The organism is Pseudomonas sp. 05N36, assembly GCF_056397385.1.
On the sequence record NZ_JBFTNH010000005.1, the window covers coordinates 230,070 to 416,077 of the forward strand.

Here is a 186,008-nt window from a genome sequence, read left to right on the forward strand (position 1 = left end):
CATGCAAACCGATCTGTCTTGAGCAGTCGGTGACGCCGATTAACGGCAGGCGAGACATGAAGCACCCCGGTATTATTGCTGTTATGGGTTTGATTTGAGCTTAGCGTTGTTCATTTTTTTACACAACACCCCCGTAAAAAATACAACACGCCCCGCTCAAGGCTGCGGCCGCCAAAGACCCCGAAGGCATAAAAGTGCCCCAAAGCGCCTCAAAAATGCCCTTCGAGCGCTTTTTTAGGGCAAAAAAGGCCTCGCTTGACTTCGGCATGCCGTTCGGGTTGACTGGAATCCGAAAAGATCAATGATTGATATTTTTAACAACAAAGGTGTTGCATCATGTCGGTACCCCCGCGTGCCGTTCAGCTCAACGAAGCGAACGCGTTCCTTAAGGAACATCCTGAGGTTCTGTACGTTGACCTTCTGATTGCGGATATGAATGGTGTGGTGCGCGGCAAGCGCATCGAACGCACCAGCCTCCACAAGGTTTACGAGAAAGGCATCAACCTGCCGGCCTCTCTATTTGCTCTGGATATCAACGGCTCGACGGTGGAAAGCACCGGCCTGGGCCTGGACATCGGTGATGCTGACCGAATCTGCTATCCAATCCCCAATACCCTGTGCAATGAACCCTGGCAGAAGCGCCCGACCGCGCAACTGTTGATGACCATGCACGAACTCGAAGGCGAGCCGTTCTTCGCCGACCCGCGTGAAGTGCTGGCCAATGTGGTGCGCAAGTTCGACGACATGGGCCTGACCATCTGCGCCGCGTTCGAGCTTGAGTTCTACCTGATCGACCAGGAGAACGTGAATGGCCGGCCGCAACCTCCACGCTCGCCAGTGTCCGGCAAACGTCCGCACTCGACCCAGGTGTACCTGATCGACGACCTCGACGAATACGTCGACTGCCTCCAGGACATTCTGGAAGGTGCAAAAGAGCAAGGCATCCCTGCCGACGCGATCGTCAAGGAAAGTGCTCCGGCGCAGTTCGAAGTGAACCTGCACCACGTTGCCGACCCGATCAAGGCCTGCGATTACGCGGTACTGCTCAAGCGTCTGATCAAAAACATCGCCTACGACCATGAGATGGACACCACCTTCATGGCCAAGCCTTACCCAGGCCAGGCGGGTAATGGTCTGCACGTCCATATCTCGATCCTTGATAAAGACGGCAAGAATATTTTTGCCAGTGAGGATCCCGAGCAGAACGCCGCACTGCGTCACGCGATCGGCGGTGTGCTCGAGACCCTACCGGCGCAGATGGCCTTCCTCTGCCCGAACGTCAACTCCTACCGTCGTTTCGGCGCGCAGTTCTACGTGCCGAACTCGCCGTGCTGGGGCCTGGACAACCGCACGGTAGCGATTCGCGTACCAACCGGCTCTGCCGATGCCGTACGTATCGAGCACCGCGTTGCTGGCGCCGATGCCAACCCGTACTTGCTGATGGCTTCGGTCCTGGCAGGCGTGCATCACGGCCTGACCAACAAGATCGAGCCGGGCGCGCCCGTCGAAGGCAACAGCTACGAGCAGAACGAGCAAAGCCTGCCGAACAACCTGCGTGATGCACTGCGCGAGTTGGACGACAGCGAAGTCATGGCCAAGTACATCGATCCGAAATACATCGACATTTTTGTCGCCTGTAAAGAGAGCGAGCTGGAGGAGTTCGAACACTCCATCTCCGACCTCGAGTACAACTGGTACCTGCACACCGTGTAAGCGGCTGTAGCAAAAAAACAACGCCGTGGGCTTCATCGCCAGCGGCGTTTTTTTATGGCCGCCTGCGGCGGATCGCGAGCAGGCTCGCTCCCACAATAGATCGGTGTCAGACACAAGTTTCATGCTCACTGGAGATCAAATGTGGGAGCGAGCCTGCTCGCGAAAGCGTCCTGGCAGACAACATCGAACCCTGCTCGTACAATGCCCGCTGCCCTGCAGGAGACTTCAATGACCCGCCCCGCCCCCCTTCGCAAACCCCGCGCACGCAGCCAGGCCCGGATCGACTCGATACTCGACGCCGCCCGCACGCTGCTTGCCGCCGAGGGCGTGGCCAGCCTGTCGATCTACAGCGTGGCCGAACGCGCCGAGATCCCGCCGTCATCGGTCTACCACTTCTTCGCCAGCGTCCCGGCCCTGCTCGAAGCCCTGACCGCGGACATCCACAGCGCCTTTCGCGCGTGCCTGCAAGAACCGATCGATGTCGACTCGCTCAATGGCTGGCGTGATCTGTCACGGCTGGTCGAGCAACGCATGCTCGCCATCTACGACGAAGACGCCGCCGCCCGGCAACTGATCCTCGCTCAACACGGCCTGACCGAAGTCACCCAGGCCGACCGCCAGCACGACCTCGAACTCGGCGACCTGATGCACAAACTCTTCGATCAGCACTTCGAACTGCCGACGTTGCCCAAGGATGTCGATGTGTTTGCCCTGGCCATGGAGCTGGGTGATCGCGTCTATGCGCGCTCAGTGCAACAACACGGGCAGATCACCCCACGCATGGCCGAGGAAGGGATGCGGGTGTTTGATGCTTACCTGGGGCTGTATCTGCCGCCGTATTTGCCCAAGCGCGCTATTCCAGCCTGATTCCCTTGTTGCCTTCTCGGGCCTCATCGTCGGATCGCCGCCCGGAGCCGGCTCGCTCCCACATAGATCTTCAGTGAACACAGATTTTGTGTATGGCAGAAATCCCCCTGTGGGAGCGAGCCGGCTCGCGATGGCCACACCACTGATTCCATGACAGGCACACATGGAACAACCCTGAAGGGCTCAAGCCGTCCGGGGCTGTGTGTGACACGCCGATCACAACTTGGCGATCGACACCTCGGTGGATTTCACGAAGGCGATCACTTCGCTGCCGATCGCCAGTTCCAGCTCTTTGACCGAGCGCGTGGTGATGACCGAGGTGACGATGCCTGACGCGGTCTGAACATCGATCTCCGAGAGCACGTCGCCCTCGACGATTTCCTTGATGGTGCCTTTGAACTGGTTGCGAACGTTGATGGCCTTGATAGTCATGAGGTTGATTCCTGTCGTTGGGTGAGCATTGAGTCAGTGAGCCCAGCGCAATTGCGTGGGCAAGGGTGAAACAGGTTCCGGCGCAGGCGGCGAACCCGGCAGTGACAGCACGCGGTTGAGCACTGCGGTTTCCAGCGCTGCCAGCCGATGGGAACCACGGACCCGAGGGCGCGGCAGTTCGACCAGCAGGTCGAGGCCGATTTCGCCCTCTTCGATCAGCAACACCCGGTCGGCGATCGCCACCGCTTCGCTGACGTCATGGGTCACCAGCAACACGGTAAAACCGTGCTGCTGCCAGAGGCGTTCGATCAGTTGCTGCATTTCGATTCGGGTCAGTGCATCCAGTGCGCCCAGCGGTTCATCGAGCAACAGCAAGCGCGGCTGATGGATCAGCGCCCGCGCCAAGGCCACCCGCTGCTTCTGCCCGCCGGACAATGCGGCCGGCCATTCATCGGCACGATCTGCCAGGCCCACGGAATCCAGTGCGTCCAGCGCCTGCTGGCGCCAATCACCCTTGAGCCCGAGGCCGACGTTGTCGATGACCTTTTTCCACGGCAGCAAACGCGCTTCCTGAAACATCAACCGGGTGTCTTCGCGCGCCTTGTCGAGCGGGGCAGAACCGGCCAACAGTTCACCGGCCGTGGGTTGATCAAGGCCCGCCAGCAGGCGCAGCAAGGTACTTTTGCCACAACCGCTGCGGCCGACCACGGCCACGAACTGGCCGGCCGGAATGTGCAGATCGATCTCGCGCAGCACCTGCCGCGCGCCAAAGGTTTTTTGCAGTTTGCGCACCACCAGCGGAATTCCGCGCAGCAGGCGTGGAGGTTGTTGGGCCGTCATGCTGCACCGCCCTTGGCCACTTGATAGGCCGGGTGCCAGCGCAACCAGACCCGCTCCAGACCACGCGCCGCGAGGTCGGCCAATTTGCCGAGCACCGCGTACAAAACAATCGCCAGCACCACCACATCCGTCTGCAAGAACTCCCGGGCGTTCATCGCCAGGTAGCCAATGCCAGAGCTGGCGGAGATGGTTTCCGCGACGATCAGGGTCAGCCACATGAAGCCCAGGGCAAAACGCACGCCCACCAGAATCGAAGGCAGCGCGCCCGGCAGAATCACCTGACGGAACAGGCTGAAACCGGACAACCCGTAACTGCGCGCCATCTCCACCAGAGCCGGGTCAACGTTGCGAATGCCGTGATAGGTGTTGAGGTAGATCGGGAACAACGTCCCCAGCGCCACCAGGAAAATCTTCGCCGACTCGTCAATACCGAACCAGAGGATCACCAGCGGAATCAGCGCCAGATGCGGCACGTTGCGGATCATCTGCACCGAACTGTCGAGCAGGCGTTCGCCCCATTTCGACAGGCCGGTGATGAAACCCAATGCCAGACCGATACCGCCGCCAATCACAAAACCAATGCCGGCGCGCCAGCCGCTGATCGCCAGGTGTTTCCAGATTTCGCCGCTGCGCACCAGGCTCACGCCCGCTTCGATCACCGCGCTGGGGGCCGGCAAAATCCGTGTCGACAACCAGCCCGCGGATACCGACAACTGCCACACCGCCAGTAACAGCACCGGCAAGGCCCACGGCGCGAGGCTGTGGATAAGCTTTTCCCTTTTCATGGCGCGCCTCAGCTCTGGGACGCGGCTTTGGGAAGAATGTCGTTGGCGACCATCTCGCCAAACGGGCTGACGTAACCGGCACTTTTCGGCAGCTCGGGACGCTCGATGTCGAGGTGCGGGAACAACAACTCCGCGACCCGATACGATTCCTCCAGATGTGGATAACCCGAGAAGATGAAGGTATCGATGCCCAGGTCCGCGTATTCCTTGACCCGCGCGGCCACAGTCGGACCGTCGCCGACCAATGCGGTGCCCGCACCGCCGCGCACCAGACCGACGCCGGCCCAGAGGTTCGGGCTGACCTCCAGATTGTCGCGGCTACCACCGTGCAGAGCAGCCATGCGCTGCTGGCCGACCGAGTCGAAACGCGCCAACGAGGCCTGGGCGCGAGCAATGGTGTCGTCGTCCAGATGGGAGATCAAGCGATCCGCTGCCTGCCAGGCTTCAGCGTTGGTTTCGCGGACAATCACATGCAAACGAATGCCGAAGCGCACGGTGCGTCCGAGCTTCGCGGCCTTGGCGCGTACCTGTTCGATTTTCTCGGCGACGGCGGCCGGTGGCTCGCCCCAGGTCAGGACCATTTCGACCTGCTCGGCAGCCAGATCCTGAGCCGCTTCAGAAGAGCCACCGAAGTACAGCGGCGGACGCGGTTGCTGGATCGGCGGATAGAGCAATTTCGCGCCCTTCACGCTGATGTGCTGACCGTCGTAATCGACCGTCTCGCCTTCCAGCACCCGACGCCAGATCCGGGTGAACTCCACCGAGGCCTGATAGCGTTCTTCGTGACTGAGGAACAATCCGTCGCCGGCCAGTTCTTCCGGATCGCCGCCCGTCACCAGGTTGAACAGCGCACGCCCACCGGACAAGCGATCCAGGGTCGCCGCCTGGCGCGCGGCCACCGTCGGCGAAATGATCCCGGGGCGCAACGCGACCAGAAACTTCAAGCGCTGGGTCACCGGGATCAGCGAAGCAGCCACCAGCCATGAGTCTTCGCAGGAGCGGCCGGTGGGAATCAGTACCCCGCCGAACCCCAGGCGATCCGCCGCTTGGGCGACTTGTTGCAAATAACCGTGGTCGACGGCGCGAGCGCCTTCGGCGGTGCCAAGGTAATGGCCGTCGCCGTGGGTAGGCAGGAACCAGAAAATATTAAGGCTCATGGAGTGGTCTCCTAAGGAAATCGGATTACGGCGCAGTGGCAACGGCTGCCGGTGGCGTCCAGATCACGTCTTTGATGCTCAAGGGTTTCGGAATCAATTTGAGCTGGTAGAAGCTGTCGGCGATTTTCTGCTGGGCCGCGATCACTGGCGGTGTGAGGAGATGCGCGCCGAAGCCCTGGCGTTTCACCGCGGTCAGGGTGATGTCTGCCGGCAAGCCGAGCAGCGGCGAGACTTGTTGCGTGACTTCTTCAGGGTTGGCTTTGGACCATTCGCCGATGGTCCGGACTTCTTCCACCAGGGCCTTGATCACGGCCGGATGTTTTTCGGCATAAGGCTTGGTCGCCAGGTAGAACTGGTGGTTGTCGACGATGCCGCTGCCGTCACGCAGGGTGCGCGCGTGCAGTTGCTGTTCGGCGGCGGCCTGGTACGGGTCCCAGATCACCCAGGCATCGACGCTGCCGCGTTCGAACGCCGCACGGGCATCGGCTGGTGGCAGAAATACGGTTTGAATGTCGGTGTACTTGAGGCCGGCGTCTTCCAGTGCGCGCACCAGCAGGTAGTGCACGTTGGAGCCTTTGTTGAGGACGACCTTCTTGCCCTTGAGGTCCTGTACCGATTTGATCGCCGAGTCTTTCGGCACCAGGATCGCTTCGCTGGTCGGCGCGGGTGGCTCGTAAGCGACGTAGAGCAGGTCAGCACCGGCCGCCTGAGCGAACACCGGTGGAGTCTCGCCGGTCACGCCGAAATCGATCGAGCCTACGTTCAGCCCTTCGAGCAGTTGCGGGCCGCCGGGGAATTCCGTCCATTGCACGCTGATGCCTTGAGCGGCGAGGCGTTTCTCCAGCGAGCCGCGGGCTTTGAGCAGCACCAGGGTGCCGTACTTTTGATAGCCGATTCGCAAGGTCTCGGCCGCTTGAGCTTGAGTAATGACGCCGAAGGACACAGCCGCAGCAAACAGAGCGACCAGACCACGACGCAAAATGACAGTGCGCATAGCGCTCTCCTTTTTGCAGTAGGGTTTTGGCTGCACCTGCTTGCCCGTTAGCGGGCGAGTAAGGCCAGTACATCAAATTCGGGTAAGGCTTAAATGCTCCAGCGAGCACTCAACAAACGTTCATTCAACAGGTTGGGGTCCAGCGGCTTGGGCCGACGGGCCATGGCACTGAAGAACTGCTCCAGCGCCTCGACCAAGCGCTGTTCCAGCGCCGGCGACAACTGCGCCTGCGCACTGCCTTCGCCGTAAGCGATCTGGCTGTCTTCGGCGAATATTCCGTGGAGCATTTCCTGGGCTTTCAGCGCCGACAGCACCGGCTTGAGCGCGTAATCCACGGCCAGCATGTGGGCGATGCTGCCGCCAGTGGCCATGGGCAGTACAACCTTGTGGCTCAGGGCGCGCTCCGGCAGCAGATCCAGCACGGTTTTCAGCGCGCCGGAAAACGACGCCTTGTAGACCGGTGTGGCAATCAACAAGCCATCGGCGTTTTCAATCTGTTGCAACAGGTCGACCACCTTCGGACTGTCGAACCGCGCGTGCAGCAAGTCTTCGGCCGGGAAGTCCCGTACCTGATAACTCACCACTTCTACTCCTTGTTGCTGCAACCAGCGTTGGGAGCGATCCAGCAGCACCCCGGAGCGGGAGCGCTGGCTGGGACTTCCTCCGAGTGAGACGACCAGCATGCGGCTATTCCTTAAGCGTTTCCGGCGATTCGCAGTGTGCGATCTCGCGACAATGGGCAGACCTTACCAGTTGATTTATATATCCATAAATCATATTTATTTATGTATTTATTCTTTTAATGCATATATAGAAAAACGTTTTCCAGGCGAAAAAAAAAGGCCGTCGAAACGGCCTGAAGTCCCCCTGCTTTGTGGATACGGTCAATCTAAACCCTGCGGTGCCTGGTATTCCGCCATCGCGAGCAGGCTCGCTCCCACAGAGTTTTATGTCTGGCTCGAAATCTGTGGTCAGGCTAAATCCACTGTGGGAGCGAGCCTGCTCGCGATGGCGATTTAAGCCACGCCGCAAAACGTCAATGACTTACCTGTTGGGCTGCGGTGTCAGGCGCAGGTACGGTTTCACTGCGCGGTAGCCCTTAGGGAAGCGTTTGCTGATTTCATCTTCATCCTTCAACGACGGCACGATCACCACTTCATCACCGTCCTGCCAGTTGGCCGGGGTGGCCACTTTGTAGTTGTCGGTGAGTTGCAACGAGTCGATCACCCGCAGGATCTCGTGGAAGTTGCGTCCGGTACTGGCCGGATAGGTGATGGTCAGGCGAATCTTCTTGTTCGGATCGATGACGAACAGCGAACGCACGGTCAGGGTGTCGTTGGCATTCGGGTGGATCAGGTCATAGAGATCGGAGACCTTGCGGTCGGCGTCGGCGAGGATCGGGAAGTTGACGAGGGTGTTCTGGGTTTCGTTGATGTCTTCGATCCACTTGTGGTGCGAGTCCACCGGGTCGACCGAGAGTGCAATGGCCTTGACGCCGCGCTGGGTGAATTCGTCCTTGAGCCTGGCGGTAAACCCCAGCTCCGTGGTGCACACCGGCGTGAAGTCCGCCGGATGGGAAAACAGCACGCCCCAGCTATCGCCCAGCCACTGGTGAAAACGGAGAGTGCCGGCGCTGGAATCCTGTTCGAAATCGGGGGCAATGTCGCCCAGTCTGAGGCTCATGGTGCTGCTCCTGGTGAGTGCGTGATGAGCCTACTGTGCCTAGTGTCGCCGCTTATTAAAAAGAATAAATATCGATTTGTTTAGATCTAAAGTGAATATTAAACATCTGTTCACTGGACGTATACGTCAACGAAGACCAGTCTTGGAACCAAGGTTCGAGAAGGCCTTGAGTTGCTGCAAAGAGGGAAGTGAAGGCGGGCCTGCGGGGGCGGGCCCGACTTGAAACGCAAAAGCCCCGCCAGGCTTGCGCCGAGCGGGGCTTTTTATTCAGGCTTGCAAACGCCTGGGTATTACAACAGCGGGATCGAGTAGCTGACGATCACACGGTTTTCGTCCTGGTCGCGCTGACCCGGGATGTCGTTGCGCCACATAGCGTTTTTCCACGCCACGCCCAGGTTCTTCAGCGGGCCTTGTGGAACAACGTAAGCCACGGTCAGGTCACGTTCCCACTCGGTGGCGCCAGTAGCGGAAAACGGTTTCTGTGCCGAGCCAACTTTACCGGTGGTGTCGATGTTGTTGCCGCGCAGGTAGATGATACCGGCGGTCAGGCCTGGAACACCGACTTTAGCGAAGTCGTAAGCGTAGCGAGCTTGCCAGGTACGTTCGCCGGCACGGGCAAATTTCTGGATCTGCATGTCGGTGATGGTGCTGTTGGACGAGCCGTCACCCTGGTTCAACCAAGGGAAGTCACTGTCACCATTGCTGTACTGATAGCCACCACCAAAGGTGTGACCTTCAACCGAGTACAGAGCCAGGTAGCTGTACAGATTGTTGTCGACTTTACCCTTGGTGATACCAGTGCCGTAGTCACCCGAAGTGAAGAATGCCGAGTCGTTGCCGTTGGAACCGTTGTCGCGGCTACGGTAGTAGCGCAGGTCACTTTTCAGCACGCCAGGACCGATGGACCAGTTGTGCACCAGACCCAGGAAGTTCTGCGAGTAGAAGTCCTTCAGCTCGCCGTAGTAGTACGACGCGGTCAGATCCTTGGTGATCTTGTAGTCAGCACCCGCGTAGTAGAACTTGTTACTGAACTTGCCATTGTTGTAGTTGGAGCTAGGACTGCCGTTCGCACCGGCAAGCGACAGACCTTCGTCGTTGCTGGAGTTACGGCCTTTGGCTTCATTGATCTCGCCGGCAGTCAGGGTCAGGTCCTTGATCTCGTTCGAGACCAGCTCGCCGCCGGTGAAGGTTTGCGCCAGCAGACGACCATCGTTGTACTTGATGACCGGGTTGTTAGGCTGCAGGGTGCCGATTTTCAGCACGGTTTGCGAAACCTTGACCTTACCGGTCAGACCCAGACTGGCGAAATCGTTAACAGCTTCGTTACCTTGGCTCGGGAACACGGTGCCACCGGAAGCGTTACCGGTAGGGTTACCGTGTTTTTCCGGGCTGGAATCCAGTTTCAGGCCGTACTGACCAATGGCATCAACACCGAAGCCAACGGTACCTTGGGTGAAGCCCGAGGTGAAGTTGAGCTGGAAGCCTTGCCCAGTCTCTTCCATCTTGCTTTGGGCTTTTGCGGCTTTGGTGTCCGAATCGCGGTTATCGGTGTTGATGTAGAAAGTACGCGAGCTCAGGGTCGCCTTACTGTCTTCGATGAAACCGGCGGCGCTTGCCTGCTGCGCCAAAACCCCTACGGCCACAGCCAGGGCCAAGGTGGACTTATTCATGTTTCGCTCCTCTACGTTTCTAATTTTTTGTGCACTTTGGTCCAGGATCTGACGCCCCGGTTCCCATCGATGCGCGATTAGCGCAAGACCGTGACCGATAAGTCAATCGTAAGCAGTCACGTCTACGACCTTGGTCTAATCGCCGTGTTTGGTCCGTTCAGGTTAGTGAATTTCTCATAAACCCAAAAAGAATTATTTATTCATTTTTCATACGATTCGGGAATATAGCTCAACACGCCTGAACCGAACCGGATGCTGAGGTATCGGCCCATGAGCTAATTCCTAAATGGTATTTACAAACGCTTCTTTAGTTCCATTCGTGCTCACGTAATTCCTCTTACGTCAATCACGATCAAATAAGCGACGCCATCATGGCGAAACGTGCATCTTCCCGTCAAATTGTTACAGTTTGTATACCGTTGTGATTTTTTTTACCGCCCGTCCGGTAAGCACTGCAACGGGCAGCAAAACGGCAGAAACGATCGACTCATTACCCTGCTCGGTTAGTCCAGGGCGAAGTCTAGACGCCGAAGGTTACAGAGTCTTTTCGAAGATCTTCGAATTACGCTGATAGTTGTACAGCGAGGCCCGGGCCGACGGCAGGCGCTCGACGCTGCTGGGCACAAAGCCGCGCTCGCGGAACCAGTGCGCAGTCCGGGTGGTCAGGACGAACAGGGTTTTGAGCCCTTGGGCACGAGCCCGGGTCTCGATCCGCTCCAGCAGTTCGTCACCACGGCCGCCGTGACGGTACTCCGGGTTCACTGCCAGACAGGCCAGTTCCCCGGCATCCGAGTCAGCGATCTGATACAGAGCCGCACAGGCGATGATCATGCCTTCACGCTCGACCACGCTGAACTGCTCGATTTCGCGCTCCAGCACTTCGCGTGAGCGACGCACCAGAATCCCCTGCTCTTCCAGCGGGCTGATCAGGTCCAGCAAACCACCGACGTCTTCGATAGCCGCTTCGCGCACTACCTCGAACTGCTCCTGCGCCACCAACGTACCGCCACCGTCACGGGTGAAGAGTTCGGTCAGCAGCGCGCCGTCTTCGGCATAACTGACAATGTGGCTACGGCCGACGCCGCCACGGCAGGCTTCAGCCGCAGCATCCAGCAACTCGGCCTGATAGTTCGCACCCAGACGCTGCAAGTGCGCCGGCACCTGTTGTGGACGCAGTTCGCGGACCAGACGGCCGTTTTCATCGATCAGACCCGGGTCCGCGCCGAACAGCAGCAGCTTGTCGGCGCCCAGATCGATGGCGGCGCGAGTGGCGACGTCTTCGCAGGCCAGGTTGAAGATCTCCCCGGTCGGCGAGTAGCCCAGCGGTGACAGCAATACGATAGAGCGCTCGTCCAGCAGACGGTTGATGCCCTTGCGGTCGACCCGACGAACTTCGCCGGTGTGGTGATAATCGATACCTTCGAGCACACCGATCGGCCGCGCGGTCACCAGATTGCCGCCGGCCACCCGCAGACGCGAGCCCTGCATCGGCGAAGACGCCATGTCCATCGACAAGCGCGCCTCGATGGCAATGCGCAGTTGCCCCACCGCATCGATCACGCACTCCAGGGTCGCCGCATCGGTGATGCGCATCCCGTGGTGGTAATGCGGAGTCAGGCCACGTGCGGCAAGACGGGTTTCAATTTGCGGACGCGAACCGTGAACCAATACCAGCCGCACACCCAGGCTGTGCAGCAGCACCAGGTCGTGGACGATATTGCCAAAGTTCGGATGCTCGACGCCGTCGCCGGGCAGCATGACGACGAAGGTGCAATCGCGGTGAGCATTGATGTAAGGGGAAGCGTGACGAAGCCAGTTAACGTATTCGGGCATAACACCTGCGCCTGTAACAAATAGCAGCCGATAAAAAGGACGAAGCAAAACGCACAGCGGGCTGGTGGTTATCGTCGGAACAGGCTTGGCGACACGCGCGTTCTCCTCATGAATACGGGTTGGGTGCCCCGGGTTTTATCAAGCCGGGGTCAGGCAGTAGTGTTCGATCAGTTGACGTAATAGATGCACGGTAGGCTGCAAACGTGACATTTCAAGGTATTCCCCTGGTTGGTGGGCGCAGGCGATATCGCCTGGACCAAGCACCACTGTCTCGCAGCCAAGACGCTGAAGATAAGGCGCTTCAGTGCCGAACGCTACTGCTTCGGCAAGGTGGCCGGTGAGCCTTTCGGCGACCTGCACCAGTTCCGAGTCGGCCGCCTGCTCGAAAGGCGGCACTTCAGGGAACAGCGGAGCGTAGTCGATCTTCACCTGATGGAGCTCGGCGACCGGTTCGAGCTTCTGCCGGATCGCCGCACGCAAGGCGTTCGGGTCCATGCCCGGCAAGGGCCGCAGGTCGAATTCCAGCGAACATTGACCGCAGATCCGGTTCGGGTTGTCGCCACCGTGGATGCAGCCGAAATTCAGTGTCGGTTGTGGCACGCTGAACTGCGGATTGCGGAACTCGCGCTGCCATTGCAGGCGCAAGCCGCGTAACTCGCCCATCGCATCGTGCATGGCCTCCAGAGCACTATGGCCCAGGCGCGGATCGGACGAATGGCCGCTCTGACCGAGAATATCGATGCGCTCCATCATCACGCCTTTATGCAGACGGATCGGTTTCAAGCCAGTTGGCTCACCGATCACCGCTACCCTGCCCAATGGCCGGCCGGCAGCAGCCAATGCCCGGGCACCCGCCATGGAGCTTTCTTCGTCACAGGTGGCGAGGATCATCAGTGGCTGCTTGAACGGTTTGTCCAGCAGCGGCAACACGGCTTCGATGGCCAGCGCGAAAAAGCCCTTCATGTCGCAACTGCCGAGGCCGACCCAGCGACCGTCGACTTCGGTGAGCTTCAGCGGATCGGTCTGCCACAGCGCGCCGTCGAACGGCACCGTGTCGCTGTGCCCGGCCAGTACCAGCCCGCCGGGACCACTGCCAAAACTGGCGAGCAAGTTGAATTTGCCAGGACTGACTTGCTGGATATCGCACGAAAAGCCCAGGTCACCGAGCCAGGTCGCCAGCAAATCAATGACCGCGCGATTGGATTGATCGAGGCTGGGTTGGGTACAGCTGACGGACGGTGCGGCGATCAGCGCAGCGAACTGGTCTTTCATGGACGGCAAAGGCATCGCTGACTCCCGATTCCCAAGATGAACCCTCATCATAGAGCCATCCTGTGACAGGAATAAACCGTCGCGGCGCGTAGGTTTAATGAGTGCTGTACACTGCACGGCCTTGGCAGCCACACATTCCCCCGGCTGCGCTCCCGATCCTGGATTTTCCGGCCATGCAGAAAGAAACCGAAATCAAACTCCGCGTCAGCCGCGAAACCCTCGCCGCCCTGCGCGAGCACCCGCTACTGAAAAAACGCAACAAAAGTGGCTGGGAACGCCGTGAGTTGATGAACCAGTACTTCGACACGCCAGAACGTGACCTGGCCCGCGCCAAGGTTGCCCTGCGCCTGCGCCGCGATGGCGAAGAAGTCATTCAAACGCTCAAGACCCGTGGTCACAGTGTCGCCGGTCTGTCCGAGCGTAACGAATACGACTGGAACCTGCCCAAAGCCAAGCTCGATGTGAAAAAACTCGACGGCGAATGCTGGCCCGAAGAGCTGGCCGAGCTGGACAAGAAAACCCTGAAGGCCATTTTCACCACAGATTTCGTCCGTGAACGCGCAGAGATCGCCTGGGGCCGTGGCAAGACCAAAGTGGTCATCGAAGCCGCACTGGACCTGGGCAACGTGATTGCCGGCAAGCAGAAAGAAGAAATCTGCGAGCTGGAGCTGGAGCTGCGCGAAGGCGAGCCTGCGGCATTGCTGGAACTGGCCGCCGAGCTGGCCGCGACCCTGGCGCTGATGCCGTGCGATATCAGCAAGGCCGAGCGCGGCTACCGTCTGTTCGACGCCAACAGCTATTCGTTGAGCCTGCCGGCGCCGGAGCTGACCTTCGAACTGCCGCTGGACGACGCGTTCGCCGCATTGAGCTGGCACTTGCTGGGCAGCAGCCAGCGCCTGGCCGAGCAGTATCGCTTCAACGGTCACTGGCGCCTGCTGCAGGATTGGGTCGAAAACCTGGCTGAATTGCGCGCGCTGCTCAGCAGCCTGGGGCAAGCCGCTCCGCGTCAGTCGACCCACGACTTGCGCGTGGCGCTGGATGCCTTGCTGGAAGACTGGCGCCCGCTGGTCCAGGCCGGTCTGGACGACGAGGACGTGCGCAAAGCCGCGCCGGAGCAGTTCCTCGAAGAGCTGGAAGACCCGCGCTGGGGCCTGTTCTCGCTGAACACCTCGCGCTGGTTGCTGGCCCGCACCTGGGCTGCCGATCGCAACGTTCGCGGCAATCGCCAGGGTGCTGCACAACTGGGCAACTGGTTGCCGCGTCTGCTGGGCGAAGAAGCGACGTCCCTGCAGTTGCAGCGTTATCAGCAACAGCCGGAAGACCTGGCCGAGCAACTGCCGCGTATCGAACGCATCCAGGCCTGGCTGCACCATGCCCGCAATGTGCTGGACATCCCGGAAATGGATCGCCTGTACGGTGAGCTGAACAAACTCGCGCAACTGGCCAACGAGCCGATCACCGACGAAGTGCTGGACGCACGTAAGCAACAGGCGATTGCGGTGTACCAGAACCGCGCGTGGAAGATGTTGTTGCGCATGTAATACCGCCATCGTCGGAACGCCGCCCGGAGCCGGCTCGCTCCCACATTTGATCTTCGGCGAACACAAATTGTGTGTGCTACCGAAATCCAGTGTGGGAGCGAGCCGGCTCCGGGCGGCGTTCCGACGATGAGGCCCGCACATTCACCGCAAGGCTTTAACCCCGCAACACCGGCAAACTCGTCGTGGACTTGATTTCCGACAAGGCCACGATCGAGTTGACCTCCTGAATCCCCGGCACCATCGACAGTTTCTCGAAAAAGAAGCGCTCATAGGCTTCGATGTCTGCCGTGACGATCCGCAGCAGAAAGTCCACCGCACCCATCAGCACATAACACTCCAGCACCTCCGGAAAACCGCGAATCGCCTCGGTGAACTCCGTAAAGTTCGAACGCCCATGGGCGTTGAGTTTGATCTCGGCGAAGATTTGCGTGTTGAGGCCGATTTTCTTGCGATCGAGCAAGGTCACCTGCCCACGAATAACCCCCTCCTCCTTCATCCGCTGAATGCGCCGCCAGCACGGCGACTGCGATAGCCCGACCTGCTCGGCAATCTGCGCACTGGAAAGCGAGGCGTCCTCTTGCAGCAGCGCCAGAATCCGTCGGTCGTACGCGTCAAGTTCGCTATGCATAGAAAAACCCGTAAAGACATTATCTGAGAATTGAGCAATTCGATTTAAAGCCAATTAGCCTCATCATAGATAAGAAATACCCGGCACCGAATGTAAAAATTTCTCCAATGATTTGGAGACCGACCATGCCCCCGCTCGAAGCCGTCAGCAACACCCCTACCCGCGCCGATGTGTGGAACGTCAGTAATGCCCATTGTCGTGTGCACTACCAACTGCTGGCCGAGGCCGAACCGGACGTGTTGTGTCGGGCGCTGAATCTGTTCGCGTTGCAGTTTCTGGTGCCGCAGCAGGTCAATGTGCTGCGCGACGACGACCTGCTGTCGATCGGTATTGTCATGGACGGCTTGAGCTGGCACCGCGCCCAGGTGATCGCGGAAAAATTACGTAACCTGATCAGCGTCTGCTCGGTGGAACTGCAAGCGGCTGATTCGCAATGGGTTCAGCCTGCGCAGGCCGCCGGTTGAAGCGCGCCGGTAAAGACTCGCAACGATGAATCGGCCGATGGCTGAACGACCGGCCTTTGCGGGGACTATTCTTGGCATCTGTGGTCAGAGACGCACCTGTCTAAACCGCTCGTTGCAGGATCGTTTCCATAAGGAGCCCGGATGTCCGTTCAACTCGCTACTCAGGATCGCTGGCTGGATCTCAATGACCTGCTGCGCGAACTGGTCGCCCAAGGCTTCATCAGCCAGGACTCGGCCGAGCACGCGCTGACCACCCGCCGCAATGCCAGCAACAGCCAGTTGCACCCGCTGGAGTTCCTCGCCAGCCAACACCTCGACGACCTCAGCCGCCCCGGCAAACGCCTGGATCTGGAAAGCCTGACCCTGTGGCTCTCACTGCAGGCCGGCCAGCCTTACTTGCGCATCGACCCGCTGAAAATAAACGTCGCGCAAATTACCTCGCTGATGTCTTACGCCTTTGCCCAGCGCCACAAGATCCTCGCCGTAGCGATCGACCGCGACGCGGTCACCATCGCCAGCGCGCAGCCTTATGTGCGCAGCTGGGAAGCCGACTTGACCCACGTTCTACAGTTGCCGATCAAACGGGTAGTGGCCAACCCGGCGGACATCCAGCGCTTCAGCGTGGAATTCTTCCGCCTGGCCAAATCGGTCAGCGGCGCGACCAATGCCGACCAACACATGAACACCCTGGGCAACTTCGAACAGTTGCTCAACCTCGGCGCCAGCGATCAGGAACCGGACGCCAACGACGCGCACATCGTCAACATTGTCGACTGGTTGTTCCAGTACGCCTTCCAGCAACGCGCCAGTGATATCCATATCGAGCCACGGCGCAAGCAAGGCACCGTGCGTTTTCGCATCGACGGCGTGTTGCACAACGTCTATCAGTTTCCACCGCAGGTGACCATGGCGATTGTCAGTCGCCTGAAGAGCCTGGGGCGGATGAACGTTGCAGAAAAGCGCAAACCCCAGGATGGCCGGGTCAAGACCAAGACCCCGGACGGCGGCGAAGTGGAGTTGCGGCTGTCGACGCTACCCACGGCGTTCGGGGAAAAAATGGTCATGCGGATCTTCGATCCGGAAGTGCTGCTCAAGGACTTCGACCAGCTCGGGTTTTCCGCCGATGATCTGCGCCGCTGGCAGGACATGACCCGCCAGCCCAACGGCATCATTCTGGTCACCGGGCCGACCGGTTCGGGCAAGACCAGCACGCTCTACACCACGCTGAAAAAACTCGCGACGCCAGAGGTCAACCTCTGCACCATCGAAGACCCGATCGAAATGGTCGAGCCGGCGTTCAATCAGATGCAGGTCCAGCACAACATCGACCTGACCTTTGCCAGCGGTGTGCGCGCACTGATGCGACAGGATCCGGACATCATCATGATCGGCGAGATCCGCGACCTCGAGACCGCCGAAATGGCCATTCAAGCGGCACTCACCGGGCACCTGGTGCTGTCGACCCTGCACACCAACGACGCACCGAGCGCCATCAGCCGCTTGCTGGAGCTCGGCGTGCCGCATTACCTGATCAAAGCCACCGTGCTGGGGGTCATGGCGCAACGTCTGGTCCGCACGCTGTGCCCGCATTGCAAGGCGCCGCTGACACTGGGTGAAGACGACTGGCAAGCCTTGACCCGTCCCTGGCAAGCACCGCTGCCAGGCAACGCCCAACGCGCGATTGGCTGCCTGGAGTGCCGCGACACCGGTTATCGCGGACGCGCCGGGGTCTACGAAATCATGCAAATGACCGACAGCGTCAAAGCCCTGATCAACCCCGACACCGACCTGCTCGCCGTCCGTCGCCAGGCGTTCAAGGAAGGCATGCGTAGCCTGCGGCTGTCCGGTGCACAAAAAGTCGCGGCGGGGCTGACGACGATTGAAGAGGTGCTGCGAGTGACGCCACAGAGCGAGCAGAAATAGGAGGGGGTATCCAGGTCTAACGCGCCGATGAACGCTACGGAACTCGTTTGGGGTATTGGCAATCCAACCCGCCAGAAATCCCACTGGAGTCACCCATAATGCGTTTTAAACTTGCTGCCGCTACGCTTGCCTTGCTTTCCCTGTCTATCGGTTCAGCAATGGCCCATGGCCGTGACCATGACCACGACGGCATCTTGCAAGAAGTTATTTCCTCAGGTGCGACCACCGCGTCCACCTACCTGACCTCCAGGGATCACAAGCTGGTCGTTGCCGCTCAGGACGACGCCAGCAGCTTCGTGGCCAGTGACGGCAATATCCGTGGTCCGTACCTGGAATCTGCTATGCAGAAAGTCCGTGCCGACAACCCGGGTTTGAAGGCTACCGACATGGAATTGGCCAATGCAATCCTGGCCAAGAACGCAGTCGCCCCGGAATAATTCTGTTGCTGTAAAAATGCGATCCACTGTGGGAGCGAGCTTGCTCCCACAGTGGATTTGCGCCTTATCAAAGCCGTGCATGTCAGCGGTATTCATCCACCGGCACGCAGGCACAGAACAGGTTGCGATCCCCGTAAACATTGTCCACGCGGTTCACCGTCGGCCAGTATTTATACAGCCTGGTGTGCGCGTCCGGGGTCACCGCTTGCTCGATGCTGTAAGGCCGATCCCAGACGCCGGTAATGTCCGCCAACGTATGCGGTGAGTGTTTCAGCGGATTGTTTTCGGCAGTCCAATTGCCATTCTGCACCTCGGCAATTTCCGCGCGAATGCTCAGCATCGCGCTGATAAAGCGATCCAGTTCCGCCTTGGACTCGCTTTCAGTAGGCTCGACCATCAACGTACCCGGCACCGGGAAAGACATGGTCGGCGCATGGAAACCGTAATCCATCAGCCGCTTGGCAACGTCTTCTTCACTGATACCGGTTTGCGCCTTGAGCGGTCGCAAGTCGAGGATACATTCGTGCGCCACCCGCTCATTACGCCCGGTGTAGAGCACCGGAAACGCACCGGACAAATGCTTCGCCAGGTAGTTGGCCGAGAGAATCGCCACCTCGCTGGCATCCGCCAGCTGCGGCCCCATCATCGCGATGTACATCCAGCTGATCGGCAAAATGCTCGCACTGCCCCAAGGCGCCGCGCTGACTGCACCATTCTGCGGATGGGGGCCTTCGATCGGCACCACCGGGTGATTGGCAACGAACGGCGCCAAATGCGCCCGCACCCCAATCGGTCCCATCCCCGGCCCGCCTCCGCCATGGGGAATGCAGAAGGTCTTGTGCAGGTTCATGTGTGAGACATCGGCGCCGATATCCGCCGGGCGGGCCAGCCCGACCTGTGCATTGAGGTTGGCGCCGTCCATGTACACCTGACCGCCGTGGCTGTGGATAACTTCACAGATCTCGCTGATGCCCTCTTCGTACACCCCGTGGGTCGAAGGGTAAGTGGCCATCAGGCAGGAAAGCTTGTCGCCGGCAGCCGTCGCCTTGGCCTTCAGGTCATCGAGGTCGACGTTACCGGCATCGTCGCAGTCGACGATCACCACCCGCATCCCGGCCATCTGCGCCGAAGCCGGGTTGGTGCCGTGGGCGGATGCGGGAATCAGGCAGATGTCCCGTGCGCCTTGCTGACGGCTTTCATGGTATTTGCGGATCGCCAGCAACCCGGCGTATTCACCTTGGGCGCCGGAATTGGGCTGCATGCAGATCGCATCAAAACCGGTAATCGCGCAGAGCCAGTTCTCCAGCTCGCTGATCATCAGCGAATAACCCACCGCCTGCTCTTTCGGTGCAAACGGGTGCAGGTTGGCGAACGCCGGCCAGGTGATCGGGATCATCTCGCTGCTGGCATTGAGCTTCATGGTGCAGGAGCCCAACGGAATCATCGACTGGTTGAGCGCCAGGTCCTTGTTCTCCAGTTGCTTGAGGTAACGCAGCATCTCGGTTTCGCTGTGATGGGCGTTGAACACCGGATGCCGTAAATACGGCGTGGTCCGCAACAAGCCGTCGGGAACCCCGGAGATCAGCGGTTCGCCATCCAGCTCGGCGACATCAAGCCCGTGATCGGCCCCCAGGAACACATCAAACAGCTTCGCTACGGTACGTTCATCGCAGCTCTCGTCGAGACTCAAGCCAACCTGCCCGCGCCCAAGAATCCGCAGGTTGATCTGCGCCGCTTTGGCGCTGTCGATGATCGCGGTCTGGCTGCCGCCGACCTCCAGGGTCAAGGTGTCGAAGAAATGCTGGTTAAGCCGGGTGATGCCTTTGCGCTCCAGTCCGGCGGCGAGGATGCACGTTAGCCGGTGTACCCGTTGCGCAATCCGTTTGAGCCCCTGCGGGCCATGGTAGACCGCATAAAAACTGGCGATATTGGCCAGTAACACCTGAGCCGTGCAGATGTTCGAGTTGGCCTTCTCCCGACGGATGTGTTGCTCGCGGGTTTGCAGGGCCATGCGCAGCGCGACGTTGCCGCGAGCATCTTTCGAAACGCCGATGATCCGCCCGGGAATCGCTCGTTTGTATTCATCGCGGCTGGCGAAAAACGCTGCGTGAGGGCCGCCGTAGCCCATCGGCACGCCAAAGCGCTGGGACGAGCCGAAGACCACGTCAGCGCCCATTTCACCTGGCGGCGTCAGCAACAACAGGCTCAGCAGATCAGCGGCAACGCAGGCCAGCGCCTGCTGCGCATGCAAGTGATCGATCAGCGGGCGCAGGTCGCGGATTTCACCATGGGTATCGGGATACTGCAGCAGCGCGCCGAACACCTGGTGCTGTTTCAGGTTATCCACAGTGTCGACGATCAGTTCGAAGCCAAAGCCTTCAGCGCGGGTCTTCACCACGGAAATGGTCTGTGGATGGCAATTTTCGTCGACGAAGAACAGATTGCTTTTCGACTTCGCGACACGCTTGGCCAGCGCCATGGCTTCAGCGGCCGCCGTGGCTTCGTCGAGCAACGAGGCGTTGGCCAGTTCCAGGCCCGTCAGGTCGATGGTCAATTGCTGGAAATTGAGCAGTGCTTCGAGTCGCCCCTGAGCAATTTCCGGCTGATAGGGCGTGTAGGCGGTGTACCAACCGGGATTTTCCAGCACGTTGCGCAAGATCACCGCGGGCGTCAGGGTGCCGTGGTAACCCATGCCGATCAGGCTGGTCCAGAGCTGATTCTGTTCGGCATAGCCGCGCAGCTTGGCCAGCGCGGCTTCTTCATCGAGCGCTGGCGGCAAGTCCAGTACGCGATTGAGGCGAATTCCCGGCGGCACCGTCTGCTCGATCAGCTCGACGCGGCTGCCGAGCCCGAGGCTGTCGAGCATCGCCTGCTGCTCGGCGGTGTCCGGCCCCAAATGGCGCCGCAGAAAGGCATTCGGGTCTCGTAACTGGCTCAAGGATGGCAACTGGGACATGACGGGCTCTCTCTTGAATGGCGCTCGACGTCGATGCAACTCGATCACAGCAGCATAGCTCCCCCTGTGCACTCGGCATGGCGTCTTTGCTCAATCAGGCTCATCATGTGCGGCGCATATATCTACCGTCAGCCAATCGGGTGCACTGATCGTCATGAGCCAACTGCCTTTTCTGCCATTTTCCAAACCTACTATCGATGAAGCCACAATTGCCGCTGTCGGCGATGTCTTGCGCTCCGGCTGGATCACCAGCGGGCCCAAGGTGCAGGCGTTCGAAGCCCAGCTCTCGGAGTTTTTTGGCGGCCGTCCGGTGCGCACGTTCAACTCCGGGACCTGCACCATGGAGATCGCCCTGCGCATCGCCGGGATCGGTGCCGGTGACGAAGTCATCACCACGCCGATTTCCTGGGTCGCCACGGCCAACGTGATTCTCGAAGTCGGCGCCACCCCGGTGTTCGCCGATATCGACCCGATCACCCGCAACATCGACCTGGACCAGCTCGAAGCGGCCATTACCCCGCGTACCAAGGCCATTATTCCGGTGTTCCTCGCCGGTTTGCCGGTGGACATGAGCCGCCTGTACGCGATCGCCAAGAAACACGGCCTGCGCATTATCGAAGATGCCGCCCAGGCACTGGGTTCGAGCTGGAATGGTCAGCGCATCGGCGCCACCGGCGACTTCGTGTCGTTCAGCTTCCAGGCGAACAAGAACGTCACCTCCTCGGAAGGTGGCTGCCTGGTATTGAACAACGCTGAAGAAGTGCGCCTGGCCGAGAAATATCGCCTGCAAGGCGTGACCCGTACCGGCTTCGACGGCCTGGATGTTGATGTGCTGGGCGGCAAGTTCAACATGACCGACGTGGCAGCGGCCATTGGCCTGGGCCAGTTCGCCCACATTGAAGCCATCACCGCTCACCGCCGTGAACTGGCCAAGCATTACTTCGCCTGCTTCGGCAGCGATTTCGAAGCCAAATACGGCGCGCAGCTGCCACCGGCAGACTTCACCAACAGCAACTGGCACTTGTTCCAGCTGGTATTGCCAGAGCGCAAGGACGGCAAACCGGCCCGTGCGACCTTCATGGAGCAAATGCAGGAACTGGGCGTCGGCATCGGCTACCACTACCCGCCTATCCACCTGCTGAGCCTTTACCGCGAACGCGGTTTCAAGGAAGGCATGTTCCCGGTGTCCGAGCGTGTCGGTCGCCTGATCGTCTCGCTGCCGATGTTCACGGCCATGAGCAAAAGCGATGTCGAGCGTTCAGTGGCGGCGGTGAAGGCTGTATTGCAAAACGCATAAATCGCACCCACAAAAAAGCCTCGATCACTCGAGGCTTTTTCATTTCCGGCAGCAATTACTCGCCGATGGCGTTCTTGTAGCCTGTAGGGTCGAGCAACTTGTCCAGCTCGGAAGTATCAGTCGGCTCGAGTTTGAAGAACCAGCTGTCGTATGGCGCGCTGTTGACCAGCTCCGGGCTGTTGGCCAACTCTTCGTTAACGGCGATGACTGTACCGGAGACCGGCGAGTAGATATCCGAAGCGGCCTTGACCGACTCGACTACGCCCGCAGCTTCACCGGCAGCGAAGACTTTGCCGATTTCCGGCAGCTCGACGAACACCACATCGCCCAAGGCTTCCTGAGCATGGTCTGAAATACCCACCTTTACGCCACCATCTTCATCCAGACGCGCCCACTCGTGACTTTCGGCAAAACGCAGGTCTACAGGAATTTCGCTCATGTTCTGTGTCCTCAAGAAGAAATGTCAGCGGTGTTGGCCCGCCAGAAAAAGTTAGATCAGGGTTTTGCCATGACGCACGAAAGTCGGCTTGACCACCCGAACCGGGTACCACTTGCCACGAATTTCCACTTCTGCCCGGTCGGCGGTCGCCATCGGCACCCGCGCCAAGGCAATCGATTTGCTAAGCGTAGGAGAGAAACTACCACTGGTGATCTCTCCTTCGCCAACATCAGCGATGCGAACCACCTGGTGGGCACGTAAAACCCCACGCTCTTCGAGCACCAGACCAACCAGTTTTTGCTTCACCCCGGCGGCCCGTTCAGCCTCAAGCGCGGCCCGGCCGATGAACTGACGAGTGGCCGGTTCCCAGGCAATGCTCCAGGCCATATTGGACGCCAGCGGTGAGACATCCTGATGAATGTCCTGGCCGTAGAGGTTCATCCCGGCCTCAAGACGCAGCGTATCGCGGGCGCCGAGGCCAATCGGCGATATGCCTGCACCCACCAGATCGTTGAAGAATCCCGGCGCCTGATCGGCCGGCAAGGCAATCTCCAGACCGTCTTCGCCGGTGTAGCCGGTACGGGCGATGAACCAGTCGCCGTCACACTGACCTTCAAACGGTTTGAGTTGCTGGATCAGCGTGCCACGGGACTGGGTCACCAGTTCGGCGATCTTTTGCCGCGCCTGCGGACCTTGAATCGCCAGCATCGCCAACTCGCTGCGCTCATGCAGTTGTACCTGATAGTCGCCGAGCTGGGCCTGCATCCAGGCCATGTCCTGATCACGGGTGGCGGCGTTCACCACCAGGCGGTAAGCATCTTCCAGGCGATAAACGATCATGTCGTCGACCACCCCGCCCCGCTCATTGAGCATGGTGCTGTACAAGGCACGGCCGACGCTGTGCAGGCGTTCGACATCATTGGCCAGCAAATGCTGGAGCCAGGCCTTGGCCTGGGGGCCGCTGACATCGATCACAGTCATATGGGAGACATCGAAAACCCCACAGTCGCGGCGCACCTGATGGTGTTCCTCGACCTGTGAGCCGTAATGCAATGGCATATCCCAACCGCCAAAATCGACCATCTTCGCGCCAAGTGCGAGATGAAGGTCATACAGAGGCGTACGCTGTCCCATGGGTTTCTCCTTCCGGGCGTGGCGAAGGTACGGACAGGCGCTGCATGGTTGAAAGCCTTGAAGTAGAAGGCTTTCAGCCTATTTCAGCGACCCGGTCTGAAGGACGATCCGCACCGAATGCCGCGCATTGTAGCCGCAAGGTGTAGGACTGGCACCTAGCCGTTTTGATGTGCCGAACGTCGAATCAAGCCGATGACTGGCAACAGGCCCACCAGAATCAGTGTCAATGCCGGCAACGACGCCCGGGCCCACTCGCCTTCGCTGGTCATTTCAAAGATCCGCACCGCCAGCGTGTCCCAGCCAAACGGGCGCATCAGCAGGGTTGCGGGCATTTCCTTGAGCACATCGACGAACACCAGCAGCGCCGCGCTCAACGTACCGGGCAGCAACAACGGCAGATACACTTTGAAAAACAGTCGTGGCCCACTGACACCCAAACAGCGTGCAGCTTCTGGCAATGACGGACGGATCCGCGCCAGGCTATTTTCCAACGGCCCGTAGGCCACCGCGATAAAGCGCACCAGATACGCCAGCAACAATGCCGACAGGCTGCCCAGCAGCAACGGTTTGCCCGCGCCGCCAAGCCAGCCCGACAGCGGCACCACCAGTTCGCGGTCCAGGTAACTGAACGCCAGCATGATCGATACCGCCAGCACCGATCCGGGCAAGGCATAGCCGATATTGGCCAGGCTGACCCCGGAGCGAATCGTCCGGGTCGGTGCCAGGCGCCGGGCAAACGCCAGCAGCAGCGCGACGCTGACGGTGATCAGCGCCGCCATGGCGCCCAGGTACAACGTGTGGACGATCAGCCCGGCGTAACGCTCATCCAGATCGAAGCGCCCGCGCTGCCAGAACCACGCCACCAGTTGCAGCACTGGAATGACAAAGGCGCAGGCAAACACCAGCCCGCACCAACTGCTGGCGGCCACTGCCTTGAACCCGCGCAGGTGGTAAAGCGCCTTGCCCCGTGGACGCTCGTTGCTCGCCCGGCTGGCGCCACGCGCACGCCGCTCGCCGTACAGCAGCACCATCACCACCAGCAGCAACAGGCTGGCCAGTTGTGCGGCGCTCGACAGGCTGAAGAAGYCGTACCAGGTTTTGTAGATCGCCGTGGTGAAGGTGTCGAAGTTGAACACCGACACTGCGCCGAAATCCGCCAGCGTCTCCATCAACGCCAGAGCCACACCGGCACCAATCGCCGGCCGGGCCATCGGCAAGGCCACGCGCCAGAATGCTTGCCACGGTGATTGGCCGAGTACGCGTGCAGCCTCCATCAGGCCTTTGCCCTGGGCCAGAAACGCCGTGCGCGCCAGCAAGTAGACGTAGGGATAGAACACCAGCACCAATACCAGAATCACCCCACCGGTGGAGCGCACGCGCGGCAGCCGCAGGCCGCTGCCAAACCCTTCTCGCAGCAGGGTTTGCACAGGACCTGCGAAATCCAGCAGTCCGACGAAAACGAACGCCAGCACATAAGCCGGGATCGCAAACGGCAGCATCAGCGCCCAATCCAGCCAACGTCGCCCGGGGAATTCACAGAGGCTGGTCAGCCACGCCAGGCTCACGCCCAACAGCGTGACACCCACCCCGACGCCGAGGATCAGCGTCAGGGTGTTGCCCAGCAGGCGCGGCATCTGGGTTTGCCACAGGTGCGACCAGATCTGCAGGTCGACGGTTTGCCATGACAGCAGCAACACACTCAGTGGCAGCACCACCAGGGCGGCAACAGCAAAAACCAGCGGATACCAACGGCGTTGGGCGGGATGAGCCAAGGAAAGTCTCTAAAAAGTGCGGAGCCGACGCAGTAATACAGCCGGCTCCATTTTGTGGCGAATCAGTTCCAGCCGGCGCGGTCCATCAGGCGAATGGCTTCAGCCTGACGCAGGCCAGCCACTTCAACCGGCAGGGTGTCCGGTTTAAACGTGCCCCAGGCCTCGACTTCCGCGGACGGTTTCACCGCCGGGTTGGCCGGGAATTCCTGGTTAGCGTCGGCGAAGATCTTTTGCGCTTCAGGTGTGGTCATCCATTCCACCAGGGCCTTGGCGGCTTCCGGGTGCGGAGCGTGCTTGGTCAGGCCAATGCCCGACAGGTTCACGTGTACGCCACGGTCGGCCTGGTTCGGCCAGAACAGCTTGACCGGCAGATCCGGCTTCTGCTGGTGCAGACGGCCGTAGTAGTAAGTGTTGACGATACCGACGTCGCATTGCCCGGCGCTGATCGCCTGCAGTACGGCGATGTCGTCAGAGAACACGTCAGTGGACAGGTTGCGCACCCAACCCTTGAGGATCTCTTCGGTTTTTTCCGCGCCGTGGGTTTCAATCAGGGTCGCGGTCAACGACTGGTTATAGACCTTCTTCGCGGTACGCAGGCACAGCCGGCCTTCCCACTGCTTGTCGGCCAACGCTTCGTAAGTGCTCAGGTCCGAGGGTTTTACCCGGTCGGTGGAATAGGCGATGGTCCGCGCCCGCAGGCTCAGGCCGGTCCAGGCGTGAGACGCGGCGCGGTATTGCAGCGGGATATTGGTATCGATCACCTTGGAGGTGAACGGCTGCAGGATGCCCATTTGCTCGGCCTGCCAGAGGTTGCCGGCATCGACGGTCAGCAGCAGGTCGGCGGTGGCGTTCTGGCCTTCGGCCTTGATGCGCTGCATCAGCGGCGCTTCCTTGTCGGTGATGAATTTCACCTTTACGCCGGTTTTTTGGGTGTAGGCATCGAAGACCGGTTTGATCAGCTCGTCGATACGCGAGGAGTAGACCACCACCTCGTCAGCGGCCTGGGCAGTGGTGCCGATCAGGGTCAGGGCGAGGGCTGTCAGTAGACGTTTCGGTGCCAACATGGGAGCGGTCTCTCGAAATCAAAAATGAGTCGAAATGATAAGGACTCACATTTAGCTTCTCAACCGATCAAGGCCTGGAGGAGTTACCAGATGTTGCACCGTCGGAGATTGATGGTGAATGTGCCGCCGCCATCGCGAGCAGGCTCGCTCCCACAGGGGATTGCATTCCAATGTGGGAGCGAGCTTGCTCCGGGCGGCGTTCCGACGATGAGGGGATCAGTGCCGATGCAAGAATGTCAGGCCTTGGCCAATGCCGGCAGATCCCCGATCAATCCAAGCGCTTCGCGCACGAACAGCGCCTTGGCTTCGGGCATCTGGTCGACCATTTTCAACCCGGTATTACGCAACCAGCGCAACGGCAAAGGGTCGGCCTGGAACAAACGCTCAAAACCTTCCATCGCCGCCATCAACGCCAGGTTGTGCGGCATGCGTCGACGCTCGTAGCGGCTGAGGACTTTCACGTCCGCCAGGCGCTCGCCACGGCTGACTGCCTGCAACAGCACCTCCGCCAGCACAGCCGCATCAAGGAAACCGAGGTTGACGCCCTGCCCGGCCAGCGGGTGAATGGTATGAGCCGCATCGCCGATCAGCGCCAGCCCCTCAGCCACATAACGCTTGGCGTGGCGCTGGCGCAACGGTACGCAAAGTCGCGGGTCGGCGCTCAGCACATTGCCCAAACGCCCTTCGAAGGCGCGTTCCAGCTCACGACAGAAACCTTCGTCATCCAGCGCCATCAGGCGTTCGGCTTCGCTCGGGGTGGTCGACCAGACAATCGAGCACCAGTCTTGCTGACCATCACGCTCCAAGGGCAGGAAGGCCAGCGGGCCGTAGTCGGTGAAACGCTGCCAGGCGGTCATTTGATGCGGCAACGAGCTGCGAACGCTGGTGACGATGGCGTGATGCAGGTAATCCCACTCGCGGGTCGCGACACCCGCCAGACGACGCACCGCCGAGTTGGCACCGTCCGCCGCGATCACCAGCGGTGCACGCAGCGTGCGGCCATCGGCCRGGGTCAGCAGCCAGTCATCGCCGGAACGGCGCATCTGCTCCAGGCGCGCATTGGCCAGCAGGCCGAGGTCGCAATCATGCAGGCGATCGAGCAGTGCATCCTGCACCACGCGGTTTTCGACGATATGCCCCAGTGCCTCGGCGTGGACGCTGGTGGCCGAGAAATGAATCTGCCCGGTGCCGCTGCCGTCCCAGACGTGCATATCGGTATAAGGGCTGCTACGCCGGCTGACGACACCGTCCCACACGCCCAGACGTTCAAGGATCCGCTGACTGGCAGCCGACAAGGCGCTCACTCGAGGCTCGAATGCCGACTGCGCATTGAAGGGTTTGACGCTCATGGGGCTGCCGTCGAGCAACAGGACTTCCAGCCCGCTGTTCTGTAACGCCAGCGCCAACGCGCTCCCGACCATTCCGGCCCCGACAATCAGCAGATCTGCGCGCATTTCCATGCTTTAAGCCTGTCTCGCTTGCGGCGTGAGCCGCACGTAAAGGGTTTTATCGACCACGCTGCCCGCGCCGTCCTGGATATCGAAACACCGGGGTAACCACTCAACCATCGGAGCGTGTTCCCAACCCCATGGCTTGCCGGGCGAACCAGCGTTTGGCCGGCGGCAACAGGTCGAGGCCCAACAGGCCGATGTTGCGCCCCAGCGAAACCAGCGGCTGGGTACTGCCGAACAACCGGGTGACCTGATCGGAGAAGCCCACGGTGAGGTTCTGGTCCAAACGCTGGCGTTCGCGGTAAGCCTGCAAGGTGGCGAAGTCGCCCGGTGCACTCGGGCTGGCGAGCAGCGCTTCGGCCAAGGCCTGGGCGTCGCGCAGCGACAGGTTGAAGCCCTGACCGGCAATCGGGTGCAGGCTGTGGGCAGCGTTGCCCAGCACGGCCAGATGCGGACGCACCTGCTCTTCAGCCTCGATCAGTGACAATGGGTATAGATTCCGCGCACCGACCTGCTTGAGCGTACCAAGGCGATAGCCGAACACGCCCTGCAACTCGCTGAGGAAACTGCGTTCATCGAGTGCCGCCAGACGCTGCGCGTCCATGCCCAGGCGAGTCCAGACCAGCGCGCAGCGGTTTTCCGGCAGTGGTAGCAAGGCCATCGGGCCGTCATCGGTGAAGCGCTCGAACGCCATGCCGTTGTGGGCTTCGCTGGGGGTAATGTTGGCGATCAACGCACTTTGGTTGTACGGACGCTTTTTGACGCCGATCCCCAGTTGCTCACGCAAGCCCGAACGGCCGCCATCGGCCAGCACCGCAAGCTCGCACTCCAGCAGGGTCTCATCGTTGAGGGTCAGGCGGTAGCCGTCTTCCAGCGGTTCCATGCGTGTGACCTCGGCCGGGCAGCGCCAGCTGATCACGTCCTTGTCCAGGCCCTGCCAGAGGCATTGGCCCAGCCAGGCGTTTTCCACCACGTAGCCCAGGGCCGGAACACCCTCTTCCATGGCCGACAGGCGCGCGGTGGAGAAGCGTCCGCGGTCGGACACATGGATCTGTTTGATCGGCTCGGCGCGGCGGGAGATTTCCTGCCACACGCCCAACCGCTGATAAATCTGCCGAGCGCCGAAGGACAGCGCCGAAGAGCGCGCGTCGTAGCTTGGCTGGTAGCCGTCGCCGGGGGCGAACGGTTCGATCAGCACGATCTTCCAGCCGCGGGCGCGGGCACCGGCCTGCAAGGCCAACGCCAGGCTGGCGCCCACCAGACCGCCACCGATGATTGCCAGGTTGACCCGGTTCATGCCGCCTGGGTCCGTGCAGCGGCCATCAAGGCCTCGATCTCGGCGACCGCTCTCGGCACGCCGCTGGTCAGAATTTCACAGCCCTGTTTGGTTACCACCACGTCATCCTCGATTCGCACGCCAATGCCGCGCCATTTCTTCGCCACGTTCAGATTGCCCGGGGCAATATAGATACCCGGCTCGACGGTCAGCGCCATGCCGACTTCCAGCACCCGCCATTCACCGCCGACCTTGTACTCGCCGACATCATGCACATCCATGCCCAGCCAATGGCCGGCCCGGTGCATGTAAAACGCCTTATAGGCTTCGCTGGCGATCAACTCATCGACATCGCCCTGCAACAAACCGAGCTTCACCAGGCCGGCGGTAATCACTTGAACCGTCGCCTCGTGCGCCTGGTTCCAGTGCTTGTTGGGGGCGATCTGGGCAAACGCGGCGGCTTGCGCTTCCAGCACCAACTCGTAGATCGCCTTCTGTTCCGGCGAATACGTGCCGTTGACCGGCCAGGTGCGGGTGATGTCGCTGGCGTAACAGTCGATCTCGCAACCGGCATCGATCAGCACCAGATCGCCGTCCTTGAGCAGCGCGTCATTCTGCTGGTAATGCAGGATGCAGCTGTTGCGCCCGGCGGCGACGATCGAACCATATGCCGGCATTTTCGCCCCGCCTTTGCGAAACTCGTAATCGAGCTCGGCTTCCAGGCTGAACTCATGCAAGCCGACACGGCTGGCCTGCATGGCACGAATGTGCGCCTGCGCCGAGATCCGTGCGGCTTCGCGCATCACCTTCACTTCTGCCGCCGATTTATACAGGCGCATGTCGTGCAGCAGATGATCCAGCGCAACGAATTCGTTCGGCGGCTGGGCACCCAGGTTCGCCTTGGAGCGGATCACGTTGATCCAGTCCATCAGGTGACGGTCGAACTCCGGGTTGCTGCCCATGGCTGAATACACCCGGTCACGGCCTTCGATCAGGCCCGGGAGGATGTCGTCGATGTCGGTGATCGGAAAGGCATCGTCGGCGCCGAAATCCCGAATCGCACCTTCCTGCCCGGCACGCAGGCCGTCCCACAGTTCGCGTTCGGCGTTGCGTTCACGGCAGAACAGGATGTATTCGCCATGCTCACGACCGGGTATCAGCACGATGACGGCCTGAGGCTCGGGGAACCCGCTGAGGTACTGGAAATTGCTCTCCTGTCGGTAAACGTGCTCGACGTCGCGATTGCGGATCGCCACGGCGGCGGCCGGCAGGATTGCGATGCTGTTGGGTTCCATCTGCGCCATCAACGCCTTGCGGCGGCGGGTGTATTCCGATTTAGGGATATGAATCATGGGCAGATGGAAGTCCCTTGCAAACGATCAGTGCAGAGAAGGTTTGGCAGCAGCGGCTTGCGCCGGTTTCTTGGTTTCAGTGAACAGTAGCAATGGCGCGACCCGCAGGTACTCCATGACTTCCATATAGTCACTTTCGCCGTCGTCGGATTCTTCCAGCGCATCTTGCACCTGAGCGATAGCCGCGAGATCCTGCAGGACTTCGGTGGCTTCAGTGCTCAGCATGCTGCTGTCGCGGCAGTTCAGGCCGAAACCGCTGAGGAAGCCCTGGCACCATTGGCCCAGTGCAGCCGCACGCTCGGTGAGCGGTGCGTCATCGGTCGGCAGCAGCAGAACGACGGTCATGTCGTCGCTGGTCAGCTCGCCCTTGACCATCTCTTGCAGGCCGATCAGGGCGTTGCGGACGTTGTCTTGTGGTTCGCCTTCGAGCAGCTCGGAGGCATCGACCAGCCAGCCATCGGCTTCAAAGCCCGCGCCAGCGCAGCTGCGTCCGAGCAGCAGGCCGTGCAGTTCGGCAGGCGAGACAGGATGGCCGCTGGTGCTCAGCAGGGTGGCGAAGGCTTGATACGGAGAATTCTGAATGGGCATGGGCAGCTAGGCGCCAAGCGGCGCTATGTCTAGAATGAAGGCCTTGTATCCTACATCGACAGACTCGCCAAGACTATTAAAGGCTGTCCGCCAGTTACCGCCCATCAGACAAATCCCGTGGAACACGTATGGAAGACACCGACTTGCAAGCGCTGATGGCCAGACTCGAGCTGCTAATTACCCGAGTCGAGCAACTTAAGAGCCAGAACGGACTCTTATTAGCTCAGGAAAAGACCTGGCGCGAGGAACGCGCGCACCTCATTGAAAAAAACGAAATCGCCCGGCGTAAGGTCGAATCGATGATTTCGCGCCTCAAGGCCCTGGAGCAAGACTCATGAGTTCAAGCAATAGCGTTACCGTGCAGATCCTCGATAAAGAGTACTCGATCATTTGCCCCCAGGAAGAGCGCAGCAATCTGGTGAGCGCCGCCCGTTACCTGGACGGCAAGATGCGCGAAATCCGCAGCAGCGGCAAAGTGATCGGCGCCGATCGCATCGCCGTGATGGCCGCGCTGAACATCACCCACGATCTGTTGCATACGCGCGAACGTCCTGACGTACAGGCCAGTGGCTCGACCCGCGAGCAGGTGCGTGATCTGCTTGATCGGGTGGATCTGGTGCTCGCCACCGATCCGGATGTCAGCAAGGGCTGATTCCCGAAGGTGGTTGCGGTATACTCGCGCCACTCCCTGGGGTGCTTGCCAGTTGACGATGTCCCTGAGCCGATTCGCACTACCCTGGAAGTTGCACGTTGGGCTGGTGTGCATGTCCGCTAGACGGAAAGCCTTAAAGCCTACTGCATCTTCCACCTTGAACTTTCGGGTTCAAGGGCTAAGTCGACAGCGGTTCATCCGGGGAGCCTATATTCAAGCCGATGCCGGTTTCTGCCGGCATCGGCTTTTTACGATGTCACCGCCCTGGTGCCCTCGACACTCGAACAGCCCATGACGATGACCGAACCTGCGCCGCTGTCCCGCCCGCAACTTCGACGCATGCTCCGCCAGGCCCGGCGCGCACTGAGCAACAGTGAGCAACGCCAGGCCGCTCGCGGGCTGTATCAGCAATTGGCGCAACATCCGCTGTTTCGCCGCGCAAAACACATCTCCCTGTACCTGCCTACCGACGGCGAAATCGATCCGCGCCTGCTGTTGCGCGCCGCTCAACGTCGGGGCAAGGCGACTTACCTGCCCGTACTCAGCGCCTGGCCGCGAACCAAGATGGTCTTTCAGCGCATTCGCCCCGGTGAAAAGCTGCGGCCCAACCGCTTTCGCATTCTCGAACCACGGGTCAACCAGGCACAGCAACGCAAGGTCTGGGCACTGGACCTGGTGTTGTTGCCGTTGGTCGGCTTTGACGAACAGGGCGGACGCCTGGGGATGGGGGGTGGTTTCTACGATCGCAGCCTGGCCTATCTGGCACGTCGCAAGACCTGGCGCAAGCCGACGCTGCTGGGGCTGGCCCATGAATGTCAGAAAGTCGAAAAACTGGATCAAGCGAGCTGGGATGTGCCGATGCAGGGAACGGTAACTGACAGGAAGTGGTATTTCGCGGACTAGATCTGGACGCCACTGCCATCAGCGGCGTCGCTTGCAGCGGTTTTAGCGCTTGTGCGGCTTTAGCGGTTGTTGCTGTTGTTGCTGTTGTTGCGCGACTTCAATCTGTGCATCAGCCTTGTTCGCCCACAGGCTTTGCGCATAACCCGTGGTTACGACGCCCAGGCCGAACACAATCACTAAAATCCACAGTAAATCCGGTTTGCGTTTCATCGATTGCCCCCCTCAAGGCATGTCGCACACGATGACAGCAACGGTATCCGAAATAGGCCGTGCTTGCCGCGTCTCGCTTAAAAGTCCGGCATTTTGCGGTAACGTGAAGCGACACGCAAACGCTGGCGTCAACCGACCGTCGGTTTGTCATAAAATCGCCGGACAACGTTCCCGACCACCGCTTTCGGAGCAAAAAAGATGGCCTATTGGCTTATGAAATCCGAGCCTGACGAGCTCTCGATCAATGACCTGGAGAGGCTCGGCGAAGCCCGCTGGGACGGCGTTCGCAACTATCAGGCACGTAATTTCCTGCGAGCCATGGCGGTCGGCGACGAGTTCTTCTTTTACCACTCCAGCTGCCCCGAACCGGGCATCGCCGGGATCGGGCGAATCATCGAAGCGGCGTACCCGGACCCGACGGCGCTGGAACCCGAGAGTGTTTACTTCGACCCGAAGGCCACGCCTGAGAAAAATGCCTGGAGCGCGATCAACGTCGCCCATGTCGAGACGTTCTCCAAGGTGTTGAAGCTCGATTACCTGAAACAGCAGACGGCACTGGCAGAGATGCCGCTGGTGCAGAAAGGCTCGCGACTGTCGGTGATGCCAGTGACGGCCGAGCAGTGGGCGGCGGTGCTCGGCTTGCACTAAATAATGCAGAACCGACCGGTCACCCGGTCAATCGGGTTAGGCTTGACCCTCAGTTGACGGACATCAAGTCGCCTCGGCGATTACCCGTTCAGACTAGGACGCTACTGTCGCAGGATGCTCGAATGCCAACACACAGCCGCTCTTCGATTTTTTTCGCCAGCTCCCTGATCGCTCTGCTGCTGGCTGCCGGGGGTTTCGGTTACTGGAAATCGATGCATGACCGCCTGCCTGAGGGCCTGTACGTCGGCAACGGACGCCTCGAAGCCACCGAAGTGCAGATCGCCAGCAAAACACCCGGGCGACTGGCCGAAGTGCGCGTCAATGAAGGCGACAAGGTGATCAAGGGGCAATTGCTGGCGCGCATGGACACCCGCACCCTTGAAGCCCAGCGCAACCAGGCCGAGGCCGAAGTACTGCGCGCCCGGGAAAACCTTTCTGCCGCCCAGGCCAATGTGCAACTGCGCCAGAGCGAACTATTGCTCGCCCAACAGGAACTCAAACGCTCCCAGGAACTGTTCAGGCGCGGTTATGCGAGCGGCCAGATCATCGATCAACAACAGGCGCGCTTCGACACCGCCAATGCCGCCGTCGCTGCGGCCCGCGCCCAGGTTTCGGCCGTCGGGGCCGCCATTGGCGCGGCTCAGGCGCAGGTCGCCCAGTTGACCAGCGAAATCGACGACAGCAGTTTGCGGGCGCCGATCGACGGCGTCATCCAGCTGCGCATGGCCGAGCCCGGCGAGGTGCTCGGTGCGGGCGGACGCGTATTAATGCTGATCGATCCGAACGATCAGTACATGAATCTGTACCTCTCAGCGTCCGTCACCGGGCGCCTGACCGTCGGCGATGAAGCCCGGATCCTGCTCGACGCCCTGCCCGGCCATCCGCTGCCGGCAAGAATCAGTTTCGTGGCGGCAAAATCGCAGTTCACACCCAAAGAGGTCGAAACGCGCGACGAGCGGCAAAAGCTGGTGTTTCGCGTCAAGCTGCGACTGACTGACCCGAGCGCCATGCCCCAGGCCAAACCGGGCATGCCCGGTGCCGGCTATGTGCGCACCGCCCCTATTGGCTGGCCGGCCAATCTGCAATGACCGCTCCGGCGCTGCACATCTCCGGCCTCCAGCACCATTATGGCAAGCAGCAGGCACTGACCGACATCGCGTTCAGCCTGCCGGCCGGCACTCGCTGCGGGCTGATCGGCCCGGATGGCGCCGGCAAATCGAGCCTGCTGGGGCTGATCGCCGGCGTGAAAACCCTGCAACAAGGCCAACTGGAGGTGCTCGGCGGCTCAATCCAGGATCGCCTTCATCGCAACAGCCTCTACGCTCGCATTGCGTTCATGCCCCAGGGCCTGGGCGGCAACCTGTACCCCGAACTGTCGATCCGCGAGAACATCCACTTTTTTGCCACCCTGTTCGGGCTCTCGAAAGCTGATTTCGAGCAGCGCATGCATGGCCTGCTGCTGGCCACCGATCTGCTGGGTTTTGCTGATCGTCCCGCAGGCAAGCTGTCGGGAGGCATGAAGCAAAAGCTCGGACTCTGTTGTGCGCTGATCCACGAGCCGGATTTGCTGATCCTCGACGAACCCACCACCGGCGTCGATCCCTTGTCACGACGGCGCTTCTGGGAGCTGATCGACGACGTGCGCCAGCAACGTCCGCAGTTGACATTGCTGGTCGCCACCGCCTACATGGAAGAAGCCGAGCAATTCGAACACTGCCTGATGCTCGACGGCGGCAAGCTGATCGCCACCGGCATGACGCACGAACTGGTCGCTGTCACCGCCAGCGCCAAACTCGATGAAGCGTTCACCCATTTTCAAGGCAACCGCGACCACGACAAGCAATCACTGGTCATCGCACCCAGAACCCGCGCCAGCACCGACATTGCCATCGAAGCCCACGACCTGACCCTGCGCTTCGGTGATTTCACCGCGGTGGACAAGGTCAGCTTTGCCATCGGACGCGGGGAGATTTTCGGCTTCCTGGGCTCCAACGGCTGCGGCAAAACCACCACCATGAAAGTCCTCACCGGGCTGATACCGGCCAGCGAAGGCCACGCCTCGCTGCTGGGCAAGCCGGTGGACGCCAAGGACCTGGCCACCCGCAAACGGGTCGGCTTCATGTCTCAAAGCTTCTCGCTGTATGGCGAGCTCAGCGTGCGGCGGAACCTCGACTTGCACGCGCGGCTGTTCGACTTGCCCAAAGCCGACAGCGCCCGGCGCATCGACGAGCTGATCCAGCGCTTCAACCTGGGTAGCGTCGCCGAACAGCAATCCGGTGCATTGCCGTTGGGCCTGCGCCAGCGTTTGTCGCTGGCGGTGGCGGTGCTGCATCGCCCGGAAGTGCTGATCCTCGACGAACCAACCTCCGGCGTGGACCCGGCAGCACGGGACGATTTCTGGCGGCTGCTGATCGAATTGTCGCGTGAGCAAGGCGTAACGATCTTTCTCTCGACCCACTTCATGAACGAAGCCCAGCGTTGCGACCGCATTTCGCTGATGCACGCCGGCAAGGTACTCGCCTGCGATACCCCGGCGGCGCTGCAACAGCAATTCCGGGGGCAGACACTGGAAGCGGCATTTGTTACCTGCCTGGAACACGCTCAAGGCCCCGCCGAGCCACCAACACCTGCCGCCCCCGCCGACGTGACGATCAAGCCTGTCACGCCGTTGAAGGATCGCGGCTTCAGCCTCGGGCGACTGGTGGCGGTTGCCAGTCGCGAAGGCAAGGAATTGCTGCGGGACAAAGTACGGATGGCCTTCGCCCTGCTGGGGGCGATTTTCATGATGGTGATCTTCGGCTACGGCATTTCCCTGGACGTGGAAAAACTCGCCTTCGCGGTCTACGACCAGGACCAGACGCCGCAAAGCCGAGCCTACCTGGAAGCTTTTCGCGGCTCTCGCTACTTCAGCGAGCAGCCGTCGATCCGCGATGCCGCAGAGCTGCATCGCCGTCTTCAGCGCTCGGAAATCAAATTGGCGCTGGAGATCCCGCCGGGCTTTGGTCGCGACCTGTTCGCCGGTCGTCAACCGACCGTGGCGGCCTGGCTCGATGGCGGCATGCCATTTCGCGCCGAGACCAGTCGCAACTATGTGGAGGCCGTGCACCTGGCCAACATTGAACAACTGGCCGAGCAGAGCAGCCCTGCGCTGAATCGACAGCCAGCCGCCAAACTGGAAACCCGTTTCCGCTACAACCAGGATGTGGTCAGCGTCAACGCCATCGGGCCCGGGGTGATGGCACTGATCCTCGCGTTCATCCCGGCCATGCTCACCGCACTGGGGATCGTGCGGGAGAAAGAACTCGGCTCGATCACCAATTTCTACGCCACGCCCCTGACCCGCCTGGAGTTTTTGCTGGGTAAACAAGCGCCGTATCTGGTGTTGAGCCTGATTAACCTCGCAGTCCTGACGGCCATGAACCGCTGGCTCTTTGGCGTGCCATTCAAGGGCAGTGCGTTGACCCTGGCCTTCGGCGGATTGCTGTACGTGCTGGCAACCACCAGCATGGGCCTGCTGATTTCGGCGTTCACCCGGACCCAGATCGCCGCCATCCTCGGCACCATGATCATCACCAGCCTGCCAACCATCCAGTTTTCCGGGCTGATCGTGCCGCGCTCATCCCTCGATGGCGCGGCGGCGGTCATGGGCATGCTGTTTCCGGCGGGCTACTTCCTCGATATTACCGTCGGCACCTTCACCAAGGCGCTGGATATACGGCAGTTATGGCCGCAATGCCTGGCGCTGTTCGGGTTCTTTGTCGGGTTCACCGGGCTCAGCCTGGTCATGCTGAAAAAGCAGGAGGCCTGATGCACAAGCTCGCGCACATACTGCGCCTTGGCCTCAAGGACATGAGCAGCCTGCAGCATGACAGCGTCTTGCTGCTGTTCCTGTTCTACGCCTTTACGGTGGCGATCTACATGCCGGCCGCAGGCTCGGTGATCGGCGTGCATAACGCCAGCGTGGCCATCGTGGACGAAGATCACAGCAACCTGTCGCGACAACTGGCCCAGAGCCTGCAACCCCCGGAATTCCAGCGTCCGGTGTTGTTACCTTACGGGCAACTGGATCAGGTGATGGACAGCGGCCAGTACACCTTTGTCATCAACGTGCCAGCCAGTTTCCAGGCGGATATGTTGGCCGGGCGCCAGCCTGCGGTGCAGGTCAATGTCGATGCCACGGCCATGAGCCAGGCGTTCATGGGTGCGGGTTACATCGCACGGATTTTCCAGCGCGAACTGTTGAACTACAGCGGCCAAAGCGACCCGACCGGCAAAGCCTCGGCCCTGCTGACCACCCGTTCGCTGTTCAATACCAATCTGGAAGGCGGCTGGTTCCTGGCGGTGATTCAGATCGTCAACAACATCACCATCCTCGCCATCATCTTGACTGGCACGGCACTGCTGCGTGAGCGCGAACATGGCACGCTCGACCACTTGCTGGTGCTGCCGCTGACAGCACTGGAAATCATGCTGGCGAAAATCTGGAGCAACATGCTGGTGGTGGTGCTGTGCACCTGGGCATCGCTGGAAATCATCGTCAAAGGCGCGCTGGGAGTGCCGCTGGCGGGTTCCATGACGTTGTTTTTGCTGGTGACCGCCGTGTATCTGTTCGCCAGCACGGCGCTGGGTATATTCCTCGCCACCCTGGCTCGTTCGACGCCCCAGTTCGGCCTGCTGGCCATTCCGGTGATTATTCCGATGCTGCTGCTGTCCGGCGGCAGCACGCCGCTGGACAGCATGCCGCAATGGCTGCAATGGGTAATGCAGGGCTCGCCGTCGACGCACTTCGTCAGCCTCAGCGCCGCGATACTGTTCCGCGACGCCGGGGTCAGTGTGGTCTGGCCGGACTTACTGGCGCTGAGCGCCATTGGCTTGCTGTTCTTTGCGATTGCGCTGAAGCGGTTTCGCAAAAGCCTGGCGTCCTGAACACATCGTGTGGCGAGGGGCCTCCCCCCCGCCGCCGTCTGCTTATTGGATGATCAGGTTATTGAACAACAGATCGTCCACCATCGGCTTGCCGGTCTCGTCATTCATCACTTGCTGGGTCTGCTTCAAGGCTTCCTGACGCAGCTTCTCTTTCGCTTCGACGTTGTTCATGGCTTCAGTGGTCTGCTGAGAAAACAACGCCACCAGCTGATTACGGATTAACGGTTCGTTTGCCTTCACGGCCTTGACCGCTTCCTCACCGGTTACCCGCAACGCCACATCGGCCTTGTAGACCTTGAGCTTCGGGGTGCCATCCAGCCCGTAGTTACCCACGAACGGTGGGCTCAGGCTGATATAGCTGACTTTTGGCGCTTCGCCTTCTTTGGCTTCTTCGGCCATCGCTGCCACAGGCAGAGACAGGGCCAGCATCAACATGATCCACGCTTTCACAATTCGCTCCTCATCCGGTTTGCGGCCTAGCATAACCACCCGCAGCCCAAGCACAAAGCTTATGGCTGCCTATCAGGGTCGGGCATGCTCGTTGACCCGTTGACTCACACACCTACACTTATCGGCCATCACTCCCAAAGGAATAGCCCTGATGAAAGCCGTGCTGTGCAAAGCCTTCGGCCCTGCCGAATCGCTGGTGCTGGAAGAAGTCGCGAGTCCTGTCGCCAAGAAGAACGAAATCCTGCTGGACGTGCATGCGGCCGGGGTGAACTTCCCGGACACGCTGATCATCGAGGGCAAATACCAGTTCAAGCCACCCTTCCCGTTTTCGCCGGGCGGTGAAGCCGCTGGAGTGGTGAGCGCGGTGGGCGAAAAAGTCAGCCACCTCAAGGTGGGTGACCGGGTCATGGCACTGACCGGATGGGGCAGTTTTGCCGAGCAAGTCGCGGTGCCGGGCTACAACGTGCTGCCTATCCCGCCGTCGATGGACTTCAACACCGCCGCCGCCTTCAGCATGACCTACGGCACTTCGATGCATGCGCTGAAACAGCGCGGCAACCTGCAAGCGGGGGAAACCCTGCTGGTGCTCGGCGCTTCGGGCGGTGTCGGCCTGGCCGCCGTGGAAATCGGTAAAGCCATGGGCGCCCGGGTCATCGCTGCCGCCAGCAGCGCCGAGAAGCTCGCCGTGGCCAAGGCTGCCGGCGCCGATGAGCTGATCAACTACAGCGAGGCCAACCTCAAGGACGAAATCAAGCGCCTGACCGATGGCAACGGTGCCGACGTGATCTACGATCCGGTGGGTGGCGACCTGTTCGACCAGGCGATCCGCGCCATTGCCTGGAACGGCCGCCTGCTGGTGGTCGGTTTCGCCAGCGGACGCATCCCGGAACTGCCGGTGAACCTCGCCCTGCTCAAGGGGGCAGCCGTACTCGGGGTGTTCTGGGGCGCCTTTGCCCAACGCCAGCCACAAGACAACGCCGCCAACTTCCAGCAACTGTTCGGCTGGTTCGCCGAAGGCAAGCTCAAGCCTCTGGTGTCGCAGGTTTACCCGCTGGCTCAGGCGGCCAATGCCATCAATGATCTGGGCCAGCGCAAGGCCGTTGGAAAGGTGGTGGTGCGGGTACGTTGAACCAGACTCCCTGCTACGCTTCGAGTCTGTTTACCCATCACAGGACGGAGGATGAGCATGATGCTGCGCAAGCTGTTATTGAGTCTGGCGGTCTTGCCTGCACTGTTGATTTCAATGCAGGCATTGGCAAATCAGAATAACAAGGAGGTTCCGGGCTTGAAAAATGTCACCGTACTGATCGTCCGACACGCGGAAAAACCCGATCAGGGCATGGGACTCAGCCCTCGTGGCGAGCAGCGCGCCGAGGCTTATGCACATTATTTCGACCCGCTGCAGCTGGGCAGCAAGAACCTGGTACCGCAACGCCTGATCGCCACCAGCGACAGCAAGTCCAGCGCGCGACCACGGCTGACCCTGACACCGCTGTCGCAGCGTCTGCACCTTCCGATCGAGCAACCCTATGCCGATGAAGAAGTCGACAAGCTGGTCAAGTCGCTGGACAAGAACAACCAGGCCCCGGTCGTATTGATCGCCTGGCATCACGGGCATATCGACAATCTGATCGAAGCGTTCGGTGGCGATGGGCAAGCGTTGACCGGGCAGAAATCCTGGCCGGAAGACGTCTATGACTGGCTGATCGTATTGCGCTTCGATGACCAGGGGAATTTGGTCGAATCCCACAGCAAGAAGATCCAGGAACATCTGTTGCCCGGGGATGGCAGCTGATTATCCGCCCCCCCACCCCTCCACCTGAAGATCGCATGTTCATAAAAGAACATGCGTTCTCGTTCACTTCTCCGGATTTCCTTGACGACAAGCGGTGCTTTTTTCGGTAACGAAACTGTAACATTCGCATCCGCAGTCAAAACAAGAAATCTGGAGCTCTTGAATGTTTGCTTTCTTTCGTCCTGCCGCACATCAGGCTCCATTGCCTGAAGAACACGTAGACAGCACCTACCGGCGCTTGCGCTGGCAAATCTTCGCCGGGATTTTCTTTGGCTACGCCGGTTATTACCTGCTGCGCAAGAACTTCTCCCTGGCCATGCCGTACCTGATCGACGAAGGCTACACCCGCGGCCAGTTGGGCCTGGCGATGTCGGCGATCGCGATTGCCTACGGTTTGTCGAAGTTTTTGATGGGGCTGGTGTCCGACCGTTCCAACCCGCGTTACTTCCTGCCCTTCGGCTTGCTGGTATCGGCCGGGGTCATGTTCATTTTCGGTTTCGCACCATGGGCAACGTCCAGCGTGACCATGATGTTCATCCTGCTGTTCATCAACGGCTGGGCCCAGGGCATGGGCTGGCCACCAAGTGGCCGGACCATGGTGCACTGGTGGTCGCAGAAGGAACGCGGTGGCGTGGTGTCGGTCTGGAACGTCGCGCATAACGTCGGCGGAGGCCTGATCGGCCCGCTGTTCCTGCTGGGCATGGGCCTGTTCAACGACTGGCACGCAGCGTTCTACGTCCCGGCCGCCGTAGCGTTGCTGGTGGCCGTGTTCGCCTTCATGGTGATGCGCGATACCCCGCAGTCGGTAGGCCTGCCGCCCATCGAGAAGTACAAGAACGATTACCCGGAAGGCTACGACGCCAGCCACGAAGACGAATTCAGCGCCAAGGAAATCTTCGTCAAGTACGTGCTGCGCAACAAAATGCTCTGGTACATCGCCATGGCCAACGTCTTCGTCTACCTGCTGCGCTACGGCGTACTGGACTGGGCGCCGACCTACCTGAAGGAAGCCAAGCACTTCGACGTGGATAAAACCTCGTGGGCGTACTTCTTCTACGAGTGGGCCGGTATTCCGGGCACGCTGCTGTGCGGCTGGATGTCGGACAAGATCTTCCGCGGCAACCGTGGCCTGACGGGCATGGTGTTCATGGCACTGGTGACCGTGGCGACCCTGGTTTACTGGCTGAACCCGGCCGGCAACCCGACCATCGACATGATCGCGCTGTTCTCCATCGGCTTCCTGATCTACGGCCCGGTGATGCTGATCGGTCTGCAAGCGCTGGAGCTGGCGCCGAAGAAAGCCGCCGGCACTGCGGCAGGTTTCACCGGCCTGTTCGGCTATCTGGGCGGCTCGGTCGCGGCCAGTGCAGCAATGGGCTACACCGTGGACCATTTCGGCTGGGATGGTGGTTTCGTGCTGCTGGTTGGTGCGTGCCTGTTGGCGATGGCCTGCCTGGCACCGACCTTGTGGCACAAGCAAGTCGCCAGTCAGGGCCGTGAAGCGCTCGCTTAAACCTTGCAGCGCTTGAGCCGCGCCTCCAGGTTCCGGTCTGGCATGGCGTGGCTGCGCAGGGCGTGTGCGGTCTGCTCGACATAATCGCGAGTAGTGCCGTAACGCCCGCAAGCGCTTTCGAACACCTGGCTCAGCACATGGTCCGGCAAGTTGCCGGCATAGCTGGGCAGGTGCCGCTCCAACACAAACCCCAATGCCTGAACCTTGCTGCCGTCTTCCAGCCGGCAATTGAGCCAGTGCGGGCGATAAGACGGCACTGGCATTTCGCGCTGCCACAAGGCAAACAGCGAGGCTTCCAACTGATCTTCCGGCAACCGATAGGCAAAGCCGCTGCAGGAACCGCCGCGATCCAGGCCAAACACCAGCCCCGGCATTTCCGGCGTACCGCGGTGTTCGTGAGACCACAGGTACAAGCCGCGATGGTAACCATGCACGCGTCCGCGCACCCGCTCGACGGCTGTGCATTCCGGGCGCCAGATCAATGAACCGTAAGCGAATAACCAGACCGGCCCGCCCTTGTGCCGGGCCATGGTGGCCTGCATCGAGCTGAGCAATTGTTCGTGAGTCAGCTGCGCGCCCAGATCGAGCCGCGGAGGGTAAGCCAGATTCAAACAAGCAGATTCAATGGCGGTCATGGCAAAGGGTGTTCAGTCCCACAAGTATTACAGGATGTAAGCAAGATTAACGTCATAGAACATATAGCAGTAAACGTAAAACGAAAAGTACTAAAGGACGTATGACCCTTCTATATCAAGGACTGCACCCATGAAGGAGCCCTGATATATAGCCTAATACTCTTTTGGAAATATCTTAAATACCCGAATGAAATATGCATAAACCTTGTATCCGTTCAGAATCAACCGTCATTTAACAGATCTTTCTGACGTATTCGTCTGATACCCTGCCGCCCCTTCTTTGAATGCAGGCGTATAGCAGCCTCCACAGGCGCAAGCCGAATTACCAATAGAGGTCGCAAGATGAAAAACCTGAGAATGTACGGTCTGCTGTTGCTGGCACTGGCCACCCCGGCGCTGGCAGTCGAAAGCCCGGCTCGAGAAGACAAGGGTTTCTGGTACCTGCAAGGTAGCCTCTACACCAAACACTATTCGCCAGACCCCGATCACAATAACAATCAGGACCTGATCGGCCTTGAACGCAATGAAGCATCCGGTTGGTTGTTTGGCGCAGTGACTTTTCGTAACTCGTTCAGTCAGCGTTCGTATTACGCCTATGCGGGGAAGCGTTACGAGAGCGCCGACTATCCGGTGTATATAAAACTGACCGGTGGATTACTCCAGGGTTACAGCGGCGAGTACAAGGACAAGATTCCGCTCAACCACTTCGGCGTAGCGCCCGTGATCATTCCATCACTGGGCGCTCATTACGGCCCGGTCGCCGCAGAGCTGGTTCTGCTCGGCTTTAATGCCGCCATGATCACCACCGGCGTGCGCTTTTAACTTGCTTGCGGCCGGGGCGCGTAGGCGAAGACGTCAGCGCGCATCTGGTGCGCGTCCATCCCGGCGTTGACCAGGGCGTCCAGCGTGCCGTAAACCATCGCCGGCGAACCGCTCGCATACACATGCATGGATTTCAGGTCGGGGAAATCCTCGCAAACCGCCTCGTGCAGCATGCCGCAACGCCCTTCCCAACCGCACAGATCGCTGACGACCTTGTGCAGGAACAGGTTGGGCAGCTTCAGCCATTCATCCCAATGCTCGATCTGATAGAAGTCTTCCGGTCGTCGCACGCCCCAGTACAGGTGCACCGGATGCTTGAAACCCTTGGCCCGGCAATGCTCGATCAGGCTGTGGATCTGCCCCATGCCGGTACCCGCCGCCATCAATACCAGCGGACAGTCAGGCAACTCGGCCAGATGCGTATCGCCGAAGGGCATTTCGATGCGCACCATGCGATTGCGCTGCAACTGCTCGATCAGGCTGAGCGCACTGGCTTCGCGTGCCAGTACATGCAGCTCAAGGTCTCGTCCTGAATGTGGTGCAGAGGCCAGCGAGAAGGCGGTTTTCTCGCCATTCTCGCGCTCGAGCAGCAGGTACTGCCCGGCGTGATAGCGCGGCGGCCTGCCTGCCGGAGCCCGCAGTCGAACCCGCCAGGTATCACCGCCAACGTCTACGCATTCAGTGACCTGACACGACAGGCTGCGCACCGGTAATTCTCCCAGCGCAAGGACGCCATCCCACAATACGATGCAGTCTTCCAGCGGCTCTGCTATGCAAGTGTAGAACTCGCCGTGATCGCGCACATCGCCGGTCTGTCTGACCCGGCCTTCGACCAGCAACGCCGCGCAAACGTGGCAGTTGCCATTACGGCAGCTTTGCGGGCACTCATAGCCCAGGCGCCGCGCCCCATCGAGAATCCGCTCGCCGGGCAGTATCTCAAGCACTGCTCCGGACGGCTGCAAGGTTACACGCATCAATCTATTCCTAACTGATTCCAGATGGCATCGATCCGGCGTGTCACCGCCTCATCCTTGACGATTACCCGGCCCCACTCGCGGGTGGTTTCGCCGGGCCATTTATGCGTGGCATCGAGTCCCATCTTCGACCCCAGGCCGGAAATCGGCGAGGCGAAGTCGAGGTAGTCGATCGGCGTGTTATCGATCATCACCGTATCGCGCTTGGGGTCCATGCGCGTGGTGATGGCCCAGATCACGTCGTTCCAGTCGCGGGCGTTGATATCGTCGTCAGTGACGATAACGAACTTGGTGTACATGAACTGTCGCAAAAACGACCAGACACCGAGCATTACCCGCTTGGCGTGGCCGGGGTACTGCTTTTTCATGGTCACGACGGCCATGCGGTACGAACAGCCTTCAGGCGGCAGGTAGAAGTCGGTGATCTCCGGGAACTGCTTTTGCAGGATCGGCACGAACACTTCGTTCAGCGCCACACCGAGAATCGCCGGTTCATCCGGTGGACGGCCGGTGTAGGTGCTGTGGTAAATCGGCTTGATACGGTGCGTGATGCGCTCGACGGTGAACACCGGGAAGCTGTCGACTTCGTTGTAATAGCCGGTGTGGTCGCCGTACGGACCTTCATCGGCCATTTCGCCTGGATGAATCACACCTTCAAGGATGATCTCGGCGGTGGCCGGTACTTGCAGGTCGTTGCCACGGCACTTCACAAGCTCGGTGCGGTTACCGCGCAACAGGCCGGCAAAGGCGTACTCGGACAGGCTGTCCGGCACCGGCGTTACCGCGCCGAGAATGGTTGCAGGGTCGGCACCCAAGGCCACGGACACCGGGAACGGCTGGCCCGGATGTTTTTCGCACCACTCGCGATAGTCCAGCGCGCCGCCACGATGGCTCAACCAGCGCATGATGACTTTGTTGCGGCCAATCACTTGCTGGCGATAGATGCCGAGGTTCTGGCGATCCTTGTTCGGGCCTTTGGTGACCGTCAGGCCCCAGGTAATCAGCGGGCCGACGTCGCCGGGCCAGCAGGTCTGCACTGGCAGCATTGCCAGGTCGACGTCATCGCCTTCGATGACCACTTCCTGGCAGATGGCGTCCTTGACGACTTTCGGCGCCATGGCAATGATTTTGCGGAAGATCGGCAGCTTGGACCAGGCGTCTTTCAGACCCTTTGGCGGCTCGGGCTCCTTGAGGAAGGCCAGCAGTTTGCCGATCTCGCGCAGTTCGCTGACGGCTTCGGCGCCCATGCCCAGGGCTACGCGCTCAGGCGTACCGAACAGGTTGCCAAGCACGGGAATGTCATAACCGGTCGGGTTTTCGAACAGCAGCGCCGGGCCCTTGGCCCGCAAGGTGCGATCGCAGACCTCGGTCATTTCCAGCACTGGTGACACCGGAACCTGGATGCGCTTGAGTTCGCCGCGCTGTTCCAGGCCGCTGATAAAGTCGCGCAAGTCGCGATACTGCATGCGTTAGCCTCGTTTTGGCCATGGCGTTCGGGGGGCATGAGTTTAGCCTCGAACCCACCCGTTCAGAAGAGTGACCAGGCAATTCATCAAAGGTCAGATAGCAAAAAGCCGGGTTTCCCCGGCTTTTTTGGTCTTCCGCGATTTACTTGCGTTTCATCGACAGGAAGAACTCATCGTTGGTCTTGGTCTGTTTCAGCTTGTCGACCAGGAACTCGATGGCAGAGACTTCATCCATAGGATGCAGCAGCTTGCGCAGGATCCACATGCGCTGCAGCTCGTCGTCGGCGGTCAGCAACTCTTCGCGGCGGGTGCCGGAGCGGTTGATGTTGATCGCTGGGAAGACGCGCTTTTCAGCGATCTTGCGATCCAGAGGCAGCTCCATGTTGCCGGTGCCTTTGAATTCCTCGTAGATCACTTCGTCCATCTTCGAGCCGGTTTCAACCAGCGCGGTAGCGATGATGGTCAGCGAGCCGCCTTCTTCGATGTTCCGTGCGGCACCGAAGAAACGCTTCGGTTTCTCCAGGGCGTGGGCATCGACACCACCGGTGAGGACCTTGCCGGAGCTTGGGATCACGGTGTTGTAGGCACGTGCCAGACGGGTGATGGAGTCAAGCAGGATGACCACGTCTTTCTTGTGTTCAACCAGGCGCTTGGCCTTCTCGATCACCATTTCGGCAACCTGCACGTGGCGGGTTGGCGGCTCGTCGAACGTCGAGGCAACCACTTCGCCGCGCACGGTGCGCTGCATTTCGGTTACTTCTTCCGGACGTTCGTCGATCAGCAGCACGATCAGGTGAACTTCAGGGTTGTTACGCGCGATGTTGGCAGCGATGTTCTGCAGCATGATCGTCTTGCCCGCTTTTGGCGGAGCAACGATCAGACCGCGCTGGCCTTTACCGATCGGAGCGCACAGGTCGATGACACGACCGGTGAGGTCTTCGGTGGAACCGTTACCGGCTTCCATCTTCATGCGCACGGTCGGGAACAGCGGGGTCAGGTTCTCGAAGAGAATCTTGTTTTTCGCGTTCTCGGGACGATCGTAGTTGATCGTGTCGACCTTGAGCAGGGCGAAATAACGCTCGCCTTCCTTTGGAGGACGGATCTTGCCAACGATGGTGTCACCGGTGCGCAAGTTGAAGCGACGGATCTGGCTCGGCGAGACGTAGATATCGTCTGGGCCGGCGAGATAGGAGGCGTCTGCAGAGCGGAGGAAGCCGAAGCCGTCCTGGAGAATCTCCAGCACGCCATCACCGGAGATTTCCTCGCCGCTTTTCGCGTGCTTTTTCAGCAAGGAGAAAATCACATCCTGCTTGCGCGAACGGGCCATATTTTCTATGCCCATCTGTTCGGCCAATTCGAGCAGTTCGGTAATCGGCTTTTGCTTGAGTTCAGTCAGATTCATATAGGAATGACGTAATCATTTATGGAGGGGGGGAAATTAAGCTTTTGGCTTAATGAGGCCGCGCCGCAGAGAAGGCGACAGGATCGCGTACTTATTCGAAAAGGAGAGCGTCGGCGACGGCTTGCAGGGGGCGCTGGAGAAACCAGTGCGGGCCGAATGTAACACCTGAGTTTCGGAGCGTCTAGCCCTGAATAACGAAAAAGCCCCGCTATTTGCGGGGCTTTTTGGATGGCTATTGCAACGACGCTTAGATGTTGGCGTCGAGGAAGGCAGCCAGTTGCGACTTCGACAGCGCGCCAACCTTGGTCGCTTCGACGTTGCCGTTCTTGAACAGCATCAGGGTCGGGATACCACGTACGCCGTGCTTGGCCGGAGTTTCCTGGTTTTCGTCGATGTTCAGCTTGGCAACGGTCAGCTTACCTTTGTAGGTTTCAGCGATTTCGTCCAGAACCGGAGCGATCATCTTGCATGGGCCACACCACTCAGCCCAGTAGTCGACCAGTACAGCACCTTCGGCCTTGAGTACGTCAGCTTCGAAGCTAGCGTCGCTAACGTGTTTGATAAGATCGCTGCTCATGGAAGTCTCCAGGTTGTAAGCAAAAAAACGTGGCCCATCATAGCCGCCCTTCCCTCGTTCAGGAAGCCGCAGATGATTGAGTCTCGCTATGGTGGTGCATGAGTTTGGGTATAGCTCAAGTCACGCCGTGGCGGGGGTCACGAAGGAAATTCCAGTACGCAGGGCCGCGTTGCGCACGTGCTCCTGCATGGCTTTCTGCGCGGCCCCCGAAGCCCGGCGGGCCAGCGCTCGGAGGATCTTGCGGTGTTCCTGCCAGGTTTCCATGGCCCGTTCGGCCCGGATAAACGGTAGTTTCTGGCTCTCCAGAAAGAGCTCGGCACTCGCCGTCAGAATGCTCAACATCGCCTGATTACCACTGGCGAGCAGGATTCGCCGATGAAATTCGAAGTCCAGCCGCGCCGCCGCGTCGAAATCCCCGGCACGTAACTCGTCACGCATCGCGGCGACGTTATCTTCAAGGGCATCAAGCTCATCGGCGCTCAATGTCACCGCCGCCAACCCCGCCGCAAAACCTTCCAGGGCATAACGCAGCTGAAAGATATCCACAGGCGAGGCTTGAGCCGCGAACGGCCAACTCACTCCCGACACTGCCGGGGATGGCTCGATGGCCTGCACGAACACCCCTTTGCCTGGCTGCACGCTGATCATTCCCAAGGCACTCAAGGATGACAACGCCTCACGCAACGACGCCCGACTCACGCCCAATTGCACGGCCAGATCACGCTGCGAAGGCAGCACATCCCCCGGCCCGAACCCCTGTTCGGCAATCAGTTTACGGATGGCATGCAGCGCCACTTCAGGTACGGCGCGGGAGATTGAATTCATGGTTTTTTCAGACGAGCCAGACCAGTGAGCGGCTAGTTGTAAAGCTAATCGCCGAGTCAGGCAAGTCGTGCCCCACAGGGGTTCGAGCGCTTTGGTCGATGCCCGATCAAGGTGCGAAAAAACCAGCAACTGTTCAGACCAGTAAGACCGATCAACACCAGTAAATCCGCGGCTTTGCAGGCATTTCGCCGGAGGTTGGCATGGGCTGTGCTCTGTCGATTCGCAGAAATCACTTGCCGAATCCGGAGAATTGCCATGATCCAGCGTTGCAGCGCCCTGCTCACTGCCCTGTTCGCCAGCCTGATGCTCTGTCAGCTCCCCGCCCATGCCGACGGCCTGGAGGATGTGGTCAAGCGCGGCACGCTCAAGGTCGCCGTGCCTCAGGACTTCCCGCCGTTTGGCTCGGTGGGGCCCGACATGAAACCCCGCGGCCTCGACATCGAGACCGCTGCGCTTCTGGCCGACCAGCTCAAGGTCAAACTCGAACTGACGCCGGTCAACAGCACCAACCGCATCCCGTTCCTGACCACCGGCAAGGTCGACCTGGTGATCTCCAGCCTCGGCAAAAACCCTGAGCGCGAGAAGGTCATCGACTTCTCCCGCGCCTATGCGCCCTTCTATCTCGCGGTGTTCGGCCCGCCGGACGTCGCCATCAACGGCCTGGATGACCTCAAGGGTAAAACCATCAGCGTCACCCGTGGCGCCATCGAAGACATCGAGTTGACTGCCGTGGCGCCGCAAGGCGTGACCATCAAGCGCTTCGAAGACAACAACTCGACCGTCGCCGCCTACCTCGCGGGGCAAGTCGACCTGATCGCCAGCGGCAACGTGGTGATGGTGACCATCAGTGAGCGCAACCCGAAACGCATTCCAGCGCTGAAACTGAAGCTCAAGGATTCGCCGGTCTACGTCGGCGTGAACAAGAACGAGCCGGCACTGCTGGACAAGGTCAACCAGATCCTGACCACCGCCAGGATCGACGGCAGCCTGGAGAAAAATGCCCAAACCTGGCTCAAGCAGCCACTGCCGGCCGATCTCTGATTGTCGCGACGCTGCTTAATCAAGGAACCTGTCCATGGCCTATCAGTTCGACTTTTTACCGGTGGTGCACAACACCGACCTGCTGCTGCGCGGTGCGCTGTTCACCCTTGAGCTGACGGCCATCGGCGCACTGCTCGGGGTGAGCCTGGGAATTGTCGGCGCCGTGGCGCGGGCGTGGAACATCCGTCCGTTTGCCGGGATTTTCGGGGTTTACGTCGAGTTGATCCGCAACACACCGTTTCTGGTGCAACTGTTCTTCATCTTCTTCGGCTTGCCGTCGCTGGGCCTGCAAATCTCCGAATGGCAGGCGGCGGTGCTGGCGATGGTGATCAACCTCGGCGCCTATTCGACGGAAATCATTCGCGCGGGCATTCAAGCGATCCCGCGCGGCCAGCTGGAAGCCGCAGCAGCGTTGGCGATGAGTCGTTTCGAAGCCTTCCGCCATGTGGTGTTGCTGCCGGCGCTGGGCAAGGTCTGGCCGGCCCTGAGCAGCCAGATCATCATCGTCATGCTCGGTTCGGCGGTGTGCTCGCAGATCGCCACGCAAGAACTGAGTTTTGCCGCCAACTTCATTCAGTCGCGCAACTTCCGCGCCTTCGAAACCTACGCCCTGACCACGCTGGTTTATCTGTGCATGGCTTTGTTGATCCGCCAGCTACTGAACTGGATTGGGCGACGCTACATTTCGAGGAACGGCCAATGAGCGATTTCACCTTCTGGGACATCGTCCGCAACCTGCTCACCGGCCTGCAATGGACCCTAGTGCTGTCGCTGGTGGCGTTCATCGGTGGCGGGCTGATCGGCTTGCTGATCATGACCCTGCGTATCTCGAAAAACGCCCTGCCACGAGGTTTCGCCCGCACCTATATCGAACTGTTCCAGGGCACGCCGCTGCTGATGCAGCTGTTTCTGGTGTTTTTCGGCATAGCGCTGCTGGGGATCGATATTTCGCCGTGGCTGGCGGCGGCGATTGCCTTGACGCTGTTTACCAGCGCTTACCTGGCGGAGATCTGGCGCGGTTGCGTCGATTCGATCGCCAACGGTCAATGGGAAGCGTCGGCGAGCCTGGCGCTCAATCCCTTTGAACAGCTGCGCCATGTGATCCTGCCGCAAGCCCTGCGCATTGCCGTGGCACCGACCGTGGGATTCTCGGTGCAGGTGGTCAAGGGCACGGCAGTGACCTCGATCATCGGCTTCACCGAACTCACCAAAACCGGCGGCATGCTCGCCAACGCAACCTTCGAACCCTTCATGGTCTACGGCCTCGTGGCGCTCGGTTACTTCCTGCTCTGCTACCCGTTGTCCCTCAGTGCCCGCTACCTGGAAAGGAGACTGCATGCCTCTGCTTAGAATTTCCGCCCTGCATAAATATTACGGTGATCACCATGTGCTCAAAGGCATCGACCTGAGCATTGATGAAGGCCAGGTGGTGGCGATCATCGGCCGCAGCGGCTCGGGGAAATCGACCCTGCTGCGCACGTTGAACGGCCTGGAGTCGATCAACGACGGGGTGATCGAAGTCGACGGCGAATACCTCGACGCCGCCCGCGCCGACCTGCGCAGCCTGCGACAGAAGGTCGGCATGGTGTTTCAGCAATTCAACCTGTTCCCGCACCTGACAGTGGGCGAAAACGTCATGCTCGCGCCGCAAGTGGTGCAGAAAGTGTCGAAGACCAAAGCCGCCGGGCTGGCGCGACAGATGCTGGAGCGGGTCGGGCTCGCGGAGAAATTCGATGCGTTCCCGGATCGACTGTCCGGCGGCCAGCAACAGCGTGTTGCGATTGCCCGGGCCCTGGCGATGTCGCCGAAAGTGCTGCTGTGCGACGAAATCACCTCAGCGCTCGACCCGGAGCTGGTCAACGAGGTGCTGAGCGTGGTCCGGCAACTGGCCAGGGACGGGATGACGCTGATCATGGTCACCCATGAAATGCGCTTCGCCCGTGAAGTCGGCGACAAACTGGTGTTCATGCACCAGGGCAAGGTGCATGAGGTGGGCGATCCGAAGGTGTTGTTTGCCAATCCGAAGACGGCAGAGCTGGCGAATTTCATTGGCACCGTTGAGGCGACTGCCTGAAGCCTTGTGGCGAGGGAGCTTGCTCCCGCTCGACTGCGCAGCAGTCGTAAGGCCTGCAGATGCGGTCTGCCTGGTAGAAATCGGGCCCACCATTGAGGACCGCTTCGCGCTCCAGCGGGAGCAAGCTCCCTCGCCACAGGGGATAGACGCTCGAGCCACCGAGTTTCGTGCGTCATATCAATGCTTTAATTCGTGCGCGTTGGCGGCAGCGGTTGATCGTGGCAGGATGTCGAGGTTATCGACCGAGACCCCCTCACCATGCCTCAATCCCAAGCCAAGAATCTGTCCCTGATCGCCGCTATCGACCTGGGCTCGAACAGCTTCCATATGGTCGTGGCCAAGGCCCTGCACAACGAAATCCGTATTCTCGAGCGGCTTGGCGAGAAGGTTCAGTTGGCCGCGGGGATCGACGAAGAGCGCCAACTTACCGAAGAATCCATGCAGCGCGGGCTCGATTGCCTGAAGCGCTTTGCCCAACTGATCAACGGCATGCCTCCGGGCGCCGTGCGGATCGTCGGCACCAACGCCCTGCGCGAGGCCCGCAACCGTGGCGAATTCATCCGCCGCGCCGAAGAAATCCTCGGTCACCCGGTAGAAGTCATCTCCGGTCGTGAAGAAGCCCGCCTGATCTACCTTGGCGTCTCCCACACCCTCGCCGACACACCGGGCAAGCGTCTGGTGGCCGATATCGGCGGTGGCAGTACCGAATTCATCATCGGCCAGCGCTTCGAGCCGCTGCTGCGCGAAAGCCTGCAAATGGGCTGCGTCAGCTACACCCAGCGCTATTTCCGCGACGGCAAGATCACCCCGGCCCGTTACGCCCAGGCCTACACGGCGGCGCGGCTGGAGATCATGAGCATCGAACATGCCTTGCACCGCCTGACCTGGGATGAAGCGATCGGCTCCTCGGGCACCATCCGTGCCATTGGTCTGGCGCTGAAGGCGGGCGGCCACGGGACTGGCGAGGTCAATGCCGAAGGTCTGTCCTGGCTCAAGCGCAGGCTGATCAAACTCGGTGACGTTGAAAAAATCGATTTCGAAGGCATCAAACCGGATCGCCGGGCGATTTTCCCGGCTGGCCTGGCGATTCTCGAAGCGATCTTCGACGCTCTCGAACTGCAACGCATGGATCACTGTGAAGGCGCCCTGCGTGAAGGCGTGCTCTATGACCTGCTGGGCCGTCATCACCACGAAGACGTCCGCGAGCGCACCCTCAGCTCGCTCATGGAGCGTTACCACGTCGACGTGGGCCAGGCCGACCGCGTCGAACGCAAAGCGCTTCATGCGTTCGACCAGGTGGCCGATGACTGGGACCTGAATGACGGCGTCTGGCGCGACTTGCTGGGCTGGGCCGCCAAGGTCCACGAAGTCGGGCTGGATATCGCCCACTATCAATTCCACAAGCACGGCGCCTACCTGATCGAACACTCCGATCTGGCCGGTTTTTCCCGTGAAGACCAGCTGATGCTGGCGCTGCTGGTACGCGGCCACCGCCGCAACATTCCCAAGGACAGGTTTGCCGAGTTCGGCGATGACGGCATCAAGCTGATTCGCCTTTGCGTGCTGCTGCGCTTCGCGATTCTGTTCCATCACATCCGCGGCACCCAAAAGATGCCGCAGGTCACGTTGCAGGCCAACGGCGATACCCTGGACGTGTTGTTCCCGGAGAACTGGCTGGACGAAAACCAGCTGACCCAGGCCGACTTCGCGCTGGAAGCGGAATGGCTGACCCGCGTCAACTTCGTGCTTAACGTTCGCTGAAAACAAAAGGGCGATCCTTGCGGATCGCCCTTTTGCATCATGCCGGTCCCTCTCCTGCGTTAATTCACAGTCAGAATCGGGCTACCCAAACGCTCCAGCAAGGTTGCCTGGGCGCTGCGCGGGTTCTGGTTGCCAGTCGGTGTGTTACGGATGTAACGGCCGTCCGGCTGCAGGCTCCAGCTGTGGGTGTTATCGGTGAGGTAAAGCTCCAGCTCTTTCTTGACCCGGGTAATCAGCTTCTTGCCTTCCACCGGGAAGCACGTCTCGACGCGCTTATCGAGGTTGCGCTCCATCCAGTCGGCACTCGACAGGAACATCTGCTCTTCACCGCCGTTGAGGAAGTAGAAGACCCGCGTGTGTTCCAGGAAGCGGCCAATGATCGAGCGCACCTGGATGTTGTGCGAAACCCCGGCGATACCCGGCCGCAGGCAGCACATGCCGCGCACCACCAGATCGATCCGCACCCCGGACTGGCTGGCCTTGTACAACGCGCGGATGACCTTCGGGTCGGTCAGCGAGTTGAACTTGGCGATGATGTGCGCCGGCTTGCCATCCAGCGCGAACTGGGTCTCCCGGGCAATCATGTCGAGCATGCCCTTCTTCAGCGTGAACGGCGCGTGCAGCAGTTTCTTCATGCGCAGGGTTTTACCCATGCCGATCAACTGGCTGAACAGTTTGCCGACGTCTTCGCACAAGGCGTCGTCGGACGTCAGCAGGCTGTAGTCGGTGTACAGACGGGCGTTGGCAGCGTGGTAGTTGCCGGTGCCCAAGTGGGCGTAGCGGACAATCTCGCCGGCTTCGCGGCGCAGGATCAGCATCATCTTGGCGTGGGTCTTGAAGCCCACCACGCCGTAGATCACCACCGCGCCAGCGGCTTGCAGACGGCTGGCCAGTTGCAGGTTGGACTCTTCGTCGAACCGCGCACGCAATTCGATCACCGCGGTGACTTCCTTGCCGTTACGCGCCGCATCAACCAGCGCATCGACGATTTCCGAGTTGGCGCCGCTGCGGTAAAGGGTCTGACGGACCGCCAACACGTGCGGGTCCTTGGCCGCCTGGCGCAGCAAGTCGACCACCGGAGTGAAGGACTCGAACGGGTGCAGCAGCAGAATGTCCTGCTTGCTGATCACGCTGAAAATGTTCTCGCTGTTCTGCAGCAGTTTCGGGATCTGCGGGGTGAACGGCGTGTATTGCAGCTCCGGGTGACTGTCCAGGCCAGTGATGCTGAACAGCCGCGTCAGGTTGACCGGACCGTTGACCTGATACAGCTCGGTCTCGCTCAGGTTGAACTGCTTGAGCAGGTAGTCGGACAGGTGTTTCGGGCAGGTGTCCGCGACTTCCAGACGCACCGCGTCACCGTAGCGACGGGAGAACAGCTCACCGCGCAGGGCGCGGGCCAGGTCTTCGACGTCTTCGGTGTCGACCGCCAGGTCCGCGTTTCGGGTCAGGCGGAACTGGTAGCAGCCCTTGACCTTCATGCCCTGGAACAGGTCGTCGGCGTGAGCGTGGATCATCGACGACAGGAACACATAGTTGTCGCCGGTGCCACCGACTTCTTCCGGCACCTTGATCACACGCGGCAGCAAACGCGGGGCCGGGATGATCGCCAGGCCGGAATCGCGACCGAATGCATCGATACCTTCGAGCTCGACAATGAAGTTCAGGCTCTTGTTCACCAGCAACGGGAACGGGTGCGTCGGGTCGAGACCGATCGGGGTGATGATCGGCGCGATCTCGTCGCGGAAATAGCGGCGCACCCAGGTCTTGAGTTTGGTGGTCCAGTAACGGCGACGGATGAAGCGGACCTGATGTTTTTCCAGTTCCGGCAGCAGAATGTCGTTGAGGATCGCGTATTGGCGATCGACGTGACCGTGCACCAGGTCGCTGATGCGCGCCAGCGCCTGATGCGGTTGCAGGCCGTCGGCACCCGCTTGTTCACGGGCGAAGGTGATCTGCTTCTTGAGCCCGGCAACACGAATCTCGAAGAACTCGTCCAGGTTGCTGGAGAAGATCAGCAGAAACTTCAGCCGTTCCAGCAACGGATAGGACTCATCCAGCGCCTGCTCCAGCACGCGAATGTTGAACTGCAGTTGCGACAGCTCGCGATGGATGTACAGGCTGCTGTCATCCAGGCCTGGAATCGCGACTGCCGGCGCCGCCGGTGCAGCTTCGGCCACCACCACGGGCGGGGCAGGCTCCAGCGCAGGCTCGATTTCGACGACAGGCTCAACCAGCGGCTGAGCTTCTTTTACGGCAACTTCAGTGAGTCCTTCGGTATTCATCGGATGTTCCTGGGAGGGCTATTGTTGCTCTCGTAACAATTGAGCGGCACGTACGGCAAAGTAAGTCAGGATGCCATCAGCTCCAGCACGTTTAAAAGCGGTCAGGGACTCTAGAATAACCCCTTCGCTCAACCAGCCATTCTGGATCGCTGCCATGTGCATCGCGTATTCACCGCTGACCTGATAGACAAAGGTCGGCACTTTAAATTCTTCTTTGACCCGGTAAAGGATGTCCAGGTACGGCATGCCTGGCTTGACCATGACCATATCCGCGCCTTCTGACAAGTCTGCCGCCACTTCGTGCAGGGCTTCGTTGCCGTTGGCCGGGTCCATTTGATAGGACGCCTTGTTGGCCTTGCCCAGGTTCAGCGCCGACCCCACCGCATCGCGGAACGGACCGTAATAGGCGCTGGCGTACTTGGCCGAGTAAGCCATGATCCGCACGTTGACGTGACCGGCCAGCTCCAGCGCTTCACGAATTGCCTGGATGCGGCCGTCCATCATGTCCGACGGAGCCACCACCTGCGCACCGGCAGCGGCGTGGGACAAGGCCTGTTTGACCAGCGCATCGACGGTGACGTCGTTCTGCACATAACCTTCTTCATCCAGAATACCGTCCTGACCGTGGGTGGTGAACGGGTCCAGCGCTACGTCGGTAATCACCCCCAGCTCCGGGAAGCGAGCACGCAGGGCGCGGGTGGCGCGCTGGGCGATACCCTCCGGGTTCCACGCCTCGGCAGCGTCGAGGGATTTGAGTTCGGCCGGGGTCACCGGAAACAGCGCCACGGCTGGAATGCCCAGCTCGACCCACCGGGCCGCTTCTTCAAGCAACAGGTCGATGGTCAGACGTTCGACGCCGGGCATCGAGGCAACCGCTTCGCGACGGTTTTCGCCGTCGAGCACAAAAACCGGAAGAATCAGGTCATTGGTGGTCAGGACGTTTTCACGGACCAGACGACGAGAAAATTCATCACGACGATTGCGACGCAGGCGGGTTGCAGGAAACAAACGGTTGGCGGGGGTAAAGCTCACGGCAGACTCCTGAGCCCGCGCTGACGGGCGAGCGTGACAGTTATAAGCGGTCATTATGACCAACACATTACAGTTATGTGCACCCCTGCGACCTGTAGTCGCAACCATTGTCCTTGTAGGAAATGTTCACGTCGAGACACATTTCGACACTTTCCTGAATGTGCCTGAAGGGTTAGGCTGCGCGTTCATTTCGCCAGCACCCAGACAATGCTCCAACAATTTCTGCATGACTTCGGCTACTTTGCCCTTTTCCTCGGGACGTTCTTCGAAGGCGAAACCATTCTGGTACTCGCAGGCTTCCTCGCGTTCCGCGGATACATGGACATCAACCTGGTGGTAATCGTGGCGTTCTTCGGCAGCTACGCCGGCGATCAGCTGTGGTACTTCCTGGGGCGCAAGCACGGCCGCAAACTGCTGGCGCGCAAACCACGCTGGCAACTGATGGGTGATCGGGCGCTGGAGCATATCCGCAAGCACCCGGACATCTGGGTGCTGAGCTTTCGCTTCGTCTACGGCCTGCGTACGGTGATGCCCGTGGCCATCGGCCTGTCGGGTTACCCGCCGGGACGCTACCTGATACTCAATGGTATTGGTGCGGCGATCTGGGCCAGTGCCCTGGCGGCTGCCGCTTACCACTTTGGCGCGGTGCTCGAAGGCATGCTCGGCAGCGTCAAGAAGTACGAACTGTGGGTACTCGGCGCCCTGCTGGTGCTGGGCTTCTGCCTGTGGCTGCGCCGACGCTTCAAGAATGCTCGCCTTGCCAAGCAGATCTACGAAGACGATCAGCTCCTGCAAGCTGAAAAGGCCAAGAGCAGCGAACCTACGACGCCAGTCGAGTGATGCGGTTTTTGCAGCAGTAGAGACCGATACCGCTGAGCAGGCTGTAACTGAGCAGGCCGATCCAGCCCACCGCGCTGGCCGGCCATAGCCCGACCAGCGGCGCCAGCCACACCAGCGGCAGGTTCAGCGCCAGCCGCAGCAACTCCAGCTTCAACGCCTGCGGGCGATTCTCCAGGGCCACGCCCAGCACAAACAACCCCAGCGCCACCGCCCCCCAGCCCAACACCAGGGCCGCGGTCGGCAAGCTTCGCTCCAGATTCATCAGGTAGCTGCCCAGCGCGATATACAGGCAAAACTGCAGCGCGATATACACCTGCTGTCGTCCGTCCAGCGGCACCTCGAATTTGCGGAACTGACTCAGGTCCGGCTTGTTCATCGGGTACTTCGCCGCCACATCCGCCGGCCGCCAACCGGTGCGCATGAACCAGATTCGCAGCTTGTCCCACCAGCGTTCGGCGCGACTTGCATCGGCCCATAACTGCGCATAGAACTGCACATTCGCCCACAACGGATTCCAGCTCGCCAACGGTGTGGTCACGCCGAAAATCACCGGTTCGTTGTCGTCCTCTTCCTGGAACGAACCAAACAGCCGGTCCCAGACAATGAACACCCCACCGTAGTTGCGATCCATGTAGAGCGCGTTCTGCGCATGGTGCGCCCGATGGTTGGAGGGCGTGACGAAGAACCATTCGAACCAGCCGAGCTTGGGAATGTGTTTGGTGTGAACCCAGAATTGGTACAGCAGATTCAGCGCCGCGACGCTGACGAACACCATTAGCGGCACGCCGAGCACCGCCATCGGCAGGTAGAAAATCCAGCTCAGCAGGAACCCGGTGCTGGTCTGGCGCAACGCCGTGGAGAGGTTGTAGTCCTCGCTTTGGTGGTGCACCGAATGCGCCGCCCAGAGGATGTTGCGCTCATGCCCCATGCGGTGCAGCCAGTAGTAGCAGAAGTCGTAAAGGACAAAGGCGAACACCCAGACCCAAACGCTCTCGACCGACAGCTCGAACAACGCCAGATGCTTCAGCGCAAACGCGTATGTCACCAGCCCCACACCTTTGGTCAGCAAGCCGGTGGTGGTCGACAGCACGCCGGTGCTGAGGCTGTTGATCGCATCGGCCAGGCGATAATGACTCACCCCGCGCCAACGGTCCGCCAGCAGCTCGACGGCAATCAACACAAAGAAAAACGGCACCGCATACAGAATGAAGTCCATGACGCGACCTGATCGCAAACGTGATGACTGATCCTAGGTGTAGCCGTGAAATAACCCTATGGCAACGAGTGACAAATTAGTGGACATTTAACGCCATGAATCTGGAGAAGAACCCATGAGCAAAAAAGTTGCAGTGATACTTTCCGGCTGTGGCGTGTATGACGGCGCCGAGATCCATGAAAGCGTGTTGACCCTGCTGCGCCTCGACCAACGCGGTGCACAGGTGCAATGTTTCGCCCCGGATATCGCGCAATTGCATGTGATCAACCACCTGACGGGCAAAGAAATGCCTGAGTCGCGCAATGTGCTGGTGGAGTCGGCGCGCATCGCCCGCGGGCAAGTGAAAGACCTGCGCGAGGCCAACGCCGAAGACTTCGATGCGCTGATCGTGCCCGGTGGTTTTGGCTCGGCGAAGAACCTGTCCAACTTCGCCATCGAAGGCGCTGGTTGCAGCATTCAGCCAGAAGTCCTGGCGCTGGCCGAAGCCTTTGCCGAAGCCGGCAAACCGGTTGGCCTGATCTGCATCTCGCCGGCGTTGGCGGCGAAAATCTACGGCCCGGGCGTGACCTGCACCATCGGCAACGACACCGACACTGCCGCCGCCGTGACCCGAATGGGCGCGACCCATGTCGATTGCGCCGTCGGCGAGTTCATTGAAGACAAGGCCCGCAAACTGGTCAGCACCCCGGCCTATATGCTGGCGCAATCAATCAGCGAGGCGGCTTCCGGGATCAACAAGCTGGTTGATCGGGTTCTAGAGCTGACGCATGAGAATAATGCGTAACACTGACTAATGTGGGAGCGAGCTTGCTCGCGATGGGGTCAGCACATTCAACATTGATATCGGCGGTCAGGCCGCTATCGCGAGCAAGCTCGCTCCCACAGGGCTCACCGCAAGACTCAAGACTTTCGGGATAGCCGGGTGATGATCCGGTCCAGTGCATTGGCGAACGCCTGCTTCTCGCGATCGCCAAACGGCGCCGGCCCGCCGCCCATCTGGCCCTGCTCACGCAGGTCGGTGAACAGGTTACGCACCGCCAGCCGATCGCCCATGTTCTGCGCATCGAACTCCTTGCCCCGCGGATCCAGCGCCGCAACGCCTTTCTTCACCAAGCGGTCGGCCAGCGGCACATCGCTGCAAATCACCAGCTCACCCGGTACTGCGTGCTCCACCAGGTAATCGTCGGCCGCATCCGGGCCGCTCGGCACCACGATCAGCTTCACCAGGGCCAGGCCCGGCTTGATCTGCGGCTGCCCGGCGACCATCACCACCTCGAATTGGCGCTTGAGGGCGAACTTCACCACCAGGTCCTTGGCTGCCCGAGGGCAGGCGTCGGCATCGATCCAGACACGCATTGCGTTACCTCTTCCAAAAAGCATCGTGAGCAGGTTATACGCAATCCTGTGGGAGCGAGCCTGCTCGCGATTGTGAGCGCAGCGAATGCGGCTAAGAAGCCTGCACCCGCTGCTTCTCCGCCAGCCGACTACGGCTGTACAGCACGATAATCGCCAGAATCGCCGCCGCCTGCGCACCCAGCGAATAAGCGTCAGCGTGAATCCCCAGCCAGTCGAAGTCAAAGAATGGCACCGGACGAGTGCCGAAGATCCCGGCCTCCTGCAAGGCCTTGACGCCATGCCCGGCGAACACCACCGACAACGCGCAGAGCAAACCGGCGTTGATCCCGAAGAACAGCGCCAGCGGCAGTTTCGCCGAACCGCGCAGGATCACCCAGGCCAGACCGATCAACAGCACCAGCGCCGTGGCGCCACCCGCCAATACCGCGTTATGCCCGGCCGGACCGGCTTGCAGCCACAGGGTTTCGTAGAACAGCACCACTTCGAACAGCTCGCGGTAGACCGAGAAAAACGCCAGCGCCGCAAAGCCGAAACGCCCGCCGCCGCTGACCAGGCTGCTCTTGATGTAATCCTGCCAGGCCGCCGCGTGGCGACGATCATGCATCCACACCCCGAGCCAGAGCACCATGACACTGGCGAACAGCGCGGTGCAGCCTTCCAGCAGCTCGCGCTGGGCACCGCTGACATCGATCACATACGCCGCCAGCGCCCAGGTCGCCAGACCCGCCACCAGCGCCAACCCCCAACCGATGTTAACGCTGCGAATCACCGACTGCTGACCGGTGTTGCGCAAGAACGCCAGCACGGCGGCCAGCACCAGAATCGCCTCCAACCCTTCGCGCAACAGAATCAGCAGGCCGGAGATATAGCTCAGCGACCAGCTCAGGCCATCGCTGCCCAGCAGATCCGCGGACTCCTTCAACTTGGTTTTGGCAAACGCCAGCCGTTGCTCGACTTGCTCGATCGGCAGCCCGTCCTGCAACGACTGACGGTAAGCCATCAGGGATTTTTCAGTGTCTTTGCGCACCACGGTGTTGACGTTGTCCAGCGAGCTTTCGACCAGTTCGAAGCCCTCCAGGTACGCCGCTACCGAGAGGTCATAAGCCTGCTCGCGTTCGCCGCCACGGTACGCGGCCAGGCTCTTGTCGAGGGTCGTGGCGGTGTAATCGAGCAACTGCGCCGGGCCGCGCTTGACCTGCGGCGGTTGGGCGCGCTGGGCGCGGAAACTGGCGGCTGCCTGAGGGCCTTCGGCCGCCAGCACTTCCACCGGGGTCTGTCGGGCGAGGTCGGCGAGGTTGAAGTTTTTTTCACTTTTAGCCGCAGCCGGATCGGCGCTGAACGCGGCGATGTAGGTCGCCAGATCCCAGCGCTGGCGCTCATCGAGTTGATCGGCGAAGGCCGGCATGTCCGTACCTTCGATGCCCTGCCCCAACGTGCTGTAGATCGCGTACAGGCTCAGGCGGTCGAGCCGCGTGGCATCACGCAGATTGGCCGGTGGCGGCGTCAGGCCAACACCTGCAGGACCATCACCGGCGCCAGCGGTGCCATGGCACACCGAGCAGTGCTGCGCGTACAACGGCGCACCACGCGTGGGATCCGGGGTAATGATCGGTGCCTGGCTGACTTCATAGGCCACCGCCAGTTTCGCGCCCAATTGCCGCGCCTGTCGGGCCACCTCCGCACCGTCCTGACGCTGGGTCACCGCGTTGCGCAGATGGCTCACGCCCTGCTCGAGCTCGGCGCGCTCGGGTTTGGCCGGCAGCGCGGCAATCAACCCCTGCAAGACGCCGAGAAACTCCAGCTGTTCACGGTATTCGCCATCATCGATGACCTGCCCCGCCTCCACAGTCGCCGGATAATCGGCACCAATGTAATCGAGTAAGTGCAGTGCCTGTGGTGCACCTTCCACCGTGTCGGCCAGCAGATTGAAACTGCACAGGGCAAACAAAGGGAGCACCAGCCAGGCCAGGAAACGGGACGGGGCAGTCATGAATGAATCTCAATTGATAATACGAAGTAACACATTGTTCACTCTCAATGCTTCCCACTCAAGCTTTGTCGTCCACTGTTTGAGTATTCGGACACCTCCTGGATGGTGGCATCCATAGAAAAAAATGAAATTAAAAAGCCATTACGTAGCCAGTATCCGCGTTTATAATGCCGCGCCCTCGTTATTGCGATCGGGCATTTAAGCTCCTCTTTTTATGAGGAATTGGCATGGAAAGTCATCTTCCCTGTCAATTGGTTCACCCAGCCCGACCAGCACGCTCGGCTGTTTAAGTTCAGGGAAGAAGTACCCATGGCATCCCGCGCCCTCACCTCGATCGCGCTCAGCGCAGTCACTTTGCTTGCCGGTTGTTCGGCCTTTCGCAGCTACGACACGGAACTGCAGCAAACCAACCAGCAGTTGGTCAGCGGTAACGTCGATGCCGCACTGACCCTGCTGGAAAAGAACAACACAGGCGAGAACAAGGACCTGCTCTATTACTTCGAGAAAGGTGAACTGCTGCGTGCCAAGGGCGACCTGACCGGCAGCCAGTCCGCGTGGAGAAGTGCGGACAAGGTCGTCGGCACCTGGGAAGAGTCGGTCAAGCTGGACACTGACAAGTACGTGGCCCAGTTCGGCAGCTTTCTGGTCAATGACAAGGTCCGCCGCTACGAAGGGTATGACTACGAAAAAGTCATGCTGACCACGCAAATGGCCTTGAACCTGCTGGCCGTGAACGATTTCGACGGTGCCCGTACCGAAATCAAGAAGACCCACGAACGTGAAGCGGTGATTGCCGAACTGCGCGACAAGGAATACCTCAAGCGCGAGGACGAGGCCGAGAAGCAAGGCGTCAAGACTCAGTACAAGGACTTGCAGGGTTACCCGGTGGCGAGTCTCGACGCGCCTGAAGTGGTCGGCCTGAAGAACAGCTATCAGAGCGCGTTCAGCCATTACCTGGCCGGTTTCGTCTACGAAGCCCTGGGCGAAAAAGACCTGGCCGCGCCGGGCTACCGCAAAGCCGCCGAACTGCGCCCCAACACGCCGTTGCTCGAACAAGCGCTGCTGAACCTGGACAAGCCGGCCGGCAAAAGCGAAGAAAGCGACATCCTGATCGTCGTGCAAAGCGGCCTGGCGCCGAGCCGTGACTCGATCCGCATTCCGTTGCCACTGTCGATCAGCAACAACATGGTGATTACCCCGCTGTCATTCCCGGTGATCAAGCCTGACACCTCGACCGTGACGTACGCACAGATCGGTGTCGACGGCCAGCAACAGAACCTGACCCTGCTCAACAGCACCACCGCCATGTCCCGTCGCGCACTGCGTGACGATATGCCCGGGATCATCCTGCGCACCACCGTCCGCACCGTGACTCGCGCCGTGGCGCAAAAGAAGATCAACGAGACCAATCCACTGGCCGGTCTGGCCCTGGGCATTTCCTCGGCGGTGATGGAAGGGGCGGATACCCGCACCTGGCGCACCCTGCCCGACAACACCCAGGTGGTGCGCCTGCGCCTGGCCAAAGGCGAGCACCAACTGAGCCTGCCAAACGCTCTGGGTGGTTCGCGAATCACGGTCAAGGTCGATCAGCGCTACCAGGTGATCAGCCTGCGTACGGTGGGCAATCAGGTGTTCGCCAGCGGCGTCGCCGCCCACGTGATCCCAAGCGCCACCCCGCAAGTCGTGGCCAGCGTCAAACAACCTTAAGCGGAGCTTCTCCATGCGTTTCAAACTGATTGCTGTCGCCGCCCTGGCTCTGCTGGCCGGTTGCGCCACCCCGCCGCCACCTGCGCCTGGCAGTGCCGCGAGCAAAGTCGTGGTGATGAACAAGTTCAACAACATCGCCATTGGCGCGATGCGGGTCGCCCGTGAAAACGGTTTCCTGACCGTCAAGGTTGCGCTGAACAACACCAGCCACACCAACATGACGATGTACTACCGCTTCGTCTGGCTGGGCGACGACGGCTTCCCGGTGGCCGATGAGGAAAGCTGGAAAACCCTGAACCTGTATGCCGCGCAGGCCACGTTCCTGCCAGCCATTGCGCCTGTGCCCAAGGCCACTGACTTCCGCCTTGAAGTCAAAACCCCTTAAGCCTTTCCCTATTTCGTGACAGAGAGACATTCCCATGTTTGCACGCTTTTCGTTCCTCGCCGTAGTCGCCCTTCTGGCCAGCGGTTGCGCCAACAACTCGCCTGTCCTGGGCGGGAAAAACATCGGTTACGGCGACAGCAAGGCTGTTGAGCTGGTGACCAACGAGTTCGGTTCCACTGACTTGCAGATGATCGCCGAGTCCATGACCCGTTCCCTGGCCCAGTCCGGCATCTTGCAGGGCCGTCCGGTCGTGCAGGTCTACGACGTGAAGAACAAGACCAGCGAATACATCGATACCCGCGAAATCACCACCAGCATCAAGACTCAGCTGATGAAGTCCGGCACTGCCCGCTTTGCCAGCGACAACACCGCGATGCAGAGCCAGGTCGACCAGCTCAAGCTGCAAAACCAGAGCGGCCTGTACAAGAAAGGCACCGTGGCCAAGACCGGCAACATGATCGCCGCCAAATACCGCCTTGAAGGTTCGATCAGCTCGATCGTCAAGCGCAGCAGCGACTACAAGGACGTTTTCTACAAGTTCAGCCTGCAACTGATCGACGTTGAAAGCGGCCTGGCCGAGTGGATGGACGAGAAAGAGATCCGCAAAACCACGGAGCGTTAAGCAATGCGTGCATGGATTGGCATCATGGCCCTGGCCTGTGCGTTTGGCGCGCAGGCGGCCCCGAAAATCGCGGTCACCGACCTCGCCTACCAGGAGCGGGTGGAGCAGTACATCCATACCGTCTCCGCTCAGAGCAACATGCAGGTGGGCATGTACCACGCCAGCGGCTCGTCGAGCTATAACGAGATCGAGGCCAGCAGCAGCTACATCGAGCAAGGCGAGCTTCGCAAGTTCACCGGCGACATCAAGGGCGAGATCCTCAAGTCCGGGATGTTCCAGCTGGTGCAAGGCGCGCCGCACACGGCCAACTCCAAGGAAGACGTCTTTGATGTGATCAAGCGGATCAAGGCCGGTAACTACAAGGGCGCCGACTATGTGCTGTTCGGCACCCTGTCGGATATCGACTTCACCCGCGACATCACCTCGCTGGCCAACACCGACAGCTACTCGGCGATTCTCGGCCTGAACCTGGTGGCGGACTTCAGCCTGATCAACACCCGGACGTTTGAAATCACCTCGGCGTTCACCGCCATGGGTGAAGGCCAGGACACCAAGCTGGTCAACGGCAACGACGTCAAAGTGTCGCTGAACCGCCCACGGGTGGTACGTGATGTGTCCAAGTCGCTGGGTGAGGACGTGGCCCGTCAGTTGGCCGAGCAACTCGGTCGCGGCGTTCAGCAACAGCTGGGGCAAGCACCGCTACGCAATAACCTGCCGCAGGATACGGCGCCGGTCATTCTGCGCTGAGTCACCCGCGCGAAAACGAAAAAGGCGACCACAAGAGGTCGCCTTTTTTGTGCCTTGCGGGTTTTAGACCGCGGCTCTGCGAATGGTCGCCAGCAGCCCGGCTGCGCCGATGAACAGTCCGGCAAACGTGCGGTTCATCCGTCGTTGTTGCTTGGGTGTGCGCAGCAGTCGCAGCACCTTGGAGGCGAGGCCGGTGTAGCCGGCCATCACGATCAGGTCGACGCAGATCATCGTTACGCCAAGGATCAGGTACTGCGCCACCAGCGGCGCGTGCGGGTCGATGAACTGCGGCAGCACCGCCAGCATGAACACCAGTGCCTTGGGGTTGCTGACATTCACCAGGAACCCGCGAAAGACCAGCGCCAGCGGTTTGCCGATCGGCCGAATGGCCGCGTCATCGCTCATGTTGCTGGGCAGTGCGCGCCATTGCTTGACCGCCAGATACACCAGATACGCCACGCCAAACCATTTGATCGCGTAGAAGGCCGTGGCCGACGTGGCGAGGATTGCGCCCACACCGGCGGCGACAATCGCAATCTGCATCGCCAGTCCCAGTTGCAGGCCAATGGCGTTCCAGTAGCCGCGCCAGAAACCGTATTGCAAACCGCAGGACATCGACGCAATTGCACCGGCGCCCGGGGAAAGACTGATCACCCAACAGGCGGCAAAAAACGCCAGCCATGTCTCAAGCACCATCGCACACCTCGTCTCAGACTCGTTATAGACGTCTAAGCTAATGCGCTGGCCTGTGAATGACTACCGATTTTTTGCAGAAAAACGGCACTGCCGACCAGCGTTGGCGGCAGCCCGGCCTTCTTTCGAAGCCGCCCGACAACTCTTGGCCGCCGCGCCAGCGTCATAACCGAACGCTGGCAGGCCGCTAATCAGGACAGCGCTTCCAGCTCCGCCTGCATGCTTTCGAGCAGTTCCAGGGCTTCCATCCAGGTTTCTTCAAGCTCGGCTTCGCGAACCTTCAGCTTGGCCTGTTCGGCCAGCAGATCACGCAATTCGTCCTTGCGGGCAGCTTCGTAGACGGCGCTGTCGCCGAGGCTGGTTTCGATCTTCGCCAGCCTCTCGTGCAACTTGCCCAACTCGGCTTCGAGCTTGTCGGCCTCGCGCTTGTGCGGCGCCAGTTGCTGACGCAACGCAGCAGCAGCCTGACGCTGGGCTTTCTTGTCGGTCTTGTCCGGATTGACCGGCGAGTTATTCACCGGCGCATTGCGCTGGCGATAATCGACCAGCCAACGGGCGTAGTCTTCCAGATCGCCGTCGAATTCTTCGACTTTGCCATCGGCCACCAGGAAGAAGTTATCGGTGGTGCTTTTAAGCAGATGACGATCGTGGGAGACCACCAGCACTGCGCCACTGAATTCCTGCAGGGCCATGGTCAGCGCCAGGCGCATTTCCAGGTCCAGGTGGTTGGTCGGTTCGTCGAGCAGCAACAGGTTCGGCCGGCCCCAGGCAATCAACGCCAGTGCCAGACGGGCCTTTTCACCACCGGAGAAATTCAGCACCGGCTCGTCGATCCGTGCACCGCGGAAGTCGAAACCGCCGAGGAAATCGCGCAGGGTCTGCTCGCGCTCGGTCGGCGCCAGACGCTGCAAGTGCAGCAGCGGGCTGGCTTTGGAATCCAGCGAATCCAATTGGTGCTGGGCAAAGTAGCCGACCACGGTGTTTTCACCACGGGTCAACCGGCCGGACAACGGCTCGAGTTCACCGGCAAGGTTTTTGATCAGCGTCGATTTACCGGCACCGTTGGGGCCGAGCAAACCGATCCGTGCGCCAGGAGTCAGTTGCAGCTTGACCTTCTCCAGCACGGCTCGCTCGCCATAACCCAGACGGGCGTCGGAGAGGTCGATCAACGGGCTGGAGATCTTCACCGACTCGCGGAAGACGAAGTCGAACGGCGAATCGACGTGGGCGGCGGACAACTCTTCCATCCGCTCCAGCGCCTTGATCCGGCTCTGGGCCTGACGGGCCTTGGTGGCCTGGGCCTTGAAGCGGGCGATGTAGCTTTCCATGTGCGCGCGTTGCGCCTGTTGCTTCTCGTAGGCCTGTTGTTGCTGGGCCAGACGTTCGGCACGGGCACGCTCAAACGCCGAGTAGCCACCGCGATAGAGGGTAATCTTGCGCTGGTCGACGTGAGCCACGTGATCGACCACGGCGTCGAGGAAATCGCGGTCGTGGGAAATCAGCAGCAAGGTGCCGGGGTAGCTCTTGAGCCACTCTTCCAGCCAGATAATGGCGTCGAGGTCCAAGTGGTTGGTCGGTTCGTCGAGCAGCAACAGGTCCGACGGGCACATCAGCGCCTGCGCCAGGTTCAGACGCATCCGCCAGCCACCGGAGAAGTCTCCGACCTGACGATCCATCTGCTCGTTGGTGAACCCCAGGCCCGCGAGCAACTTGCGCGCCCGGGCGTCAGCGGTGTACCCGTCGGCGCTGTCGAGTTCGGCGTGCAGACGCGCCTGTGCGGCGCCGTCATGGGCGGCTTCGGCGGCGGCGAGGTCACGTTGCACCTCACGCAGGCGCAAGTCGCCATCGAGCACGTAGTCGACCGCCAGGCGCTCGAGCGTGTCGACCTCCTGACGCATGTGGGCGATACGCCAATCGGCCGGCAGGAAGCAGTCGCCCGAGTCCGGGTGAAGTTCACCCCGCAACAAGGCAAACAGGCTGGATTTGCCGGCGCCGTTGGCACCGATCAGGCCGGCTTTGTGACCGGCGTGCAGGGTCAGCTCGGCGTCTTCTAGCAGACGTTGCGGGCCACGTTGTAAAGTCAGGTTCTGAAGTCGAATCATAATGGCGGCGGAGTCTACCAGCTTCGCTCGCAACTGGCGCGAGTAGCACTATGTCCTCTGACCTGTGGAGCTTTTCCCTGACCCTCTACACCCGACCGGGTGTTGAGGACGCCTGCCTGAAGCTGCAAGCAGCCGGCGCCGATGTTTGCCTGTTGTTGTGCGCCGCCTGGCTCGGACAGCGCGGTGTGAGATGCAACGCGCAACGCCTGCAACAGCTCCAGCACCTGGCCGGACCGTGGCATACGGAAGTCGTGCAACCGCTTCGACAACTGCGTACGCAATGGAAAGCCGCTGCCCTCGACGACGAGGAACTGAACACGTTACGCACGCAAGTCAAAGCGCTGGAGCTGGAAGCCGAACGGCAACTGTTGTCACGTCTGGAAAATGCGGCGCAAGCATGGCCGCAGGGCCAAGCCAAAGACCTGGCCGTGTGGCTGGAAGGATTGGCGGCGAGCGCCGCCAACCTGAACCGCGACGCGCTGAATCAGCTGCGCGTCGCGGTGACCGGCTCTTAGGAAGCGCTGGTCGGGGTGTTGGTAGTGCTTGCAGCCGCTGCCGGTGCAGGCGAAACGGCTGGCGTGCTCGCGGATGGAGCAGGTGAAGCCGCCGGTGCAGGCGTCGCAGGCTTGGCAGCCACGGGGGCGGTTGCCGGCTTGGCGGCGGCTGGTTTAGCGGCAGCAGGTTTGGCCACGACTGGCTTTTTCACCGCCGGCTTGGCTGCTGGTTTGGCAGCAGATGTTGCAGGCTTGGCAGCAGCCGGTTTGGCAGCGCTGGACGTTGCTGGCTTGGCAGCAACGGCGGGTTTAGCTGCGGGCTTGGCCGGCGCTTTGGCAGCTGCGGGTTTGGCCGCTGGCTTGGCGGCAGGTTTTGCAGCAACCGGTTTAGCAGCTGGCTTGGCAGCCGGTTTCACCGCAGCGGTTTTTGCAGCTGGTTTGGCAGCCGGTTTCGCAGCAGCAGTTTTTGCAGCTGGCTTCGCGGCGGCAGTTTTCGCTACTGCAGGTTTGGCGGCGGCAGTTTTAGCAGCTGGTTTGGCTGCTGGTTTAGCGGCAGCTGGTTTGGCAGCGGTCGGCTTGGCAGCCGGTTTGGCAGCACTGGCAGCGACTGGTTTTTTCGCGGCAGGTTTGGCGGCGGCTTTCGCTGGAGCCTTGGCCGGTGCTTTTGCAGCTGCCGGTTTGGCAGCCGGTTTTTTCGCGGCGCCAGCAGCGGCGGCTGGCTTGGCCGAACGCAGGGTCAGCGTTTTGCCGACGGCCTCTTTCACGCGACCAATACCCTGGGCCAGTTTCAGGCTTTCCTGGGCATCGCGCTTGAGTTGCAGAATGTAGCTGCGAGTCTCGGACTGACGCTCCTTGAGCGCGTCCAGCAGGTCTTCAAGTTCTTGAACCGCATCTTTGGCCTTGGCTTGTGCCTTGGCTTTGCCGGCCGCCGCAGCGTCCTGCAATTTGGTGCGAGATTTGTGCAATTTTTCCTGTGCTTTTCCGCGCTGCTTTTCCAGTTTGGCGAGCAGTTTTTCAGCATCAGCCAAGGCTTGGGAACAAGCGTTTTCCAAATGCTCGAGCAAGCTGCCCGAGAGCTGATGGAGTAAGTGCAACGGAGTATTTACAGGCTTCTTATTGGCCGACATGGTTTACCTCCTGGCTGACGTGAGTGCGGCTCATACTAGACCTCTGCTGCTACCGCCGCTAGGGCATGTTGACAGTATCGAGTGCCGGGCGTTGCAGCGATTTGAAAATGTTCTGCGCACACTTAAAAGCAGTTCACCGGTCACGGCATTCTCACTGGCATAATCCCCCCCATCTCAGGCTGGAGAGTGCCCATGTCGCGTTACCTTTTTTTACCCTTGTGCGTGTTTTTTTCAATGGCTCAAGCCGCAGAAAAAACCACCGAAACCGACGCCCATGATCTCGCCTACAGCCTCGGTGCCAGTCTGGGTGAACGGCTGCGCCTGGAGGCTCCCGATCTGCAAATCCAGGCACTGGTGGAGGGATTGCAACAAGCCTATCAAGGCAAGCCACTGGCGCTGAAAGATCAGCAAATCGAGCAAATACTCGCCGAGCACGAAGCGCAAATGGCCGAGCAGCCTGCCGTACCGCAAAGCGAAGTTGCCTTGGACAAGGAGCAACGTTTCCTCACGGCCGAGAAAGCAAAACCCGGAGTTCGCGAACTGGCGGATGGCATCCTGCTGACCGAACTGGTCGCGGGCAACGGCGCCAAGGCCGGGCCCAATGGCAAGGTGCAGGTTCGCTACATTGGCAAGCTGCCCGACGGCACGGTGTTCGATCAGAACAGCCAGGCACAATGGTTCAGCCTCGACAGCGTGATCAGTGGCTGGCGCAGTGCATTGCAACAGATGCCGGTGGGTGCGAAATGGCGCTTGGTGATTCCATCCGCGCAAGCCTACGGTGCCGATGGCGCGGGGGACCTGATTGCACCGTTCACGCCTCTGGTATTTGAAATAGAACTGCTTGGCGCGACGGGCTGAGCAGGCGCCCAAACGAAAAACGGTGCGCAGTGCGCACCGTTTCAGAGATCGTTTATATCGAGGAGAAACTCAGGCTTGCTCTGGAGCTTCTGCCTTGTGGGCCGTGTGCAGCACTTCGATCAGGCAATCTTCCAGTTCGAAGCGCTCGTGCAACAGACCACCAAGCTCCTGGAATTTCTCGGCAACGCACTTGCCTTCATCGCAGAGATCGTTGAACGCCAGCAGCTTCTCGGTGATCACGTCGATGCGCGGGTAAATGGTTTCAGCCAATTCAAGCCCGCGTGTATCACCGAACGCCTTGGCTTCGCCCGTCAGTTGTTCGTAGATTTCGAAGTGACCGGCAGAGACGTAATCGACCAGGACACCACAGAACTCCTGCAACGGCTTGCGGTTTTCGCCCAGAGTCTCGGGCTTGGCGCCGAGAGCATCATAGGCCCGAACCAGTTCGTGACGCTCCTGCAACCAACGATCGATCAGCAGATGCACTCCACCCCAGCGTTCCTGAGCATTCTGACAACTTTCGAGCATGGTGATCTCTCTTCCCTTATGGGTAATGCCGCCCGCACTCGCCGCAAGACTTGAAATCAAGGTTTGGCCAGGCAGAGCACCATCGAGCAACAATTCCAATGATACGTGCGGGCCAGATTATGCCCGCACGCCAACAGCTTCAAGGTACGCAGGAGATAAAGTTCATACAAGTGTTTAATCACCCACCCTGCCCCGGTGCGACGACCCGTCGCTGGGTGGTCGCTGATATGCATACCAGACCAGCCGCACCATCTGATAAGCCCCGAGAATCGTCACTCCGACAAAAAACAACAGACTCCATTCGGGAATACTCAGGTCGAACAGCGTCCAGGAAATTTCCGCGCAGTCAGCCGCTCCGCTGAATACCCGCTCAACAACACACTGCCAGGGCATGTTGGTGAACAGGCCTTCCAGACCGGGAGAACATCCCGACACGTGTTGAACCGAATCGCTTTGCAATACCACCTGGCGCCACGCTGTCACCATTCCCGCCAGGCTGCAGAACAGACCGAGCAGCCAATAAAGTAAACAGCCCAGACGCTTGGGCCCGTGCAGCGCGGCAATCAGGCAGGCCATCGTGAACAGGGCCAGAAAAAGCCGCTGTAACAGGCACAGTCCGCACGGTTTGAGCCCGATAGAGAATTCCAGATAGTACGAAGCGCCCAAGGCCAGGGCGCCCGCTATGAAAGCCATGAAAAACAAGGAACGTGTGCAGGCCAAAGACATGGCTTATCCGTAACAGAAGAGACAGGCAGTTACGGTAGAGGAAAGCCCTCTGGCCTTTCAAGGCAAGGCAGTGCGGAGACTTCACCAAAGATGTAGGGAATTCCCGACAGAAGAGACAGGACCAAATGTAGTCCCTTGTAAGACGCTGCCTATACCCGGCATGACGAGGAAGAATTTTACGGTATTCAAACGCCGGGGCGCCCGTTCGGGCGACCCGGTCGTCCAGCACCTTACGCGCGGGCAGGCACCGGCAAAGGCGAGGCCAGCAGGCGCTTGCCCAGCAGCCCCAGGCCTTCCTGGAAGAGCTGATTGCTGCGCTCGGTGTCACCCAACTGAGCCAGCAGACGTGCGAGCTCGGCACAGGCCTCGGGGTTGCGCTGAACCCGCAGGCTGCTTTCCAGATAGTCCCGCGCCTTGCCCCACAGGCTGCTTTGCAAACACAACCGTCCCAGGGTCAGCAGCAAGCTTGGGTCGCCAGGATGGTCCTTCAACCAACCCTCGGCCGCGTGCAGTTGCCGCGCCGGGTCGCTGCCGCGCAGCAAGCCGTACAGCCGCGCCAGATGGCTGTCATATTTACGCTTGAGCGCTCCGCGCAAAACCTCTTCTGCCTCGACCTCAGCCCCCAGTTGCCGCAACTGTTCGGCATAGGCAAGCACCAGTTGCGGTTCTTGGCGCTGAGCGGACGTCAGCTGTTGCCAGGCGCGATTGAGTGCCTGCAATCCAACCGCACCGTCTTCCTCCCGGCGAGCTGCCAGGGTGAGGTTTTCACCCCAGGCACGACGCTCCAGCTCTGCCAGCTCGCTGGCCGGCAGAACCTTGTCCTTGCGCAATTCCGGTAACAGGCGAATGACCGCCGACCAGTCGCCACGCTGTTGATGCAAACGTTGCAACTGACGCAACACCTGAACGCTGTGCGGATGACGCTCGTGCATGGCCTGAAGAGTTGTCAGCGCACCGTCGGTATCGCCACGATCGGTTTGCAACTGCGCGTGACTCAAGGCAATCGCCAACTCGGCCTGAGGCTGACGCTCCAGCGCACGCTCCAGCAAGCTGTCGCTTTCGTCATAGTGCCCCTGCTCGTTCGCCGCTCGTGCAGCCCCCAGGTAGTAGAGCAGCGGCTGGCGTTCGGCTTCAGCGGCGCGAGACAAATGACGCTGGGCGCTGGCCCAACGGCCTTCAGCCAGGTCCAGCTGACCATGCTCGATCGCCACTTGCACACGACGACTGCGATTGCGGTTCGACCAAGGGTTGACCACACCGCTGGACGTGGCCACCAACTCGATCAGCATCTTGATGCCCCATAGCACCAGCCAGATCACCGCCACCAGTGCCAGCGTCGCCCACAGGCTCGATTCGTAGCGGAAGGTCTTGTAGGCGATCAGCACGTAACCCGAGTGCTGGGCGATGGCCAGCCCCAACCCACCGGCAGCGGCGATGAGCAAAAACACAATCACATAAAGTCGCTTCATGGGCTGGTCACCGGCGTAGTGCTCGCGGCAGGTTTCACCGAGTCCTCGGCACTGACGTTACGCCGCTCCAGGTACGCCTGCACCGTGCTCAGGGTGGTTGCCAGGTCAGGCGTGATGACCGTTACCGGTTGCTTGCTCAACACGGCAACCTGCTCAAGCATCACTTTGCTTTGCGGGTTGTCCTGATTGAAGCTGCCCTTGAGCACATCCCGCGCTTCCGTCAGCGCCTGGGTATACACCGGCGCCTGGCCGTTGAGCGCAGCCCACTGCGCTTGCTCAAGCGCCAGGCTCAGCGCCAGACGGACCTGGGTCAGGCTTTGCCCGGCGAGCAATGGACGAATGTTTTTATCGGCGTTGAAATCGATGCGAATGTAGCGCGAAATCTGGTCCCACCATTGCGCCCAGCGACTGGCGCCATCGCCATCGGAGGTCAGGGCCGAGAGCGAATCGCGCTCATGAAACTCCGGGGCAAGTTCGCTGAGTTCAGCCACCTGATCACGCAAGGCTCCCAGTTGCAGGAACAATCCGGTGCGATCCGGTTGCTCGGTACTGCGCAGCGCAGCAAGACTTTTCGCAATCTGCTCGCGGGCGGCGAAAGAGCCCGGATCATTCTGCTCGCGAAGGATTTCATCGGCACCTTGCACCAGAGCCTGAGCGCTACTGATGTCCTGCAAGGCAGACAGACGCAAGCTGGCCAGACGCAGCAGGTGCTCGGCCTCGGCCAAACGCCAGTCCTTGCGGCTGGCGCCCAGAACCGTTTCCAGACGCTGATTCAAGCGTTGCTGGTCGCCCTGCAACTGGACAACCAGGCGTCGTCGGTCTTCCAGTTCATTGGCTGGCGGTAATTGCTCAAGTCGGGCTGTCAGGCGCTGCTCATTGAGCTTGAAGCTTTGTGCCTGATCGTTCAGGGCCTGCAATTGCCCCAGCTGTTGCTGATTGTTGGCTTGCAGGCTACGCACCTGCCAGATCCCCCAACCGCCAGCGGCAACCCCCGCGGCACCCAGCAACATTGCCAGGATCACCAGCCCGTTGCCACGACGCGGCTCAGGGCTCTTTACAGTTTCAACCGACGCATCGAGCGCTGGCTGGACGTTATCTTTTGGCAAGGCTGTTTCGCTCACGTATCCATCCTTTGCATTAGAGAACGGGCCGGGTTTCCCGCAACGCCGTTAGCAAAGCCGCGGCACTGGCGCCACGACAATCCACAACTGTTTGGGCGCCGGCGGCCAGCGCCATCTCGGCTACCCGAGGGCTTGGAACAAACAAAGGCAACCGCGCCAACTCAGGCCAGGCACTGCCCGCCAATTGGCGCAGGTGCTCAAATCCCTGCCCACTGCTGACCACTACGCCGTTCAAGCGTTCCGCGTAAATCCGCTCAGGCAATGCCCCCTCGGCATACCGCGGCAAGCCGCGACGGTACAACTCCAGATAATCGACACTAGCACCTTGCTCGCGCAAACGCTCCGCGAGCAGCTCACGTCCACCCTCTCCGCGCATGATCAGCACACGGGCATCGGGCCGGGCGATAGCCTCGCGCAACGGCGTCAGCTCAAGCAACGCTTCGCTGTCATCGCCTTCCACCGGAAAGCTCGCGTCCAACCCATGATCCTTGAGGATCTGCGCAGTCGCCGCCCCCACGCTGAACCATTTCAAGCGCAGTGATTGCGAGCAGTACCGATCAAGCAGATCCACACCGATTCGGGCGGCCGGCTTACTGACCACGATGACCGCACAATAGCGATCCATACCCTGGATCACCTGGCGCATTGTCTCAGAGACAGGAATCGGCTCTATCTCCAAAAGCGGCAAGCTGCTGCTGAAAATCCCCTTTTCGGCAAGAATATCGGTCAGCATCGCCGAATCATCCGCGGGACGCGTCAACAGCAGGCGCCACCCCGTCACTCGTGACCTGCCTCGCCATAGACCGACTTCAGAATATCGTTGGCGCCCTGGCCAAGAAGGTCTTCGGCAACTCGTACACCCAAGGCTGCGGCATCGCTGCGTGGCGCACGACCCTCGGCACGGAGCAACAGCCCCCCCTTCGGATCGCCCACCAGGCCGCGCAGCCAGATCTGCTCGCCTTCAAGCACCGCATAGCACGCGATCGGCACCTGACAGCCACCGTTCAAATGCTTGTTCAGCGCACGCTCGGCAGTGACCCGCGTGGCGGTGTCCTGATGATGCAGAGGGGCAAGCAAGGCATGAATGTCGTTGTCGGCGCTGCGGCATTCGATACCGACTGCACCTTGGCCTCCTGCTGGAAGACTGTCATCGACACTGATCGATGAGCTGATGCGATCTTCAAAGCCCAGGCGAATCAAACCGGCTGCTGCAAGGATGATTGCGTCGTACTCACCGGCGTCGAGCTTGGCCAGCCGAGTGTTGACGTTGCCGCGCAGAAAGCGGATTTGCAGGTCCGGGCGACGGGTCAGCAGTTGTGCCTGGCGACGCAGGCTGGAGGTGCCGACCACGCTGCCCTGAGGCAACTCGTCGAGGCTTGCATAGGTGTTGGAAACAAAGGCGTCACGCGGGTCTTCGCGTTCGCAGATGCAAAACAGACCGAGGCCTTCGGGGAAGTCCATCGGCACGTCTTTCATAGAGTGCACGGCAATGTCGGCTTCGTTTTCGAGCAGCGCGGTTTCCAGCTCTTTGACGAACAGGCCCTTGCCGCCGATTTTCGACAGCGGCGAATCGAGCAGCTTGTCGCCGCGACTGACCATAGGCACCAGCGTCACGACCAGGCCCGGGTGGGCTTGCTCCAGACGAGCTTTGACGTATTCGGCCTGCCACAAGGCCAAGGCACTTTTGCGGGTAGCGATGCGGATTTCGCGAGGGGACATGGATCAATCCGTACTGAATAGATACAGCGGATAATAACAGCTCAGGCAAATCCGCTTTGACTTGTATCAGAAACAGCGCAGCCTCCCTGCCTCACCTGTCCGGTAAAGGAGAGTGAAATCCGTGCGCGAACAGCGGACTAAAGCTGTTGCATCATCTTGCGCACACCCGCGACATGACGTCGGCTAACAATCAGCGCATCACCGTTGAGGCCTTTGAGAAAAAGCTGGAAATGCCCGAGTGGCGTGCGTTGCAGCCGTTCGATACGTTCGCGGGCCACCAGTGCATTGCGGTGAATACGTACGAACCGGTCGCCAAATTCGTCTTCAAGGGCTTTCAATGGCTCGTCCAGCAGAACCTCGCCACCTTCGTGGCGCAAGGTCACATATTTGTGGTCGGCGATGAAATAGACCACTTGAGCCAACGGGATCAGCTCGATGCCTTTGCGGGTTCGCGCACTGATATGGCTGCGTGGGCCACTGCCGGTTTCTGCCGCCGGCCGAGTCAGCGCCGCGAGCTGGACGCGGTTCGGGCGCTCGGCTTTTTTCAGGGCGTCGAGCAACTGCTCCGACCGCACCGGTTTCGCCAGGTAGCCCACCGCGCTGGCCTGCAGGGCGTCCAGGGCAAATTCATCCTGGGCCGTACAAAACACCACCGCCGGTGGCGTCTCGCGTTCGCACAACCTTGCGGCGACTTGCAAGCCGTCGAGGCCAGGCATGCGGATGTCGAGCAGCACGATATCGGGCTTCAGGCTGTCGATCAGGGTCAATGCCTCATCGCCATTGGTGGCGCTGGGCTCCAGGACACTGTAACCCTCGAGTTCGCCGACCATACGGCTCAGGCGCTCGCGGGCTTGGGGTTCGTCATCAACGATCAGGACATTCATATTGCGCTGGATTCCTGCGTGAGTCTCGCACAAGGATAGCGTAGACAGGTGAAGTGACATCCGTCACCGCGATCCACGCTAAGACTAGCGCGAGCGCCAAAAAGTGCCGTACGTCGGGTTGCAATATTTATCGGTGCCTGCGCAGTTCCATTCGAAGCCAGCCGCGACGTGGCGTCACCGTAGGGATTGCTGCTACACAATATGAACACCCCTCTTCTCTTATAGCCGGCTTCGACACTGACGTCGCACGCTTCGAGGAGACTCAGCACACGATCGACAATTGCGCTGACCCTCACGTCCAACTGTAGACGCTTGCCGCGATGACAGGGCCCATTTGACAAATATCGTTGCGTAAACGCGGCAGCGACTCGATTGAGTATGGCCGGTCAAATAAGAAAAAAACGTAGCTACCAGTGTCACCGACAGGATTGGCAACCCTGTTATTATCCACCGCAGGTTTTAACGCCATTTTCCTTCAGCCGATCACGAGCGAATTCATGAGCACTGACAAGACCAATCAGTCCTGGGGCGGCCGCTTCAGTGAACCCGTCGACGCCTTCGTCGCCCGCTTCACCGCCTCCGTCACTTTCGACCAGCGCCTCTATCGTCACGACATCATGGGCTCCGTCGCCCACGCCACCATGCTCGCCAAGGTCGGCGTGCTGACCGATGCCGAGCGCGACAGCATCATCGACGGCCTGAAGACCATCCAGAGCGAAATCGAGGCCGGCACCTTCGACTGGCGCATCGACCTTGAAGATGTGCACATGAACATCGAGGCGCGCCTGACCGACCGCATCGGCGTCACCGGCAAGAAGCTGCACACCGGCCGCAGCCGCAACGACCAGGTGGCGACCGATATCCGCCTGTGGCTACGTGACGAGATCGACCTGATCCTGAGCGAAATCACCCGCCTGCAAAAAGGCCTGCTGGAACAGGCAGAGCGCGAATCCGGCACCATCATGCCCGGCTTCACCCACCTGCAAACCGCACAGCCCGTGACCTTCGGTCATCACATGCTGGCCTGGTTCGAAATGCTCAGCCGCGACTACGAGCGTCTGGTCGATTGCCGCAAGCGCACCAACCGCATGCCGCTCGGCAGCGCCGCGCTGGCCGGCACCACCTACCCGATCGACCGCGAGCTGACGGCCCAATTGCTGGGCTTCGACGCTGTTGGCGGCAACTCGCTGGACAACGTCTCGGATCGTGACTTCGCCATCGAGTTCTGCTCGGCTGCAAGCATCGCGATGATGCACCTGTCGCGCTTCTCCGAAGAGCTGGTGCTATGGACCAGCGCACAATTCCAGTTCATCGATCTGCCTGATCGCTTCTGCACCGGCAGCTCGATCATGCCGCAAAAGAAAAACCCTGACGTCCCGGAACTGGTGCGCGGTAAAAGCGGCCGGGTGTTCGGCGCGCTGATGGGCCTGCTGACGTTGATGAAAGGCCAGCCATTGGCCTACAACAAGGACAACCAGGAAGATAAAGAGCCGCTGTTCGACGCCGCCGACACCTTGCGCGACTCACTGCGGGCCTTTGCCGACATGATCCCGGCGATCAAGCCAAAGCACGCCATCATGCGTGAAGCGGCACTGCGCGGCTTCTCCACGGCCACCGACCTGGCGGATTATCTGGTGCGCCGCGGCCTGCCGTTCCGTGACTGTCACGAAATCGTCGGTCACGCGGTGAAGTACGGCGTGGAAACCGGCAAGGATCTGGCAGAGATGAGCCTGGAAGAACTGCGCAAGTTCAGCGACCAGATCGAACAGGACGTGTTTGCCGTCCTGACGCTGGAAGGCTCGGTGAATGCCCGTAACCACATCGGCGGCACTGCGCCGGCGCAGGTGAAGGCCGCCGTGGTTCGCGGCCAGGCGCTGCTGGCCAGCCGCTAAACCGCTAAAAGCATCGCGAGCAGGCTCGCTCCCACAGGTTCAGCGTGATCCTTGTGGGAGCGAGCCTGCTCGCGATGACTGACTTCAGATCACTACAAGACTTACTTCCTGGAAGCGATCATCGCCAAAAACCCTGGCATCGCCGCTTCCTTGTCTGCCGCGATGCGCTTGGCATGCGGTGTCTGCTCCAATTGCTCAAGCAATGCCCTGGCGGCTGGCAACTCGGCCAGCAAATCCAGATCGAAGAGCTTTTTGCCAACCGCGCAGGCGATGCTGACGCTGTACAGGAAGTACAGGTCCGCCACGCTCAGGGTTGCGCCCGCGACGTACGGCGCGAACTTGCCGTGACGCCCCAGTGACGCAATCCCCAGCAGCAGCTCGGCCTTGGCTTTTTCCTTGATCGCTTCCGGCACCGGCATGCCGAAAAAGGCCTCAGGGAAACAGGCGCGAGCCGGTAGTTCGATGTACAGCTCGATTTCCTTGGCCAGCGCCAGAACCTGAGCCCGCTCGAACGGTGTTTTGGGCAGAAGCGCAGGACCCGATTGCGTGTCTTCGAGGTACTGGAGAATCACACTGGTCTCGTTGACGAACCCTTGTTCGACACCCAACACCGGAACCTTGCCACGCGGGCTGATGGCCAGCGCCTCAGGGCTTTGCCCGGCGTAAAACGCTACTTCCTCAAAGGGCAGGCCCTTTTCCAGCAACGCATGTTTGACCATGTTGTAGTAGTTGCTGACGGAAAATCCATAAAGCTTGAGCATCACATAGCCTCCAGGCCGTGCAGGGGGTTGGCAGCGACTGTTATAGAACGTCGGGAGCACTCTTGCCAGCAGCATCACACGGCTGAATGCAGGTAAACTGGCGACCTTTCCTTTTGGAGCCTGCCATGAGCGAGCCTAGCGATATCGACAACGACGAAGAAGAATTCGCCGAAACCACCCTGATCGAAGCCATCGAAAACCAGATCGAAAGCGACAACCCGCCAGCAGCCGAGGCGACGTTCAACAAACTGACCCTGGTCGGTTACGAGCGTGAAGAAATTCTGAACCTGATGGCCCACGTTCTGGCCGTTRAAATCGACGCACTCCTCGAAGAAGACCGCGCGTTCAATACCGAATGGTATGAAGCCGCGTTGCGCGCACTGCCAGAGTTGCCGCCAGAAAAGAAATAACCTCTATCGCGCGGGCACGGCTCTCATTGTGGCGAGGGAGCTGCGCCTGCAAGCTCGTTCAACTGCCTGCAACGAAAAGCTCTAAGGCAACACTGGACAGCTCGCCCGAGTGCGTTCACCTTAGGGGCGCTGTCGTCTATTCCTAGAAAGTCTGGAGTCCTTATGTCGCTTACCCCTGAGCTGGTTGCCGAACTGGAAATCCTTGCACTCTTCAACCTGGACAGTTCCCAGGAAGGTTTGAAAATTCATCAGACCGCTGCCCCGAAAGCCATTGCCGCCGCACAACGCCTGTTCGACAAAGAGTTGATCACCCAGCCCGATGGCGGTTATCTGACCAGCCTGGGCCGTGATGCCGCACAGAATATTCAGACCGTTCTGACCATTCTGTCTGTCCAAGAAACCGCATAATCGCTGCCGTATCGCCCACGGGAACCCCTGCTACGGGATTTCCGCGGGCAGACTGTCGCTCATCGATAGAAATTTGACGCCAGAAACCAAAATTCAGCTTAAAAGTCCCGAGCATCAGGCTGTAAACTGCCCATCGCCCTGAGACCTTCCCACGTTCGAGCACTGCGAGCCGGTTTGAGCTGACATGACCCGCACCCATGAAATCCGCCCTGATCTGGACGAAGGAATCGATCGCAAGGTTCTCAGCCAGTTGCGTGCGCGCTTTCTGAAGCTCAATGACGGCCGGCTGGCCCGTGCCATGGAAGGGTTGTCACCCCGCCAGCAAGGGGTTTTGACCCTGCTGCCGCTGTTCTTCCACGTCAATCACCCGCTGTTGCCAGGTTACGTCTCGGGCAGCACACCGGCCGGGCTGTCGAATTTCGAACCTGACGCCACGGCGCTCGCCGAAGCGCAACGCCTGACCCGCTCCTTCTCCTACAAGCCCCGCCACGGCAATCCGCCGCGGCCGATTCAGGGTTTGTTCCTGATGGGCAGCCTCGGCACGCTCGCCCAGGCCGATCAAAGCGACATGGACGTGTGGGTTTGCCACGCCCCGGACCTGAGCGAAAGCGAACTCGCCGAACTGCGTAAAAAATGCCAACTGCTCGAAACCTGGGCCGCCAGCCAGGGCGCCGAGGCGCATTTCTTTCTGATTGACCCGCAACGCTTCGTCCGCGGCGAACGCGACACCCAATTGAGCTCCGACGATTGCGGCACCACCCAGCATTACTTGCTGCTCGATGAGTTCTATCGCACCGCCATCTGGCTCGCGGGGCGCACGCCAATCTGGTGGCTGGTGCCAGTGTACGAAGAGGCCGGCTACGACCAGTACACCCATACATTACTGTCCAAACGCTTTATCCGCGCCGACGAAACCCTCGATCTCGGCCACCTGGCGCGGATTCCACCCGGCGAATTCATCGGGGCCGGGCTCTGGCAGTTGTTCAAAGGTATCGAGTCACCCTACAAATCGGTGCTCAAGCTGCTGCTGACCGAGGTCTACGCCAGCGAACACCCGAACGTTCAATGCCTGAGCCTGCGCTTCAAGCGAGCCGTATTCGCCAACCGTCTCGATCTGGATGAGCTCGACCCGTACATCGTGGTCTACCGGCGCATCGAGGAATACCTCACCGCCCGAGGCGAGCCGGAACGGCTGGAGCTGGTTCGGCGCGCCTTGTACCTCAAGGTCAATCGCAAGCTGACCGGCAACAGTGGTCAGCGCAGCAAAAGCTGGCAGCGCCTGCTGCTGGAGCGGCTGGCTGAAGAATGGGGCTGGGATCAGCGGCAATTGGCAATGCTCGACAGCCGCAGCAAATGGAAGGTCCGCCAGGTCAGCGCCGAACGCCGGGCCCTGGTGAATGAACTCAACTACAGCTACCGCTTCCTGACCCAGTTCGCCCGTACCGAGCAGAGCGTCAGCCTGATCAACAAGCGCGACCTCAATGTACTGGGCCGCAGGCTGTATGCCGCCTTCGAACGCAAGGCCGACAAGATCGAGTTCATCAACCCCGGGATCGCACCGGATCTTGCCGAAGACACACTGACCCTCGTCCAGTCAGCAAACAAGAAAGAGCCTGGGCAGAGCCACTGGGGTTTGTATAACGGCAATCTGGCTGCGCAGGAGTGGGAACATTTCGCGCCGATCAAGCGCAGCCGCGAACTGCTGGAACTACTGACCTGGTGCCACCGCAACGGCGTGATCGACAGCAGCACGCGCCTGGCCTTGCACCCCGGCAGCAGCGACCTGAGCGAGTTCGAGCTGTTCAATCTGCTGGGCAGCCTGCAACAGACCATCGCGCTGCCCCTGACCAGCGTCAGCGAAGAACAACTGCTGCATGCCAGCGTGCCGAGCGAGGTGTTGATTCTGGTGAACGTGGGCGTCGACCCGCTCAAGCACCACCGCGACCTGAACATCCTGATGACCACCGAGCGCACAGACTCGCTGAGCTACGCCGGGGTGCGCGAGAACCTGGTGCTGACCCTTGACCAGGTCACGCTCAACAGCTGGAACGAAGTGCTGGTCAGCCGCTACGACGGCGCCCACGCCCTGCTCGATTGCCTGCGCGATTACCTCAACACTCTGCCAAGCGGCCCACAGCAACCTCGACTGCGAGTGCGCTGCTTCTGCCATAACCGCGCGCAGTTCATCGCCCAGCGTGTCGAAGAAGTCCTCGATACCGCGCAGAACCTGCTGCTCAGCAAACTCAATCATCGCTACCTGATCCAGGTCCAGCAGCATTACCACGTGCTGGAACTGGTGCCCGGCCAGGTCAATCATGTCGCGCTGGCCAGCCTGCCGGCACTGCTCGATTACCTGAACCAGGACCTGACCCGCTACAGCCCGCTGCAACTGGACCCGATGGCGCTGGCGGATCACGACCTGGCGCTGATCCTGTCGATGGGCCAGCCCGACTGCATTCAGGTGTTTTACCGCATCAACGATGCCCACGCCGAGTTGTACGTGCTGGATGAATTCAATGCCCTGTGGCAACAGCGCCAGCCGTATCACGACGAGCAAAGCCTGCTGGTGCCACTGCAACGTTTCCTGCAATCGATCCTGTTTCGCCGTGACGCGCTGTTGCCGATGGACCCTGCCCAACCGGTGGCCGCCCTGGAAACCCTGTACTACCAACTGCTGCCATCGGGCACCAGCCGGGCACGCCGGGTCGAGCCGCGCCCGGCACCGCAAACACCGGTGAACAAGCCGTTCTACGACGTCCAGGCAATCGTCGGCAAAGCCGTACCGGGGCAAGGCCAGGTCACCCTGTATTGCAATCAGCGGGAGTTTTCCGAGCTGGAACATGGCGACCAGCTATTTGCCATGGTCGCGCAGGAGATCGTCGGGCAGCGTCGCGAGGCGCAACACTATCGCTGCTACATCACCGACCTGGACCTGTCCGGCCTGCTCGGTGATGGTCAGAGTTCCAGCAATCTTTACCTGCGCTACAAGGCAGACCTGGAGCGCGCATTGAACAAGGCGCTCGAACAGGCCTGAGGCGTGTCAGAACGTGCAGTCGCCGCCATTCTTGGGTTGCGACTCAACCTCAAGCAGGGTCAGCTTCAAGGTCTTGCCACCCGGTGCCGGCCAATCGATGTGCTGGCCAACCTTCAAACCGAGCAACGCGCTGCCTACCGGCGCGAGAATGGAAATCCGGCCTTCGTCGGCATTGGCGTCCTGTGGATAAACCAGGGTCAGGTGATAGTCCTTGCCGCTGCTTTCTTCACGGCAATGCACACGCGAATTCATGGTCACGACATCGGCAGGCACTTCGTCGTGACCGACCAGCGTATCGGCGCGATCCAGTTCGGTTTGCAGCGCGATAACACCTGGCAGCGAGTCATCCAGGCTGTCGATCAAACGCTCCAGACGTTGCACGTCCAGACGGGTAAGGATGATGGAAGGTGCGGTCATGATTAAGGCAGACTCCTTTTTTCTGCACGACAAAAGCAAAACCCCGCCAGAAATAGGCGGGGTTTTCACGGGCCTCGATGAGTTGAGGCGTATCCGGACACTATCACAGCTCAAAAAATATACAAGCCGCCGCCCCCCCAACCAACCAACCACTCAGGCCAACCACCCCCACTCAGGCCGGCCGGTAGGCCGCCGTGCTGTTGCTGTTGCTGTTGCTGTTGATCTTGATCCACCCGCCCCTTCGGGAGGCCGAATGGAGGTGTTCATCAGGGGGTGGGCGCGCAGCGCCGTACGGCGCAGCCGGACACATCGAGAGGAGGTCGTCGCGAAGCAGACCGTAGGCGATGCCCCCTGATGGACACCGGAGTGAGGTGCCGKACGCTTGGGGCGAGACCTTTGSTTMCTTTGGGCTGGGCCGGCACTCCGRCGTTTGCCAAAGKGASWCGCCGTMAGGGCGRAACCGTAAGTGGCCGTTACCGCAGAAATGGATATGTACACCTGCGGGAGATTGGTCGGCTATCAGGCCGCCATCGCGAGCAGGCTCGCTCCCACAGTTTTGATTGGTGTACATCCACGAGAGATTGGTCGGCTGTCAGGCCGCCATCGCAGGCAAGCCAGCTCCCACAATTTCGATTGGTGTACATCCGCGGGAGGTTGGTCGGCTGTCAGGCCGCCATCGCGAGCAAGCTCAGCTCCTACAAGGACGAGGACTAGCGCGGGGCTGAGTTTTTGCGTTGTTGAGCCTGGGCGCAAATCACCCGGCGGCGATCATCGTCCGCCGAGCGCCATTCGCGAATATCTTCGACGTGGCGGAAACAGCCCAGGCAGACTTTCTGCTCGTCCAGCCGACAGACGCTGGTGCACGGCGAAGGCACCGCCGCGCTGACATTGCTGTACAGCGGCTTTGGCGGTCGGACGGGTGCTGCCTCAGTCACCAGATCACAACCCTTCGAAATCAAGCTTGGCGCCGGCCTGCTCGCCGACAATGCGCTCAAGCATCTCGCCGAGCTGCTCTTCGCTCTTGTCACACATCCAGCGTTCGCTTTCTTCGTCATAGTCGAAGTGGAAGCCGCCGGACACGGCCGCCAGCCACAGCTGACGCAGCGGCTCCTGGCGACTGAAGATCAACTGGCTGCCGCTTTCGAACTTGACGGTGAGCACACCGGCCGAGCTTTCCAGATCAACATCCAGGCCACTGTCATCGAAAATATCCTCCAGCGTTTGCTGGGTGGCATCGACCAGATCGTGGAAACGGGCTTCAGTCAAACTCATTGCGGGAACCTCAAAAAGTGTCTACTCACGCTCAAGCGCCGCAAGATACGGCCGAGCCCCAGCGATTGCAAAGGATACCGACCAAGCATCGGACAAGAGTAGAAAATATCGACACGCCTTGCGCCGCTTGATCGCGTGCCCAGGCAAAGGCCCGCCGGACGGGTGGTCCGTCGCATAGGCAAGCTGCCGGGTGGCCGGTATACTCCGGCGCAATTAACGCATTTTCAAGGATTTCGCCATGAAGCGCCTGATCTCTTCCCTTGCTGCGCTCGTCGCGGTTGCCTGCCTTGTCACTGCCTGTGGTCAAAAAGGGCCGCTGTATCTGCCCGATGACAGCAAATCGCCTGAAGAACAGGCGAAGTCGTCGCAGTCCAAAGCGCACCAGCACAGCACCAGTACCAGCACCTACTAAGGGAACATCATGGACGCTTTTAACTACCGTGACGGTGAGCTGTTCGCGGAAGGTGTTGCCCTGTCCGCCATCGCCGAACGCTTTGGCACACCGACCTACGTCTACTCCCGCGCGCACATCGAAGCCCAGTACCTGGCGTTCGCCGACGCTCTGGCCGGTACGCCGCACCTGGTCTGCTTTGCGGTCAAGGCCAACTCCAACCTGGGTGTACTGAATGTCCTGGCGCGTATGGGCGCCGGTTTCGACATCGTCTCCGGTGGCGAGCTGGAACGTGTTCTGGCCGCCGGTGGCCAGGCCGACAAGATCGTTTTCTCCGGCGTCGGCAAGACCCGTGAAGACATGCGTCGCGCCCTGGAAGTCGGCGTGCACTGCTTCAACGTCGAATCCACCGACGAGCTCGAGCGCCTGCAAGTTGTCGCGGCCGAGCTTGGCGTTCGCGCGCCGATCTCGCTGCGGGTCAACCCGGACGTCGATGCCGGCACTCACCCGTACATTTCTACCGGTCTCAAAGAAAACAAGTTCGGCATCGCCATTGCCGACGCCGAAGACGTATATGTCCGTGCCGCCCAACTGCCTAACCTGGAAGTGGTCGGTGTCGATTGCCACATCGGTTCGCAACTGACCACCCTGCCGCCCTTCATCGATGCCCTCGACCGCCTGCTGGCGCTGATCGACCGCCTGGGCGATTGCGGAATCTACCTGCGCCACATCGACCTCGGCGGCGGTTTGGGCGTGCGTTATCGCGATGAAGAGCCGCCATTGGCTGCCGACTACATCAATGCCGTACGCGAACGCATCGACGGTCGCGACCTGACGCTAGTGTTCGAGCCGGGCCGTTTCATCGTCGCCAACGCCGGCGTGCTGCTGACCGAGGTCGAGTACCTCAAGCACACCGAACACAAAGACTTCGCCATCGTCGACGCGGCCATGAACGACCTGATCCGCCCGGCGCTGTATCAGGCCTGGATGGACGTCACGGCCGTGCGCCCGCGCGCAACGCCGGCACGCGCCTACGACATCGTCGGGCCAATCTGCGAAACCGGCGACTTCCTCGCCAAGGACCGTCAGCTGGCACTCGAAGAAGGCGACTTGCTGGCCGTGCATTCGGCCGGTGCGTACGGGTTTGTCATGAGCTCCAACTACAACACTCGCGGCCGCGCTGCTGAAGTGCTGGTGGACGGTGATCAGGCAATCGAAGTGCGTCGCCGCGAGACAGTAGCCGAGTTGTTTGCTGGCGAAAGCCTGCTGCCGGAGTAAACCCATGCTGCTGCGTTTTACCAAGATGCATGGCCTGGGCAACGACTTCATGGTCCTCGACCTGGTCAGCCAGCACGCGCACATTCTGCCCAAGCACGCCAAGCAATGGGGCGACCGGCACACCGGTGTCGGTTTCGACCAGTTGCTGATCGTCGAAGCGCCGAGCAACCCGGATGTGGATTTCCGTTACCGGATCTTCAACGCCGACGGCTCCGAAGTCGAGCAATGCGGCAACGGTGCGCGCTGTTTTGCGCGCTTCGTTCTGGACAAGCGCCTGACCGCCAAGCGGCAGATTCGCGTCGAGACCAAAAGCGGCATCATCGAACTGGATATCCGCAACGACGGCCAGATCAGCGTCAACATGGGTGCACCGCGCCTGGTGCCGGCAGACATTCCATTCCAGGCGCCCGCTCAGGCCTTGAGTTATCAGGTCGAGGTCGACGGCCAGACCGTCGAACTGGCCGCAGTCTCCATGGGCAATCCCCACGCGGTAGTGCGGGTCAGTGACATCAACAACGCGCCGGTGCATGAGCTGGGACCGAAAATCGAAAACCACCCGCGCTTCCCGGCGCGGGTCAATGTCGGTTTTCTCCAGGTCATCGACCGGAGCCGTGCGCAGTTGCGCGTCTGGGAACGCGGCACCGGGGAAACCCAGGCCTGCGGGACCGGGGCCTGCGCTGCCGCAGTGGCCGCGATCAGCCAGGGGTGGATGGATTCGCCGCTATTGATCGACCTGCCTGGCGGGCGCTTGTCCATTGAATGGGCAGGTCCTGGCCATCCGGTGATGATGACCGGCCCGGCAGTACGCGTATACGAAGGACAAGTGCGTCTTTGAGTGAGCGAAATACATGACTGATCAGCCTCAGGTTCCAGCCCCACAGCCCGACGAATCCCCTTCCGAAAGCCTGGAGGCGGCGGCGATTGCCGCGTACCTGGAGGCTCATCCGGATTTCTTCGTCGAGCACGAAGAACTGCTCCCGGCGCTACGCATTCCGCACCAGCGCGGCGACACCATCTCGTTGGTCGAGCGCCAGATGAAAATTCTGCGCGAACGCAACATCGAGATGCGCCATCGCCTCTCGCAACTGATGGACGTCGCCCGCGACAACGACCGGCTGTTCGACAAAACCCGCCGACTGACGCTCGCCTTGATGGACGCCAGCAGCCTGGACGACGTGGTCATCAGCGTCGAAGACAGCCTGCGCCAGGATTTCCAGGTGCCCTTTGTCAGCCTGATCCTGTTCAGCGACGAGCCCCTGCCGGTCGGCCGCTCGGTGACCAGTGCCGACGCACAAAAGGCCATCGGTGGCTTGTTGTCGGAGGGCAAAACCGTCAGCGGCAGCCTGCGCGAACACGAGCTGGACTTCCTGTTTGGTGAAGAACAGCGCAAGCAGATCGGCTCCACGGCGGTGGTCAGCATCAGCCATCAAGGCCTGCACGGTGTCCTGGCGATTGCCAGTCGCGATCCGCAGCACTACAAAAGTTCGGTAGGCACGCTGTTCTTAAGCTACGTCGCTGAAGTCATGGGCCGCGTACTGCCTCGGGTCAACACTTCGCTACGCTCGGTACGCTGACCATGGAACGACAACTGGACGCCTACTGCGAGCACCTGCGCAGTGAGCGTCAGGTGTCGCCTCACACGCTGAAAGCCTATCGGCGCGACCTGAACAAGGTCCTGGCGCACTGCAAAAAACAGGACATCGGCAGCTGGACCGCGCTGGACATCCAGCGCCTGCGCAGCCTGATCGCTCGCCTGCACTCGCAAGGACAATCCTCGCGCAGCCTGGCGCGGCTGCTGTCGGCGGTACGCGGGCTCTATCACTACCTGAACCGCGAAGGCCTCTGCGACCACGACCCGGCCAACGGCCTGGCGCCCCCCAAGGGCGAGCGCCGCCTGCCGAAAACCCTCGACACCGACCGGGCGCTGCAACTGCTCGATGGCGCCGTGGAAGACGACTTCATGGCGCGCCGCGACCAGGCGATTCTTGAGCTGTTCTACTCGTCCGGTTTACGCCTGTCGGAGCTGACCGGGCTCAACCTTGAACAGCTCGACCTGGCGGACGGCCTGGTGCAAGTGCTCGGCAAGGGCAGCAAAACCCGGGTGCTGCCCGTCGGCAAGAAAGCCCGCGAGGCCCTGGAATTGTGGTTGCCGCTGCGCGCCATGGCGAACCCGGTGGACGATGCGGTATTCGTCAGCCAGAAAGGCCGGCGCCTCGGCTCACGGGCCGTTCAGGCACGGGTTAAAGCTGTCGGCGAACGTGAGCTGGGGCAAAACCTGCACCCGCACATGTTGCGACACTCCTTCGCCAGCCACTTGCTGGAGTCCTCGCAAGACTTGCGCGCAGTGCAGGAATTGCTCGGCCACGCGGACATCAAAACCACACAGATCTACACCCACCTGGACTTCCAGCACCTGGCCACGGTCTACGACAGCGCCCATCCACGGGCCAAACGCATCAAAGGCGATGAGCAATGACAATCCAACTGATCACCTTCGACCTCGACGACACCCTGTGGGACACCGCCCCGGTGATCGACAGCGCTGAAGCGGTGCTGCGCCAGTGGCTGGCCGAGCACACGCCCAGCCTCGGTGCCTTGCCGGTTGATCACTTGTGGACGATTCGCGAGCGGGTATTGAGCCACGAACCAAGCCTCAAGCACCGCATCAGCGCCCTGCGCCGCCGAGTGCTGTTTCACGCACTGGAAGAAGCCGGTTACACCCATGAGCAGGCCAGCGAGCTGGCCGATCAGGGCTTCGAAGTGTTTTTGCACGCACGGCATCAACTGGAAATCTTCCCCGAGGTGCAACCGACGCTGGAGATTCTGGCCAATCACTACGCCTTGGGCGTGGTCACCAACGGCAATGCGGATGTGCGCCGCCTAGGGCTGGCGGATTACTTCAAGTTCATCTTGTGCGCAGAGGATATCGGCATCGCCAAACCCGATGCCCGGCTGTTCCACGAAGCCCTGAAACGCGGCGATGTAACAGCAGAGGCCGCGGTGCATATCGGCGATCATCCGGGCGATGACATTGCCGGCGCTCAGCAGGCGGGATTGCGGGCGATCTGGTTCAACCCGGCCGGTAAAGCCTGGGAAGCCGACAAGGCGCCCGATGCCGAGATTCGCAGTTTGACCGAGTTGCCGGCACTGTTGGCGCGGTGGGACAGCCAACACCGACCATAAATGACACACAATCCCTGTGGGAGCGAGCTTGCTCGCGATAGCGGAGTGTCAGCCGACATCAATTCTGAATGTTATGCCCTCATCGCGAGCAAGCTCGCTCCCACAAGGGTTGCGCCATGCATAAAACTTTTCCTTCACCCATGAAAAAGCCCGCAGCGACGGCGGGCTTTTTCAGCAAACACGTAGCAGGCGCTTAGATAGGCCGGCTGCCGTACTTGTTATCAGGCTTCTTTGGCGGATCCGCCACCACGTTGGCCTCGACTTCCTGAACCTTGCCGCCTTTGGCAAGGAACTCTTCCATCGCGCGCGCCAGAGCATCACGCTCTTTGTTCTTGGCCTCGACACTCGGCAGCTCGTCTACCGACACCGCAGCCTTGGCCTTGCCTTTGGCGGTCGGGACCGGCGTGTCATCACCGACATCGTCGTCAGCAACGTCTTCCGCCGCTGCTTCCAGGCCTTCTTCGGTCTCGTCTTCGTCGCCTACTTCGAGGTCGTCGTTTTCCAGATCATCGTCGCTCATGTTCTACCTCATGACTTGCGAAAAGCAGATTAGTTATAGCCCAGCTTTGTCGTCTGTCGACGACCGCCGGAAAAAAATCAACATCCGCTGGTAACCAGCGGTTTATGCCTCTTCACCGTGCACGGTGGCGAGGACTTTGCGAGCACCACCATGATCGCGGTGCTCACCCAGATAAACACCTTGCCAGCTCCCTAACGCCAATCGGCCTGCCCTGATCGGCAGACTCAACTGACAGCCTAGCAATCTGGCCTTGAAGTGCGCCGGGAGGTCGTCCAGGCCTTCGTCGTTATGCTCATAGCCAGCTGTTCCTTGTGGGACCAGCCGATTGAAAAACCGTTCGAAGTCGCGACGTACCGCCGGATCGGCGTTCTCGTTGATGGTCAACGACGCCGAGGTGTGCTGCAGCCACAAATGCAACAGACCGACCCGACATGCCTGGAGTTCAGGCAGGCCGGCGAGTAACTCGTCCGTTACCAGATGAAAGCCCCGGGGCCGTGCCCGCAGGGTTATCAGCGTCTGTTGCCACATACAGTTCTCCGCACGTTCGGGGCGCATTCTAGCGCGCTCTGGGAAAAAACAAAGGCCCTAATATTCCTTCAATCATGTAAGTCATTGGCCGCAGAAAAACGCCCGCCACAAACACCACTAAACGTGTACGAAAAAACCTTTCAGCCGTACTTTCGAAGACAAATCCCAGACAAAAAAATGCCCGGCAAGCCGGGCAAATTTTTATGCGCTTGCTTACATGTTGTAGCCGCGCTCGTTGTGAAGTGCCAGATCGATACCCACCGACTCTTCTTCCTCGGTAATGCGCAGCCCCATGACGGCGTCGAGCACCTTGAGGATGACGAACGTGGCGATCGCGGTGTAGATCACCGTGAAACCCACGCCTTTGCACTGAATCCAGACTTGTGCCGCAATGTCGGTCACGGTGCCGAAGCCACCCAGCGACGGGGCCGCGAATACACCCGTGAGGATCGCGCCGAGGATACCGCCGATGCCGTGCACGCCGAAGGCGTCGAGGGAGTCGTCGTAACCCAGTTTGCGTTTCAGGGTCGTGGCGCAGAAGAAGCACACCACACCCGCTGCCAGACCAATGATCATCGAGCCCATCGGGCCAACAGTGCCCGCAGCCGGAGTGATCGCAACCAGACCGGCAACCACGCCCGAAGCGATACCCAGTGCGCTAGGTTTGCCGTGGGTCAGCCACTCGGCGAACATCCAGCCCAAGGCCGCTGCAGCGGTAGCAATCTGAGTCACCAGCATGGCCATACCGGCAGTGCCGTTGGCCGCCGAGGCGGAACCTGCGTTGAAACCGAACCAGCCCACCCACAACATCGCGGCGCCCATCAGGGTGTAACCGAGGTTGTGCGGAGCCATCGGAGTGGTCGGGAAGCCTTTGCGCTTGCCCAGTACCAGGCACGCCACCAGACCTGCGACACCGGCGTTGATGTGGACCACGGTGCCGCCCGCGAAGTCGAGCACGCCCCAGTCACCCAACAGCGAACCCGGACCGCTCCAGACCATGTGTGCGATCGGCGCGTAAACCACGGTGAACCAGATGCCCATGAACACCAGCATTGCGGAGAACTTCATCCGCTCGGCGAAGGCGCCGACGATCAGCGCCGGGGTGATGATGGCGAAGGTCATCTGATAGGTGACAAACACCGCCTCGGGGAACAGCGCCGTAGGGCCGGTAATACTGGCAGGCGTAATGCCGGCAAGGAACGCCTTGGCGAAGCTGCCGACAAAGGAATTGAGGTTGACGACGTTGACTTCCATACCCGTGGTGTCAAACGCCATGCTGTAGCCATAGAGGAACCACAGGATGGTGACCAGGCCGGTAATGGCGAAGCACTGCATCATCAACGAAAGAACGTTTTTGGAACGAACCATGCCGCCGTAGAACAGCGCGAGACCTGGAATGGTCATGAACAGCACGAGGGCAGTAGAGGTCAACATCCAGGCGGTATCGCCGGAATTGAGGACTGGAGGAGCCACCGGATCTGCCGCCATGGCCAGGCCGGGCATTACGATGGACAACAGGGCTCCTAGCCCTGCGAATTTACGCAGAGTCATTTTGTTTTCTCCTGGGGCGTTGGGTTTGGCGGCTTAGATTGCGTCGGTATCGGTTTCGCCGGTACGGATGCGAATAGCCTGTTCCAGATTGACCACGAAAATCTTGCCGTCACCAATCTTGCCGGTGTTGGCCGCCTTGGTTATCGCCTCGATAACCCGGTCCAGATCCTTGTCGTCAATGGCGACATCGATCTTCACCTTGGGCAGGAAATCGACCACGTATTCCGCCCCGCGATACAGCTCGGTGTGACCCTTCTGCCGACCGAAGCCTTTGACCTCAGTGACGGTAATGCCCTGCACGCCGATCTCGGACAACGACTCGCGTACGTCGTCCAGTTTGAACGGCTTGATGATGGCAGTGACTAGCTTCATGAAAACTCTCTCCCGAATTGGTGGACTTGCCCCAGGAAAACAAACCCGACTCAAGTCTAAGCGCAGTGCCTGGCTTTGTAACGCATCGTCGGCCCTACTCGCCCGACCGACGCCAGTTAACCGTTCCTGACGAAACTCCCCGCTCCGCCTGCCGCACTGCATTCGTCACAGCGACTGCATCAGTGCATGGGTCACAAGGGACTAAGCAGAAAGCTTGCCATCTCGTGAAAAACCAATGATTTCAATCCTTTGGCCGCTGCCGCAGGTGCTAATGCCTCATCACTGCCAGCGATACGCACAACAACAGTGCGCGAATGCCCGGCAACATGCGCGAAAAGCGTGCATTCGTGCCTGCGCCAATGACTATAGACACTGCGTGATACACTGCCCGCCATTGTTTCCAGGACATTTCTCATGCTCGCACCCAAAGACTTCCTTGATGCCCTGAGCGGCACTGCCTCCCGCCTGTTCAGCGGCAAAACCCCGCTGCCAAAAAGCGAAATCGAAAGCCAGTTCAAAGCCCTGCTGCAAAGCGGCTTCAGCAAACTGGACCTGGTGAGCCGGGAAGAATTCGACAGCCAGATGGTCGTCCTGGCGCGCACCCGGGCACGCCTTGAGAGCCTTGAGGCAAAAGTCGCCGAGCTGGAAGCCAAGCTGAATCCACCCGCCGAATAACCCACAACCCCCTGTGGGAGCGAGCCTGCTCGCGATTAGGGTCGGTACGACCCTCCTGCTATTTCTGGATTCAGCTCTACTTCCAGGCTGAGTCCTACAAAAACACCACCGCTTTCCGATTGCGCCGCACAACTCCGGTTTCTAAGCTCACTTCAGCTGAATGTTCAGCACTGGGTTTGGCGACCTGGAAAGCGTAAGGTGCACGACGACCATCCGATGGCGGGCTCTTTTTGTCCGTCACTCGATTCATGGCGGCTGTGCGTGGGAGATCTTCGGGTCTGCCGGGTTCCTTTTGCTCCGGTTCGCCAACCCGCGTATAGCTGCCACCTAATCGTTTGGCGACGATTGCTGGCAGCCCCTTAAGCAAAAGGAGCTGCATCGATGAATAGCAATGACGCCTACCTGATCCCTCACGTCTTCACCCGCCACAAACTCCACCTCCACGCCCTGCTGCTGGAAAACCAGCCTTGGTTCAGTGCCCGCGACCTCGGTCGATTGCTTCGGCTGTTCCTCGACGAACGCGCGCTACGCAAACTCGACCCTGATCAACACCAAACCGCGACAATGCACATCCACGGCTGCATCGAACATACGCTGCTGATCAGCGAATCCGGCGTCTACGCGCTGCTGGTTTATCACTACTGCCCCGAATACCGGGGCCTGCGCGAATGGCTGACCCACGACGTGGTCCCAGCCCTTAGAGACGCCCAGCAACCCACCACAGCCGAACGCCCGATACTGAGCCTGCTGAACTGGCCGGAAATGTCGCTAAGCTTGCTGCACTGGAACAACCAGCCGTGGATCCGGCTGCAGGATGTTCCACACCTGTTGCCGGAGGGGGAGCGACCACGACGTATGGTCAATGCCCCGTGGTGGAAACGCGCTTCACGGGTGCTTCAGTCGCTTTAATGAACATCTGGGTGGCTCGCCGCCTAAATGGCTAATGCCAGTCAGTTAAGAGATCCAGGGCGCGACGTATGACCCGTAGCAGCCTTCGGCAGCTGCTACGGATCGCGTTACGGCTTAACTGACAGGCATTAGTCTAAATAGTGGTTCTTTTCACCCCCGAAATTCTTAAACCGACATCCGCAACATCCTGCGAAGGTTTCGCTCCTCAGCCGCCGCGCTAAACCACTACGTCGCAACTACCCTTCAAAAAAACCGCAGGAAGCGGTTCTCGTCAGCTCAAGGAATGATCATGTCTCTGGCTATCGTCCACAGCCGCGCCCAGATCGGTGTGGAAGCGCCCGCCGTTACCGTAGAAGTCCATCTGGCCAACGGCTTGCCGTCGCTGACGATGGTGGGGTTGCCGGAAGCTGCGGTGAAGGAAAGCAAGGACCGGGTGCGCAGTGCGATCATCAATTCCGGGCTGCAATTCCCGGCGCGGCGCATCACCTTGAATCTTGCCCCGGCCGATTTACCGAAGGACGGCGGGCGATTCGATCTGGCGATCGCCCTGGGGATTCTGGCTGCCAGTGTGCAGGTGCCGACCCTGACGCTGGATGACGTGGAGTGTCTGGGTGAGTTGGCGCTGTCCGGCGAAGTTCGGGCGGTTCGAGGTGTGTTGCCGGCGGCACTGGCGGCGCGCAAGGCTAGACGATCGCTGATGGTGCCGCGGGCAAATGCCGAGGAAGCGTGCCTGGCGTCAGGACTGAAGGTCATTGCGGTGGATCATCTGCTGGAGGCAGTCGCGCATTTCAATGGCCACACGCCCGTAGAACCGTTTGTGTCCAATGGATTGCTCTACGCCAGCAAACCCTACCCCGATTTAAATGAGGTACAGGGCCAGATTGCGGCCAAGCGTGCCTTGTTGATCGCTGCTGCGGGGGCTCATAACCTGTTGTTCAGCGGACCACCAGGGACGGGGAAAACCCTGCTGGCGAGTCGTTTGCCCGGGCTGCTGCCGCCACTGGCTGAGAGCGAAGCGCTGGAAGTCGCGGCGATTCAATCGGTCGCCAGTTGTGTGCCGTTGAGCCATTGGCCGCAACGTCCGTTCCGCCAGCCACACCATTCGGCGTCCGGCCCGGCACTGGTGGGCGGAGGCTCAAAACCGCAGCCCGGTGAAATCACCCTCGCCCACCACGGCGTCCTGTTCCTCGATGAGCTGCCGGAGTTTGATCGCAAGGTGCTGGAGGTGCTGAGAGAACCGCTGGAATCAGGATGCATTGTGATTTCCCGAGCCCGTGACCGCGTGCGTTTTCCCGCGCGTTTTCAACTGGTGGCGGCAATGAACCCGTGCCCCTGTGGATATCTTGGCGAACCGAGCGGCCGCTGTTGCTGCTCACCGGACCAGATCCAGCGTTATCGCAACAAACTGTCGGGACCGCTGCTGGATCGAATTGATCTGCACCTGACGGTCGCCCGAGAAGTCACGGCGTTGAATCCAGCGGTAAAACCCGGCGATGACACCGTAACCGCCGCCGCCCTGGTCGCGGACGCAAGGGAGCGACAATACAAACGCCAAGGCTGCGCCAATGCCTTCCTCGACCTGCCAGGCCTGCGCCAACACTGCACGTTATCCACAGCCGATGAACACTGGCTGGAAAACGCGTGCGAGCGATTGACCTTGTCGCTACGAGCGGCACACCGACTGCTCAAGGTAGCGCGCACCCTGGCGGACCTTGAGCAGGTCGATGGCATCACCCGCGAGCACCTGGCCGAGGCGTTGCAGTATCGACCGACCAGCCACTAGTCGAGGTTATTCCTTGGTGAGATCCACCAACGGCGTTTGCCGCACTTCAGTCTCCCGCGTCCCCTGAATTTCACTCACCCGCTTCAACGCTTTATCCACAGCCGCTTTATCCGCCAGCAAGCTATAGCTGATCTGGAACTGCTTCTGCTCCTTGGCGGCAATCGTCGGCACCAGGTTCAGAGGCCGCTGATACCGACGGTTATAGGAAAAACTCGTCCCCGGCTCCAGCCCCGTGACATAGCCCTGGCCTTGGGTATCGGTGTTTTTCCACAGGGAGAACACCGGCAATTGCTTGGTATTGAAGCCTACCGACACCCCGAGGCTGCCCGCCTTGTTGTGCAGCACGGTCAGCGTATCGCCCTTGGTATCGGCATACGGCACGACGTTGTAGACGGTTTCGTCGTAGTCCTTGGTCGGCGCGCGGTAGGTTTGCCAGTCGGGCAAATCCCCCTTGGCCTTGTCGTTGAACGGTGACACCTGTTTCACCGGCGCAGCGAAGCGGGCGCCCTGTTCCAGGAACGGGGTGCTGAAGTTGCTGTGGTAGAGCGCCTGGTATTCCTTCGGATAGTCGCCGTTGTTGGTCAGGGTATCGTTGAGGGCGAAGTGCACACTGCCGGGTTCGGTGACCAGTTCAGTCATCACCGAGAAGTCGACCTTCTTGAACGCCTGCTCTTTCAACTCACCGCGCAGGCTGATGGCGTAAGGCGGTTTTTCATCAATGTGCAGCGTGACTTTACTGGCCGGAATGTTCGCGGCGCGGCCATGCAGGGTCAGCAGTTCGCCGTTGTCCATGCCGGGGTGACCGACCCATTCGTAGCCGCAGCGGGTGACCAGTTCATTGAAGCCTTCGAGCCAGCCCAGTCCGCCACGCCCGTTGAGTTCGATAAAGGACGGATTGACCACGTCCTTGACCGGCGAATCCCAACCCATACGCACATTACCCACCGACGCCTGCAGGACGTTCATCCCACGGGTCGGCACCACCGAGAGTTTCATCGTGCCGTTATCAATGTCGACGATGCTGACGCCCTCCTGCCGACCGCCGTGCAGGGTGCGCAGGGTCACGGAGAACGGTTTGTCGGTCTTCACACCGAGCTGTTGGCTAGTGATTTGCTGGTTCTGGGCAGCCTTGTCGGTGTCGAGCAGCACGTAATCCCAGGCCATGACGTGGGAGGCAGCGGTCATTGCGCCGAGCGTGACGAGCAGTTTGAGCGGGGTCATGGGGAAAACCTTTCTTGGAGTTGTGCAGTTTTTATAGCGCTGATGAAACGTTTCAGCAAGCATAAAAACAGCGCAACACCCGCAAACCTCAGTCGACGGATTCAATCGCCAACAACAGGCTTGCCAGCGATGGCAATTCCGGAAGTGCCTCAGCGAAAACGATCAACCTCATGCCGCAAATCCGCCGCCAGCTTCTCCAGCTCCTTGGCGGTGATCGCCAGGTTCGACACCACTTCACGCTGCTCACTGTTGGCGAGGGCAATGCTTTGCAGGTTGCTGCTGAGCAAGGTCGCGGTACTGCTCTGCTCCTGGGTGGCTGTAGTGATCGCAGCGAATTGCTGGCCGGCCGAGCGGCTTTGTTCGTCGATCCGTGCCAGCGCCGACGCAACATTGGCGTTGCGCGTCAGGCCTTCGCGCATCAGCAGGTTGCCTTGCTCCATGGTGCTGATGGCGTTACCGGTTTCCTGCTGGATGCTTTGGATCATCCCGGAAATTTCGTCTGTCGCTTCGCGAGTGCGCGAGGCCAGGTTGCGCACTTCGTCTGCCACCACTGCAAAACCACGGCCCTGTTCGCCGGCACGCGCGGCTTCGATGGCAGCGTTGAGCGCGAGCAAGTTAGTTTGATCGGCAATCGCGGTAATCACCCCGACAATGCCACCGATTTCCTGGGAGCGCTGACCCAGGGTGTTGATCACCGTCGCCGTGCTATTGAGAGCACTAGCAATCTGCTCAAGGGACGAAGAGGCTTCTTCCATCGAGGTACGACCGATCCTTGTCTGTTGTGCGTTTTCCTGGGCCAGACGCTCGGTGTTGCCCATGTTGTCAGCGATGTTCAGCGAGGTCGCACTGAACTCTTCCACAGCGCCGGCCATGCTGGTGATTTCACCGGACTGCTGCTCCATCCCTTCATACGCACCGCCGGACAACCCGGACAATGCCTGCGCGCGACTGTTGACCTCTCCCGAGGCCTTGCGGATGTGCTCGACCATGGTCGATAAAGCTTGGCTCATCTGATTGAAGCTGCGCGCCAGTTGACCGATTTCATCCTGGCTCGACACGTTCAAACGCACGCTCAGATCACCCGCGCCCAAGGCTTCGGCCTGCCGCACCAGATCACCCAGCGGTGCCAGTTTGCTGCGCAACAGCCAGACTGCCGCGCCCACTGCCAGCAGCATCGCCAGCAGGCTGCCAATGGCCAGGCGGATACCGACGCTCCAGGTCACTGCACGGATTTCGCTTTTCGGCATGCTCGCCACCACCGACCACGGCCCGCCCTCGAACGGCACCGCAACGCTGTAGAAGTCTTCGGACTTGTCGCTCCAGAACGCGCCCTGCCCCGGCGTCCTGGCCAAACCAGCGATGGTCGAAGTCGCCTGGTCCAGCGCCTGCACGCCGGCCGGCGGCACCAGCCATTTGTTTTGCTCATCGAGCAGCGCCAGTGAACCGCTCTGGCCGATGCGGAAGCACTTGAGGTTGTCGAACTGCGCGCTCTGCGCATCGGTGTAATCGAAACCCACGAACAACACCGCGATCACCCTGCCGCTGCTGTCGCGCACGGGGGTGTACTGCGTCATGTAGGAACGATCGAACAGCAAGGCCCGGCCGACATAGCTCTGCCCCGCCATCAGCCGCTGATAGGCCGGGTGCGCATGGTCGAGCAGCGTGCCGATGGCGCGGGTGCCGTCCTGCTTGCTCAACGAGGTGCTGACCCGAATGAAGTCCTCGCCGCTGCGCACGAACAACGTCGCCACGCCGGCAGTCATTTGTTTGAACTCATCGACCTTGTCGAAGTTGTTGTTCAACACTTCGTTGCCCAGATGCAGGCCCGGTGTCTGCACGCCCGCCACCGTCACCGGCTGCTCCGGGTGCACGCTCAAACCGCCGCTGAAACGCTTTTCAAACAACCCGCTCAGGCGCTGGGTGCTTTCGCGCAGGGTGCCGTGGAAAGTGCTCAACTGGTCAGCCAGCAACCGCGCCTCACTGGCCAGATGCTCTTCACGCGTGTCGAGGTTGGCAGAATCCAGCGAGCGCAGGGCGAACACCGTGCTGCCGCTGATGACGACCGCCAGGATGACGGCAAGGGCAAGCCCCAATTGTGACGCGATCCGGGCACGAGGTTGAGACATGACAGCTCCTGGCCGAGGAGCCGGATCATCCTGATCGCGTCGCGTGGCTCGGCAAAATATCCAGTAATAGGGGAAGCGCGAAACCTTTCAGAACGAAGGTTCCACTTTCAAGGATTCGGCGGCACGGATGAATACTTGAGCGACTCACAAGGATATCGCTCAAGGCCGCCATGGCGACAGCTAGAACGATTCAGCCGAGGCGCTCGACATCCGGCAATTCCATGGCCTGGACCTCGCCCTGGAGGAAGTCGCTGAGGCGACGCAAACGTTCACCGCCGGGGCGGGTTTTCGGCCAGACCAGGTAATAATTCAGACCACTGGCGACGGCGGTCGGCCACGGCAAACTCAGACGTCCCTGAGCCACATCTTCGGCCACCATCAGCAAGTCGCCCATCGACACCCCGTAACCTCGGGCGGCGGCAATCATCCCCAGCTCCAGCGTATCGAAGACTTGCCCGCCCTTGAGCGACACCTGCTCGGACAGGCCCATACGCTCCAGCCAACTGCGCCAATCACGACGGTCAGGAGTCGGGTGGAGCAATTCGGTACTGGCCAGCCGCTCGATATCCCATGGCTGATCATTCAACAGATTCGGTGAGCCAACCGGGATCAGCAGTTCCGGGAACAGGTAACTGGCTTCCCAGTCCGGTGGAAAATGCCCATTGCTCAATAACACCGCGCAATCGAACGGTTCGTGATTGAAGTCCACCGAGTCGACGTCCATCCAGGCGCTGGTCAGTTGCACCTCGTTGCCCGGCTGCAAATGCCGAAAGCGACTGAGTCGCGCCAACAGCCAGCGCATGGTCAGGGTCGAAGGGGCTTTCATGCGCAAGACGTCATCTTCGGCGCGCAAGGTATTGCAGGCCCGCTCCAGCGCACCAAAGCCCTCACGCACACCCGGCAGCAGCAAACGTGCGGCCTCGGTCAGTTGCAAATTGCGTCCGCTGCGTTGAAACAGCCGACAGGCAAAATGCTCCTCCAGCGTACGCACATGTCGGCTGACGGCGCTTTGGGTGATCGACAATTCTTCGGCAGCACGGGTAAACGAACTGTGCCGCGCCGCGGCCTCGAAAGCGCGAAGGGCATACAACGGAGGAAGACGACGAGACATTGGGAAAGCTCCTATAGCGCGACCCCGAAACCTTATCAGAAACTCTCCAGCATGAGTTTTAGTCATGCGAGCAATCGTTTTTATCCCTTTGTGCAAACGCTTGCGAGCGCCGAGAATCAACCCTTCCCGATTTATCTGACTAAACGAGCGTGATGATCATGCAGCATCCAGCACATACCGAACTCTGGGCCATCCTGCGGCTGGCGGGGCCGTTGATTGCCTCGCAGTTGGCGCACATGCTGATGATCCTCACCGATACCTTGATGATGGCTCGGCTCAGCCCGGAAGCCTTGGCCGGTGGCGGTCTGGGCGCGGCAAGCTATTCGTTCGTATCGATTTTCTGCATTGGCGTGATCGCGGCGGTTGGCACGCTGGTGGCGATCCGGCAGGGTGCTGGCGACATCGAAGGCGCCGCCCGGCTGACCCAGGCCGGGCTTTGGCTCGCGTGGTTGATGGCGTTGGTGGCGGGCCTGCTGCTGTGGAACCTCAAACCGGTGTTGCTGCTGTTCGGCCAGACCGAAAGCAACGTGCACGCGGCCGGCCAGTTCCTGTTGATTCTGCCGTTCGCCCTGCCCGGCTACCTGAGTTTCATGGCCTTGCGCGGTTTTACCAGCGCCATCGGCCGGACGACGCCGGTGATGGTCATCAGCCTTATCGGGACCGTGGCCAACTTCCTGCTCAACTATGCATTGATCACCGGCATGTTCGGCCTGCCTAAAATGGGTCTGATGGGGATCGGCCTGGTCACCGCCATCGTCGCCAACTGCATGGCGCTGGGCCTGGCCTGGCATATTCGCCGGCACCCGGCTTACGACGCGTACCCACTGCGCAAGGGCCTGTCACGGCCCAATCGCCAGTACTTGCGCGAGCTGTGGCGCCTGGGCCTGCCGATTGGCGGCACCTACGCGGTAGAGGTCGGCCTGTTTGCGTTCGCCGCGTTGTGCATGGGCACCATGGGCAGCACGCAATTGGCGGCGCATCAGATCGCCCTGCAAATCGTCTCGGTGGCGTTCATGATTCCGGCGGGGCTTTCGTATGCGATCACCATGCGCATCGGCCAGCACTACGGCGCCGGGCAGTTGCTCGATGCGCGCTTGGCCGGGCGGGTCGGGATTGCCTTTGGTGGCGCGGCGATGCTCGGGTTTGCCATGGTCTTCTGGCTGATGCCGAACCAACTGGTGGGACTGTTCCTGGACCATAACGACCCGGCGTTTCGCGAGGTCATTCAGCTGGCCGTGAGTCTGTTGATGGTGGCGGCGTGGTTCGAGTTTTTCGATGGCACGCAAACCATTGCCATGGGCTGTATTCGCGGCCTGAAGGACGCCAAGACCACCTTCCTGGTCGGCCTCGCCTGCTATTGGCTGATCGGTGCTCCGGCGGCGTGGTTGATGGCTTTCCACCTCCATTGGGGGCCGACTGGCGTCTGGTGGGGGCTGGCGCTGGGCCTGGCGTGCTCGGCCGTGAGCCTGACGCTGGCGTTCGAATGGAAGATGAAGCGGATGATCCGGCGTGAACCGTCATCACAGCCAGGTTTCGAAGTCGTTCAGACAGACTGAGTTTCCTGTGGGAGCAGCCGGTCGACGCTCGACTGCTCGCGATGAGGCCATGCAGGCAACATTGATGTTGACTGATACTCCGCTATCGCGAGCAGGCTCGCTCCCACAAGGGTTCGTGCCAGATGACAGATCGGCTAAACCATCACTTCCAGCGCCGGTTGGCTGGAACCGAACTCCAGATACTCAACCAGCTCAGCCAGTGGCAACGGCTTGCTAATCAGGTAACCCTGCACCTGATCACAACCAAAATCACGCAGCAGCTCAAGCTGTTCAAGGGTTTCAACGCCCTCGGCGACCACTTCCAGGTTGAGGTTGTGCGCCAGGTTTATCATCGCGTGGACCAGCTTGCGATTCTCCTCACGCGTCTCCATGCCACCGACAAAGCTCTTGTCGATCTTCAACAAGGCAATCGGCAGGCTGTTGAGGTGCACGAACGATGAGAAACCGGTGCCGAAATCGTCCAGGGAGAAACGCACGCCCAGACGCCCCAAAGCGTCCATGGTCTGCTTGACCAGATCGCTGCGGCGCATCACGGCGGTTTCCGTCAGTTCGAATTCCAGCCACTGCGCTTCGACACCGCGCTCGGCAATCAGCCGGCTCAATGTCGACAGCAACTGACTGTCCTGGAACTGTCGGAACGACAGGTTGACCGCCATGTGCAACGGCGGCAGACCGCGTTCGCGCAACGCCTGCATGTCGCGCAAGGCACGGGAAATCACCCAGTACCCCAACGGCACGATCAAACCGCTCTGCTCGGCCAATGGCACGAACTCGCTCGGCGGCAGCAGCCCGCGCTCGCCATGGCGCCAACGCACCAAAGCCTCGAGGCCGACGATCTTCCCGTCGTCGAGGTTCAGCCGCGGCTGGTAATGCAATTCCAGCTCATCGCGGCGCAAGGCCCGGCGCAGTTCGCTTTCAAGGTCGGCGAGGCTGCGTGCGTTGCGGTTGATACGTTCATTGAAGATATGGAAGGTGCAGCCTTGGGTGCTTTTGGCCTGCTGCATGGCGATATGCGCGTGCCACATCAACGGGTCGGCGCCCGCCTGCGCGCGCGCGTGGGCGATGCCCAGGCTGCAACCGATCAACAGGCTTTCGCCGTCGACCCAGTAGGGTTCGGCCATGACTTCGGTGATGCGTTCGGCTATCCACTCGGCGCGTTGCGGTGCGCGACGGGTGTCGATAAGCAAGGCGAATTCGTCGCTGCCCAGACGCGCCAGTTGATCACCGGCTTCAAGCTGGCTCTTGAGCCGCGAGACCACTTGCAGGATCAGCCGGTCACCGGCCTGGTGGCCGAGGGCATCGTTGGCGTGTCGGAAGTTGTCGAGGTCGAGGTGCCCCAGCGCCAGGCCACGGCCGTCATTCTCCGCCAGACGCGCCGCCAGCAGGGTCTGAAACCCCTGGCGGTTGGCAATCCCGGTCAGCGGGTCCTGCTCGGCGAGACGCTGCAGGGTGTTTTCAAGCACGCCGCGCTCACGCACATGGCGCAGGCTGCGGCGCAATGTATCCACATCCAGCGCATCGCGAACCAGCCAGTCGCTGACACCGTCCGGCGGGGTGGACGGTTCATGTTCGAGCAACAGCACCGTCGGCAGGTTGCAACGGCCCGGCTCCGGTTGGAGTGCGGGACTGGTCAACAGGACCGCAGTGCGGTTGTCAGCAAATAGGCTGCTCACCGACTCCCAGGTCGGTGCACTGATCAGCACAGCCGAGCTCCCCATAGGAGCCAGACACTCGCGTAACAACGCTGCCCACGCTGGCTCTTCGGCCAGTAGCAGCAAACGCAAGGGTTCGACAGGCGTAGACAAGCTAGCTCCCTAGACTCTGCAAAAGATGTTGGCGGCGGGCATTATGACGCGCAGATAAACAATGACCAATGATATTGATTATCAAACACTCTGTTGTAGCGCAGCGAATCGAACATTAGTCGCCAATTCAGCACGCATCCTGCGGGAAAGTAACAAAACCGGCAAATTTAGATAGCGTGGTACGTCACAAGTCGGAGAGAGGCGGCAGAATCTGTGCATCCTGTTAAAATGCCCGCCCTTTTCGCAAACGACTCCCTTTTCCGTCATGTCCCGACTCAATCCCCGGCAGCAAGAAGCCGTGAGCTACGTCGGCGGCCCTCTTTTGGTGCTCGCCGGTGCTGGCTCCGGCAAGACCAGTGTAATCACCCGTAAAATCGCCCACCTGATCCAGAGCTGTGGCATTCGCGCCCAGTACATCGTCGCCATGACCTTTACCAACAAGGCCGCGCGCGAGATGAAGGAGCGGGTCGGCACGTTGCTCAAGGGTGGTGAAGGACGCGGTCTGACGGTGTGCACGTTCCACAACCTTGGGCTGAACATCATCCGCAAGGAGCATGTGCGGCTGGGCTACAAACCGGGTTTCTCGATTTTTGACGAGACCGACGTCAAAGCCCTGATGACCGACATCATGCAGAAGGAATACTCGGGCGACGACGGCGTCGACGAGATCAAGAACATGATCGGCGCCTGGAAGAACGACCTGATCCTGCCGCCCGAAGCCCTGGAAAACGCCCGCAACCCCAAGGAGCAGACTGCCGCCATCGTCTACACCCACTATCAGCGCACGCTCAAGGCGTTCAACGCAGTGGATTTCGATGACCTGATCCTGCTGCCGGTGAAGCTGTTCCAGGAACACGCCGACATTCTCGAAAAGTGGCAGAACAAAGTCCGCTACCTGCTGGTGGACGAATACCAGGACACCAACGCCAGCCAGTACCTGCTGGTGAAATTGCTGATCGGCACCCGAAACCAGTTCACCGTGGTGGGCGACGACGACCAGTCGATCTACGCCTGGCGCGGTGCCCGCCCGGAAAACCTGATGCTGCTCAAGGACGACTATCCGTCCTTGAAAGTGGTGATGCTGGAGCAAAACTACCGCTCCACCAGCCGTATCCTGCGCTGTGCCAACGTACTGATCTCGAACAATCCCCACGAGTTTGAAAAACAACTGTGGAGCGAGATGGGCCATGGCGACGAGATCCGGGTGATCCGCTGCCGCAACGAAGACGCCGAAGCCGAGCGCGTGGCCGTGGAAATCCTTAGCCTGCACCTGCGCACCGACCGCCCCTACAGCGATTTCGCGATCCTCTACCGTGGTAACTACCAGGCCAAGCTGATCGAGCTGAAGCTGCAACACCACCAGGTTCCTTATCGCCTTTCCGGTGGCAACAGCTTCTTTGGACGCCAGGAAGTCAAAGACCTGATGGCCTACTTCCGCCTGATCGTGAACCCGGATGACGACAACGCCTTCCTGCGGGTGATCAACGTCCCACGCCGGGAAATCGGTTCGACCACGCTGGAAAAGCTCGGCAACTACGCGACCGAACGCAAGATCTCGATGTATGCCGCGACCGATGAAATCGGCCTGGGCGAGCATCTGGACAGCCGCTTCACCGATCGTCTGGCACGCTTCAAGCGCTTCATGGACCGCGTGCGCGAGCAGTGTGCCGGCGAAGATCCGATCTCGGCCCTGCGCAGCATGGTCATGGACATCGACTACGAGAACTGGCTGCGCACCAACAGCTCCAGCGACAAGGCCGCCGACTACCGCATGGGTAACGTCTGGTTCCTGATCGAGGCACTGAAAAACACCCTTGAAAAAGACGAAGACGGCGAAATGACCGTCGAAGACGCAATCGGCAAGCTGGTCTTGCGCGACATGCTCGAACGTCAGCAGGAAGAGGAAGACGGCGCCGAAGGCGTGCAGATGATGACCTTGCACGCTTCCAAGGGCCTGGAATTCCCCTACGTGTTCATCATGGGCATGGAAGAGGAAATCCTCCCGCACCGCTCCAGCATCGAAGCCGACACCATCGAAGAAGAACGCCGTTTGGCCTACGTCGGGATTACCCGCGCACGCCAGACCCTGGCGTTCACCTTTGCCGCCAAGCGCAAACAGTACGGCGAAATCATCGACTGCGCGCCGAGCCGTTTCCTCGATGAACTGCCGCCGGACGACCTGGCGTGGGAAGGCAACGACGACACCCCGACCGAAGTCAAAGCCGTACGTGGCAATAGCGCATTGGCGGATATACGCGCGATGTTAAAACGCTAGAATCGGCTACTTTTCAATCTACTTTCGGCGCCCGTAGCGCTAACAGAGGAAGCTGTTGTGGAAGCACTGCACAAGAAAATTCGCGAAGAAGGCATCGTGCTTTCCGACCAGGTCCTGAAAGTCGACGCCTTTCTGAACCACCAGATCGACCCGCAATTGATGAAGCTGATCGGCGACGAATTCGCCACGCTGTTCAAGGATTCGGGGATCACCAAGATCGTCACCATCGAAGCGTCGGGCATCGCTCCGGCGATCATGACCGGTCTGAACCTCGGCGTGCCGGTGATCTTCGCCCGCAAGCACCAGTCCCTGACCCTGACTGAAAACCTGCTGTCGGCGAGCGTTTACTCGTTCACCAAGCAGACCGAAAGCACCGTGGCCATCTCTCCACGTCATCTGACCAGCAGCGACCGCGTGCTGATCATCGACGACTTCCTGGCCAACGGTAAGGCGTCGCAGGCGCTGATTTCGATCATCAAACAGGCCGGCGCCACCGTGGCAGGCCTGGGTATCGTGATCGAGAAGTCGTTCCAGGGCGGCCGCGCCGAGCTGGACGCGCAAGGCTACCGCGTCGAGTCCCTGGCCCGGGTCAAATCCCTGGCTGGCGGTGTCGTGACCTTTATCGAATAACCCGCCACACCGCATATCCAGTGTGGGAGCGAGCCTGCTCGCGATGACGGAGTGTCAGCTGGCATCAATGTTGACTGACACGGCCCTATCGCGAGCAGGCTCGCTCCCGCAGTTGTTTTGTGTGGATGGTTAATACACGGTGGCCTTCAGGCCTGCCAGCAGCAACCGCTGATACAAGTCCTCCTTCAAGCCCTCAGGCGTCGTCAACTGCATCCGCTCCAGATGAACCGGGTACTCCGAGGGTTCCGGCGCATCCAGCGCAGCCTTGCCCAGCTGCAGAATTTCGGTGAGTTTGAACTTGCTCTTGAGCCAGTTCAGCGCCCGCAACAAATCCCGCTCTTCGCTGCTGAAATCACTGCCCAACGGATACTCTGGAAACAACCGAGGGTGCCGTGCAGCAATTGCCGTCAAGCGCTGCGGGCTGTTGTCGGTGAAACGCGGATCGAGGCGAAAATCCTTCGGCAGTTTGCCGGCCTTCTGCGCCTGTTCGATCAAGCCAGGCTGGAAGCGTGAATCGCTGATGTTGAGCAACGCTTCGATCACCTTGGCGTCGGTCTTGCCGCGTAAATCGGCGATGCCGTATTCGGTGATCACAATGTCGCGCAAGTGCCGTGGAATCGTGCAGTGGCCGTACGCCCAGACCATGTTCGAGCTCACTTCACCGCCCGACTCACGCCAGCTGCGCAGGATCAGAATCGAGCGCGCGCCTTCCAGCGCATGGCCCTGGACGACGAAGTTGTATTGCCCGCCGACACCGCTGAGCACCTGCCCGCCTTCCAATTGATCAGCGACACCGGCGCCGAGCAGGGTCATGGTGAATGCGCTGTTGATGAAACGCGCATCCAGGCGCTGCAAGCGCTTGAGCTCTTCCTGGCCGTACAGCTCGTTGATGTAGCTGATGGCGGTCATGTTGAATTCAGCGAGCTTGCTGTCAGGTAAATCCCGCAGTCGCTGATAGAAACTGCGCGGCCCAAGGAAAAACCCACCGTGTATCGAGATGCCGCCCACTTGAGCCGACTCATCCAGGGTCCCGGCATTGGCGTGCTGTTGCAGGGCGACGCTCGGATAAACCTTGCGCCGCACGATCCCGGCATCGGACAACGCCAGCAGACCGTTGACAAACATCTCGCTGCAACCATAAAGCCCCTTGGCAAAAGGCTCCACGCCGCCTTCACGACTGATCAGCGGCGCCCAGTAATGCGCATCAAGGTCCGTTAACAACGCACGGTAGCCGTCGTTATCCGCCTGCCGTGACAGCAACGCGGCGGTCAGCGCATCGCCCATGGCACCGATGCCGATTTGCAGGGTGCCACCGTCCCGCACCAGGGTGCTGGCATGCAGGCCGATGAAGTGATCCTGAACGCCCACCGGCATGTTCGGTGTGGAAAACAGCGTGCTGCCCTCCTCCTCGTCAATCAGCAGATCGAACGCCTCGCGCTCGACTTCCGAGTCCCCTGGCATGTACGGCAGATCGCAGTGGACCTGGCCGAGCAGCAGGATGGTTTCCCCGGCGGCGCGGCGTTTGGCGATCATCGGCAACAGGTCGAGGGTGATGTCCGGGTTGCAACTCAGGCTCAGTCGATCCGGCTGTTGCGGGTCATGAGCCACCAGTTGCGCCACCAGGTTCAACCCGGCAGCGTTGATGTCCCGGGCGGCGTGGCTGTAGTTGCTGCTGACGTAGTCCTGTTGCGCCGACGCGCTGTGCAGCAAGCTGCCGGGCTGCAGGAAGAACTGCTCGATGTGAATGTTCGCCGGGAGGCTGTCACGGTGCAGGTCGGCGAGAAAATCCAGCTCGGGATAGTCGCCAAACACGCGCTCGATGAAGGGTTCCAGAAAGCGCCGCTGCAAGCCGTCGCCCAATGCCGGACGACCCAGGCTCAACGCGGTGTAGACCGTCAGTTGCCGCTCGGGCAACCGGGCGATGCGCTGATACAGCGCGTTGACGAAGCGGTTGGGTTTGCCCAGCCCCAGTGGCAGGCCGAGGTGTATATGCGCTGGCAAACGTGCGAGCACATCATCGACTGCCTGTTCGATTGATACCGACTGCACCATCAGACCCTCCCGACCTGTCCATGAATTGAGGTCGGTTCGAGCTTGCCGCGTCCTGATCGCGATGACCAGTCTCGAGGTCAAATCCCGGGTACAAAAAAGCCGCTCGCAAGCGGCTTTTTCACTGAAGACGGGGCTTATTTCAGGCCGGACATCTTCTGGATGGCGCCTTCAAGGTCTTTCACTTCGCAGTCGCTGCAAGTGCCTTTTGGTGGCATCGCATTGAGACCTGTCAACGCTACTTTCGCCAGGCCAGCAGCAGTGCCGCCTTCTTTGTCGGCGCGTTTTTTCCAGTCTGCAGCATCACCGATTTTCGGTGCGCCCAGCAGACCCGTGCCATGGCAAGCATTGCAATGTTTGGCAATGATTTCATCGGGAGTTTTCGCTGCACCGCCGCCTACCGAAGCGGCGACTTCCATCCCCTTGCACTCCTGGCCTTGTACACAGACCTGGCCGACAGGCTCAAGGCGCTTGGCGATATCGTCAGTGGTCGACGCCTGAGCGCTGACTGCCCAAAGGGCCAATACGGTTGCTGGTGCGGCCAGCATTTTCATAATTAGATTCACGCGTACACCCTCAATGGTGGCTAGTCACGCCCACGGCCACGGTTTCGCAGGCGGGCGCAAGTATAGCGGTAAGCCCGCCACACTGAAACAACCCTAAAGTCCTAGGGGTATTACGTCGTGGCGAAATACAGCATGGGGCGACTCGCAAAACCTTGCCGGACGCCTCTTTTCCTAGAAATTTGCCGGTGTGGCTGCGCTGATTAGTCGCGCTGGCGCATCGAACGGATTTCGAAAACGGTGCGGTTTGGTGCTTTCGAAATAGTAGCTGTCCCCGGCCTCGAGCACGAATGTCTCGAGCCCGACCACCAACTCCAGCCGACCCTCGAGCAGTATTCCGGTTTCCTCGCCCTCATGGGTGAGCATCTCTTCACCGGTATCGGCGCCTGGCGGGTAAATCTCGTTGAGGAACGCGATAGCACGGCTCGGATGGGCCTTGCCGACCAGTTTCATGGTCACGGCGCCATCGGAGATATCGATCAGTTCGTTGGCTTTGTAGACGATCTGCGTCGGTTTTTCCTGAAGAATCTCCTCGGAAAAGAACTCGACCATGGACATGGGGATGCCGCCAAGGACCTTCCTCAGCGAACTGATCGAGGGGCTGACGCTGTTTTTCTCGATCATTGAAATGGTGCTATTGGTAACGCCTGCCCGCTTGGCGAGCTCTCGCTGGGATAGACCTTTCAGTTTACGGATCGATTGCAGTCGTTCACCGACGTCCAATGCATTAGCCTCCCAGGATTCAGATTGTGTAGATAGTGAGCGTTATCATGGCGACAGCGTTCAGTATTTACAACACTTGGGGCTGAATCCTGTTTGGCAAAGCGACTTCTGGTCTCGACTGCCTGCCTCAGCTCCCGGAATAGAGCCGTGGCACGCGACGCAGGTTGCAGAAGATCTGGTAGGGAATGGTCCCGGCAGCCATGGCGACGTCACTGGCAAGGATGTTTTTACCCCACAACTCGACGGTAGAACCAAGGCCGGCCTGCGGCACATCAGTCAAATCGATGCAGAGCATGTCCATCGACACCCGTCCCAGCAGCTGGCTGCGCTGCCCGGCCACCAACACCGGCGTGCCGGTGGGCGCCTGACGCGGATAACCGTCGGCATAGCCCATGGCAACCACGCCGATGCGCATCAGCTTCTGGGTGATGAACTTCGCCCCATAGCCCACCGGCTCACCGGCCGGCAATTCGCGCACGCTGATGACTTTCGATTCCAGGGTCATCACCGGCTGCAAGCGTGCCGCCACCGGATTGGCTTCTTCAAAAGGTGTCGCGCCATAAAGCATGATGCCGGGGCGAACCCAATCGCTCGGCACCTGCGGCCAGCCCAGCACCGCCGGCGAGTTACACAGGCTGACCTGTGCCGACAAGCCCTGGCGCGCCGCTTCAAACACCGCAACCTGCTCCGCCGCGCTGCTGCTATGCAGCTCATCGGCACGCGCAAAGTGACTCATCAGCACGATCTTCGAAACCTTTCCGCTGGCCAGCAAGCGCTGATACGCCGCCTGATAATCCGCGGGATGCAGGCCGACCCGATGCATGCCCGAATCCAGCTTGAGCCAGACCGTGATCGGCTTGCTCAACGCGGCTTTCTCGAGCGCTTCGAGCTGCCACAGCGAATGCACCACGCACCAGAAGTCATGCTCAACGATCAGCGACAGCTCATCGGCTTCGAAAAAGCCTTCGAGCAGCAGCACCGGCGCACGGATACCGGCGGCGCGCAGTTCCAGGGCTTCTTCGATGCAAGCCACGGCGAAACCGTCCGCCTCGGCCTCCAGGGCCTGGGCACAGCGCACCGCGCCATGGCCGTAGGCATCGGCCTTGATCACCGCGAGGGCACGCGCCCCCGAGACTTCACGGGCCAGTTGATAGTTATGACGCAGGGCTTGAAGATCGATCAGGGCACGGGCAGGACGCATGGCGGCAGACTTCTAGGCGGTCATGGGGAAGAAAAAACCGGCGCTGGCTGACGGCGTGAACCGCCAGCAGCACCGGGAGAGGGATCGTTGCTTAAACAGACCCTACGGCAGAGCAGCCACTACCGACAGCTCAACCAGGATCTCCGGTTCGCACAGCTTGGCTTCGACCGTCGCACGGGCGGGCGCGACGTTCTTTGGCAGCCAGCTGTCCCAGACACTGTTCATGCCCTGGAAATGGGCATCAATGTCTTTCAGGTAAATCGTCACCGACAGCAGTTTGGTCTTGTCGGTCCCGGCCAGATCCAGCAAACGCTCGATGTTGGCGAGGGTTTCACGAGTCTGCTGTTCAATCCCGGCATTCATGTCGTCGCCGACTTGCCCGGCCAGATACACGGTACCGTTGTGGACAACGATCTGGCTCATGCGCTCATTGGTGAGCTGGCGCTGGATTGACATGCTTTTCAGACTCCTTTGGGGTGTTGCCATAACGGGAAATATCGAGGCCTTCGGCACTGATCTGCGGCGTTTTCTTCGCCATCAAGTCGGCCAGCAAGCGGCCGGAGCCGCACGCCATGGTCCAGCCAAGTGTGCCATGACCGGTGTTCAGGAACAGGTTCTTGAACGGAGTGGCGCCAACAATCGGCGTGCCGTCCGGAGTGGTCGGACGCAGGCCGGTCCAGAAACTCGCCTCGGCCAGGTCGCCGCCCTGAGGATAAAGATCGTTGACGATCATCTCCAGCGTTTCACGTCGACGCGGGTTCAGCGACAGGTCAAAACCGGCTATCTCAGCCATGCCGCCGACACGAATGCGGGTATCGAAACGGGTGATCGCAACCTTGTAGGTCTCGTCGAGAATAGTCGACGTCGGGGCCATCGCCGGATTTGTGATCGGCACGGTCAGCGAGTAGCCCTTGAGCGGGTACACCGGGGCCTTGATGCCCAACGGCTTGAGCAGCTTCGGCGAGTAGCTGCCGAGCGCCAATACATAGCGGTCGGCGGTTTCCAGCTTGCCGTCGATCCACACGCCGTTGATCCGGTCACCGGCGTAGTCGAGGCGCTGAATGTCCTGGTCAAAGCGGAATTCCACGCCCAGTTTCACGGCCATTTCGGCCAGGCGCGTGGTGAAGATCTGGCAGTCACCGGTCTGGTCGTTCGGCAGGCGCAAGGCACCGGCGAGGATATCGGTCACGCTGGCCAGCGCTGGTTCGACGCGGGCAATGCCGGCGCGGTCGAGCAGTTCAAAGGGCACGCCGGACTCTTTCAGGACCGCGATGTCTTTTGCCGCGCCATCCAGCTGCGCCTGAGTGCGGAACAGTTGAGTGGTCCCCAGGGTGCGGCCTTCGTAGGCAATGCCGGTTTCAGCACGCAGTTCATCGAGGCAGTCACGGCTGTACTCGGACAGGCGGACCATGCGCTCCTTGTTCACCGCATAACGGTTGGCGGTGCAGTTGCGCAGCATCTGCGCCATCCACAGGTATTGGTCGATATCGGCGGTGGCCTTGATCGCCAGCGGTGCGTGGCGTTGCAGCAGCCATTTGATGGCTTTGAGCGGCACGCCCGGCGCGGCCCACGGCGAGGCATAACCCGGCGAGACCTGGCCGGCGTTGGCGAAACTGGTTTCCATGGCAGCAGCCGGCTGACGGTCTACAACCGTTACTTCAAACCCGGCCCGAGCCAGATAGTAGGCACTGGCGGTACCGATGACGCCGCTACCCAAGACCAGAACGCGCATTTTCGTATCCCTCATCGCGGCTTACCGCTGACGTTTGTTGTACAAATCACAGATGTGCGCAGTGTAAAAAACATTGGCCAGTGCTTTTCACTATATAAGTGCCTATATTTGGCGACAATTCTCGGCAAAATCCCTTTTTACGGAGGCGCATCCCCTATGCGGACCAATACTCAAACGAAACGTGAGCTGGACAAGATCGACCGCAACATCCTGCGCATCCTTCAGGCAGACGGGCGGATTTCGTTTACCGAGCTAGGGGAAAAGGTCGGGTTGTCGACCACGCCCTGCACCGAGCGGGTGCGACGCCTGGAGCGCGAAGGGATCATCATGGGCTACAACGCCCGGCTCAACCCGCAGCACCTCAAGGGCAGCCTGCTGGTGTTCGTCGAGATCAGCCTCGACTACAAGTCCGGCGATACCTTCGAAGAGTTCCGACGCGCCGTACTGAAACTGCCGCACGTACTGGAATGCCACCTGGTGTCAGGGGACTTCGACTACCTGGTGAAGGCGCGGATTTCCGAGATGGCCTCGTACCGCAAACTGCTGGGCGACATCCTGCTCAAATTGCCCCACGTGCGTGAGTCCAAGAGCTATATCGTGATGGAAGAAGTGAAAGAGAGCCTGAACCTGCCGATTCCGGATTGAGGTCAGGGCTGAGGAAATGGTTGCCAGAGCAGGCGCCATCGCGAGCAGGCTCGCTCCCACAGTAGATTTTCAGCGGGCACTGTTTTGTGTACGACAAGGCCCCAATGTGGGAGCGAGCCTGCTCGCGATTGAAGCGACTCGATCTACCTGAAGCAACGGTGCTTCTAAACCAACACCTGCCGGGTGCTGGCCATGTATTCATGGATCTGCTTCTCGACCCGAGGGTGAATCAACTCCACCGGGCGGCGACCATTAGGGCATGGCAAGGTCTTGGTGGTGCCGAACAACCGACAGATCAACGGCCGCTCGTCATACACCGTGCAGCCATCGGGGCCCAGGTGCACGCAGTTCAGTTCGTCCATCGCAGCGTCCTGCTCGGCCCTGGTCTTACGCGGCAGGCGCGACATTTCTTCTGGCGAAGTGGTCACCGGGCCACAGCAGTCATGGCAGCCGGGCACGCACTCGAACGAGGGGATTTGCTGGCGAAGAGCGCGGATTTTCTGACTGTTGCAGCTCATCGAAGCGAGTACCGGAAAAGTGAACGGGGTGGGATTTTGCCCTAAAAGCCTCGCGCCAGACAGCGTAAGCCGATCAGTGTTGCCCACGCCGAAAGGTCCGGCTTATGCTCCGTAAAATTTACTAAACACACGAAACCCGGATGACGCACATGAACGCCCGCGTTCTGCAACCTGCCCCGAACAACCGGCACACGGCGTCTTACTACGCCGCCAGCAGCCTGCCGCAGCCCGATTATCCGGCGCTCGAAGGCGAACTGCTGGCGGACGTGTGCGTGGTGGGCGGCGGGTTCTCCGGACTGAACACCGCCATCGAACTGGCCGAACGCGGCCGCAGCGTGGTGCTGCTCGAAGCGCGCAAGATCGGCTGGGGCGCCAGCGGGCGCAATGGCGGACAACTGATTCGCGGGATCGGTCATGGCCTCGATCAGTTTGCCGAGGTGATCGGCACGGACGGCGTCCGTCAGATGAAACTCATGGGCCTGGAAGCGGTGGAAATCGTCCGGCAACGGATCGCGCATTTTCAGATCGCCTGCGACCTGACCTGGGGTTATTGCGACCTGGCCAACAAACCTCGCGACCTTGAAGGTTTCGCCGAAGATGCGGCCGAGCTGCGTAGCCTCGGCTATCGCCATGAGACCCGACTGCTGCAAGCCCACGAAATGCACAGCGTGGTCGGCTCCGACCGCTATGTCGGTGGCCTGATCGACATGGGTTCCGGGCATCTGCACCCGCTGAACCTGGCCTTGGGCGAAGCTGCCGCGGCGCAGCAACTGGGCGTGAAACTGTTCGAACTATCGGCCGTGACCCGCATCGACTATGGCAGCGAGGTCAAGGTCCACACCGCGCAAGGCTCGGTCCGCGCCAAGACCCTGGTGCTCGGCTGCAACGCCTACCTCAACAACCTTAACCCCGAGCTCAGCGGCAAAGTGCTGCCCGCCGGCAGTTACATCATCGCCACCGAACCCTTGAGCGCAGCGCAGGCCCACGCATTACTGCCGCAGAACATGGCGGTCTGCGACCAGCGAGTGGCGCTGGACTACTACCGACTCTCGGCGGATCGGCGCTTGCTGTTCGGCGGCGCCTGCCACTATTCCGGTCGCGATCCGTCGGACATCGCCGCGTATATGCGCCCGAAGATGCTCGACGTCTTCCCGCAACTGGCCGGGGTGAAGATCGACTATCAATGGGGCGGGATGATCGGCATCGGCGCCAACCGCCTGCCGCAGATCGGCCGGCTCCAGGACCAGCCGAATGTGTATTACGCCCAGGCCTATTCCGGTCATGGGCTGAACGCTACCCACCTGGCCGGCAAGCTGCTGGCCGAAGCCATCAGCGGTCAGCAAGGTGGCGGGTTCGATCTGTTCGCCAAGGTGCCGCACATTACCTTTCCGGGCGGGAAGTACTTGCGGTCGCCGTTGTTGGCGCTGGGGATGTTGTGGCACCGGCTTAAAGAACTGGCCTGAAAGCTGGCCTGCGTTCTTACCGGCCTCATCGCAAGCAGGCTCGCTCCCACAGACATCTACAGTGAACACACATTTTGTGAGCACCGGTGATCAATTGTGGGAGCGAGCCTGCTCGCGATTCGATCGAAAGGGCGCCATCACACTCAGATCCGCCAAAAGGGTTTGAGCCCCTCCTCCCGCGCCTCTGCACGACTCAGCCCCACATCGCGCAACTGCTCGGGCGAAAGCTCAAGCAAGGACTTGCGCGTGTGCAGACGATGCCAGAACAGCCCCCAGCGACCGAGACCGGACGGGGCATTGCGCAGCGTTGACGCGCGCATGCCCTTTTCCTGCCCAGCCTCCAGTTCCTGACTGTGTAACGTCAGCCGCACATCGCTCAAGCCGCTCATTTTGATTGCTCCTGTTTACTTGGGTCGCCAGAGATTCCATGATGCGCGGGGTGGCAAAACCGTTACAGATTCAAAGGAGCTGTATTACTTCCATACAGATTTGCCGTTTTAGCGACTGAATCCTGTATTTTTGCCCCATCTGTACTGGTCCCCTGAATCTCTTCACCGAGGCTGCACCATGACTCTTTACGTCAACCTCGCCGAATTGCTCGGCACGCGTATCGAACAGGGCTTCTACCGTCCGGGCGATCGACTGCCGTCTGTACGGGCATTGAGTGTCGAGCACGGGGTCAGCCTGAGCACGGTGCAGCAGGCCTATCGGGTTCTGGAAGACAGCGGGCTGGCAATGCCGAAGCCGAAATCCGGCTACTTCGTGCCGGCCGGGCGCGAGCTGCCGGAGTTGCCGGTCGTTGGCCGCCCGGCCCAGCGTCCGGTGGACATTTCCCAGTGGGATCAGGTGCTGGAGCTGATTCGCGCCGTCCCACGCAAGGACATCGTGCAGCTCGGTCGCGGCATGCCGGACGTCACCACACCAACCATGAAGCCTCTACTGCGCGGGTTGGCACGGATCAGTCGACGGCAGGACATGCCCGGCCTGTATTACGACAACATCTACGGAATCCTCGAACTGCGCGAACAGATTGCGCGCCTGATGCTCGACTCCGGCTGTCAACTGAGCGCCAACGACCTGGTGATCACCACCGGCTGCCACGAAGCGCTGTCCACCAGCATTCGCGCGATCTGCGAGCAGGGCGACATCGTGGCCGTCGACTCGCCGAGCTTTCACGGCGCCATGCAGACCCTCAAAGGGCTGGGCATGAAAGCCCTGGAAATACCCACCGACCCGATTACCGGGATCAGTCTCGAGGCGCTGGAACTGGCGCTGGAACAGTGGCCAATCAAAGCCATACAGTTGACCCCCAACTGCAACAATCCATTGGGGTACATCATGCCGGAGGCGCGCAAGCGGGCACTGCTGACCCTGGCACAGCGCTTCGATGTGGCAATCATTGAGGACGATGTGTATGGCGAACTGGCCTACACCTACCCTCGTCCCCGCACGATCAAATCCTTCGACGAAGACGGCCGCGTCCTGCTCTGCAGCTCGTTTTCGAAGACCCTGGCACCGGGGCTGCGCATCGGCTGGGTCGCGCCGGGCCGGTATCTGGAGCGGGTGCTGCACATGAAATACATCAGCACCGGCTCCACCGCGCCACAACCACAAATCGCCATCGCCGAATTCCTCAAGGGCGGGCACTTCGAACCGCATTTGCGGCGGATGCGCACGCAATACCAGCGAAATCGCGACCTGATGCTCGACTGGGTCAGCCGCTACTTTCCTGCAGGTACCCGCGCCAGCCGCCCGCAAGGCAGCTTCATGCTGTGGGTCGAACTGCCGGAAAGTTTCGACACACTGAAACTGAATCGTGCGCTGATCGACCAAGGCGTACAGATTGCCGTCGGCAGTATTTTTTCCGCCTCGGGCAAATACCGCAATTGCCTGCGCATGAACTACTCGGCCAAACCGACACCGCAGGTTGAAGAGGCGGTGCGCAAGGTCGGCGCGGCAGCGATCAAGCTACTGGCCGAGCATCACGAGGACACATAACGCAATCAACCGACGCCTGAGCATTCACGGAGCATTGCCAAATGCCGTGCCATACTCCGGATCCTGCCCATTCGCGGAAACTCCGATTTGCGCTCCAGACAAGCCCTGCTTTTTCTGCCGCTCGTCTCGCTACTGAGCGGCTGCACCTCTCTCGCCGTGCATCACAAACCGAGCCAGACGCTGCCAGCCGCGGACTCTGCGTTCGGGCGCTCGATCCAGTCACAGGCTGCGGCGTATCAAGGCCGTTCCGGCTTCCGCCTGCTGCCCAACAGCAGTGAAGCCTTCATGGCGCGTGCCGAGCTGATTCGCAATGCGCAAAGCAGCCTCGACTTGCAGTACTACATCGTCCACGACGGTGTCAGCACACGATTGCTGGCGGCGGAGCTGCTCAAGGCTGCCGACCGCGGCGTGCGCATACGCATTCTGCTCGATGACACCACCAGCGATGGCCTGGACCAGATCATCGCCACCCTTGCTGCGCATCCGCAGATTCATATTCGCCTGTTCAACCCGCTGCACCTGGGCCGCAGCACCGGGCTGACCCGTACCATGGGGCGGCTGTTCAACCTGTCACTTCAGCATCGGCGCATGCACAACAAGCTGTGGCTGGCGGACAACAGCGCAGCCATCGTCGGCGGCCGTAACCTGGGCGACGAGTACTTCGATGCCGAGCCCGACCTGAATTTCACCGACATCGACATGCTCGGCATCGGCCCGGTAGCCGAGCAGCTCGGGCACAGTTTCGACCAGTACTGGAACAGCGCCCTGAGCAAACCGATCGATGAGTTTATCTCGAGCAAACCCACGGCAAAGGATCTGGCCAACACCCGACTGCGGCTGAAAGAGTCGCTGGAGGGCACCCGCCAACAGAACCATGCGCTGTACCAGCAACTGAAGATTTACCAGACCCATCCACACCTGGATATCTGGCGGCGTGAATTGATCTGGGCCTGGAACCAGGCATTGTGGGACGCACCCAGCAAGGTGCTGGCCAAGGACGAGCCGGATCCGCAACTGCTGCTGACCACCCAACTGGCGCCCGAACTACAAGGCGTCAGTAACGAGCTGATCATGATCTCGGCCTATTTCGTCCCAGGCCAGACAGGGCTGGTCTACCTGACGGGACGCGCGGATGCCGGGGTTTCAGTCAGTTTGCTGACCAACTCCCTGGACGCCACCGACGTGCCGGCCGTACACGGTGGCTACGCGCCTTACCGCAAGGCGTTGCTGGAACATGGCGTGAAGCTGTTCGAGTTGCGCCGTCAACCCGGCGAGCATGGAGGTAGTGGCCCGCACCTGTTCCACGGTGCCACCTCCCGCAGCTCCGATTCCAGCCTGCACAGCAAGGCGATGATCTTTGACCGGCAAAAGGCGTTCATCGGCTCATTCAATTTCGATCCGCGCTCGGTGCTCTGGAACACTGAAGTCGGGGTGCTGGTGGACAGCCCGGAACTCGCCGGACAGGTTCGTGAACTGGCCCAGCGAGGCATGTCTGCGGCCCTGAGTTATGAGGCTCGACTGGAGAATGGCCAGGTGGTGTGGGCCACTGAAGACGACGGCCAGCCACACACCCTGACCCGAGAACCGGGGAGCTGGTGGCGACATTTCAACGCCTGGCTCAGCAAATCGGTGGGACTGGAGCGGATGCTCTAAAAACTGCATACCCCTGCGCCATCACATCGTCCGTAGCAGCTGCCGAACGCAGGCTGCGCCAGCTGCTACACATTACGCTGGTTGTACCGTGCCAAACGCCCCTTGGCGCAGCAACAGGATCACCAGCCCAAACGCCCCCGCCGCCATCAGCAACGGCAAGGCGTGCCCACTGATCCATTGACTGCCGGCACCAGCCGCCAATGGGCCGATCAGACAACCGATACCCCACAATTGCGCAATGTGAGCGTTGGCTCGCACCAGCGCATCGTCGCGGTAGCGTTCGCCGATCAGAATCAGCGACAAGGTAAACAAACCGCCGGCACTGGCGCCAAACAGCACCCACAACGGCCAGATCAGCGTGGTCTCGATCAACAGTGGAATCGCCAGGCTCGAGAGCATCAGGATGACTGCACAACCGGCAAACAACGTACGCCGCGACAGCCGATCCGCCAGCGCACCAATCGGCAATTGCAACAAGGCATCGCCGACCACCACGGTGCTGACCATCGCCAGGGCGATTTCAGCGCTGAAGCCCTGGCGCAGGCAATACACCGGCAGCAAGGTCAGGATCATCGCCTCGAACGCAGCAAACAGCGACACCGCCCAGGCAATCGCCGGCAGGCCCCGACAAAAGCTCAGCAAGTCACTGAACGTCACGCTGCAGGCTTCGCTACTCGGCGCGCCGCTACGTCCCAACAGCAACAGCGGCGACGTCACCAGCAAGCCAACACCGACCCAGAAACCGAAATCGTTGTCGGTGCCCAACGCACCCAGCAGCAACGGACCGGACAGTTGGCTCAGGGCATAACTGCTGCCATACAGCGCCACCAGTCGCCCGCGCCATTGTTCGACCACCAACTGGTTGATCCAGCTCTCGCCGAGGATGAACACGAGGGTCAGGACCACCCCGATCATCAAACGCAGCACCAGCCAGACCGGATAACTGGGCAACAGCGCCAGCAAACCGATGGAAAACGCCCCGGCCCACAGGCACAGGCGCATCAGATTAACCGTGCCGAAACGTGCCGCCAAATGGCTGGAGACCTTGGCCCCCAGCAGCACACCAATCGCCGGCATCGCCGCCATGACACCGATTGCAAACGAGCCGTAACCCCAGCTTTCCAGGCGCAACGACACCAACGGCATGCTGACGCCCAGGGCCAGGCCGACACTCAGGACAGAGGCCAACACGGCGAAATAAGTCGCCCAACGCATGTTCCACGCTCCTGTGGATATTTTTATGTACAGCGCAAAGCACTGTGGGAGCGAGCCTGCTCGCGATGACGGCGCAACATTCAACATTGACGTCGACTGTCATACCGCTATCGCGAGCAGGCTCGCTCCCACAGGGGATCTGCGTCGTTCAGGGAGCCTGATTCAGAACAGGCTCCCTGAATGGTTTACAACTTGATCCAGGTCGCCTTCAGCTCGGTGTACTTGTCGAACGCGTGCAGCGACTTGTCACGACCGTTGCCCGACTGTTTGAAACCACCAAACGGCGCGGTCATGTCGCCACCATCGTACTGGTTGACCCACACGCTGCCGGCACGCAGGGCCTTGGCGGTCAGGTGGCCCTTGGAGATATCCGAGGTCCAGACAGCAGCGGCCAAACCATACGGCGTGTCGTTGGCGATCCGGATCGCTTCATCGACGCTGTCGAAGGTGATGACCGACAGCACCGGGCCAAAGATCTCTTCCTGAGCGATCTTCATGGCGTTGCTCACGCCATCAAAGATCGTCGGCTCAACGTAGGTGCCACCGGTTTCCTGGAGGATCCGCTTGCCACCCGCCACCAGTTTCGCGCCGTCGGTGTGACCGGATTCGATGTAGGACAGCACGGTGTTCATCTGTTGCGTGTCGACCAGTGCGCCGACGTTGGTCGCCGGATCCAGCGGGTTGCCCGGCTTCCAGGCCTTCAGGGCCTCGATCACCAGCGGCAGGAATTTATCCTTGATCGAACGCTCGACCAGCAGACGGGAACCTGCGGTGCAGACTTCGCCCTGGTTGAACGCGATGGCACTGGCAGCGGACTCGGCCGCCGCTTGCAGGTCCGGCGCATCGGCAAACACGATGTTCGGGCTCTTGCCACCCGCCTCCAGCCAGACGCGCTTCATGTTCGATTCGCCGGAATAAATCATCAGTTGCTTGGCGATTTTGGTCGAACCGGTGAACACCAGCGTGTCGACGTCCATGTGCAAGGCCAGCGCCTTGCCGACGGTGTGACCGTAGCCTGGCAGCACGTTCAGCACGCCTTTCGGGATACCGGCTTCAACGGCCAGCGCCGCGATGCGGATAGCGGTCAACGGGGATTTTTCGGATGGCTTGAGGATCACCGAGTTACCGGTGGACAGCGCCGGGCCGAGTTTCCAGCAGGCCATCATCAGCGGGAAGTTCCACGGCACGATGGCACCCACCACACCCACCGGCTCACGGGTCACCAGACCCAGTTGGTCGTGCGGGGTAGCGGCCACTTCGTCGTAGATCTTGTCGATGGCTTCACCGCTCCAGCTCAGCGCTTGCGCCGCGCCCGGAACGTCGATGTACAGGGAATCGCTGATCGGCTTGCCCATGTCCAGGGTTTCAAGCAGCGCCAGCTCATCGGCGTGCTGCTTGAGCAGGCCGGCGAAACGAATCATGGTGGCCTTGCGCTTGGCTGGTGCCAGACGCGACCAGACACCCGAGTTGAACGTGCTGCGGGCGTTTTCTACGGCGCGCTGGGCGTCGGCGGCATCACAGCTGGCGATCTTGCCCAGCAGACGGCCATCGACAGGGCTGATGCAGTCGAATGTCTCGCCGGAGACCGCTGCGGTGTATTCGCCATTGATGTAGGCACGGCCTTCGATCTTCAGGTCGCGGGCGCGTTGTTCCCAGTCGGCACGAGTCAGGGTAGTCATACGAGAGTCCTCCTCTTATTGAATACGAGCGCCACGCGATCTACGCAGGCACCTACAGGAATTCTGCCCGGCCAGTTTTCAATTCGGCCCAAGGCAACTGCCACCCTAAACCAGCGACCCCTCACGTTTCAATATATTTGACATATGGCCGGTAAACGGCCTTGCGATGTTCATTTTAATAAACATAGACTTTGATTTTCAGGCAATCACGGGGGATTACAAGAATGAGCATCCAGGACATTGTCGACTTCAGCCAGGCCACCACACCCGCCGAGCGCTACCGCCCGGACGCCACAAAAGTACTCAAGGGCGATCCCGAGCAAGCTGTCTACAACCACTACAGCAGCCCGTGCGGTCAGTTGAACGCGGGCGTCTGGGAAGGTGAAGTCGGGCAATGGACGGTGAACTTCACCGAACACGAATACTGCGAAATCGTACAGGGGGTTTCGGTGCTGCGTGACCACGACGGCAATGCCAAGACCCTGCGGGCGGGCGATCGTTTTGTCATTCCGGCCGGCTTCCGCGGCACCTGGGAAGTGCTGGAACCGTGCCGCAAGATCTATGTGGCGTTTGAACAGAAGGCCTGAGGCTTTTCTGACCCCAACAAAAAAGGCCCGTATCTTGCGATATGGGCCTTTTTCTCAGGAGGAAAAATCAATTACTTGATTTTGCCTTCTTTGTAGATCACGTGCTTGCGAACAACCGGATCAAATTTCTTGATCTCGATTTTGTCCGGAGTAGTGCGCTTGTTCTTGTCGGTAGTGTAGAAGTGACCAGTACCAGCGCTCGAAATCAAACGAATCAATTCACGCATGATTAGCTCCCTTAGATCTTGCCAGCTTTGCGGATTTCGGCCAGCACGGCAGTAATGCCACGCTTGTCGATGATACGCATGCCTTTGGCAGATACGCGCAGACGCACGAAACGTTTCTCTTCTTCAACCCAGAAGCGGTGATGCTGCAGGTTCGGCAGGAAACGACGACGGGTTTTGTTGTTTGCGTGGGAAATGTTATTCCCAGTCACCGGACCCTTACCGGTAACTTGACAGACTCTCGACATGCCTCAGCCCTCTAAAACCACATGCCCAACCCGGCATGGGTTGGCCGCTTAATCTCTCAGTCATTTGGCGCCAGGCGCCGCGTTTCTTTAAGGGTCTTACCGGCTACACCTACAGTGAAGGAACCGGGCCCCTAGAAAAGAGCGCTGCTTTATACCAGAAAGACTAGAGAGCAACAACAATCGGTGTGCATTGAATTAACAAAACCCCTATTTTTCGGGCTCCGAGCGCCTTGGACAAAGGCTGTCGTCGATGGCGACCGCTCGTCGCAGAAAGTCGGCCAACAGACCAATCCAGGGTTTTCCTCGGGCAGTACTCACCGAAAACAATCGCACATACTCCCCTTAAAATGAAAAAGGGGATAGTCATTTGTAAAAGAGCCCACTAGGGTAAGCCTTTTCCAGACTGCACTCGCAGATGGGCCTTCGATCTGCACAGGAATTCACACATGCGCCTCGCTGCCCTACCGTTGTTGCTCGCCCCACTCTTGCTGAGCCCATTGGCCCAGGCTGCCGCTTTAAGCGTCTGCACCGAGGCCAGCCCGGAAGGGTTCGATGTCGTTCAATACAACTCGCTGACCACCACCAACGCTTCGGCCGACGTGCTGATGAACCGCCTGGTGGACTTCGACACCGCCAGTGGCAAAGTCGTCCCCAGCCTGGCTGACAGCTGGGAAGTGTCGACCGACGGCCTGACCTATATCTTCAAGCTGCATCCACAGGTGAAGTTCCACCACACCGAGTACTTCACCCCGACCCGCGATCTGAACGCCGAAGACGTGAAGTTCAGCTTCGAGCGCATGCTCGACCCGGCCCACCCTTGGCACAAAGTCGCCCAAAGTGGCTTCCCTCACGCTCAATCGATGCAATTGCCTGCGCTGATCAAGAAAATCGACGCGCAGGACCCGCTGACCGTGCGCTTTACCCTGGACCACCCCGACTCGACCTTCCTTGTCACCCTGAGCATGGGGTTTGCCTCGATCTACTCGGCTGAGTATGCCGACCAGCTGCTCAAGGCCGGCACGCCCGAGAAACTCAACAGCCAGCCAATTGGCAGCGGCCCGTTCATCTTCGGGCGCTTCCAGAAAGATGCGTCGATTCGCTACAAGGCCAACCGCGACTACTTTGCCGGCAAACCGGCCGTGGACAGCCTGGTGTTCGCCATCACCCCGGACGCCAACGTGCGCTTGCAAAAACTGCGGCGCAACGAGTGCCAGATCGCCCTGTCGCCCAAACCGCTGGACGTGCAGGCCGCCGCCCAGGACCCGGCCCTGAAGATCGAGAGCACGCCGGCGTTCATGACCGCGTTCGTGGCCATCAACAGTCAGCATCCGCCGCTGGATAAACCCGAAGTCCGCCAGGCGATCAACCTCGCCTTCGACAAGGCCAACTACCTCAAGGCCGTTTTCGAAGACACCGCGCAGGCTGCCAACGGTCCGTACCCGCCCAACACCTGGAGCTACGCCAAGGACTTGCCGGGCTATCCGAAAGACATCGCCAAGGCGCGTGCGCTGCTGGCCAAGGTCGGGCTCAAGGAGGGGTTTAAAACCACGATCTGGACCCGTCCTTCCGGCAGCCTGCTCAACCCGAACCCAAGCCTTGGCGCCCAGTTGCTGCAGGCGGACCTGGCCGAAGTCGGGATTCAGGCAGAAATCCGGGTGATTGAATGGGGCGAGCTGATTCGCCGCGCCAAGGCCGGCGAACACGACCTGCTGTTCATGGGCTGGTCCGGCGACAACGGTGACCCGGATAACTTCCTCACGCCACAGTTCTCCTGCGCGGCGGTCCAGTCCGGGACCAACTTCGCCCGCTACTGCGACCCGGGCCTGGACAAAGTTATCAGCGCCGGCAAGACCACCACCGAACAAGGCGTGCGCAGCAAGCTTTACGAACAGGCCCAGGCGCAGATCCAGCAACAGGCGCTGTGGCTGCCACTGGCACACCCGACCGCCTACGCGTTGACGCGCAAGGACGTTCAGGGCTACCAGGTCAGCCCGTTCGGCCGTCAGGATTACTCGAAAGTCAGCCTCAAGTAAAAGCGTCACCGCAAAACCTGTGGGAGCGAGCCTGCTCGCGAAAGCGTCACTTCGATCACTGAATAGGTCGACTGACACGACGCCTTCGCGAGCAGGCTCGCTCCCACATGGATTTACCTGGCTGCGCTACCCCGCTCACATCCACCCGTACTCGGCCATCGACAGCGGATCGCCATCGCCGACGATGAAATGGTCGAGTACCCGCACATCGATCAGGTCCAGCGCCTCTTGCAGGCGCCTGGTCAGCGCTCGATCCGCCTGACTCGGCTCGGCGCTGCCTGACGGATGGTTGTGGCACAGGATCAACGCCGCGGCGTTGTGCGCCAGTGCACGCTTGACCACCTGACGCGGGTAGACGCTGGCACTGTCGATCGAACCGCGAAACAGTATCTCGAACGCCAGCACCCGATGCCGGGAGTCCAGGAACAGACAGCCAAACACCTCATGCGGCTCATGGCGCAACATCGCCTTCAGGTAATTGCGCACCTCGATCGGGCTCTTGAGCACCGAGTCGCGACGCAAGCGTTCCGCCAAATGCCGTCGCGCCATCTCCAGCACTGCCTGCAACTGGGCAAACTTTGCCGGCCCCAGCCCAAGCTGACTGCCGAACGTCTGCTGATCGGCCTCCAGTAACGTGCGCAGGCTGCCAAATTGATGCAACAGGTGTCGCGCCAGATCGACTGCGCTTTTGCCGGTCACCCCGGTGCGTAGAAAGATCGCCAGTAACTCGGCGTCCGAAAGGCTCGCCGAACCCTGCTCCAGAAGCTTCTCCCGCGGGCGCTCTGCCGCCGGCCAATCGCGAATGCTCATAGCACCTCCATGTGTGTGTGGGCGCCGCTGTTCCGTTGCGGTCGCTGTGATATCGTAGTCCATCTTTTTTGCGGGCGATTTCACCCTGGGGAGGGGTTTCGCCACGTAGTCATCAATGAATTGAAAGGCAGGCCTATGCAGCGGCTGTATCGGAAACGCATCGTTCTCGGCGTCGGCGGCGGCATTGCCGCCTACAAGAGCGCCGAGCTGGTTCGCCGACTCATCGACCAGGGCGCCGAAGTGCGCGTGGTCATGACCCGTGGCGGCAGCGAGTTCATCACCCCGCTGACCATGCAGGCACTCTCCGGGCACCCGGTCCACCTGGACCTGCTGGACCCGGCGGCCGAAGCTGCGATGGGCCACATCGAGCTGGCCAAATGGGCCGACCTGGTGCTGATCGCGCCAGCCACCGCCGACCTGATCGCGCGCCTGGCCCAAGGCATCGCCAATGACCTGCTGACCACCCTGGTACTGGCCACCGACGCCACCGTCGCACTGGCCCCGGCGATGAACCAGGCCATGTGGCGCGACCCGGCCACCCAGGCCAACACCCAATTGCTCGAAAGCCGTGGCTTCAAGGTCTTCGGCCCGGCGTCCGGTAGCCAGGCCTGCGGCGACGTCGGCATGGGCCGCATGCTCGAAGCCGACGATCTGGCGCAATGCGCCGCCGACTGCTTCCAGCGTCAGGCGCTGACCGGCAAACACGTGCTGATCACGGCCGGCCCGACCCAGGAAAACATCGACCCGGTGCGCTACATCACCAATCACAGCTCCGGGAAAATGGGCTTTGCACTGGCCGAAGCCGCGGTTGAAGCCGGCGCCCGGGTGACCCTGATCACCGGCCCCGTGCACCTGCCGACCCCGGATCGCGTCACCCGGATCGACGTGGTCAGCGCCCGCGACATGCTCGCCGCCTGTGAAGCCGCGATCCCTTGCGACCTGTTCATCGCGTCTGCTGCGGTCGCGGACTATCGCCCGGAAGTCGTCGCCCCACAAAAACTCAAGAAAGACCCTACGAACGGCGACGGCTTGTTGCTACAAATGGTCCGCAACCCAGACATTCTGGCGACCATAGCCACGCGCCCCGACCGTCCGTTCAGTGTCGGTTTCGCCGCCGAAACCGAACACCTGCTCGACTACGCTGCCCGCAAGCTGAAAGACAAAAACCTCGACCTGATCGTCGCCAACGACGTGGCCAACCCGAGCATTGGCTTCAACAGCGAGGAAAACGCTTGCAGCGTGATCGACCGGGAGTTGCACGCAACACTCTTCGCCCAGACCAGCAAGGGCAAAATCGCCCGCCAGCTGATCACTTTTATCGCCGAACGTCTGAACCAGGTTTAACTCGCATGCACGCTTTACAAGCCAAGATCCTCGACCCACGCATTGGCCGCGAATTCCCGCTGCCGCAGTACGCCACGCCAGGCTCCGCCGGCCTCGACCTGCGGGCGATGCTGGAACAGGACACGGTCATCAAGCCGGGTGAAACCCTGCTGATCCCGACCGGCCTGTCGGTGTACATCGGCGATCCGGGCCTCGCCGCACTGATCCTGCCGCGCTCGGGCCTGGGCCATAAGCACGGCATCGTGCTAGGCAACTTGGTCGGCCTGATCGACTCCGATTACCAGGGCCCGCTAATGGTCTCCTGCTGGAACCGCGGCCAGACCGACTTCAACATCGTGGTCGGCGAACGTCTTGCCCAACTGGTGCTGGTGCCGGTGGTTCAGGCGCACTTCGAAATGGTGGAAGAGTTCGTCGAGACCCAGCGCGGCACCGGTGGCTTCGGTCATTCCGGCAGCCACTGATACAACAAAGCCCCATGTGGCGAGGGAGCTTGCTCCCGCTGGGCTGCGCAGCAGACCCAAAAATTTTGTGGGCGCTACGCACCCAAGCGGGAGCAAGCTCCCTCGCCACAATGTTTATGCTGTCTCACCTGTAAGGTTCACCGCGAAAATCAAGGCATGCGCCGGCTTTCATGAGTGTCATGGCCCTTTCGCACCACGAACTCTCTGCGGAAAACGCCGTCATAACTTCCAGTTTGAGCTTGCCGACGAATGATTCGCAGGCAGGTCCAGCCACTTTCGAGATGGAGCATTTCCACAGATGAGCACCCCAACCCGCGTCGCCCCCAAGTTCCCCGACAGCATTTTCCGCGCCTACGATATCCGTGGCACCGTTCCGGAATTTCTGAACGCTGAAACGGCTTACTGGCTCGGTCGCGCCATCGGTGCCCAAAGTCTGGCCCAGGGTGAGCCGAATGTTTCCGTCGGCCGCGATGGCCGCCTTTCCGGCCCGGAACTGGTGGAACAACTGATCCAGGGCCTGTACGACAGCGGCTGCCACGTCAGCGACGTCGGCCTGGTGCCAACCCCGGCGCTCTATTACGCGGCCAACGTGCTGGCCGGCAAGTCTGGCGTAATGCTCACCGGCAGCCACAACCCGTCGAACTACAACGGCTTCAAAATCGTCATCGCTGGCGACACCCTGGCCAACGAACAGATCCAGGCCCTGCATGACCGCCTGAAAACCAACAACCTGAGCAGCGGCAAGGGCAGCATCACCAAAGTCGAGATCCTCGACCGCTACACCACCGAAATCGTCCAGGACATCAAACTCGCCCGACGCCTGAAAGTCGTGGTCGACTGCGGCAACGGTGCCGCCGGCGTTATCGCGCCTCAGTTGATCGAAGCGCTGAACTGCGAAGTCATCCCGCTGTTCTGCGACGTCGATGGCAACTTCCCGAATCACCACCCGGACCCGGGCAAGCCTGAAAACCTGGTGGACCTGATCGCCAAGGTCAAGGAAACCAAGGCCGACCTGGGCCTGGCCTTCGACGGTGACGGCGACCGCGTCGGCGTGGTGACCAATACCGGCGACATCGTTTTCCCGGACCGTCTGCTGATGCTGTTCGCCAAGGATGTGGTTGCACGCAACCCGGACGCCGAGATCATCTTCGACGTCAAATGCACCCGCCGCCTGACCCCGCTGATCAAGGAATACGGTGGCCGTCCGCTGATGTGGAAAACCGGTCATTCGCTGATCAAGAAGAAGATGAAACAAACCGGCGCCCTGCTCGCAGGCGAAATGAGCGGGCACATCTTCTTCAAGGAGCGCTGGTTCGGTTTCGACGACGGTATTTACAGCGCCGCGCGGCTGCTGGAGATCCTCAGCAAGGAAAAATCCACTGCGCAAGAGTTGTTCGAGACCTTCCCGAACGATATTTCTACGCCAGAAATCAATATCCATGTGACCGAAGAGAGCAAATTCAGCATCATTGATGCACTGCACGACGCCCGTTGGGGTGAAGGCGCCGAATTGACCACCATCGACGGTGTGCGAGTCGACTACGCCAAAGGCTGGGGCCTGGTTCGCGCGTCCAACACCACACCGGTGCTGGTCCTGCGTTTCGAGGCCGATAACGACGCCGAACTGCAGCGCATCAAGGATGTGTTCCACACCCAACTGAAACGTGTTGCACCTGACCTCCAACTACCATTTTGATTTTTTGAAGCGCCTTTATTGAAGTGCCGGAGCCCCGAATGACCATCGAACGCGAAGCCGCCGCCAACACCGCCAAGGTCCTGTCCGAAGCGCTGCCTTACATTCGCCGCTATGTCGGCAAGACCCTGGTGATCAAATACGGCGGCAACGCGATGGAAAGCGAGGAGCTGAAAACCGGCTTCGCCCGCGACATCGTGCTGATGAAGGCCGTGGGCATCAACCCGGTGGTGGTTCACGGCGGCGGTCCGCAAATCGGCGATTTGCTCAAGCGCCTGTCGATCGAGAGCCACTTCATCGATGGCATGCGCGTCACCGACGCCCAGACCATGGACGTGGTGGAAATGGTCCTCGGTGGCCAGGTGAACAAGGACATCGTCAATCTGATCAACCGTCATGGCGGCAGCGCCATCGGCCTGACCGGTAAAGACGCCGAGCTGATTCGTGCGAAGAAGCTCACCGTGACCCGTCAGACACCGGAGATGACCCAGCCGGAAATCATCGACATCGGCCAGGTGGGCGAAGTAGTCGGCATCAACACCGACCTGCTGAACCTGCTGGTCAAAGGCGACTTCATCCCGGTGATCGCACCCATCGGTGTCGGCGCCAACGGCGAGTCGTACAACATCAACGCCGACCTGGTGGCCGGCAAGGTCGCTGAAGCACTGAAAGCTGAAAAGCTGATGCTGCTGACCAACATCGCCGGCCTGATGGACAAGTCCGGCAAGGTCCTGACCGGCCTGAGCACCCAGCAGGTCGACGAGCTGATCGCCGACGGCACCATCTACGGCGGCATGCTGCCGAAGATCCGTTGCGCGCTGGAGGCCGTACAGGGCGGCGTCGGCAGCTCGCTGATCATCGATGGCCGGGTGCCGAATGCAATTCTGCTGGAAATCTTCACCGACACCGGTGTGGGCACCTTGATCAGCAATCGCAAGCGTCCGTAAGCAATACACATAAAAAGACCCCGCTCAGACTGACTGAGCGGGGTCTTTTTTTGCCTGCGATCTCAATAGGAGATCATTTTGTGGCGAGGGAGCTTGCTCCCGCTTGAGTGCGCAGCGCTCACAAAATCCTTGGGCCTGCTACGCAGCCCAGCGGGAGCAAGCTCCCTCGCCACACAAGCTCGCCAGGGTTGTGGTCAGACGCCGAACTGCGCGCGGTAGGCTTCAACCGCAGGCAAATGCTGCTTGAGCTGCGGATCGTCGGCGAGGAATTCCAGCACCTGATTCAGCGAAACGATGCTGATCACCGGGATACCGAAGTCACGTTCCACTTCCTGGATTGCCGACAATTCACCGTTGCCGCGCTCCTGACGGTTCAGCGCGATCAACACGCCGGCTGCCTTGGCGCCTTCCTGGGAAGCGATGATCTGCATCACTTCACGGATTGCGGTACCGGCAGTGATCACGTCGTCGATGATCAGCACGTCGCCGGTCAATGGCGCGCCGACCAGGCTGCCGCCTTCGCCGTGAGCCTTGGCTTCCTTGCGGTTGAAGCACCATGGCAGATCGCGGTCATGGTGCTCGGCCAGCGCCACGGCGGTGGTCGCCGCCAAAGGAATGCCTTTGTACGCAGGGCCAAACAGTACGTCGAACGAAATGCCGCTCTCGACGATGGCTGCCGCGTAGAAACGACCCAGCTGCGCCAGCGCAGAACCCGAGTTGAAAAGGCCGGCATTGAAGAAGTAAGGACTGGTACGCCCGGACTTCAGGGTGAACTCACCGAAGCGCAAAACGCCGCGATCGATGGCAAAACGAATGAAGTCGCGCTGATACGCTTGCATGAAAAAAACCCCAAATACCACGGATTTAGCTAATTAGGTAGACGCCGTGTATCATACACGCACGCGATTTTTGGGGCCATTTATGCGGATCATCAGTGTGAACGTCAATGGTATTCAGGCTGCAGTCGAGCGTGGTTTGCTCAGTTGGCTGCAGGCACAGAATGCCGACGTCATCTGCCTGCAGGACACCCGCGCCTCCGCCTTTGAACTGGACGATCCAGCCTTCCAACTGGATGGCTACTTCCTTTATGCCTGCGATGCCGAAGTTCCCGCCCAAGGTGGCGTGGCTTTGTACTCGCGGTTGCAACCGAAGGCTGTCATCAGCGGTCTCGGCTTTGAGACGGCCGACCGCTACGGGCGCTACCTGCAAGCCGATTTCGACAAGGTCAGCATCGCGACCTTGCTGCTCCCTTCGGGGCAGAACGGCGATGAAGACTTGAACCAGAAGTTCAAGCTAATGGACGATTTCGCCCGTTATCTGGATAAACAGCGGCGCAAACGTCGCGAGTACATTTACTGTGGCTCGCTGTACGTGGCGCAACAAAAGCTGGATATCAAGAACTGGCGCGACAGCCAGCAATCCCCGGGCTTCCTGGCGCCAGAGCGTGCCTGGATGGACGAGATTGTCGGCAATATGGGCTATGTCGATGCCCTGCGCGAAGTCAGCCGCGAAGGCGATCAGTACAGCTGGTGGCCAGACAACGAACAGGCCGAGATGCTCAACCTGGGCTGGCGTTTCGACTATCAGCTGCTGACCCCCGGCCTGCGCCGCTTTGTCCGCAGCGCTCGCTTGCCACGTCAGCCGCGGTTCTCGCAACACGCACCGCTGATCGTGGACTACGACTGGACGCTGACGATCTAAGCGTTTTTTCGCAGCCGCAAAAAAGCCGACAGAGATGTCGGCTTTTCTATGGGCGCTGATTATTCAATGTGGGAGCGAGCCTGCTCGCGATGACGGTAGACCAGACACCGAAACGATGACTGTCAGACCGCTATCGCGAGCAGGCTCGCTCCCACAAAGGCATCCTCACCGAGCATTACTTGATCGGCCGCCAGGTGAAGGGATAGCGGTAAGCCACGCCCTCATTGGCCTTGACGCCGCCAATGATGGTCAGCACCACCGCCGCGATCACCAGCAAGCCGAACAGCGGGATACCGATCAATACGAACATCAGCGGGATACAGATCGTGGCCGCCACTGCCACGGTGATCTGGAAATTCAGCGCTTCCTTGCCCTGCGCGTCGATGAACGGGTCCTGCTCGCGCTTCATCTGCCACAGGATCAGCGGCCCGATCAGGCTGCCGAACGGAAACCAGTAGCCGAGAAACGCCGACAAATGACAGAACATCGCCCACTGCCTGACTTCCTGGCTCGGTGCGGGTGCGGGTAGCTGGTCGTCATTCATGGCGCTCTCCTTATCCTGGAATGAGTTCGAATAGTCAGTCGGCCAACGCAGCGTTCTGCAGATCGAAAATATCGTTCATGCCTTTTTTCGCCAGCTCCAGCATCGCGTTCAGCTCTTCAGGCTGGAACGGCGCGCCTTCAGCGGTGCCCTGCACTTCAATGAAACCACCGGTGCTGGTCATCACCACGTTCAGGTCGGTCTCGGCAGCCGAGTCTTCCAGGTAGTCCAGATCCAGCACTGGCTCGCCCTGGTACATGCCTACCGACACAGCAGCAATCATCTGCTTGAGCGGGTCACCACCTTTCAGGCCGCCGCGCTTCTTGATCACTTTCAAGGCGTCGACCAGCGCAACCATGGCACCGGTGATCGAGGCAGTACGCGTACCGCCGTCGGCCTGGATCACGTCGCAGTCGACGTACAGGGTCACGTCGCCCAGCTTGGACATGTCCAGTGCAGCGCGCAGGGAACGGCCGATCAGACGCTGGATCTCCAGCGTACGGCCGCCTTGCTTGCCGCGGCTCGCTTCACGCTGGTTACGCTCGCCAGTGGCGCGCGGCAGCATGCCGTATTCGGCGGTCAGCCAGCCCTGGCCCTGCCCCTTGAGGAAGCGCGGCACGCCGTTTTCGACACTGACGGTGCAGATCACCTTGGTATCACCGAACTCGACCAGTACAGATCCCTCGGCGTGTTTGGTGTAGTTGCGGGTAATGCGGATCGAGCGGAGCTGATCGGCAGCGCGACCACTTGGACGTTTCATAGAGGAACACCTGTACGGAGGACGGAAATCTGCCGAGCATTATAAGGCGACCAGGCGCGCCTGGGCACTTCTAAAAAAAACGGGCGACGAGCGAGGGCTCTGAACCGGGCTCTGCGACGACCTGCAGCGCTTTGTCACACGCGCCATTTGGGAGCATCCGCCGCACTGCGCTACAATCCTGCGCCTTTGCAGCCTGTGGGCTTTAATTCATCTAACCAGGTCCGTTGAGCCCGCAGGGTTCGGCGCAGGCCTGAATCGCGAGGTACCTCCATGGTGCACAGCATGACCGCCTTCGCCCGCGTCGAAAAAGCCGGCAGCCAGGGCACCCTGAGCTGGGAGCTGCGTTCGGTCAACAGCCGTTACCTGGAACCGCACCTGCGCCTGCCAGAGTCCTTTCGCGACCTCGAAGGCAACGTGCGCGAAGCACTGCGTCAGGGCCTGTCGCGCGGCAAGCTCGAATGCACGCTGCGCTTCACCGAAGAAACCACCGGCAAACCGCTGCAAGTCGACCGCGAACGCGCCGCGCAACTGGTTGCCGCCGCCGAGACCGTCGCCAGCCTGATCAAGAACCCTTCAGCCCTCAACCCGCTGGAAGTGCTGGCCTGGCCTGGCGTGCTGGTTGCCGACGCAAGCGACCCGCAAGCGCTCAACGCCGAGGCGCTGGCCCTGTTCAATGAAGGCCTCAAGGAACTCAAGGCTGGCCGCGAGCGCGAAGGTGCGGAGCTGGCCCGACTGATCAACGAACGCCTGACGTCGATTGAAGAAGACGTGGTGACCCTGCGCGAACTGGTTCCGCAGATGCTCGCCACCCAGCGCCAGAAAGTGCTCGACCGCTTTGCCGACATGAAGGCCGAACTCGACCCGCAGCGCCTGGAACAGGAAATGGTCATGCTCGCGCAAAAAAGCGACGTCGCCGAAGAACTGGACCGCCTGAGCACCCACATCATTGAAGTTCGCCGCGTGCTCAAGTCCGGCGGCGCTGCCGGCCGGCGCCTCGACTTCCTGATGCAGGAGCTCAACCGCGAAGCCAACACACTGGGCTCCAAAGCCTTCGACCCGCGCAGCACCCAGGCTGCGGTCAACCTCAAAGTGTTGATCGAGCAGATGCGCGAACAAGTGCAGAACATTGAGTAAGGCTACCCTGACATGACCCACAGCACTGGCACCCTGTACATCATCTCCGCCCCGTCCGGCGCTGGTAAAACCAGCCTGGTCAAGGACCTGATCAACGATCTTCCACAGATCCGTCTTTCGATCTCGCACACCACCCGCGCCATGCGCCAGGGTGAAGTGGACGGGGTGAACTACCACTTTGTCGACCGCACCCAGTTCGTGAAGATGATCGAGCACGGCGACTTCCTGGAGCGCGCCGAAGTGTTCGGCAACCTCTACGGCACTTCGCAAAGCCACCTGCAGCAGACCCTGGATGAAGGCCACGACCTGATCCTCGAAATCGACTGGCAAGGCGCCGAGCAGGTGCGCAAGTTGATGCCGCATGCGCGCTCGATCTTCATCCTGCCGCCCTCCCAGGAGGCCTTGCGCCAACGCCTGCACGGCCGCGGCCAGGACAGCCACGAGATCATTGAGGGCCGGATGCGTGAAGCGGTCAGCGAGATGAGCCACTACGTCGACTACGACTACCTGATCATCAACGATGATTTCAACCAGGCGCTGGAGGACCTGAAAGCGATTTTCCGCGCCAATCAGCTGCATCAGAAACGTCAGCAACAGCGTTTCGGTAAATTGCTTGCCGAATTGCTGGGCTGAATCAGCTCTTCCCAAAACCGCTGCAAGGGCTTTACATTGGTACTTGCAGCGCGCTGAAGGGCTTGGTTAAAAAATCAGCGCTTCCCTAATCGCTGGTGATTTTTTAAACTGTTGAGTCCGCTCGCCCAACCGGGCAGCGCGCATATTGCATTCGCTCCGAGGAATACCATGGCCCGCGTAACCGTTGAAGACTGCCTAGAACACGTGGAAAACCGCTTTGAGCTGGTCATGCTCTCTACCAAGCGTGCCCGTCAACTGGCCACCGGCGGCAAAGAGCCCCTGGTCCAGTGGGAAAACGACAAACCTACCGTTGTGGCCCTGCGTGAAATCGCTGAAGGCCTGATGAGCTACGAGTTCATCGCCAATGCTGAAATCGTCGAAGACGAACCGCTGTTCGCAGCGTTCGAGGACGAGTCCAACGAGGCCGTCTAAGTCCATGCCTGGTCGACGTAGTACGGCGCGGGGTCACAGCCATCGGCAGGAGTCATCATGCCAAGCATAGACGCCCTCGCCGAACGCTTATCGACCTACCTCGGCACCGACCAGGTCAACCTGGTCCGCCGAGCGTACTTCTACGCCGAACAAGCCCACGACGGCCAGCGCCGCCGCAGCGGCGAGGCGTACGTCACGCACCCGTTAGCGGTCGCGAACATTCTTGCCGACATGCACATGGACCATCAGAGTTTGATGGCCGCGATGCTGCATGACGTGATCGAAGACACCGGTATTGCCAAGGAAGCGCTCTCTGCGCAGTTTGGCGAAACCGTGGCCGAACTGGTCGACGGGGTCAGCAAACTGACCCAGATGAACTTCGAGACCAAAGCCGAAGCCCAAGCCGAAAACTTCCAGAAAATGGCCATGGCCATGGCGCGCGATATTCGCGTGATCCTGGTCAAACTGGCCGACCGCCTGCACAACATGCGCACGCTGGAAGTCCTGTCCGGTGAAAAGCGCCGGCGGATCGCCAAGGAAACCCTGGAAATCTACGCGCCCATCGCCAACCGGCTGGGCATGCACGCCATCCGCGTAGAGTTCGAAGACCTGGGCTTCAAGGCCATGCACCCGATGCGTTCCGCGCGGATCTACCAGGCGGTCAAGCGCGCCCGGGGCAACCGCAAGGAAATCGTCAACAAGATCGAAGAATCCCTCAGCCACTGCCTGGCCATCGACGGCATTCAGGGCGAGGTCAGCGGTCGCCAGAAACACCTCTACGGCATCTACACGAAAATGCGCGGCAAGCGTCGGGCCTTCAACGAGATCATGGACGTCTATGCGTTCCGGATCATCGTCGACAAGGTCGATACCTGCTACCGCGTGCTCGGTGCTGTGCATAATTTGTACAAGCCGTTGCCGGGTCGCTTCAAGGATTACATCGCGATTCCCAAGGCCAACGGCTATCAGTCGCTGCACACCACGCTCTTCGGCATGCACGGCGTACCGATCGAAATCCAGATCCGCACCCGTGAAATGGAAGAGATGGCCAACAACGGCATCGCCGCCCATTGGCTGTACAAATCCAGCGGCGACGAGCAGCCAAAAGGCACTCACGCCCGCGCCCGCCAGTGGGTCAAGGGCGTGCTGGAAATGCAGCAACGCGCCGGCAACTCGCTGGAATTCATTGAAAGCGTGAAGATCGACCTGTTCCCGGACGAGGTCTACGTGTTCACGCCAAAAGGCCGGATCATGGAGCTGCCAAAAGGCTCCACGGCGGTCGACTTCGCTTACGCGGTGCACACCGACGTCGGCAACAGCTGCATCGCCTGCCGGATCAACCGTCGCCTGGCGCCGCTGTCCGAACCGCTGCAAAGCGGCTCGACGGTCGAGATCGTCAGCGCTCCGGGCGCACGGCCGAATCCGGCCTGGCTCAACTTTGTGGTCACCGGCAAGGCCCGCACGCATATTCGTCACGCGCTGAAACTGCAGCGCCGCTCCGAGTCCATCAGTCTCGGCGAACGCCTGCTGAACAAGGTGCTCAACGGCTTCGACAGCTCGCTGGAAAAAGTCCCGGCCGAGCGCATCAAGGCGATGCTCAATGAATACCGCCTCGAACTGATCGAAGACCTGCTCGAAGACATCGGCCTGGGCAATCGCATGGCCTACGTCGTCGCCCGCCGCCTGCTCGGCGAAGGCGAACAGCTGCCAAGCCCGGAAGGTCCGCTGGCGATTCGCGGCACCGAAGGCCTGGTGCTCAGTTACGCCAAGTGCTGCACGCCGATCCCGGGCGACCCGATTGTCGGCCACCTGTCTGCCGGCAAAGGCATGGTCGTGCACCTGGACAACTGCCGCAACATCAGCGAAATCCGCCACAACCCGGAAAAATGCATCCAGCTCTCGTGGGCCAAGGATGTCACCGGCGAATTCAATGTCGAACTGCGCGTCGAGCTGGAACACCAGCGCGGCCTGATTGCCCTGTTGGCCAGCAGCGTCAACGCTGCCGACGGCAACATCGAAAAAATCAGCATGGACGAACGCGACGGTCGTATCAGCGTGGTCCAACTGGTGGTCAGCGTACACGACCGTGTACACCTGGCTCGCGTGATCAAGAAACTGCGCGCCTTGACCGGGGTGATTCGCATCACCCGCATGCGTGCCTAGCTCGTCCATACAGCCCCCCAATTACAAGGAGTCATACATGACCAAGACTGTTATCACCAGCGACAAGGCCCCGGCCGCCATCGGTACTTACTCCCAGGCGATCAAGGCTGGCAACACCGTCTACATGTCCGGCCAGATCCCGCTCGATCCAAAAACCATGGAACTGGTCGAAGGCTTCGAAGCCCAGACCGTCCAGGTGTTCGAGAACCTCAAAGCCGTGGCCGAAGCCGCTGGCGGTTCGTTCAAGGACATCGTCAAACTGAACATCTTCCTCACCGACCTGAGCCACTTCGCCAAGGTCAACGAGATCATGGGCAAATACTTCGACCAGCCTTACCCGGCGCGCGCCGCCATTGGCGTGGCGGCCCTGCCAAAGGGTTCGCAGGTTGAAATGGATGCCATCCTGGTCATCGAGTAATACGCACGGCGCAGCCTCCCAGGCTGCGCCGACTTCGTTCTGTAAGGATTTCCTCATGCGCAAAGCGCTAGCTCTCTCGTTGCTCGCGGTGTTTCTCGGTGGCTGTGCCAGCAACCCTGCCGACCGCGACATCAGTGGCACCTGGATCAACCAGTCGGCAATCGATGCGGCGGCCAAGGGCGGCCCGCTGCGCGAAGCACTGCAAGCCTATGGCCCGAACCTGGAGTGGGACGTCAACACCAAGGCCGGCCAGGCGCGCTACACAAACGGCTTCGAGAACGTCGAAGGCAGAATGCTCGGCGAGAAATCCGATGCCTGGAAAGTCGAGTTTTATGGCAGCGCTGCCACCGAATTGAAGCGCGACGGCAAACACCTGCAGCAAGTGGCCAACGACAACGAGCCCGAGCAACTGTTTGACCGCGCCAAAGACATCGCCCCCGAAGGCGCGCCGATTGGCGCCAGCTTCGAGCGTGCGCTGTACTCAGCCTACCTGGGCGGTAGCTGGAAGATCGTCAACGGTCCTGGCGAAGGCAGCACCGTGCAGTTCCAGGCCGATGGCGCTGTTCAAGGGCTGCCCGGCGCTGACCGTTACGCGCTGTGCCTGGCGGGCGACTGCGCCTCCATGAGCGGCGGCCACGACACCGTCTGGCTGCAACTGAGCGGCCAGGGCAACCCGTGGATCTTCACCCGCAACGGCAAACAGATGGAGATTTTCCAGGCAGTCAATGGCGCCCAGGCGGATGAAGTCCCTTCGTTCACCCCTGGCAATCGCCAATGGACACTGGAAAAACAGTGATCCTGCTTTAGGATCACCAAAGAACCAATGTGGGAAGAGCCGGGCGACGTTCGTCTGCTCGCGATGGTGGTGTAACAGTCAGCATTAATGCTGAATGTTATGGCCTAATCGCGAGCAGGCTCGCTCCCACAGTTGTTTCGTGGTGACCGAATGTCAGCTGCGGCCTTCAAGAATCGCTGCATACCCTTCACGAAAGCTCGGATAGCGCGGTGTCCAGCCCAGCGCCTTGGCGCGGGCGTTGCTGCAACGCTTGCTGCCCGTACGGCGCACGCTGGCATCCTCCGACCATTCGGTCACCCCAAGGTACTCGCGTAACCAGCCCACCACGTCCGCCAACGGCGCGGGCGCGTCGTCGACGCCGATATAGCAGTCATCCAGCGCCTCGTCGCGTTCGGCACGCAGCAACAGGAACGCCAACAACCCGGCCGCGTCATCCACATGAATCCGGTTGGCGTACAACGGCGGGTCAATCGCAACGCGATACCCCTGCCGCACCTGGCTCAACAGCCACTCACGACCCGGGCCGTAAATCCCGGTCAAGCGCACCAAACTGGCAGGAATGCCGCTGTTTAACGCGATCTGCTCGGCTTCCAGCATCACTCGCCCGGAATAGCCGGCCGCTTGAGTCGGCGACGTTTCATCGATCCACTCACCGTTCTGCTGCCCGTACACACTGCTGCTGGAGACAAACAGCAAGCGCTTCGGTGCCTGACCGTAGTCGTTCAGCCACTCCAGTACATGCTGCAAGCCCTGGACATAAGCGGCTCGGTAACCGGCTTCATCGTGATCGGTGGCGGCCGCGCAATACACCAGGTAATCCACCGCACCGACGGGCCAGGTCGCCGGGCAGTCTTCATTGAACAAGTCGCCGGCAACGCCAATAACGCCCTCGGGCAAGCGCGAGATGTCACGCCGCAAGCCATGAACCTCCCACCCCGAGGCCAACAGTTGAGTGGCCAGACGGCCGCCGACATCGCCACAACCGGCGATCAAAACAGAAGGCGCGGACATCAAAATTCTCCCATCAGAAAGGTACAGGCTAGCCTTGGTATTGGACACGCGGCTAGCAATCAAAGAAAAAAAGAGACTCTATTACTTTTGTTAACAAGAATTACTTGCAATAATGCCCGCCACTTTTGTTCTCGGCCCACGAGGCCTGGAAGGACATTAAACCCTCTTCTTCTCTTAGGTCCGGCCAGCATGACACGTAATTCACTCTCCGCTTCGCCAACCACGCTTGCTCGTCCCACTCGCGCCCTGAGCGCGGTCGCCGCGCTGCTGTTCAGCCTGCTGCTGGCCCCGACCGCGACCTTCGCCGTCGAGCCGACCGCCGCCGCACCGGCGGCAACAGCGTCCGCGCCAGCCGCTGCTGATCACGCTGATCACGCCGCCCCGGTCGTGACACCCGTCGCCGCCAACCCGGCACTGGCCACCGAAGACGCTGCCGCTGACGCACCCGAAGTCCTCGAAGCCGACAATTCCCTGGGCATGGCCCATGACCTGTCGCCGTGGGGCATGTACCAGAACGCCGACATCATCGTGAAAACCGTGATGATCGGCCTGGCCATCGCCTCGATCATCACCTGGACGATCTGGATCGCCAAGGGCCTTGAGTTGCTGGGCGCCAAGCGTCGTCTGCGCGGTGAAATCGCCAGCCTGAAAAAAGCCACCACCCTTAAAGAAGCCAGCGCCAGCGCGGCCAAGGAAGGCACCCTCGCCAACCTGCTGGTCCACGACGCCCTGGAAGAAATGCGCCTGTCGGCCAACAGCCGCGAAAAAGAAGGCATCAAGGAACGCGTCAGCTTCCGCCTCGAGCGACTGGTAGCCGCCTGCGGTCGCACCATGAGCAGCGGCACCGGCGTGCTGGCCACCATCGGTTCCACCGCGCCGTTCGTGGGGCTGTTCGGCACCGTGTGGGGCATCATGAACAGCTTCATCGGTATCGCCAAAACCCAGACCACCAACCTCGCCGTCGTCGCCCCCGGCATCGCCGAAGCCCTGCTGGCCACTGCGCTGGGCCTGGTGGCCGCGATTCCTGCGGTGGTCATCTACAACGTCTTCGCCCGCTCCATCGCMGGCTACAAGGCCCAGGTGTCCGACGCTTCGGCACAAGTCCTGCTGCTGGTCAGCCGCGACCTCGACCACCTGCCGCCCGAGCGCATCCCCTCGCAACCGCACATGGTCAAAGTAGGGTAATCCGCCATGGGCCTGCATTTAAAGGAAGGCGCGGACGACGATCTCGCCGAGAACCACGAAATCAACGTCACGCCGTTCATCGACGTGATGCTGGTGCTGCTGATCATCTTCATGGTCGCCGCCCCGCTGGCCACCGTGGACATCAAGGTTGACCTCCCCGCCTCGACCGCCAAACCGGCGCCGCGGCCAGAGAAACCGGTGTTCCTCAGCGTCAAGGCCGACCAACGCCTGTACCTGGGCGAAGACCAAGTCAACGCCGAAACCCTCGGCGCAACCCTCGATGCGCGAACCCACGGCAAGAAGGACACGACCATCTTCTTCCAGGCCGACAAAGGCGTGGACTACGGCGACCTGATGCACGTGATGGATGCCCTGCGGGCGGCCGGCTACCTGAAAGTCGGCCTGGTCGGACTTGAGACGGCAGCCAAGAAATGATCACGACGCGCCAAAAGCTGACGCGTTACGGCGCTAGCCTGGTCGTGGTGCTGGGCGTCCATGCGGTCGCGATTCTGCTCGCGCTCAACTGGAAGTCCTCACCGCCCGTCGAGCTGCCGCCGATGGCGATGATGGTCGAGTTGGCGCCGCTTCCGGCACCGCCACCACCGGCACCGCCCAAGGTCGTGACGCCACCGCAACCACCGACCCCGGTCGAAGAACTGCCACTGCCGAAACTGGCGGAAGCGCCAAAGCCGACGATCTCGGTGCCCAAGCCGGTCAAACCCAAGCCCAAGCCTCAACCGCCCAAGCCGGTGGAGAAAAAGCCCGAGCCGCCGAAAGAAAAACCGGCCGAGGAAAAACCCAGCGACACACCGCCGACCAACACTCCGACGGAGAAATCCGCGCAACCTGCCCCAGGCCCATCGGCAGCGCAGACTGCGGCCAAGGAAAGTTGGCAAGGCACACTGCTGGCGCACCTGGCCAAGTACAAGAAGTACCCGCCGGCTGCTCAATCGCGTGGCAAGGAAGGCTTGAACCGTCTGCGCTTCGTGGTCGACGCTCAAGGCAACGTGCTGTCTTACGAGTTGGTCGGTCGCTCCGGCAACGCCGATCTGGACCGGGCCACCCTGGAAATGATCCGCCGCGCCCAGCCACTGCCCAAGCCACCGGCCGACATGCTGAAGAACGGCTCGATCGAAATCGTCGCACCGTTTGTGTACTCCCTGGAAAAAGGCCGCCGTTAAAACGCGTTGCCCCCTGTGGGAGCGAGCCTGCTCGCGATGATGGCAGTCCATCCAACATCAATGTTGACTGGTCCATAGCTATCGCGAGCAGGCTCGCTCCCACAGATCTTTGCAATCAAAAGGCACCGAAAGGTGCCTTTTGCATATCTGCCAGCGCCAAACAGGCATTGCCCAGTGTCGCTTTCCGCCCTCTGTCTGATAACGTGCGTCTATCGATTGCAGCCGGTATGCTTGGCCGCATCATCATGGACGCCCGCTATGACCCTCACAGAATTACGCTACATCGTTACCCTCGCCCAAGAGCAGCACTTCGGCCACGCAGCCGAGCGTTGCCACGTCAGTCAGCCGACGCTGTCGGTGGGCGTGAAAAAACTTGAAGACGAACTCGGTGTGCTGATTTTCGAGCGCAGCAAAAGCGCGGTGCGCCTGACCCCGGTTGGCGAAGGCATCGTCGCCCAGGCCCAGAAAGTCCTGGAACAAGCCCAAGGCATTCGCGAACTGGCCCAGGCCGGCAAAAACCAGCTGACCGCCCCGCTGAAAGTCGGCGCGATCTACACCGTCGGCCCGTACCTGTTCCCGCACCTGATTCCACAACTGCACCGGGTTGCCCCGCAGATGCCGTTGTACATCGAAGAAAACTTCACCCACGTGCTGCGCGACAAACTGCGCAACGGCGAGCTGGACGCGATCATCATCGCCCTGCCGTTCAACGAAGCCGACGTGCTGACCCTGCAACTCTACGACGAGCCGTTCTACGTCCTGATGCCGGCCCAGCACCCGTGGACCGAAAAAGAATCCATCGACGCCAGCCTGCTCAACGACAAGAGCCTGCTGCTGCTCGGCGAAGGTCATTGCTTCCGCGATCAGGTGCTCGAAGCTTGCCCGACCCTGGCCAAAGGCAACGACGGCGCCAAGCACACCACCGTCGAATCCAGTTCGCTGGAAACCATTCGGCACATGGTTGCCTCCGGCCTGGGCATCTCGATCCTGCCGCTCTCGGCCGTCGACAGTCACCACTACTCGCCCGGCGTGCTCGAAGTGCGTCCACTGTCGCCGCCAGTGCCGTTCCGCACCGTGGCCATCGCTTGGCGCGCCAGCTTCCCGCGGCCCAAAGCGATTGAAATCCTCGCTGACTCGATCCGCCTGTGCTCGGTGGCCAAGCAGCCAGCGGTTGCGGGTTAAGCATTAGTAATGGCTGAGCTGTCGCAAGTCTCGGTCACGGCACTCAAGGGTGTCGGCGAAGCCATGGCCGAAAAACTCGCCAAGGTCGGCCTGGAAAACCTCCAGGACGTACTGTTCCACCTGCCGCTGCGTTACCAGGATCGCACCCGTGTGGTGCCGATCGGCCACTTGCGGCCGGGTCAGGACGCGGTGATCGAAGGCACCGTCAGCGGCGCCGACGTAGTGATGGGCCGACGCCGCAGCCTGGTCGTGCGCCTGCAGGACGGTACCGGCGGGCTCAGCCTGCGCTTCTACCATTTCAGCAACGCGCAAAAGGAAGGCCTGAAACGCGGCACTCGCGTGCGTTGCTACGGCGAGGCCCGGCCCGGTGCGTCGGGGCTGGAAATCTACCACCCGGAATACCGCGCCATCACCGGCGACGAACCGCCGCCGGTGGATGAAACCCTGACACCGGTCTACCCGCTCACCGAAGGCCTGACCCAACAGCGTCTGCGCCAACTGTGCATGCAAACCCTGACCCTGCTCGGCCCCAGCAGCCTGCCTGACTGGCTGCCGCAAGAACTGGCGCGGGACTACCAACTGGCGCCGCTGGCCGACGCGATCCGCTATTTGCATCACCCGCCCGCCGATGCCGATGTCGACGAACTCGCCCTCGGTCATCACTGGGCGCAGCACCGTCTGGCCTTCGAAGAACTGCTGACCCATCAGCTGTCGCAACAACGCCTGCGTGAAAGCATGCGCGCACTGCGCGCGCCGGCCATGCCCAAAGCCACCCGGCTGCCGGCCCAGTACCTGGCCAACCTCGGCTTCCCGCCGACCGGCGCGCAGCAACGGGTGGGCAATGAAATCGCCTACGACATGAGCCAGCACGAGCCGATGCTGCGGCTGATTCAAGGCGACGTCGGCGCCGGTAAAACCGTGGTCGCCGCCCTCGCGGCCTTGCAAGCGCTGGAGGCCGGTTATCAGGTGGCGCTGATGGCGCCCACCGAAATCCTCGCCGAACAGCACTTCATCACCTTCAAGCGTTGGCTCGAACCGCTGGGTCTGGAAGTCGCCTGGCTGGCCGGCAAGCTCAAGGGCAAGAACCGCGTCGCCGCGCTGGAACAAATCGCCAGCGGCACACCGATGGTGGTCGGCACTCACGCGTTGTTCCAGGACGAAGTGCAGTTCAAGAACCTCGCGCTGGTGATCATCGACGAACAACACCGTTTCGGCGTCCAGCAACGCTTGGCGCTGCGGCAGAAAGGCGTGGGCGGGCGGATGTGTCCGCATCAATTGATCATGACCGCCACGCCGATCCCCCGCACCCTGGCCATGAGCGCCTACGCCGACCTCGACACCTCGATCCTCGACGAACTGCCGCCCGGTCGAACCCCGGTCAACACTGTGCTGGTCACCGACACGCGCCGGGTTGAAGTCATCGAGCGAGTGCGCGCCGCCTGCGCCGAAGGGCGTCAGGCGTATTGGGTGTGCACGCTGATCGAAGAATCGGAAGAGCTCACCTGCCAGGCCGCCGAAACCACCTATGAAGACCTCACCGCCGCCCTCGGCGAGTTGAAGGTCGGCCTGATTCACGGGCGCATGAAGCCGGCGGAAAAAGCCGACGTCATGGCCCAGTTCAAGGCCGGCGCATTGCAGTTGCTGGTGGCGACCACGGTGATCGAAGTCGGTGTCGACGTGCCCAACGCCAGCCTGATGATCATCGAAAACCCCGAACGCCTCGGCCTGGCGCAACTGCACCAGTTACGCGGTCGTGTGGGCCGGGGCAGCGCCGCCAGTCACTGCGTGCTGCTCTACCATCCGCCGCTGTCGCAGATCGGCCGGCAACGCCTCGGTATCATGCGTGAAACCAACGACGGTTTTGTGATCGCCGAGAAAGACCTCGAACTGCGCGGCCCCGGCGAAATGCTCGGCACCCGCCAGACCGGCCTGCTGCAATTCAAGGTCGCCGACCTGATGCGCGACGCTGACCTGTTGCCGGCCGTGCGCGACGCGGCCCAGGCATTGCTGGAGCGTTGGCCGCATCACGTCAGCCCGTTGCTCGACCGCTGGCTACGCCATGGGCAGCAATACGGCCAAGTGTGAGCAGTGTCTCAGTTTCTGAGCGATGGTTTTAAACAAGCTGGTTATACTCCTGCAATTGTTTGAAAACGGACACACACCATGACCGAAGTTGCCCTCGCACCCGAAGCCCCGCACGCCCCGTCTGTTATCCGGATGCTGCTCGGCAAGCTGGGCATCAGCTACGCCGAAGTGCTCGATCGCCCGGGCCTCAACCCCGCCCGCAAGGTGCAAGCGGTGTTGGTCGACGACGCTGTCGGCGCGCTCATGGTGCTGTTTCCGCAGAGCCAGTTGCTGGACCTCAACCGCCTCGCCGAACTCACCGGCCGCCGGCTCACCGCCGTGCCGACCGAACGCCTGGAGCGCATGCTCGGCAAACACAACCTGAGCTTTCTGCCCGGCCTGCCGGCGCTCACCAGTTCGCCGTGCCTGTACGAAGAAAGCCTGCTGCGCGAACCGCAGTTGCTGATCAACTCGGGCGAGCCGGGCGTGCTGCTGGAAATCACCAGCGAAGACTTCAAGAGCATGCTGACCAAGGCCAGCGCCGCGAACTTCGGCGAAGCCCTGAGCCGCATCCGCCCGAACCTCGACCGCCCCGATGATGACCGCGAGGAAATCACCCAGGCGGTGCAGGCCTTCACGGCGCGACGCATCCAGCAACGCCTGGAAGCGACCATCGAGATTCCGCCGCTGGCCGAAACTGCACAAAAAATCATCAAGCTGCGGGTCGACCCCAACGCCACCATCGACGACATCACCGGCGTCGTCGAAACCGACCCGGCGCTGGCCGCGCAAGTGGTGAGCTGGGCGGCGTCGCCGTACTACGCCTCGCCGGGCAAGATTCGTTCAGTGGAAGACGCGATCGTCCGCGTGCTGGGTTTCGATCTGGTGATCAACCTGGCGCTGGGCCTGGCCCTGGGCAAAACCCTGAGCCTGCCCAAGGACCACCCGCAACACACCACACCGTACTGGCACCAATCGATCTACACCGCCGCCGTCATCGAAGGCCTGACCCGCGCCATGCCGCGCGCCCAACGCCCGGAAGCCGGCCTGACCTACCTCGCCGGCCTGCTGCACAACTTCGGCTACTTGCTGCTGGCCCACGTCTTTCCGCCGCACTTCTCGCTGATCTGCCGCCACCTGGAGGTCAACCCGCACCTGTGCCACAGCTTTGTCGAGCAACACCTGCTGGGCATCAGCCGCGAACAGATCGGCGCGTGGCTGATGCGCTACTGGGACATGCCGGATGAACTGTCCACCGCACTGCGCTTCCAGCACGACCCGAGCTACGACGGCGACTACGCCGAGTACCCGAACCTCGTCTGCCTGGCCGTGCGCCTGCTGCGCAGCCGTGGCATCGGCTCCGGCCCCGACGAAGAAATCCCCGACGCCCTGCTCGACCGCCTCGGCCTCTCCCGCGACAAAGCCGACGACGTCGTCAGCAAAGTCCTCGAAGCCGAAGTCCTGCTACGCGAACTGGCGTCGCAGTTCACCCAGCCTTAAAAGCCTCGCTCCCACAGGATTAAAGTATCCCTGTGGGAGCGGATTTGCCCGCGAAGAATCCAACTCGGCCTGATGGACCAGACCATAGCTTCATACAAGCACTTCGCAGCAGTCAGCCTAAATAACGCACTATGATTCCCCGGTCCTGARGGGAGTTATTATATCCACAAACAACGATTCGGTTATCTGTCGTCAATGCGCTGTCATTGGAGATATAACCTTTGAAGATACTCCAGCCTCCCACTCCATAAGTCCTGTCCAGAGAACCACCAGGAAGGAAGCGTGCCGTTAGGATCGAGTAGAGTTCCTCGCTACTCGCACGGTAGCCCAAGCCGGTAACCATTATTTTTCCATCCGCCTGAAACCCGAGCCATGCCCAGGACAACTCCATGAAATCAGAAATCAACGGCTGGCCATTGTTGAAATCTGGACTTAGGCGTCCACTGAGGTTAAGGGCAACAAGCATGCCACTGAATTTGCTGTCGTAAAGGAAGCCAGCTACAAGTGTTCCGCCATTGGTTGCCAGTTTCATCGAATAAAAGGAAGCTCGTCCCTTGTCACCGGAAAAGCTTGCAACACCACGGTTACCGTATTGATCATCCAGTTTGCCATTGTGGTCATAACGGATGACAAACGCTGCAAGGTGCCCACTCTCGTTCAAATTGTAATCACCACAGACCAGCACTTTTCCATCAGGCTGAATCAACACATCACGCGGACGATTAGCCTGCTCCGATACGCCCGGAATCTCGATATTCAAAAAACCCGTTTGGTTAAAAGTCGTATCCATCGAACCATTTGGATTAAGTCGCAGCACAATACCGGTCGGCAAATATGCAACCCCCCGATTGATGACCAAAATGATTTTTCCATCTTGAGCGACTGCGGCTTTAACCACAACTTTAGGAATACCGTCAAATGCCGTAGTTTCCGGACCACTCAAGTCATCGCTGACACCAGACGTCGTAAAGTCAGCGGTATTGAAAATTCGCATGCCARTTTGGTTGAAGTCGGTATTCAACTCTCCATTACTGCGAAGCCTGATAACGGCCATGCGCGCCGGATAACTAACAAAGCCTGCTCCCCCAGAAACCAGCCAACCACCATCGTCCAGTTGGCATAGATGGTTCGGCATAAACCGCTCCGGCGCCACCAATAACGGCAAATCAACAACGCCACCGAAGCCAAATGTATTATCGAGCGTCCCATTCTCATTCAGCCTCGCCACCTTGGCCGGGTTGTAACCCATTGAACTCATGGCCACGAGTAACTTTTTATCGGGAAGAGGCAGAATGGCACTCGGGCCGGTTCCATCCACACCCGGAAAAGGCAACTCTACACGTCCGCTGCCGCCGCCAAATGCCGGATCAAGAGCCCCTGGCTCTGCTTGTTTTTGCTCCTGATTCATATTCATGACGCATTCCCTTGTGGTGATAAAGGATGCCTGCAAGAGACACCGACCACAGTGGAGCACAGAGCGATGGCAACGAGCAGCTGTCACAAATGACAGTCATCTTGTCTTTAAAAGCCAAATAACCGACTGGCTGAGCCACTCGGGTACGGGTGCGATCGTTATCCTCAACGAGTCGTTACTGACTTTTTCTTCGGCTTCAAATACTTGGTCAACCCCTGGAACCACATCACCAGCGCCGGGTTGCCCTTGATCTGAATCGACTTGTCCTGAATCCCGGTCATGAACGCCAACTGCTTGTTCTTTGCCTGCATCGTGGCAAAGCCGTAAGCCGCATCCTTAAAGGCAATCGCAAACGCCGGCTCGGCATACACCCCGGCCTTGCTGGTAATGCGCTGATCCTTCACCACGAAGTGCCGCGCCACCTTGCCGTCCAGCGTCTGCAACTGGAACACCAATTCTTTATCACCCAACTGCTGCTGAAACGCCGGATTGGTCCGACTGGCCTTGCGCATCAGCAAGCCCATCACCCAGAGAAGAAAACGAAATTTCATGCCCAAGCCCCAAAAGAAAAATGAACGCTGGCGCAGTGTAGCGGCTTAAACCCAGAACGCCACCGTTGCGCAGTGTTAGAAGAAGATGAAGCACTTTTTAAGCACGATGACCACCAAATCACACTTTTCAAAGACCACCACATCCCCCTTGTAGCAGCTGCCGAAGGCGGCGTTCGATCTGGGCCGCATCCGGACGCAGCGGTCGTAAAACCAGACAACCCGATCTCGGCTTGATCCCTGCCCCCATTGGCCTCGGACATTTCCTTCAAGTTGTAGCGGTGTTCGGTAACTAGCCCGGCCTGCGAGTCGGGGCTAGTCTCACCCTGTCACCAAAAAACGGTGACACGGACGTGCAAGTCCGGCTTGGTACACAATCGTAGATGGCTATTCATCAAGCGTTTTCTTATGCTCGCGAATCGTTATGGCGGCTGTGTATGGGAGGCCTTTCGTCCATCTGACGGCTGAGCTTGGCATCGATCTCGGCGATCATGCGGTCGACCATGGCCTTCTTGACCGGCTCACCGTTGTTCTGCGGCTTGAGCAGTTCTTCGATGAACGCTGACACGCCACGCTTGGCGATGTCGTAGGCTTCGTCGTCCGGGGTCAGACGGGTTTCGGCGATGATGCTGTCGAGAATGCTGTATTCGCCGTTCTCGTTACTCTTTTGCTGCGCTGCACTGGTGCTCATAGTGTTGGCTTCCTTGGCTGATGGGGAGTCAGGCGTCCTGGGCTGCGGCGTTCAGGCCCAGCTCACCCAGTACGCGACCGCGCGATTCGTCGTCGGCGAGAACGCCTTCGATGGCTTTGCGGAAGGCAGRTGCGTTACCCAGTGGGCCTTTGAGGGCCACCAGGGCGTCACGCAGTTCCATCAGTTTTTTCAGCTCAGGCACTTGCTCGACCAGGCTGGCCGGGTTGAAGTCCTTCATCGAATTGACGCGCAGTTTCACGGCCAGCTCTTCGGTGTCGCCCTCTTCCTGAACTCACAGCAGCTATGCAGAAGGTGCAGCACTTCCAGCGCAAGATCAGGCTCCCAGGCGTGCAAGCCTGAGTTCTGTAATTCTGAATCGAGGGTTTCGAGTTGGGTCTTGGCCAGTTCGTATTTCTTGGCCAGGAAGCACAGCCGCGCCAGGCTGAACTGCCAGAAGAACCGCACGCGCCCGCCGTGAGCGGCTTGCAAGCCTTGCTTGAGAATCTGCACCGCGGCCTTGAGGCCGTCCTTGCGCAGCACCGGCAAGACTTCTTCGAGTGCCAGTTCCCAGGCCGGTTGGCTGCTGCTGACTTCGACCTTGCGCGGCGCGCTGGCGGTTTGCAGATGGGGCATCACGTGGGCGCTGATCCAGGCGCGAGTGGCCGGATCAGCGAACGGCGCGCCATCGTGGTAACGCAATTCGACGATGCCCGGCAGGCGCTGAATCAACAACGCGAAGTGGACTTCCACTTCGCGCATGGCCAGTTCGGCGTTCAGCCCTTGCAAACACTCCCAGACCAGCCGCTGGCCATCGAACCAGAACGGCGCCTTGGCCAGGCTCGCCTCCAGTTCCACCAACAGGTCGGCGAATTGCCCTTGCTCGAAGCGGCCTTGGTAGATTTTCAGCTTGTCGGCCGGCAGCCCGCGCAATGCGGTGATTTGCTCGGCGTTACGCTCGGGAACGGCGTCGATCTGTAGCCACAGCAACGTGCGATTCAGGCGCAGGGCGCGCAGGTCGGTGGCTTTCTGTTTCAGCCACCAGGCGCACAGTGGGCGTGCGTTTTCCTGCTGCGCGCGCAGGGCCTTGTGGGCTTCTTTTTCGTTGTCGATCGGTGCGCCGGGGGTGAACAGCTGGGTCGCGGCCTGTTTGACCTGAGCCACCACCGCACCAACCGCACCGGGCTCCGGCTGGTTGTCGGCGGCACGCTGGACCATGTTTTTCAGGCGGCGGGAGATCGGCAGCAGCAGCGGCGCGTCGTTGCCCAGGTGCTCGGTGCAGGCCGCATCGAGACCTTCCAGGTGCTCGACCAAGCGGCGGAACAGCGGCAGTTGCTCTTTGATCGCGACGTTTTCGTTCAGCACCTGCTCGAGACGCGGCACCAGCCAACTGATGGCGGCGGAGCGGGTGCGAGCCTTGTTCGGATGAATCTCGGCCCAGTGGTTCTCGCACAGGTGGTGCAGCAGTCCGAGGCCGGCCAGCAATCCCTGAAAGGACTCGCGTTGGTACAGGGCCCAGGTCAGCCAGGCACCGACTCGTAAATCCTTGGACTGGGTGCGCAGCAGGTTTTCGCTGTTTTCGCGGATTTTCAGCCAGTCGATCTGACCGATTTCGTGCATGGATTGGGCTTTGCCCAACTCGCTTTCCAGTGCCTCGTATTCGCTCGAAAAACGAACATCCTCGCCCGCGAAATTCTCTTTGGAAACAGAGGCTTTTGCGAGTTCAAGGTAATGGGCAGAAAGTTTGTTTGAGTAGGACATCCGTGGCCTTTAGTTAGAACGACTGTCATCGCCTGTTGGGACTCCAATGGCGCGGGGTTGCATATAAAAACGGCGTAAGCCTTTTCTAATTGAAGCCATGCATTTTTAAACGCGGCCGCATCGCAATCACTGCGATGCACACTGGCAAACACCCAACTAGACAGCAAGATGATGTATCTCTGTTGCACGTAGGAATTTTCCACATATGCATCAGGAGAAATCGTAGATGTCGGATTAATATTTCATCGTACGACCAACCCGTCCAAAACCATCGAAATAGAGCCTTTTCTTTGGAGATCTCAGAGCCATTTCCGCATTTATTACTGACTTCCTCCTGATGGGGCGTGAAGCATGCCAAAAATGAAAAGTTATGAATGTAGGAAAATTCTTAAACATTACCGATATGGATAAATAAATCGTTTAGCTCAAAAAATGTCTCGAGCACTCTGAAAGCGGAAATTTCAGATCTGACTTCCGGATCTTTCCTACTGAACGAGCCCCATGAAAGACAGGACACCGTTTCCCCCTTACGAAAGGGGATAGGCAAACGGTTATGTTTATGACTAACAGCAACGATAAGAGTGGGGAGCTTTTGGGCCTGGAGTGGCGGAGCTGGAGCCCAGAGTAAAAACTGGCCATGGTTCGCGAGAACCTTGAGCCGGGGGACGACCAGTGAAACTGGTCAGCGAACTGCCCAGCTATGGCTACCATCGAGTCTGGGGATTACTGCGTCGCGCCCGTGAAACCCAGTTGCTACCCGCGATCAACGGGAAGCGTGTTATGCATGATCACAACCCGCTGCTTGAACGCCGGATCAAACAACCCGGCGTGCCGCGTCGACACGAAGGCCGTATTGCGGTGCAAACCAGCGATACGCGTTGGTGGTCGATCACGCGTTTGCCCCTTTAACAGGGTTCGCAGGTGTTGCCCGTCGCATGAAGGTGCGCCTTTCCCAGCGCAACTCAATGACTTGCGTCGCCAAAATCGCCAACAACATGACACAGCCCAGGGCGTGGAAAAACAGGCACAGGGACAGGCGGACGTTTTTGTTCATGCCGGATTAATAGTCCCGTAGTAGGAACCCGCGACGTGCATGGCGACAACAATCGCTAATGCAATGAACGTCAGTGCTCGGTGCAGGCGCGACTCTCGGATGCCCCGATGCAGTGCCGTCAAGAGCAGTACCAGACAGAACATGGCCAGGCTGCCAAACAAATCATTGTCGGCCACAATGGCCAGGTAACCTTCTATTTCACTGGGTATCAGCATGTCTGTCAGTTCTCCATGTGCGTATAAGGCGTATGACTGATGAATACGTTCAGCCAACTTTTATCCCACGGCGGCATTGAAATAGTGAATGTCATGGGCAAATAGACGCATCGTTGATCGTCCACTCACGCTGGGTGCCGTCATTAATCTTTTTTACACCGCTCAAGCGCTGTCGCAGCTGAGCACCGTCAATCACCTTGGTACCGACGGCATCGGTTAGTGGTTACCGGACATGGGTTGGCTGCCTGATCATGAATTAGAGTAAATTTTCCGCCGGGGCAATTGTCGATCCACTATTAAGCGAGTGACCAGCGCCCAAATGCTCATACTGAACGTAAGCCCGCTATAGGCCATTGCACGAACCGGATTTTCGGGAAGGAAATAGAAAAGCACGATAGCGACCATCAGCACTATCGGCACAACTTTTGCCACTAGCGTTGGCATAACAAATACAACAATGTTTACGAATATAAAAAATAAAATGTCAGTTCCGGTATCCCCTATGGAAGTTGCCAAGGAGTGCAAATACGATGGCGGCGCATAGCGCCAAGGCGTAGCCCGTGCAGATCGTTCCTGCGCAAAGCGCAGGAACGATCAAAGGCCTACAACAACTCAATCAAACATTCGGGCAAGGCACCGGTGCCCAGTCGCCCAGGTCCGGGTTTTTGCACATGCTGTTGACCTGAGTGGTGCCGGCACTGGCGACCTGCTTGCTTTCAGCCTGTTTGGCTTGGGCGGTCTGCAGGGTTTTCTCGGTGCTGACCGCTTCTTTCGGCACGGTTGGCAGCACTGGTTTTTTCGCCACTTTCACTGCTTTTTTGCTCTTGGTCGGCGTCACGACCGGTGTGGTGTCGGCGGTCGCCACGGTGACCACGTCGGTGCGCTTCACGCCGACTTGTTGCAGGTCTTTTTCGTAAGCCTGGGTGTAGTTGTTCAGGTCTTCGCTGGCTTTGCCGTTAACCGCAACGATCAGGTCGTTGGACTCTTTGAGGCCCGCGACGATTTCTGCCAGGCGCTTGTGGCCTTCGGTGTCGCTGACGGTCTTGGCCTTGCGGTCGGCGACCAGTTTGGTGAACGCGCTCTGGTAGCACTGCTGCGAAGCCTTGGCGTAAGCGGTGCTGCGGTCGATGTCGGCGGCGCGTTTGCTGACGTCGGTGGCATAGGACGCGATGCGCTGGTTGTCATCGGCGATCTGCTTCTGACGCTCGGTGTAGTAACCGGCCGCGCCGCCCGCCAGGGCACCGCCCGCTGCACCGATGGCGGCGTTGCGGCCACGGTTCTCGGAATCGGTCAGGGCGCCCAGCAGTGCACCGCCGACAGCGCCGACGGCCGCGCCGGTGACGACCGACTTGGTCATGTTCGAATCGGTGGCACGCAGGTGCTGCACCGGCTCGTAGCAGTTGGGGTAGTACTCGACCTTGGTGCTCGAGGCAACCTTGGAGGTCGGCGACGTGGCGCAACCGGTCAGTACGGTGCTGAAGCCGACGGCAATCAGCACCAAATGACGCTTGGAAAGCGAAGCAAAAGGTTTACGGGAGGAAAGCATAGTTGTGTTCTCTTTTAAGTTTGACCAGCTCAGCACGGCCCATCGCCGCCTGAGTCCCTTCCAAGCTTGCTGTACAACGAACGATCAAGACCGCTGAGCGTTCGATGCGAGCAATTCCTTTAATATCGTCGCCGGGTCGGCGCGTCGTTGCTGACGATAATCACCGACATGGCGCACGAATAACGTCGCGCGCGTGACCAGGCTCTTGCCCAGCACTGGCTTGCGATCCAACTCTTCCTTGATACGTTGAAGCTGCGCCTGGATCACGGCATCGGTGTAGCGCGTGCCGGTTGCCAGGTTGTCGATGTAGATCGCCACCGCGCCGTCCAGCGCGCTGCGGCCGTTGTCGATGGCCGTGGCGAACAGCTTGGCGCTGGCCTCGTCCTTGGCGTCCACGGCCTGCTGGCGACTCTTCTGCAAATTGGTCAGGCGAATGTTGTAGTTGTTGACGGTCTCGGCCACCAGGGCCGCCGACTGGATCAGGTTGCCGGCCGCTTCCTCGCGCTGCTGGGCGATCAGCGAGACGTTGCGCTTGAGCTCTTCGTTGACCAGCCCCAACTCGGCTTGCAGGCGCGGGTCGATACTGGCGGAGATGATGCTGTCCAGGCGCTTGGTCGGGTCCTGGGCGTCGTCGATGGCATCGGTCAGCGAAGCCAGCCGACCTTCTTTCTGCCATTGGGTAAACAGTTCCTTGTAGCGCGAACGTGGCGCCGACAACGCGCCAATCGCGACCCGGAACCCGGTGGTTTCGTTGCTTTGCTCGGTACCATCGGCGGCGAACAGCGGGTACTCACGGCGCATCCCGGTGAACAAGGTGCCCTCGCCTTCCAGGTAGTTACCGCCCTTGACCACGAAGCCGCCGTAGGCGCCTTGGCGACGTCCGGCGTGCACGAGCTGGAAGGACTCCTGGACCATCTCGGCGGCGTTGCCGATCACGTCGAACAGGCCGATAGGGTTAGGCAGTTTGGTACCGATCGGCATCAGCCGCGCTGCCTGGCCAGTGCCACCGGCCACCTGGTTGAAGACCGCCCAGTCCGCCAGCGGCCCGTCGCCTTCGCTGCCTTCCAGGCGACGGGGGAACAGGCGCCCTTCCAGTTCCTGGCGGCTAACGGCCTGCCCGCCACGGGCAGCAAATTCCCATTCGACCTCGGTCGGCAAGCGCACAAAACCCAGCCCGCCCTCTTCAGCCGAGGTGCCGCGACCACTCACCGGTAGCAGGTCCTTGTGGTATTTCGTCAGCCAGGCGCTGTACACCGCAGAGAAGCGTTCGGCCTCGAATCGCGACAATTTCACCTTGGGCAAACGCCCGGCCATGCCTTGCGGGATCTCGGCTTGCAAGGCCTCGCAGGCCGGTGCCGGCTCGCCGCTGGCCAATGATTGCGCCTGGGCCATGACCTCGGCGTATTGGCGGGCGGTGACCTCGTATTTGCCGATGAAATAGAGCATCGGTTTGAGCGGGGTCTTGCTGTCTGTCTTGGGCATCAACGGCGTGATGGTCTTGCCCCAATCCTTGGGCAGATCCTTGAGGGTGAACTGGCCGTTGATAAAGTCCCGACGGTAACCGGAGATGAACGACTGTTGATAACCGGCCTCGTCCTCACTGAATGGATAGCCGAGGCTGATCTCGCGGTCGTCCAGAGTGCCCTGGGCCAGGATGTAGACGTAACGAAACACCATCTGCCCTTCGCACGGCAGCGGCAGGCTGACGTCATCCGCTAACGGCTTGGGGTTGTCCAGTTTGTCTGCGCTTTCATCGGCACTCACCAAACCAGCCATGCCCATGCTGGCCAGGCTCAGCGCCACGGCGGCGCCCAGTAACTTATACATCTCGGATTCCTTCAAACGCCTGGATACGCGCCACTCGCCAGCCACCACACGCCGCTGCCACGGCGCTGACGCCGAGCACGGCCACGATGGCAAACGCGTAGTGGCGCGCCAGCAGATGGCTGGCGTACTCGCCTGGCATCTGCACAAATAAATGGTTCAGGCCCGATTGCGCCAGGCCATACAGCCCGACACTCAATAGGGCGGCAAGGCCGGCGCTGTACAGCGCCTGCAACACCACAAACAACAGCAACGCCGCCGTGGAAAACCCCAGAAGGCGCAACACCGACAAGTCTCGGCGCTTGCGCTCGACCGCCGCCAACGCGCCGGCAAAAATCGCCGCGAACGCTCCCGCCAGGGCCAATCCGGCGATGATCCAGAACACGATCGACAGGTTGCGGCTCAGCGATTGCACTTGGGCGATGGTCTGGGCCTGGGTCGAGACCAGCAGGTTCTGCGCAGCAAAGTACTGGCGCAGCGGCTCGACATCCTTGAGGCTGCGGGCGTACAGGCGAAACGCCGGATACACCCGCTGCTCCGACACGCCCACCGCATCGCCTGGCCAACCGAACGCCGGCACGGCGCGGCCGTCCCGGTAATCTTCAGCCGCTTCCAGTAACGTCAAGGGCGCGAACAATCCGTCCCGGGCGAAGGTTTCCAGCGGCAGAACGTGCAGCACCTGGACGCGAGTGCGTTGCGCTTCGCCACGACCGGCCACCTGCCGGCCGACACTGGCCACCAGCCAATCACCGGCCTTGGCCCCGAGCTTTTCGGCGGCGGTCTGGCTGAGCAGTACCTGATCCAGCCCTTGGGGCACCGGAAGACTGCCGAGCAAGGGGTCGTTGGCGGCGGTGGGGATCATTTCGACGGTCACCGTCGCGGCGCCAGCGGTCAGATCCGCCGTCGCGGCAATCTGTCGGGTGCGCGGCAAGGCGAAAGCCACGTCACTGCGCTGGCTCAACTGTGCGATAAACGTGGCACTGAACCGGCCGCCACCCAGGGGGATGATTTCCCGGGTGGCCGGGTCGTTTTCCAGGCGTTCGGTCAAACTGCTGACCAGGCCGAATTTCAAGCCGAACAGCACCAGCAGCGGCGCGACCACCGCCACCAACGCCAGTACCGAACAGGCCGACAGCCACACATCGTTGCGGTAATCCTGCCAGGCCAGGGAAGCCACTAGCGTGTTGCGCATCAACTGGCCTCCCCGAGGATGGCGGTGACACCGCCATCGACGTCGCGACGACAACTGATGCGCCGCACCTGCAAGCCGCTGGCGCGTGCCAGCGACTCGTCGTGGGTGGCGACAATGCAGCACACGCCGTGTTCGCGGGCCTGGGTCACCAGTAACTGCATCACTCGCGCAGCATTCAGCGGATCGAGGGCGGCGGTCGGTTCATCGGCCAGCAGCAGACGCGGCCCATGGGCCAGGGCGCGGGCGCAACTCACCCGTTGCCGTTGGCCGACAGACAAGTCACCCGGTTTTTTGCCCAGTTGATCGGCGATATCCAGCGCCCCGGCCAGACGATCCACGCTGCCGTCGTCTTTCAAGCCAAGCAGTTTGCGCGACAGGTCGATGTTGCCGCGCACGTCCAGAAAATCCAGCAGGCCACCGGTTTGCAGCACGTAGCCCAAGTGCCGGCGGCGCAGGTCTGCCAAGGTGCTTTGCGCATCTGCGCGCCACAGCCCGCTGATGTCTGCCCTGGTGTGGTCGGGCGCAAAATCAAACTGCCCGGCCTGATCCGGAGCCAGCACCAGCGCCAGCAAATCCAACAACGTGCTTTTGCCGCAACCGCTGGGACCGACCACCGCCAGTTGTTCACCGGCACGCAGTTGCAGCCGTGGAATCACCAGGCTGTAGCGCTGGCTGCCAGCGCCCCGGCTCTTGTGCACCGCGCTCATGTTCAGCATCACGGCAGCGTCGACAATGGAACGCGGTACAAGGCATCCCCCGGCTCGGCATCGCCGAAACGCACCCAGTTGGCCAAGTCGTTATGGAAGGTTTCGTAGAGGCGAATTTTCGAATCCAGCTCGTCGATAAAGTCTTCCTGCTCGGCCACGCTCAGGGAAAGCCACAAGTCCTGGGTCATGCTCAACGACTTGCTGCGGTAGGGCAGCCCTTCCAGGTACTCACCCAGAACCCCGCCATCGGCCAGGTTGCCGCCCTTGCGCAAAGCCGAAGGATCGCGGCTCATGTAGGCACTGGCACTGGCGATTTCCTGGAAGAAATTCTTCGGCGAGGTCTGGGTCTTGCGGGCGGCATCGACGATCAGTTTCAGCGATTGCTGCAAGTCGTTGAGCTGCAATTTGGTCAGCATCACGCACACCTGGAACGCCGGCAGTGCCGAGTTGGTCAGGTCGCGGTCGGCGGTCCAGGCGCTGACCAGTTGTGGCGCCTGGCTGGCGGCTTTACGCCCCAGGAAGTCCATGTGCATCGCGTAGCCGACGGCTGCCGATTTGTCGATCAGGCTCGGCGCAGCGCTCAGCAGCGGCACGGCTTGCGGCTTGTTGCTGCGCACCTGATGCACCAGGTCGGCAAACACCGAACCGATCTCGTCCACCCGCTCACCCAACTTGCGCACATCGGCGCCCGGTACCGGAATGTACAGGTCGCCGATCTGCGGGTTGGCGTCGGCGGTCAGGGTGCGATATTGGCTTTGCGCACCGGCATGGGTTTTCTTGCCCGCGTCGCTGAGCAAGTGCAAGGCGTAGATTTTGATCTGCTTGCCTAGCGCAGCCTGACGCACTTCGGCCTCGTTCATTTGTGTGGAGGCATACGGGTCGTTCTTGCGCAGGGCGCCAGCATCGGTGACCAACAGAATCAAGCGCCCACCATAACCGGACCAATCCATGCCCTCGACCGCTTCCATCACACCGGCAAACGCATCTTCGTTGAACGAATGGCTCGAGACCGTGGTCGCCTTGACCTGCCGCGCCAAGTCCATGAAGCGCTGCGGGTCGCGCCCCTGTTCCAGGGTGATCAAGGTTTTAGCGACGTATTCCAGACCCGGTGTTTTCTTGATGCTGTTGCGAAACCCCACCAGGCCGAAGCTGACGCTGTCCTGCTCGCCGCGCTCGGCGATGCGGGTTTGCAGCTGGTGCACGACCTCGCGCACCTGATCGATGTAGGGCTGCATGGACACGGTGGTATCGACCACCAGTACCACGGCGGTGCGGAATGCGTCGGCGTTGGCGGTAGTGATTGGCGTGTTGCTGGCGGCAGCCTTCGGAACATTACCGGGGTCGATGGACGCCACGTTCAGCAACTGCACCGGCTGGCCGTTTTCATCGAAACTCTCGCGCGAATCGAAGATCGGCAACAGGTAAAACTGGTTCTGCGGCACCGCGCTCGCGGCCGGTTCCAGGGCCAACACGCGTTGATTGTCTTCGTGGTTCTGCTGGGTCTTGAGCAGCAGGTTTTTTGCCGCTGACGGGTCGGCCAGCAGCTTCTCCACGTCGCCGGCCTGACGCAGAAACATCACCGGCGCACGGCCGGAGCGTTCGGTGAACTTGAGCACCAGGCTTTGCTTCCAGTCGCTGACCTGCGCGGCCGGTAACCAGCCGTCACTGCGCCCATCGGTCGCCGCGCCGACACGCAGCCAAGGGCTGCCATCAACCTCTTTGCGCTGATAGACGTAAAGCACGGAAAACGCCGGCAAGGCCTTGCCAGGCGCGCCCCCTGCTTCGCCGGCGAGCGTCGCACCCGGCTTGCTGAGCACCCGCTGGAACAAGGTTTTTTTGCCGGCCATCAGCAGCGGACGCTGACCGCCATCGACCTCCATCGCCGCCACGGCGGGCGGCGTATTGACCTGGGGTGTAGAGGTCGGCGGCGCGAAAACCAGCGGCGGCTTCACGTCGGCATCGACTTTAGCATCACGGCCCAGCCACCAATAACCCACGCCGCCCAGGGCCAGCGCCACGGCCACCGCGACGGCAGCGAGTGCGAACATGGAGCCCTTTCGCGGCTCCGAGATCGAGGACTGCGGCGTCGGCTTCACGGTTGGCGGAGTGGGCGTGGGTCGGGGTTGCGGCTGCACAGGGCCGCTGGGTATGTCGATAGACACCGGCGTCAATCCCGCCAGGTCATCGCCGGTCGACTTCAGCGACGCCGGAATCGGCAACGGGCGGATCGTGGTGGCTTCAACCGATTCCCCGGGCAGATTATCCAGCGCCCGCAATAGTGCCGCCGCATCCGGGAAACGCTCGGCCGGGTCCTTGGCCAACAGCTGGCGCAGCACCTCTTGATAACGACCGTGGTGCAGCGGCAGTTCCGGCAAGGGTTCGGTCAAATGTGCCAAGGCCGTGGAGAGCGCATCGTTGCCGGTGTACGGCAGTTTGCCGACGAGGATTTCGTAGAGCACCACGCCCAGGGCATAAAGGTCGGCCCGGCCGTCAATGTCCTGGCCGCGCGCCTGTTCCGGGCTCATGTAGCTGGGCGTGCCGACGGCGAAACCGGCCTGGGTGAACTGAGTACGGTCGTCCAGGGACTTGGCGATGCCGAAGTCCGAGAGCACCGCCGTGCCATCGGCGCGGAACAGAATGTTCGCCGGTTTGACGTCGCGATGAACCAGCCCCAGCCCATGGGCATAGCCCAGGGCCGAGGCGATCTGGCGGATGTAGATCAGGCCCTGCTCCGGCGTCAGGCCGGCGGCGATGCGCTCCTTGAGCGTGCCGTTGGGCAGGTATTCCATGGCCATGTAATACAGCTCACCGACATTGCCGATGTCATGGATGGTGACCGTATGTGGGTGAGACAGGCGCGCCAGGGTTTTGCCTTCGCGCAGGAAGCGCTCGCAGAAGCTCGGGTCGGCCGCCAGCGCGGCGGCCATGATTTTCAATGCCACCTTGCGCTCCAGCGAGCGCTGGGTCGCCAGGTAAACGCTGGCCATGGCGCCTTCGCCGATCTCACCGTCGATGTCGTAGCCCGGGATCAGAATGTTCACGGTGGGGTTCATGAAGGCACCTTCACGACGATGACGGTGATGTTGTCCGGAGCGCCGCGCATCAGGCTCAGGGACACCAGACTGCTGGCGATTTCTCCGGGCTCGTCGTGTTTCAGTACCTCGGCGATCTCATGGTCCTCGACGGTCTTGTTCAGCCCGTCGCTGCACAACAGGTAACTGTCGCCGGGCATCAACAGCAGCTCGACCATTGCCAAGTCCAGTTGCGCATCGACCCCGATGGCGCGGGTGACGATATTGCCCCGTGGATGCACCCGGGCTTCGGCTTCGCTGAGCAAGCCGCTGTCCTGCAAATCCTGAACGTAACTGTGGTCCCGCGAGATACCTTCGAGCAGGCCGTCACGCAGGCGATACAAGCGGCTGTCGCCCGCCCACAGACACACCCCGCGCAAGTCACGCGTCGCCAGCACCACCACAGTGCTGCCCATCATGGTCACGCCACGGTTGGCGGTTTCTTCGCGCACGGCGGCGTTGACCCGCAGCAGGTCGTTTTTCAGCGCCGCGGCGTATTCGTCCAGCGATCGGCCCACGGCAATGCTGCGCACGCTGTCGACGATCAGACTGYTGACGTAGTCGCCCGCCGCGTGCCCGCCCATGCCATCGGCGACCACCCACAGGCCGTTTTCCGGCAGGTCCAGGCAAGCGTCTTCATTCACCTGGCGGACCATACCGACATGGCTTTTGCTTGCAGACTTGAACGTCTTTCCAGCGCTTGGACGCATCTACACAACACCTTCTTGGCCGAGCAAAAATTGCGCAAAATCGGCGGCTACAGGCAGACCCTGACACCGCAATAAAGCGGGGGCGATACGCTCCGAACCCTGGCCCCACCACAGACTTGCGCCTTCGCAGGCTTGTTCGGCAAGCGCGGTCATTCGCGCCTTCGGGTCGGTGGCATCAAAGCGATGCAGGCCGGCAAAACGGCTGCTTGGCGTGCGTGGCAGGCACGCCGGACTGCCCAGTGTCGTAAGGCCCGCACCGAAGGTTTCGAAGCTCGCCTCCACGCTCAACGTGCTCAACAGCAATTGCTCAACCTGTTCAAACCAGACATCCGAACTGCCCACCACCGACGCTGGGTCAGCGTCGTGATCCAGCAGCACCGCGACGGTCAGCGGAAAATACCGGCCAACTCGATCGATGCTCGGCATCACCACCCCAACGGCGGCCTGCGGCCCACAGACACCGGCCCCGACCATAAAGCGCCACAGCGGACTGACCAGATAGGCGTCCAGCCAACGGTCCCCGAGGCTGGTCTGGCTGGCGAGCAGACCCGCCGCCAGCCACGAATCCCAGGGGCCGATAAAACTCTGCGGCAAGCCACGGCTGACAAAGTCTCCGCGACTGGCCAACTTTCCATAGAAACCCGGAGTGCTCATAACCGCTCCGGCAGGCTGAAGCCACTAAGCACACGGCTCTTGAACGGGTTGAAGGCGCTGTTGGCCCGCAGCTCGTAAGAGGCGCTGGCGCCGTCGACCCGCAGCCGCAGGTTGAAGCGATCCGGCGAGTTGCCGGCGGTCAGGTCTGATTGCTCCAACAGACGGAACCAGGCCCAGGGTCCATCCAGGGTGATGCCCGACCGACCACTGGCCGAGGGCGGCATGATCGAGATCCGCACCACGCCGATGCTGCCGGCGTTGGGCCATTGCATGGCGGTCGGACGGCTCGGGCCGTGGTCGTAGCTCAGTTGCTGGCCATCGAGGTCAAGTAAAAACTGGGTGATGCTGGCGTCCATCGCCACGGGTTTGAGTTCGAAGCGCACCATCGGCTGGGTGCCGCCGGAACGGAAAAATGCATCCCGGATGGTCGCTGCCCGCTGGAAGGTTTGCAGCACGCCCGGGGCGATGCCGAGCTTCTGCGCGGCGCCCGGTTGCCAGCGCCAGGCCTGGGTCGAGGTATCCACATACGGCTGCAGGTACTTGCGGAAGTAGTTGTCCATCACCCCGCCCACGCCGAAGAACTGGCCGAAGTCGTCGAGAGTCGCGTCTCGCGCACTGCCTGGCGACATCGGATAACGCCCGGCCAGGGACTGGCGATAGATGTTCAGCACTTCGCTGGTCCAGGCCGCGTTCAGTTGATTGCGTACCCCGCCCATCATGGTGTTGGTGGTGGAGTTGACCACCGACTTGACCAGTCCCTGCACCAACGCCGGTTGACGCTCGGCGTTGAGGCTGACCCGTGTCGCGGCCGCTGCGGCCTGGTTCTTGGCTTCGCCAAGCAAGGCGTCGCCGCTGGCGCCGACCATGGCGCTGACCTGCACATACAACGCATTCATGTCGGCCAGCAGGCCGTCGATGACCGCCGGCTCGCCTTCGTTTTTGCTGACGATGCTGTTGAGTTCAGCAAAATGCGCGGTGATGGGATCTTCGCTGGACACCGGTGTGCTTTGCGTCGCCTGCTCATGGCCGAGCAAGGTGCCCAGGCGCTCCTTGAGCTTGTCGACCCCGCCGTCCACCGGCGCACCCTTGGCGGCCAGCAGGCGTTCTTCCTGTTGCAGGTCGGTTTCCTTCGCCACCGCCACCAGCAGTTTTTTCAACGGCGAGGTCGGGCCGGAAATCACCCTCAGCACATCGGCGGCCTGGGCCACGCTGGTGATCGGCACGAAGTCGATATCCGCCAGCAAGGCGTCCCACTGGCGCTGGTAATCCTGGAAATACAGGCGACGCACGTCGGCGGCCAGGCTGGCGACGTTCTGCTGTTCTGCCTGGTCGCGACCGAGCACCCACTGCTCCTCAGCCAGGGTGCCGGTCTGGTTCAGGCTGGTGAGCAAAAACCCTTGGCGATAACCCTTGGCGGTGAAGAAGCCGCTCAAGGGTTCGCCCAACGGCTTGCCGCTCTTGCGGCTGAACACCAGCGCCGCATCGCGCCCGGCCGCTTCGCTGATACGAAAGTCCGGGATGCCGTCCGGCAGTTTCTGCCGCTTGACCCGGTCGTAGACACGCTGGGCCACCGGCAGTTGTTGCAACTGCCGACGCAGGTCGTCGATCAGGCGCGGGTCCAGACGTGCAGTGGGCGGATGGCGCTCGAACAGAGCCTGCAAGTGCTCCGCCAGGGCCATACGCTGCTCGGACGGCAAGTCGCGCGGCAGATTGCGGTCCCAGTCCAGGGCGATCCACGCCTTGATGAAGTCGGCATCGTAATGCTCGCTGTCGGCGAGCATCAGGTAGGCCTTCAAGCCTTCATAAAGGAAGTCCGAATTGCCGCCGCCATGCAGTTGCTCTTCGATGCGCGTGAGCAAGCGTGGCGCGAAGACCGCGATCAACAACTTGCGATAGACGCTGCCGGACTCGGCTTCCAGCATGTCGCCCTGATACAGGCCCAGGCCTTCGGCCCAGCTCGGCGCATCGCCGGCCAGGTGCTTCACCGCGTTGAGCAACGGCAATACGGCGAGCACGTCCCGCTGGGCCGGGCTGAGGTTTTGCACGGTCTGGCCCAGGGGCACGACTTTCTGATCGACTTGCGCGATATACGCCTGGTTGGCGCGGTAGCTGACCACCCACAAGGTCCCGACCACCAGCACCAGGGCCACAGTCGAGGCCAGCACACCCCGAGTGATCCACTTGCGCCGACGTTCGACTTTCGGGTTCACCCCCACCAGCCCACGCTCGGCAAAAGCCACGGCGCTGAAGAGTTTTTCGATGAAGTAACTGCGCCCGGTGCCGTTCTGGCGCGCCAGATGTTGGCGGTCCAGGTTCATGCTCTGGGCCATGGAGCCGATCAGCCGGTCAATCGGGCTGCCTTCCTGGGTGCCGCTGGTGAAATACACCCCGCGCAACAGCACCCGCTCTTCAAAGGCGTTGGGTTTGAATACGCCCTCGAGGAAGCTTTGCAGGCAATCCTTCAACGCGCCGAACTGTTGCGCGAAGCCGTAGATCAGCTCGCGCCGCGCCGGGTCGCGTTCCTGTTGCAAACGCTCCACCAAACGATCGTTGAGGCGCTGTTCCAGGCCGGCGAATTCGCTTTGCAGATGGGCCAGCGGGCTGTCATTGCTTTTACCGTCATCCAGGGCAAAGGTCATACCCCAGACCTGGGTCCGCTCTTCCTTGCTCAGGGTATCGAAATACTCCATGAACCCCGGCACCAGATCGAGTTTGGTCAGCATCAGGTAGATCGGAAAACGCACGCCCAGTTGGGTGTACAACTCCTGGATACGCAGGCGGATCGCGGCGGCATGAGCGGCGCGCTCGGCGTCGCTGCCCAGCAGCAGATCGGAAAGGCTGATGGCGATAAACGCGCCGTCGATCGGACGACGGGCCCGCTGCTTTTTCAACAGGCCGAGAAAGCCCAGCCACGCAGCTTTATCCACCGTCGCATCACTGTCCTGGGTGGTATAGCGCCCGGCGGTGTCGAGCAGTACGGCCTGATCGGTAAACCACCAATCGCAATTGCGCGTGCCACCGACGCCGCGTACCGCCCCGGCGCCCAACTGCGCCGCCAACGGGAAATGCAGCCCGGAATTGACCAGCGCAGTGGTCTTGCCCGAACCCGGCGGGCCGATGATCACGTACCAAGGGAGTTCGTAGAGATTGCGACGCTCATCACCGCCCAGCTTGGCTTTCTTCAACAGCGCCAAGGCTTCGTCCATGCGCTGGCGCAGGGTTTCGAGCTCTTGCGCGGTGGCGATGCTGGTCGGGTCGGGTGGGGTTTGCGCTGCCAGGCTGCGCATGACTTCGGCGGCCTGACGGCGGGCCTGAATGATGCGAAACACCCGGTAGGCGATCCACACCGAGAACACCAGAACGATCAGCGCCCAGCGCCGGCCTTCGGGCACCAGGAATTCGAGCAGCGGCCCGATAAACCAGATGATCAGGCTCAGGGCTATCAGCCCCAGCAACGGAATGACCCAGCGGACGATAAAACTCAAAAACGCCTTCACTCGACCCCCTCCGCCAATACTGTGATTTCGACCCGACGATTGCGTGCGCGGCCCTCTGTCGTAGCGTTCGAGGCCAGCGGCTCGGTGTCGCTGCGGCCTTCGGCGCTGAAGCGCTCGGGCTGGCCGGTCTTGGCCGAAAGGATTTGCAGCACCGAAGTGGCCCGTGCCTCGGACAAGGCCCAGTTCGATGGAAACCGCAGGGTGGCAATCGGGCGATTGTCACTGTGCCCGGTCACCCGGACCTGGCCCTTGACCATGCGAATGGCCTCGGCGATGCGCAGCATCAGCGGCTGGAAATTGTCGACGATGCTGGCGCTGCCCGAAGCGAACAGCTCATCGCCACGGATGGTCACCACGGAACGATCAACGGCATCTTCCACGGCCACCCGACCGGCCTTGATTTCATCGGCAAGGAAGCCCGCCAGGCGGGGGCGCTCGATCAGTTTCGGTTGCACCACCGGGCGGTCGATCGCCTGCACCGGGATCTCGCCCAGGGCATGGATGTTTTTAAACACCGGCTCGGCATCGGCGGCCAGTTTCAAGCGCAGGCCGAACAGCAGTGCCAGCAGCAATGCCACGCCGATGGCGACGGCGATCCAGGGCGGCATGAATTGCGTCAGCCGGTCGCGGGCCACGGCGACGCCGCGCCAATGGGGCGACAGTTCACGCTCATAGTCGCCACGGGCGCTGCGGATAACCGCACTGGTGCGTTCACGCAAGGCCTCCAGTTGGCTGCGACCGTCGTTGATGACCCGATAACGCCCTTCGAAACCCAGACACATGCACAGGTACAGCAGCTCCAGCAGATACAAACGTTCGCGGGGGCTTTGCAGGCAATGCTCCAAGAGCTGGAACACCTTCTCGCCGCCCTTGGCTTCGTTGTGCACGGTGATCAGCAAACTTTGCTTGCCCCAGTCGCTGCTGCCGCCCCACGGCGTACTCAACACCGCTTCATCCAGCGCAGTGCACAGGGCGTAACGGGCCAGCAACACATCGTTGCGCACCACACCGGCGGCCTCGGCGCGTTCCTCGAACTGGCGCAGGTAGGCCAGTAATTGCGCCCGCAGGCTCGCCGGCGCCGGGTGGGCAATGGTGTTGCGCAAGCGGCTCATCAAAGCCAGCAGCGGGCCCGCGGCGCTCTCCAGAGGGTTGAGACCTTCCGCTTTACCGGTCAACACCGGCGCGGCCGGCATCGAAAGCGGCGCGGACTGGGCGCGACCAGGATCCGGGCGGGCCGGGTCGGCGCCACGGCCACCGGGTGTCGGCATGAACTGGGTACGATCGTCGTTGTTCATTGCGGTTTATCCTCGGATCGCCCAGAAAGCCAGGTCCAGCCCCGGGAATTGCCCCGCGATGTAGAACGCAAATCCTCCGGAGTTGGCCAGTTGCTGCCAATGCTCGCTGCCCCGGTCGAGTTCGTAATAGGTGGAGCCTGCGTGATACGGGATCTGCCGTGGCGCCACCGGCAGCGGCAGCAGGCCGATGCCCGGCAATTGCAGGTTGACCAGGTTGCGGATGTGCTCCACCGAGCCCACTTTGCTCTGTTGGCCGAAGTGGCTGCGCAGGGTCTCGGCAGGCACGTCGGCGCGTACCACCAGGATGAAACTGGCGCTGTCGAGCAAGGCCTTGTCAGCCAGCATTGCCACATGAATGCCGTAGGCTTTTTCGACGATCGGAATCGGCGTGGCCTTGCTGTCGATCAGCATCGACAGCGCCTCGCGCAGGGCTTGCATCACCGGCGCAAAACTCAGCGCCAGGTTGTCGTGCTGGTACTGCGGGTTTTCCTGCGGTCGCCGCCCGGAAGCGGTAAAGGTCGAAAACTCACCGGCCAGGCTCACCAACTCGCTGTAGAACCGCTCGGGGTGCAACGGGCTCAACTGGCTCAAGTGCTGGATCAACGGCTGAGCGCGGTTGACCAGTTGCAGCAGCATGAAGTCGGCAATTTCCGAGGCCCCGCCGGCACCGGAAGCAACCACCCGCCCGGCGAGGGCTTCGCCGCGTTGATGAAGCAGGCCCAGCAGTTCGCTGCGAAACGCGGCCAGGGGTTTGGAGGCGGATACATCCATCAGCGGTGGGATGTAAGTGTCGTCGAGCACCAGGGCGCGGTCGGCGCGCTTCTCTTTGATTCGCACCAGGCCGATGGCGGCATAGTCGCTGATGCCATCCTCGGCAATCAATAATCGCAGCGCCCTGGAAGCCACTGCCACCGGCGCACGGTTTTCGAACGGCGCGTTGTCGTCCCGTACTTCGCGCACCTGGCTCACGTAGCGCGCAGCGCCCGGGGTTTCGCCTTCATCAACGGTGTCACGCGCTCCGGCACGCTTGAGCGGCAAGGCCAGGTACACCAGGCCATCGCGCAGGTCGGCATCGACATTCAGCGGGCTCGGCGCCAGGTCATCCTGGGGAATGTTGAATGGCGTGCCGTCCGGTAACAGGCCCCGCGCCGAGATGATTGCCAGTTTGCCCTGGGCCAACAGCCCCTGATCAATCAGCAATTCGGAAAAACCCCAGGCGCCGGCCGACAACGGGCGGCTTCGGGCGTCGATGAGGTTTTCCAGATAACGGTCATGCTGCTGGAAGTGCTGCGTTCCAATGAACATGCCTTCCGACCAGACCACGCGATTGTTCCAGGACATGGGGGCTCCGATTGCTTATTGGGCAGGGCTGGATGGGGGAACAACGACGGCGCTGCGCACGGCGCGCACATCGAGGCTGATCTGGTATTCGGTGTATTGGCGCGGCGGAACATTCATCACCGTGCGCCACTGCGCCTGATCCAGTTCGCGATACCCCACCAGCACACCGATGTGGCGGGTGGCCGGGTCGAGGTCGCGTTTCAAGCTCAATTGCTGGCCGGGCTCGACCAGCACTTCGTCCTGGTCGAGCAGATCCGCGCCGAGCGTCGCCTGGGCTCGTTCGGCCAGGGCGAAATAATCGGAACGGCCGAAGGTGGCGGCATTTTTCAATTCGAAAATGCGCACCCGGACCGGGGCCGGCTGGCCGGTGCTACCGGGGTTGAGCCCGGCGATGGCGTGGAAGTGCAACTCGACGGCGGCGGTGTCGGCCTCGGCCTCAGCCACTTCGGGCTGGGGTTTGGCCGTATCCTTCGCACACGCGGTCAGCAGAAGCGCGGTGGCAACTGCGAGTAAAAACCTGTGAATCATCCTGCGTCCTCAATGACGTTTCAGCTATCCATTGTTCCGTTCATTGCCATGTATCGCGTTATGAGTCGGTGCTCAGCCGCGGCGCGGCCTTGTACTGTGCTCTTCGTAGGCGCGGCTGAATTCCCGACCGAACAGGTCCTGGAAATCCTCTTGGGCCTCGCGGGAAATCTTGCTGTAGAGCTCGGTGAACTGCTGCCAGTACTGGGCCTGTCGCGAGCCATTGAAAAGGCTCGACAGGCCACCGGGCTTGCCCATGCGCTCTTCCAGTTGCGCCGGCTCGAAGCGCGCCAGCAGGTGCTTGATCGCTGCTTCCACACCGGCCATCACCGCCAATTGGTGGGCACGCAAGTCATCGAAGCTATCGCGCACCGCCAGGTCCGGCGCCATGAACGCTTGACTGCTGTGGCGCAGCAGCAACAGCAAGGCCTCATCGACGTTGGGGGCGAATTTCAGCGGGTTGTTTTCCACGGGTTGAATCATCGTCTGCTGAATGCGGAACTCGCCCTTGAGGCTGCTGCGGGCGCGCAAGACATCGATCAGGCCTTCGACCATCAGCCGATAACTGCGGCCAACGCTTTCCATCTGCGCTTCGGCCTGGGCCTTGTCCAGGCGCAACTGATCCAGCCCTGCGCCGCGCAGGAAGGCTTGCAACAGGTCGGGTTGAGCATGGTCGGCCGGGCTGACCGGATTGACCTCGCGTTCGACGATGGCCACGGGCGGTTCACGCAGGGGTGCCGGCGCAATCGGTGTGCTGATTTGAGGCACGGGTGACGGCGTAACCTCTGCGACAGGCAAGGGGGCGACAGGCAGTGGGGCAACCGCAACCGGCGCAGACTTATCGCTGAACAGGTCCCAATCTTCCGGAATCACCGAGGCCGACGCCAACGGTACAGGCACCGCCACGGGCGTTGGGTTGGGAATCGGGGTCGGTGGGCGGAAGTCATGCTGCTCGGCCGGGACATGGTCGGGCTGGGTGGCCGGCGGGACGCTGGTCGGTGACAGAAAGTCGAAAAGGTCCGACACGGTGTCCATGGCCGACCCGCCCTGGAAATGTGCAGGCGGTGTCATGGGCAACGACGTCGGTGTATTCGCAACAGCGCCCTGGTGCCCCATCAGGGCCTCGAAGCTGCTGGACGAATCGGCGAAAGGGTTGCTGTCAGTCACCGGCAGACTGAAATCGATGCGCGCCTGGATATCATAATCACCGATACGGATAACTTCGCCATCCTGCAACGGCTCACTGTTTCCCTTGCGCAGGCGAATGCCGGCCTTGACCAATTCCACACCATTAGTGCTGTTATCGGTTAAATAGTAGCGGCCATCTTTGTATTGAATAACGCAATGTTTGCCGGAAATAAGGCGCTGAGGGTCAGGCAATACCCAGTCATTATCAGAATTACGGCCAATTGCCATCACGCCCTGGTCCATGGATTTTTCAGAGCACTGACCTGGGGTAATCTTGTGATAACTAGTGATAGTCAAACACAGCGACATCTTGCCTCCTTGCTGAACACTTTGCGCGCAGGCGAGTGAGGGCCTAGGCCCGAGTGACTCTCGCCGACATACCTTGCAAACAACGTCGAAAACGCCTTTCAACCAGCATGATCGCTGATCTTAACCGGCTTTCGTGACAAAAAACCTGCATAAGTGCCCGCCTCGACCAACCGGTCGCGCGGGTTGTTAAGCACCTCACATCTGTCGCACAGGATAATAGCTTACCTTGACAAGGCATAAGTACTACACCAAAAATGCGCAAGTTCTTGAATATGAGCGACGGTACTTCAAGATCATTGCCCCTCAAAAGAGCAATTACCGTCAAGGAAACATGTGAAGTTCCATCGCGAACTCGCGTGTGAAATGCCCGACTCTGTCAGCGGGCGATAGGGAGATCAAACTCAGTGGAAGTACCTTCGCTGCTCGCTGCCGTTTCCGAGACTTCGCCTTGTGGTGAAGATCTGGAATATGACCAGGCATTCTTGCGCCTGGAACGCGACTCCCGCGGCCAGCCCGAGCGCAGCATGGGCGATTCGATATTGCCTGCCGAACCCCCTGAATGGAGCAGCATCCAGCAACAAAGCCTGGAGTTGTTGCAACGCAGTAAAGACCTGCGTATCACCCATTTCCTTTTGCAAAGCTCCCTTGCCCTCGAAGGCGTCACGGGCCTGGCCCGCGTCCTGACGCTGATCGGCGAATTACTCAAGCAATACTGGGCCGACCTGCATCCGCGACTGGATGCCGATGACGACAACGATCCTACCGTGCGCATCAATGCCCTTGCCGGCCTGACGTCGGACACCACTATCCGCCTGCTGCGCGAAAGCATCCTGGCCCGCTCGCGCACCTTTGGCCCTGTCAGCCTGCGCGCCGCCGCCAATGCCAGCGGCCTGCAAAGTTTCCCTGACGAAAGCCTCGGCTCCGAGCAGCTCGCCGGGGCGTTCCTCGGCAGCGATCCCGAGCAACTGGAAATCACCCGCGCGGCCTTGCACGAGGCCCGCAATGCCGCCGAGACCATTGAGCAACAGGTTAGCGAATACGTCGGTTCCGCCCAGGGCGTTGACCTTGGCCCGTTGAAGCAACCGATCAAAATGGCCCTGCAGATCCTCGGCCAGTTCGCCCCCCAGAGCGGCGACGCCCCCCTGCCCGATGCCATTAGCGACGACAGCGCCGCGCCAGTTGAATACGCCACCGCACCGAGCGCACCGCGCAGTACCGGCACTGGCGAAATCAACAACCGCGACGACGTGCTGCGCAGCCTGGACCGGATTCTTGCGTACTACACGCGTCAAGAGCCTTCCAGCCCGCTGCCGGTGCTGTTGAACCGGGCAAAGAATCTGGTGCACGCTGACTTTGCGGCCATCGTGCGCAACCTGATTCCCGACGGCATGAGCCAATTTGAAAACCTGCGCGGACCAGACAGCGAATAAAAGCGAAAGGATCACGCAGTCACGTCACCGGTACCACCGATGACGCCAACACCGTCGCTTGAGCGACCAGGAGCAGCAACGTGGCGAAGCAAAGTTCTCAGAAATTCATCGCGCGCAACCGCGCGCCTCGAGTGCAGATCGAGTACGACGTCGAGCTCTACGGCGCCGAGAAAAAGGTCCAGTTGCCCTTCGTAATGGGCGTTATGGCTGACCTCGCCGGCAAGCCGGCCGAGCCCCTGGCCCCTGTTGCCGATCGCAAGTTCCTTGAAGTGGACGTCGACAACTTCGACTCGCGCCTCAAGGCCATGCAGCCACGCGTCGCGTTCCACGTGCCCAACGAGCTGACCGGCGAAGGCAACCTGAGCCTGGACATCACCTTTGAAAGCATGGACGACTTCAGCCCCGCCGCCGTGGCGCGCAAGGTCGACTCGCTGAACAAGCTGCTCGAAGCGCGCACCCAACTGGCCAACCTGCTGACCTACATGGACGGCAAGACTGGCGCCGAAGAAATCATCATGAAGGCCATCAAGGACCCGGCGCTGCTCCAGGCACTTGCCAGTGCGCCGAAGCCAGCCGAGCCTCAGGCTTAATCAGGACGAATGATCATGACCGATTCAGTACGTGCAGACGCTCAGACACTGGGCACCACCGAAGAAGCCAGCGAGTTCGCCTCCCTGCTGCTGCAAGAATTCAAACCCAAGACCGACCGCGCTCGCGAAGCCGTCGAGACCGCCGTGCGCACCCTGGCCGAACAGGCCCTGGCGCAGACCGACCTGGTGTCCAACGACGCGATCAAGTCGATCGAGTCGATCATTGCCGCCATCGACGCCAAGCTCACCGCCCAGGTGAATCAGGTCATCCATCACCCGGACTTCCAACAACTGGAAAGCGCCTGGCGTGGCCTGCACTACCTGGTCAACAACACCGAGAGCGACGAGCAGCTCAAGATCCGCGTGCTCAACATCTCCAAGACCGACCTGCACAAGACCCTGAAGAAATTCAAGGGCACTGCGTGGGACCAGAGCCCGATCTTCAAGAAGATGTACGAGGAAGAATACGGCCAGTTCGGTGGCGAACCTTACGGTTGCCTCGTGGGCGATTACTACTTCGACCAGTCGCCGCCGGATGTCGAGTTGCTGGGCGAGTTGTCGAAAGTCTGCGCCGCCATGCACTCGCCGTTCATCGCAGCCGCTTCGCCGACCGTGATGGGCATGGGCTCGTGGCAAGAACTGTCGAACCCGCGCGACCTGACCAAGATCTTCACCACACCGGAATACGCCGGCTGGCGCTCGCTGCGTGAATCGGAAGACTCGCGCTATATCGGCCTGACCATGCCGCGCTTCCTGGCGCGCCTGCCCTACGGCGCCAAGACCGACCCGGTGGAAGCCTTCGCCTTCGAAGAAAACACCGACGGCGCCGACAGCTCCAAGTACACCTGGGCCAACGCCGCTTACGCGATGGCGGTGAACATCAACCGCTCGTTCAAACACTTCGGCTGGTGCTCGCGCATTCGTGGCGTGGAATCCGGCGGCGAAGTGGAAAACCTGCCGGCTCATACCTTCCCGACCGATGACGGCGGCGTAGACATGAAGTGCCCTACCGAAATCGCCATTTCGGACCGCCGTGAAGCGGAACTGGCGAAGAACGGTTTCATGCCGCTGCTGCACAAGAAAAACACCGACTTCGCCGCGTTCATCGGCGCCCAATCGTTGCAGAAACCGGCCGAATACGACGACCCGGATGCCACCGCCAACGCCAACCTGGCCGCGCGCCTGCCCTACCTGTTTGCCACCTGCCGTTTCGCCCATTACTTGAAGTGCATCGTGCGCGACAAGATTGGCTCCTTCAAAGAGAAGGACGAGATGCAGCGTTGGTTGCAGGACTGGATCCTCAACTACGTCGACGGTGACCCGGCGCACTCCACCGAAACCACCAAGGCCCAGCACCCATTGGCTGCGGCCGAAGTGATCGTCGAGGACGTGGAAGGCAACCCGGGGTACTACACCTCCAAGTTCTTCCTGCGTCCGCACTATCAGCTCGAAGGTCTGACCGTGTCGCTGCGCCTGGTATCCAAGCTGCCTTCGGCCAAGGGCGCGTAACACCGCCCTTGATGTGATCGTTCCCACGCTCTGCGTGGGAATGCCGCCCAGGACGCAGAGCGTCACCCGATGCGATACCACGCAGAGCGTGGGAACGATCAGCAAAAACACAATGTGGTAGAGACCACACAGGGAGAAAACATGGCTGTTGATATTTTCATCAAGATCGGCGACATCAAGGGCGAGTCCATGGACAAGGCCCACAAGGACGAAATCGACGTCTTGAACTGGAGCTGGGGCATGTCCCAGTCCGGCAATATGCACGTGGGCGGCGGCGGCGGTGCCGGCAAGGTGAACGTCCAGGACCTGTCGCTGACCAAGTATGTCGACAAGGCCTCGCCGAACCTGATGATGCACTGCGCCGCCGGCAAGCACATCGATAAGGTCAAGCTGACCGTGCGCAAGGCCGGCGGCGAAAGCCAGGTCGAGTACATGATCATCAACCTGGAAGAAGTGCTGATCACTTCCCTGAGCACCGGCGGCTCGGGTAGCGATGATCGCCTGACCGAAAACGTCACCCTGAACTTCGCCAAAGTGCTGGTGGACTACCAGCCGCAGAAAGCCGACGGCACCAAAGACGGCGGCCCGATCAAGTTTGGCTGGAACATCCGTCAGAACGTCAAGGCGTAATCGAAGATGCCCCCGTCGTTATGCGTCGGGGGCAGTTTGGTGCTTGCTCGAATCCAATCCTGTCCCATCCGGTGTCTGAGTCATGGCCAAGCCTTCGTTTGTCAATTTGTGGAAAGCGTATTCCGACCTCCTGATTACGTATCCCGACGCAAAGCCTTGCGATGGTCCGTGGGCCAACCAGTGCGCTATCCGTATGAGCATGACGCTCAATGCGGAGCTGACCATCAAGGTCAACAAATCTACCTATACCGAACCCAAATGTGCGCATGAACATGCCAGGGGTGCCGAGTCGCTGGCGAACTGGTTGTCCATGGAAGTGTCGAAAGTCGCTCATAGTGCTGGCTGCATGACCGGCGGCATGGACCAGAAAAATTTCGTGGCGCATTTCTCGTGGTAACCGACATCGCCACCCGCGATCGCCTGCAACCGTCCCTGCTGGATCGGTTGACCGACGACGACCCGAGCAATCTCAAGGAAAGCGCCGACAAGCGCGTGCTGTCCCTGAGCCAACTGAAAGCCTCGGTGCTGCGTGATCTGGCGTGGCTGCTCAACACCACTTCATTGCTCGGCGCCGATGCGACGTTGCACACCCCGGCCGGTACTTCGGTGGTCAACTTCGGGTTGCCAGCCCTGGCCGGCAACAGTGCGTCGAACGTCGATATCGCGGCGCTTGAAGCGCTGATCCACCAGGCCATCGCCACGTTCGAGCCGCGGATTCTGCGCCATACCCTGCGCGTGCGGGCCCGGGCATCCGCCGAAATGAACCATAACGCCCTGAGTTTCGAGATCGAAGGCGACCTCTGGGCGCAGCCGGTGCCGCTGCGCCTGATGCTGCAAACCGACCTGGACCTGGAATCCGGCCATGTGCGGGTGGTCAACGCCGACCAGCGGAGACGCTCATGAACCCACGCCTGCTGGAACTGTACAACCAGGAGTTGCTCCACGTGCGCGAAAGCGCGGCGGAGTTCGCCCAGCAATACCCGAAAATCGCCAGTCGGCTGACGTTGTCCGGTATGGACTGCGCCGACCCGTACGTCGAGCGCTTGCTGGAAGGGTTCGCCTACCTGACGGCGCGAGTACAGCTCAAGCTCGACGCTGAATACCCGACCTTCACCCACAACTTGCTGGAAATCGCTTACCCCCATTACCTGGCGCCGACACCGTCGATGACCGTCGTGCAACTGCAGGCCGACCCCGATGAAGGCTCGCTGAGCAGCGGCTTCCCGCTGCCCCGGGACACGGTCCTGCGTGCCGCCCTGGGTCGCGAAACCCAAACCTGCTGCGAGTACCGCACCGCCCACGCGGTGACGTTGTGGCCGCTGCAGGTCAGCCGGGCCGAGTACTTCGGCAACCCGTCCGCCGTGCTCGGGCGCCTGGCCGCCAGTGAACCCAAGGCCAAGGCCGGCCTGCGCCTGACCCTGCGTACCGGGGCCGAACTGCCATTCAACAGCCTGCCCCTGGACAACCTGCCGCTGTACCTCAGCGGCGCCGACGAGCAGCCCTTTCGCCTCTATGAACAGCTGCTGGGCAACGCCTGCGCCGTGTTCGCACGTCAGCCCGGCGGCGATTGGGTAGAACGCCTGCCGCAGGATGCACTGCGTTCCGTGGGATTCGACGATACCGACGCCGCGCTGCCAGTGGTCTCGCGAGCCTTCCAGGGCTATCGCCTGTTGCAGGAATACTTCGCCCTGCCCCACCGCTTTCTGTTTGTCGACTTCACCCAGTTGAACCGTGCGGTCAAACGCTGCGACGGCCAGGAGCTGGAATTGATCGTGCTGTTCGACCGTCACGATCCGAGCCTGGAAGGCAGCGTCGGTGCCGCGCAGTTCCTGCCGTTCTGCACCCCGGCAATCAACTTGTTTCCCAAGCGCCTGGATCGCATCCACTTGTCGGAACGGGTCCATGAACACCATGTGATCGCCGACCGCACCCGGCCGATGGATTTCGAGATTCACTCCCTGACCACCCTCACCGGCCATGGGACCGGGTCAGAGCAGCCTTTTTTGCCGTTCTATACGGTACGTGATCCGTCTCGTTACGGCCGCGATCAGGCCTGGTACACGGTGCGGCGCGAACCACGTGTGCTGTCCAGCGGCCAGCGGCGCAACGGCCCGCGCTCGACTTACATCGGCAGCGAAACCTTCGTCAGCCTGGTGGACAGCCAGCAGGCACCCTATCGCCACGACCTGCGCCAACTGGGCGTAACGGCGTTATGCACCAACCGCGACCTGCCGCTGTTCATGAGCGTGGGCAATGGCAAGACCGACTTCACCCTGGCAGACAGCGCACCTGTAGCGGCGGTGCGGTGCGTGGCAGGCCCGAGCCGCCCACGCGCCAGCCATGCCCATGACGCCAAGGCCTGGCGGTTGATCAGCCAGCTTTCGCTGAACTACCTGTCCCTCAGCGAGCAAGGCCAGGGCGCCGCCGCCCTGCGCGAACTGCTGCGCCTGTACGGCGACAGCAACGATACGGCGCTGCAATTGCAGATCGAAGGCCTGCGCGAAGTCAGCAGCAAGGCCTGCACCCGACGCTTGCCAATGCCGGGCCCGATCGTGTTTGGTCGTGGCCTGGAGATCACCCTGGAATTCGATGAAAACGCGTTTCGCGGCACCGGGGTTTTCTTGCTCGGCGCAGTGTTCGAGCGCTTCCTGGCACGCTACGTGTCGATCAACAGTTTTACCGAGACGGTGATCCGTACCACCGAACGCGGCGAGATCATGCGATGGAAAGCCAAGCCCGGACGCCGTCCGACCCTGTGAGTACCCTGGAGGCGATGCACCAGGAGCCCTGGGAATATGACTTCTTCCAGGCATTGCGGCGCATCGAGTGCGAATCGCCTGAGCTGCCGCGCCTGGGCCATTCGTTGCGCCTGGCCGATGATCCGCTGCGCCTTGGGCAACAGGCCGATTGCACCTTCGCCCCGGCGACCCTGGCCTCGGTACAGCCGGGTATCGACGGTGCGCCGGCGCGGCTGGAGCAGTTCTTTTTCGGCCTCGGCGGCCCCAACGGCCCGTTGCCGCTGCACATCACTGAGTATGTGCGCGAACGCCAGCGCAACAACGCCGACAGCACCAGCAAACGCTTCCTGGATGTGTTCCACCATCGCCTGCTGAGCCTGTTTTATCGGGCCTGGGCCGAAGCGCGACCGACAGTCAGCCATGATCGCCCGGACGATGACTACTGGTCGGCACGCCTGGCGGCACTGAGCGGCCGGGGCATGCCGAGCCTGCTCAAACAAGGGCTGATCCCCGACACGGCGAAGCTGCATTACAGCGGTCATCTGTCGGCACAAACCCGCTACCCGGACGGCTTGAAGGCCATTATCAGCGAATACTTCGGCCTGCCGGTAGCGATCGAGGAATACGTCGGCCAATGGCTGGAGCTGCCGGAACGCAGCCGCGTGGGCGTCAGCGCCCATCAATTGGGCATGGATTTTTGCCTGGGTCGTTACGTCTGGGATCGCCAGCACAAATTCCGCATTCGCCTGGGGCCGCTCAAGCTCGATGACTACATGGGCATGCTGCCCGGCAGCCAACCTTTCAATGAGCTGGTGGCCTGGGTGGCCGAATACCTGGGCCATGAACTGGACTGGGACTTGAACCTGATCCTGGAACAGCCAGAAGTACCGGCGCTGCAACTCAATGGCCGCTTCCGCCTGGGGTTCAATACCTGGCTGGGCCGGCCCGAAACAGATGCCAAGGATTTAATACTGGCCCGGCATTACGCCGAGCAAGCCAACACCTCACAGACCTCAAGGAGCCATGAGCATGGGTGAAATCAGTCGCGCCGCGTTGTTCGGCAAGCTAAACAGCGTGGCCTACAAAGCCATCGAAGCCGCCACCGTGTTTTGCAAGTTGCGTGGCAACCCGTATGTGGAACTGGCCCACTGGTTTCATCAGTTGCTGCAATTGCAGGACTCGGACCTGCACCGCATTATCCGCCAGTTCAATATCGAACCGGCGCGCCTGGCCCGAGACCTGACCGAAGCCCTGGATCGTTTGCCACGGGGCTCGACATCAATCACTGACTTGTCCTCCCATGTGGAAGAAGCCGTGGAACGTGGCTGGGTCTACGGCAGCCTGATGTTCGGCGAAAGCCAGGTGCGTACCGGTTACCTGGTGCTGGGCATCCTCAAGACGCCGAGCCTGCGCCACGGGCTGCTCGGGCTGTCGGCAGAGTTTGACAAGATCAAGGTCGAGGCCCTGAGCGAGCGGTTCGACGAATACGTCGGCGACTCGCCGGAAAATGCGCTCAGCGCCAACGATGGTTTCAACGCAGGCAGCGTGCCCGGTGAAGCCAGTGGCGCCATGGCCCCCAGCGCCATGGGCAAGCAGGAAGCGCTCAAGCGTTTTACCGTCGACCTCACCGAGCAGGCCCGCAGCGGCAAGCTTGACCCGATTGTCGGCCGTGACGAAGAGATCCGCCAGCTGGTGGACATCCTCATGCGTCGTCGGCAGAACAACCCGATTCTGACCGGTGAAGCCGGTGTCGGTAAAACCGCGGTGGTCGAAGGCTTTGCCCTGCGCATCGTCGCCGGTGACGTGCCGCCTGCGCTCAAAGACGTGGAACTGCGCAGCCTCGATGTCGGCCTGTTGCAGGCCGGCGCGAGCATGAAAGGTGAATTCGAACAGCGCCTGCGCCAGGTCATCGAAGACGTCCAGGCCTCGCCGAAACCGATCATCCTGTTTATCGACGAAGCCCACACGCTGGTAGGTGCCGGTGGCGCCGCCGGTACCGGGGATGCGGCCAACCTGCTGAAACCGGCTCTGGCCCGGGGCACGCTGCGCACCGTGGCCGCCACGACGTGGGCCGAGTACAAGAAGCACATTGAAAAAGACCCGGCCCTGACCCGTCGCTTCCAGGTGGTGCAAGTGGCCGAGCCGTCGGAAGACAAGGCCTTGCTGATGATGCGCGGCGTGGCCTCGACAATGGAAAAACACCATCAGGTGCAGATCCTCGACGAAGCCCTGGAAGCGTCGGTCAAGCTGTCTCACCGCTACATCCCGGCGCGCCAGTTGCCGGACAAATCCGTGAGCCTGCTGGACACCGCCTGCGCCCGGGTCGCCATCAGCCTGCATGCCGTGCCGGCCGAAGTGGACGACAGCCGTCGCCGCATCGAGGCGTTGGAAACCGAGCTGCAGATCATCGCCCGCGAGCATGCCATCGGCATCGTCATCGGCGCCCGCCAGAGCAACAGCGAAAACCTGCTCGCCGCCGAGCGCGAACGCCTCGCCGAACTGGAAAGCCGCTGGGCCGAAGAGAAAACCCTGGTGGACGAATTGCTCGCCACCCGCGCCACCCTGCGCGAGCGCGTCGGTGTGGTGGACAGCGAGGATGGCAGCGAGACCAGCCACGCCTTGCGCGAGAAACTGGTGGACCTGCAACAGCGTCTCAGCGCCCTGCAAGGCGAAACCCCGTTGATCCTGCCGACTGTGGATTACCAGGCCGTGGCCTCGGTGGTCGCCGACTGGACCGGCATTCCGGTGGGCCGCATGGCCCGTAACGAACTGGAAACCGTGCTCAACCTCGACCAGCACTTGAAGAAACGCATCATCGGCCAGGACCACGCCTTGCAGATGATCGCCAAGCGCATCCAGACCTCCCGCGCCGGCCTCGACAACCCGAGCAAACCAATTGGCGTGTTCATGCTCGCCGGCACCTCCGGCGTGGGCAAGACCGAAACCGCCCTGGCCCTGGCCGAAGCCATGTACGGCGGCGAGCAGAACGTCATCACCATCAACATGAGCGAATTCCAGGAAGCCCACACGGTGTCCACGCTCAAGGGCGCGCCACCGGGCTACATCGGCTATGGCGAAGGTGGCGTGCTGACCGAAGCCGTGCGGCGCAAACCCTACAGCGTGGTGCTGCTGGACGAGGTGGAAAAAGCCCACCCGGACGTGCATGAGATCTTCTTCCAGGTCTTCGACAAAGGCGTGATGGAGGACGGCGAAGGTCGCGTGATCGACTTCAAGAACACCTTGATTCTGCTGACCACCAACGCTGGCACCGAGCTGATCGCCCGGGTCTGCAAAGACCCGCAAAACGTGCCCGAGCCCGAAGAAATCGCCAAGGCCCTGCGCCAGCCGCTGCTGGAGATTTTCCCGCCGGCCTTGCTGGGCCGCCTGGTGACCATTCCGTACTACCCGCTCAGCGACGAGATGCTCAAGGCCATTACCCGCCTGCAACTCAACCGAATCAAGAAGCGCGTGGAGAACACCCACAAAGTGGCGTTCGATTACGACGATGAGGTGATCAACCTGATTGTCTCCCGTTGCACCGAAACCGAAAGTGGCGGGCGGATGATCGACACCATCCTGACCAACAGCCTGCTGCCGGACATGAGCCGCGAGTTCCTCACCCGCATGCTCGAAGGCAAGGCGCTGGCAGGGGTACGGATCAGCGCCCGGGACAACGAATTGCACTACGACTTCAGCGACGCCGCCTGACCTGACCGAAACACGGTCAATGTGGGAGCGGGCTTGCTCGCGAATGCAATCTGTCAGCGACATTGATATTGGCTGACACACCGCCTTCGCGAGCAAGCCCGCTCCCACACTGGACCCGGTTCCGACAGGGATATGCAGCTCGGCTCTATAACGTTTACGGGATAACCGATGCTATTCAAGCAACTCTCACGCCTGGCAAAAATCACCAGCCCCCTGGGGCCGGAGGTGCTGTTGCTCAAAGACATGGGCGGCGGCGAAGAGCTGGGGCGGCTGTTCAACTATGAGTTGCAGCTGCACTCGCTGGACAATGCCATCGACCTCAACCAGTTGCTCGGCAAACCCATGTCCCTGAGCCTGCAACTGGACGACAGTGGCGAACGTCATTTCCATGGCATCGTTGCCCGCTGCAGCCAGAACGTCGACCAGGGCCAGTTCGCCAGCTACCAGGTCACGCTGCGGCCTTGGCTTTGGCTGCTGACCCGCACCTCCGATTGCCGGATTTTCCAGAACCTGACCGTCCCGCAGATCATCAAGCAGGTGTTTCGCGACCTCGGCTTTTCCGATTTCGAAGACGCCCTGAGCCAGCCCTATCGCGAGTGGGAATACTGCGTGCAGTATCGCGAAACCAGTTTCGATTTCGTCAGCCGCCTGATGGAGCAGGAAGGGATCTACTACTTCTTCCGCCATGAACAGGGTCGTCATGTGTTGGTGTTGGCCGATGCCTACGGCGCTCACACCAGTGCGCCCGGCTACGCCTCGGTGCCCTACTACCCCAGGAATGAGCAGCAGCGCGAACGCGATCACATCCACGATTGGCACCTGGCCCAGGAAGTCCAGCCGGGTTCGCTGGAACTCAACGACTATGATTTCCAGCGCCCCAGCGCGCGTATCGACGTGCGCTCGGCCATGCCCCGTCCGCACACCGCCGGCGATTATCCGCTGTACGACTACCCCGGCACTTATGTGCAAAGCGAAGACGGCGAACATTACGCCCGCACCCGCATCGAAGCCTTGCAGACCCTGCACGAACAGGTCGAGCTGGCCGGCAACGCCCGAGGCCTGGGCTCGGGTCATTTGTTCAGCCTCACCGGCTTCAGCCGCCAGGACCAGAACCGTGAATACCTGATCGTCGGCACCCGCTATTACATTTCCCAGGAAAGCGGGGAAACCGGCGGCGGCGCGCCTTCGGCACAGTTCGAAAGCAGTCTGACCTGCATCGACGCCCAACAAAGCTACCGCCCGCTGCCCAACACCCACCGCCCCATCGTCAAAGGCCCGCAGACCGCGTTGGTGGTGGGCCCCAAAGGCGAGGAAATCTGGACCGATCAGTTTGGCCGGGTGAAGGTGCATTTCTATTGGGACCGGCATGATCAGTCCAACGAAAACAGCTCATGCTGGATTCGCGTGTCACAGTCCTGGGCCGGTAAAAACTGGGGCTCGATGCAGATCCCGCGGATCGGCCAGGAAGTCATCGTCAGCTTCCTCGAAGGCGACCCGGACCGGCCGATCATCACCGGCCGCGTCTACAACGCCGAACAGACCGTGCCCTACGACCTGCCGGAAAACGCCACCCAGAGCGGCATGAAAAGCCGTTCGAGCAAGGGCGGCACACCGGCCAATTTCAACGAAATCCGCATGGAAGACAAAAAAGGCGCCGAGCAGTTGTACATCCACGCCGAGCGCAATCAGGACATCGTGGTCGAGGTCGATGAAAGCCACGCGGTGGGCCACGACCGCAACAAGAGCATCGGGCATAACGAGACGGTGACCATCGGCAACAACCGCCTGCGCATCGTCAAGCAGGAAGACATTCTGTCGGTGGGCCAGCGCAAGACCGACAGCATCAGCCAGAGCTACGTCATTGAAGTGGGCGAGAACCTGCGGCTGGTCTGTGGTGAAAGCATCCTGGAGCTCAATGCCAGCGGCCAGATCAACCTGACCGGCGTGCAAATCAGCTTCTATGCCAGCGGTGATGCCGAGTTCAACACCGGCGGCGTGCTGCACCTGAACAACGGCGGCGGCCCTGGCGCCACGCCTGACGGCCAGGGCGTCAAGGCCAGCATCGACGCCAACATCAATGCCGCGTTTCCCAAGCCCAAGGGCTAATCACGAGATCTGTGTTCCATGACTTACCGAATTAATGAGTTCCAGTTCCAGCTGCCGGCAGGCGAGCTGCAAGACGCGACGATCAACATCCTCAAGTTCCCTGAACTGGGCACTTCGCTGATCGTCAGCCGCAGCTTGCTGGCCGAGGGCGAAACCCTGCAAAGCAACTTCGACGACCAGCTCAAGCGCCTGGAAAAACAAGTGCAAGATTTGCGTTTTCAACCGGGCGTCGCCGTGCGCCTGGGCGCCAGCCAGGAGGTCGAAGGCATCGAGTTGCGCAGCCAGTTCAACAAAGGCAACGACAAAGTCTTCCAGTATCAGTTGGCGCTGGTATTGCCCGGCACCCGCAAAATGCTCGCCCTGAGCTACGTGAAGGCGGAAAAACTCGGCGATGCCGAAGCCGCGCATTGGGCAACCATCAAGAGTTCGCTGTTGTTCGACGTTCCGGCCTGATGAGCACCCTGCATGTCTGATGCACTCTGGGCCGCCCGGCTGGGCGATGCGCTCAACCACACCTCGATGATGGCCGACATTCTTGGCGGCGTGCTGGAGGTGGCGGCGAACATTGCGATTACCGCGCTGGCGACAGCTGCCGTGGTGGCGGCCACCGGCATCACCGTCGCCACTGGCGGGCTCGGGTGCTTCCTGCTCGGCGCGGTGGTGGGCACGGTGGTCGGTCTCGCCATGAGCAAGACCGGGGCCGACAAGGGTTTAAGCAACCTGTGCGAGAGCTTCAGCAATTCGCTGTTTCCGCCCACGGTGCAGGCGAACATTCTCACCGGTTCCACCAACACCCTGATCAACAGCATCCCCGCCGCCCGCGCCGCCGGGGCGATTGCGTCCCATGTCGCGCCGGCCGGTACCGAGCTAGAGGCACCCGAGCCCGAAGCCGAGCCCAGCTATCTGGACATGGCCGAGAGCTTCTTCTCCCAGATGTGGCGCCCCACTGTCGCCACCCCGGCGCCCGGCGCGGTGCCCAAGCCGCTGGACCTGGTCGCCTGCATGAAGCATCCGCCGATGCCG

The 186,008-nt window shown here is 60.7% G+C and carries 166 protein-coding genes, 1 other RNA gene and 9 pseudogenes (1 of these 176 only partly in view); 84 read left to right on the plus strand and 92 right to left on the minus strand.

Translation table 11 applies throughout. The annotated features are described in order from the left end of the window. A pseudogene (locus tag AC1DIH_RS09445) lies at positions 1-58 on the minus strand (gamma-glutamyl-gamma-aminobutyrate hydrolase family protein) (its annotated part extends 257 nt beyond the left edge of the window); the annotation flags it as partial. Between the two features lie 278 nt (positions 59-336). Between AC1DIH_RS09445 and AC1DIH_RS09450 the strand changes: the two are divergent. Next, positions 337-1,713 (plus strand): glutamine synthetase family protein, encoded by a 1,377-nt coding sequence (locus tag AC1DIH_RS09450; protein WP_054594538.1) that lies wholly within the window; start codon positions 337-339, stop codon positions 1,711-1,713. A 228-nt stretch (positions 1,714-1,941) separates the two neighbouring features. After that, positions 1,942-2,580 carry a TetR/AcrR family transcriptional regulator gene (locus AC1DIH_RS09455; RefSeq protein ID WP_477771489.1) on the plus strand — a complete coding sequence of 213 codons (639 nt, stop codon included), beginning with the start codon at positions 1,942-1,944 and terminating at the stop codon, positions 2,578-2,580. A gap of 216 nt (positions 2,581-2,796) precedes the next feature. On the opposite strand, the gene AC1DIH_RS09460 is transcribed toward AC1DIH_RS09455, so the two are convergent. The 10 genes from AC1DIH_RS09460 to argE all read right to left on the minus strand — a co-directional run bounded on the left by AC1DIH_RS09460 (position 2,797) and on the right by argE (position 13,261). Next, positions 2,797-3,012 carry a TOBE domain-containing protein gene (locus AC1DIH_RS09460; protein WP_003177394.1) on the minus strand — a complete coding sequence of 72 codons (216 nt, stop codon included), beginning with the start codon at positions 3,010-3,012 and terminating at the stop codon, positions 2,797-2,799. A 33-nt stretch (positions 3,013-3,045) separates the two neighbouring features. Continuing rightward, positions 3,046-3,852 (minus strand): aliphatic sulfonates ABC transporter ATP-binding protein, encoded by an 807-nt coding sequence (gene ssuB, locus AC1DIH_RS09465; RefSeq protein ID WP_477771490.1) that lies wholly within the window; start codon positions 3,850-3,852, stop codon positions 3,046-3,048. After that, on the minus strand, positions 3,849-4,637 hold the full coding sequence (gene ssuC / locus AC1DIH_RS09470; protein ID WP_123580989.1) for an aliphatic sulfonate ABC transporter permease SsuC: 789 nt from the start codon (positions 4,635-4,637) through the stop codon (positions 3,849-3,851). Before ssuC ends, ssuB begins: the two co-directional genes overlap by 4 nt. Positions 4,638-4,645: 8 nt before the next feature. Next, positions 4,646-5,794, minus strand: a complete 1,149-nt coding sequence (gene ssuD, locus AC1DIH_RS09475; RefSeq protein WP_007939251.1) for an FMNH2-dependent alkanesulfonate monooxygenase — start codon at positions 5,792-5,794, stop codon at positions 4,646-4,648. A gap of 25 nt (positions 5,795-5,819) precedes the next feature. Beyond that, entirely contained in the window at positions 5,820-6,788 is a 969-nt protein-coding gene (locus tag AC1DIH_RS09480) for a sulfonate ABC transporter substrate-binding protein (protein ID WP_477771491.1), read from the minus strand. Positions 6,789-6,877: 89 nt separating this feature from the next. Beyond that, complete coding sequence (gene ssuE, locus AC1DIH_RS09485; protein WP_054594551.1) at positions 6,878-7,471, minus strand: NADPH-dependent FMN reductase; 594 nt, start codon at positions 7,469-7,471, stop codon at positions 6,878-6,880. Positions 7,472-7,832: 361 nt separating this feature from the next. Then, on the minus strand, positions 7,833-8,471 hold the full coding sequence (locus AC1DIH_RS09490; protein WP_477771492.1) for a peroxiredoxin: 639 nt from the start codon (positions 8,469-8,471) through the stop codon (positions 7,833-7,835). Positions 8,472-8,761: 290 nt separating this feature from the next. Further along, positions 8,762-10,141: an OprD family porin gene (locus AC1DIH_RS09495; RefSeq protein WP_477771493.1), complete on the minus strand. Its 1,380-nt coding sequence runs from the start codon at positions 10,139-10,141 to the stop codon at positions 8,762-8,764. Between the two features lie 534 nt (positions 10,142-10,675). Beyond that, positions 10,676-11,974, minus strand: coding sequence for an amino-acid N-acetyltransferase (argA, locus tag AC1DIH_RS09500; RefSeq protein WP_427538690.1), 1,299 nt, complete (start codon positions 11,972-11,974; stop codon positions 10,676-10,678). 138 nt (positions 11,975-12,112) lie between these two features. Then, complete coding sequence (gene argE / locus AC1DIH_RS09505) at positions 12,113-13,261, minus strand: acetylornithine deacetylase (protein WP_427538693.1); 1,149 nt, start codon at positions 13,259-13,261, stop codon at positions 12,113-12,115. A 158-nt stretch (positions 13,262-13,419) separates the two neighbouring features. On the opposite strand from argE, the gene AC1DIH_RS09510 reads away from it, so the two are divergent. Beyond that, positions 13,420-14,787 (plus strand): CYTH domain-containing protein, encoded by a 1,368-nt coding sequence (locus AC1DIH_RS09510; protein ID WP_477771494.1) that lies wholly within the window; start codon positions 13,420-13,422, stop codon positions 14,785-14,787. Between the two features lie 154 nt (positions 14,788-14,941). On the opposite strand, the gene AC1DIH_RS09515 is transcribed toward AC1DIH_RS09510, so the two are convergent. Continuing rightward, positions 14,942-15,415 (minus strand): Lrp/AsnC family transcriptional regulator, encoded by a 474-nt coding sequence (locus AC1DIH_RS09515; protein ID WP_123426265.1) that lies wholly within the window; start codon positions 15,413-15,415, stop codon positions 14,942-14,944. A 125-nt stretch (positions 15,416-15,540) separates the two neighbouring features. On the opposite strand from AC1DIH_RS09515, the gene AC1DIH_RS09520 reads away from it, so the two are divergent. The 3 genes from AC1DIH_RS09520 to AC1DIH_RS09530 all read left to right on the plus strand — a co-directional run bounded on the left by AC1DIH_RS09520 (position 15,541) and on the right by AC1DIH_RS09530 (position 18,239). After that, positions 15,541-15,879, plus strand: coding sequence for a hypothetical protein (locus tag AC1DIH_RS09520; protein ID WP_347928285.1), 339 nt, complete (start codon positions 15,541-15,543; stop codon positions 15,877-15,879). A gap of 141 nt (positions 15,880-16,020) precedes the next feature. Beyond that, the gene (gene tfpB / locus AC1DIH_RS09525) at positions 16,021-17,802 is read left to right on the plus strand and encodes a type IV pilus assembly ATPase TfpB (RefSeq protein ID WP_477771495.1); all 1,782 of its coding nucleotides are present in this window, start codon (positions 16,021-16,023) and stop codon (positions 17,800-17,802) included. A 98-nt stretch (positions 17,803-17,900) separates the two neighbouring features. Next, the gene (locus AC1DIH_RS09530) at positions 17,901-18,239 is read left to right on the plus strand and encodes a DUF2388 domain-containing protein (protein WP_477771496.1); all 339 of its coding nucleotides are present in this window, start codon (positions 17,901-17,903) and stop codon (positions 18,237-18,239) included. 82 nt (positions 18,240-18,321) lie between these two features. Here the strand turns inward: AC1DIH_RS09530 and gcvP are convergent, their stop codons facing one another. Further along, complete coding sequence (gcvP, locus tag AC1DIH_RS09535; RefSeq protein ID WP_477771497.1) at positions 18,322-21,195, minus strand: aminomethyl-transferring glycine dehydrogenase; 2,874 nt, start codon at positions 21,193-21,195, stop codon at positions 18,322-18,324. Between the two features lie 154 nt (positions 21,196-21,349). On the opposite strand from gcvP, the gene AC1DIH_RS09540 reads away from it, so the two are divergent. Continuing rightward, entirely contained in the window at positions 21,350-22,492 is a 1,143-nt protein-coding gene (locus AC1DIH_RS09540) for a DegT/DnrJ/EryC1/StrS family aminotransferase (RefSeq protein WP_216744297.1), read from the plus strand. 55 nt (positions 22,493-22,547) lie between these two features. On the opposite strand, the gene gcvH is transcribed toward AC1DIH_RS09540, so the two are convergent. The 8 genes from gcvH to AC1DIH_RS09580 all read right to left on the minus strand — a co-directional run bounded on the left by gcvH (position 22,548) and on the right by AC1DIH_RS09580 (position 31,568). Then, positions 22,548-22,931: a glycine cleavage system protein GcvH gene (gene gcvH, locus AC1DIH_RS09545; RefSeq protein ID WP_145014229.1), complete on the minus strand. Its 384-nt coding sequence runs from the start codon at positions 22,929-22,931 to the stop codon at positions 22,548-22,550. Between the two features lie 51 nt (positions 22,932-22,982). Beyond that, entirely contained in the window at positions 22,983-24,065 is a 1,083-nt protein-coding gene (gcvT, locus tag AC1DIH_RS09550; RefSeq protein WP_427538717.1) for a glycine cleavage system aminomethyltransferase GcvT, read from the minus strand. 155 nt (positions 24,066-24,220) lie between these two features. Next, positions 24,221-25,837, minus strand: coding sequence for an ABC transporter permease (locus tag AC1DIH_RS09555; RefSeq protein WP_477771498.1), 1,617 nt, complete (start codon positions 25,835-25,837; stop codon positions 24,221-24,223). A gap of 62 nt (positions 25,838-25,899) precedes the next feature. Continuing rightward, positions 25,900-26,901, minus strand: a complete 1,002-nt coding sequence (locus AC1DIH_RS09560; RefSeq protein ID WP_477771499.1) for an extracellular solute-binding protein — start codon at positions 26,899-26,901, stop codon at positions 25,900-25,902. 236 nt (positions 26,902-27,137) lie between these two features. After that, a complete protein-coding gene (locus AC1DIH_RS09565) occupies positions 27,138-28,355 on the minus strand; it encodes a 2-octaprenyl-3-methyl-6-methoxy-1,4-benzoquinol hydroxylase (RefSeq protein WP_477771588.1) in 1,218 nt (405 codons plus the stop codon). A gap of 106 nt (positions 28,356-28,461) precedes the next feature. Beyond that, positions 28,462-29,649, minus strand: coding sequence for a 2-octaprenyl-6-methoxyphenyl hydroxylase (gene ubiH / locus AC1DIH_RS09570; protein ID WP_477771500.1), 1,188 nt, complete (start codon positions 29,647-29,649; stop codon positions 28,462-28,464). Continuing rightward, positions 29,646-30,980 carry a Xaa-Pro aminopeptidase gene (pepP, locus tag AC1DIH_RS09575; protein ID WP_477771501.1) on the minus strand — a complete coding sequence of 445 codons (1,335 nt, stop codon included), beginning with the start codon at positions 30,978-30,980 and terminating at the stop codon, positions 29,646-29,648. Before pepP ends, ubiH begins: the two co-directional genes overlap by 4 nt. Positions 30,981-31,007: 27 nt before the next feature. Beyond that, positions 31,008-31,568, minus strand: coding sequence for a YecA/YgfB family protein (locus AC1DIH_RS09580; protein ID WP_477771502.1), 561 nt, complete (start codon positions 31,566-31,568; stop codon positions 31,008-31,010). 128 nt (positions 31,569-31,696) lie between these two features. On the opposite strand from AC1DIH_RS09580, the gene AC1DIH_RS09585 reads away from it, so the two are divergent. From AC1DIH_RS09585 to AC1DIH_RS09600, 4 genes are all read left to right on the plus strand, one after another. Continuing rightward, positions 31,697-31,906: a TIGR02449 family protein gene (locus tag AC1DIH_RS09585; protein ID WP_007982902.1), complete on the plus strand. Its 210-nt coding sequence runs from the start codon at positions 31,697-31,699 to the stop codon at positions 31,904-31,906. Continuing rightward, complete coding sequence (locus AC1DIH_RS09590) at positions 31,903-32,220, plus strand: cell division protein ZapA (RefSeq protein ID WP_019694181.1); 318 nt, start codon at positions 31,903-31,905, stop codon at positions 32,218-32,220. The genes AC1DIH_RS09585 and AC1DIH_RS09590 overlap by 4 nt, the downstream gene beginning before the upstream one ends. 30 nt (positions 32,221-32,250) lie before the next feature. After that, a non-coding RNA gene (ssrS, locus tag AC1DIH_RS09595) (6S RNA) lies at positions 32,251-32,429 on the plus strand. 88 nt (positions 32,430-32,517) lie between these two features. Continuing rightward, positions 32,518-33,123: a 5-formyltetrahydrofolate cyclo-ligase gene (locus tag AC1DIH_RS09600; RefSeq protein ID WP_477771589.1), complete on the plus strand. Its 606-nt coding sequence runs from the start codon at positions 32,518-32,520 to the stop codon at positions 33,121-33,123. A 42-nt stretch (positions 33,124-33,165) separates the two neighbouring features. Here the strand turns inward: AC1DIH_RS09600 and AC1DIH_RS09605 are convergent, their stop codons facing one another. Then, positions 33,166-33,333, minus strand: a complete 168-nt coding sequence (locus AC1DIH_RS09605; RefSeq protein ID WP_477771503.1) for a hypothetical protein — start codon at positions 33,331-33,333, stop codon at positions 33,166-33,168. A gap of 198 nt (positions 33,334-33,531) precedes the next feature. Between AC1DIH_RS09605 and AC1DIH_RS09610 the strand changes: the two genes are divergently transcribed. The 4 genes from AC1DIH_RS09610 (at position 33,532) to AC1DIH_RS09625 (ending at position 38,907) form a co-directional block, all read left to right on the plus strand. After that, the gene (locus AC1DIH_RS09610; RefSeq protein ID WP_103317821.1) at positions 33,532-33,981 is read left to right on the plus strand and encodes an EVE domain-containing protein; all 450 of its coding nucleotides are present in this window, start codon (positions 33,532-33,534) and stop codon (positions 33,979-33,981) included. A gap of 122 nt (positions 33,982-34,103) precedes the next feature. Continuing rightward, positions 34,104-35,069 carry an HlyD family secretion protein gene (locus AC1DIH_RS09615; RefSeq protein ID WP_477771504.1) on the plus strand — a complete coding sequence of 322 codons (966 nt, stop codon included), beginning with the start codon at positions 34,104-34,106 and terminating at the stop codon, positions 35,067-35,069. Beyond that, the gene (gene rbbA, locus AC1DIH_RS09620) at positions 35,066-37,789 is read left to right on the plus strand and encodes a ribosome-associated ATPase/putative transporter RbbA (RefSeq protein WP_477771505.1); all 2,724 of its coding nucleotides are present in this window, start codon (positions 35,066-35,068) and stop codon (positions 37,787-37,789) included. Before AC1DIH_RS09615 ends, rbbA begins: the two co-directional genes overlap by 4 nt. Next, on the plus strand, positions 37,789-38,907 hold the full coding sequence (locus tag AC1DIH_RS09625) for an ABC transporter permease (RefSeq protein WP_477771506.1): 1,119 nt from the start codon (positions 37,789-37,791) through the stop codon (positions 38,905-38,907). Before rbbA ends, AC1DIH_RS09625 begins: the two co-directional genes overlap by 1 nt. A gap of 42 nt (positions 38,908-38,949) precedes the next feature. Here the strand turns inward: AC1DIH_RS09625 and AC1DIH_RS09630 are convergent, their stop codons facing one another. Then, positions 38,950-39,357 carry a flagellar basal body-associated protein FliL gene (locus AC1DIH_RS09630; RefSeq protein WP_477771507.1) on the minus strand — a complete coding sequence of 136 codons (408 nt, stop codon included), beginning with the start codon at positions 39,355-39,357 and terminating at the stop codon, positions 38,950-38,952. A gap of 151 nt (positions 39,358-39,508) precedes the next feature. Between AC1DIH_RS09630 and AC1DIH_RS09635 the strand changes: the two genes are divergently transcribed. The 3 genes from AC1DIH_RS09635 (at position 39,509) to glpT (ending at position 42,665) form a co-directional block, all read left to right on the plus strand. Then, positions 39,509-40,486 carry an NADPH:quinone oxidoreductase family protein gene (locus tag AC1DIH_RS09635; RefSeq protein WP_477771508.1) on the plus strand — a complete coding sequence of 326 codons (978 nt, stop codon included), beginning with the start codon at positions 39,509-39,511 and terminating at the stop codon, positions 40,484-40,486. 51 nt (positions 40,487-40,537) lie between these two features. Continuing rightward, a complete protein-coding gene (locus AC1DIH_RS09640; protein ID WP_477771509.1) occupies positions 40,538-41,152 on the plus strand; it encodes a flagellar basal body-associated protein FliL in 615 nt (204 codons plus the stop codon). A gap of 163 nt (positions 41,153-41,315) precedes the next feature. Then, positions 41,316-42,665, plus strand: coding sequence for a glycerol-3-phosphate transporter (gene glpT, locus AC1DIH_RS09645; RefSeq protein ID WP_054594577.1), 1,350 nt, complete (start codon positions 41,316-41,318; stop codon positions 42,663-42,665). Here the strand turns inward: glpT and AC1DIH_RS09650 are convergent. Continuing rightward, positions 42,662-43,300 (minus strand): gamma-glutamylcyclotransferase, encoded by a 639-nt coding sequence (locus AC1DIH_RS09650; RefSeq protein WP_477771510.1) that lies wholly within the window; start codon positions 43,298-43,300, stop codon positions 42,662-42,664. The two genes, glpT and AC1DIH_RS09650, sit on opposite strands and share 4 nt — an antisense overlap. 342 nt (positions 43,301-43,642) lie before the next feature. Between AC1DIH_RS09650 and AC1DIH_RS09655 the strand changes: the two genes are divergently transcribed. Beyond that, positions 43,643-44,122 carry a sn-glycerol-3-phosphate transporter gene (locus AC1DIH_RS09655; RefSeq protein WP_477771511.1) on the plus strand — a complete coding sequence of 160 codons (480 nt, stop codon included), beginning with the start codon at positions 43,643-43,645 and terminating at the stop codon, positions 44,120-44,122. Here AC1DIH_RS09655 and AC1DIH_RS09660 read toward each other — a convergent pair. The 5 genes from AC1DIH_RS09660 to AC1DIH_RS09680 all read right to left on the minus strand — a co-directional run bounded on the left by AC1DIH_RS09660 (position 44,119) and on the right by AC1DIH_RS09680 (position 49,366). Further along, on the minus strand, positions 44,119-45,096 hold the full coding sequence (locus AC1DIH_RS09660; RefSeq protein ID WP_477771512.1) for a CDP-6-deoxy-delta-3,4-glucoseen reductase: 978 nt from the start codon (positions 45,094-45,096) through the stop codon (positions 44,119-44,121). The two genes, AC1DIH_RS09655 and AC1DIH_RS09660, sit on opposite strands and share 4 nt — an antisense overlap. Further along, positions 45,096-46,562, minus strand: coding sequence for a 4-hydroxy-3-polyprenylbenzoate decarboxylase (gene ubiD, locus AC1DIH_RS09665; protein ID WP_216744308.1), 1,467 nt, complete (start codon positions 46,560-46,562; stop codon positions 45,096-45,098). Before ubiD ends, AC1DIH_RS09660 begins: the two co-directional genes overlap by 1 nt. 142 nt (positions 46,563-46,704) lie before the next feature. Further along, on the minus strand, positions 46,705-47,964 hold the full coding sequence (gene rho, locus AC1DIH_RS09670; RefSeq protein ID WP_007899384.1) for a transcription termination factor Rho: 1,260 nt from the start codon (positions 47,962-47,964) through the stop codon (positions 46,705-46,707). 247 nt (positions 47,965-48,211) lie between these two features. Beyond that, complete coding sequence (gene trxA / locus AC1DIH_RS09675) at positions 48,212-48,541, minus strand: thioredoxin TrxA (protein ID WP_003206727.1); 330 nt, start codon at positions 48,539-48,541, stop codon at positions 48,212-48,214. Between the two features lie 120 nt (positions 48,542-48,661). Continuing rightward, positions 48,662-49,366 (minus strand): FadR/GntR family transcriptional regulator, encoded by a 705-nt coding sequence (locus AC1DIH_RS09680; RefSeq protein WP_477771513.1) that lies wholly within the window; start codon positions 49,364-49,366, stop codon positions 48,662-48,664. Positions 49,367-49,621: 255 nt separating this feature from the next. Between AC1DIH_RS09680 and AC1DIH_RS09685 the strand changes: the two genes are divergently transcribed. The 5 genes from AC1DIH_RS09685 (at position 49,622) to ppx (ending at position 54,242) form a co-directional block, all read left to right on the plus strand. Further along, positions 49,622-50,407 carry a transporter substrate-binding domain-containing protein gene (locus tag AC1DIH_RS09685; protein ID WP_477771514.1) on the plus strand — a complete coding sequence of 262 codons (786 nt, stop codon included), beginning with the start codon at positions 49,622-49,624 and terminating at the stop codon, positions 50,405-50,407. Positions 50,408-50,441: 34 nt separating this feature from the next. Then, positions 50,442-51,110: an amino acid ABC transporter permease gene (locus AC1DIH_RS09690; RefSeq protein ID WP_477771515.1), complete on the plus strand. Its 669-nt coding sequence runs from the start codon at positions 50,442-50,444 to the stop codon at positions 51,108-51,110. Continuing rightward, a complete protein-coding gene (locus AC1DIH_RS09695; protein ID WP_477771516.1) occupies positions 51,107-51,757 on the plus strand; it encodes an amino acid ABC transporter permease in 651 nt (216 codons plus the stop codon). Before AC1DIH_RS09690 ends, AC1DIH_RS09695 begins: the two co-directional genes overlap by 4 nt. Then, positions 51,744-52,481: an amino acid ABC transporter ATP-binding protein gene (locus AC1DIH_RS09700; RefSeq protein ID WP_477771517.1), complete on the plus strand. Its 738-nt coding sequence runs from the start codon at positions 51,744-51,746 to the stop codon at positions 52,479-52,481. Before AC1DIH_RS09695 ends, AC1DIH_RS09700 begins: the two co-directional genes overlap by 14 nt. A 258-nt stretch (positions 52,482-52,739) precedes the next feature. Then, positions 52,740-54,242, plus strand: coding sequence for an exopolyphosphatase (gene ppx, locus AC1DIH_RS09705; RefSeq protein WP_477771518.1), 1,503 nt, complete (start codon positions 52,740-52,742; stop codon positions 54,240-54,242). A 59-nt stretch (positions 54,243-54,301) separates the two neighbouring features. Here the strand turns inward: ppx and ppk1 are convergent, their stop codons facing one another. Together ppk1 and hemB are read right to left on the minus strand one after the other, a co-directional pair. Then, entirely contained in the window at positions 54,302-56,524 is a 2,223-nt protein-coding gene (gene ppk1, locus AC1DIH_RS09710; protein WP_477771519.1) for a polyphosphate kinase 1, read from the minus strand. An 18-nt stretch (positions 56,525-56,542) separates the two neighbouring features. Next, on the minus strand, positions 56,543-57,556 hold the full coding sequence (hemB, locus tag AC1DIH_RS09715) for a porphobilinogen synthase (RefSeq protein WP_477767553.1): 1,014 nt from the start codon (positions 57,554-57,556) through the stop codon (positions 56,543-56,545). A gap of 207 nt (positions 57,557-57,763) precedes the next feature. Between hemB and AC1DIH_RS09720 the strand changes: the two genes are divergently transcribed. Further along, on the plus strand, positions 57,764-58,396 hold the full coding sequence (locus AC1DIH_RS09720; protein ID WP_054594590.1) for a DedA family protein: 633 nt from the start codon (positions 57,764-57,766) through the stop codon (positions 58,394-58,396). On the opposite strand, the gene AC1DIH_RS09725 is transcribed toward AC1DIH_RS09720, so the two are convergent. Further along, a complete protein-coding gene (locus AC1DIH_RS09725) occupies positions 58,377-59,612 on the minus strand; it encodes a sterol desaturase family protein (protein WP_477771520.1) in 1,236 nt (411 codons plus the stop codon). The genes AC1DIH_RS09720 and AC1DIH_RS09725 overlap by 20 nt on opposite strands. A gap of 115 nt (positions 59,613-59,727) precedes the next feature. Between AC1DIH_RS09725 and elbB the strand changes: the two genes are divergently transcribed. Continuing rightward, positions 59,728-60,396, plus strand: a complete 669-nt coding sequence (elbB, locus tag AC1DIH_RS09730) for an isoprenoid biosynthesis glyoxalase ElbB (protein WP_477771521.1) — start codon at positions 59,728-59,730, stop codon at positions 60,394-60,396. A gap of 116 nt (positions 60,397-60,512) precedes the next feature. Here elbB and AC1DIH_RS09735 read toward each other — a convergent pair whose 3' ends face one another. After that, the gene (locus AC1DIH_RS09735) at positions 60,513-60,968 is read right to left on the minus strand and encodes a YaiI/YqxD family protein (RefSeq protein WP_477771522.1); all 456 of its coding nucleotides are present in this window, start codon (positions 60,966-60,968) and stop codon (positions 60,513-60,515) included. A gap of 91 nt (positions 60,969-61,059) precedes the next feature. Further along, positions 61,060-62,958, minus strand: a complete 1,899-nt coding sequence (locus AC1DIH_RS09740) for an FTR1 family protein (protein ID WP_477771523.1) — start codon at positions 62,956-62,958, stop codon at positions 61,060-61,062. A 309-nt stretch (positions 62,959-63,267) separates the two neighbouring features. Here AC1DIH_RS09740 and AC1DIH_RS09745 point away from each other — a divergent pair, with 309 nt between their 5' ends. Genes AC1DIH_RS09745 through AC1DIH_RS09760 form a run of 4 tightly spaced genes read left to right on the plus strand, consistent with a single transcriptional unit; the run spans position 63,268 to position 66,419 of the window. Further along, positions 63,268-64,665 carry a COG3014 family protein gene (locus AC1DIH_RS09745; RefSeq protein WP_477771524.1) on the plus strand — a complete coding sequence of 466 codons (1,398 nt, stop codon included), beginning with the start codon at positions 63,268-63,270 and terminating at the stop codon, positions 64,663-64,665. A gap of 13 nt (positions 64,666-64,678) precedes the next feature. Then, positions 64,679-65,050, plus strand: a complete 372-nt coding sequence (locus AC1DIH_RS09750) for a YcfL family putative periplasmic lipoprotein (RefSeq protein ID WP_054594595.1) — start codon at positions 64,679-64,681, stop codon at positions 65,048-65,050. Positions 65,051-65,084: 34 nt separating this feature from the next. After that, the gene (lpoB, locus tag AC1DIH_RS09755) at positions 65,085-65,672 is read left to right on the plus strand and encodes a penicillin-binding protein activator LpoB (protein WP_054594596.1); all 588 of its coding nucleotides are present in this window, start codon (positions 65,085-65,087) and stop codon (positions 65,670-65,672) included. Positions 65,673-65,675: 3 nt separating this feature from the next. Next, positions 65,676-66,419, plus strand: a complete 744-nt coding sequence (locus tag AC1DIH_RS09760) for a penicillin-binding protein activator LpoB (protein ID WP_477771525.1) — start codon at positions 65,676-65,678, stop codon at positions 66,417-66,419. Positions 66,420-66,482: 63 nt separating this feature from the next. Here the strand turns inward: AC1DIH_RS09760 and AC1DIH_RS09765 are convergent, their stop codons facing one another. After that, a complete protein-coding gene (locus AC1DIH_RS09765; RefSeq protein ID WP_477771526.1) occupies positions 66,483-67,115 on the minus strand; it encodes a LysE family transporter in 633 nt (210 codons plus the stop codon). 188 nt (positions 67,116-67,303) lie between these two features. Beyond that, positions 67,304-69,214 carry an ATP-binding cassette domain-containing protein gene (locus AC1DIH_RS09770; RefSeq protein ID WP_477771527.1) on the minus strand — a complete coding sequence of 637 codons (1,911 nt, stop codon included), beginning with the start codon at positions 69,212-69,214 and terminating at the stop codon, positions 67,304-67,306. 50 nt (positions 69,215-69,264) lie between these two features. On the opposite strand from AC1DIH_RS09770, the gene AC1DIH_RS09775 reads away from it, so the two are divergent. Then, positions 69,265-69,729: a TIGR02444 family protein gene (locus AC1DIH_RS09775; protein WP_477771528.1), complete on the plus strand. Its 465-nt coding sequence runs from the start codon at positions 69,265-69,267 to the stop codon at positions 69,727-69,729. Here the strand turns inward: AC1DIH_RS09775 and AC1DIH_RS09780 are convergent. After that, positions 69,726-70,835, minus strand: a complete 1,110-nt coding sequence (locus tag AC1DIH_RS09780; protein ID WP_477771529.1) for an AlgP family protein — start codon at positions 70,833-70,835, stop codon at positions 69,726-69,728. The genes AC1DIH_RS09775 and AC1DIH_RS09780 overlap by 4 nt on opposite strands. Positions 70,836-71,027: 192 nt before the next feature. Between AC1DIH_RS09780 and AC1DIH_RS09785 the strand changes: the two genes are divergently transcribed. Continuing rightward, the gene (locus AC1DIH_RS09785; RefSeq protein WP_477767564.1) at positions 71,028-71,693 is read left to right on the plus strand and encodes an FKBP-type peptidyl-prolyl cis-trans isomerase; all 666 of its coding nucleotides are present in this window, start codon (positions 71,028-71,030) and stop codon (positions 71,691-71,693) included. Positions 71,694-71,762: 69 nt separating this feature from the next. On the opposite strand, the gene rsd is transcribed toward AC1DIH_RS09785, so the two are convergent. From rsd to AC1DIH_RS09825, 8 genes and pseudogenes are all read right to left on the minus strand, one after another. Then, entirely contained in the window at positions 71,763-72,221 is a 459-nt protein-coding gene (gene rsd / locus AC1DIH_RS09790) for a sigma D regulator (RefSeq protein WP_477771530.1), read from the minus strand. A 174-nt stretch (positions 72,222-72,395) separates the two neighbouring features. Further along, entirely contained in the window at positions 72,396-72,947 is a 552-nt protein-coding gene (locus tag AC1DIH_RS09795) for a disulfide bond formation protein B (protein WP_477771531.1), read from the minus strand. A 230-nt stretch (positions 72,948-73,177) separates the two neighbouring features. Then, positions 73,178-74,416, minus strand: a complete 1,239-nt coding sequence (locus AC1DIH_RS09800; protein WP_477771532.1) for a heme biosynthesis HemY N-terminal domain-containing protein — start codon at positions 74,414-74,416, stop codon at positions 73,178-73,180. Continuing rightward, positions 74,413-75,537, minus strand: a complete 1,125-nt coding sequence (locus AC1DIH_RS09805; protein WP_477771533.1) for a uroporphyrinogen-III C-methyltransferase — start codon at positions 75,535-75,537, stop codon at positions 74,413-74,415. The genes AC1DIH_RS09800 and AC1DIH_RS09805 overlap by 4 nt, the downstream gene beginning before the upstream one ends. Before the next feature lie 16 nt (positions 75,538-75,553). Next, positions 75,554-76,318, minus strand: a complete 765-nt coding sequence (locus tag AC1DIH_RS09810) for a uroporphyrinogen-III synthase (RefSeq protein WP_477771534.1) — start codon at positions 76,316-76,318, stop codon at positions 75,554-75,556. Beyond that, positions 76,315-77,256 carry a hydroxymethylbilane synthase gene (hemC, locus tag AC1DIH_RS09815; protein WP_427538827.1) on the minus strand — a complete coding sequence of 314 codons (942 nt, stop codon included), beginning with the start codon at positions 77,254-77,256 and terminating at the stop codon, positions 76,315-76,317. Before hemC ends, AC1DIH_RS09810 begins: the two co-directional genes overlap by 4 nt. Before the next feature lie 137 nt (positions 77,257-77,393). Then, entirely contained in the window at positions 77,394-78,140 is a 747-nt protein-coding gene (locus tag AC1DIH_RS09820; protein WP_123581046.1) for a LytR/AlgR family response regulator transcription factor, read from the minus strand. Further along, positions 78,137-78,385 (minus strand): annotated as a pseudogene (locus AC1DIH_RS09825) (sensor histidine kinase); the annotation flags it as partial. The gene AC1DIH_RS09820 and the pseudogene AC1DIH_RS09825, both read right to left, overlap by 4 nt. 252 nt (positions 78,386-78,637) lie before the next feature. On the opposite strand from AC1DIH_RS09825, the gene argH reads away from it, so the two are divergent. Continuing rightward, positions 78,638-80,032: an argininosuccinate lyase gene (argH, locus tag AC1DIH_RS09830; RefSeq protein WP_477771535.1), complete on the plus strand. Its 1,395-nt coding sequence runs from the start codon at positions 78,638-78,640 to the stop codon at positions 80,030-80,032. Positions 80,033-80,133: 101 nt separating this feature from the next. On the opposite strand, the gene AC1DIH_RS09835 is transcribed toward argH, so the two are convergent. Continuing rightward, entirely contained in the window at positions 80,134-80,793 is a 660-nt protein-coding gene (locus AC1DIH_RS09835; RefSeq protein ID WP_477771536.1) for a glutathione S-transferase family protein, read from the minus strand. Positions 80,794-80,918: 125 nt separating this feature from the next. Between AC1DIH_RS09835 and AC1DIH_RS09840 the strand changes: the two genes are divergently transcribed. From AC1DIH_RS09840 to AC1DIH_RS09850, 3 genes are all read left to right on the plus strand, one after another. Beyond that, complete coding sequence (locus AC1DIH_RS09840; protein WP_477771537.1) at positions 80,919-81,203, plus strand: hypothetical protein; 285 nt, start codon at positions 80,919-80,921, stop codon at positions 81,201-81,203. Between the two features lie 162 nt (positions 81,204-81,365). Beyond that, a complete protein-coding gene (locus AC1DIH_RS09845) occupies positions 81,366-81,611 on the plus strand; it encodes a TIGR02647 family protein (RefSeq protein ID WP_019694230.1) in 246 nt (81 codons plus the stop codon). Between the two features lie 184 nt (positions 81,612-81,795). Continuing rightward, the gene (locus AC1DIH_RS09850) at positions 81,796-84,645 is read left to right on the plus strand and encodes a class I adenylate cyclase (RefSeq protein WP_477771538.1); all 2,850 of its coding nucleotides are present in this window, start codon (positions 81,796-81,798) and stop codon (positions 84,643-84,645) included. Positions 84,646-84,651: 6 nt separating this feature from the next. Here AC1DIH_RS09850 and rnk read toward each other — a convergent pair whose 3' ends face one another. The 3 genes from rnk to cyaY all read right to left on the minus strand — a co-directional run bounded on the left by rnk (position 84,652) and on the right by cyaY (position 86,334). Further along, the gene (gene rnk, locus AC1DIH_RS09855; RefSeq protein WP_123581052.1) at positions 84,652-85,062 is read right to left on the minus strand and encodes a nucleoside diphosphate kinase regulator; all 411 of its coding nucleotides are present in this window, start codon (positions 85,060-85,062) and stop codon (positions 84,652-84,654) included. 710 nt (positions 85,063-85,772) lie between these two features. Then, positions 85,773-85,997: a DUF1289 domain-containing protein gene (locus AC1DIH_RS09860; protein WP_477771539.1), complete on the minus strand. Its 225-nt coding sequence runs from the start codon at positions 85,995-85,997 to the stop codon at positions 85,773-85,775. 4 nt (positions 85,998-86,001) lie between these two features. Then, a complete protein-coding gene (cyaY, locus tag AC1DIH_RS09865) occupies positions 86,002-86,334 on the minus strand; it encodes an iron donor protein CyaY (RefSeq protein WP_054594615.1) in 333 nt (110 codons plus the stop codon). Positions 86,335-86,572: 238 nt separating this feature from the next. Here cyaY and lptM point away from each other — a divergent pair, with 238 nt between their 5' ends. From lptM to AC1DIH_RS09895, 6 genes are read left to right on the plus strand one after another with little or no spacing between them, the layout of a single operon-like run. Next, positions 86,573-86,746 carry an LPS translocon maturation chaperone LptM gene (lptM, locus tag AC1DIH_RS09870; RefSeq protein ID WP_019694236.1) on the plus strand — a complete coding sequence of 58 codons (174 nt, stop codon included), beginning with the start codon at positions 86,573-86,575 and terminating at the stop codon, positions 86,744-86,746. 9 nt (positions 86,747-86,755) lie between these two features. Further along, complete coding sequence (lysA, locus tag AC1DIH_RS09875; protein ID WP_477771540.1) at positions 86,756-88,003, plus strand: diaminopimelate decarboxylase; 1,248 nt, start codon at positions 86,756-86,758, stop codon at positions 88,001-88,003. 4 nt (positions 88,004-88,007) lie between these two features. Continuing rightward, entirely contained in the window at positions 88,008-88,838 is an 831-nt protein-coding gene (gene dapF / locus AC1DIH_RS09880) for a diaminopimelate epimerase (protein WP_427529669.1), read from the plus strand. A 13-nt stretch (positions 88,839-88,851) separates the two neighbouring features. Beyond that, the gene (locus AC1DIH_RS09885) at positions 88,852-89,577 is read left to right on the plus strand and encodes a DUF484 family protein (protein WP_477771541.1); all 726 of its coding nucleotides are present in this window, start codon (positions 88,852-88,854) and stop codon (positions 89,575-89,577) included. Positions 89,578-89,579: 2 nt separating this feature from the next. Further along, complete coding sequence (xerC, locus tag AC1DIH_RS09890; RefSeq protein ID WP_477771542.1) at positions 89,580-90,479, plus strand: tyrosine recombinase XerC; 900 nt, start codon at positions 89,580-89,582, stop codon at positions 90,477-90,479. Next, the gene (locus AC1DIH_RS09895; RefSeq protein WP_477771543.1) at positions 90,476-91,186 is read left to right on the plus strand and encodes an HAD family hydrolase; all 711 of its coding nucleotides are present in this window, start codon (positions 90,476-90,478) and stop codon (positions 91,184-91,186) included. Before xerC ends, AC1DIH_RS09895 begins: the two co-directional genes overlap by 4 nt. A gap of 193 nt (positions 91,187-91,379) precedes the next feature. On the opposite strand, the gene sutA is transcribed toward AC1DIH_RS09895, so the two are convergent. From sutA to glnK, 4 genes are all read right to left on the minus strand, one after another. After that, complete coding sequence (sutA, locus tag AC1DIH_RS09900) at positions 91,380-91,706, minus strand: transcriptional regulator SutA (RefSeq protein ID WP_427529661.1); 327 nt, start codon at positions 91,704-91,706, stop codon at positions 91,380-91,382. A 102-nt stretch (positions 91,707-91,808) separates the two neighbouring features. Then, positions 91,809-92,234 (minus strand): secondary thiamine-phosphate synthase enzyme YjbQ, encoded by a 426-nt coding sequence (locus tag AC1DIH_RS09905; protein ID WP_477771544.1) that lies wholly within the window; start codon positions 92,232-92,234, stop codon positions 91,809-91,811. A 213-nt stretch (positions 92,235-92,447) separates the two neighbouring features. Continuing rightward, positions 92,448-93,785, minus strand: a complete 1,338-nt coding sequence (locus AC1DIH_RS09910) for an ammonium transporter (RefSeq protein WP_477771545.1) — start codon at positions 93,783-93,785, stop codon at positions 92,448-92,450. A gap of 33 nt (positions 93,786-93,818) precedes the next feature. Then, positions 93,819-94,157, minus strand: a complete 339-nt coding sequence (gene glnK / locus AC1DIH_RS09915; RefSeq protein ID WP_002555808.1) for a P-II family nitrogen regulator — start codon at positions 94,155-94,157, stop codon at positions 93,819-93,821. Positions 94,158-94,571: 414 nt separating this feature from the next. Between glnK and AC1DIH_RS09920 the strand changes: the two genes are divergently transcribed. From AC1DIH_RS09920 to AC1DIH_RS09930, 3 genes are all read left to right on the plus strand, one after another. Further along, on the plus strand, positions 94,572-94,832 hold the full coding sequence (locus AC1DIH_RS09920) for an accessory factor UbiK family protein (protein ID WP_477771546.1): 261 nt from the start codon (positions 94,572-94,574) through the stop codon (positions 94,830-94,832). Positions 94,833-95,213: 381 nt separating this feature from the next. Beyond that, positions 95,214-95,741, plus strand: coding sequence for a BRO-N domain-containing protein (locus AC1DIH_RS09925; protein ID WP_477771547.1), 528 nt, complete (start codon positions 95,214-95,216; stop codon positions 95,739-95,741). A 187-nt stretch (positions 95,742-95,928) separates the two neighbouring features. Further along, positions 95,929-97,524 (plus strand): YifB family Mg chelatase-like AAA ATPase, encoded by a 1,596-nt coding sequence (locus AC1DIH_RS09930; protein WP_477771590.1) that lies wholly within the window; start codon positions 95,929-95,931, stop codon positions 97,522-97,524. A 6-nt stretch (positions 97,525-97,530) separates the two neighbouring features. Here AC1DIH_RS09930 and AC1DIH_RS09935 read toward each other — a convergent pair whose 3' ends face one another. The 3 genes from AC1DIH_RS09935 to AC1DIH_RS09945 form a co-directional block, all read right to left on the minus strand. Beyond that, positions 97,531-98,745 (minus strand): aldose 1-epimerase family protein, encoded by a 1,215-nt coding sequence (locus AC1DIH_RS09935; protein WP_477771548.1) that lies wholly within the window; start codon positions 98,743-98,745, stop codon positions 97,531-97,533. A 149-nt stretch (positions 98,746-98,894) separates the two neighbouring features. Beyond that, positions 98,895-100,871 carry a methyl-accepting chemotaxis protein gene (locus tag AC1DIH_RS09940; RefSeq protein WP_477771549.1) on the minus strand — a complete coding sequence of 659 codons (1,977 nt, stop codon included), beginning with the start codon at positions 100,869-100,871 and terminating at the stop codon, positions 98,895-98,897. 190 nt (positions 100,872-101,061) lie between these two features. Beyond that, entirely contained in the window at positions 101,062-101,982 is a 921-nt protein-coding gene (locus tag AC1DIH_RS09945; RefSeq protein WP_477771550.1) for a LysR substrate-binding domain-containing protein, read from the minus strand. 158 nt (positions 101,983-102,140) lie between these two features. On the opposite strand from AC1DIH_RS09945, the gene AC1DIH_RS09950 reads away from it, so the two are divergent. Further along, positions 102,141-103,538 (plus strand): NorM family multidrug efflux MATE transporter, encoded by a 1,398-nt coding sequence (locus AC1DIH_RS09950; protein ID WP_477771551.1) that lies wholly within the window; start codon positions 102,141-102,143, stop codon positions 103,536-103,538. 134 nt (positions 103,539-103,672) lie between these two features. Here the strand turns inward: AC1DIH_RS09950 and AC1DIH_RS09955 are convergent, their stop codons facing one another. Continuing rightward, positions 103,673-105,343, minus strand: a complete 1,671-nt coding sequence (locus AC1DIH_RS09955; protein ID WP_427538913.1) for a putative bifunctional diguanylate cyclase/phosphodiesterase — start codon at positions 105,341-105,343, stop codon at positions 103,673-103,675. A gap of 265 nt (positions 105,344-105,608) precedes the next feature. On the opposite strand from AC1DIH_RS09955, the gene rep reads away from it, so the two are divergent. Further along, the gene (rep, locus tag AC1DIH_RS09960) at positions 105,609-107,618 is read left to right on the plus strand and encodes a DNA helicase Rep (RefSeq protein ID WP_427529625.1); all 2,010 of its coding nucleotides are present in this window, start codon (positions 105,609-105,611) and stop codon (positions 107,616-107,618) included. 57 nt (positions 107,619-107,675) lie between these two features. Continuing rightward, positions 107,676-108,248 (plus strand): xanthine phosphoribosyltransferase, encoded by a 573-nt coding sequence (locus tag AC1DIH_RS09965; RefSeq protein WP_103314714.1) that lies wholly within the window; start codon positions 107,676-107,678, stop codon positions 108,246-108,248. Between the two features lie 129 nt (positions 108,249-108,377). Here the strand turns inward: AC1DIH_RS09965 and AC1DIH_RS09970 are convergent, their stop codons facing one another. The 6 genes from AC1DIH_RS09970 to dadA form a co-directional block, all read right to left on the minus strand. Further along, the gene (locus tag AC1DIH_RS09970; RefSeq protein ID WP_477771552.1) at positions 108,378-110,300 is read right to left on the minus strand and encodes an acetyl-CoA hydrolase/transferase C-terminal domain-containing protein; all 1,923 of its coding nucleotides are present in this window, start codon (positions 110,298-110,300) and stop codon (positions 108,378-108,380) included. A gap of 134 nt (positions 110,301-110,434) precedes the next feature. Beyond that, on the minus strand, positions 110,435-110,851 hold the full coding sequence (locus AC1DIH_RS09975; RefSeq protein WP_019694257.1) for a c-type cytochrome: 417 nt from the start codon (positions 110,849-110,851) through the stop codon (positions 110,435-110,437). A gap of 183 nt (positions 110,852-111,034) precedes the next feature. Continuing rightward, on the minus strand, positions 111,035-111,583 hold the full coding sequence (locus tag AC1DIH_RS09980) for a cupin domain-containing protein (RefSeq protein ID WP_019694258.1): 549 nt from the start codon (positions 111,581-111,583) through the stop codon (positions 111,035-111,037). 127 nt (positions 111,584-111,710) lie between these two features. Then, positions 111,711-112,784, minus strand: a complete 1,074-nt coding sequence (gene alr / locus AC1DIH_RS09985; protein ID WP_477771553.1) for an alanine racemase — start codon at positions 112,782-112,784, stop codon at positions 111,711-111,713. A gap of 102 nt (positions 112,785-112,886) precedes the next feature. Continuing rightward, on the minus strand, positions 112,887-113,240 hold the full coding sequence (locus AC1DIH_RS09990; protein ID WP_427529617.1) for a RidA family protein: 354 nt from the start codon (positions 113,238-113,240) through the stop codon (positions 112,887-112,889). Beyond that, entirely contained in the window at positions 113,212-114,516 is a 1,305-nt protein-coding gene (gene dadA / locus AC1DIH_RS09995; protein WP_477771554.1) for a D-amino acid dehydrogenase, read from the minus strand. The genes AC1DIH_RS09990 and dadA overlap by 29 nt, the downstream gene beginning before the upstream one ends. 156 nt (positions 114,517-114,672) lie before the next feature. Between dadA and AC1DIH_RS10000 the strand changes: the two genes are divergently transcribed. Beyond that, complete coding sequence (locus AC1DIH_RS10000) at positions 114,673-115,161, plus strand: Lrp/AsnC ligand binding domain-containing protein (RefSeq protein ID WP_003206849.1); 489 nt, start codon at positions 114,673-114,675, stop codon at positions 115,159-115,161. 164 nt (positions 115,162-115,325) lie between these two features. Here AC1DIH_RS10000 and AC1DIH_RS10005 read toward each other — a convergent pair whose 3' ends face one another. Then, a complete protein-coding gene (locus tag AC1DIH_RS10005; RefSeq protein ID WP_145014159.1) occupies positions 115,326-115,679 on the minus strand; it encodes a YkgJ family cysteine cluster protein in 354 nt (117 codons plus the stop codon). Between the two features lie 149 nt (positions 115,680-115,828). Here AC1DIH_RS10005 and AC1DIH_RS10010 point away from each other — a divergent pair, with 149 nt between their 5' ends. Beyond that, a complete protein-coding gene (locus AC1DIH_RS10010; RefSeq protein WP_477771555.1) occupies positions 115,829-117,142 on the plus strand; it encodes an NAD(P)/FAD-dependent oxidoreductase in 1,314 nt (437 codons plus the stop codon). A gap of 143 nt (positions 117,143-117,285) precedes the next feature. On the opposite strand, the gene AC1DIH_RS10015 is transcribed toward AC1DIH_RS10010, so the two are convergent. After that, positions 117,286-117,531: a DUF1127 domain-containing protein gene (locus AC1DIH_RS10015; protein WP_477771556.1), complete on the minus strand. Its 246-nt coding sequence runs from the start codon at positions 117,529-117,531 to the stop codon at positions 117,286-117,288. 178 nt (positions 117,532-117,709) lie between these two features. Here AC1DIH_RS10015 and AC1DIH_RS10020 point away from each other — a divergent pair, with 178 nt between their 5' ends. Both AC1DIH_RS10020 and AC1DIH_RS10025 read left to right on the plus strand, forming a co-directional pair. Further along, the gene (locus tag AC1DIH_RS10020) at positions 117,710-119,140 is read left to right on the plus strand and encodes an aminotransferase-like domain-containing protein (RefSeq protein ID WP_477771557.1); all 1,431 of its coding nucleotides are present in this window, start codon (positions 117,710-117,712) and stop codon (positions 119,138-119,140) included. 87 nt (positions 119,141-119,227) lie between these two features. Further along, positions 119,228-120,793 carry a phospholipase D family protein gene (locus AC1DIH_RS10025; RefSeq protein ID WP_477771558.1) on the plus strand — a complete coding sequence of 522 codons (1,566 nt, stop codon included), beginning with the start codon at positions 119,228-119,230 and terminating at the stop codon, positions 120,791-120,793. Between the two features lie 72 nt (positions 120,794-120,865). On the opposite strand, the gene AC1DIH_RS10030 is transcribed toward AC1DIH_RS10025, so the two are convergent. Next, a complete protein-coding gene (locus tag AC1DIH_RS10030) occupies positions 120,866-122,008 on the minus strand; it encodes an MFS transporter (RefSeq protein WP_477771559.1) in 1,143 nt (380 codons plus the stop codon). A gap of 185 nt (positions 122,009-122,193) precedes the next feature. After that, positions 122,194-123,687: an aldehyde dehydrogenase gene (locus tag AC1DIH_RS10035; RefSeq protein WP_477771560.1), complete on the minus strand. Its 1,494-nt coding sequence runs from the start codon at positions 123,685-123,687 to the stop codon at positions 122,194-122,196. Between the two features lie 224 nt (positions 123,688-123,911). Here AC1DIH_RS10035 and AC1DIH_RS10040 point away from each other — a divergent pair, with 224 nt between their 5' ends. Further along, a complete protein-coding gene (locus AC1DIH_RS10040; protein ID WP_216744358.1) occupies positions 123,912-124,274 on the plus strand; it encodes a cupin domain-containing protein in 363 nt (120 codons plus the stop codon). Between the two features lie 71 nt (positions 124,275-124,345). On the opposite strand, the gene rpmG is transcribed toward AC1DIH_RS10040, so the two are convergent. Both rpmG and rpmB read right to left on the minus strand, forming a co-directional pair. Then, positions 124,346-124,501 carry a 50S ribosomal protein L33 gene (gene rpmG, locus AC1DIH_RS10045; protein WP_007894709.1) on the minus strand — a complete coding sequence of 52 codons (156 nt, stop codon included), beginning with the start codon at positions 124,499-124,501 and terminating at the stop codon, positions 124,346-124,348. An 11-nt stretch (positions 124,502-124,512) separates the two neighbouring features. Further along, a complete protein-coding gene (rpmB, locus tag AC1DIH_RS10050) occupies positions 124,513-124,746 on the minus strand; it encodes a 50S ribosomal protein L28 (RefSeq protein WP_034147715.1) in 234 nt (77 codons plus the stop codon). Positions 124,747-125,192: 446 nt separating this feature from the next. On the opposite strand from rpmB, the gene AC1DIH_RS10055 reads away from it, so the two are divergent. Further along, positions 125,193-126,779: an ABC transporter substrate-binding protein gene (locus tag AC1DIH_RS10055; RefSeq protein WP_477771561.1), complete on the plus strand. Its 1,587-nt coding sequence runs from the start codon at positions 125,193-125,195 to the stop codon at positions 126,777-126,779. Between the two features lie 135 nt (positions 126,780-126,914). Here the strand turns inward: AC1DIH_RS10055 and radC are convergent, their stop codons facing one another. After that, on the minus strand, positions 126,915-127,589 hold the full coding sequence (gene radC / locus AC1DIH_RS10060; RefSeq protein WP_054594645.1) for a RadC family protein: 675 nt from the start codon (positions 127,587-127,589) through the stop codon (positions 126,915-126,917). A gap of 135 nt (positions 127,590-127,724) precedes the next feature. On the opposite strand from radC, the gene coaBC reads away from it, so the two are divergent. The 4 genes and pseudogenes from coaBC to argB all read left to right on the plus strand — a co-directional run bounded on the left by coaBC (position 127,725) and on the right by argB (position 132,034). Continuing rightward, positions 127,725-128,933: a bifunctional phosphopantothenoylcysteine decarboxylase/phosphopantothenate--cysteine ligase CoaBC gene (gene coaBC / locus AC1DIH_RS10065; protein ID WP_103314725.1), complete on the plus strand. Its 1,209-nt coding sequence runs from the start codon at positions 127,725-127,727 to the stop codon at positions 128,931-128,933. Between the two features lie 5 nt (positions 128,934-128,938). Further along, the gene (gene dut / locus AC1DIH_RS10070) at positions 128,939-129,394 is read left to right on the plus strand and encodes a dUTP diphosphatase (RefSeq protein ID WP_216744360.1); all 456 of its coding nucleotides are present in this window, start codon (positions 128,939-128,941) and stop codon (positions 129,392-129,394) included. Positions 129,395-129,686: 292 nt separating this feature from the next. Then, a pseudogene (locus AC1DIH_RS10075) lies at positions 129,687-131,090 on the plus strand (phosphomannomutase/phosphoglucomutase); the annotation flags it as partial. Between the two features lie 38 nt (positions 131,091-131,128). Continuing rightward, positions 131,129-132,034, plus strand: coding sequence for an acetylglutamate kinase (gene argB / locus AC1DIH_RS10080; RefSeq protein WP_427547217.1), 906 nt, complete (start codon positions 131,129-131,131; stop codon positions 132,032-132,034). A 194-nt stretch (positions 132,035-132,228) separates the two neighbouring features. Here argB and pyrE read toward each other — a convergent pair whose 3' ends face one another. Then, positions 132,229-132,873 carry an orotate phosphoribosyltransferase gene (gene pyrE, locus AC1DIH_RS10085; RefSeq protein ID WP_348132898.1) on the minus strand — a complete coding sequence of 215 codons (645 nt, stop codon included), beginning with the start codon at positions 132,871-132,873 and terminating at the stop codon, positions 132,229-132,231. Positions 132,874-132,955: 82 nt separating this feature from the next. Between pyrE and AC1DIH_RS10090 the strand changes: the two genes are divergently transcribed. Further along, positions 132,956-133,735 (plus strand): exodeoxyribonuclease III, encoded by a 780-nt coding sequence (locus tag AC1DIH_RS10090; RefSeq protein WP_003176915.1) that lies wholly within the window; start codon positions 132,956-132,958, stop codon positions 133,733-133,735. A 175-nt stretch (positions 133,736-133,910) separates the two neighbouring features. Here AC1DIH_RS10090 and AC1DIH_RS10095 read toward each other — a convergent pair whose 3' ends face one another. Together AC1DIH_RS10095 and rph are read right to left on the minus strand one after the other, a co-directional pair. Next, positions 133,911-134,279, minus strand: a complete 369-nt coding sequence (locus tag AC1DIH_RS10095) for a DUF4870 domain-containing protein (RefSeq protein WP_123581097.1) — start codon at positions 134,277-134,279, stop codon at positions 133,911-133,913. Positions 134,280-134,313: 34 nt separating this feature from the next. Beyond that, on the minus strand, positions 134,314-135,036 hold the full coding sequence (gene rph, locus AC1DIH_RS10100) for a ribonuclease PH (protein ID WP_054594651.1): 723 nt from the start codon (positions 135,034-135,036) through the stop codon (positions 134,314-134,316). A 270-nt stretch (positions 135,037-135,306) separates the two neighbouring features. Here rph and AC1DIH_RS10105 point away from each other — a divergent pair, with 270 nt between their 5' ends. From AC1DIH_RS10105 to AC1DIH_RS10130, 6 genes are all read left to right on the plus strand, one after another. Further along, entirely contained in the window at positions 135,307-136,170 is an 864-nt protein-coding gene (locus tag AC1DIH_RS10105) for a YicC/YloC family endoribonuclease (protein WP_427533632.1), read from the plus strand. 12 nt (positions 136,171-136,182) lie between these two features. Further along, complete coding sequence (gene gmk / locus AC1DIH_RS10110; protein ID WP_019694279.1) at positions 136,183-136,803, plus strand: guanylate kinase; 621 nt, start codon at positions 136,183-136,185, stop codon at positions 136,801-136,803. 168 nt (positions 136,804-136,971) lie between these two features. Continuing rightward, positions 136,972-137,235, plus strand: coding sequence for a DNA-directed RNA polymerase subunit omega (gene rpoZ / locus AC1DIH_RS10115; RefSeq protein WP_003177259.1), 264 nt, complete (start codon positions 136,972-136,974; stop codon positions 137,233-137,235). A gap of 57 nt (positions 137,236-137,292) precedes the next feature. Further along, positions 137,293-139,398 (plus strand): bifunctional GTP diphosphokinase/guanosine-3',5'-bis pyrophosphate 3'-pyrophosphohydrolase, encoded by a 2,106-nt coding sequence (gene spoT, locus AC1DIH_RS10120; protein WP_019694280.1) that lies wholly within the window; start codon positions 137,293-137,295, stop codon positions 139,396-139,398. 37 nt (positions 139,399-139,435) lie between these two features. Beyond that, the gene (locus AC1DIH_RS10125; RefSeq protein WP_003229509.1) at positions 139,436-139,816 is read left to right on the plus strand and encodes a RidA family protein; all 381 of its coding nucleotides are present in this window, start codon (positions 139,436-139,438) and stop codon (positions 139,814-139,816) included. A gap of 55 nt (positions 139,817-139,871) precedes the next feature. After that, complete coding sequence (locus AC1DIH_RS10130) at positions 139,872-140,612, plus strand: hypothetical protein (protein ID WP_477771562.1); 741 nt, start codon at positions 139,872-139,874, stop codon at positions 140,610-140,612. Positions 140,613-140,765: 153 nt separating this feature from the next. Here AC1DIH_RS10130 and AC1DIH_RS10135 read toward each other — a convergent pair whose 3' ends face one another. Next, a complete protein-coding gene (locus AC1DIH_RS10135) occupies positions 140,766-141,623 on the minus strand; it encodes an NAD-dependent epimerase/dehydratase family protein (protein WP_477771563.1) in 858 nt (285 codons plus the stop codon). A gap of 189 nt (positions 141,624-141,812) precedes the next feature. Here AC1DIH_RS10135 and exbB point away from each other — a divergent pair, with 189 nt between their 5' ends. The 6 genes from exbB (at position 141,813) to AC1DIH_RS10165 (ending at position 148,735) form a co-directional block, all read left to right on the plus strand. Next, the gene (gene exbB / locus AC1DIH_RS10140) at positions 141,813-142,808 is read left to right on the plus strand and encodes a tonB-system energizer ExbB (RefSeq protein WP_477771564.1); all 996 of its coding nucleotides are present in this window, start codon (positions 141,813-141,815) and stop codon (positions 142,806-142,808) included. A 6-nt stretch (positions 142,809-142,814) separates the two neighbouring features. Beyond that, on the plus strand, positions 142,815-143,243 hold the full coding sequence (gene exbD / locus AC1DIH_RS10145) for a TonB system transport protein ExbD (RefSeq protein ID WP_427533642.1): 429 nt from the start codon (positions 142,815-142,817) through the stop codon (positions 143,241-143,243). Then, the gene (locus AC1DIH_RS10150) at positions 143,240-143,989 is read left to right on the plus strand and encodes an energy transducer TonB family protein (RefSeq protein ID WP_477771565.1); all 750 of its coding nucleotides are present in this window, start codon (positions 143,240-143,242) and stop codon (positions 143,987-143,989) included. Before exbD ends, AC1DIH_RS10150 begins: the two co-directional genes overlap by 4 nt. A 258-nt stretch (positions 143,990-144,247) precedes the next feature. Further along, positions 144,248-145,171: a hydrogen peroxide-inducible genes activator gene (locus AC1DIH_RS10155; RefSeq protein WP_429538814.1), complete on the plus strand. Its 924-nt coding sequence runs from the start codon at positions 144,248-144,250 to the stop codon at positions 145,169-145,171. Between the two features lie 9 nt (positions 145,172-145,180). Continuing rightward, positions 145,181-147,256, plus strand: coding sequence for an ATP-dependent DNA helicase RecG (gene recG, locus AC1DIH_RS10160; protein WP_054594659.1), 2,076 nt, complete (start codon positions 145,181-145,183; stop codon positions 147,254-147,256). Positions 147,257-147,334: 78 nt separating this feature from the next. After that, entirely contained in the window at positions 147,335-148,735 is a 1,401-nt protein-coding gene (locus tag AC1DIH_RS10165; RefSeq protein WP_477771566.1) for an HDOD domain-containing protein, read from the plus strand. A 112-nt stretch (positions 148,736-148,847) separates the two neighbouring features. Here AC1DIH_RS10165 and AC1DIH_RS10170 read toward each other — a convergent pair whose 3' ends face one another. The 5 genes and pseudogenes from AC1DIH_RS10170 to tssA (AC1DIH_RS10190) all read right to left on the minus strand — a co-directional run. After that, complete coding sequence (locus AC1DIH_RS10170; protein WP_477771567.1) at positions 148,848-150,149, minus strand: hypothetical protein; 1,302 nt, start codon at positions 150,147-150,149, stop codon at positions 148,848-148,850. Positions 150,150-150,313: 164 nt separating this feature from the next. After that, a complete protein-coding gene (locus AC1DIH_RS10175; protein WP_427533651.1) occupies positions 150,314-150,700 on the minus strand; it encodes an SCP2 sterol-binding domain-containing protein in 387 nt (128 codons plus the stop codon). A 445-nt stretch (positions 150,701-151,145) separates the two neighbouring features. Continuing rightward, a pseudogene (locus AC1DIH_RS10180) lies at positions 151,146-151,388 on the minus strand (type VI secretion system contractile sheath large subunit); the annotation flags it as partial. Between the two features lie 28 nt (positions 151,389-151,416). Continuing rightward, positions 151,417-151,680: pseudogene (locus AC1DIH_RS10185) on the minus strand (type VI secretion system contractile sheath small subunit); the annotation flags it as partial. Next, a pseudogene (gene tssA, locus AC1DIH_RS10190) lies at positions 151,680-153,146 on the minus strand (type VI secretion system protein TssA); the annotation flags it as partial. The pseudogenes AC1DIH_RS10185 and tssA (AC1DIH_RS10190), both read right to left, overlap by 1 nt. A 681-nt stretch (positions 153,147-153,827) precedes the next feature. On the opposite strand from tssA (AC1DIH_RS10190), the pseudogene AC1DIH_RS10195 reads away from it, so the two are divergent. Continuing rightward, a pseudogene (locus tag AC1DIH_RS10195) lies at positions 153,828-154,034 on the plus strand (IS3 family transposase); the annotation flags it as partial. A 162-nt stretch (positions 154,035-154,196) separates the two neighbouring features. Here the strand turns inward: AC1DIH_RS10195 and AC1DIH_RS10200 are convergent. The 13 genes from AC1DIH_RS10200 to tagH form a co-directional block, all read right to left on the minus strand. Then, positions 154,197-154,415, minus strand: a complete 219-nt coding sequence (locus AC1DIH_RS10200; RefSeq protein WP_477771568.1) for a hypothetical protein — start codon at positions 154,413-154,415, stop codon at positions 154,197-154,199. Between the two features lie 616 nt (positions 154,416-155,031). Next, positions 155,032-155,961, minus strand: a complete 930-nt coding sequence (gene tagQ / locus AC1DIH_RS10205) for a type VI secretion system-associated lipoprotein TagQ (protein ID WP_477771569.1) — start codon at positions 155,959-155,961, stop codon at positions 155,032-155,034. A gap of 84 nt (positions 155,962-156,045) precedes the next feature. Then, positions 156,046-157,743, minus strand: coding sequence for a formylglycine-generating enzyme family protein (locus tag AC1DIH_RS10210; RefSeq protein ID WP_477771591.1), 1,698 nt, complete (start codon positions 157,741-157,743; stop codon positions 156,046-156,048). A gap of 37 nt (positions 157,744-157,780) precedes the next feature. Beyond that, positions 157,781-158,977 carry an ABC transporter permease gene (locus AC1DIH_RS10215; protein ID WP_477771570.1) on the minus strand — a complete coding sequence of 399 codons (1,197 nt, stop codon included), beginning with the start codon at positions 158,975-158,977 and terminating at the stop codon, positions 157,781-157,783. Continuing rightward, a complete protein-coding gene (locus AC1DIH_RS10220) occupies positions 158,977-159,693 on the minus strand; it encodes an ABC transporter ATP-binding protein (protein WP_477771592.1) in 717 nt (238 codons plus the stop codon). Before AC1DIH_RS10220 ends, AC1DIH_RS10215 begins: the two co-directional genes overlap by 1 nt. Continuing rightward, positions 159,693-162,737: a serine/threonine-protein kinase gene (locus AC1DIH_RS10225; RefSeq protein ID WP_477771571.1), complete on the minus strand. Its 3,045-nt coding sequence runs from the start codon at positions 162,735-162,737 to the stop codon at positions 159,693-159,695. Before AC1DIH_RS10225 ends, AC1DIH_RS10220 begins: the two co-directional genes overlap by 1 nt. Further along, positions 162,734-163,465 carry a PP2C family protein-serine/threonine phosphatase gene (locus AC1DIH_RS10230; protein ID WP_477771572.1) on the minus strand — a complete coding sequence of 244 codons (732 nt, stop codon included), beginning with the start codon at positions 163,463-163,465 and terminating at the stop codon, positions 162,734-162,736. The genes AC1DIH_RS10225 and AC1DIH_RS10230 overlap by 4 nt, the downstream gene beginning before the upstream one ends. Continuing rightward, positions 163,466-164,119, minus strand: a complete 654-nt coding sequence (gene tagF / locus AC1DIH_RS10235; protein ID WP_477771573.1) for a type VI secretion system-associated protein TagF — start codon at positions 164,117-164,119, stop codon at positions 163,466-163,468. After that, complete coding sequence (tssM, locus tag AC1DIH_RS10240) at positions 164,116-167,616, minus strand: type VI secretion system membrane subunit TssM (RefSeq protein ID WP_477771574.1); 3,501 nt, start codon at positions 167,614-167,616, stop codon at positions 164,116-164,118. The genes tagF and tssM overlap by 4 nt, the downstream gene beginning before the upstream one ends. Then, entirely contained in the window at positions 167,613-168,911 is a 1,299-nt protein-coding gene (locus AC1DIH_RS10245) for a DotU family type VI secretion system protein (protein WP_477771575.1), read from the minus strand. The genes tssM and AC1DIH_RS10245 overlap by 4 nt, the downstream gene beginning before the upstream one ends. Positions 168,912-168,917: 6 nt before the next feature. Next, positions 168,918-170,252, minus strand: a complete 1,335-nt coding sequence (gene tssK / locus AC1DIH_RS10250; RefSeq protein WP_054594703.1) for a type VI secretion system baseplate subunit TssK — start codon at positions 170,250-170,252, stop codon at positions 168,918-168,920. Between the two features lie 15 nt (positions 170,253-170,267). Beyond that, complete coding sequence (tssJ, locus tag AC1DIH_RS10255; protein ID WP_477771576.1) at positions 170,268-170,780, minus strand: type VI secretion system lipoprotein TssJ; 513 nt, start codon at positions 170,778-170,780, stop codon at positions 170,268-170,270. A gap of 72 nt (positions 170,781-170,852) precedes the next feature. Beyond that, entirely contained in the window at positions 170,853-172,274 is a 1,422-nt protein-coding gene (gene tagH / locus AC1DIH_RS10260; RefSeq protein WP_477771577.1) for a type VI secretion system-associated FHA domain protein TagH, read from the minus strand. Between the two features lie 404 nt (positions 172,275-172,678). Between tagH and tssA (AC1DIH_RS10265) the strand changes: the two genes are divergently transcribed. From tssA (AC1DIH_RS10265) to AC1DIH_RS10320, 12 genes and pseudogenes are all read left to right on the plus strand, one after another. Further along, positions 172,679-173,704 (plus strand): type VI secretion system protein TssA, encoded by a 1,026-nt coding sequence (gene tssA / locus AC1DIH_RS10265; protein ID WP_477771578.1) that lies wholly within the window; start codon positions 172,679-172,681, stop codon positions 173,702-173,704. Between the two features lie 80 nt (positions 173,705-173,784). Beyond that, positions 173,785-174,294 (plus strand): type VI secretion system contractile sheath small subunit, encoded by a 510-nt coding sequence (tssB, locus tag AC1DIH_RS10270; RefSeq protein WP_007894500.1) that lies wholly within the window; start codon positions 173,785-173,787, stop codon positions 174,292-174,294. A gap of 15 nt (positions 174,295-174,309) precedes the next feature. Then, positions 174,310-175,803, plus strand: coding sequence for a type VI secretion system contractile sheath large subunit (gene tssC / locus AC1DIH_RS10275; RefSeq protein WP_054598202.1), 1,494 nt, complete (start codon positions 174,310-174,312; stop codon positions 175,801-175,803). Positions 175,804-175,944: 141 nt separating this feature from the next. After that, positions 175,945-176,433, plus strand: a complete 489-nt coding sequence (locus AC1DIH_RS10280; protein ID WP_253417554.1) for an Hcp family type VI secretion system effector — start codon at positions 175,945-175,947, stop codon at positions 176,431-176,433. Between the two features lie 82 nt (positions 176,434-176,515). Continuing rightward, a pseudogene (locus tag AC1DIH_RS10285) lies at positions 176,516-176,740 on the plus strand (hypothetical protein); the annotation flags it as partial. Between the two features lie 83 nt (positions 176,741-176,823). Next, positions 176,824-177,336: a type VI secretion system baseplate subunit TssE gene (gene tssE / locus AC1DIH_RS10290; protein ID WP_477771579.1), complete on the plus strand. Its 513-nt coding sequence runs from the start codon at positions 176,824-176,826 to the stop codon at positions 177,334-177,336. Further along, positions 177,333-179,192 (plus strand): type VI secretion system baseplate subunit TssF, encoded by a 1,860-nt coding sequence (gene tssF / locus AC1DIH_RS10295; protein WP_477771580.1) that lies wholly within the window; start codon positions 177,333-177,335, stop codon positions 179,190-179,192. The genes tssE and tssF overlap by 4 nt, the downstream gene beginning before the upstream one ends. After that, complete coding sequence (tssG, locus tag AC1DIH_RS10300) at positions 179,156-180,208, plus strand: type VI secretion system baseplate subunit TssG (RefSeq protein WP_477771581.1); 1,053 nt, start codon at positions 179,156-179,158, stop codon at positions 180,206-180,208. Before tssF ends, tssG begins: the two co-directional genes overlap by 37 nt. Next, complete coding sequence (tssH, locus tag AC1DIH_RS10305) at positions 180,201-182,879, plus strand: type VI secretion system ATPase TssH (RefSeq protein WP_477771582.1); 2,679 nt, start codon at positions 180,201-180,203, stop codon at positions 182,877-182,879. Before tssG ends, tssH begins: the two co-directional genes overlap by 8 nt. A gap of 168 nt (positions 182,880-183,047) precedes the next feature. Then, entirely contained in the window at positions 183,048-184,985 is a 1,938-nt protein-coding gene (locus AC1DIH_RS10310; protein ID WP_477771583.1) for a type VI secretion system Vgr family protein, read from the plus strand. An 18-nt stretch (positions 184,986-185,003) separates the two neighbouring features. Beyond that, a complete protein-coding gene (locus tag AC1DIH_RS10315) occupies positions 185,004-185,438 on the plus strand; it encodes a DcrB-related protein (RefSeq protein WP_052967849.1) in 435 nt (144 codons plus the stop codon). 12 nt (positions 185,439-185,450) lie between these two features. Beyond that, positions 185,451-186,008: pseudogene (locus tag AC1DIH_RS10320) on the plus strand (RHS repeat-associated core domain-containing protein); the annotation flags it as partial.

Bases quoted from the DNA above. Each gene is read 5' to 3' on its own strand.
- AC1DIH_RS09450 (WP_054594538.1), top strand. From the start codon at position 337: ATGTCGGTACCCCCGCGTGCCGTTCAGCTCAACGAAGCGAACGCGTTC.
- AC1DIH_RS09455 (WP_477771489.1), top strand. From the start codon at position 1,942: ATGACCCGCCCCGCCCCCCTTCGCAAACCCCGCGCACGCAGCCAGGCC.
- AC1DIH_RS09460 (WP_003177394.1), bottom strand. From the start codon at position 3,012: ATGACTATCAAGGCCATCAACGTTCGCAACCAGTTCAAAGGCACCATC.
- ssuB (WP_477771490.1), bottom strand. From the start codon at position 3,852: ATGACGGCCCAACAACCTCCACGCCTGCTGCGCGGAATTCCGCTGGTG.
- ssuC (WP_123580989.1), bottom strand. From the start codon at position 4,637: ATGAAAAGGGAAAAGCTTATCCACAGCCTCGCGCCGTGGGCCTTGCCG.
- ssuD (WP_007939251.1), bottom strand. From the start codon at position 5,794: ATGAGCCTTAATATTTTCTGGTTCCTGCCTACCCACGGCGACGGCCAT.
- AC1DIH_RS09480 (WP_477771491.1), bottom strand. From the start codon at position 6,788: ATGCGCACTGTCATTTTGCGTCGTGGTCTGGTCGCTCTGTTTGCTGCG.
- ssuE (WP_054594551.1), bottom strand. From the start codon at position 7,471: ATGCTGGTCGTCTCACTCGGAGGAAGTCCCAGCCAGCGCTCCCGCTCC.
- AC1DIH_RS09490 (WP_477771492.1), bottom strand. From the start codon at position 8,471: ATGAGCCTCAGACTGGGCGACATTGCCCCCGATTTCGAACAGGATTCC.
- AC1DIH_RS09495 (WP_477771493.1), bottom strand. From the start codon at position 10,141: ATGAATAAGTCCACCTTGGCCCTGGCTGTGGCCGTAGGGGTTTTGGCG.
- argA (WP_427538690.1), bottom strand. From the start codon at position 11,974: ATGCCCGAATACGTTAACTGGCTTCGTCACGCTTCCCCTTACATCAAT.
- argE (WP_427538693.1), bottom strand. From the start codon at position 13,261: ATGCCTTTGCCGTCCATGAAAGACCAGTTCGCTGCGCTGATCGCCGCA.
- AC1DIH_RS09510 (WP_477771494.1), top strand. From the start codon at position 13,420: ATGCAGAAAGAAACCGAAATCAAACTCCGCGTCAGCCGCGAAACCCTC.
- AC1DIH_RS09515 (WP_123426265.1), bottom strand. From the start codon at position 15,415: ATGCATAGCGAACTTGACGCGTACGACCGACGGATTCTGGCGCTGCTG.
- AC1DIH_RS09520 (WP_347928285.1), top strand. From the start codon at position 15,541: ATGCCCCCGCTCGAAGCCGTCAGCAACACCCCTACCCGCGCCGATGTG.
- tfpB (WP_477771495.1), top strand. From the start codon at position 16,021: ATGTCCGTTCAACTCGCTACTCAGGATCGCTGGCTGGATCTCAATGAC.
- AC1DIH_RS09530 (WP_477771496.1), top strand. From the start codon at position 17,901: ATGCGTTTTAAACTTGCTGCCGCTACGCTTGCCTTGCTTTCCCTGTCT.
- gcvP (WP_477771497.1), bottom strand. From the start codon at position 21,195: ATGTCCCAGTTGCCATCCTTGAGCCAGTTACGAGACCCGAATGCCTTT.
- AC1DIH_RS09540 (WP_216744297.1), top strand. From the start codon at position 21,350: ATGAGCCAACTGCCTTTTCTGCCATTTTCCAAACCTACTATCGATGAA.
- gcvH (WP_145014229.1), bottom strand. From the start codon at position 22,931: ATGAGCGAAATTCCTGTAGACCTGCGTTTTGCCGAAAGTCACGAGTGG.
- gcvT (WP_427538717.1), bottom strand. From the start codon at position 24,065: ATGGGACAGCGTACGCCTCTGTATGACCTTCATCTCGCACTTGGCGCG.
- AC1DIH_RS09560 (WP_477771499.1), bottom strand. From the start codon at position 26,901: ATGTTGGCACCGAAACGTCTACTGACAGCCCTCGCCCTGACCCTGATC.
- ubiH (WP_477771500.1), bottom strand. From the start codon at position 29,649: ATGAACCGGGTCAACCTGGCAATCATCGGTGGCGGTCTGGTGGGCGCC.
- pepP (WP_477771501.1), bottom strand. From the start codon at position 30,980: ATGATTCATATCCCTAAATCGGAATACACCCGCCGCCGCAAGGCGTTG.
- AC1DIH_RS09580 (WP_477771502.1), bottom strand. From the start codon at position 31,568: ATGCCCATTCAGAATTCTCCGTATCAAGCCTTCGCCACCCTGCTGAGC.
- AC1DIH_RS09585 (WP_007982902.1), top strand. From the start codon at position 31,697: ATGGAAGACACCGACTTGCAAGCGCTGATGGCCAGACTCGAGCTGCTA.
- AC1DIH_RS09590 (WP_019694181.1), top strand. From the start codon at position 31,903: ATGAGTTCAAGCAATAGCGTTACCGTGCAGATCCTCGATAAAGAGTAC.
- AC1DIH_RS09600 (WP_477771589.1), top strand. From the start codon at position 32,518: ATGACCGAACCTGCGCCGCTGTCCCGCCCGCAACTTCGACGCATGCTC.
- AC1DIH_RS09605 (WP_477771503.1), bottom strand. From the start codon at position 33,333: ATGAAACGCAAACCGGATTTACTGTGGATTTTAGTGATTGTGTTCGGC.
- AC1DIH_RS09610 (WP_103317821.1), top strand. From the start codon at position 33,532: ATGGCCTATTGGCTTATGAAATCCGAGCCTGACGAGCTCTCGATCAAT.
- AC1DIH_RS09615 (WP_477771504.1), top strand. From the start codon at position 34,104: ATGCCAACACACAGCCGCTCTTCGATTTTTTTCGCCAGCTCCCTGATC.
- rbbA (WP_477771505.1), top strand. From the start codon at position 35,066: ATGACCGCTCCGGCGCTGCACATCTCCGGCCTCCAGCACCATTATGGC.
- AC1DIH_RS09625 (WP_477771506.1), top strand. From the start codon at position 37,789: ATGCACAAGCTCGCGCACATACTGCGCCTTGGCCTCAAGGACATGAGC.
- AC1DIH_RS09635 (WP_477771508.1), top strand. From the start codon at position 39,509: ATGAAAGCCGTGCTGTGCAAAGCCTTCGGCCCTGCCGAATCGCTGGTG.
- AC1DIH_RS09640 (WP_477771509.1), top strand. From the start codon at position 40,538: ATGAGCATGATGCTGCGCAAGCTGTTATTGAGTCTGGCGGTCTTGCCT.
- glpT (WP_054594577.1), top strand. From the start codon at position 41,316: ATGTTTGCTTTCTTTCGTCCTGCCGCACATCAGGCTCCATTGCCTGAA.
- AC1DIH_RS09650 (WP_477771510.1), bottom strand. From the start codon at position 43,300: ATGACCGCCATTGAATCTGCTTGTTTGAATCTGGCTTACCCTCCGCGG.
- AC1DIH_RS09655 (WP_477771511.1), top strand. From the start codon at position 43,643: ATGAAAAACCTGAGAATGTACGGTCTGCTGTTGCTGGCACTGGCCACC.
- AC1DIH_RS09660 (WP_477771512.1), bottom strand. From the start codon at position 45,096: ATGCGTGTAACCTTGCAGCCGTCCGGAGCAGTGCTTGAGATACTGCCC.
- ubiD (WP_216744308.1), bottom strand. From the start codon at position 46,562: ATGCAGTATCGCGACTTGCGCGACTTTATCAGCGGCCTGGAACAGCGC.
- rho (WP_007899384.1), bottom strand. From the start codon at position 47,964: ATGAATCTGACTGAACTCAAGCAAAAGCCGATTACCGAACTGCTCGAA.
- trxA (WP_003206727.1), bottom strand. From the start codon at position 48,541: ATGAGCAGCGATCTTATCAAACACGTTAGCGACGCTAGCTTCGAAGCT.
- AC1DIH_RS09680 (WP_477771513.1), bottom strand. From the start codon at position 49,366: ATGAATTCAATCTCCCGCGCCGTACCTGAAGTGGCGCTGCATGCCATC.
- AC1DIH_RS09685 (WP_477771514.1), top strand. From the start codon at position 49,622: ATGATCCAGCGTTGCAGCGCCCTGCTCACTGCCCTGTTCGCCAGCCTG.
- AC1DIH_RS09690 (WP_477771515.1), top strand. From the start codon at position 50,442: ATGGCCTATCAGTTCGACTTTTTACCGGTGGTGCACAACACCGACCTG.
- AC1DIH_RS09695 (WP_477771516.1), top strand. From the start codon at position 51,107: ATGAGCGATTTCACCTTCTGGGACATCGTCCGCAACCTGCTCACCGGC.
- AC1DIH_RS09700 (WP_477771517.1), top strand. From the start codon at position 51,744: ATGCCTCTGCTTAGAATTTCCGCCCTGCATAAATATTACGGTGATCAC.
- ppx (WP_477771518.1), top strand. From the start codon at position 52,740: ATGCCTCAATCCCAAGCCAAGAATCTGTCCCTGATCGCCGCTATCGAC.
- ppk1 (WP_477771519.1), bottom strand. From the start codon at position 56,524: ATGAATACCGAAGGACTCACTGAAGTTGCCGTAAAAGAAGCTCAGCCG.
- AC1DIH_RS09720 (WP_054594590.1), top strand. From the start codon at position 57,764: ATGCTCCAACAATTTCTGCATGACTTCGGCTACTTTGCCCTTTTCCTC.
- AC1DIH_RS09725 (WP_477771520.1), bottom strand. From the start codon at position 59,612: ATGGACTTCATTCTGTATGCGGTGCCGTTTTTCTTTGTGTTGATTGCC.
- elbB (WP_477771521.1), top strand. From the start codon at position 59,728: ATGAGCAAAAAAGTTGCAGTGATACTTTCCGGCTGTGGCGTGTATGAC.
- AC1DIH_RS09735 (WP_477771522.1), bottom strand. From the start codon at position 60,968: ATGCGTGTCTGGATCGATGCCGACGCCTGCCCTCGGGCAGCCAAGGAC.
- AC1DIH_RS09740 (WP_477771523.1), bottom strand. From the start codon at position 62,958: ATGACTGCCCCGTCCCGTTTCCTGGCCTGGCTGGTGCTCCCTTTGTTT.
- AC1DIH_RS09745 (WP_477771524.1), top strand. From the start codon at position 63,268: ATGGCATCCCGCGCCCTCACCTCGATCGCGCTCAGCGCAGTCACTTTG.
- AC1DIH_RS09750 (WP_054594595.1), top strand. From the start codon at position 64,679: ATGCGTTTCAAACTGATTGCTGTCGCCGCCCTGGCTCTGCTGGCCGGT.
- lpoB (WP_054594596.1), top strand. From the start codon at position 65,085: ATGTTTGCACGCTTTTCGTTCCTCGCCGTAGTCGCCCTTCTGGCCAGC.
- AC1DIH_RS09760 (WP_477771525.1), top strand. From the start codon at position 65,676: ATGCGTGCATGGATTGGCATCATGGCCCTGGCCTGTGCGTTTGGCGCG.
- AC1DIH_RS09765 (WP_477771526.1), bottom strand. From the start codon at position 67,115: ATGGTGCTTGAGACATGGCTGGCGTTTTTTGCCGCCTGTTGGGTGATC.
- AC1DIH_RS09770 (WP_477771527.1), bottom strand. From the start codon at position 69,214: ATGATTCGACTTCAGAACCTGACTTTACAACGTGGCCCGCAACGTCTG.
- AC1DIH_RS09775 (WP_477771528.1), top strand. From the start codon at position 69,265: ATGTCCTCTGACCTGTGGAGCTTTTCCCTGACCCTCTACACCCGACCG.
- AC1DIH_RS09780 (WP_477771529.1), bottom strand. From the start codon at position 70,835: ATGTCGGCCAATAAGAAGCCTGTAAATACTCCGTTGCACTTACTCCAT.
- AC1DIH_RS09785 (WP_477767564.1), top strand. From the start codon at position 71,028: ATGTCGCGTTACCTTTTTTTACCCTTGTGCGTGTTTTTTTCAATGGCT.
- rsd (WP_477771530.1), bottom strand. From the start codon at position 72,221: ATGCTCGAAAGTTGTCAGAATGCTCAGGAACGCTGGGGTGGAGTGCAT.
- AC1DIH_RS09795 (WP_477771531.1), bottom strand. From the start codon at position 72,947: ATGTCTTTGGCCTGCACACGTTCCTTGTTTTTCATGGCTTTCATAGCG.
- AC1DIH_RS09800 (WP_477771532.1), bottom strand. From the start codon at position 74,416: ATGAAGCGACTTTATGTGATTGTGTTTTTGCTCATCGCCGCTGCCGGT.
- hemC (WP_427538827.1), bottom strand. From the start codon at position 77,256: ATGTCCCCTCGCGAAATCCGCATCGCTACCCGCAAAAGTGCCTTGGCC.
- AC1DIH_RS09820 (WP_123581046.1), bottom strand. From the start codon at position 78,140: ATGAATGTCCTGATCGTTGATGACGAACCCCAAGCCCGCGAGCGCCTG.
- argH (WP_477771535.1), top strand. From the start codon at position 78,638: ATGAGCACTGACAAGACCAATCAGTCCTGGGGCGGCCGCTTCAGTGAA.
- AC1DIH_RS09835 (WP_477771536.1), bottom strand. From the start codon at position 80,793: ATGCTCAAGCTTTATGGATTTTCCGTCAGCAACTACTACAACATGGTC.
- AC1DIH_RS09845 (WP_019694230.1), top strand. From the start codon at position 81,366: ATGTCGCTTACCCCTGAGCTGGTTGCCGAACTGGAAATCCTTGCACTC.
- AC1DIH_RS09850 (WP_477771538.1), top strand. From the start codon at position 81,796: ATGACCCGCACCCATGAAATCCGCCCTGATCTGGACGAAGGAATCGAT.
- rnk (WP_123581052.1), bottom strand. From the start codon at position 85,062: ATGACCGCACCTTCCATCATCCTTACCCGTCTGGACGTGCAACGTCTG.
- cyaY (WP_054594615.1), bottom strand. From the start codon at position 86,334: ATGAGTTTGACTGAAGCCCGTTTCCACGATCTGGTCGATGCCACCCAG.
- lptM (WP_019694236.1), top strand. From the start codon at position 86,573: ATGAAGCGCCTGATCTCTTCCCTTGCTGCGCTCGTCGCGGTTGCCTGC.
- lysA (WP_477771540.1), top strand. From the start codon at position 86,756: ATGGACGCTTTTAACTACCGTGACGGTGAGCTGTTCGCGGAAGGTGTT.
- dapF (WP_427529669.1), top strand. From the start codon at position 88,008: ATGCTGCTGCGTTTTACCAAGATGCATGGCCTGGGCAACGACTTCATG.
- AC1DIH_RS09885 (WP_477771541.1), top strand. From the start codon at position 88,852: ATGACTGATCAGCCTCAGGTTCCAGCCCCACAGCCCGACGAATCCCCT.
- xerC (WP_477771542.1), top strand. From the start codon at position 89,580: ATGGAACGACAACTGGACGCCTACTGCGAGCACCTGCGCAGTGAGCGT.
- AC1DIH_RS09895 (WP_477771543.1), top strand. From the start codon at position 90,476: ATGACAATCCAACTGATCACCTTCGACCTCGACGACACCCTGTGGGAC.
- sutA (WP_427529661.1), bottom strand. From the start codon at position 91,706: ATGAGCGACGATGATCTGGAAAACGACGACCTCGAAGTAGGCGACGAA.
- AC1DIH_RS09905 (WP_477771544.1), bottom strand. From the start codon at position 92,234: ATGTGGCAACAGACGCTGATAACCCTGCGGGCACGGCCCCGGGGCTTT.
- AC1DIH_RS09910 (WP_477771545.1), bottom strand. From the start codon at position 93,785: ATGACTCTGCGTAAATTCGCAGGGCTAGGAGCCCTGTTGTCCATCGTA.
- glnK (WP_002555808.1), bottom strand. From the start codon at position 94,157: ATGAAGCTAGTCACTGCCATCATCAAGCCGTTCAAACTGGACGACGTA.
- AC1DIH_RS09920 (WP_477771546.1), top strand. From the start codon at position 94,572: ATGCTCGCACCCAAAGACTTCCTTGATGCCCTGAGCGGCACTGCCTCC.
- AC1DIH_RS09925 (WP_477771547.1), top strand. From the start codon at position 95,214: ATGAATAGCAATGACGCCTACCTGATCCCTCACGTCTTCACCCGCCAC.
- AC1DIH_RS09935 (WP_477771548.1), bottom strand. From the start codon at position 98,745: ATGACCCCGCTCAAACTGCTCGTCACGCTCGGCGCAATGACCGCTGCC.
- AC1DIH_RS09940 (WP_477771549.1), bottom strand. From the start codon at position 100,871: ATGTCTCAACCTCGTGCCCGGATCGCGTCACAATTGGGGCTTGCCCTT.
- AC1DIH_RS09945 (WP_477771550.1), bottom strand. From the start codon at position 101,982: ATGTCTCGTCGTCTTCCTCCGTTGTATGCCCTTCGCGCTTTCGAGGCC.
- AC1DIH_RS09950 (WP_477771551.1), top strand. From the start codon at position 102,141: ATGCAGCATCCAGCACATACCGAACTCTGGGCCATCCTGCGGCTGGCG.
- rep (WP_427529625.1), top strand. From the start codon at position 105,609: ATGTCCCGACTCAATCCCCGGCAGCAAGAAGCCGTGAGCTACGTCGGC.
- AC1DIH_RS09970 (WP_477771552.1), bottom strand. From the start codon at position 110,300: ATGGTGCAGTCGGTATCAATCGAACAGGCAGTCGATGATGTGCTCGCA.
- AC1DIH_RS09975 (WP_019694257.1), bottom strand. From the start codon at position 110,851: ATGAAAATGCTGGCCGCACCAGCAACCGTATTGGCCCTTTGGGCAGTC.
- alr (WP_477771553.1), bottom strand. From the start codon at position 112,784: ATGCGTCCTGCCCGTGCCCTGATCGATCTTCAAGCCCTGCGTCATAAC.
- AC1DIH_RS09990 (WP_427529617.1), bottom strand. From the start codon at position 113,240: ATGTCAATCCAGCGCCAGCTCACCAATGAGCGCATGAGCCAGATCGTT.
- dadA (WP_477771554.1), bottom strand. From the start codon at position 114,516: ATGCGCGTTCTGGTCTTGGGTAGCGGCGTCATCGGTACCGCCAGTGCC.
- AC1DIH_RS10000 (WP_003206849.1), top strand. From the start codon at position 114,673: ATGCGGACCAATACTCAAACGAAACGTGAGCTGGACAAGATCGACCGC.
- AC1DIH_RS10005 (WP_145014159.1), bottom strand. From the start codon at position 115,679: ATGAGCTGCAACAGTCAGAAAATCCGCGCTCTTCGCCAGCAAATCCCC.
- AC1DIH_RS10010 (WP_477771555.1), top strand. From the start codon at position 115,829: ATGAACGCCCGCGTTCTGCAACCTGCCCCGAACAACCGGCACACGGCG.
- AC1DIH_RS10015 (WP_477771556.1), bottom strand. From the start codon at position 117,531: ATGAGCGGCTTGAGCGATGTGCGGCTGACGTTACACAGTCAGGAACTG.
- AC1DIH_RS10020 (WP_477771557.1), top strand. From the start codon at position 117,710: ATGACTCTTTACGTCAACCTCGCCGAATTGCTCGGCACGCGTATCGAA.
- AC1DIH_RS10030 (WP_477771559.1), bottom strand. From the start codon at position 122,008: ATGCGTTGGGCGACTTATTTCGCCGTGTTGGCCTCTGTCCTGAGTGTC.
- AC1DIH_RS10035 (WP_477771560.1), bottom strand. From the start codon at position 123,687: ATGACTACCCTGACTCGTGCCGACTGGGAACAACGCGCCCGCGACCTG.
- AC1DIH_RS10040 (WP_216744358.1), top strand. From the start codon at position 123,912: ATGAGCATCCAGGACATTGTCGACTTCAGCCAGGCCACCACACCCGCC.
- rpmG (WP_007894709.1), bottom strand. From the start codon at position 124,501: ATGCGTGAATTGATTCGTTTGATTTCGAGCGCTGGTACTGGTCACTTC.
- rpmB (WP_034147715.1), bottom strand. From the start codon at position 124,746: ATGTCGAGAGTCTGTCAAGTTACCGGTAAGGGTCCGGTGACTGGGAAT.
- AC1DIH_RS10055 (WP_477771561.1), top strand. From the start codon at position 125,193: ATGCGCCTCGCTGCCCTACCGTTGTTGCTCGCCCCACTCTTGCTGAGC.
- radC (WP_054594645.1), bottom strand. From the start codon at position 127,589: ATGAGCATTCGCGATTGGCCGGCGGCAGAGCGCCCGCGGGAGAAGCTT.
- coaBC (WP_103314725.1), top strand. From the start codon at position 127,725: ATGCAGCGGCTGTATCGGAAACGCATCGTTCTCGGCGTCGGCGGCGGC.
- dut (WP_216744360.1), top strand. From the start codon at position 128,939: ATGCACGCTTTACAAGCCAAGATCCTCGACCCACGCATTGGCCGCGAA.
- argB (WP_427547217.1), top strand. From the start codon at position 131,129: ATGACCATCGAACGCGAAGCCGCCGCCAACACCGCCAAGGTCCTGTCC.
- pyrE (WP_348132898.1), bottom strand. From the start codon at position 132,873: ATGCAAGCGTATCAGCGCGACTTCATTCGTTTTGCCATCGATCGCGGC.
- AC1DIH_RS10090 (WP_003176915.1), top strand. From the start codon at position 132,956: ATGCGGATCATCAGTGTGAACGTCAATGGTATTCAGGCTGCAGTCGAG.
- AC1DIH_RS10095 (WP_123581097.1), bottom strand. From the start codon at position 134,279: ATGAATGACGACCAGCTACCCGCACCCGCACCGAGCCAGGAAGTCAGG.
- rph (WP_054594651.1), bottom strand. From the start codon at position 135,036: ATGAAACGTCCAAGTGGTCGCGCTGCCGATCAGCTCCGCTCGATCCGC.
- AC1DIH_RS10105 (WP_427533632.1), top strand. From the start codon at position 135,307: ATGGTGCACAGCATGACCGCCTTCGCCCGCGTCGAAAAAGCCGGCAGC.
- gmk (WP_019694279.1), top strand. From the start codon at position 136,183: ATGACCCACAGCACTGGCACCCTGTACATCATCTCCGCCCCGTCCGGC.
- rpoZ (WP_003177259.1), top strand. From the start codon at position 136,972: ATGGCCCGCGTAACCGTTGAAGACTGCCTAGAACACGTGGAAAACCGC.
- spoT (WP_019694280.1), top strand. From the start codon at position 137,293: ATGCCAAGCATAGACGCCCTCGCCGAACGCTTATCGACCTACCTCGGC.
- AC1DIH_RS10125 (WP_003229509.1), top strand. From the start codon at position 139,436: ATGACCAAGACTGTTATCACCAGCGACAAGGCCCCGGCCGCCATCGGT.
- AC1DIH_RS10130 (WP_477771562.1), top strand. From the start codon at position 139,872: ATGCGCAAAGCGCTAGCTCTCTCGTTGCTCGCGGTGTTTCTCGGTGGC.
- AC1DIH_RS10135 (WP_477771563.1), bottom strand. From the start codon at position 141,623: ATGTCCGCGCCTTCTGTTTTGATCGCCGGTTGTGGCGATGTCGGCGGC.
- exbD (WP_427533642.1), top strand. From the start codon at position 142,815: ATGGGCCTGCATTTAAAGGAAGGCGCGGACGACGATCTCGCCGAGAAC.
- AC1DIH_RS10150 (WP_477771565.1), top strand. From the start codon at position 143,240: ATGATCACGACGCGCCAAAAGCTGACGCGTTACGGCGCTAGCCTGGTC.
- AC1DIH_RS10155 (WP_429538814.1), top strand. From the start codon at position 144,248: ATGACCCTCACAGAATTACGCTACATCGTTACCCTCGCCCAAGAGCAG.
- recG (WP_054594659.1), top strand. From the start codon at position 145,181: ATGGCTGAGCTGTCGCAAGTCTCGGTCACGGCACTCAAGGGTGTCGGC.
- AC1DIH_RS10165 (WP_477771566.1), top strand. From the start codon at position 147,335: ATGACCGAAGTTGCCCTCGCACCCGAAGCCCCGCACGCCCCGTCTGTT.
- AC1DIH_RS10175 (WP_427533651.1), bottom strand. From the start codon at position 150,700: ATGAAATTTCGTTTTCTTCTCTGGGTGATGGGCTTGCTGATGCGCAAG.
- AC1DIH_RS10200 (WP_477771568.1), bottom strand. From the start codon at position 154,415: ATGCTGATACCCAGTGAAATAGAAGGTTACCTGGCCATTGTGGCCGAC.
- tagQ (WP_477771569.1), bottom strand. From the start codon at position 155,961: ATGCTTTCCTCCCGTAAACCTTTTGCTTCGCTTTCCAAGCGTCATTTG.
- AC1DIH_RS10210 (WP_477771591.1), bottom strand. From the start codon at position 157,743: ATGGGCATGGCTGGTTTGGTGAGTGCCGATGAAAGCGCAGACAAACTG.
- AC1DIH_RS10215 (WP_477771570.1), bottom strand. From the start codon at position 158,977: ATGCGCAACACGCTAGTGGCTTCCCTGGCCTGGCAGGATTACCGCAAC.
- AC1DIH_RS10220 (WP_477771592.1), bottom strand. From the start codon at position 159,693: ATGCTGAACATGAGCGCGGTGCACAAGAGCCGGGGCGCTGGCAGCCAG.
- AC1DIH_RS10225 (WP_477771571.1), bottom strand. From the start codon at position 162,737: ATGAACCCCACCGTGAACATTCTGATCCCGGGCTACGACATCGACGGT.
- tagF (WP_477771573.1), bottom strand. From the start codon at position 164,119: ATGAGCACTCCGGGTTTCTATGGAAAGTTGGCCAGTCGCGGAGACTTT.
- AC1DIH_RS10245 (WP_477771575.1), bottom strand. From the start codon at position 168,911: ATGAACAACGACGATCGTACCCAGTTCATGCCGACACCCGGTGGCCGT.
- tssK (WP_054594703.1), bottom strand. From the start codon at position 170,252: ATGTCCTGGAACAATCGCGTGGTCTGGTCGGAAGGCATGTTCATTGGA.
- tssJ (WP_477771576.1), bottom strand. From the start codon at position 170,780: ATGATTCACAGGTTTTTACTCGCAGTTGCCACCGCGCTTCTGCTGACC.
- tagH (WP_477771577.1), bottom strand. From the start codon at position 172,274: ATGTCGCTGTGTTTGACTATCACTAGTTATCACAAGATTACCCCAGGT.
- tssC (WP_054598202.1), top strand. From the start codon at position 174,310: ATGACCGATTCAGTACGTGCAGACGCTCAGACACTGGGCACCACCGAA.
- AC1DIH_RS10280 (WP_253417554.1), top strand. From the start codon at position 175,945: ATGGCTGTTGATATTTTCATCAAGATCGGCGACATCAAGGGCGAGTCC.
- tssF (WP_477771580.1), top strand. From the start codon at position 177,333: ATGAACCCACGCCTGCTGGAACTGTACAACCAGGAGTTGCTCCACGTG.
- tssG (WP_477771581.1), top strand. From the start codon at position 179,156: ATGGAAAGCCAAGCCCGGACGCCGTCCGACCCTGTGAGTACCCTGGAG.
- tssH (WP_477771582.1), top strand. From the start codon at position 180,201: ATGGGTGAAATCAGTCGCGCCGCGTTGTTCGGCAAGCTAAACAGCGTG.
- AC1DIH_RS10310 (WP_477771583.1), top strand. From the start codon at position 183,048: ATGCTATTCAAGCAACTCTCACGCCTGGCAAAAATCACCAGCCCCCTG.
- AC1DIH_RS10315 (WP_052967849.1), top strand. From the start codon at position 185,004: ATGACTTACCGAATTAATGAGTTCCAGTTCCAGCTGCCGGCAGGCGAG.